Consider the following 229,518-nt stretch of genomic DNA (forward strand, 5'->3'; position numbering starts at 1 on the left):
AAGCATCCGCTTCTGTGATCTCCTTCGTACAAAACTCGCTTCGTAAGCATTAGCTTAAGTTTTGTAAGCATCCGCTTCTGTGATCTCCTTCGTACAAAACTCGCTTCGTAAGCATTAGCTTAAGTTTTGTAAGCATCCGCTTGCTCAATTACTTCACACTAGCTTCGGCTTTTTCAGCAAAATGGTTATTGACGATCTTGGTTACAGGAACACGCTCCTTCAATTCACCGGCATACTCCATAACATCCAGCAGATTATTCCATTCTTTATCATCGATGACCGGATTTACGGCATACGTATCCTGTTCCTTATAGCGCTTGACCGAAGAAATCACAATATCCCTGTCTGTTTTTTCAAAGTAAGGCATAATTGCATCAGCAATTTCCTCAGGGCTGTGCGCCTTCACCCAAAGCTGTGCCCGCTGGATGGCATTTGTATATTTTTGCACGGTATCGCCGTTTTTGCTGATATAGCTTTGTTTGGACATAAAAACCGTATAAGGCAGATAACCGCTCTCCAATCCAAAAGAAGCAACCACCTCTCCGCGCTTCTCACGCTCAAATATGGAAGCCGTTGGTTCAAAAAGCTGCACATAATCCCCCGTTCCTGAGGCAAAAGCACCCGCAATATTGGCAAAATCAATATTTTGAATCAGTGTGAGGTCCTTTCCCGAATCGATCCCCTTCTGCAGCAGGGTAAATGCACCTGCCATTTGCGGCATCCCGCCTTTTCTCTGGCCCAGAAATGTACTCCCCTTCAATTTGTCCCATTGGAAATCCGAATCCGCTTTACGTGCGAACAGGAATGTGCCGTCCCTCTGTGTAAGCTGTGCAAAATTGATGACAGGATCATCCGCTCCTTGCTGATAAACATAGATTGAGGTTTCAGATCCTACGAGCGCCACATCAATCGCCCCGGATAGCAAAGCTGTCATCGTTTTATCTCCGCCTGGAATCGTCTGCAGTTCAACCGCCAGTCCTTCGTCTTTAAAGAAATTCTGCGACAATGCCACATATTCAGGCGCATAAAAAACCGAACGGGTAACTTCACCGACTTTAACTTTCACCTCAGCCGAGTCTCCTTCACACCCGGCGAGCAGAGAAAAACATAGCGGGATGATCATGAGCGACAATGAAATTTTTTTCCTGATATTCATCCTTCATTCCCCTTTCTTTCAGGGTCTTCGCCCTTGATTAAGCATATGCATCTGCCTAAAGAATGGTTAACTGACATGAAGTATATCGTTTGCACTCTAATCAAGCGTTATTTGACTGTTCTTCATAGTGTTTTTTGATGTAGTCTTTTCATTTTCTCAGCAAAATCTGTTAATAAGCTCAGAAAAATGAAAGAATACCGAGATAACCGTAGATATTACGGCCTATAGCCTGATATTCCGTATTATTAGTGGTTATTTAATCGTTCACACATTGTGCAAACGTTTTACCAAAAACATTTTATCTACTATTATATTTGTAAAGCGCTTACCAAAATACATACTTGGATTTGTAATCCGTTTGGAAGGGGAATCATTAATGACTCATTTATTCAAAACAACCCATAGGAAGCATTTTCTGTCTGCAGTTGCCCTTGCCGGGCTCTCTGCTGTTCTGCTTGCAGGATGTTCAGGAGGCAACGCCTCTGAAGCCAACATCACCTCCCCCACGAGTACAGCTGTCACCGGACCGTCAGCTTCTATCGGCTCTGAATCTGCTGCATCGCATTCTCCATCCCATTCATCTATCTCCTCATCCGTAGCGGTTGATGAACAGCCGTCCACGGTTTTTTATGAAATTTTTGTCCGTTCGTTCTATGACTCGGATGGTGACGGGATTGGTGATCTGAAGGGTATTACGGAGAAGCTCGACTACCTCAATGATGGTGATCCTTCAACCAAGGACGATCTGGGAATAGGGGGCATCTGGCTGATGCCTGTAAACCCCTCACCCAGCTACCACGGCTATGATGTCACTGATTACCGCAGCATTAACCCTGATTATGGAACTATAGAAGATATGCAGACTCTAATCACTGAAGCGCATAAGCGTGGAATCAAGGTCATCATGGATCTGGTGGTCAATCATACTTCCAAAGAGCATCCATGGTTCGTAGACTCGGCCAAAAATCCGGATGGAAAATACCGGAACTGGTACATATGGGCAGAAGATCAACACCGGTCTATAAGCGGAACAAGTGCAGCGGGGAGCGGTAATCCGTGGCATGAACTTTTAGGCAGCCATTACATGGGCACATTCTGGGATGGGATGCCGGATCTGAATTTCGATAATCCGCAGGTTCGGACTGAGATGGAGAGTATCGGAAAGTATTGGCTAAAGCTTGGTCTCGACGGTTTCCGTCTGGATGCCGCGAAACACATCTACGAGGATCTGCTATCCGATAAAAGTGCAGCCACAACAGCAAAAAACGTAGCCTGGTGGCAAGAGTTCCGTCAGTCCATGAATGAGGTTAATCCTAAGGCTTATATCGTGGGTGAAGTTTGGGAGAATTCTGCTGTTTCCGTCGGAGCTTATCTGGATCATGCTTTCGATTCCGGGTTCAATTTCGGATTGGCCGAAGCCCTGGTGAACTCTGCCGCAACAGAGAAAGACAGCGGCATTGCTTTTACACTTGAACGGACCTACAAGCTGTATTCCCAACTTTCTGAAGGTGCTTTTACAGACGCTATCTTTCTGACCAACCATGATCAGAACAGAGTAATGAGTCAACTGCAGGACCAGCCCCAGCATGCCAAAATGGCCGCGTCCATGCTGTTGACCCTGCCCGGAAACCCTTTTATTTACTATGGTGAGGAAATTGGAATGCTTGGTGTCAAACCAGACGAGGGGATCCGCGAACCCATGCGCTGGACAGCAGGCCAACCATCCGGTGGACAGACTACATGGGAGCTTGATAGCAATAACGATGCCGGGTCAGATGTCAATGTTGAAAGTCAACTGAATAGCAGTGGTTCCCTGCTGGAACGATATCGTCAGCTTATTTCAGTTCGAGGTGAACTGCCAGCGCTGCGGGATGGGGACATTCGTGACTATCCTTCTGGTCAAGCGGGCGTAATGTCTTTCGAGCGGATCACTTCTGCACAGCAAGTCTTGGTTGCCCATAACCTGACTGGTGAAGCAGTATCTATTCCTATCCGTCCGGGAACCGGCGAACACACTTATAATAAAATTATACAAGTAATTCCTGGCACAGCCCGCTTGAATCAGGGTATCCTCACAGTTCCACCTTATACAACTGTCATTATGGAGTAGACAATGGAGATGGACAGACTAACCACTTATGTAATATAGAGCAAAGCTGTGGTCTTGTGAGCGGGGCAGCATTCATCCAGTCTTCCGAGCTTCTGGAACTGATCCGGATCAGCCAACCGCCGGCAGCATCCTCCAGATAGGAGGCCCGCTCAAAAGTCCATTTGCCTTTGGTACGATTACATAACCTCAGCTCAGCAGCAGCGTTAGAATGTTTCATTGCCTTAGCCAGCAAGGAGGCTTGTTCTACATCACCCGTTTCGGCAGCCAGTCGTTCAGATAAAAAGTATAATGTGAACGTATCCGCATTCTTTTGAAGCTTCTCATACTTGTGTTTTGATATCATCAGGGCAGGCATTTTCGTATCCAAATCCTCTGTCTGCTGAAAGCAATTCATCAGATAATAACAAGCGCGCCTAATCTCTTCCGGTGTTTTGAGTGCACAGCTGAAAGCATCGGGATCTTTTAGATAGAGTATCAGTGTTTCATCTTTGTTGGCCAGCAAGCATAAATCCTGTACATACTCCCCTTCACGAAACTCCAGACGGCATATACGGTCCGCTAAAGCCCCCTTTTGCAGCACCTCCCGTACTCTCGCATTACAAGATGTTTCAGGGAACAGAAAATGCGCTAAATATAACCTATCATGGATATTCACATCAATGTATCCTTCCCGGATAAGGCTTCAGCTATAAAACTTGTAATCTTTATGTTATCATAAGCTAATTTTAAGGTAAAATTAAGAAAGCAAGGGTATAGTCAATATCATGAAATACTTGTAGCGAGGTGATTTCAATGAGAATGCTCATCACATTTCAGAACAAGCTTGTACCTGTATACTTCACTACAGAAAACAAACAACCCACTCAAAAAGTACTTCGACTGCTTAACAGCACGCTTGAACTCAAAATTCAAAAGGGCAAAAGCGCCCTGCAGAAATGTTTGAATTCTCTGATTAGTATCGAAATTAAAGGTTCTGAAGCTATATTGCACAGTTACAGTGAAAATGATTCATTGGCCTTGTCCCTCTATTAATAGAGGGATTTTTTTTGTTTACGGAATACCCGCCTATACATAAGGACACTGGAAAAAAAGCATAGAAAAAGAGCGAATTCCTATCCAAGGAATTCGCTCTGCTATATATATATCGGGCACAATTTTTCATGGGAGACATGAAGCTAACTGATCCGGTGAATGGATGTCTTCTCTTGTTTTTCAGCTTTCTGAATCCGCAGCTTGAACAGCTTCACTAGGTTGCGCCGGGTATGCTCTTCGTGACAGCTGTCCAGTTTTTTTATAATAAAACGGTCAATGGACATGTCAATCGCTCCTTTGGTTTGGATTCCTTTACAGCTATAGCAGAGAGGAAATCATTTCCTGCACCCTGTAACACCTATATAACCGGGTCTCTGTTTCCTTAAACCTGTCCTCCAAAACGCAAAAAAACCAAGCGAATGACGCAATTACTATATATTGAGTCTAGATAGCCCAAACGATTCAAACGGCCTGGAGATATGGTAGCGATGCAAAGAATAGAGTCTTAATGTCGAACAAAAAAAATTTTAATCGACGGATATTTACAAACAAATAATTAAATGCTATATTAACGTTAGTTAATAAATAAACGATATTTAAGGAGAAATCATAATGTCAAATGTACTTTTTATCAAAGCAAACAACCGTCCTGCAGACCAAGCAGTAAGTGTTCAACTGTATAACGCGTTTCTGGCAAGCTACAAGGAAACTCATCCTAACGATTCAATTACCGAGCTGGATTTGTTCGCTGAACAACTTCCATACTATGATAATACCTTGATTACAGGGATGTACAAAGCTGCCCAGGGCTACGAAGCTACTCCCGAAGAAGCTGCAGGCGCTGCTGTAGTAAAAAAATATCTTGATCAATTCATGGCTGCAGATAAAGTAGTCTTTGCTTTCCCGCTGTGGAACTTGACCGTTCCTGCTGTACTGCATACTTACATTGATTACTTGAGCCAGGCTGGTACAACCTTTAAATACACTGCAGAAGGTCCAGTTGGACTTGTGACTGACAAAAAGGCAGTCATTCTGAATGCCAGAGGCGGTGTTTATTCTGAAGGTCCAGCTGCTACTGCTGAAATGGCTGTGAATTATGTAGCAGGTATGCTGAACTTCTGGGGCTTCAAGGAAACTACTCAGGTTATCATCGAAGGACACAACCAGAACCCGCAGCAATCTGCACAGATCATTGCAGACGGCCTGCAATTGGCTAAAACTGCAGCTGCATCATTCTAAGTTGAGAGACATCTCCCCTTTTACATCATCCGGACTTTTATTTATATATAGTTAGGCGGAGTATCATAAGCCATCTTCGCCGGACAGTAATCAAGGGACCCATACAGCCGTTCAACGGCTGCATGGGTCCCTTGTGTTCTAATCGGACATGCCAGATATTCCTCTCAATATTCGTCCAGCTCGCGGCGCCAGTCTGAACTCCGGGTACGGGAACCTCCAGCCTTCGTTGCAGCTGCAGCAGTTTTTCGCTTCTGCTTCACCTCTTTGCTGCTCTGATACTGCAGTTCACGCTGTGTTTTGCGGTAATTCATGAGCCGTTTCTCATTCAGCTCCCCGTTTGCCATAGCCTCAAGTACCGCGCAGCCTTCTTCATATTCATGCCTGCAATCACTGAAGCGGCATTCGGTAGCCAGTCTGCTGATATCACCGAAGGCGAGATCAAGACCACCTTCATCCTCCCATAGCTGCAGCTCACGCATCCCGGGAGTATCCACAATGATTCCGCCATCCGGCAGGACGAACATTTCCCGATGAGTAGTTGTATGCCGTCCCCTGCTGTCCCCTTCGCGCACGTCCTGAGTAAGCTGTAGGTTACGGCCGCTGAGCCAGTTTACCATCGTCGATTTGCCGCAGCCGGAGGAGCCGGTAAGAGCAACAGTCTTCCCGAAACTGATATAGGGCAGCAGCTCTTCTCGCCCGTCTCCAAGTAACGCACTAACCGCATGTATAGCTACACCGGGCGCCGCCTGTTCCATCTCGGCAATTTTACTCTCCGCATCCAGGCAGAGATCGGCTTTGGTCAACAAAATGACCGGATTAGCACCACTGTTCCAGGCCATGATCAGATACCTCTCCATACGCCGGACATTAAAATCATCATTTAGTGCGCTGACAAGGAACAGCGTGTCTACGTTGGATGCTACAATCTGTTCGTCCAAGGTATTCCCTGCCACTTTCCGGGAGATGACACTTTGACGCGGCAGAACCCCATGTAGCACGGCATGCTCTCCGCCATTCTGCATCGCCAGAACTACCCAGTCGCCGATCGCCGGATATTCCCCGGAGTCAGACAGCGAATGTCTGAGTTTCCCTGAAAGCTCGCTCCAGGTCTCTCCGGTTTCCGCCATTACTCTGTACTTGCTGCCGAAATCGCCGACAATTCTTCCCGGCACGTACTCTTTTCCTCCAAATTCTAATACCTTTTCATCCCACTTGCTTTGCCAGTTCTCGTTCCAGCCGTATTGTTCTATTATCATTATGGCCTCCTGAATTTTTTGTAATGGAATTCATTTATGCATCCTGTCTGACATTTTCTGCTCTGTTTACGTACTTCCCGGAACACAAAAAGCCGCCGGAATCCACATTCCGGCGGCTTCTTTTCACATGCGAAAAATAACGGTCTCTTCCCTATAACAGGACAGACCAGGAATTTCCGCACGCGGTAGTTGCAGTAATATCAATCCCTGCACATACACACGCAAAAAAGCCGCCGGAACCGATACGGTTCCCGGCGGCTCTATAAGGCATCATAGAGTTGGCCTGCGAAGCTGCAATCCTTACTCTGCAGCCTCTGTTCCCGGAAGACACGTATCCTGAGCAGTATTAACCGATAACGAAGTAACCGTATAAACTGTCATATAACATCGTCTCCTTCCGAACTAATATGGTGTAATGATATACGGCGCTGCATTATTTTGTCAACCCCGTAATCTTATGCGGCTATAAAATAGACTTCAGTTCATCCAGCTCATGAATGGTCTTCCAGGGATGGGCATCCAGTTGTTCATCCCACGGATGATTTCGCTTAAGCCATATAGTTTCCATACCTGCTTTGGCTGCTCCCCAAATATCATTCACCGGATGATCGCCGATAAACAAGGTTTCATCTGCGGTTGTGCCCAGCCGCTCAAGTGCGAGCCGGTAGATACCCGGATCAGGCTTGCTGATCCCAACCTCTCCGGAAATAACAATCTGCTCGAAGTAACCGCGTATCTGAAGCAAATCGATTTTGCCATACTGGATATCCTTTTTGCCGTTTGTAACCAGCCCCATAACATACCCTTGCTCCCGGCAATATTCCAGAATCTCTACAGCATGCTTCATAGGCGCTCCGTGAGTAATATAGGTCTCGTCATAATAGTCACGTATCTCCGCAGCCGTTACAACTTTCTCCCAAGGCAGAACACGGCTGAGCTCGGCGAAAAAACCATCTTTGTCCCGGTATCCGTCCGCATCTCTGACAATAATATCCTCCACGACCCGCCCCGCTTCTTCCGGCTCCAAATGACCCAGCAAATCCTGCACGAACTTGCGGCTGAAGCTGCGGAAAGTACGATCGCGATCCATTAGTGTATTGTCCAGATCAAACAGCAAAGCTTGTACTTCTCTCATTCCAAGTTCCCCTTATGTCTTGAATTTCATTCCGTGACCCTTCAGAAATCCATTGTACTATGGGGAAACTCGCCAAGAAAAGACCATTCCGGTAAAAGAGATCTTACACCCCTTCATCTGAACAGTCTAGGGACTACTATCCTGTTATTCAAAATGCTCCGGCCGATGGGTAAGCATCAATTCCTCTTCGGTAATATATAAAGGAAAAGGCGGAGTTTCTTTTAGATACCGTTCACTGGCAAGCAGCCGGTAATGCACCTCTGGCAGCCAGGCATCCTCAACCAGCGGGAGTTTTCCGGTATCGTTAATATAATTATCTACAGCCGCTTGGACCAGATCCAGATAGTAAGGCACAAGCTTGTCAGCTTCCTCAAAAATCTCAAAGGTCTCCCGGGACATATAGAACTTTTGCTCGGGTACACCGCCTAAATAACGTCTGAGCCGGCTTAGGTCAATGCTTTTATCCTTTAACAGCAAAGCCGTACGGTTAATAGGAGCGGGCATATCTTCTTCAAATTGCCTTACAGCCTGTTTGATCTGCGGCAAGGTAACAGTAATAGGGACAGTGGATGTATTCTTTTTGGCGCGCTTGAAAATCATACTGAAAGTCTCCTTTCGAAGTATATGTCAGATAACGCTTACAATTCCATTTTATTCGTTATTCAGACATTTAATCAGCTTGCCTGACTTTCGTCACAGAAATTCCCCAATCTTTAGATCATTATTTGACATTTTCCCAATGCGTCCATAACTCGGGCGGGTTTAGCTCATAGTGATCATTCTGCCGGTACATGAATTGATGCATAACGAACTCGCGTCGGATGGTTGCGTAATCTTCATGAAAGGGTTTAATGAACTCGTTGATCTCTTTCTCCGTATAGACAACACCAGGTTCCAATTTTTCGACGATATACTGCAAAGCGATCAGTTTCTTTTTGTACTGGGCTGGGATCTGCCGCAAACGTCCGTCTTTGGCGAAGAAATTCCGCAGCACCGAATCCTTCAGACTAGCATCAGGTGACTCTTTCTCCATATCTTCCACCCCTTTTGCAAAAATAAACTTCAACGATGCCTCCGAACCGGCCTGAATGAATTCAGGGTTCAGCATGAAATAAACGGTGTTCTTGTCTCTCCGCTCATTTATGAGCGCTGCTTCCCGTAGTTTGGCGGCATGATGTGTAACCGTAGGCTGTGACAGATTCAGCTTCTCTGCCAAGGCCTGCCCGTGAACCTCCCCCTTGGACAGCAGCAGAAGAATCCGTAAACGTGTAGGGTCTGATAAGGCTTTGTGGTAATTCACAATTTTATCAAGCTGCAATGGGGCCACTCTCCTGTGCATATGATCAGCAACTGCTGAATGCAATTAATTTAGATATATATCTAATTATATGCTTTTCTATGGAATGGAGCAAGAGCAATCAACTGATTTTGCGGGATGAATGGCGAAAATATATAATATAGGGTACGATTTATGGTATAAGCAAGTAATTCTCCGGGAGGTTTGAAGCTTAATGAAAGATGTCATCATTATCGGGGCAGGTCCTTGCGGTTTATCCGCGGCTATTGAATGCCAGCGCCATGGATTGTCCAGCCTGATCATCGAAAAGAATTTTATTGTCCACTCCATCTATCTCTATCCGACCAATATGCAATTTTTCAGCACAACCGCGCTGCTGGAAATCGGGAATGTACCTTTCACCTCACCCAATGACAAACCCTTCCGTCACGAAGCCTTGGTCTACTACCGCCGTGCCGCTGAACAACATGGACTGGATATAGCCGCTTACGAGGAAGCCTTGTCTGTTCAGCCTTTAGACGACGGGACCTTCGCAGTACATACCCGTAATAAGCGTGGAAAAACGCTAACCCGTAATGCTGCCAATGTCGTAATCTCAACAGGGTATTTCGATCAACCGAACCTGATTGGAATTCCTGGAGAGGAGCTTACCAAGGTCACCCATTATTTTGGCGAAGCCCATCCCTATACGGGGATGAAGGTAACTGTAATCGGAGGCAGCAATTCTGCTGTTGATGCTGCACTGGAGCTGGTCCGCGTTGGGGCCGAGGTGGATATGGTGTACCGGGGAGCCAGTATCTCTGAGAATATCAAGCCATGGGTTCGCCCTATTTTCGAAAGTATGGTTCTGAAAGAGAAGATTGTTGTCCATACCGAGTCACGGGTAACTGAAATTACACCGGGGTCCGTATTCATCACTAGCCACAGCGGTGAAGTGACCGAACTGGATAATGATTTTGTGCTCGCCTTAACCGGATTTAGACCCAGCAGAACGTTACTCTCATCCGCTGGAGTAAGAATGGATGACACCCAGGATAAACCGGCCTTTAATCCTTCTACCATGGAGAGTAATGTACCCGGACTCTATGTCGCAGGAGTCATAGCTTCCGGACGGAATGCCAATGAGGTATTTATCGAAACCGGGCGCGGGCACGGACAACTGATCGCGGATCATATCGTCGCCAAACGTTTGGCCGAATAAATTCTGACACATCCAATATGCATAATCCGATCCAAATGATTAATACATTGGGCATATTAGAAAAAAGGAGTGTGCCTGCTATGGATATTACCTCTTTACTATTGCTCGGTTTTGCTGCACTGGGCATTATCAGTAAAAATTCACCGATCACGATCGCCATGGTTGTTTTGTTGCTGCTGCGGGTGCTTGGACTGCAACAGACTTTTCCCTGGCTTGAAAAGTACGGTCTCACAGTCGGGATTATCATCCTGACGATCGGCGTAATGACTCCGCTGGCCAGCGGTAAAATCTCACTGGACACCATTTGGCACTCCTTTCTGCACTGGAAGTCGCTTGCAGCGATCGGTGTCGGTATGCTGGTAGCCTACCTTGGCGGCCGGGGCGCTCTGCTGATGGGCAGTCAGCCTACGATTGTTGCTGGCCTCTTAATCGGCACTGTACTTGGGGTAGCTTTATTCAAAGGCGTTCCCGTGGGGCCTCTGATCGCTGCCGGGATTTTGTCGCTGCTGATCGGAAGAGGTTAACGCGGCTACGGAAATAAAGAAAGACTGCAGGTTCGCTTAAAAGCGCCTGCAGTCTTTTTAGTTACTCGTTATCGCTAAACCCTGTTCCAGCTTGTCTAATTCCTCAAGCATCCAGCCGCTGCACATTGAACAGCCGGGCATAACTTCCATCGAGCGCCATAAGTCGCTCATGGGTCCCGCGTTCAGTAATTTCCCCATTCTCGAGTACGACAATCTGATCTGCATGGGTAATTGTAGACAGCCTGTGGGCCACAATTAATGTGGTACGCTCCGAAGCCAGTGATTGCAGCGCCTGCTGGATCAGATGCTCGGATTCCAAGTCGAGCGCCGAGGTGGCCTCGTCAAGAATCAGCACCTTGGGATCTTTTAGGAATACACGTGCGATGGCGACGCGCTGCTTCTGTCCACCGGACAGCTTCACTCCACGTTCTCCCACCTCCGTGTCATACCCTTCCGGCAGCTGCATAATGAAATCATGAGCATTGGCAGCCTGAGCAGCCGCGACAATCTCCTGCTCCCCTGCCAGCGGATTACCGAAGAGGATGTTATCCCGTACTGACCCGCTAAAGAGGAAGTTGTCCTGCAGCACCATACCGACAGTCCGCCGCAAGCTCTCCTGCGTCAGACCTCTGACATCCTGTCCGTCCATGCACAGGCTGCCTTCCGTTATATCATAGAAACGCGGGATGAGGCTGATTAATGAGGATTTCCCTCCCCCGCTCATGCCGACAAAAGCCACTGTCTGCCCCGGATCGATGCGAAGTTCGATATTTTTCAATACCCAGTCATGCTCATCGTTGTATTTGAACCATACCTTTCGGAACTCTATGGCTCCAGACGGCGCCACAAGCGGCTTGGCCCCTGGTTCGTCGACAATATCATACGGCTCATCCAGAAGTTCCATCACCCGCTCCAGCGATGCAGATGCTTGGGTAAGCACGGTTGAGGAGTTGATCAGACGCCGCAACGGGGCATACATCCGGTCCAGATAGCCGAAGAATGCCACGAAGGTCCCGAGTGACAAATTCCCGTGAATGACCTGGTAGCCACCGTACCCGATCACCAGTAGCGGTGCGATATCCGTCAGGGTATTGATAATAGCGAAGGTCACAGCATTCCAGCGCGTCTGGGCCATCGCTTTTTCCAAAAATTTGCCGTTGATATCTTCGAACTGCTTCTTGTCCACCCGCTCCATGGTGAAGCTGCGGATAATCGCAATCCCCTGAATCCGTTCATGCAAATATCCTTGTATCGCTGCAAGCGCCTGGGAACGGTCCTTGGTCAGGAGCTTAAGCCGCTTGTAAAGTGTATTCACCGCGATGCCATACAGTGGCAGTATAGCAATCGACACTAGTGCCAGCACCGGATTCAGATAAAACATAAAAGCAAGGGCGAACACCAGCGTGAACATATCCAGCCAGACATTCATCATACCCACTTCAACAAGGTTCTTACTCTGCTCGACGTCATTGATGAATCTAGAGATCGCTTCGCCGACCTTAGTATTCTGATAATAGCGAAGAGAGAGACGCTGCAGATGACCATAGAGTCTATTGCGCATATCAAATAACACTCTGCTGGTAATCAGTTGGGCAAAATACTGGCGGTAATACTCCACTGGCCCCCTTATAATAATGAATAGCACAAGTGAGCCTCCGAGCACTGTCATTAGCTTGGATACCCGCTCTGCGACAGAAAGTACAGGATTGTTCAGCAGGTCATCAACTACATATTTCAGGATGAGCGGCAAGGTAAGCGGAATACTGAACTTGATCATCCCGATGAACAGGGTAAGGACGATCCATTTCATGTAGGGCCGTACAAATGTATAATAAGATTTCCATTGCTTCACAGGAACTAACGTCCTTTCTCTTTACCGTGTTGATTGGGCACTGTTGACATTTGCGCTCCACAGTGTTTTTATAATTTTAAGTCCATAGGTACGCGTTCAACTCTATTTAGCAGTACCCGAACTTCAGGAGGATAACGATGTCCAGACAATTTGTGACCGAAGCCGTCATGATGGCGATTTACGGCCAGCTTCTCATTCCAAGGAGCCCCGTAGAATATATTGTGCCTTACACTACAGTGATGGAATTATACGAACTGCGGGACAGCGACGAACCTCTGATGAGTCATGCAGAAGATGACGAGCATGTGAAGCTCAAAATCCGCGAACTTATTGCTTATTTCGAGCAGCCGCTGAATTCCAAAAAAATCAACCGCTGCCTGAACATCCCCTGGGCTAAAAGCTCCGGCATCCTGATGGGCAACCACACACAGATCACTATTATCAACAGTGTCGATAACGCAACGTATGGAGAAACGTTCGACCCGATTGAAACGGAGCTGCTGCTGACCTCACAGCGGGAGAAAGTGCCGATTCTTACCGATCAATTCGAGCTGATTCAGCGCATCATTGAAAACGGTGTTCCTGTTCAGGTGTTTGATATTGATGATTTTGAATTTGCCATGGAGGAAGAAACCTACCACAGTTCACCTTAAACTCCATCAGTCCTGCAGCGGACCATCCCGCTATGGCTGCCATACAAAAAGCCCTGCCTTATGGCAAGGGCTTCTTGGCCATATTAATAACCGCAATGCTTCACCGCTCAAGAACTCCGGCTGCCGCCTCAGGCTCATACCTGTACTCAATGTCATCCTCGGCTTCAGAATAGACAATGGATAGGCCATACCCCTCCATATACCAAAGATCCTGCTCTTCCATATAAAAAACAATTCCCGACTGATCCGTCTCTATAGAAGGACGGCCCGGAGGCTCATTCGCAATCCCCAACGAAAAGCCCGGGTGCAATCCTCCTCCAGAGCTATAACGTGGAAATAAACGGATATAAGCCCCGTCTTGCAGGGAAAGTTCCCGCTTGAACCAGGCGGCGGCGTCTTTGCTGATTACCATCTTCATCTGTATAAGCACCTCCTGAATATTCTTATCATACTGAAATTATAGCTATATTCCAAATCATATACGAGGATATCATTCTACAGCTTATTCGAAATTTATTCAAAATTACATTTGACAATTCTTCCGGCCGGGTGATAAACTCGGAACATAACGAAGCGTCTTCAAGTTATTACCAAAATTAATGAAAGGGGTGAGCGCGGTGTTTAACCTTGTACCTGTATATTTCCTAACTATTGTCGGCACACATACACAACTGAATACCGAAGCAGCCCTAGCAGTGGAAACCTCCTGAGATTCATACGTGTTACGCGTACCGTATAAGATCAGGTTAGGCAAGTCTCTTCCATGTCTCCGTGCTGCAATACAGCACCGTGGACATGATAGCTGATGTAATTTTCAGGCATATCATCCGTTACCGGATGGTATGCCTTTTTGCATGTTGGTCAGAGTTGCCACTTTCATTAATCACAACTTTCTTGACGTTAACTAAAGCCGACAATCATTTCAACACGAAAGGAAGGGATTTCCCTTGTTCTCCGTTCTCCGCAATCTCGGCTGGTTTTTCCGCCGCGAAAAAAAGCGCTATGCTATTGGACTTATTTTTCTAATTGTCGCCGGTGTTCTGGAGCTTCTGCCTCCCCGTCTGCTAGGCAACGCCATCGATGACATTGTCAGCGGGTCGATCACCGCAAGTTCACTCATGAAGTACATTGGCATGATTATTCTCATGCTGCTGATTATCTATTGGATCACCTACATATGGATGCATAAGCTATTCGGAGGGTCCAACCTGGTAGAGCGGTTATTGCGCTCCCGCTTCATGAACCATCTGATGACTATGACCCCTTCGTTCTTTGAGCGTAACCGTACAGGTGACCTGATGGCCCGGGCTACCAACGATATCCGTGCCGTCTCGGCAACTGTTGGCTTCGGGATGCTTACACTCGTCGATTCAACCATCTTCCTCTCTGTCGTACTGCTCGCCATGGGTTTCCTGGTGAGTTGGAAGCTGACCCTTGCGGCCGTACTGCCGCTGCCGCTCATCGCGATCGCCATGATCTTCTATGGCAAAGCCATTCATGACCGCTATAGCCTGGCGCAGGACGCGTTCGGCGACATGAACGATCAGGTACTGGAATCGGTATCCGGTATTCGTGTCATCCGCGCTTATGTGCAGGAACGGCATGACGAGAAACGTTTTAGCGACATTACGGATGATGTCTACCGCAAGAATATGGCCGTAGCGCGAGTTGATTCCTTCTTCGAGCCAACCATCCGGCTGTGCGTCGGGCTCAGCTACATTATCGCTCTTACTTATGGGATTTATCTTGTTTTCCGCAATCAAATTACCTTGGGCGATCTGGTCTCCTTCAATATGTATCTCGGGATGATCGTCTGGCCGATGTTCGCTATCGGTGAGTTGATCAACATCATGCAGCGGGGCGGTGCATCACTGGAACGGATCGACGAGACATTGAATTCAAAACCTGATGTACAGGATATTGCCCATCCGGTTCCTGTCGCTGAGCCGTCCACTATTGAATTAAAGAACGTAACCTTCCGTTATCCAACCTCAACGGTCGATAATCTGAGCGGGGTTAGCTTCTCTCTCACCCAAGGCCAGACACTCGGCGTAGTCGGCCGTACCGGCAGTGGTAAATCAACCTTGCTCAAACAGCTGCTGCACGAATATCCGACGGGTCAAGGGGAGATTCTGATCTCGGATGTGCCTATTGGGAAGATCGCACTCGATCAGCTTCACAGCTGGATGGGATATGTACCTCAGGAGCAGATTTTATTCTCCAAATCCGTGCGCGAGAACATCCAGTTCGGTCACCACGGAGCCAGTGATGAGCGTATTATGGATGCGATCACAGCAGCAGCATTCCAGAACGATCTGGGTACTTTGTCCGACGGTCTTGATACCTTGGTAGGTGAACGCGGCGTCTCCCTCTCCGGAGGCCAGAAGCAGCGTGTATCAATCTCCAGAGCTTTTATAGCCAATCCTGATATCCTTATTCTAGATGATGCACTGTCCGCTGTTGACGCACGGACTGAGGCCAAGATTATTGAGAACATCCGTGAGGAACGGGCCGGCAAAACTACATTAATCTCTACCCACCGCCTGTCCGCTATTGAGCATGCCGACTTGATTGTCGTGCTGGACAATGGACAGATTACCGAGCGCGGGACCCATCAGGAGCTGCTGGAGTTGAACGGCTGGTACCGTGAGCAATTCGATCGTCAGCAGGTAGAGAACAACCTGACCAATGAATAATAACATTTAGGAGGTGTCACCGTTGACACAGAGTACAGGCAAACGCCTGCTGCAGTATGCTTTAACTGCCAAAAAGACGTTTATCGCAGCACTATTGCTGCTTACCATCGGAGTAGCGGCCGAGCTCGCAGGCCCTTTTATCGCCAAGAGCATGATCGATAATCACATGCTGGGCATCGAGAAGCCTTACTTCCAGACTACCTCGTCCGAGGAAGCAGCTGAATATAACAATACCTACTACAAACGCGGTGACCGTTTTGCGCCGGGTGAAGCCAAAGGCCAGGAGGTCCGCCTGCTTCAGGAAGGCAGATCCTTCTATTTCATCAATGAGCCGGTAGCGCAGCCTGAAGGTGAGCGAACCTACCGTGACGGTTCACTGCATATCAAGCATGGAGACTCTGAAGCAGTCTACCCGGCTGTGAAGCTGTCGGCTGACGAACTGTTTTCCTTTTACAAACCCGAACTTCCTGGGATCTATGAGCTTGTAGGCTTGTACGCCCTATTCCTGGTAATCTCTATCTTTGCCGAATTCGGTAAAACGTACTGGCTGCAATCCTCGGCCAACCAGGTCATCCGCAAGCTGCGGACCGATGTGTATGCGCATATCCAGCGTTTGCCGGTCTACTTTTTTGACAACCTGCCTGCGGGTAAAGTCGTATCCCGGGTGACGAATGATACAGAAGCGGTAAAAGATTTGTTCATAGCCGTATTATCTAACTTCAGTACTGGAATTATCAACATTCTGGGCGTGTACGTTGCCCTGTTCCTGCTGGATATCCGGCTTGGCCTGGTGAGCTTGTTCATCGTACCGATTGTGGTTCTCTGGATCATTCTGTACCGCAAGGTTGCTACCAAATACAATACCATTATCCGTTCCCGTCTTAGTGAAATTAATGCTATCATCAATGAATCGATTCAGGGGATGTCGATTATCCGTATTTTCCGCCGCCAGAAGCAGAGTACGCAAGAGTTCGAGAATCTCAACGACGATTACTTGAAATATCAGAACAAAATGCTGAATTTGAACGCCTTTACGTCTCACAATCTGGTGAATTCGCTGCGGAGCCTCTCCTTTGTACTCGTACTTTGGTACTTCGGATTTGGCAGTCTGGGCGGTTCCACCTTTGTGTCACTTGGTGTACTATATGCATTCGTTGACGTATTGGGACGGATGTTTCAGCCGATTACCGGGATGGTTAACCAGCTAGCCAACCTTGACAGCTCCATGGTATCTGCGGGACGGGTGTTTACGCTGATGGACGAAACGGGTGAACCGGTAACGGATGGAACCATGCCGCGTTACAAAGGAAATGTAGTATTTAAGGATGTCTCTTTTGCCTATAAAAAAGACTTCGTCCTTAAGAATATCTCCTTTGAGGCACGTCCTGGCGAAACCGTCGCCCTCGTAGGCCATACCGGTTCCGGCAAAAGCTCGATTATCAACTTACTGTTCCGCTTTTACGATCCGCAACGCGGCACTATCACGATTGATGGTGAAGAGGTTAAAGGCATACCGAAGCAGTGGCTGCGAAGCCACATGGGGATCGTGTTGCAGGATCCTTATCTCTTCACAGGCACCATCGCTTCAAATGTAAGTCTTGGTGATGAGCGGATCTCCCGCGAACGCGTGGAACGTGCATTGCGAGAAGTAGGTGCAGACAAATTGCTTGCCCATTTGCCGCAAGGTTTCGATGAGCCGGTAGTCGAGAAAGGCAGCACATTGTCAGCAGGACAGCGCCAGCTGATATCGTTCGCCAGAGCATTGTCTTTTGATCCGGCGATTCTGATTCTGGATGAGGCTACTTCCAATATCGATACGGAAACAGAGAGTCTGATCCAGCAAGCGCTTGAGGTTCTCAAAAAGGGACGCACCACCTTCATCATCGCGCATCGCCTCTCCACCATCCGCAGTGCCGATCAGATTCTGGTTCTTCACCGGGGAGAGATTGTAGAACGCGGCAGTCATGATGAATTAATGGCCCTCGGCGGAAGATACTTCCGCATGTATCAGCTGCAGCTGGGTGCAGGTGCAGGCGAAAGCTCGGAGCTATCAGCCCCTGCTTTGGATCAACAGTTCGGCGCTGTCTTGCAGCCATCCCTAAAACAAGTATAAAAGTACGGGTAATGCTCTCTCGGACGGGAGAACCGTAACAAATTAGCCCCTGATGCCTACGTAGGCATCAGGGGCTTTTGTAACCTTGTATTAGGAACATTCGTTCCGTATAATGGAAATAATATATAAGATTGGGGTGGAAACGTTGATCACTTATTCGCTCAGCAAACGGCAGGCAAGGCAGTTCCTGCTTCATCATCAACGGCTCGTCTCGGGCGGTTCGGCACGCGGTAAAGATGCTATTTACGACTTCATCCGCCATGTCGGCTGCATACAATATGATCCGCTGAGTATAGCTGGCCATAATCATGAGCTGGTGCTGCAGGCACGGATCCCCGGTTTCGTTCCGGAACTAGCCTCAGAGCTGTTATATAAGGACAGGCTGCTAATCGATGGCTGGGACAAGAATATGTCGATCTACTGCACAGAAGACTGGCCGTACTTTCAGCGCCGCAGAGATATGGCTGCGGAACGCTATCAGGGAAATGAGACATTGAAAACTATGGTGACGCATGTACGGGAAGAACTGGTACAGCGTGGTCCCCTCTCCTCACTGGATCTGGAGAGTAAGGACAAGATAGATTGGGCCTGGGCTCCGGCGCGGCTATCCCGTGCAGCTATGGAGAGTATGTATTTCTGGGGTGAAATATCCGTTCATCATCGCGTACACACACGCCGCTATTATGATTTCACGGCAAACTTGCTGCCCGAGCATCTGCTCGGCACCAGGGACCCCAACTTGACGGCTGAGCAGCATTTCGACTGGTATGTGCTTCGGAGAATAGGCAGCATCGGTCTGCAATGGAATAAATCCGGTGACGGTTGGCTGGGAATTGCAGGCTTGAAGAGCAAAGAACGGACTGCCGCGATAGAACGGCTGCTCCACAGGGATTACCTCCGTGAGGTCCGCGTCGATGGTCTCAAGCTTCCTTTATACATGCGAACTATTGATGCGTACGTATTAGAAGAGATATTAGCTAATGGCTATGATACCCCTATTAAGAACGAAACCAGCGTTGAATTTGCAGCTGCACTGGCTCCCCTAGACAATCTGCTCTGGGACAGAGAGCTGATCAGGCAATTATTCGGATTCACTTATCGGTGGGAAGTATACAAGCCTATTGCTGAACGGGAATACGGTTACTATGTACTGCCTCTGCTGTACGGAGACCGTTTCATTGCGCGGTTTGAACCGGTGATGGACAAGAAAAACGGTATACTGAACATTTTGCACTGGTGGTGGGAGCCGGATACGGCCTTAAGCCAAGAGATGATCCCCGCGATCACAGCCGCTTTAGGTGCACTAGCAGAGTGCACGCGCGCCTCGTCAATCCGGTTCAATCCCGGAGTGGCGGAGAGCAATGGGCTACAGGGTTTGACGTCCTACTTTCAATAGTACATAACATTTAGATCAGGTTTTCTTCTTCTTCAAGACCCAGTTTGCTATACATTTCAGAGCAATAGCCCTGCAATTTGATCTCAAGCCTGCGGGCTTTATTCTTGAAACGCTTCAGTTCACGGATCATACGTGCTCTGCCCGCAGGCGTGAAGGTCTCTTTAATCCGTTCTTTGAAGTAGTCGTGAACAATATGATTACGCTGCTTCCAGACTTCCTGAAGCTGGTTGGTTTCCTCTTCCGAAAAAGGGAAGTGATGCTGGATTTCTTTGATGAGCTGGCCGAGTGAATTGCTGAGCTTGCGCTGATACAGTTCCGCAAGATCTGCTTCTGTAGGCGTTTTTCCCTGAGACAGCTTCGTTAAAAGCAGCAGGTTGGTCAACTGCTGCTCCAGTGCCTGGCAGTAGTAGACAGCCAGTCCGAAATATGCAAATAGCTCTTTGGATTGTTCACTCTCCGGTATGTGTGTATCCTTCATCTTTCCTCCCGTTCCCCTTTCTGCTTTGGTATTATTCTATCATCACAAGCAGCCTTGTACTTCATACTCAATTCGCCGGGTCTGCTTCAATTTCCTTTTTAACCTGATAGAATGCTTCATCATTACAGCAAAAAAACCAGAACTCCACAGTATGGACTGCGGGAGCCTCTGGTCTTGGAATATCTAACTGGAACCTTGGATAATCTCAGCTAGAATAAAATATATAAATAGATTTGAAACCGATTTAAGCATATACCTCTACTGCGTCACTAATCAACCGGCAGGCTATCGCAGTGGCTCGGCAGGAATCAATACATGCCTGACAATGGGTATGTAGATGTTTGCTGCTCTCTGCTGCACATTTTTCACAGATTTCTGCGCACAGGCGGAGAATTTCTGCTGCGAACGGACTTTGACGGGTCATAGCCTGGACGGCAAAAGAACAAATATCAGCACACTCCCGGTCCAGAATCATACTTTCACGTAATGAGGCAAGATCGTATTCTTTTAGGCTTGAGACGTAGCTATAGTTACAGGCATTCATGGTTTGAATACAAGCATCGATGCACTCCTGATATTGAATTCGGGTCATAGCCTTTTACCTCCTGCAATTTTAATAGGGTATGCCTATGTATTAACCTGCAGGAACTCCAACGAACCATTCTTCTACCGGAAGAAGTCCTTTTAGAGACTTCTTTTAACAGCCGCAGGTCTAGCCATAATTCGCTTCTCCAGTTGGAGAAGACGGGTCCGTAGCTCACTGGAAGAAAAGTGCTCTCCGATGAATACCGCCACATCCGGCACTTCACCCTGAGGTGTGATTTTCATGAAATCCGCCTCTCTATAGGCATACTGGAAGAGAAAGCGGCTGGAAGTATCGCTGAATGTAACAATCCCTTTTGCACGGTAGACATCCCGCGGGAGCTCTTTGACAAACTGCTCGAATTCCTCGCTGTTCACAGGACGTTTGAAGTAATGTGTGTAAGCCATCACATGGTCATGAGACGAATGCGTTACACCCTCCAATTCCGGATTCCCCCCCGCAAGTTCAACTTGACTCTCCGACTCCTCCAGAAGCTCATCGTCAACTTCATAGCGAGCCTCGGTATGAACGCCTCCCATACCTTCCAGTAACGCTTCAGGCTCAAGCTCACAGCGTACAGCTGGCAGTATTTCTGCATAAGCGTTCCATTTGCGCAGAATTACAGTGATTTCTTCCGCTTCCTCCTTCGTCACCCGGTCAGTCTTGTTCAGTATCAGGACTGAAGCACAGCGGATTTGCTCCTGCATCAGCCGGTAGGTCGCACCCTGCTGGGAGCGGTACAGTTCAATCAGATGCGCTGCATCAACAACGGTAATCAGACCTTTCAGTTCCACCAATTGATACAACGAGGTTTCAGTAACTGCGTCTACGATCTCAAGCGGATTGGCTGCCCCAGTTGCTTCAATGACAACAACATCCGGTGATTCTTTTTTAATCAGTGTAGCAAGCTCTGTACTAAGGTCACCCCGGATGGAACAGCAGATACACCCGCCGAGCATTTCCGCCATAGGCACCGACTGCTCTACCAGCAGACCGTCCAGATTCACCTCGCCCAGCTCGTTCATGACTACGGCCGGTTTGAGGCCCTGGCTTTTCCAATGGTTGAGTAGGCGTTGCAGCAATGTTGTTTTGCCGCTCCCTAGAAATCCTGACAATATATAAACTGGCATAGCCTGTTCCATGTTTCATCTCTCCCTGACAAAATTCGGTTCTGGTAGCGAGTGTACTACAAGTACCTTTTCGGTGCAAGATAACAGCTGAAGTATAGGAATTACTTGTGGGCCTGCTCCGCTAGCTTGTCTTTGTCAAGGCAATCCCCTATCATGGGAATAAATCGATCAAATAGGAGTTGGTCTGCCTGTCATCCGTTGATGAACACCGGCGCGAAGCGCCCCAAAGTGTGTCCTGTTATGTTATTACGGTCTCTGACACCCGCACACCGGAAACCGATACCGGAGGCGCACTGATTAGAAGTATGCTCGAAGCATCAGGATATGTAGTTACCGGCAGTACGATCGTCAAGGACGATTATGAAGATATCCGTGAACTGGTCTATAAAAGCTCCGTTCACTCGGGCATCGAAGCCGTGCTCTTGACTGGGGGTACGGGAATCTCTCCGCGGGACACCACTTATGAAGCTGTGGCTTCATTATTGGACAAAACACTTCCGGGCTTCGGTGAGATCTTCAGGCTGCTTAGCTTCACCGAAGACATTGGCTCCGCAGCTATCCTCAGCCGGGCCATTGCCGGCACTATCGGTAACACGGCAGTCTTTTCCATGCCCGGTTCTACCGGTGCGATCAAGCTCGCTATGGAGCGGCTGATTGTCCCCGAGTTAAGACATGTCATGCGGGAGATTTATAAACGTTCGTAGGAGAGAAGTTCAACGGTGATTCCCATTCACTTTATAAGAAAAGGCCGGTATAGCTTCCGTTCCACGGATGCTCACACCGGCCTGCAGTTAAACGCTCGGCAAAACGAAATGATCCCAATTAGTCAGGTGATCCTTGACAGCTGTCGAATCTAAGGCGAACGGACCGAAGCAACTTCACTCCACAGGAGGATCTGCGTGTATATCCGTATCGGGTGCTGTATTCACCCAGCGCGAGAATGATACCTTGAGTCCGGAACGGGTAGGGGCGCAGATAAATGGACCTGCCTTTTTACCAGCTTCATAGGGAAAACGCGCCACCCGGATGGTACGCCAAGGGTGTTTCTCTGTTCTGGCCCTGATCACAACCGCATCATTCATCCGTGAAGCCCGCATCGTGATCACCTCACCGGTCCATTCCGGTACAGGCGACAACGACCAGTCGGAATATCCGTCAGTCACAACCGCACCAATATGCGGCACACCGTCATTCAGCTCAATACCTGCTTTGATCCATACCGTGGAGTTAAGCCACAGCATGATCCCCGCCTGGTCGTACAGCTCTGTAAACCCCTGCAGTGAAAAGCTGACCTCTACCGCATCACTATCCTCCCAAGGAGCCAGGAGTGCATGTCCGTTGTCATGCTGGAAGCCGTACATTGTTTTTTCCCAGTAATCACTGCCTTCTGCTGCTTCCACAACGAATGCTCCATCCTGAACCTTGGCGGTGACTGGTTGATTGCTCCACTCTCCACTCTGCCAATCCACTGCTCTCATCACATGGACACCTCATCTTTCCGCTTGTTCATTACAGCGTTGATCTTCTCTGAGCTAATAAGCATTATAACAATATATCCCACAAGCATAAACGGAAGAATCACAAACGAGCTGCGGGCGGCAATCCATCCTAATAAAGGCGGTAAAAATGCACCTCCCGTATACGCCATAGCCATTTGGTAACCCATAATTCTCTGGGACTGCTCCTTCCCGAAGCGGGCAGGCGTCTCATGTAGCATACATGGAAAGATCGGAGCTGAACCAAGACCCACAAGAATAAATCCAAACAGGGAATACACTGCCGGTAAAGGCAGTAACAGAAGCAGCGCACCAAGCAGCGAAATCAGAATACCCGTACGAATGAGCTGGCGGTTATTGAACCTGAAGGTGACAAATCCTGTGACAAGTCTCCCCACCGTAATTCCTCCGTAATAAAGAGACACCCAACCTGCAGCAGTTGCCGCCGACAATCCCTTCTCATTGACCAGAAAGCTGCTGCCCCAGAGCCCAAGCGTCGCTTCTACCCCACAGTAAAAAAGAAAGGTAATCAGCGCCAGCTTCACACCCTTGATGCGCAGCACACCTGCCACAGGAATCTGCGGTGAGATGATCTCCTGCTGAGATTCTATAGCCTGGGCCTGATCTGCAGGTTCGGCCCTTTTCCAGAGGGGAAGTGCAATGAACAGCAGAATCACCAGTACGAATTGAATCAGGCTGACCGTCAAAAAGCCATGCCGCCAAGAATCACCAGCAGCAATGTAACGCGACATAATAATTGGACCCAGCATAGCGCCTACACCCCAAAAGCAATGAAGCCAGCTCATGTGATGGGCCTTGTAGTGGGTAGCCACATAATTGTTCAGCCCGGTATCAATGGAGCCGGCACCGAGTCCTAGTGGAAAGCACAATACTGCCAGCCAAATGATCGAAGGGGAATAAGTAAAGCCGAGCAAAGCGAGTGCCGTCACAGCAACGCTGATAAAAGTCACCTTCCCCGTACCGAGCTTCTGCAGCACTACGCCACTAGCCAGGCTGGAGACGATTGTACCTGCGACAACGATCATGGATAGCAGTCCCGCAGCATCCACCGGTGCCCCAAAGTCGGGACGCATCATCGGCCAGGCTGCACCAATCATCGAATCCGGCAAGCCAAGACTAATAAAAGCCAAATAAATAATAATCAGAAAAATTGTAGCCATGGATGTCAACCGCCTATGCTTCAGATTTGGTCAATCGCAGCCCTGTCTCCAGAGTTGCAAGTGTTGAAACGATCATTCCTTCTAAATAATCCCCGGCAAAATCCGTACTGAGCACTACACAAGGAACCATCCCTGACGGCAGTAGTGCTGCACATTGTTCCGTTATGAGACTCAGATGTCCCTCCTTCAAAAAACTTCCATATAGTACGATTGTATCAGGATTTAGCACGCTGCTGACCGCAACAGCCAGCTTGGACACGGCATCCGTCAGCTTCGCCGGCGTAGACTGCCACTCACAGCTGTCCCATGAAATGCCCAGAGGAATATTGGCCACTTCCCCGGCAAATCCGCTTCTTCCTTTATATAGCCGGCCATTAATAATCATCCCAGCTCCTGGTGGAAATCGGTCAGGAAAGTACAAATAGACAGCTGAACCCTCCGATTTCATCTCAAACCTGCTGAAGTGACCGATAGCCGCAGCATTCACATCGTTTTCGATCATAACCCGCTTATGATAGTGCTGCCTGAAATACTCTGCAACAGCTATACCGCGCAGAGCTTCATAATCAGAGACCACCAGCCTGCCATCCGCTTCTGCACCGGGTAATCCAAAGCCTATGGCCTCTATAGCCGGATAGAGCACTAACAATTCATCTATAATAGCTTCAAAGCAGGCTAGATCTACTCTAGATACCTGCCTGTTCACCTGATACAGACAGCGCCCGATGAGTGTAACTACAGTACACCTGATACTGATGCCTCCAAGCTCTTCAAACGGGAACATGATAAGTGCCAGAACATGCTCATCATTGTATATGTACTGCTGGGCAGGCCTGCCTCCACTGGACGAAATTTGCCCTGCCGCCTTAACTTCCGAATGCCGGATCAGAAACTCCAGTACTGTACTGACTGTAACGATGCTTAGCCCAGTTTCCTCGGCAATCTGCCGTTTGGTAACCTGTTTATGTTCTTTCAGCACTCCCCGCACCAGGTTGATATTCACTTCTTTAATAACCAGAGCGTTGCCTCCGATATTCTTCATTTTTCTTCACCCCACTTATTATAATACTTTACAAAAGTGTTTTATTAAATAGTTATTCTGATGTATGCTACTTTTTTGATTAAACGAAATTCCGGCCATGTGACGTTCTACGTTCTCCACTTAATACACAACCATGATCCAAAAAAAAGCCCAGCAGATAAATTCTGCCAGGCTTGTGCATTTATTATGGGTATTATCGGCACAGATGTTATAAGTCCTACAAATCCGGGTGCTCGTGTTTGGCTTTGAGACGATTCCAGCGACGTTGTACTTCACCTTCGAAGCTCCGCAGAGCAGGCTCGTTCTCAGGCTTCAGCAAATGTCTGGTTTTGCCCATCGTCTTCAGCCAAGCAGCGACTTCCACACGTTTGTCCTTTTCCTCTGGATTATACGTTATTGTTGTTGTGCCCTGTTCTACTTCGTACAGCGGGAAGAAGCAGGATTCTACGGCCAGCGACACAATATTAGTTCCATCTTTATCTTCACTCATCCAGTTCAGCGGACATGCAATAAGAATCTTGCCGTAGACCAGGCCTTCGTTCTGTGCATACCACTGGGCTTTGGCTGCTTTTTTTAGCAGATCCTGCGGATATGCCTCACAACCAGTAAATACATAAGGGATGTTAGTGGCCGCCATGATTTGAGCGGTATCCTTATGCTGGGTAACTTTACCCTGCTGTGTTTTGCCGATGCTTGAAGTTGAAGTACGATGGCCGAGCGGTGTGGAATACGACTGCTGGGCACCGGTATTCATATATCCTTCGTTGTCATACTCTACAATAATCATCTTATGGCCGCGTAAGGCAGCACCAATAGCTGGACCCATGCCGATATCCATGCCCCCGTCACCAGTTACCATGACAAAGGTGAAGTCCTCCTGAAGTCCCAATCCATCCAGTTCTCCGCGGCGTTTGCGTTCCCAGAACATTTCCACGACACCGGACAACGTAGCTGCACCGTTCTGGAACAGGTTGTGGATGAAGGTCGACTTATGGGCGGAATATGGATAGCCGGTAGTTGTAACCATCGCACACCCTGTGTGATACAGGGCTACAATGTCTCCTTCAATTCCTTTGAAGAACAGCTCCAGACCGGAGAAAATCCCACAGCCCGGACAGGCGCCATGACCCGGTGACAAACGTCTTGGTTTCTTCATCAGGCTGCGGATTGGCGGTACCTTCACACTAAGCTTGCCAGTCTCTTCGTTCTGCTTCACAGTGATTAGACCTGTCTTGAGGGATTCAAAGTTCATCGGCTTCAGCAGGCGCTTCGGTGCTTGGTCCGGTGAACCTGGATTGTGGCCATAGTAGTCAAAAGGAATTTCCACACGATCGGCAGCTACAGCATCCATTGCCAGCTGGAAGAAATGATGCCCGTCTTCAGCGTAGAAATCCTTACCGCCTAATCCATAGATGCGGCTGATTACCTTAGTGGTAGTGTTGCCATATGTGAATAGGGCTGCCTTAATTTCATTGACCATGTTACCGCCGTGTCCACCTACAGAATCTGCACGGTCTCCAACCGTAATAGCCTTCACATTCTTCAATGCTTCAGCGATTTGCTTCTGCGGGAAGGGGCGGATCATGTTAGGGGAGATCGCTCCGGCTTTGATCCCTTGCAGACGAAGCTGGTCGACAACATCTTTGATAATCTCCGAAGCAGAGTTCATCAGGAACACGGCAACATCGGCATCCTCCATCCGGTACTGCTCGATCATCGGATAGTGGCGTCCAGTCAGTTCTGCGAATTCCTGGGCAATCTCTTCGAATACTTCACCAGCATTGTACATGGCAACAGATTGCTGGTAACGGTTATTGATATAATCCGGTTCGTTCATGTAAGGGCCTACCGTAACAGGATTGTTACGGTCTAAGGTGTCTGTAAAGCCAGTAGGCGGCTGTTCGCCTACAAACTTATGAACATCCTCCCGGTGGGCAAAAGCTTGTACACGCCGCTTCTGGTGAGAAGTGAAATAACCATCTGATGCAACCATTACCGGAAGACGGACCTTGGCGTGTTCAGCCAGCTTCAACGCCATCAGATTCATATCATAGACAGACTGAGGATCACGGCACATCAGAATCGGCCAACCGGTGTTCAGGGCAAAATATAAATCGGAGTGGTCCCCGTGAATATTAAGCGGACCGGAGATCGAGCGGCAGATAAGATTCATTACCATTGGCATACGGGTACCTGCTTGTACAGGCAATTGCTCCAGCATAAACATATATCCTTGGGCACTGGTGGCGTTGAATACTCGTCCGCCTGCAGTAGATGCGCCGTAACAGATCCCTGCGGAGCTATGTTCACCATCTGAAGGTACAAGCATGATGTCATGCTGACCGCTGGCTTTCATCGTGTCCAGGAACTGGGCTACTTCTGTTGAAGGTGAAATCGGGAAATAGCCCATCACATGATAATTGATCTGATGGGCGGCATATGCAGCCATTTCGTTACCGGATTCATATAGGAATTTCTGCTCCACTTTGGCGGAGCCTACTTCTTTTTCATAATCTATAGCCATTATTCATTCCACCTTTCTTCGAGAATTAAAGCTGTGTAATCAGATCAAATGTGTGGTGTACCGTGTGGCTGTCAGCATAGCCTTCCTTCTCACGCTGGCTTGATAACGCTGAGGTCGGGCAGGCGTCTATACATTTCAAGCAACCCTTGCAATATTGATAATCAATGCCCGTCAGGAACATTTGCGAACGGCCCTTGCGGTCGATCCGTTCTTCCCATACAAAACACTGGTCCGGACATACTGTATCGCACTGAGCGCAATGAATGCAGGATTCGTTCTCATACGCAGGGATCATGCCGGAGCGTGAGATGCTGAGGTTCTTCAGGAATGTGCTGCCTGGATTAATTATCGAGCCGCCGATCGGCTGCGTATCATATCCCAGAACGCCAATATCGGAACGGACATATTCAGGCATCGTATCCCCTGCTGCCAGCTCAAATCGCATAAACTTCACTTCATTATAGCCGCGGTCAAACGTTGTAATGGCAGACTCGACAGCCTGAGGGTATTTTTTGCCTAGAGACTTCTGAATCACGTCCTTCATCGTTGCGGTATCCAGAAATGGACACAGCCGGAATAACGCGCCTAACATCGCCATATTTACCCGATTCTTCTCTTTCAGTGCAATGCTTGTTGCATCGATTACGGCAATGGTTCCGGCTTTCATCTTCAGCAGCTCTTTCAGTTCCTCCGGCGTTTTGGCCGAATTCACCAGTACGGTGCTCTCTTCAAGAATCCCGCTAGTCACATTGACTGTCTTGGCCAGCGCTTCATGGAACACACCCACCACATGCGGACGTTCCACAGGTGAGGTATCGCGGATATGTGTGTTCAGATCACAGAAGCGGATATGCGCTTTAACTGCAGATCCCTTCTTCTCCGAGCCGTACGAAGAGAAACTGACGCCATTAAGGCCCGCCCCCACTACACCTGCTTCAGCGAGCATCTTACCCGCAAGGTTCGCACCTAAGCCTCCAATGGACTCCAGACGAATCTCGAAAAATCCGAGATCATTGACGATTGGTAATTGTACCACCGACATAACCCCTTTCTTTGTGTCAAGTAGAATAACATCCTTTTGACTTTTTCAACGATTGTAACTTGAAATTGTCAGTCGCGAAGTGACATATCTTGCATTTTCCACGCCTCAGGAATCACATTTATTTATGGATTTCAATCGATTTCTTTATACACGACAGTGCTGCGTTACTTTAATAGAAGGTAATCTGCCATAAAAATGTCTAAATGTGAATATTGTGTGTTAATCCGCACTTCCCAAGTCCAATGTGGAACCAATGTCACCCTTAATTTAGCAATAAAATTAAAAATTAAGATGTTAAATTTATCACATAAATCATGATATTTATCACAGGTCAGAAACCTGTCCGATGAATTTTGAGAGTATCCAAAAAAAGGCTGCTCCTGAGTAGAAGATCTACTCCAGGAACAGCCTCGCTGTCTTTTACTTACTACCAGTTGTCAGCTAAGTTCATCATTCGGATCCGGCATCATATGCTCCGCTATCAGTTGCTGCTTGCGTTTCCATACCTGCTCACTGAGATTCACGCGGTATACCTCGGGATTCAGCTTACGCAGATACTCCGGCCAGAACAAATCAATCTGTTCCTGATGATAGCGGCGGATTTCATCCAGATCCGGCAACGTATAGACCTGGAACCCGTTTACGAAGATCGGCTCCAGCATCGGCAAAGCTTTATATTTCTCCACATACTTCTGCAAATAAGGATGAAGCGGATTGAACAGCTTCAGACGGGCACCACTCTGCGGCTCTTTCTCCCCGGGGAAGCTGATATAGTCAGCCAGGGCTTTGCCTTTGGGGCCAATAATCCGGAAAACATCCTTTTTACCTGGCGTGGATACTTTCTCCGGGTTGGATGAAATCTTGATCGTCGGAACCATTTCGCCGGAAGGCGATTCAATCTCAACAAGCTTATATACACCGCCCAGGGAGGGCTGATCCGAAGCCGTGATGAGTTGTGTGCCGACACCCCACGTATCTATAGCCGCACCCTGGGATTTCAAGTTCATAATCGTATTTTCGTCCAGATCATTCGAGGCCACAATTTTCACATAATCCAGACCCGCATCATCCAGCATTTTGCGAGCTTGGATAGACAGATACGCCAAGTCACCGCTGTCCAGCCGGATACCGTTCATCCGTTTGCCTGCCGCCTCCAGCATCTTGGCTGTATTAATGGCATGCGGCACACCGCTGCGCAGCGTATCGAACGTGTCTACCAGCAGGGTAACACCATCCGGCATTACCTTGGCGTAGGCATCGAAGGCCTCCTGCTCACTGGCAAAGCTCTGTACCCAGGAGTGGGCATGGGTTCCCTTCGTAGGGATGCCGAACTTTTTGCCGGCCAGCATATTCGAGGTTGCGTGGAAGCCTCCCACATAAGCTGCACGTGCACCCCAGACAGCTGCATCCGCTTCCTGTGCCCGGCGTGTACCGAACTCCAGCAGTGTATCCTTTGGAGCCACCTGCTTAATCCGCGAGGCCTTAGTGGCAATCAGTGTCTGGTAGTTCATGAAGTTCAGGATCGCCGTTTCTACCAGCTGCGCCTCCATAATCGTACCCTCGACGCGAATAAGCGGCTCATCCGGGAAAACCAGGGCACCCTCTTTCATAGAATGGATGCTGCCTTGGAAATGGAACTGCAGCAGTTCTTCAAGAAAAGCAGGGGCATAATTCTCTTCCTGCTCCGACAGATAGCGGATATCATCCTCCGTAAAGCGCAACTCGGCAATATACTGGGTGATACGCTCCAGCCCGGCGAATACGGCATAACCATTGCCAAAGGGAAGCTTGCGGAAGTAGGCTTCAAACACCGCTCTGCGCTTATGACTTCCGTTCACCCAATGGGCGTACATCATATTGATTTGATATTTGTCTGTATGTAGAGCAAGTTCTCTCCTCAAAATCCTCATCTCCTAGCTTTTCACTGGTGCATACTGTAGGTGGTTGTTAATAGGTTATTCTGCTTCAACAACGGTAGCTCCGAGGCTTCCGCTGAAATGTCCAAGCGCCCAGTTATAGCCTTCCGGATTGAAGCTGGCCACCGCATCCTTGTGAACGACAATACTGAAACCCTTGTTATAGGCATCCACTGCCGTATGCAGGACACAGATATCTGTACATACTCCGATCAGGTGCAGCTCGGTAATCCCCCGTTCGCGCAGCTTCAGTTCCAGTTCTGTACCGCAAAAGGCGCTGTACCGCGTTTTGTCCATCCAATCAATTGAATCCTGATGCTGTTCGTACACATCTTTCAGACTGCCGTACAGCTCCCGTCCCTTAGTCCCCCGCAGATTATGTGGTGGAAACAGCCTGCTCTCCGGATGATAAGGATCATTCTCCTCATGCAGATCCACAGCCATCACCACATAATCCCCGTTGTCCACGAAAGCCTGAGTTAGCTCGCTGATCCGCGGTGCGATATCAATACCAGGCTGCCCCACGGGCAGACTGCCATCCACAAAATCATTCGTGAAGTCAATTACGATCAAAGCTCTCATTACTGCTATCCCTCCCTAGGTATAGATTGATAACAAAGGCTCATGATCCGTGAACATATAGAGCTGTGCCGGACGCTGCGAATACTGGTTGGAGCTTACCGGATTGCCGGCTTCATCCCGTACTTCCTTTAATATACCCTGACGGCTGCGGGTTGAAGTGATTTTGCGGATGAAATTGGGCTCCTTGAATTCAGGCACTACAGTCTGGATCACCTGATACAGCTCACTCAGGGTGAAATGATGGGGCAGAAACTGCCTGGCAATCGTCGTCTGCAGCATTTGCTGCTGAATCCGTAAATATGCATCTGTAATAATGTCATGGTGGTCAAAAGCAAGCTCAAGCTCCTCAAGCGCCTCCTGCAGTGTGAACAGCCCAACCTCTCCCGCATCATCGGAAGCTTGTCTATGTTCCAGCATCCATTCTTCCACTAATGCAAAGAAAGCATGGCTGATAATCCATCCGCGCGGATCGCGTCCAGGCTTGCTGTATACGCCCAGATATTCCAAATGCCCGCCGTCCACACCGGTTTCTTCCTTCAGTTCACGGGTCGCGGCATCGTAGATGGATTCATCTTCCTGGCAAAATCCGCCCGGCAATGCCCACATCCCTGCACATGGCCATTTTTTACGTTTCACGAGCATGACCTTCAGTTCACGCAGCGGAAGCGTCTTGGTGACGGTCTTCCGCTCGCGTTTGGTCAATGTAAACATGACAATATCGGCCGGGACCCCGTCCGGCGTGCGGTATTTTTTGACGTTATAGGTTTGTTCCCCGTTCTCGCTCACAATGAATCATCCTTTGCCCCAGCATATTTAATAAGTGGATCTTCTTGAAATTAATCACCACAGGTCGAAGGAGGCGCTTCGGTACCCGCTTCTACATTGATTTTCTCCGAAACGGTATCGCGGATCACCGATATTACAAGCTGCAGCAGATAGTTGATATCGCTCTGGCTTTGCTGGAATTCATTCACGACCGGAATCCCGTCGATCTCATCCTGCAGCACTTCAATTTCACGTTCGATTTTGGCGACCATTTCCTTATTCTTGAAGCTTTCGAACGCCACAATTTCTTTCTGCTTCTTCTTAATGGTAGCGATCAGACCTTGCACCCGTTCGTGATTCTGGATCTTCTGCTCTGCCTGCTGAAAATGCTTTACTTCTTCGCTCGTGGAGATGAGTGAGGCAAGCTCTTTGGCTTTTCCCATAATATCTTCACGTACAATCAGGTCACGGGTATTATAGGTCTGCATGCCGTATTCATTCAAACGCGGTTCTTCCTGGTTCACTGCTATCGCCCCATTTCTTTATAATTATAGAATTGCCGCAGCTTCAGCTACGCAATCCCCTTTGATGTACCATGTCTTCGTATCGGTAATTCTAACCTGAACAAAGGTTCCGATCAAATCCTTCGGCCCTTCAAAATGCACCAGCTTGTTGGCGCGGCTGCGGCCGGACAGCACATTGGAATTGTTCTTGCTCTCGCCTTCCACCAATACCTCGACGATCTCGCCAAGCATCCGGTCATTGCTGACCCTACTCTGCTCCTTAATCAGATCATTGAGCCGCTGCAGGCGTTCACTCTTCACCTCTTGCGGGACATTATCCTCCATGGAAGCTGCTGGCGTTCCTTCACGCGGAGAATAAATGAAAGTATATGCCATATCATAGCCCACTTCGCGCACCAGTGACAGGGTATCCTCGAACTGCTCCTCAGTTTCACCAGGGAAGCCAACAATGATATCCGTAGTCAGCACAGCATTAGGCACGCTGGCTTTGATCTTCCGTACAAGCTCAAGATACGTTTCTCGGCTGTATTTACGGCTCATTTTCTTCAGCACAGCTGTACTTCCCGATTGGACAGGCAGATGGATATGTTCCGTCAGATTGCCGCCTTTACCGAGCACTTCAATTAATCTATCGTCAAAATCGCGGGGATGCGATGTCATGAAGCGGATACGCGGGATGTCTATTTTTCGCATATCGTCCATCAGGTCCCCGAATGTATAGTCCATATCTATAAAATCCTTGCCGTAGGCATTCACATTCTGTCCCAGCAGCGTAACTTCCTTAAAGCCCTGACGTGCCAGTTCCCGCATCTCAGCGATTACATCTTCAGGACGGCGGCTGCGCTCCTTGCCCCGCGTGAATGGTACAATACAATAGGTACAGAACTTGTCGCAGCCATACATGATGTTCACCCAGGCGCGCATGCCCTCCCGCTTCTTCGGCAGGTTCTCAATGATGTCGCCTTCCTTGGACCAGACCTCTACGACGAGCTCTTTGCTAAAATATGCTTCCTTAACGAGATGTGGCAGGCGGTGGATGTTATGGGTGCCGAATATCATATCCACAAATCCATGCTTGGACATAATCCGGTTAACTACGCCTTCCTCCTGGGACATACACCCGCAGACCCCAAGCAACAGGCCGGGTTTCTCCAGCTTCAGATTCTTCAGGTGTCCAAGCTCGCCGAATACTTTATCTTCTGCATTCTCCCGGATGGCGCAGGTGTTCAGCAGAATGATATCTGCCATATTGCGGTCCTCGGTGCCAAGATACCCCATTTGCTCCAGGAGCCCCTTCATCGTCTCAGTGTCATGCTCATTCATTTGGCAGCCGTAAGTGGCTATGGAGTAATAATGCTGTTTGTGGCGGTTGATCTCTCTGAACTCTTCCATAATCCGGTTCGTGTCCGCATTCTCAAAGTCAATGACTTCAATATCCTGCTTACCCCGGCGTTTGCCTTCCTTGTAATCCGGGTTGGAATTGATCTGAACGGTACGGCCCTTGATCCGGTAGGTGGTTTTACCTTCTTCTTCACTGATGACTTTGGCATCAGAAAAATCAAAATATTTCGAGTAATCCTTCGAATCACCCTTGCCGGATTTTAAGTCCGGTGAGTTATTCTCCATTGTCATGGTTTCACGTCCTTTTTAAAGAAACTATTCAAATAAACAATTATTTTTATACTTATCTAATTAAAAATTATAACATAAATTACATTAAGCCCACCATATCCACGGCTCATCTCAATATTGACAACAAAAAAGCCCATCTGGTTTAAAAGGTAGACTTGTGCTATTAATTTTTTCAGTTAATTAAATTCAAACAATCGAGAGTGATTCATATTCAAATAATGTATTTTTAAAGTTACAATCATCAAGTAAAGCACCTACAAACAAGGCGTTTTTAATAGGTTCGGATTCAAAATTGCATCTTCTTAAGTTCGTACCTAAGAAATCAACACCATCAAACTCGAAGTCCTCTTGGTAGAACAGTCGGATAAGGGGGTGAACAGTTTAGCTCACGGGGTAAAGGCCGCACGGGCAGAGACGTTCTACCCTGGCTACCCATACTAAACCTCCTATGATCAAAAGAGGTCAACCAGTAAAAACTGGCTGACCTCATATTACGAAGGGCATTTAACAAGAAACCATCCTAGACAAGCCGTCTGGGATGATAGGTCTATTCTTAATCGCTTTTCTGAAGGATCAGTTGAAGCACTTGATGCAATATATTTGTTTTTCTCCGGCATGCCGATGGAAATCCCTACAAGCTACGGCAGCCCCTAAGCGGCTCCGTATCGAACAATAACTTTTATATGCATCAGATCGAAGTAACGCTTCTCTGCATTCTCGCCAAGTTTTATGCCGCCAAGTTCAATGAGAATAAAATCATTTATGCTTTTAGTATAAGACAAGTCGAGTTGCCCGAATCCTTGATATGAGGGAATCACCCTATAAAAATTTCAACTCTGACAAATTAACATAGTACAATTTTGGCACAAGTTCTTCTCCTGTGTCGGGGTTTTTATATCTCATTGTAATTAAGAGATGATCATTATATCTCGAAATGTTGATAATATAATACCTTTCGTCATCAACATTAAACGTTGTTTTTTTCAGTGTGCCGTCTGTGTAATTTAGTAGATATAAGTCATTATCTTTGCCAAATGATTGATAAAATAAACCCGAAAGTTTGCTTTTTACAGATTCTGAAGACATTTCAAATTCTGGATTAACATTCATAATAGAGCGTGGAGAGTCATTTTCAACTTTCCCTAAAAATCTCGTAATGCTAAAATTTGCATAGTAGATATAATCGTTTACAACGACAAAATCTGATACTCCTTGACGCAATTCGCTCTCGGACGAGTCGGTAGAATTAGATGGAATCGTTGACACATCAACACTATGCAGGAAACTCATATCATGGTCGTATACATCTAGGTACAACCATGATTTACCACCTGATTCTATTTTTAACCGTAATAATGAAATTGTATTTTCGTCAGATGTTATCTGTCGGATAGCTTCCCCTATATTGGCTTTGTCATCAAAATCAAATTTCTTTAGAATCTTTCTCTCGTTCGTTTCTGTATTATATTCTTCTAACTCAGAACCGCCGGTAGCGATTACTCTAACCATTAACAGTTTATTTCCCACAGCTGTCATGGTGTTGTACGGAAATCCACCTTTTTCAGAAAAAATAACTGACATAGTATTACTGATTAAGTCCACTTTATAAAGAAGAAGTTTTCTGTTTTCAATATCCGATATTTCACCAGTTGTGACAAACATGTATAAAGAGTTACCAATGACAGTTGTATCATACTTAGCTTCGTATGACCAATTTTTAACTGTACCCAATTTTATATTTTCTTTTGTTTTGAAAATGTAACGATAGTAATCCATTTCGGTTATCGAGTCAACAGACCCAGTCGGAATCTTATTGTATATAATGCTGTCATCGGTTAGCACTAAGACTCCATAACGTTCAATTCCCCCGATTTTTGCATTGTTAATGTCATAAATAGAAATTGTATCATTTGATATCGAAGTGCTTGCGTTGCTTGAGGTAATTGTTTGTTTAGAATCGCGTTTATTTTCGTTTTCGGAATTTCTTTCACAACTACATAAAATTACTATAAAAGCCAAGCCAAGCAACCCTATTATTTTTTTCAAAATAACCCTTCCTTTTCGAAACCATCTACTTGAAATCAAGAGGTGTTTGTTTAACAAACACCTCTTGATTAAAAAAATTTACCAAATTACCATATAAGAAACAGAACCAGCAACAGCTGCTGTTTTTTCATAATAACTTGGCCATCCAGATTGTGTTCCGCCAAGTGGATCGGCGAATTGGACTATAGACTTGTCGTCATATATTGCGTTAACCGCCAAATTGTGACCATTTGTCACATAATGCCAATTAGCTCCAGTAGAATTGGAAATCCCCACCGACGAAGGTGATTTCTTGATAACAATATCGTAATATAAATCACTGAGCAAAGCTGTTTGATTTGGATTTGCAGAATAAACATAATACATAGTACTTTGCTTGCTATTTAAGTATGGCGCAATAGTTGTAGGAACTGTGCCGATGATTGAGGTTCCCAATGCACTTGCTATCGTACCTTGGCTATCAGATGACCCAGTAAGATATTGCACTATACTCTTTGTGGTTGCTGGAGAGCAGTAATTACTCTGAGTTTGCTGATATATAGTGAACGTACCCGGTATTGAAATTTTGGTTGCTGTTACTGTCGCTGTTCGAGCTTGAGTCGCAAGTTCTTCTGCAACTTTCTCAGCACTCTGAATTTTCTCGTCTATTTTCGCCTGTTCGTTTTTGGATAGGCTACTAAAATATTCATCGTTTTCTGCAGGGGTTAAAACTTTCAAACCAGAGGGGGCAGATCCTTTTGTTTCAGCTTTATTTTCCTCTGCACTGGCAACAGTAACAAAAGAAGAAATCATACCCAAAGCCAAGAGAAAACTTAAAAACCTTTTTGTCTTTTTCATAATAAACATCCTTCCATATTATTTATATTGAAAGCTGGCCAGCTATACAATCATCATTAAACAAGTGAGTCTTTTAAGCATTTGATATACTAAACATATATATCATTACTTATCTTCTAATGAAGATGGCAAAGAAATACTATACCAAAACCGTTTATCACGCGCCCGCCAAAGCCTGTTGATAAACGTTTTTTTATTTATCGTACCAAAAAATTTTTGTCAAGAAGAATTCGAAACTTTGAAATCTTCTAGATTTTAACAATGTAAGCGCCAACAAAGGACACTATACTCTTTAATCCATATTTTAACAATACATATTTGTTATTTTTCTCATTTTAAGTATACAGATATTTAGAGTGTGATTAGTCTAAAAATTGATTTCAAAACCTGGCGAATTTCCAACTTTAGATCATACAAGGCCCAGTTATACTGCAATGCACGAACTCGGTCATATTGGTCAAGACCAGTAAAGAATGTTTGGCTTTCCCTCCAAATACCATCTTTAAAGTAGGACTTCCAAGAAGATAACGAATACCAGGATACATAAAGCTGCCTATAATCGGATAGAAGTTCAACATTTAGCCCTACCTAAACCTAAACCGCCGTAACGTCACTGGCTTTTTATTGGTTAAAGCATTCCATTGCTTGTCATTTAATTGGAATGGCTTATTATTAATAAACGGCTTCAACGTTAAATTCAAATCGTACTTGCTGGCGATCCAAACGCAAACGCGACAATTAGGGCACGGAGTCATGGACAATTCCGGGCGTAACCATACACATCGGTCATTTGTATTTTGCAAAACCATTTGTTTAGTGTACTGGTGCTTTTTCGCATTGACTTGGAGAACAATCTCATCGGAAATATCCTGGAATATATTCGTATCTTTAAATCGGGTCCGCCGGTTCCAGCTGCGCAGTACAGGGATCGTACTTTCTCATCGATAAATGAAAAATCAATATACTTAACTATTTTGCGGAGAAAGTGATCTCCGGGGACCAAATCTTCGATGGAAACAAACTCATAGGATTGTTGTTTTTCTCGGTTGGGACGTAACATTCAACACACCATCCGTTCTATAGATATTTACCTATATTAAACAAAATTAACGCGGTGTCGTCTTGAATTATTTACACATAAATAAGGCTGTCGAGACTTTCTCGACAGCCTGACCGCCCTGATCAGGGCGGCTATACTTTCAGAATATCCTATACATTTTAATACAGAGTCTTTGTCGATTCGGATGTAAAAGCAATAATCTCCTCTGTTCTGCCGCTCTTCACTTTAGCAGGCCAGGCCGGATCACTGATCAGCGCTCTGCCGACAGCGACCAGATCGAACTCAGCTTTATCCAGCTTCTCCAGCAACCGTTCGATATTGTCTTCTTCATTCTTCTCGGTAACGGCGGTTACGAACTCACTGTTCAAACCTACGGAACCTACGGTAATTGTGGGTTTGCCAGTGATTTTCTTGGTCCAGCCTGCCAAATTCAACTCGGAGCCTTCAAATTCAGGCAACCAAAAACGGCGTGTTGAGCAGTGGAAAATATCCACACCGGCATTACTGAGCGGAGTAAGGAAGCGGGCAAGTTCTTCCGGTGTCTGAGCCAGTTTGGCGGAATAGTCCCCGCTTTTCCACTGCGAGAAACGGAGAATGATTGGAAAGTCTGGGCCAACCGCACGGCGGCAGGCATCAATGATTTGAACCGCAAAGGTCGTCCGGGCTTCCAGGTCGCCGCCATACTCATCAGTCCGCTTGTTGGTTTTTTCCCAGAAAAACTGATCTATCAGATAGCCATGCGCACCATGAAGCTCGATTCCGTCAAAGCCTACTGCTTTGGCATCGGCAGCAGCCTGGGCGAAGGCAGCGACAATCCCGTCTATTTCCTGCTGGGTCATAGGCTCCGTAACCGGCTCACCTGCCAGATCCAGTCCGGAAGGTCCTATCGGCAGTGCATCTACATTCGGCTGCTGGCCTATAGTGCGGGCCATCCCGACATGCCAGAGCTGCGGTACGATCTTGCCGCCAGCGGCATGAACCTCTTTCACTACGTTTGCCCATCCCTTAAGGGAGGCTTCACCATGGATATTGGGAATATTCTGGTGGCTGACCGCTGAAGGATGATTAATCGCCGTTCCTTCGGTGATGATCAGACCTACTCCGCCTTCAGCACGCCGGCGGTAATATGCAGCAACATCTTCTCCCGGGACGCCATTTGGCGAATACACACGGGTCATAGGTGCCATTACGATACGATTGGCAAGAGACAAGCTTCCTGCCTGAAATGGGGCAAACAATTTATCGGTGTTCATATTCAGCCTCCGTTAATTAATATAATTACTCAAGCGGTAACCCACCGTCTTGTTAAGGACGATGAGTTACAGCGAGAAATAGAAGGATGATTATAGCGTGAAACATATAAATCCTTATATTTTAAGTAAGCATATTATGCCTGTTGTCACTCGTAAAAGCAAATGAAGGAGCTGCAGAACTCCTATTCTCCCTCCTTTGGTGCTGCATACCAAAAAACCGGACACAACAGTTCACTGCTGTGTCCGGCGATAAGATTCAGATAATGTCCCTGCTTCTGGATTCGTTGCAATACTATAATTCCAATATTCCTGCTTTTGGCGTTACGAGGAATGCTGCGGCCAAATCGGCCAATTGCCGGTCAGTAATCTTCTGCTTGATTTCTCTGCCGCCAATCAGATTATAGACAATTGCCGCTTTTTCTATCGTTTCCACGAGTCCGAAGGTAGCGTCCATGGTTGCGCCGGTGACAAAAATACCGTGCTGCGGCCAGATCACCACGCGGTACTCTTTCATTTTGTCAGCGGTAGCGCGACCAATTTCACTGCTGCCTGGTACGATCCAAGGAATGACACTGACACCATCCGGGAAGACAACCAGACATTCAGTGCACATTTCCCATAGGGTTTTGGTGAATTTCAGCTCATCCAGATCATGGGTAAACGTCATAGCGATGACATTCGTAGCATGAGTATGCAGCACAATGCGATGTGCAGGATCGACCTTTAAACGTTCAATATGGCTCATGAAATGCGAAGCAAGCTCACTTGTCGGTACTGCGCCGTTACGGAGACCCCACAGTACTTCAACACTCTCTCCATTATCATTGACACGAAGGACGCCCAGATTCGCTTCCGGATCCTTGATCACATTGCGGAAGTATTTGCCCGAACCAGTGACGATAAAATATTTTCCAGCCAGCTCCTGTACCGGAAAAGTCAGCTTAATCGTCCGTAAAGACACTCGGATGTTAATATATTTCGCTACCTCTTCCTCATCCAGCAGGTAACTCACGTTGCCGCCGTTCAGCTCATCCCAGCCTAGCGACCACATATGATGGGTAATTTCCGACATCTCCTGGATGAACGGGGCTTCTACAGAAGCAATATAACCTTTGGATTCAATTACGGATGTACTCATATGTTATCTCTCCTTTGTATGCGATGCTGACTGTTCCCCTTAAGGTTCCCCTTAGACATTATCTGGCGGACAGCACTTCCTGCTCGTAGCTCTTCACTTCAGCCAGCCACTGCTCCCGTACAGGTGTATTCTGCGAAGCGCAGTAATAATCCCAGACCGCACCGAACGGATAAGACTTAAATTCTTCAACCAAGGCTAGACGGGAAGTATAATCTCCGGCCAACTCCACAGCCTTCAGCTCTGCCACCGGCTCCAGCATGGCCCGCAGGAGTGCCTTGATGGTATTACGTGTGCCAATCACCCATGCGGCGATATGATTAATGCTGCCGTCAAAGAAGTCCAGCCCGATATTCGTGCGGCCCAGCAAATCTCCGCGAACGAGCTCGCGTGCGATTTCAAGCAGCTCATCATCCATAGTGACAACATGGTCGCTGTCCCAGCGGACAGGGCGGCTGACATGAAGCAGCAGTTGTTCGCTGAACATCAGAATAGAAGACAATTTATTGGATATCACTTCTGTCGGATGGAAATGTCCGGCGTCCAGGCAGATCGCCTTGCCCCGGGTTAATCCATAGCCCATATAGAATTCATGAGATCCAACCACATAGCTCTCCGAACCAATCCCAAACAGCTTGCTCTCTACCGCATCGATGTTGAACTTAGGATCAATCACTTCACTGAACACCTCATCGAGAGATTCCTTCAGCCGTACGCGCGGGGACAGGCGGTCTACGGGAGCATCCTTGTAACCGTCCGGTACCCAGAAGTTCGTCACACAGGTCTGTCCCAGCTCGCGGCCAAAATATTCAGAAATCTTGCGCGAAGCTTTACAGTGCCTGATCCAGAAGCTGCGGATTTCCTCGTCGGCATGACTTAAGGTGAAGCCGTCAGCCGCTTTGGGATGGGAGAAGCAGGTTGGATTGAAGTCCAGACCCAGCCCCTGTTCCTTTGCCCACTCAACCCAAGGTGCAAAATGGCGCGGTTCCAGCTCATCCAGATCCACCTGTTCATCCGTATCGGCATAAATGGCATGCAGATTCACCTTGTGTTTGCCCGGAATCAGCGACAAGGCCTTTTCCAAATCCTTACGCAGCTCATCCGGTGTTCCGGCACGGCCAGGGTAACTGCCGGTTACAGCAATCCCCCCGCTCAGTTCCTTGTCTTTAAAAAGAAATCCTTTGACATCATCCCCTTGCCAGCAGTGCAGTGAAACTTTGATCTGTGCCAGCTTTTCTAGAACTTCGTCCACATGGATTCCATGGGCTGCGTATAATTTTTTGGCTTCGTTATAACTGTTGATGATGCTCTGATCCATGATGCAACCTCCTAAAAATATTGTGGCATACACTGACTAATGGATAAACGGTGCGTGAAGGGCCTCCCAGCGCCTCAGCAGATCTTGCAGCTTAGGGACCGGTTGAGGAGTATACGATACAATAGGAAAAGACTTCTCGATGATTTCTCTGGCTTCGGCGATATTGGCCACGCTGCCCTCGTGAATCAGTTGAACTGCGAGATTCCCCAGTGCTGTTGACTCTATGGGCCCCGCCAGCACTTCCCTACCGGTAATATCGGCAGTCAGCTGGCACAACAGTCCGTTATTCGCACCGCCTCCGACAATTTGCAGCACCTCTACCTCCGTTCCCGTTAGGGCTTCAAGCTCCTGTAGGTAACTACGGTAAGACAAGGCCAGACTGTCGAATATACAGCGGGCAAGCTGTCCAGGCGTCTTCGGCTCAGGCTGGCCACTCTCCGCACATGCGGCACGAATCTCATCAATCATGTTATCCGGATTAAGGAACCGCGGATCGTTGCAAGGGATTAGGCTGCGGAAGCCCTCGGCTTCACCAGCTAGCTGGGCCAGTTCGGCGAAGCTGTAGCGTTCTCCATCCAGTCGCCGTACTTCCTGGATCAGCCAAAGCCCCATGATGTTCTTAAGGAACCGGTAGGTGCCGAAGGCCCCCCATTCGTTGGTGTAATTGGCGGACATCGCTCGCGGATTATTGATCGGATGGCTTAGCTCCACGCCAAGCAGGGACCAGGTGCCGCTGCTAATGTAAGCGGATGAGCGCCCCCTCTGCACAGGAACACCAAGCACTGCTGAAGCAGTGTCATGGGTAGCTGCACATATCAGTTCGCACCGGGGCAGATCATACCGGCTTACAAGCGGCTCCTGGATAAATCCGAGGCTCTCTCCTGGAGCTGTCAGTATGGCAAACTGCTCTCTTCTCAGGTGGAGAAGTGACAGGAGTTCAGAGTCGAAATCCCCAGTCTGCAAATTCAGCATCTGAGTTGTCGAGGCATTGGTAGCCTCATTGATCTTCTGCCCGCTTAATCTATAGTAGAGATAATCCGGCACCAGCAGAATTTGCTCTGCTTCGGCCAGTTCTTTCCGGTCATGAGCATACAACTGGTATAACGTATTAAAAGCTAACTGCTGTATCCCCGTCTTCGCATATACTGTCTCCGGTGGAATGAGCGAAGCCACCTCCCCCATAATACCTTCGGTACGGGAATCCCTGTAGGCATATACCTCCTGGATGCGGTTGCCTTCCGCATCCAGGAGCACATAATCCACCGCCCAGGTATCGATGCCTAGCGTGCACTCCGTGATGCCTTGTGCTTTGGCTTTTTGAAGACCGGTAATAATCTGGTCGAACAAATAATCAATATCCCAGAAGCAGGAGCCGTCACGCTCGGTGAATCCATTACTGAAGCGGTGAAGCTCTTCCAGGGCCAGCTTGCCGTCCCTGAGAGTCCCAAGCACAAGCCTGCCGCTGGAGGCGCCGATATCGACGGCGATATGTTTGTTCATAGAAGCTCTCCTAACTTAAAGGTTGTTCTAGAGGATTTTGCGGAACAAGGCAATTACTTCTTCTTTTGTAGGAATGAAAGGATTACCAGGGGCACAGGCGTCCTTCATTGAGTTCTCGGCGAGCAGGTCCAGATCGACTTCATCTACGCCAAGCTCTGACAATTTGGAAGGAATGCCCACTTCCTTGGACAGTTCCTTGATGGATTCAATAACGTATGCCGCACATTCCTGATCTGTTTTGCCTTCGATCTGCAGTCCAATAGCTTTGGCAATACTTCTGAATTTCTCAGGAACATGTTTGGCGTTTTCTTCTTCTACAAAAGGCAGCAGCATTGCATTGCAAACACCGTGAGGCAGATCATACACGCCGCCAAGCTGATGCGCCATCGCATGCACGTAGCCAAGCCCGGCATTATTAAAGGCCAGACCACCCAGGAAAATGGCGTATACCATTTGCTCCCTGGCTTCAATATCATGTCCGTTCTTCACGGTCCGGGCCAGATTGGCGAAGATCAGTTCAACCGCAGCCAGTGCGGTAGCATCAGTAACCGGATAAGCTCCAGGTGTAACCAGCGCTTCGATGGCATGCGTAAGCGCATCCATTCCGGTTGCGGCGGTAAGTGCGGCCGGTTTGTCGATCATCAGCTCAGGATCATTCACTGAAATGGTGGCGATGCTGTTTTTGTCGACCATTACCATCTTCACTTTTCGTTCTTCATCGGTAATCACGTAATTGATCGTAACCTCAGCAGAGGTGCCCGCAGTTGTATTGACGGCTACGATCGGCAGAGATTTATTCTTGGATTTGTGTACACCTTCATATTCCTTGATATGCCCGCCATTGGTGGCGATAATTCCAATCGCCTTGGCCGTATCCTGCGGCGAGCCGCCGCCGATGGAGATCAGATAATCGCAGCTATGCGAATGCAGGAAGTCTACTCCGTCATGAACATTTTTACATGTAGGATTAGGTTTGACTTCATCATATAGGGCATATTGAATTCCCGCTTCATCCAATACAGCCAGCAATTTGCCCGCGATACCGCTCTTGACCAGAAATTTGTCGGTGACGACTAGCGCCTTCTTCAAGTTCAATTCCTGAATGTACGGACCAATTTCCTTCAGACATCCTTTTCCCATAATGTTGGTGGACGGAACATAATAGACATGAGTACTCATTGATTGACCAGCCTCCCAGGCAATTTGTTACTGCTGTGTTACCAGGATTAATGTTCTTCTTAGCAAGCCTCAAGCTCTATGCCGCTTTGGCACCACAGGCTGGTCTCTGGGCACAATATCCGACCGGCTCTGGCACCTCTATAAAAGGTATCGCTTACAATGAGAGCATTAACATCCTCATCGTATCTCCATAAATCTTTGTTGTCAACAAATAATATATATATTGTGTTGTTTTTATTTGTTTGGTGTCTGTTTTACAAAGAATCATCTATAATACACCTGTGGGTTTCGTTTATTTCCTTGCAAAACACAGATATTCAGGTCTATAGTTAGATAATATAGTTCTGGAAAGGTGATATATATGCTGGCAGCCGAAAGACGCAAGAAAATCATAGATCTTGTACATCAGGATAAACGGGTTCTCGTCTCTGATCTCAGCCGGATGTTCGAGGTAACTGAGGAAACAATCCGGAGGGATCTTGAGAAGCTGGAGAAAGACGGTATTCTCAGCCGGACTTATGGCGGTGCAATGCTGAACAGGCACACGAATGAGGACCTGCCTTTTGTGACAAGAAATGCGCTCAATACGGATATCAAACGAAATATTGCGTTAAAAGCGCTGGATTTGATTAATGATGGAGATACTCTGATGGTAGACCCCAGCTCTACCTCTTTTGAATTCCTGAAGCTGCTGGGCAACAAAAACAATCTGACAGTCATTACGAATTCGATTAATATTCTGCATGAGTTCGCGAACTCCGGCCTGAATATTATTTCCTCCGGCGGTTCACTGCGACACCGTTCCCTGTCACTGGTCGGGCCTGTCGCCCATGATACCATTCAGCGCTATAATGTAGATACCGCGATTATTAGCTGCAAGGGCCTTGATATGGAGCGGGGAATTACCGATTCCAACGAACCGGAGTGCGAGTTGAAGAAATACATGCTACGTCAGGCGGAGAAGGTTGTGCTGCTTGCCGATCATACCAAGTTTGACAAAACCGCCTTTACACGTCTGGTTGCACTTGACAGCATTGATGTGCTGATTACTGACCGCAGACCTGCGGACCCCTGGCTTAAACGGCTTGCCGAAGAGAATATTGAAGTATTGTATTAAAATAAACCGCCCGGTCACCTGCGTTGTTAAAACAGGAACCGGGCGGTTTTGTATTAATCTATGAACATATTCGTTTCATTTATACGTTACAGGATTTCCAATAGGACGGCTACAGCATTCCGCCTTTGGAGAGCATGATGCTTAAAATGGTAGCATCGGTGTCGGCCAGCCCCTCCTGAACCAGCCGCTCCATATTGCGGATGGTGTCTTCCACCTCTTCAAAGATCACACCATCATTCGTAGAAGGCCCAATGTTATTCATAGCCAGCGTGGCTGCCTGAATGGCCGCATTGGTGGAGGTGGATATTTTGAGCGCACAGGTTGATTTGGCCCCGTCGCAGATCATTCCTGACAAGGAGGCGATGGTATTCTGTATGCCATATTTAATCTGGGCAAGGGTTCCGCCCATAAGATATAGAATCCCGCTGTTCGCCCCTACACCACCGGCAATCCCTGAACCGCATAGCGGTGAGAGCCGCCCGATGTAATGTTTAATGTGCACTGTAACCAGATTGCTCAGCGCAAGCGCCCGGGCCAGCATTTCCTCATCCTTGCCCAGCAGCTCCGCCAAGGCAATCACCGGAAGTGTACAGGCTATGCCCTGATTCCCGCTGCCAGCCGTTGTCATTACTGGCATAGCGCTGCCGTCCATTCTGGCATCAGAGGCTGCCGCCGTCGCAGCGATGATGGTGCTCGCCACATCGTTGCCGAATAAGTTCACAGCCGATTGCTGGCTCATTTTCTTGCCCACCTGTAAGCCGTAATTCCCGCGCAATCCTTCATCGGAGATAGCTTTGTTCATTGTTGCCCCTTCCAGAAGAAAACGGATATCCTGGAAAGGGACAGTGCAGATAAACTCAAAGATACCTTCAATTGAACCTGTATAAGCTTCGTGACCCGTTCTTCTAGGAATACCGCAATCCGCTTTAGATTTGGGGGGTGTCATTTTCTTCCCATCCAGTGCCAGGTAATCGATATGAGTGTGCTCCCCGGCAATAATGGCGGTAGACATATGGTTCTGCGAAAATACCTTTGCCTCAATATATAACTTCTCCGTTGTGTCCTTCAGCTCTACTTCAAGAAGCCCCCGTTCCAACAGTTCATTAGCAAGCTTCAATTCGGCCGGAGTTAGGCCGGACAGAATTTCCAGCTCTTTGTGGGAACGTCCCACCACCGCTCCGAGGGCTGCTGCGATCGGGAGTCCGGTCTGACCTGTACCGGGAATGCCCACGCCCATTGCGTTCTTAATAATATTTCCGCTAAGCTGCAGCCGGATGGCCGTGATGTCTTCCTCCAGAAGCTCTGCCGCCAATGAAACGGCATATGCTACTGCAATCGGCTCTGTACAGCCTTCAGCCGGGACAACTTCCTTGTGCAAAATCTCCAATAAGCTGGACATGTATGGATTCTCCTACTCTCTATTCTCTCTGTTCCAGAAGTTCATTTCTATATAGTATAACAGCAGGAAACTAAAGGGGAACCCTTTGTTTCGTATGATGTTCATGATCGGAGGGTTAACGGCTGCAGGGATCATTATTTTATCTGGGATCCTATTCCTATTATCTTTGAAGTACAATATTATTCGATTGAATTGATACTCCGCCGCTACATATAATTAGGTTTCATTGAAAAATATTTATTCAGCTCATAAAAGCTCCACGCTTTCTTATGAAATCCAGAAAACGGGAGCTTTCAGAGTACTCTTATTCAGCAGCTGAATTAGTTAGCCCTATACTCAAAATAATCAAAATAAGCTGCTTTCGCCTGCTGGTCCAGATCCTGGCAACAGATTGCAGCATAGGAGCCAGTGAAACCAAGCTTACCACCGTATTCATCGGACAATGTGCCAAAATCAAGTGGTGTGCACATCGCAATCCACGCTTCCCCGTCCGGTGAAGCGTAATAGACGGACCAATTCGACGAATGAATTGAAACCGCCTATTATGGAATGCATTCGCGAATCATGCCGAGTGGAACCAAGGCCGCTGGGCCTGCCTCCTGTGCTCATGGTACAATATATTCAGCAATTCTACATAACGAGGTGAATCCGTTGATCTATTTCATTAAATTCTTATACAGCTTCATTCTTCCGCCAGGTCTTTTCGTCCTGCTGCTTCTGGGTATGACAATCTGGCTGTGGCGGAGCAACCGGCGACCGGCTCTGGTCCTGCTCGGCATTACCTTCCTGCTCTACCTCACCATGACTCCACTAATCGGCGATCTGCTGATAGGTGGCCTGGAACGGCAGTATAATCAGCCAGAGAGGATCCAAGGTGATGTAATCGTCGTACTTGGCGGTGGAGCTACCTCCGGGACGCCTGACATTGACGGGGATGGGAATATGTTCGGTTCGGCGGCGAACCGGCTGCTGACCGCGGCGCGGCTGTACCGCAAGACCGGACTACCGGTCCTGTTCTCCGGCGGCCAGGTGTTTGCCGACAGCGGCAATGAAGCGGATATCGCCAAACGTCAGCTGATTGGCCTCGGTGTCCCGGAGGGTGATATTCTGACCGAGAACCAGTCTCTGAATACGGAGCAGAATGCCGCCAACACAGCGCTCCTTATGGAAAGCAAGGGGCTCAGCCACCCGATCCTGGTAACATCGGCTTTTCACATGCCCCGGGCTATGATTCACTTCAAGAATAGCGGACTTTTGCCACAGGCGTATCCATCAGATTATACCGTCAGCCAGGAAGAACGCCTTTATTTGGCCAAATTCTCACCATCCCCCGGAGCAATGAATAATACGGGAACGTCACTAAAAGAATATTTAGGCTACCTCGCCGCCCGTATCTGGTAGCAGGGAATGGAGCCTGAACAGCAAAAAGCAGTGGATCGGAGGAATGAATTCATCCGGCCCACTGCTTTTTCACATCATGCGGTCATGCTTGGATCACATCACAAAATCTGGCGTTGACAACCCCAGCCAGTTGCTCCGGTACCAATTCGATCTGCATGCCAATCTTGCCACCGCTGACGGCCATGGCTGCAAGTGTTGCGGCGCTGCCGTCAATAAAGGTAGGATAAAGCTTTTTCATGCCTACGGGAGAACAACCGCCGCGCACGTATCCGGTCCATTTCAGCAGATCTTTTACCGGGAGCATCTCCATCTTCTTCTCGCCCGCCGCCTTCGCTGCTTTTTTGAGATCGAGCTCTTCCGCTACCGGAATAACAAACACATAGAGGTTCACTCCGCTATGCGCGACAAGGGTCTTAAAGACAGTTTCCGGCGGCAGACCTATCTTCTCAGCCACAGCTGTTCCATGAATCTGGCCATCCTCATTGTCATACGCATGAATCCTGTAAGCGACTTTTCGGGTATCGAGAATCCGCATGGCGTTGGTTTTGGTGATTGACATCATACATCGACCTTTCGGCAGTTCTATCTGTTCGCTCTACTAATCTCTTGGATAATCTATGGCCATAATGTCCATAAAAGGAACCTTCATGAGCTCCTCTTTGAAGCTTACATGCACCTTGCCGGTACGTGAATCCATGCCAACGATCGTTCCCCGCACCTGCTCCTCTTTGCCCCAGACGGTCAACAGGATTTCAGAGGCCTCCTGCATAGCTTCCGTCAATTGATTGCCAATTTCCTCCAGCACAAATTCATCTCTTGTCGGCCGTTTGGCCACTTTCGCTTTTGCCACGCTATTCCTCCAATAAGTCATTACAGGGATAAACACAATTTTTGTATGAATGCTCTTAATTATTATATCATGGACACGCATTGGATTGAACCTTAACCACATCTGTCGAAGGAGAACACGCGCATGAAGGCGGATCATCTGCCTGCGGGTTCTTTAACAAAACATATTTAGCTGCCGCTAACGGTATAATGTTCCAATGTGATTGGGCTGCCATTCAGCAGAGCTTGAGTAAAGATTTGATCCCCTGCACTTAATTGCAGCCGGTCTCCATTACTATTGCCATATTGAACGGTCAAGGTGGCCCCAACCTCAAAAGCAGGTGCATGTGCTGCCCATTCAGCTTCAAACAACGCAAGGTCACTGATCCCCCGCTCCGCAGCCTCTTTGACACTCATAGCTTCGACAACCACGCCTCCAGGCATTCCCTGTGCAGACACTTCGAGATAGGTGTCCCTTTCAATCAACTGGTAACCATGGGACAGATATACGGCAAAATACACAGCGCCCGCCTGGCCGAACAACGCAGTATGCCGCTTCATCCACTGGCCCTTGGGCAGCACACCGACTACTGTATCCCCTTCCCCCTCTGGAACCGGGAACAACGATAGAATGGTGTTCCGGTGGTACAGCACCTCCATATACCTGCTCTGATGGCGCGGGTCTCCTGCGTGATAACCTTGACCGGGATGAAAGAAATACAGCCGGTTCGCTGCAGATTCAGCAGACACCGGAAGTGAAAAAGCCCAGCGTAGCTGTTCGTTATCGAACTCCTCAACCCGTTCCCATAAGCCTCCTGCGGCGAAGCTCTCGGTAATATACGCATAGGAGTGAATCAGCGGCTGCGGGTTAGGATCTTCGGGAATGACTTTTTGCGTCACTTTGGTAACTTCCACCGGAGTCTGGCGGTTCAGTACTGCTGCACGTACCTTAGCCGGAGCTTCAAAGAAGAGAAACCCAGCATACTCCGTGCGGGGCATACCCTGTGGCAGCTTGAAATCCCCAAACTGCACATAGTCATGAAGCACATTCCCGTCGGCCGGAATATCATGCGGCCAGCCCCTGGAATGCGCGCCAACCCAGGCACCCTGCAGATAGAATTGTCCCCGTTCATTCCACAGGTAATCCAGCATTTCTCCAAGCGTTCTCTTAGCTCTGCTGTCTTCCTCCAGCGCCCAGGCACAGGTAAACGCCTGCACCCAGTGCCAGAACCACGGCAGGCTGCCGTACTCTGGCATTCCCTTCTCTCTGATATACACCAGAGTATTCTCCAGGCTCTGTCGCCCGTCCGCCAGCAGCTCTTCATCATCGAACAGCTTGCCGAAGATCAGCTTCGCCGCTGTATATTTGGCCTCATGATGTCCAAAGTGAATCACTGGCTTACAGTAGAAGCCGCTGCGGTAGATATGCCCGATTGCTGTGTGAAAAGCAATCCGCAGTCCGGCATTCAGTCTGCTCCCGTATTGTTTGAAGAACCAGACCATCAGGCTGCCCATGATCTCCACAGGCAGCTCATGCGGTGCTGCCTCGCGCGGAAGCGGGTGCAGATTCAGCGGCCAATGCCCGTATAACGGCGTACCCGGTTGCCGGTTTTGCAGGAGCACGGTTTCGAGCATCACGGCCTCCGCTTTGTGTTTGGCCTCCTCCTGGTCAAAAGGCAGCTCAAAAGATGATTCCACAGCAGCAGCAAAAAGATAAGATGCATAATAAAAGTTGTTGCGGACATCATCATGGAACCATAGCCCGCTATCCAGTAAGGGACGCCGTTCAGCCTGGGTAGCGATAGTATAGATGATTTCATTTTGGCGAGCCTGATATGGACCCGGTGCAGATTTGTGTTCTCCCACTTCCGTTCACCCTCCACCATTTCTTATATACTACATACTTAAGATCCAACTTCATTTCAGTACTATTGTGCACGCTTTCAGTTCATATGGCAACGCTATAAACGCTATAAATGAACTAAAATAAACATACTAAAAAAGATTATCACTTGCCAAATGAACTTATATGGATTAAATTGTACCTATACGAACGAAAATATGTTTGCGAAGGAGATTGAATATTTCATGGAAAGACGTTTCGCATCCCATCCTAATGAAGTTAAGCAATTTGACACAGAGCGCTTGCGCAAGGAGTTCCACATTCCTGTCATTTTTGCTCCGGATGAACTGAAGCTTGTCCTGACCCACGAAGACCGCATGATCGTCGGCGGTGCTAATCCCGTTAAAGAAGATGTTGTGCTCACCACTGACCTGAAAGAGCTTGGAGTAACTTACTTCCTGGAACGCCGTGAACTGGGTGTTATCAATGTCGGAGGCAAGGGTTCAGTTGTTGTAGACGGAACAGAATATGAAATAGATTACAAAGAGTGCCTGTATGTAGGACAAGGCTCCAAAGATGTTATTTTCAAAAGCGCCGACAGCGCCAAACCTGCGAAGTTCTACCTGAACTCTGCACCTGCACATCAATCTTACCCTACTACCAAAACCACGCTGGCTGAATCCGAATCCGGTGCAATGGGGGGTCTCGAGAACTCTAACGAACGTACGATTCACCGCTTCATCCATACTAACGGCGTTCAAAGTGCTCAGCTGGTTATGGGGATGACTCAATTGAAACCGGGCAGCATGTGGAATACAATGCCTTCCCACACTCACCCGCGCCGGATGGAAGCTTACTTCTACTTCGATCTTCCGGATGATTCCATTGTGTTCCACCTCATGGGCGAGCCTACAGAGACCCGTCACATTGTAATGCACAATGAACAGGCAGTAATTTCTCCAAGTTGGTCCATTCACAGCGGTGTGGGTACGCACAACTACACCTTCATCTGGAGCATGGCCGGAGACAACAAACGTTATGATGATATGGACCCCGTAGGTATGAAAGAATTACAATAGAATAAAAACAACTACGGAAAGATGAGGCAGGCGGATGAACCCGATACGGCGACATGAGATGATTATGGAAGTTATGCTGAACCAGAAGGATGTAACGGTGAACGAGCTGAGCGACAAGCTTCAGGTCACGGGAAAAACAATCCGCGAGGACTTAAGCAAGCTGGAGGAGCAAGGACTGATTATGCGTGTCCACGGCGGAGCCGTTCTGGCACAGAGCGATCAGTTCGGCATTCTGCCCTTGAGGAACCCGCTAGATAAATATTCCGATGAAAAAACGGAGATTGCACAGCTCGCGCTGACCCATATCGCAGAGGATGATATTATTGCGCTGGATGGCGGCAGCACCACGCTCGAAATTGCCCGGAGGCTGGAGAACATTCCGCTGACGGTTATCACCAATGATGTGTACATCATCAGTGAGCTGGTTCAGAAAGACAACATCCGTCTCGTTGTTCCGGGAGGATACCGGGTCCGCAATATGCTGGCCGGTCCCGAAGCGGTCTCCTACGTCCAAAAGCTTAATATAGAAAAAGCCTTTCTGTCGGCTACAGCTGTTCATATTGAACACGGACTGTCCATTTACACCGGTGATTTCATCGATTTCAAACAAGCCTTAGTATCCACAGCCCGTACGGTATTTGCCGTCTGCGATCATCACAAGTTCGGGCATACCGCACTGCGAACGTTCGCATCCCTGCAGGAAGTTGATGTGCTGCTGACGGACAGCGGTCTTGCAGCAGAAACCGTAGGGCAATTCCGGAGTGCAGGCATTCATATCGAATGCGGGTAGTATAAATACAGCATTAAGCAATACCAAAATACTCATTAATGTTTATAAAAGGAGAGAATAATCATATGTCATCTTTATTCAGTTTGGCAGGTAAAACAGCAATCGTAACAGGTGCTGCCCAAGGTCTTGGACAAGGGATTGCCCTTGCCTTTGCAGAAGCAGGCGCAGACGTTATCTCCGCTTCCCTCAATGCAAGTGATGAAACAGTAGCTGCAGCTAAAGCCTTTGGCGTAAAAGCACTCAGCATCGCTTGCGACCTGAGCGACCACTCCAAGCTTCAAGGCATGTTCGATGAAGCTGTTGCCTTCACAGGCAAGGTTGATATTCTTGTGAACTGTGCAGGTATGATCCGCCGTACACCGGCCAAGGACCACAGCGAAAAGGACTGGTTCGATGTAATCAACCTCAACCAGAACACTGTCTTCTTGCTGTCGCAAATCGCCGGTCGTCACTTCCTGGAAAGAGGAAATGGTAAAATCATCAACATCTGCTCCATGCTCTCTTACCAGGGCGGCATCAATGTACCGGGCTACACTGCAAGCAAGCATGCCGTAGCTGGTCTGACCAAAGCTTTTGCCAATGAATGGGCTGGCTCCGGTCTGAACATCAACGCAATCGCTCCAGGATACATGGCTACTGAGAATACCGCTCCAATCCGTGCCGACCAGAACCGTTCCGATTCCATCCTTGACCGCATTCCTGCCGGACGCTGGGGAACTGCTGAAGATGTTAAAGGACCTGCTGTATTCCTGGCATCCGCTGCATCCGACTACCTGAACGGCCACATTCTGAATGTGGATGGCGGATGGTTGGCTAGATAATACCTGGCCATTCTCTTCCTGAATGTTATGGTTAGCAAGCTTATTATAAATAGACATACACATACAAATGGGCTGCGGGGAGTTAGATTTGACATCGGCTTACTCTGCCAGCAGCTGCTGCTAAACATATCACTTTCCAACAAGACTGAGGCGTCCTCACAAAAGGCGCTACAGTCTTGTTTTGCTATTTCCGGTGATTGGTCTCGATAACCCGTTTCCCGGTGCAAAGCTTTCCCTCCCGCGCTGCTCTCCATGCAGGAAAGGATCATAGCTTACCTTGTGGTACGCGGAGACGGTTAAGCTCTTCTGCCGGAGGGAGAGGAATGTCTATCCACATAGACGGCGTAATCTGCGGCATACTGCTCCAGCAGTTCGTCGCTTACTTCGCGAATTCCGCTCACCACAAATGGCCGCTGGTAGATCATTCCGGTCAAGTTGGTAGTCTGCTGAAACGGCCGCAGCAGCTCGCTATAGGAGTAATTATGAAAACCGCCGGCCTGGTACATGCTTTGAGCGCCTCCTGAAGAAATCGCAATCATAAGCTCCTTGCCCTTCAGCTTGTCTCCCCCTTTGCCATGAGCCCAGCCATGCTCTAATACTTCATCCATCCATTTTTTCAGCAAAGCAGGTGAGCTGTACCAATAAAAGGGGAATTGCAGTACGATTCGTTCATGAGCAAGTAACAGCGCCTGTTCGCGTGGGACATCGATTTTTTCGTCAGGATAACTCTCGTACAGCCGGTGAACAGTAACATTACCCATTCTTTCAATTTCGGCTGTCAATCGTTTGTTAATTCGAGACGTCTCCAAATGTGGATGAGCCACAATAACGAGGGTTGCGTTGCTGGCGGACGGGTTAGACATAAGAAACAGCTCCTTTTCATAATCCTAACATTCGTGATATGTCGATTTATTAAGTAAAAAAATACTTCATATACATATCCCGAATTGTCGATTTGTTATTTATATAAAGACTGAATTCATATGTTTGAATTCAGTCTTTATTCCCTAGAGATCCTTCTGAATGTAAGTGGCTATTTGGGTTAATGCTGCTTCATCTCTTTTGTAATATGTCCATTTTCCCAGCCGGGTCGCCTGTACAAGCCCTGCCCGCTGCAGAACAGACAAATATTGAGAGGTGGTGGATTGGGTCATATTCAGCTTAGCAGTAATCTGACTGACGCATACCCCAATTTCGATAAGATCAACCCCTCCCTGGGGTCCAAAATGAGCTGTCGGATCTTTTAGCCACTCTAGAATTTGAAGACGTGCTTCATTGGAAAGTGCCTTAAATATATCTATTGGGATAATTGGTTTCATGTCATCATTATATCGACATTTCTCGATATGTCAACCCACTTAACTATGCCTTTCATCTCAAAACTCCGCCAATTACTTGCTGAATTCCACGAACTCATCGGGGTGGGCACGGATATACTCAGCGATAACGTTATGGGTATTCGGTATTAGCCGCTTAAAGCGTTCATACAGGCCGTTGACTATCTTCAGCAGTTCCGGATCGGTTTCGATATCGTTCAGCCCAGCATCCCCCCATCCCAAACCCAAACTAAGGTTTCTGGCCTCCAGCTTTTCCCTCGTCTCTTCAAGAAGCTCAAACAGGGCATCATCTGCAAAAAAACGCACACCTTCCAGAACTCCGTTCCAAGTTCCCTGCTGATTCAGCAGGTAAGAGCTCCAAGCATAAAACTCTGCTGATGACTTGTGGCAGTGATCATACATGATACGGAACATGCAAAGTGCTGTCTGCGCCTTACCCAATTGCTTGATTGCGGCAACTTTCACTTCCGGTGATTTCCCTCGGATCAGCTTGAAGGTCGGCTCCATGCAAGCCCAGCCGAGCCTTTCATCAGTGAATGAATTGAATTCTTTCCTTTCTATCGCCACGCGCATGTTCTTCCCCTCCTAAGCCATATTATACCTTTCTGTACAATGACTTCCGAGCATTCTCCTATTATTTGTGATAGTGTTATTAGCAACTGGGCCAATAAGGAGAATACACATGTCAGACGAAATTCTTACTACATATGATGTACAGGGCCTGGTGACCGGCACCGCCACGCGCGATGATGTACACCGGCTAGGGCTCTGGCATGAGACTTTTCATTGCTGGTTCGTAGAGCAGCGTGCAGATTCATTCTATATCTATCTTCAGTTGCGCAGCAAGAACAAGCGGGACTATCCTGGCTTGCTTGATATTACCGCGGCTGGACATTTACTGGCTGGTGAGACGGCAATGAACGGCATCCGTGAGGTGGAAGAAGAGCTGGGACTGCAACTTACCTATGACGAGCTCATTCCACTCGGAATTATCCCCTATTCCATGATCAAGGAAGGGATGATCGATAATGAGAGGGCAAATGTATTCCTGTATGACAATCATTTCCCCTTGGAGCAATTCCAGCTTCAGCCTGAAGAGGTTGCCGGAATCGTCATCGCAGAGTTTGCCTCCTTCCGTAAGTTCTGGCAGGGTGAGCTGCAGCAACTCGATGTCTCGGGTTTTCGCGTAACGGAATGCGGTAAGCGTGAAGCCGTTCAGCAGAGCGTGGACATCAGCCATTTTGTGCCTCATGATACGGACTATTATCTGAAGATTATCTCAGGAATCGAAGCAGCTTTCCTCTAAGTGGCTGAAAGTCACGACTCGTGATTCCAGCAAAAAAAGGCAGGAGCCCAGGTCATACCGGGTCCTGCCTTTTTGATATCTATATGCCTGCTGAATTAATGCGCCCGCTTGAGAATAGCCAGGCCATGAACCGGAAGCGTAAGCACCGAAGGCGCAGGCTCGCCGGATTCAAGTACAGTGTATGTTCTGCTGTCCAGCTGAATGGATTGCTCCACGCCACTGAAATTCTGCACAAATACAAAATCAATGTCTCCATCGGTCCGCAGTTGAGCGGTGACACCTGCTGGCAGATCGGTATCCAAGGTGCGGATAATCCCTGCCTTTTTGGTAATTGCCGCATATAGCTCCACATAGAAACCGGCATCCTTTACGCGTGTAGCCAGATGGTAGGCCCGGCCTTTACCCAGGCGGTTCATCGTCAGCGCAGGCTGGCCCGCGTAGAAGTCCGTTCGGTACGTACCCAGCGCCTCAGCTCCTTCCAGGTGGATCAGCTCGGCAATTTCATGCGCATCATAGTCTCCTTCAAGACACAGCGCATTGCCGGAATTCATTACCAGCCCATTCAGGTCGCGGCTGTGCAGGCCTTCTGTCTCTTCCGCCCAGATACCGAGTGTCCGGCGGAGCGGACCCGGGAATCCGCCCAGGTGGCAAAGATCTGTCTCCCCAACGACACCTGACCAGTATGTCCCCAGAAAGTTCCCTCCCTGTTCGACATACTTCTCAATCCGCTTGCCATTCTCCTCACTGATCAGGTACAGCATAGGGGCGATCACCAGCTTGTATGCGGAAAGATCCTCCTCCGAACCGATAATATCCACCGGAATGCCCAGCTCCCATAATGCCTGGTAATGCTGAAGCACTGTTTCTTCATATTTCAGACCCGAGTTGCGGATACCCTGTGCATCCTTAATGGCCCAGCGATTGTCCCAATCATAGATAATAGCCGTCTGAACTGGTGTAGTCGTACCTACTACCGCTTGCAACTCTGAGAGTGTACGGCCCACTTCGGCAACATCGCGGAAAACACGTGTCTCGGCGTGGCCGCTATGATCGATTACGGCACCATGGAATTTTTCGCTCGATCCACGGCTTTTGCGCCACTGGAAGTATTGTACGGAATCAGAGCCATGGGCAATCGCCTGCAGGGAGGACAGCTTATGCATACCGGGACGCTTCAGCTTGCTGACACTCTGCCAGTTCAGCAGCGAAGGTGTGCTCTCCATCAGCAAGAACGGCTTATGCTTGAAGGTTCGGTACATATCATGGTGCATCGCTGCCCAAGCTGCCAGGCCAGCGTCGTCATCGTCATCCGAGTATCCCCAGGACGGGTAAGAATCCCAGGATACAACATCGAGTATCTTGGCGAGCTTACGGTAATCCACACCGTCGATATTGTGCATATTGGTCGTTACCGGCAACTCAGGGTTATACTCACGCACTGAATCTATCTCATGCTGACAGAAATCAATAGTAGATTCGCTGACAAAACGGCGCCAGTCCAGGTTAAGACCGTGAACCTGCGTCTCCCCGTGTGGTGCAGGGGACTCCACTTGATCCCAGGAAGTATAAGTATGGCTCCAGAAGGTAGTCCACCAGGCATGGTTCAATTCATCCAGGCTGTTATCGTATTTCACCTTCAGCCATTCCCGGAAGCTCGCCTGACACAGATCACAGTGGCATTCGCCGCCGTATTCGTTCGAGATATGCCAACCAATAACTGCCGGATGATTCGCATAACGCTCAGCCAGCTTGCCGTTCAGCAAAGCTGTTTTCTGACGATACACGGGTGAAGTGTAACAATGGTTATGTCTTACACCGTGCAAATTACGAACGCGGTTGCCTTCTACCCGCAGTACTTCAGGATATTTCTCCGACATCCATGCCGGACGCGCACCGCTTGGGGTTGCCAGGAAAGCATATATCCCGTTTTCGGTAAAGGTATTAAGGATGCTGTCCAGCCAATCAAAGGTGAATACACCTTCTTCCGGCTCCAGCGATACCCAGGAAAAGATCCCCACAGACATTACATTGCATTTGGCAAGCTTCATCAAGCGGATATCTTCTTGCAGCACCTCAGGGTATTTCAGCCATTGTTCGGGATTATAGTCGGCACCATGCAGCATCACTGGAATCTTGCTGCTGACAGGAGGTGATTTCATGTTCATTGATGGGTTCATCCTTTCGGTGTGATGTTCATGTCTGGATGGGATTATTCTCTGATAAATCCTGCGAGAAAGCCCTATCCATTTCACGAATCATTCTTTATACTGTATATAATAAAGGAAAATCCCATTCGGGTAGTAGGAATATACGCTCGCTTTACTAGTACAAAATGAACATGAGGTGACCATCATTCTTCCCTTCTCTCTAATTGAAATGCCTCGCGACCTGAATCGTTTCCCCTTGTACCCCTATTCGGTTGGCCGCCATATTCAGTATCATCATGTTCGCCCAAGCGGTTTTCCCGTATACCAAGTCTTTCTGATCCGCAGCGGGAGAGGACTGTTCCGGGATCTTGTGACCGGAGAAGAGACGATATTGGAACCCGGTATGGCTTTTGCCTATCCCCCTGACAGGGGTCATGAATATTATCCATTGTCTCTTACACCCTGGCATGTAGGCTTCATTGGCTTTCATGGAGAGTTAACGCAAAGCCTGCTCGCAGGAATCGGCATTCTGCCAGGCGCTCCGCCGCTACACCCCGAGCACTTTGAAGAATGCTGGGAACAGGTCGGCAGTATCTGGCATACGGTGAATGACCAAGCAAGCAGACAAGATGAACATGTGATGCAGGAGCTCTCTGTGGCGCTCTACCGGTTGCTTCTCCTGCTTCGCCGCACTGCTTCAGAGACAAGCCCCACAGGGCGGCTGGAGCTGGAGAATGTACGAAATGAGGCCTTACAGAAAGCCGTCAGCCTGATCAATGAGCATTTTACTGAACCGCTGCTGGTATCGAATCTCGCTGCTGCGGTAGGTTATTCTGTTCAGCATTTTCAGCGGCTTTTCTTGCAGGAGTATGGAATCACCCCGCACAAATACCTGCAGAACCTCCGTCTGGAACGTGCAGTTCAACTGATCCGGGAGAATGCCGATACACCGGTTCAGGATATCGCCTTGCAATTGGGCATGGAGACTAATTATTTCATCCGTGTCTTCCGGAATACGTACGGCTGTACGCCGGGGATGATGCGTAAGCGGCAGAATGAATCTTAATGATTTACACCCTGCTGGCGGCGGTGAACAAAGAAGTCATTTCTGGACAGACAAGTACAAAAACAGCTGTCAGCTCTGGACCTCTATCTCAAGTCCAGGCTGCAGCTGTTTTTATTGTCTATATCCGTTATCTCCCCTGCTAGACCTCTGCAAACTGGCTGTTGTACAACCGGGCGTAATGACCGCCCCGTTGAAGCAGTTCTTCATGCGTGCCACTCTCAACGATATCGCCGTCTTTCATGTAGAGAATGACATCCGCCTCACGGATCGTGGACAACCGGTGGGCAATCACGAAGCTGGTACGTCCGGAGATCATCGTGAGAAAAGCTTTCTGGATACGCGCCTCCGTCAGTGTGTCGATACTGCTGGTGGCTTCATCCAGTATCAGCATTGGCGGATCCGCTAGCATGACGCGGGCGATAGTGAGCAGTTGCTTCTGTCCCTGGGATAGATTATCCCCGGAACCGGAAATCTTCGTTGCATAACCTTCCGGAAGCCGCTTAATGAAGCTGTGTGCGTTCGCAGCCTTGGCGGCGGCAATCACTTCTTCCTCCGGCGCCTCCGGCTTGCCGTAAGCGATATTATCGCGGATGGATCCGCCGTACAGCCAGGTATCCTGCAGAACCATGCCGAAATTGCGGCGCAGGCTATCCCGGGTGATCGACCGGATATCCGTTCCATCGATCCGGATGCTGCCGCTATCCACGTCATAGAAGCGCATCAGTAAGTTGACCAGTGTTGTTTTCCCGGCTCCGGTCTGTCCGACGATAGCTACCCGGGTACCAGGTTTAACCTCCAGACTGAAGTTCCTGATCAGTGGACGCTCAGGGGTATAGGCAAAGCTTACCTTCTCAAAGGTTATCGTACTCTGGGTTGTCTTCATGATCTGGGCATCTGCGGTATCCTGCGTTTCCGGCGGCAGGTCAAGAATGGCAAAGATCCGCTGCGCCGAAGCCGTAGCCGACTGCAGCTGGGTGATCACACCGGTTATTTCGTTGAACGGCTTGGCGAACAGATTCGAATAGATCAGAAAGCTGGACAGGTCCCCAACTGAGAAATGGCCCCCGATTACCAGTGCGCTCCCGATCATCGCAATCACAGAAAACGTAATATTATTCACCAGACGGGTGCTTGGATTGGACAGCGATCCGTAGAACTGCGATTTGATGCCGGTATGGTACAGCTTATTATTCCGTTCTGAGAACCTGGCAAAGCTGCGGTCTTCGTAACGGAATGCCTGCACCACCTTTTGCCCACCCACAACTTCTTCTACATATCCATTCAGTCCGCCTAGAATTGCAGCCTGCTCCCGGAACAGCCTCTGGGAGCGTGTCGTAATGAAACGTGCAACAAAAAAAGTTGCTGGTGCCGAGACCAGTACCACAAGTGTCATCACCGGACTAATGTAGAGCATCAGTCCAATGGCTCCGGCAATCGTGACCACTCCGGTCAGCAGTGTAGAAAAGCCTTGCAGTAATCCATCCGAAACAGCATCCATGTCGTTAACGAACCGGCTGATGCTGTCCCCCTGTGGATGGTTATCGTGGAATTTCAGCGGTAACACGTTCAGCTTGTCGAATAGCTCGCGCCGCATATCATAGACTGTGCGGTAGGCAATCCGGTTAGTATAGTAAGTCAGCAGCCAGCCAAAAAAACTGCCGACCATATAGACCGCGGCCAACATCAGCAGAAGCCGCAGAATCTGGTCAAAGTCCACTTGTCCAGGTCCAACCATATAGTCTACAGTCCGTCCGATCAGCAGCGGACCGATCAGGCTGGCGAATACACTCAATAGGGCGCAGCATACTGCGGCCATGGCAATGCCCCTATGCTGTTTGGTGTAGTTAATCATTCTCTTCCAGGTTGCTGTGGAGCTCATTGCATGCCCGCCTCCTCGCTTGAAAGCTGGGATTGGCAGATTTCCTGATACACTCCACAGCTCTGTAATAATGCCTCATGTGTGCCGACTCCGGCGATTCGTCCTTCATCGAAGACAATAATCTGATCGGCCTGCCGGACAGTGCTTACCCGCTGGGAGACCAGCAGCACGGTTGTTTCTTCGCTGTTCTCCTTCAGTGCGCGGCGAAGCGCCGCATCCGTGGCAAAATCAAGCGCACTTGCCGAATCATCCAGAATCAGGATCTGCGGACGCATAACAACAGCACGGGCTATGGCCAACCGCTGTTTTTGCCCGCCGGACAGGTTTAATCCTCCTCGGGTGACAGGCGTAGCCAGTCCTTCAGGCAGCTTTTGGATGAACTCTTCGGCCTGGGCTATAGAAGCAGCGGTCCTCATTTCTTCGAGTGAGGCATTCGGCTTGCCCCAGCGGATATTCTCAGCAATGGTGCCGCTGAACAGCGTAGCCTTCTGAGGTACGATCCCAATCTTGCTACGCAGCTCTTCCAGTCTATACTTTCTGACACTGACCCCATTGACCTGGATATCTCCCTCTACCACATCATAGAAACGCGGGATCAGATTCACGAAGGTTGACTTGCCGGAGCCTGTACTGCCAATCAGTCCTACAGTTTCTCCACGGTTAATAGTTACCGAAATATCTTGCAGCGCGAGTTCACCTGTAGTGTTGTAACCAAATGACACATGATCGAAAATAATTGCCGGTGCCGGCCCCTCTGCAGGTAAAAGATTCTGACTCCCTACATCCGTAACGGAGGCTGTGGTAGCCAGTACTTCATTCACTCGGTTCGCCGAGGAGGAAGCTTTGGTGAAAATAATGACCAGATTCGAGACCACAATCAGCGCCAGCAGAATTTGGGTTACATAGTTGATAAAAGCGATAATCTCGCCCTGAGACAGCCGTCCGCTATCTATGTGAATACCACCTGCCCACAGGATAGCAATAATCGCCGCGTTCACGACCAGTGTAGTCATAGGCCCAAGCCACGCTGAAATGCGTGCGACACGGATTGCCGTCGATGTCAGATCCTCCGAGGCGGTATTGAAACGCTGTTTCTCACTACGACTCTTGGCAAATGCGCGGATGACCCGGATGCCGGAAAGATTCTCACTAAGCACCAGTGCCAGATGATCCAGCTTCTGCTGATATTGACGATAGAGCGGCGAGCTGCGTGTGATGATGAGATACAGAATCACGCCAATTACCGGAGTTGCCGCAAGCAGTATCAAGGAGAGCCGGAAGTCGAGAATCATGGACATGATGATGGCTCCAATACAGATGAACGGAGCGCGGATAACCAGACGGATCAGCATCGCCACAGCGAGCTGAAGCTGGTTCACGTCATTCGTAATCCGGTTGATCAGTGAAGGCGTGCCGAAGGTATCCAGCTCGGCATAGGAGAGCGCCGAAATATGCTTGAACATCTTGTTGCGCAGTGAAGTACCGAAGCCTTGGGAAGCCCGGGCGGCATAATATTGGCAGACCAACGAACAGCCGAAGCCGAGTAGTGACATAAGCACCATTAGACCACCCATCCGGTACACATAAGCGCTGTCGTGGCGGCCGATCCCATTGTTGACAATCAGAGCAACTATAGTAGGCAGCAAGAGCTCAAGAATGGCTTCCAGCAGCTTGAAAATTGGCCCTAGCGTCACTTCTTTCCTATAAGGTTTTAAGAATAAAGAAATTTTGTACACAGTAATCCTCACCTAACCTATGTGGTATGTAAAAGCTTTATAAAATAGATAAGACCCGTTATGATTATGTCACACCTGTTTACATATTAATAATATTGGTTTCGTATCTAATCGATATGATATAAATATACCAGAACAACCACATCGGAGGTTACCTTATGGATATCCGCCAGCTGAAATATTTTCTGGCTATCGCCCAAGAAGGACAAATCACATCAGCCGCCAAGAAGCTGCAAATGGCTCAGCCGCCACTCAGCCAACAGCTCAAGCTGCTGGAGGAGGAACTCGGAGTTAAGCTGGTGGAACGCGGGCCGCGCAGTATCCGGCTTACTGAAGCCGGGAGCATCCTGCGGGACCGGGCACAGCAAATTCTTGAATTGACCGATTCCACTACCCGGGAACTTAAGGATTTTGTCAAAGGCGTATCGGGTACCCTATCCATCGGGACCGTCTCTTCTTCTGCTGCGACTCTGCTCCAGGAGCGGCTGCTGGAGTTCCATCACGACTATTCCGGGGTCAAATTCGAGATCCACGAGGGCAATACCTATCGCATTCTCGATCTGCTGAACAAGGGCATTGTCGAAGTGGGAATTGTTCGTACTCCCTTCAGCAGCACAGGCCTCGAATGTGTCTATACCACGTCTGAACCTATGATTGCCGTGATGGCGCCTGAATATGACTGGAACCCCGCAGCATCCAGTATTGAGATCGGTGAGCTTAAACACCAGCCGCTCATTATTTACCGCCGGTTCGAGCAATTGATCCGTGAGACCTGTCTGGAGAACGGCTTCGATCCCCAGGTCTTCTGCATGAATGACGATGCCCGCACCACGCTGCTCTGGGCGAATGCCGGCCTTGGCGTCGGGATCATCCCGAGATCCGCCTACACTCTTGCCGACAACAGCAACCTTGTCCACAAGGAAATCCGCAGCGACTCACTGAACACAAGGGTAGCTGCGGTCTGGATGAAAGACAAATACTTGTCATCCCTGGCCGAGAAATTTATTGAGAACTTTCAGAAGTAACTCCCGCATACCAAAAACCCGCCCCGGACAGCGCCGGAGGCGGGTTATGCTTATGGGTCTATTGCAGAATAAATGCCGATGCTGCTTAGACCATGATTTTGCAAATATCGTTCGTGAACTGTACCGGATCATTCACCTGCAGACCTTCGATCAGCAGCGCCTGGTTGTAGAGTAGGTTCGTGTACAAGCCCAGCTTCTCCTTGTCCCCTTCGGAGGCAGCCTTCAAGGATTTGAATACATCATGATGGATGTTGATCTCCAGCACCTTGTCCGCCTGTACTTCCTGGCCGTTAGGCATGGCTTTGAGGATTTTCTCCATTTCGATCGTGAGCTCTCCTTCTGTGGAGAGACAGACCGGATGGGACTTCAGACGTTTGGAGGCTTTGACGTTCTTCACTTTACCGGAGAGAATGCCTTTCATCGCTTCGAACAATTCCTTGTTCTCATTCTCTTCCGCTTCCGATGGCTTGTCCTCTGCATTCTCTTCAATGCCCAGGTCGCCGCTGGATACGTTTTTGAATTCTTTTTCCTTATAGGACATGATCATTTTGATCGCAAATTCATCGATATCATCGGTGAAGTAGAGAATTTCATACCCCTTGTCCGATACCATTTCAGTCTGTGGCAGCTTCTCGATCCGTTCCACCGATTCCCCGGAAGCATAGTAGATGTACTTCTGGTCCTCAGGCATTCTTTCCACGTATTCGGCCAGCGTCACCTGTTTCTTCTCCTTGGAGGAGTAGAACATCAGCAGGTCCTGGAGGGTTTCTTTTTCCATGCCATAGTCATTGTAGACCCCGAACTTCAACTGTCTGCCAAAAGAAGTATAGAACTTCTCATATTGCTCTCTCTCATCCTTCAGCAGGCTCAGAAGCTGACTCTTGATCTTGCTCTTGATGTTCTTAGCAATCAGCGTCAGCTGGCGGTCATGCTGCAGCATTTCGCGGGAGATATTCAGCGACAGATCCTCGGAATCGACCATCCCTTTGACGAAGCTGAAATAATCCGGCAGCAAATCTGCACATTTGTTCATGATCAGCACGCCGTTAGAGTAGAGCTCCAGCCCTTTTTCATATTCCTTCGTGTAGTAGTCGAACGGTGTGTTCTCCGGAATGAACAGGATCGCATTATAGACCACCGCGCCGTCAGCACTGATGTGGATATGCTTCAGCGGCTTGTCGAAGCCGTAACGTTTCTCTGTATAAAAGTTATTGTAATCCTCGTCAGTCAGCTCATTTTTGTTCTTGCGCCAGATAGGCACCATGCTGTTGACGGTTTGCTCTTCCTTCGTTTCTTCGAACTCCCCTTCGCTGCCTTCCTTTGGCTTGCTGCCGGTGATGTCCATCTTGATCGGGAAGCGGATGAAGTCGGAATATTTCTTGATGATCGATTTCAGGCGGTATTCCTCCAGAAATTCATCGTAGTTGTCTTCTTCAGTGTTCGCTTTAATCTTAAGTGTAATTTCGGTACCCACGCTATCCTTCTCCGCAGGCTCAATCGTATATCCGTCAGCACCCTGGGATTCCCACTTGAAGGCCTGCTCGCTGCCCAGCGCCTTGCTGACTACAGTAACATCATCGGCCACCATAAAAGCGGAATAGAAACCAACCCCGAATTGCCCAATGATGTTGTGGCCGTCCTTCGCTTCATTATCCTTCTTAAAAGCAAACGATCCGCTGTTCGCGATAATCCCCAGATTGTTCTCCAGCTCTTCCTGGGTCATCCCGATACCTGTATCGGAGATCGTTAGTGTACGGTTCTCCTTATCGGCAGTCACTTTAATGTAATAATCTTCTTTATTGAACACCAGGCCTTCGTCGGCCAGTGCTTTGTAATAGATTTTATCAATGGCATCGCTTGCATTCGAAATCAGTTCCCGCAGAAAAATCTCGCGCTGCGTATAGATGGAGTTAATCATCATTTCCAGCAATCTTTTGGACTCGGCTTTAAACTCTTTTTTGGCCATGAATAAGTAAATCTCCTTTCAAAAATAACCTCATAATAGTCTCCGGATGATTAGCACTCCATTGCGAGGAGTGCTAATACTTCCTTTTATATACCATATACACGTTTTTATTGTCAATATATTGCGGGAAATCCTTAGCTAACGGACAGAGAATCCCTCCAATAAATGTTTCCACAGATCATCATTATCGTGAAACTCATCAGGAACTTTGGGGATTTGCAGAGCGCATACATTATGAAAAGGCCAGGGGGTTTCAACCACACGGTCTACCGGAGCATGATTAATCACGAGCAAGTTGAATTCGCCAGACACTAATGATTGTAGAACCTCCAGCAGCTCCGCAGTTTCATGTATCGTTCCTTCTGTACGAATAAATAGAATCCGGTTAGCATTCTTAAGTGACTCCAGAAAACGTGGCACACGACGGTTAACTTTCTCTCTTAGCTCCGGATAGCTCAACAGTTGACCGGGAGTATTCTGATCCAGCGGAAAGTCATGATGTGAGAAAATATAGTAAGCAGCGTCCCGTACAATATAGCATCCAGCCTTTTCATTAACCCCCGTAATCGCCAGATTAGGCAATTCCATATAATTCACGAACCGGTTCCGTAAAAGATGGCTTACCCCGGAAAGCGCAGGCGACTCCACCCAGTCCAGAACACCTCCGATTTTCCTCAGCATATGCCGCGATAATTGGTCTGCCGGTAAACAATTCGCCCCTAGACTGTAGATGACATCGTAAGTCCCTTTGATCTGATTCAAATCCATATCTAATCCCCTCCCGCAGCATTTACTATATTTAATTACAGTAAGAGAAAAGGGTTTGGACTGTCCTGCCTATATCCTGCAAATTGGACAGATATGCAGATCAAGCGGCAGGTATCTCACATAATATATTTTAGACCATGAGATTGGCGGTGTTGATATTGACCAAAATATCCGTTCTTATGCCAGTTTTTAATATGGCCCCCTATATTGAAGAATCGATTTGCAGTATTTTGACTCAGACGTATAGAGATTTCGAATTACTTCTTATGGATGACGGATCTACAGATGGAACATTAGATATTATTAGGAAATTTGATGACAGCAGAATTAGGCTGATCACACATTCAAGCAATCTCGGGTTAATTGAGACTTTAAACCAAGGCATAGAATTATGTACAGGTGAGTATATTGCCCGCATGGATGGTGATGATATCGCCCTGCCCCACCGCTTTGAACGCCAAGTGAATTTCATGGACGACCATCGGGATTGCGGCGTTTGCGGCTCCCAGGTTTATTTATTGGGGTTGGATTCTACTACCAACAAACCATTGAATCATGAGGAGATCAGATGCTGGCAGTTATTTCACTGTACGCTCGTGCATCCATCAGTAATGATCCGCAGATCCGTACTAGTAGACCATGGGATCAGGTATCTGAATTATTTTCATGCTGAAGATTATGAAATATGGAATCGGTTAGTTGCCGTAACGCAAGTGGTTAATCTTCCCGAGGTGCTGCTCATGTACAGACAACATCCCAATCAGATATCGAATATCCACAAACAGGTCCAAGAAGTACAATCAGAAGCCATTCGCAGAGTTCAATTACGCCAGCTCGACATTGAACCTACCGCTGAGGAGTACCAGACTCACTTGGATTTTTGCTACTTCAGAATACGGGTACATGAGCCTGCTCACTATAATAAGTCCTTGGCATGGGCTCACAAGATTCTGGAAGGCAATTTACGCAAGCAACAATATGACCAAGAAACCCTAAACTCGGTATTATCACAGTGTTTCAGTCTATCCCAATACTAGCATGCAGCGCACAATACAAAAAGGTTGGAAAGACCCGTGAGTCTTTACCAACCTTTTATCTGTTTACATGACCAATTTTACAGCGCAACAGCCTTGGATTCCGCATCAGCCAGCAGCATCTGAATCAGGGATTGCAGCGGCAGCGATTTCCACTTCTTCGGATGGATAAGCAGTTGCAGGTCGAAGTGAATCTCCGGGTGTATAAAAGGAAGCTCGGCAAGAGTGCCCCTTTCTATCTCTTCTTCAGCTACGATTCGCGGAAGCAGGGCGATACCCAGCCCATTACGGACGCAGCGCTTAATCGCCTCCAGATTAGACAGCTCAAAGCCGATCCGGAAAGTAATCCCATGCTCACGCAGCAGATTCTCGAACAGACTGCGGTAGATACAGCTCTCCTCTGAGACAATCAGCTCACATTTGTTCAAATCCTGCAGCGTCACATGATCAAGCCCTGACAGCGGGTGATCTTTTGGTGCCACCAGCACCAGCGGCTCATCCCTGATGATCATACGCTCCAGCTGCGTATCTGCAGTACTGCGGTCGAGCATTAGGCCAATATCCACCTCACCATCTCTTATTTTGGCTACCAGATTAGCCTCCTGCTCGGTTTGCAGATGAATGCTTAGCCCTGGAAACGTCGTCCGAAGCTGCTGCAAAAAGGGAGGCAGGTAAAAGGCAGCCAGAGAATCTATCGTCCCTATCGTCAAGGTTCCCCCAATCTGCTGGGCGATCGTTTCCTTTGAGCGGTCATATAAATCCAAAATCTCCACAAACAGCTTCAACAGCTCTTCTCCAGGAGGAGTCAGGCGCAGTACCCGCCCGTGGCGTTCCATCAGCGGAACCCCATATTCCTTCTCAATCTTCTGTATCTGCGTGGTCACACTGGACTGGGCATAACCCAGTTCTTCAGCCGCACGGGTAAAACTTTGCCGCTTTGCGACCTCACGGAAGGTCCGCATATATGTTAAATCCATTCAGTCACCTCAACATCAATATTATTGATAACCTACATCATTTATTATAGCTAACGCCGATAGAATATTCCATGCTACAGTAAGATAAAAGGATTTAAACATTTTGGAGGACGATATTCATGTTAACAGAAGAACAGATTTATGGAATCTATGTTCCCGTGGTAACCCCGTTCAATACGGCTGGAGAAATCGATCTGGAATCGTATCAGCGTTATGTGAACAACATCATCAAGAACAGTATTCATGGTCTGGTCGTCAATGGAACCACTGGAGAATCGCCGACAGTCAACATACAAGAGCTGCAGACCCTCGTGGACACTTCACGGGAACTATTAAAATCCACCTCAATCCCATTGGTTATTGGCACAGGCACCAACGATACGGCATCCACTGTTGCCCGGACCGAGATGGCAGCGAACGCTGGTGCTGACGCCGTGCTGGTAGTTGTACCCTATTACAGCCGCCCTTCCCAACAAGGCATTATTGAGCATTTCCGCAAAGCTGCGGAAGTAGGCATACCTGTCATGGCTTATGATATTCCAGGCCGCGCAGGAGTCGGCATGACCATCGATACCGCACGAACGATCCTGGAAATGAACAATGTTGTGGGTTTAAAAGACTGCTCCGGTTCACCACTGCTCGTCTCTGAGCTATCCCGACTAGGTTCGAAACCCGTGCTGTGCGGCGATGATCTTCATTTCTTCGAGATGCTGGGCTGCGGAGCCGCCGGTGGGATGCTGGCCTCGGCCAACGTCCATACCGCGAAGTACCTCGGAATCTACGAACAGTTCAGAAATGGCAAGCTTGAAGAAGCCCGAACAGAATTTAACCAACTTGTGCCGCTGATGAAGCTCCTCTTCAAGGAATCCAATCCGGCTCCGATTAAATGGCTGCTTAATGCCTATGGCGAAATCTCCTCAGACACACTCCGTCTGCCAATGACCCCCATCAGCTCCGAGCTGCGTGAGGAATTAGGTGCTTATCTGGCCGGGTAGCACCTGCTCTGTTCGTTAACGGATGAGTATACAACACCACAAGAACCGCCAAGGACAGTCTTTGACTGTACCCTGGCGGTTCTTGTTTGTCATCATGGAATCCCAGCACCACGCAAAAAAAAACAGCCTCCCGTATGGAGAGGCTGAAATGTATTTATATCAAGCGAGCCGCAATTTACTGTGATCTGCCTGCTTGGGAAGCAGGTCTGCTGCTCGGGCGGCTGTTGTAGTTGTTGCCTGACCGGCCAGCCTGGCTGGCAGCAGGTCTACTGCTCTGACCAGAGCGGTTCTGCTCGCCCGGTCTGCCGCTATAACCAGCTCCACCGGCTGCAGCACTCCCAGGTCTTGCTCCTGCTCCTGCCGCTTTGCGGCCCGGCTCACCATTTGGTCTGCTGCCCGTGCCGCTCTTGCTTCCGCCGTTAGCACTGCCCTGGCGGTTGCCTTGCGTGAACCACTCCGACTTCGGCTTGCGCGCAGGATTAGTCTTCGCCTTGGCAGCCGGCTTCGCCGGAGCTTTGGACGGACGTTCATTCAGCAGCGCCTGAGCACTTTTGGACATCGGATACGCATGGTCCTTCACTTCCGGAATCGTCTTGCCGATCAGCTTCTGGATATCCTTAAGGTACGGGATTTCTTCAGCCTCGCATAGGGAGATAGCGATTCCGCTCATACCTGCACGCCCGGTGCGGCCGATACGGTGAACATACGTTTCAGGAATGTTCGGCAGATTGAAGTTGATAACATGCGACAGCTCATCAATATCAATCCCGCGGGCGGCAATATCCGTAGCAACAAGCACACGTGTAGCTCCGCTCTTGAAATTGCGCAGCGCATTCTGGCGGTCATTCTGGGACTTGTTGCCGTGAATTGCCTGTGCGGTAATATTGATTCGGGTCAGATCACGGGTTACCCGGTCAGCTCCGCGTTTGGTGCGGGTGAAGACCAGTGCAGACACAATCGACTTGTCCTGCAGCAGACGGTTTAACTGATTCTGCTTATTGCCGTTCTCCAGGAGATAGATTGATTGCTCAATTCTGTCTACAGTGGAGGAAACCGGGGTAATTTCGATTTTCACCGGGTTCACGAGCAGCGTTTTGATCAAGTTGGATATTTCCGTCGGCATAGTAGCCGAGAAGAACAACGTTTGCTTTTTGGCAGGCATTTTGGCAATAATCCGCTTCACATCATGAATGAAGCCCATATCGAGCATCCGGTCCGCTTCGTCCAGTACAAGAATCTGTACATACTGCAGATCGACATGCTTCTGATTGATCAGATCGATCAGACGGCCTGGTGTTGCAATCAGGATATCTGCACCTTGGCTTAATGCACGCTCCTGGGCTTTCTGTGATACACCACCGACAATAGCCGTTGAACGGATACTGGTAAATTTACTGTAGGCCTGGATATTTTCTGAGATTTGCAAGGCAAGTTCTCTTGTAGGTGTGAGAATCAGCGAACGAATCCGGCGTTTGCCTCCGGTTACGGAAGGCTGCTGGCTCAGCAGTTGAATAATCGGCAACGAGAAAGCGGCTGTTTTGCCTGTTCCGGTCTGCGCACAGCCGAGGACGTCTCTGCCGGCTAGTGCCGCAGGAATGGACTCCTCCTGGATTGGAGTGGGGGATGTATAATTTTCCTGGCTCAAAGCCTTGAGGATCGCGGGAATCAAATTCAAATCATTAAAAGTCATTTTGTCTCCTTAATTATCAATACATATATTTTTAGATCATGAACGAACGGAATTTAGCTTATTCCTGCGTCTCCACATAGCGCAGTTGTAAGTCATAACACATAATGATACCACAGATCCGCATATAAAATAACCCCGCCCCCTCAGGTTATGGGATCGGAGCTGATTGAGTACTTAATATCTGGAATTTATATAATAATGTGATCACACTATTCATGAGAAAATGTATAATTACAGGTCCTGCAATATTATAGAATGTGCGTTCTTGTACATCAACTAACACACTCCCTTTTTACATAAATCCCCATTGAAAAAGGACCCCGCATCCTATCAATGCTGGAGGTCCTTAAATACAGATTGCGGCATATCCGCAATTTCTAAGACCCTTCTATTTGACCGTAACCTTCATCATTGCACTCACACTTGTCCCAGAGCTGTTCACCAGCTCCGCACGATAATCATAGACGCCTGCAGTGCGGCCCTCAATAGAGGTCACGGCCGACTGGGCATTTGGCGTATTAACGCTTAAGGACTGCGTATCAACCAGGACACCATTTTCATAGAGGCGGTAAGTTGTCGCGTTCATTCCCCACCACAGATTCATCGTTACCTTATAGTTCCCGTCACCATCCGAGTTATCGTTCGACAACACCGGAACGGCGGGAGCCGCGTCTTCCACAGTTACCACAAACGGACTGGAAACCGTTGTTCCCCAGGAGTTGGTAAGCTCCGCAGTGTAGGTGTATGTTCCGTTTGCTTTTCCAGTCAGTTGGGTCACTGCGGTCTGTGCCTCTGGAGTGTTATCGGCAAAAGCCTTGCTGTCAATCAGCTTACCGTTCTCATACAGCTTATAGCTGGTTCCGTTATTGCCCCACCACAGGTTCATTGTGACTTGGTAGTCGCCATCCTGAAGTCCGGTATCATAACCGTTGTTGCTGGAAAGTACGGGCTTCCCGGGTACATCCGTTGCCTTCTGCGGGCCCCCTACGATCTGAATAGCCGGTGCCGCAGGAGCCTCCATTCCTGTTCCCAGATAAAAGCTTGGATGCGGCGGCTGATTATAGCCTACGTTTTGCCAAGCCACGGCCAGACGGTACACCGGATCTTGCATGAGCGTACGAATACGGGTATCGGTAAGATCCGTAGTGGTGTATATCCGCAGCTCGGTACTGTCGGCGGAACGCCACATCACTTCCTCACGCCAGTCACCATACAAGTCTGCTTGCAGGCTGGGATTAGCTTTGGTTCCGTTGTTTGAGGCCGCCCCCTCTGCTGTCAGCAGATTAGCTGTCGCCTGCTTCACATAATCCCATTTATCCACCCGGTTGTCATCCATCAGCTCCCGCGAAAGGTCGCCATCCCACCATACCCCAAAGTTAGTTGAAGTAGGCAGAGTTGTGCTTATCAATTCCCCCTTAGCGCTGTATATTCCGGTAACCGGAATTTGCTGCCCATTGGTAATAGTTGCCGCCCAGACCTCTTCTCCCACGTAATTCGGATCAATGTCTGCTGACATCCCACGACCCGTATCAATACCTGTATAAATACCCCACAGCGCTTCGCCGGTTGCCGCATCACGCATTTCCATGCCGTACTTGGAATCTGTATGCTCATGTACATCAAAGACCTCCAGTCCCGGTCTTGCCGGGTCCAGATCCCCGAAGTGAATAGCATCCCCATGACCGAGCTTCGTATTATACAGCGGCAGCCCGTCATCATCAATTGCCATAGCACCGAACGTAATTTCATCCTTACCGTCCCGGTCCACATCCCCTACAGACAAGTTGTGGTTGCCCTGGCCTGTGTATTCACCATTTCCTTCGTCATTGGAATCAAACCGCCACACCTTGCTCAGCTTGCCATCCTTGTAATCATAGGCAGCCAGCACCGTCCGTGTATAATAACCTCGGCTGAAGATCACACTGGGGTGCTCACCGTCGAGATAAGCTACCGCCGCCAGAAAACGGTCCACCCGGTTGCCATAGGCATCCCCCCATGCACTCACATCACCGCGTGGAGGGTCATACTCGACCGTATCTACTGCCCTGCCTGTCATTCCATCGAATACGGTCAGATATTCATTGCCAAGCAGCACGTAACCGCTGCTGTTGCGGTAATCCGCCGTAGCATCGCCAATCACTGTACCTTGGCCATCGACCGTACCATCTGCGGTTTTGAGCATGACCTCTGCCCGGCCGTCGCTGTCCAGATCGTAGACTATAAACGGAGAATAATGGGCACCTGCGCGGATATTCTTTCCTAGGGTGATCCGCCAGAGACGGGTTCCGTCCATTTTGTAGGCATCCATATAGACAATGCCTGTGTATCCTGCCTGAGAGTTGTCTTTGCTGATCGAAGGAGACCATAGCATAACAATCTCATATTTCCCGTCACCATCCAGATCCCCTACACTTGCGTCTCCGGCATTGTAGGTATAAGGCTGGCCGTCCTTCGTATAATCATCTGCCGGCTTCTGAAGCGGCACTGACAGGTACTGCTGCTGCCATACCCCGAATGATTCCGTTGCGGATTGCTCTGCGCCATTCAATACGGCTTTTATTGTATATTTAGAGTCCGCCTTTCCCATAGCGTCCAGCAGATTCGTACTGCCAGTCAGCGGTTTTACATTTACTTTTTTTCCATCACGGTACACATTGAAAGCTATCGAATCGGGATCAAGCCCCAGCATCCGCCAGCTGAGATATATTCCTTCATTCGTCTTGACCGCAACCGGTGCCCGGTCCAGGTTTTCCATGCTGCGGAAAAGTGTAGTCACAACCGGTGTCTCCAGCATGGAAGACATCCCGGATATACCGCCTGCATTGACCGAGGCAACTTTATAGTAGTAAGGAATCGTACTTAGAATTGTACTATCCGTATAAGAAGCCACCTTGGTCTTGCCAATCAGGGCATACTCGCCGCCGGCTGACTTTGAGCGGTACACATTGAACATTTTAGAATCTGCATCTTCGTTCCAGCTGAAACTCACATCATTTTTGTGAATAGATTGCAGCTCCATTCCGCTCGGAATAGCAGCTTTGGCTACGGAAGGATCAATCATAGACACCAGCAGAAGGCTCGAAGCCACCGACTCCAGCCCTGTACTGTCGACCGCAGTCACTGAATACTCGTAATCCATACCAATGTCAGCCGTTAAGTCTGTATAGGTCAAACCGGTAGTTTCCCCCAGTACCTCTGCACTTTCTGCAACTGTAGCCTTCCGATACACCCGGTATTTAGAAGCACCGTCGATACCTGTCCAAGAGAGGTTTGCTCTTACAGGATCATTGAGAAGATCCAGCTGATCCAGCTTGAGATTCGCGGGTGCCAGCATCAGAGGCGTGATCTCCACCCCGTTGAGATGAGCCGTTGTACCGCTGAACACCAGATTCATCTGACCATCTTTGATGGATATCTGACTGTACTCCTTCTCAGCAATACTCCCTTTACCGGAAGAAATGGTTCCATAATCTTTACCTTCGATCGATACATTCGTTTTGGTAGATCCTATCCAGTCTCCCGTGTAAGTCTTGACAGAATAATAGCCATTCGGCATATCCACTTTGAATTCATAAGATCCGCCAAAATAAATGACGAAATCCCGGCGCAGTGCATCCGTGCCGTCTCCACGATCACGGTCACTCATCCCGGCGCTTGAAGTCAGTCCATAACCAAGCTCAGGAGTATAGAGCACGCTTCGGTTCACTTCAGTGTAACCTGCAGCGACCGGTGAACCCGCTGGCCCAAAATCAAAACGGTACTGGGACTGCTTCGTAGTTAGTGTCAGCGGATCGGAAGGTTCGGATTCCCCACGCCCGTTGACTGCTGTCACCCTCATCGTGTAGCTTTGGCCTTCAGCCATTCCTCCCACAGTAATAGATGGAACTGTGGCAGAGCCAATCATGGTATACGCAGATTCATCGGCTGAAACCAGCTTACGGTAGATTTTGTAGATATCTGCCCCCACTACTGGATTCCATTTTAGTACGGCACCTGCATTACTGACACTCCCTGCCGCCAGGCCAGTAGGCTTCTCTGGAACCGTAGCTGGGGGATCAATCTCCTGAACCTCACCAGACAATGGGATATCCAAAGAAGCGATCCCTCCGGCAATCAGACGTGCCATTTGAATAGCCCCATATTCCTGAAAATGGGTGTTATCGCTTGATCCCGCAGGAAAGGCTGAATATACGCCCGGGTCGGTATATAGAAATACTGCCCGCGTAGCTTCAAATCCAATGGAATTGTAATAAGCCACACTTAGCGAGCTGAGATCTACCAGTCCAACGTTAAGCTCAGCAGCGACTTCTTTCATCGCCTGCACATATTCAGAGAAACTCACATTGAATTGACTTGTCCCTGCGTTATAATCCCGGCGCCCCATTGGCGTAACCAGAATCGGCATCGCTCCGCGTTGTCTCGTGCCTTGGACGTAGGTTTTCAGATAATTTTTGTAATCTGCAGGTGAAGCATAACGTTCCGGAACGCTGATCGTGGCATCGTTATGTCCAAACTGTACAAGGAAATAGTCACCCGGTTTAATCTCCCTGAGGATCTCATCCAATCTGCCTTCCACAATGAAGGACTTCGAGCTGCGCCCCCCGATAGCATGATTATTGAACTCAACCGCTGTGGTAAAAAACTTGCCGATCATCTGACCCCAGCCCGCCTGTGGTTTCCAGTACGGATCATAGGTCTGTACAGTGGAATCTCCGGCAATGTATACGGTAGGTTTCATACCGGCTGTACGTTCAGGTTGTTTTTTGATCACAAGCGCATTGAGTACAGGTCTAGTTCCGCTAAACACGAAATTCATCTGTCCGTCGACCAGCGCAATATCGAAGCTCATTTCCAAATATTCTCCCGCACTTTTGCTGGTCAGCTGTACCTTCTGCATGCTTTCTACATTGATACCCACATTCGTATCCCCGCCGCTGTCACCGGCAATCAGCGATACAGTGTAGTCACCATTCGGCAAATCAATATTAAACCCTGCCCCATTAACAACTACAAAATCAGTTCTTAATGCATCAGCCTTACCTCTATCAGCACCGCTTACTTTGGACCTATCTGTGAATCCATATTTCGTGTCCCCGGTGTAGGCAGTCCCGGCCTCAACCTTCAAATATCCTTCCGCTGCAGCACCCGGCCCGAAATCAAGCGCATATTCATCTCCTTCCGGCAGCGGGGCTGGTGGTGTGTCATTCGTGCTCTCCACAATGACCGGACTGCTAAGATCCGACTCCACACCGTCATCATTGATAGCGGATACATAATAGGAGTAGTGACCTCCTTCAACAACTTGCTGGTCTGTATACTTCGTATCCGCCGCCGATCCCAAGTGCAAAACGTTACTGTCTGACCCACCGCTTCGATAGATCTGGTAATAGACCGCACCCGTTACGGTATCCCACTGAAGCGAAATACTGGATGCGTCCGCAGCAGTAACCGCAAGTCCAACCGGTGCCGAGAGGGGCTGAGCTATCGCTTTTTGAATGACAAGACCGTTTAAATATCCGCCAGCTCCCGATCCGGACACCCCTAAGGTCAGTTGACCGTCGAGCACTGTGGTATGATAGATTGCCTGATTAACCTGCTGTTTACTGGCGATCGTTCCTGCCACAGCCCCTTCCAGGGTAAACGTTGTTTTGGTGGTACTGGTACCTGCAAGCAAGTCCCCGGAATATACAGTGACATCATAATCTCCATTAGGAACATCCGCCTGAAAAGAGTAAGACGTACCCAGCACAAAATCATTCGTGAGCTCGTCTCCACCCGAACGGTTTCTGGAGGCTACGGCCTGGTCTAAGCCATATCCCAGTTCTCCGGTATACAGCTTAGTTTCATTGACAGCAGTGTACCCATCCATAACCGGACTCGATGCTGTGCCAAAATCATACCGCAGCTCCAGCTGTGAAGACTTCACCGTTACGTTATCCTCCTGCTCAGCTCCATACACAAGTGCCGGAAATAAAGAAGAACATATCATAATCCACGATAGAAGAAGCATTGCCATCTGTTTGCTTGTACGATTTCTCATCTTTCGTGATTCACCCGCTTTCAATTTTTTAAAAGCCTTTGGATCACTCCCCGAAATGTAACCGCTTTCCAAAACAAAACTGTTGCTGCCGCTTTTGACACTGATCCTATGGAATACTGAACACTTTATACACCCAGCTCCTGCTATATCAGCTCCCTTCGAAATCCATTTGATCTGAGCGCTGCATTTAATTACCATAAAGTTACAGCTTCAAATCGATACTATCATTTGCCAGCGTTACTGAACATTTAAAAATCCGATCTTTTCATACACGAAACCGATCTGTTTGCGGCTGCTCAGGACGTTTGACTGAGCTTTGAACACATACATAGGCCATTGGATTCATTCGATTTACGGCAGATTCTCTATAAGGACTGATACCCCAGAAATCCTGCAAACCCCTTGTGTCTTATTCTTAAGTCCACTTTCACCTACCTCCGTGCACGCAAAAAAAAGCGGAGGATTGCTCCCCCGCTTTCACTCTTATAAAAAGATTAAGACTATTCTACAATTTCAGCAGTATCGCCGTTGTTGGCACCTGCAGCGTTGGCTTCGTCGGTGTCGATATGCATATCAAGTTTGAAGTTGTCGGATACGCGTGCAAGCACGTTCTCCAGTACCAGACCACGTTCACCGCCAAGACGCACCTTCAGCATTTGCTTGTCGGCAATGCCCCAAGCTTCAGCTTCAGAAGTGTGGAAGTGGATGTGGCGTGCTGCCACGATTACACCTGTTTCCAGCTCAACTTCGCCGGCAGGTCCTTTGATCGTAATTCCTGGTGTTCCTTCAATATTGCCGGATTCGCGGACAGGGGCTTTCACGCCAAGGCTGAATGCGTCTGTACGGGAAACTTCCAACTGCGATGCTGGACGGACAGGGCCAAGAATTCTGACTTTGTCAAATTTTCCTTTGGTTCCGATCACGGCTACTTGTTCATTTGCTGCAAATTGTCCGGGTTGGGAAAGCGGTTTGAACTCAGTCAGTTGATATCCTGGGCCAAATAACGCTTCTACGTGCTCCTGCGTAAGGTGAATATGTCGGGCCGACACACCTACGGGTACAGTCTTGCTCATTGTAAAGTCACTCCTTGTATTTTCTCTAATATCTGTACAAGCCACTGAACATTATACATCTATTTCTTTGAAAATAAAAAGATCGAGTTCACAATGAGCGATTTTTTTTTCAACATTTTGCGATATTGGAACAGGATTGTCAAGAAATCGCCACTTCCCGGGCGTTAATGTTGCATCTCAAGTTTGGACGATTTTTGACGGCAAATGATTGGCAAGAAAAGTAAGGGCATTCCCGTACAACCACCCCCGAACTTCATCCTCGGGATAACGAGCCAGCAGCATATCAGCAAATTCGACATATTTCCCCGGGTGCTCAAGGCCCTCTACCCAGGCGTCAATCCCGTCAAAATCCGATCCGAACATTATCTTCGTGGAGCCTTCGAGAGAACAAACATGTTCAATATGACGCAGTACATCCTCAGCCTTCGCGCCCCCTCCATCCCGGACAAACCAGGGGACAAAGGTCAACCCGATTCGCCCATCCATAGCCACCAGAGCCCGAATCTGCTCGTCGCTCAAATTGCGCGGGTGTCCACATACGGCAGCAGCATTGGAATGCGACGCAATGAAGGGATGTATACTCCGCTCCGCAAGCTCCCAGAATCCGGCTGGCGCGAGATGCGACACATCCAGCAGCATGCCGCTCCGGTTGCACCATTCAATCAGCTTGCGTCCCTGTTCCGTAAAACCGCCATTCCGTAGCTCCAGTACACCGTCAGCCGCCCAGTTGGCATAATTCCAGGTTAGCCCCAGACAACGTACTCCGAGCTCAAAGCATAACTGGGCATAGAAGAGGTTCCCTTCCAGACCGTCTACACCTTCCAGAGAGAGCATCCCCCATCCATTGGGTGTATTGGTCTGGACTGCTACTTCCTCCTTCCAGCGAAGCCACTGAAGGCCCCCTGGGCCTGCCACTTGTAGGCGGAACGATTCAATCTGTCCCAGAATGCGTTCAAAGCTTGCTTTTTCCCGTTGAGTAGACAAATAAATAGCAAAAACCTGTAGACTAACCCCCCCCGCCAGCAAACGCTCCAGCGTTACATCCAGCCGGCTGTCCTTTGTGAAGTCGATATCCGGAGAAGCCTGAAGCTTACTTAGCACATCACAGTGAAAATCCGCTACTTTCATTCTCCTGTTCCCCATCCTGTATGAACCCCGCTTTCGCAATAGCTATAGATCTATTACAAAGCATATGCTGCCATCATCCATCCTTCGACTGGGTACCCATAAATTCATTCTATGCAGCAAAAAACCTGCTTACCGGGGTAAACAGGTTCATTCAAAAGTTAATTTATTATCTAGGCTCTACAATCAATTTAATCGCGGTCCGATCCTCTCCATCAATCACTATGTCCGTAAAGGCCGGGATACAGATTAGATCCACACCGCTTGGTGCAACAAATCCCCGGGCAATGGCAACTGCTTTGACGGCTTGGTTCAGTGCTCCGGCTCCAATCGCTTGCAGCTCGGCCGTTCCACGTTCACGAAGAACACCTGCTAACGCGCCGGCGACGGAATTAGGATTGGATTTAGCTGATACTTTTAATACATCCATAGTAAGTACCTCCCCTGGGAAAATGATGGTGTTCTTCCACTACTGTAGATGTTATTCGCGCTAGAAGAATTAATTCCTTCTTTTTGCGGACCATTCCGGAGAAATTAGGACAAAAGATACTGTTTTTCGATATAATAAAAATCACACTTTACCCAAAACCTACGATTTTTGCCGTAAACCCTATTTAATTGTAATTCAGTTTAATTCATGACCCATTCGCCTTCACGCAGCCTGATTTTCTCCACACGAGTGGCTTTACCAGTAGCTTCGTCAAGGTCGGCGAACAAACCATGCAACATCCATTTGCCTTCATCCACAACAAACCTTGCAGGAAGCTGAGTAGTAAATTTATACAGTACTGCATCCTTTTCCATACCCAATATCCCTTCTCTTGAACCAACCATACCTGCATCCGTTAAATATGCGGTTCCTCCTGGCAGGATGACTTCATCATTACTCTGTACATGGGTATGCGTACCAACCACAATAGAAGCCAGTCCATCCATGAAATAACCCATTGCGATTTTTTCGGATGTTGCTTCAGCATGAAAGTCGACAAGAATGCATTTATGCTTTTGCCGAAGCTCTTCAACAATCTCCTCACCTATACGAAACGGATCATCAATAGCCGGCAAAAACGTACGTCCCTGCAGATTGACAATCGCGAGCTGTTTACCATTCGCTTTAATCACCGTATACCCGCGGCCAGGTGTCCCCGGAGGAAAATTAGCCGGGCGGATAAGCCGGGGCTCGTCATCAATGAATTCAAAAATATCTTTGTTATCCCAAGTATGATTACCCATCGTAATCCCATGAACTCCCCAATTAAAGAATTCATTAGCAATGGCTGAGGTAATTCCCCGGCCGGCCGCGGCATTCTCACCGTTGACGATAATGATATGCGGCTGATATTTATCCTTCAGGGAAGGCAGCATTTCGCGAAGCGCTTTTCTGCCTGTATTCCCGCAAATGTCTCCAATAAATAAAACTTTAATGATATTCTCCTCCTGAAAGAAAAAAGGCCCCACAGAGGGGCCGATTTCCTTGGTTATTTGGCGTATTCTACTGCCCGTGTCTCGCGGATTACAGTAACCTTGATATGCCCCGGATAATCCAGTTCACTCTCGATCATCTTCGTAATGTCGCGTGCCAGACGGAAAGCTTCAGCATCGTCGATCTTCTCAGGCTGCACCATTACGCGTACCTCGCGGCCCGCTTGAATGGCGTAGGATTTCTCCACACCCTCGAAGGATTCGGAGATCTCCTCCAGTTTTTCCAGACGCTTGATATACGTTTCCAGGGTTTCGCGGCGTGCGCCAGGGCGTGCGGCTGACAAAGCATCAGCTGCTCCAACCAGCATAGCGATAACCGATGTAGCTTCGCAGTCACCATGGTGAGATGCGATACTGTTGATAACCACTGGATGTTCCTTGTATTTCTTCGCCAGTTCGACGCCGATTTCCACGTGCGAACCTTCCACTTCATGATCCAGCGCTTTGCCGATATCATGCAGAAGTCCGGCGCGTTTTGCAAGCACGATGTCTTCCCCAAGCTCACCGGCCATCAGTCCAGTCAAATAAGCAACCTCCATGGAGTGCTTGAGTACATTTTGACCATAACTCGTACGGAATTTCAGACGGCCCAGGATTTTGATCAGATCAGGATGCAATCCGTGAACACCAACCTCGAAGGTAGCTTGTTCACCATATTCGCGAATCCGTTCATCCACTTCCTTACGGGACTTCTCAACCATTTCCTCAATCCGAGCCGGATGGATACGTCCATCAGCCACAAGCTTCTCAAGTGCCGTACGGGCCACTTCGCGGCGAATCGGATCAAAGCCTGACAGAATAACCGCTTCAGGAGTATCATCAATGATGAGATCAATACCAGTGAGAGTTTCCAGTGCACGAATGTTACGGCCTTCGCGTCCGATAATCCGTCCCTTCATCTCTTCATTAGGCAATGTTACGACAGACACGGTAGTTTCCGCTACATGATCAGCTGCACAGCGTTGGATCGCCAAAGTAATGATCTCACGGGCTTTCTTATCCGCTTCTTCTTTGGCCTGCTGTTCAATTTCCTTGATCATCTGAGCGGTTTCGTGGCGAACTTCCTGCTCAACATTACTGAGAATGATACTTCTGGCATCATCGATGCTCAGATTGGAGATGCGTTCCAATTCAGTGACTTGATTCTTGTAAATAACGTCAATTTGCTGTTGTGTTTCGTCAATTCGTTTCTCTTTGTTAGCTACTTGTTCTTCTTTTCGTTCGAGCGATTCCATTTTTTTATCCAGCGATTCTTCCTTTTGCAGCAAACGTCTCTCTTGCCGTTGGATTTCATTCCGACGTTCACGAGTTTCTTTCTCAGCTTCGGTACGGATTCTGTGGACTTCGTCCTTAGCTTCAAGTACCGTTTCCTTCTTCAGCGCTTCTGCCTCTTTCTTCGCGTTCTCCACGATGACTACGGCTTCTTTCTCAGCACTGGAAATCTTAGCTTCTGCAAGGGATTTACGAATAAAATAACCGAATCCAAAGAATAATGCAGCTACAACGAGAACGATTATGACCCAGATCGCAGTTTGCATCTGTTCACCTCCTCGTTGGTTCCTCCAAGAACTAGGCTTGGGAATTTGTGCAGTTGTTAAACTAATCCGTTCATCACCATACAAAAAACCGGTAATACACCGATTGCCATACTGCACATGCTGCACATGCACACTGCCCGCCTTATCCGGCGATTACATTTCATATGAGTTGTACGCGAACCGCATTATAAGAGTCTGCTTTTTGGGAAGGAAAAAGGATATCTTATTTATGCCGATTCATGTTATATTTTATTATTTATAAAAAGACATTGTCAAGAGAGTCGATAACTGCATTAAAGTCAAGACAATCAGTCAGGGAAGTAAATATCCTCTTCTTCCCCCTCAAAATCCTCTTCCTCACGCAAAATATTCAGAACCTGGCGCACCATATCCCCGGAAAATCCTCTTCGCATGAGAAATGCCCCGGTCTTCCTCCGTTTGTCATTCCCATCTCCGCGAATTAAGTTCCATTTCTTACGCCCCGTCTGCAAAGCGCTTTCCAGTTCCTGTTCGGGAGTGATATTCTCCAATGCCTCGGAAATCAGCGACTTCTCTATGCCCTTCTCACGCAGTTCTTGGCGGATCCAGAGCTTGCCTTTACGCTGATTCGTTATACGCTGCTCTGCCCATTGCTTGGCATATAAAGGATCATCGAGCAGACGCTCCTGCTGCAGACGCAACAGAACTTCGGCAATAATAGTCTCCCCTATTTCCTTCTCCCGTAAACGGCGGGCCATTTCCTGAGACGTTCGAGGCTTGCGCTCCAAATAGCGCAGGCCCTCAACATAAGCCCGCTGCCGCTCATCGGCTACAACGATCTCTTCCAGATCAGTCTTCATGAAGGAGCTACCCGTAATCATCCGGTATTTAATCATGACATCTTCATGAACGGCCAGCTGATAGGCACCAAAATGTATGATATAACGGTGGTCTGACTTCTTCAGACGCTCTACACGCGTAATTTCTAGTAATTCATCCTCAGGGAAATCGGCTAAGATTTGCTCGTCCTGCTCTTCAGGTTCAGGATTTAATTGGATTACCATTGGCTTCCTATCACCTCATTGCTGATGTAAGTCTTATTCATTTGCGAAAAAGCGCCCTGCAATGGATCATTCACAGGGCGCCCGAACTCTTACCGGGTATTCAATTTCAAATGATTGAATATCAGGTTATTCAATTTCAAGCAGAAGTTTCTCTTCTTCTTCTTGCTCGGCAGCTACCTCAGATTCACTTGGCGCAGCCACAAGCGTTGATAAATTGCTCGCTTCACGAATCTTATTCTCAATCAGCAAGGCAATGTCCTGATGCTCCTTGAGGAATTGCTTGGAATTCTCACGGCCTTGTCCAAGACGTTCACCTTCATAGGAGTACCAAGCACCACTCTTGTTCACAATGTCCATTTCCGTTCCGATATCCACAAGGCTTCCTTCACGGGAGATGCCTTCACCGTACATAATATCCACATCTGCCTGCTTGAACGGAGGTGCAACCTTGTTCTTCACGACTTTGATCTTGGTGCGGTTACCCACAACATCATTACCCATCTTAATACTCTCTACGCGACGTACATCCAGGCGTACAGAAGAGTAGAATTTCAGTGCTCGTCCGCCAGGTGTCGTTTCCGGGTTACCAAACATTACACCGATCTTCTCACGAAGCTGGTTGATGAAGATAGCAATGGTATTCGATTTATTGATGGCTCCCGACAATTTCCGTAGAGCCTGGGACATCAGGCGGGCCTGCAAGCCTACATGGGAATCCCCCATGTCGCCTTCAATTTCTGCTTTTGGAACCAAGGCTGCCACAGAGTCAACTACAATGATATCTACCGCGCCACTGCGTACCAGTGCTTCAGCAATTTCCAACGCTTGCTCCCCGGTATCCGGCTGGGACAACAGAAGTTCATCGATATTTACACCAAGTGCATTGGCGTATTTAGGATCAAGCGCATGCTCGGCATCAATAAATGCAGCTTGTCCGCCTGCCTTCTGCACTTCCGCAATCGCATGCAGAGCAACAGTTGTCTTACCGGAAGACTCTGGTCCATATACTTCAATAATACGTCCCTTAGGAAGTCCGCCTATACCTAATGCAATATCAAGTGCCAAAGATCCGCTAGGTACGACTTCCACTTTCATATGAGTGGATTCTCCCAATTTCATGATCGAACCTTTACCGAATTGTTTTTCTATTTGACGAAGCGCCATATCAAGCGCTGCACGACGATCTGACAATCAGACCACTTCCTTCACTGTTTATAATAATATAATAACGTGTTTTGGAGGTCTTGCCAAGCTTTTTTTCGAACATACATTCGTTTTTTTTGTCCCGAGGGCTAATACTTCCTTTTAATGTAAGCCTCCTTCCGGATCTGGATCTGCGCCAGATTATGGATTCACCGGACATCGGACAGCACCTTCTCGCAAGGGTCATGCTGCGGGATCACTTCGTATGAATAAAACAAAAAACCGCAGCAGGGATCTCTCAGTGCCACGGTTCTTCCGTATACCCAATTATATACCAGACAGGAAGGCTATTGCAAGGCAGAGCCTTCAAGCGGTGTAGCTATCTTGCGTTCCTCCAGTCTGCGCCAGAGACGGTACAAGAGTGCCTTGACTGTCCGCAGACGGATATTCTCGCGAGTGCCTTTAAGATTAAGTTCATATACTTCCGTAGGACGGCCGCGTTCAGCGAGTCCGATAAATACTAGTCCTACCGGCTTGCGCTCTGAATACCCCGGACCCGCTACACCGGTAACCGACAATCCAAAGTCACTGTCAGCAGTCATTCTCACCTGATCCGCGAGCACCTCAGCCACTTCCCTGCTGACCGCACCTGGGGCATCCGGGCCCTCCAGCATCGCTGCAGGCACGTTCAGCAGCTTCTTCTTCATCTCATTGGAGTAGCATACGATTCCTCCGAGGAACATAGACGCGCTGCCTGGAATATTGGTGATACTCTCCATCAGAAGACCGCCAGTACAGCTCTCCGCCGCACTCAATGTCAGCCCGGCATCTGCCATCCAATCCACAATCAGCTGCTCCAGCGGTACATTGATATTGGCATACATATGCTCCGGCAGAATCTCCTGAATGGTCCTTTCAAGTACCTCCAGCTTCTTCATGGCTTCCCGCTCCGAAGGGGCTTTGGTGGAAATGCGAACCGTTACCTCGCCCTCCTTGGCATAAGGAGCAATGGTCGGATCGCTCTGGCCCCGGATGAGATCAATCAATTTATCTTCAAGGAGCGACTCTCCGATACCGGCAAACTTCAGCATTTTGGAATATATCGGCATTTCATCAGTCAGGACATGCTGCTGCAGCCAAGGTTTGGCCTGGTCTATGAACATAGGCTTCATCTCACGCGGAGGTCCGGGAAGCACGATATAGAACTTTCCTCCATCGGAAAAAGCAAGCCCCACCGCCAGCCCCGTTTCATTCGGGAGCGGTGTTGTCCCATCGATAATCAGCGCCTGTTTCCGGTTGTTTTCGGTCATAACAATTTTGCGTTCGTCAAAAAACCGTTGAACATGGTCCATAGCAAGCTGGTCAATATGCAGACTGCGTCCAACGGAGGCTGCCAGTGCGTCCTTAGTAAGATCATCTTCAGTCGGGCCAATCCCGCCGGTGAACAGAATAATATCCGCACGGTTGCGGGCAATTTCTATAGCTTGTTGCAGACGGCTGCTGTTGTCCCCAACTACCGTCTGAAAATAAACATCGATTCCGAGTGCGGCCAGCTCTACTGAAAGAAACTGTGCATTGCTGTTTACAATCTGTCCTAGCAAAAGTTCTGTGCCGACGGCAATAATTTCCGCTTTCATCGCTGGCTTCTCCTCCTGAATGTAAATAATGAATGACTCTGTTCAGTTCAATTAAGCGTTGTGTAGCTGTAGTAAATCTTTGTTTTTCACGAAGTAGTCAATACCGGAGTAGATGGTAACAAGTGCCGCAGCCCAGATCGCAATATCATCCACAGGAATGCTGACAAACTGAAACGGAAAATTGTTCAGCAACAGAAGTGAAATGGCAACAATCTGAATAACCGTTTTGATCTTGCCCCATTTGCTGGCAGCAACTACTTTACCTTCAAGCAGCGCTACCTGACGCAAGCCCGTTACAGCGAACTCGCGGCTGATAATGACGATAGCGATCCAAGAGTCACATCTGCCCAGTTCCACCAGGGAGATCAGTACAGCAGAGACCAGGAGCTTGTCCGCCAGGGGATCAAGCAGCTTGCCCAGATTGGTAACCATATTGTATTTCCGGGCAATGTAGCCGTCTATACCATCTGTACTGGCTGCAAGCAGAAAAATCACTGCTGCGATCAGATGATTAATGGAGAGCTGGAATGAGCCCCAATGAATCGGTTCCGGATAAAAGCTGAAATTCACCAGCAGGAAAAACATCATAATCGGGATGAGACAAATACGGGCAAGCGTAATTCGGTTAGGCAAATTCACTGAAGTTCCTCCCTTGATCCATACGAATCCTATAATCCACTATTTTCTTAAATTCGGCTTAGGCAAGTATATTATAGCCCTATGTAGGTGTCAAAAAAAACACAAAGCACCCCGCAGGCAAGAAAAATGCAAGCAGTGCGGGGTACGAAAATCTTACTTTAAGTTGTTGAACTGCAGATCCAGCGGTAAATCGGCTTTTCGCAGGAGCTGGATAATCTGCTGCAGATCATCCCGGCTTTTGCCGGTTACACGGATTTGGTCCCCTTGAATCTGGCTCTTCACCTTCAATTTGGAGTCACGGATCAGGATGTTAATTTTTTTGGCATTCTCCTGATCAATCCCCTGTTTGAGTCCCAGACGCTGCCGTACCGTTCCCAGTGAGGCGGGCTCAATTTTGCCGAAATCCAGATTCTTGAGTGTAATTCCGCGTTTGACCATCTTTGACTGTAAAATATCAATAACAGCATTCAGTTTGTATTCATCCTCTGAAGCGATGATAAGCGCATCCTTCTCCAGCTTCAGACTGCTTTTGCTGTTTTTGAAGTCAAAGCGGTTATCGATTTCCTTCTCCGTCTGATGAACGGCATTGGTTAACTCCTGCATATCCATCTTGGATACGATATCAAATGAACTTTCCGAACTCATAAATCCACTTCCTTTGTTTACAAATATTCTTTTCCTATTATATGAGAAAGGAACTCTTAAGTCTAATTATGGGAAACACGCATGACCTGACATACAAAACAGCCCCACATAGTGGAGCCATTCTTGTAAAAACAGATAACAATACGGGCTATTGTCTGCTGCGAGAGGGAGCCCGGAACATATCCAGAATCCCCAGCACAATATGTGCCAGCCCAAAGCCCAAAATTCCATAACCCCAAGCACTCGGTGTCAGATAGTATCCCAGGAGACTGACGATAATGCCCAGCCCTGTGACGATCCAGCTAACGGTCATGAGAGAATACACCTCACTTTGGCGTAAGAACTGTAAATCAGTCTTAGGATATCCCAAAAGCCAAAGTCTATACGCGGACAACTTATGGAGTAGTCGTACCCTCTTGTGTAGCAGTAGCGTCCGGACTACCTGTTGTACCAGTGTCCGTTGTGCCGGTATTCTGTGAATCCGTTGTCCCTGTAGCAGAACCATTATCCAACTCCAGAAGAAGCCGGGATGAAGTTTTGCCATCGGTAATGATCTGTCCGTTAACTGTGATTTGTGTTGCGGGAGAATACCCGGATTTAATATACATCCCTGCACTGTCAAGGGTGAAGCTCAAATTGTCGCCCGCAGCTGTATTGCCGAAGCTCATCTTCTCTCCCTTGGAATTCTCACCCTTGTAGACTTCAAGCCAGCTCACACCGGTCGCTGCAATCTGCACCTGAACCGCACTTCCGGCAGGAGCAGAAACCTTATACACCGTTGTTTTACCGGATTTTCTATCCTGTGTGACCGTTACCTCCTGAGAGGATGGCGATGGAAGCGGAGTTGCTGAAGGAGCTATTGTGACCTCCGGAGTAGCTGTGCCGGTCTCAGGTGCTGCTGTTGCAGATGGCATTACTGCCCCTCCCCCCACAGCTGTCGGCGAAGGCTCCACTTTTGAAGGATCCTGTGTTGCCGAGGTTATAGTCCCAGGGTCGACTTTATCGGGTTCTGACTTGCCATTCAAGTTAGAAGAGGCGTACAGATATATCACCACAATAATAATGACGGGAAAGGTCCACATCAATACCGTAGGCAGCCACTTTGCATTCCGTTCCGTTTCAGGTCTGCGGCTGCGTTTTTGTATGACCGTCTCCATCGTAGTATCTGCCGGAGCGGCAGGAACATTCCCATGTTCCTCCATTAGTTCGTCAGGATTCACACCCACTGCCTCCGCATAGGTTTTGATGAATGCCCGGACATAAAAGCTTCCTGGGAGCACCTTGTAATCCCCTGCTTCGATGGCTTCCAAATATTTTTTACGGATTTTCGTTACTTCCTGGACATCATCAAGGCTCATCCCTTTTTGCAGACGCGCCTCCTTCAAATGCCGGCCCAGTTCCGACATACCATCACCTCCTAAATTATATGTGTTTATAGATCATCACTGTAGCCCGTCGTGAACGAGTCGTACAATATCTCTTCATTAGGGTTACTACGCAGCTCGATAATAATATCAAAATCATCAAAGCTGTATTCAGATTCCCGCACAAAAATATCCGGGTGCTCGATCACCTTCGTACTGGGCATGTTCATTACATTCTGCAACAGATTATAGTGCTTCTCGTTCGAGCGGATTGTGCTGACAATACCGTCAATGATGAACACGTTATGGGGATTCAACTCATCCTCAGCAAGCTGGCTCCGCACCGTCTGTCGCAAAAGTGTAGAAGACACAAACGTCCAGCGCTTCATGGCGCAGACACTTCCGGCAATGATCGATTCTGTCTTACCGACCCGGGGCATGCCCCGAAGACCTATAACCTGATTTCCTTCCCTTTTAAACAGTTCCCCAAGAAAATCAACAAGCAGCCCGAGCTCGTCCCTTGTGAAACGAAAGGTCTTGCGGTCATCGGAATCGCGGTCTATATAGCGTCCGTGTCTCACCGCCAGCTTGTCTACAAGCCGCGGGGAACGAAGAGCCGTAACTGTTATATTATCAACTTTTTTGAGCATTTCGCCCATCAGCATAATTTTTTCATCATCACTTGTTTCCAGCAGCATACCACGCGTCTTGCCTTCGACCCCGTTGATGGTCAGGATGTTAACTTCCAGCATTCCGAGCATTGAAGCGATATCACCAAGCAGACCAGGTCTGTTCTTATGTATCTTATACTCCATATACCATTGTTTATATTCCACTTGTTACACCTCATAGATTCCTTTTCCCTTAACTTTGCGCCTTACGTCAAAAAAGCCGGCTTCGGCAAAGTGTTCTGAACACGGGTCATGTTAATGATATATAAAATAAAATTGAAAGGCAAGGTCACTTCCGTAATAATTACAGAAAAGCTCCCGCGAGGGGAGCTTGTTCCGCGGTGCTATGCGTTTTTCTTCGCCAGCTTGACCATGAGGGAAGCAATGGTATGCTTCTCATCATCAGTGCCGACATCCCACAGCTCCTTGATCGCCCGGTTGGAGTAGTTGCCGGGATCGACTTTCTTATCGAGGAATTCCCCAATTTCAAAAGCCAGCTTGGAAATGGTTTCCTCACTCATGCCCATTTTTTCAGCCTGAATGACCCGGTCTCCCAGAAAACTTTTCCAGGTATCAAAGTTCTTCACTACGGAGTCTGTTGACATCTTAAATCCTCCTCAAAATGTTGTGGGTTACGTGAGATTTAATAGCAACAGTTATAATATGTCTCCGCGTAGATGTTCTTATGCTGGAGCATTTCTCCAAGCGCCTTTTGAACAAACTTCAGGTAATCCAGCCACCATTCGGACTGATGATCTGCCCCGTGATGTATCCTGATTCAGGAAGTGCAAGAAAATAAACCAAAGAGGATATTTCCTCCGGCGAAGCAAGACGGCCTGCAGGAATTTCCTCTTTTAGCATCCGCACTTCATCTTCCTGCAGATTGGACAGCATTGCTGTATGAACGGCTCCAGGTGCTACTGCGTTGACCGTTACTCCAGAGGGGGCCAGCTCCTTCGCAAGCGCCTTGGTAAAGGCATTCACACCGCCTTTGCTGGCGGAGTAGGCTACTTCGCAGGAAGCCCCTGAAATCCCCCAGACAGAGGAGACATTAATAATCCGCCCATAGCGCTGCGACACCATATATGGCATGAAAATCTGGCTGCACAGAAAAGTGCCCTTCAGATTAACCGCCATGATGTCGTCCCACTCTTCCTCAGTTACATCAGCCAGCATCCCGTAATGCGCCTTACCGGCATTATTCACGAGGATGTCCGGCTTAAGCCCACTGTTCTCCAGCTTTTCTGCCATGCGTAACAACTGGTTGCGATCCTTCATATCAGCAGCCACGGTTAATACTTTGGCCCCATATGCCATACAGCGCCGGGCTACATCATTTGCTGCTTCGTGTGAATTCATGTAATGGATAACGATGTTCATCCCCACAGATGCAAAACGCTCGGCAATTGCACCACCGATCCCCCCGCTGCCTCCGGTAATGAGCACCGTCATTTCCCCAATTGGCTTGCTGTTCTCCCCCATAAGCGCCATTAAGGACTCACCACAAGCGATACGGCGAGCTGTTCCCAGTCCACATGTGAGCGCAGGCGGGCATTTACTTCTTCAAGGGAGATGGATTCATAAACCGGAAGCACTTCGAACAGATCTCCTCCGCGAAACTGATAACGTGTGAATTCATGAGCAATACTCTCCGGTGAATTCAACATACGGAGATAGCCTCCGATTTTCTTTTTGCGGGCACGTTCGAAATCTTTCTCAGCAAAGCCAGATTCCAGAACATGGTTGATTTCTTCCTTAATCCGTTCCAGCAGCAAATCGGGATCCTTGGTATCTCCGCCGATAGCCGAGAAAGCATATTGCGGAGAACTGTTGAATTCATGCCCAAAGCTGTCGGAGATCAGATCCTCGTCATACAGCTTCTGGTAGAGTGTTGTACTGCTGCCCAGCAACAGGTCCAGCATTAGCTTGGTCGTCAGATCACGGCGCACTGCCTCTTCCCCGGTCAAGCTCTCCACTTTCTCCTTGAAGCCAAACAGGATCTTAGGCATCGATACTGCAAGCTTACTTTCTTTCACTTTTTCAGCTACCTGAACCGGCTCTTCCTGGAAGATACGTTCGATCTCACCCTGTTTATCGTAGGATTTGCCGCGCTGGTTGCTGCGGATCAGTTCAAATACCTTCTCCGGATCAACTCCGCCAACTACGAACAATAGCATATTGCTGGGGTGGTAAAACGAATTGTAACAGGTGTACAGTGTTTCTTTGGTAATGGTGCCAATGGATTCTATAGTACCGGCGATATCGATATGGACCGGATGTGTGGCATACATAGCTTCAATCAGCCCAAAGTAAACACGCCAGTCCGGATTATCTGCATACATGTTAATTTCCTGGCTGATAATTCCCTTTTCCTTCTCCACGTTCTCATCTGTGAAATACGGATGCTGCACAAAGTCCACAAGTGTACTGAGATTGGTCTCGATATTTTCCGTTGCAGAAAACAGGTAGACTGTCTGGTCAAAGCTGGTAAACGCATTCGCCGAGGCTCCATTGGTGGCAAAGGTAGCAAAAATATCACCTTCTGGCTCCTCAAACATTTTGTGCTCCAGAAAGTGGGCTATGCCGTCAGGTACAGTAATTTCTTCTCCACCGGCCACTCTAAAGTGATTGTCCACAGAACCATATTTGGTTGCAAAGGTCGCATAGGTTTTCAGAAAAGCAGGCTTCGGCAGCACATACACCTGCAGTCCGTTATCCATAACCTCGTGATACAACGTTTCTTGAAGTTTCTCATAATGGATTTTTTCCACCGCTATTCCTCCTTCCCTGTCAGGAAATAAATGGTATCCAGTTCAAAGGTGCCTGCCGCAGCTTTAACATCTTCGGTTCCTGTATGGTCTACCTGGTCCATCAGTTCCTGGGCTGAGCGGTCTTTTCCAGACAATTGACGGTTGAAATCAAAGGAAATCATCTCAAATGCTGAATCTTGAATTTCAGAGAGCAGATTGCGGATCATGGCTTTGGTCTGGCTCAGCTCCAGATCACTGATATTCCCAGCTTTCAGTTCATCCAGCTGTTTTTGTATGATGTCCACGGCTTTGGCGTAATTTTGTGTCTCAATCCCCGACTGAATAGTACCAATGCCCTTATGCCCGTCATAGCGAGAGGATGCATAATAAGCCAGGCTCTCTTTCTCGCGCACATTCACAAACAGCTTCGAGTGAGGGTATCCGCCCAGAATACCGTTGTACATAAGGGCAGAAGCATAGCGGTCGTCCTTGTAGGTAATTGAGGTGCGAAGCCCCATGTTCAGCTTGCCCTGATTGACATCAAGCTTCTCTTCCACAGTTCGGACCTCTGTCACCGATACCGGCGCAAAATTGGAGGAATATGCTGCTGGTTCTTCATTCGTACGCCCAAAATGACGATTGACCAGCTTCTCCACTTCCTCAGGTGTAGTGTCACCTACCACATACAGATCAAGAATGGCAGCATCCAACCAGGATTTATAGGACTGATAAAGGGATTCAGGGGTAATGTCGTCTAAATCCGCTATTTGGCCAAGCGGGTGAAGACGATATGGTTCCTTGCGGCACATTTCTTCAATACAGCGCTCAGCCGCATAACGGATTTTATCGTTGACGATGGCTTCCAGCTTCTTGCGGACGGTTTCGCGTTCAGTAGCTACATAAGAAGCACGGAAGCTACTATCTCCCTCCAACAGCGGCTTCGTCAAGACGTCTCCCAAAAATGCGAACGATTCACCCAGTAAGCTTTCCTTGCTTTGCACAAAGGAATCATTGATCGTATCCATCCGGAACTGGACGATCTGATAATCGCCTCTTTTATAGATGTCAAAGCCAAATCCGGCGCCGTACAGCTCCTCCAGACGTTCACGGAACTGAGTGGTCTCAGGATAATTCGCAGTCCCTCTTCGGAGCACAAATGGTATTAGCGCCGACTTGGTAACTGTACTTTCGTCCAGTGGAACACCGGCATAGAGCGAAATAGCGAATGTCTTGAACGCTTTGGTCGGAAGCACGTGAATACGCATCCCTGCAGCACTGCCATGTTGAAATCCAGTATTTGTCAAGTCCAAAACTCCTTTGCGGCGTGGATAACTGCTATATAAGCTGAACTTATGAATCATGATAATCCGGATTCTTATAGTTCACTCTCTATACAACAAGTTTATGAAGTATTATCCATTCTAAACTATTCCAAAGTAAGGAAGCAACCGGAAGCAGGCTACCGGTTGCTCAGGGTCGGTTATATGGTATTCGGCACAATATTTGTACCGCCTTGAGGCTACATACAGAAAATATGCTGGCCGATCGTCTTCACCTGAGGACGGGACCAAATCCATTTGGAAGTCGCTGTTTTCGGATTAAAGTAATAAATACACCCACCCGAGGGGTCCCACCCGTTAAGGGCCTGCTGCACGGCCTTGCGCGCCTGTTCATTAGGCTCAAGATAAATCTGTCCGTCTGCAACCGCCGTGAAGGCTCCTGGCTGAAAAATCACTCCCGAAGGCGTCTTCGGAAAGTTTGGTGATTTCACACGGTTCAGAATGACTGCGGCTACAGCTACCTGACCTTCAAAGGGTTCGCCTCGCGATTCGCCATATACTGCGTTCGCCATAATTTTTAGATCATTTTCCGATAGGCCCATGGTATTGCCTGAAGTCAGCTCCGCTGTATTAACCTTTGCCGAATTTGATGTACCGGTATTATCACTGTTTCCGGTCTTTTGGGCAACACTGGTCGATGGTTCTGTCGGCTTCCAAGCTTTGGTGGCGTTATACAGCTTCAGCTTGGTTTTAGAACCGACAATGCCGTCTGCTTTAATCCCAAATTTCCATTGGAACCAGGTTACTGCGTTCTTGGTTTTTGTCCCGAAATGACTATCAATGGCACCTGCATAGTATCCAAGATGCTTAAGCCTCCCCTGCAGTTCGTAAACATCCTGACCTGATGAACCTACTTTAAGCGGAACAGTACCAAATGCAGGCAATGCCATTTCCTCTGTTAAAGTGTTCCCCGTCATAACAGATGCGTTATTATTCTGATTTGCGTAGACGGCTCCATTGGTCTCGAAAAGTAAACCGGTGAACGGAGCTGTTGCCAATGCAAGGGTTAGTGCGGCAAATATCCACTGCTTATGCTTTTTCATTGGGATCGCTCTACCTTTCTCTTGTAAGTTCTGCATGGATGGCTAAAGTTATTATGACGACAGACAGAGCATCCTATGCATTCACTAGATCTTCAATCCTGTAGTTGCTTTCCTTGGATTCTCACAGCACACAAAAAAAGCCCCTTCCGGTTAAGGAAAGAGGCTTATTCTTGGTAATCCATATGCAAGGTCTAAGAACTAATCCGGTTCTGCTGGTACTGTTCAAGCGACATCAACACCTCACGGGGCTTGCTGCCCTCGTAAGGCCCGATTACACTCCGGGCTTCCATGGCATCAATTAATCGTGCTGCCCGTGTATAACCGACACGCATGCGGCGCTGCAGCAGAGATACAGATGCTTGCTTCGCCTCCAGCACTATCTGGACAGCCTGCTCGTACAATTCATCCTGAGGATCTTCCTCTTCCATCACTGTATCATCAATTTCAGGGACAATCGACTCATCGTAATTGGCTTCTCCCTGACTGCTGACATACTGGACAATAGTCTCCACTTCCTGGTCACTCATAAAAGCACCCTGGACACGGATAGGTTTGGATGCCCCCATTGGCAGGAAGAGCATATCTCCCCGACCGAGCAGTTTCTCTGCTCCGGGCATGTCCAAAATGGTACGTGAATCCACGTTGGAGGAGACCCCGAACGCAATACGTGAAGGAATGTTTGCTTTGATAAGCCCAGTGATGACATCGACTGATGGGCGCTGGGTGGCAATGATCAAGTGAATACCCGCTGCACGTGCCATCTGCGCCAGCCGGCAAATCGCATCTTCTACATCATTCGCAGCTACCATCATAAGATCCGCAAGCTCGTCCACTATCACCACAATGTATGGCAAGACAGCCGCAGGATTATCCTTCATCAGATTATTATAGCCTTCCACATTTCGCGTGCCCGATTTGGAGAACAGCTCGTATCTCTTTTCCATTTCGACAACAATCTTCTTCAAGGCAAGACTTGCACGCTTGGGATCGGTGACCACAGGAGCCAGCAGATGAGGAATCCCGTTATACACATTTAGTTCAACCATTTTGGGGTCAACCATGAGAAATTTAACTTCATTTGGTTTCGCCTTATATAGAATACTGGTAATGATACCGTTAATACAGACCGATTTCCCTGAACCTGTTGCTCCCGCTACCAGCAGATGGGGCATCTTGGCCAAATTGCCTACGATCGTCTGTCCAGAAATATCACGTCCAAAAGCGATTGACAGTCTGGATTCAGCATCCTGGAATATCTGAGTTTCCATGACCTCACGCATCGTCACTATAGAAACTTCAGAATTCGGCACCTCGATTCCGATGGCTGACTTGCCGGGTATCGGTGCCTCCATGCGGATATCCTTGGCAGCCAGAGCAAGCGCAATATCATCAGTCAGATTCACAATCCGGCTAACCTTGACACCTATATCCGGTTGAATCTCGTATCGCGTAACTGCTGGTCCTCTTACAACCTCAAGTACCTTCGCCCTTACGCCAAAACTTTCCAGTGTAGCTTCCAGCTTACGGGCTGTCTGCATATAGTCGTTCTGGTCACCCGCCTTGGCTCCATTATTCGGCTTGGCCAAAAGCTTGAACGGGGGCAATTTGTAAGGCTTCGGCGGTGGTGGAAGCGGTACTGGAACTGGCTCAGCGCCCTCCGAAGAATCCAGCAGGCCATTCAATTCGAGCGGAATCAGTTCTTCTGCAGGCACATCCACCTCAGCAGACATACCGCTGCTATGGGGAGGGTTATTTAATTCTGTAGCAGTCTCTCTGATTGCTCCGCTGCGCGCTGCCGGGGAAAATTCACTCCACTCTTCACGATCTTCTGCATTCAAACCTTCAGCACGTATATGTTCAAAGAAATCACGAATGATTGGAGTTGCCGGCTCGATGTCATCACCAGGATAATCCTCATCATCGTCCAGATAGGATACATCTCCTGCAGGTAAACCTGACAGAATAGGATCCGCGTGTGCACCGTTCAGTACTGCACCTCTATTGGACTCCTCACCCTGGCCTTCGGCAGGTGTAGATTCATTTCTTGGCATACCGCTGAACCAGCCTCCGATTCTTCTCAGGAACTGGGGCTGGCTTCGGTTAGGAAGAGGGGATTCCTCTTCTTCCTCATCCTCGTCTTCATCTACGACGGGCTGAGTAACGGCGTTTCTCCTTGTTCTTTCCGGTCTGGCTGATACAGGAACCGCTGACGGCCGGTTAGCCGCTCTCTGGCGGATATCCTCCACTAGCTTCACTATCCGGACTCGCAAAAGTGTGAACAATTCAACATAGGAGAGATTCGTAATCAACATGAAGCTGATCGCCATCATGACAATCATCAGCAGTTTCGCTCCAAGGTTGCCGAAGAGCCAGAGCAATGTTGCGTATTCCAGCGCTCCGAGATATCCCCCGCTAATATCCTTACCCAGCATGTATACATCGTTGCCGCTTACGTCCGATGATAGCGCACCAGACAAATCATTGTGTATTTGTGCCAGCACATTTCCCGGGTGTAGCATCGATAAGGGTCCCAATTTCTGTTCCATTGCCGAGATCGTGCTCATCAGACACATGGACAGCACCAGCAGCAGCGCGCCGGAATGACGGCTATTCCAGGTAGAAGGCCACTTTCTGTGAATCATGACCATTAATCCATAAAAAATACCGACAAGCGGCAGCACAAAATAGAATCTACCGAATAAATAACCTGCCATATTGGAGAGGGAGCGTCCTACTGCTGCCTCACCAGATAATGCAATGACGGATAATGTAATCAGCATAATCCCGTAAATTTCATATTTTAAAACACTGCCGAGCAGTGCTTTTTTCTTTTTCTTTCTTCGTTTAGCCACACCAGCCACCCCCGGAACAATATTATACCATATAATGGCGTGGCGTACCTATGTTCTCTTTTGTCAGAAAATGCATCTTATAACACAGTGTTCGCATTCAACTCCAAACTGTCCGGGGGAAATTCTCATGGAATCCAGGAGATTATAGCTCCCGGCGAATACGCAGGGTCCAGATATTTTTCAAGCGGGCAATCAAGCAGCCTTACGATACGCGCCTGTCCGCGTTCCAAAGGCTCCACCTGCATCAGCATACCTTGAATACTGACTTCCTCCAATGGTTGAACAAAGCTGACTGCGCCTTCGTACACCTGCTCTATCGGAATAACGGTATATAGGGTCATTGCGTCAACCCTCCCTGCATAATTTGTTCTGGAGACTGCGCTATATCTCCGGCGATCATCCCATTTAAGCGGGACAAGGCCGCACCGATTCCGCCCACCTCATCCATTAGTCCGTATTTGACCGCATCATAGCCGCCGACTGCTGTACCGATATCCCGGTTCAATTCACCCGTTTTGAACATCAGATCCTTGAATTGCTGCTCGGAAATCCGCGAATGGGAGGTAACAAATCTCACCATTCTCTCCTGCATCCGTTCCATATACTCAAAGGTCTGCGGCACTCCGATCACCAGCCCGTTCATTCGGATAGGATGAATAGTCATCGTCGCGCTCTCGGCTATAATCGAATAGCTGGATGCGACTGCAATCGGTACCCCAATGCTGTGGCCCCCACCGATCACCACGGTTACTGTAGGTTTTGACAGTGAGGCTATCATCTCTGCAATCGCAAGTCCTGCCTCTACATCACCGCCTACCGTATTGAGGATGATCAGCAGACCCTTAACAGTTTTGCTCTGTTCGGCTGCCACCAGTTGGGGAATAATATGTTCATATTTAGTGGTCTTGTTGTGCGGAGGCAGAACAAAATGTCCTTCAATCTGTCCAATAATTGTCATGCAAAAGATATCGGGTTCTCCGGTTGGCACCACGGTCTGGCCCAGTTCCTTCACAACTCCTGCTGTCCCCGGAGGCACAAGCTCACTGGTCTGCGGTTTCACCACATCCGGGAGAATCTCCTCATTCGTGCTCACATTTGCACCTTCTGTTATGTCCATTGTTCGCAGCACTCCCTCTTTGCTTGCAGCACTTGTCTGCTGCAGCCATACTAGCTTTCATTAGTATGACGTTCCAGGGGACTTCGTTATGCACAAGAAAACAAGAACTTCACCAAATATGCCCGATCCGTCTCTACTCCCATTCAGAGTTAGCCAGAATCAGTAAAAGCCCCTCCTCCCGTGGAAACCGTCCAATATTTCCGGGGAGAAGGGGCTTTGGGGCCCAGCATATTTGTTTATTGGTTAAGAAGCAAGCCTCGTAATTACACTTCCATAATGATCGGCAGGATCATCGGTCTGCGGCGGGTTTGCTCATAAAGGAAACGGCCGAGTGAATCTTTTACACTAGTCTTAAGCGATGCCCATTCATTGACCTTCTCGCTCATCAGGCGCTGCAGTGTCCCGGATACAATCCGGTTCGCTTCGTCGAGGAGTCCTTCGGATTCCCGCACATAGACAAAACCGCGGGAAATGATATCAGGTCCAGATACGATGGCGCCGTTTTGTTTGCTAAGCGTTACCACCACTACAAGAATACCATCCTGAGACAGCAGCTTACGGTCACGGAGTACAATGTTACCTACATCACCTACGCCAAGTCCGTCAATCAGCACGTTGCCAGCTGTTACCTTGCCAGCTCTGCGTGCCGCACCTCCGGAAATCTCAATCACTTCACCGAGCTCGGTAATAAAGATGTTGCTCGGTTCTACACCTACTGATTCTGCCAGTAGGGCATGTCTGCGCTGCATCCGGAATTCACCGTGAATTGGAATGAAATACTTCGGCTTCATCAGGTTGAGCATAAGCTTCAGCTCTTCTTGGCTGCCGTGGCCGGATACGTGAACACCGGAATTGGAGCCACTGTAAATAACGTTGGCGCCTAGACGGAACAGTTCATCAATTGTACGACCTACATATTTCTCATTACCCGGTACAGGTGTTGCCGCAATAATTACGGTATCTCCAGGTAAGATGTCTACTTTGCGGTGACTGGAACGCGCCATGCGGGTAAGTGCCGACATCGGCTCGCCCTGGCTACCTGTGCATAGAACTACTACACGGTTGCCAGCCATTCTGTTCATTTCTTCAGGTTCGATCAGCATGCCATCCGGAACGTTCAGATATCCAAGCTCGGAAGCAATGGACACTACATTGACCATACTGCGGCCAATTACGGTAATCTTCCGTCCTGTTGATTCCGCTGCGTTGACCACTTGCTGAATACGGTGCACGTTGGAAGCGAAAGTTGCTACCACCACGCGTTGTTCAGCTTTGCGGAAAATATCTTCCAAAACGATTCCGACATTTTTCTCTGAAGGAGTGAAGCCTGGTTTCTCGGCATTCGTGCTGTCAGACATAAGGGCAAGTACACCCTTCTGTCCAATTTCGGCCATCCGGTGCAAGTTGGCAAATTGACCGTTCACTGGGGTATGGTCAAATTTGAAGTCACCTGTGTGAACTACATTGCCTTCCGGTGTTTCGATGCATACACCGACAGAGTCGGGAATACTGTGGTTAGTTCTGAAGAAAGTGGCTTTGAGCGAGGTACCCAGTTCGATTTCAGAATCCTCATTGATGAGGATCCGCTTAGTCTCGCCGAGCAGGTTCGCTTCCTTAAGCTTGTTTTCCACAAGACCCATAGTAAGTCTCGTTCCGTAGACCGGAACATTCAGGTTCTTAAGAACATAAGACAATCCGCCGATGTGATCTTCGTGTCCATGGGTAAGTACAATACCTCTTACTTTGTCACGGTTCTCTGTCAGGTACGAGATATCAGGAATAACAATGTCAATACCGAGCATATCTTCTTCTGGGAACTTAAGACCCGCATCCACGACCACAATGTCGTTTCCGTATTGAACCACATACATGTTTTTCCCGATCTCTCCGACTCCGCCCAAAGCGAAAATCGTCAATTTATCGTTGTTGTTTTTTTTGGACAAATGAATCTAACCCTCCTATGATGTTGGACGTCATACTTTTATTTGTAAATATTAAGCTTCATTATTTCAGCGGCGCTGAACACATCTTCAAATTGCTGATAGCTTCCACAATCAACAAGGAAATTCCATAAGTCTGTATAATTTCGCACTGCGAAAATACCTGAATCGCGCAGTGAAACGCTTTTTGAGCGGAAAAAAGCCGTCAAAATTCACTGTCGCGCCCCTCGCGCGAAAATCCGGCTCCATTAGCACAGACTTATTCAAGGACCTATCCTGTCTCACAATGTAAAATACATTGACGGAAGATTACCGCATATTTAATTTTTACCGCACCCAGTCACTTAAGAACATTATACATGATTTTTTTGGCAAAAGACAAGTCATCCACACCGTTACCCTATTCTTTCCTTATTTTCAGACGGTTATTTGATAAAAAAACTGAAGAAATCGTCTCACATTTGAAGGCTTACACGTTATGAAGGAAGTGAAAACTTAATAATGCGTTTATATTGTTAACACAAAACATAAAAAAACCGGCACTCCTTGTCAAGGAATACCGGCTACAGCTTCGAGCTATTATTAATCTTGTTACTTCTGCAGCAGCGCTGCAATAAATGCAGCCTCTTCTTCGGTGGGTGATACTAGCGGCAGCCGTACCGTACCTACATCTACGCCGCGAAGCCCGAGTGCATACTTTACTGCTGAAGGATTCGGCAGTGGCTGCGGACATTCGAACAGTCCTTTGAAGACAGGGAACAGCTTGCGGTGAAGCGCCCCTGCCCGCTGTACATCGCCCGACACGTATGCTCCAATCATCTCCGCCATCTGTTCACCAACGATATGGCTGGCTACACTGATAATACCATGCCCTCCTACAGAGAGTGCAGCAAGTCCTGCAGAATCATCACCAGTATATACACGAAAATCTGCAGGGCATGCGGAGACAATCTGTGTAATCTGATCCACCGATAGACATTCCTTGATCGCCACGATGTTCGGAATCGCTGCAAGCCTGAGTGTTGTTGCAGTACTCATGCTGACGCTGGTTCGACTGGGAACATTATAGAGAATTGCAGGAAGCGTCGTCGCTCCAGCAATGGCAGAAAAATGCTGATATAGTCCTTCCTGATTCGGTTTGTTGTAATACGGGACAACCAGCAGTACGCCGTCCACACCTATTTTTTCTGCTTCCATTGTCAGATGTATGGAATGCCTTGTGCTGTTGCTGCCTGTTCCGGCGATGATTTTACAACGTCCAGCAGCATGGTTCAATACATAAGCAAATAACTCCAATTTCTCTTCATCGCTAAGGGTTGGAGATTCTCCGGTTGTTCCGCAGACCACAAGCGCTTCGGATTTCTGTTCCTCAATAAGATAGTCGACCAGCCGTGAGGTGGCTTCCCAATTAATCTCTCCAGCCCCGTCAAAAGGGGTTACCATAGCGGTTATTAATCTTCCGAAGTCCACTTTGAATTCCTCCTTGTCAGCGGTGTAATTCAAACTTGGCATGCAAAGCGCGCAGCGACTGCACCATATCTTCCTTTTTGACCAGAACCCATATAGTTGTATTGGAATCTGCAGACTGCAGAATCTGGATATTCTGTGCGCTAAGTGCCTCAACGATGCGGGCCATAATACCTGGAACCCCGTTGATCCCGCCCCCGATGACTGAAACCTTGGCACAGCCGGATAAGCTCGAAGGACGCAGACCCAGCTCCTGAAGAGCAGCAATCGCTTGTTCAGATTTGTCATCATTCACTGTATATAGTGCTTCACTTGGAGTAACATTGATGAAATCCACACTGATGCCGTTATCGGCCATGCTCTTGAATATCTGCAGCTGTACGCCGGTTCCGTTGCCATTCGGGCATTCTACTGAAATCTGGGTGATATTGCTAACATATGCGATCCCTGTGACATAGCGGTCTACTACTCCGTGCGAAACATCGCTGAATCCTTCAGGATGCGTTACAAGTGTGCCTTCGGCCTCAGAGAAAGTAGACCGGACCCGGACTGGAATCTGAGCCTGCATAGCAATCTCCACAGCGCGGGGATGTATGACCTTCGCACCCTGATAGGCCATATTGCAGATTTCCGTATAGCTTACATAGGTCAGTTGCTTCGCATCTTCTACAATCCGCGGATCTGCCGTCAGAATACCATCCACATCTGTATAAATATCAACCATATCCGCACGAAGTGCAGCACCGAGAGCTGTAGCTGAAGTATCACTGCCTCCACGTCCAAGGGTTGTGAAATCACCGGCTTCAGTCTGACCCTGGAACCCGGTTACAATGACTACTTTATGTTCCCGTAATTCGCGCAGAATACGTTCAGTCCTCACATCCAGTATTCTGGCATTGCCATAGTTGTTGTCCGTCAGAAAACCGGCCTGTGCTCCTGTCAGCACGGTTGATGGGATACCTTCATGCTCCAGCAAGCCGCATAAAGTGGTGGCGGATATGATCTCCCCGCAACACATCAGCAGATCTTTCTCCCGGCTCGGCAAGGCATCCCCATTCTGCACGGCCCAGTCCAGCAATGTATCGGTAGCATACGGCTCACCCTTACGGCCCATTGCTGATACCACGACAACCAGGCTGAAGCCACTAGCCAGCTCTCTTTTGACATGACGGATCACATGCTCTCTGGCCGCTGGTGTGGAAAGTGAGGTTCCGCCGAATTTTTGCACCAAAATACCCATGAATAATTCCTCCATTACTTCTCTAAGCAAGCATACTAATGTGTATATACACCTTCCATTCCATCGATGGAAAGAATCCGCCTGCGCGGGGGCATTATTCAGTTAGCTGAATAAAGTGTTGAACCGCCCTCAAATTGAGGACGGCAGATGTATACCTTTTATATTCAGAATGCCTGCATGAAATGTTATCTATGCTGAATGAAACCGTTCGATAATCATCGGCTGTAGCTGGTTACCCTGCAGTGCCGCATAGCAGGCCTCTGGAATGAGATCCATCTTCGCTACAAGAGAATTCGGCTTGCCCTGCGGGTTATCCTGGCCGAACGGAACGAAATAAATATTCTTCGTCACCAAAAGCTTCGCGATATTCGACGCATTTAGTCCAAGTCCATCATTAGTGGAGATCGCCAGCACCAGAGGCCTTCCATTGCGCATTTGCGATTTGGCGGCCATAAGAACAGGACTGTCTGTCATGGCATTAGCCAGTTTACTCGTAGTATTCCCTGTGCAGGGCGCGATGGTCAATACATCCAGCAACTTGGAAGGACCCAGCGGTTCCGCTTCAACAATTGTAGAAATGATATCATTCCCTGTTATATCTTTCAACTGTTTTAACCAATTTTCCGATGTGCCAAAGCGTGTGTCTGTATTCATCACGGATGCCGAAACAATCGGCACCACTTTGGCGCCGTCATCGATAAAGCGTTGAATCTGCGGCATCACCTCGGCAAACGTACAATGTGAACCGGTAATAGCATAACCTACTGTTTTTCCATGCCAATCCATTTATTCGTCCCCCCTGTTAAAAGTCTCGTCCGATATCGACTGTACCAGCGCACCTGCCATAATAATTCCAGCGCTTTTGGGAGCAACGATTCCGGGCAATCCCGGTGCCAGCATGGCCTTGATCCCGCGTTTTTCCGCATAGCGGAAATCGCATCCGCCCGGGGCGGAAGCCAGATCGATAATTACACAGTGTTTGGGGAGACGCGACAGCACCTGCGCAGTAATAATCATACTTGGTATGGTATTGAAAATAAGATCAACTTCAGGTACATGTATCAGCAGTTCTCCAGTCATAAAGGGTTTCCAGCCCATCTCCTCGGCTCGTGCATAATGCTCTTGTTTCCTTACTCCAACCTTCACATTTGAACCGAGGCCCTGCAGTGCCCTGGCCATTGTGAACCCGGTTCTGCCCATTCCCAGTACCATCGATGTCGATCCATGGATTGTAAAATCCGTATTCTGAATAGCCATAACCAGTGCTCCTTCCGCCGTAGGGATGGAGTTGTAGATTGCCACATCATCCCGGTTCAGCAGTTCCACCAGCTTCAGTGAATGCTTGGCGCACAGGGTTCTCAAATAGCTTTTGGCCATACCGGTATATACCGTACAGCTGGCTGGCAACGCTGCAACATGCTCTTCCAGCAGTTGCAGGCGCTCCGAGGAAAAAAGGGCATTGATATTCCCCTCATCATCACAGCCTACAGTAGGCAGTACCAGCACATCCGAACGGCTCAGCAGCTCTACCGACATTTGTTCAATGCTCACCCCTGGGCTTGGGGTTTCCCACTTGTCGAATCCGGCAGCGCTTACCGTCGCATCCATTTCCACACATTTTCGAATCACTTCAATCTGTCTCGCGTCCCCGCCCAGGAACACGATCCTGATGCCAGTAAGCATAGGGATGACGCTCCTTTCCACATACACACTATCGAATATAGAGCATCTTATGCCAGGTTGGGCGGATGGGTGAATAACGAGAAGAATTGAATCACCTGCCTCATCAAAAAGACTGCACCAATCAAATTAGCCGCCTTAGGAGTTACCGGGCAGCTTTAACGATATCTGTTAGCACACAAAAAAAGCTAAACAACCAAAGCCGACCGGAACCCAGTCCGGTTAACCTTGGTAATGTTTAGCTTGAGCTTATAATTAGTGTAGATAACCTTATTTACCTGTATGCCCGAAGCCTCCTGCTCCGCGTTCCGTCTCGGACAGTTCTTCCACTTCAACCAGTGTTACAGAAGGGACAGCCTGAAAGACCATTTGGGCAATCCGTTCATTACGGGCAATGCCAAACGGCTCCTGTCCCAGATTGATGAGCAGTACTTTGATCTCGCCGCGGTAATCGGCATCAATGGTTCCCGGCGTATTCAGGCAAGTAATACCGTGTTTCAGCGCCAGCCCGCTGCGCGGCCGGATTTGCGCCTCCAGGCCGTCCGGCATGGCCAGCGATATACCTGTAGGGATTAGTGCCCGTCCGCCCGGAGCAAGCACAACGGCTTCTCCCACAGCGGCATACAGGTCATAACCCGAGGCCTGTTCGGACATTTTACGGGGAAGCTCTACATCTTCATTCCCGGGAAGCTTGTTAATTTGAACGTAATACGACAAGATCATCTCTCCTAACATTGGCTATAGCTTTGTCTGTTGAGCCCACCATCGCAAGAGCCAGCGGCTCAGCAAACATATGGTCCAGCAAATGATTCACATCATCCATAGTCACCTGCTGGATTTTGGCGATCATCTCATCCAGTGTATCATGTCTTCCAAGCATCAGCTCGTTTTTACCAATACGGTTCATCCGGCTGCTTGTGCTTTCCAGGCTTAGAATCAGGCTACCCTTAAGCTGTTCCTTGCCCTTTCGCAGTTCATCTTCGCTAATCCCATGGACGGCAAGTTCATACATCATTTCTTTGATCAGTTCTGTGACTTCTTTGGTCTGCTTCGGCGCAGTTCCTGCGTAGACGGTGAACATCCCGCTATCCGCCTGGGAGCTATGATAGGAGTATACCGAATAGGCCAGGCCGCGCTTTTCGCGGATCTCCTGAAACATACGTGAACTCATACCGCCGCCGAATGCATTATTCAGCAGCACCATCGGATATTGCAGAGGCCCTCCGCTTTGCACACCCGGTAAAGAGAGGCAAATATGGTTTTGCTCTGTTTTTTTGCGGTGGAACAACAGCTCACCCTGGAAATCGGGAACAGTCAGCGCAGCCGATTCACCATGATTCTGAAAAGATCCGAAGTGTTTCTCAAGCAGCTCAGCCAGTCCGTCATTAATGTTGCCTGCTACACTGATAACTGTATTCTCAATGGTATACTGCGTCTTCATATAAGCCCTGAGGTCGTCTGGAGTCATTTCCTGAAGCCGTTCTTTGAGTCCCAGAATCGAATAAGCCAGCGGGTGTTCACCATAGGCTGCAGCACACATCAGATCATGTACCAGATCATCCGGTGTGTCCTCGCACATGGCGATTTCCTCCAGAATGACGTTTTTTTCCTTGGCCAGCTCGTCGGCATCCATCCGTGAACGGAAGAACATATCGGCCAGCACATCCACAGCAATCGGCAGATGCTCATCCAAAACCTTGGCATAATAACATGTATACTCTTTAGAGGTAAACGCATTGACGTTACCGCCTATCGCGTCAAACTGTTCGGCAATATCCTTTGCACTATAGCGGTCGGTGCCTTTGAACAGCATATGCTCAATAAAATGAGAAATCCCGTTGTTCAGCGGCGTCTCATTGCGTGAGCCTGTTTTGACCCATATTCCAAAGGAAACGGATCGTCCGGTGGGGATTTTTTCAGTTACCACCCTTAGGCCGTTTGATAACACTATTTTTTCCACTTCAAAATCCTCCTGGCATAGCCCTGGTTCTATCTATATTTAGTATACGCGCCTTTTATCCTACCAGAATTATTCGACTCACTCAACATCAGCAGGCAGCACACGCTCCGCAGATAACGTCTGGCTAACCGTTCCCAATCGCAGACCTTTAGCCTTAATTCCCCGGATCATCCCTTTCAGCGCCTGCGACGAGGACGATGTAGGATGCATGAGAATCAAGGTTCCCGGCTCTGCCTTGCTGCTGATTTTGGATATGATCGATTCCGGGGAAGGATTGCGCCAATCTACCGTGTCGAGCGTCCAGAGTACAGTTTTGAGACCAAGCGAGGCGGCAATATCTACAGTTTCCTGGTCAAAATCACCGGATGGCGGTGCAAACCATATATTGGTCACACCGAGACTTTCCTTTAGCAGGTTCTGCGTTTTCTGGATTTCAGCGGTGGCCCGCGCCCTGCTTAAAGTGCTCATATTGGGATGGGTGTAAGCGTGATTTTCCATTTCATGGCCGCGCTTCTGCATTTCCATAGCCAATTCTTTATTATGGCTGAGCCAGCTGCCATCCAGAAAAAAGGTGACCTTCACCTGCTCCTGATCCAGAATATCCAGCATCGGGATGATATACTGGTTCCCCCATGCGACATTGATCATCAGTGAGACCATCGGTTTCGCCGGATTACCCCGGTAGATCGGCTGTGCTCCCAAGTCATTTAGTGAAATCTTAGGCGGAATCTGGCGGTAGAGAAGCTTCAAGCCGTCATTAGGGCCTTTAAGCATTGCATTCCTATAGGTTGCCTCTACATCTACTTCCAGACCATTATAGCCCGGTATAGCCTTCCATACGCGGTCTACGGTGGCATCTACAGGCGGGCTGTTCAGGGCGGATGCCTTGCTCTCTATCATTCTTCGCAAATCTTCCCCCGGTTGTTCTGCTAAAGCCTCGTTCCATACAGCCAGTCCTGTCTGCTGCTTAAGCTGGGACAGCATATCCTTCACGGGGCCTTGGGTACTGCCGATGCCGATTACGACAGCGATAAAGGCCAGCACAAGTGCCGCTTTTTCCGTCTTCATGACGACTTTCCTCCCTGGCAGAAACGGTTCATTGGTCGGTCCCGGCACAGGAAGGTGCAGAGACGCTTTGTCCCAGCCTATGAACCCAAGGAAGAAAATATGACTACAATTGAAAATAGCCCCACAGAGTGGAGCTTGCTTGCCCGGACTTATAGTCATTTATATTTTAAAAAAAGAGCCAGAACGAAATTGCTTCTGTCTCTTCGCATTCATACATATGATCTGCATTGAAGCTGCAGTGATATTACGCCTTGGCTGCACCTTCTGAAGTGAGTACAGCTTTACGCGATAGATTGACGCGGCCTTGTTGGTCGATTTCGGTTACTTTGACAGTAATCGTATCGCCGATGGCAACTACATCTTCTACTTTGGCTACACGGTCTGTGGACAATTGGGAAATATGCACCAATCCGTCTTTACCCGGAATCAGTTCGACGAATGCACCAAACTTCTCGATGCGTCTAACTGTACCTACATAGATTTCGCCAACCTGTACTTCACGTACAATGCCTTCGATAATGCCGCGGGCTTTCTGAATCATTGCTTCATCTGAAGATCCGATAAAGACACGACCATCCTGCTCGATGTCAATCTTCACGCCGGTTTCCTCAATGATTTTGTTGATGATCTTGCCACCAGCACCAATGACATCACGGATTTTGTCCGGATTAATGTTAATGATAATAATTTTTGGAGCATATTTAGACAGACTTGGTCTTGGTTCGGAGATGGCTTCCATCATTTTGCCTAAGATGAACATACGTCCTTCTTTGGCCTGTTGCAGCGCATCCTGAAGAATCTTCCGGTCGATGCCATCAATTTTGATATCCATCTGAATTGCCGTAACACCTTCAGCCGTACCAGCTACCTTGAAGTCCATGTCGCCCAAGTGATCTTCCATACCTTGGATATCGGTTAGAATCGAGACATGTTCCCCGTCTTTGATCAGACCCATGGCTACACCAGCTACCGGTGCTTTAATCGGCACACCTGCATCCATCATTGCCAGGATACTCGCACAGATACTCGCTTGGGAAGTAGATCCATTGGATTCAATGGCTTCTGATACCAGACGAATGGTGTACGGGAATTCTGTTTCACTAGGGATAACCTTAGACAACGCCCGTTCTCCCAGAGCTCCATGTCCAATCTCACGGCGGCCCGGCGCTCTAAGCGGACGAGCTTCCCCTACGCTGAATGGAGGAAAGTTGTAGTGATGCATAAACCGTTTGGTCTCAGCCGGATCAATCCCGTCAAGAATCTGAACATCACCAAGTGCGCCAAGGGTACATACGCTTAGGATCTGAGTCTGTCCCCGTGTAAAGAGACCGGAACCATGTGTGCGTGGAAGCAGAGCAGTATCGCATTCGATCGGACGAATTTCATCCAGCTTGCGTCCATCCGGACGGATCTTATCGTGGGTGATCAGGCGTCTAACTTCATCCTTTACGATATCATGGAGAACTTCCTTGACATCCTTCAGAAGCTCCGGTGTTTCTATGTATTTCTCTGCGAAATACTGCACCGTTTCATTGTTGATCAAATCGATGGCATCCTGTCGGGCATGCTTCTCGGCAATCTTCACAGCTTCCACCAGGCGGATCTGCGCATACGCGCGAACCTCAGCGTTTACTTCTGCATTTACAGCGTGCAGTTTCACTGCCATTTTCTCTTTACCCGCAACCGCAACCAGTTCTTCGATCACAGCCACGATCTTGCGGACTTCATCATGTCCGAACATGATAGCTTCAAGCATTACATCTTCCGGTACTTCATTGGCTTCTGCTTCTACCATCATAATGGCATCCTTAGTTCCGGCTACGACTACATAAATATCACTTACCGCTTGTTGTGCAACATCAGGGTTAATGATAAATTCACCGTTAATGCGGCCTACAGCCACACCGCCAATAGGACCGCTGAAAGGCACATCAGAAATACTGAGTGCAGCGGAAGTACCAATCATTGCAGCAATATCTGGCGCACAATCCTGATCCACACTCATTACGAGATTCAGTACCTGAACATCATTACGGAATCCTTCCGGAAACAATGGGCGGATCGGGCGGTCCGTCAGACGGCTAGATAGAATTGCTTTCTCGCTGGGTCTACCCTCGCGTTTGATAAATCCCCCGGGAATTTTACCAACTGCATATAGTCTTTCCTCATAGTTAACTGTAAGCGGGAAAAAATCCAGATCTTTAGGTTCACTGGATGCTGTAACCGTACACAATACTGAAGTGTCACCATAACGGACCATAACTGCTGCGTTTGCCTGTTTGGCCAAGCGGCCTGTTTCGAGCACAAGGCGTCTTCCGCCAAGTTGCATTTCTACACGTTTTTCCATAAAATCCCTCCTTGAATGGTAGTAGACCTGCCGTTCACGATCACAGGTTCAATGTTAATCATAATTATATAAGAAGAAACGGCTTCGCCGTATGTACATTAAACTCTCCCGTTTCCTCAAAAATATAAGGATCACCTATAGCACAAGAACTATAAATTCTTATATTTCAAGCAAAAACGGCTTGTCCTCATGATGAGGTTAAGTAGCCGTTTTGTGCACATCATATCTACTTGCTGCTAACCACAGTTTCCCCTAAATTTTCAAAAAGCAACCCGGCTGTCCCGCTGTCGCTCGTAAGAAGGACATACGGTATACAACCAGGCTGCTTTAGGGTAACGATTATGGAAAATTAGCGACGCAATCCCAGTTTTTCGATCAGGGCGCTGTAACGTCTGATGTCTTTGTTTTTCAAATACGCCAGCAGTTTACGACGTTGTCCAACCATCTTCAGCAATCCGCGACGGGAATGATGATCCTTCTTGTGCGTACGCAAGTGGTCAGTCAAATTAACGATGTTCTCCGTTAGGATAGCAACTTGCACCTCAGGGGATCCAGTGTCGGATTCATGAGTTTTGTGCTCGTCAATCAATTGGTGTTTACGTTCTTGAGTCAATGCCATCCTGTTCACCTCCTTCAATATAATCGCCAATAGCCTCGTCACCGTCGGTGAGAACATGCAACCAAGCTAAGGTTATGATGCTGTCATTCCAGCAACGTTAATCAGTATAGCACCTTCGCAGACAAATGTAAACGGCATGTCCATATGATTCAGGATTGATCTTCCAGCAGACTTTTTGCTGTCCCGGCATCTTCGCCAATTTGTGCGATCAAAGCACCAATAGATTCAAACTTGCGTTCAGGACGGATGAATGAGACCAGCTCCACCATAAGCTCTTGCCCGTAGATATCCCCCGCAAAATCAAACAGATGCACCTCAAAGCTGGGCGCTGTTACTCCTTCATGAAAGGTCGGCTTGACACCAACGTTCATTACACCGTGAAGAACTTCATCCTTGTAAAATACTCTGACAGCATAAACTCCCTTAGCGGGAATAACATAACGCTCATCAAGCTGTACATTTGCTGTAGGGAACCCTATCGTGCGTCCACGCTTCTCTCCATGTACCACTGTTCCCCGCAGATGATAACAACGTCCAAACCATGTATTCGCCAGAGTAAGCTCACCATTCTGGAGACTTTTACGAATACCGGAGCTGCTTACCTTCTGGCCCCCGATCAGGAAGGGAGGCGCAGTCACAACACCCATTGCCCCTTGCCCCAGCTCTCGAAGTCGTTCCGGGTCCCCCTCACCAAGGTAGCCAAAACGGAAATCAAAGCCAACCACGGCGGTTACAATCTTCAGAGGCAGCAGCATCACCGATACAAAATCCTCCGGACTTACTTTGGAAAGCTGCTCATTAAATTCGATGATATACAAAATATCGACCCCCATCCCGGCAAGAAGCTCCTGCTTATCCTTGGGTGGGGTCAAATATCCATCATAGTCACCTTTGCCCATTACATCCTTGGGATGAGGATGGAAAGTCATGACAGAGGCTGGAATGCCATCTTTGCGGGCCAGTGCAACAGCGGATGCAATGACGCTGGCATGTCCCAGATGCAATCCGTCAAATTGGCCCAAAGCTGTTACTTGTGGCTGTGCCCAATCTGCTGCAGTCTCCGGCGGTATCGGGTAGCTTAAGGTTACGGTTCTCACGCTGTCTCTCACCTACAATTCACTAATTAAAATTAAAGTTATGCTTGTGCAAATACCTTAACAGGCGCAATAGCCCCTGTCTCTTCCAATTCATAAATACCCAGGAACTCGCCTTGAACATCATAAAGACGAAAGTGTCCATTCTGCTTTACTTCAGGAGCCACATGCCGGATCGACAGACGCTGCCCTTGCAGAGCTGCTTTCTTCTTCTCATCCATCACTATATGTCTGGGTAAATGATTGATGGCTTCATCCGCTGCAATCAAATGCTCTTCCAGCGTACCAGCTTCCTTATGCGCAGCTATTTGCTCCAGAGTCAAGCAGTGGCTGGCCGATATTCCTGCTGACATGGTCCGTTCAAGCTTAACCATAACTCCAGGAAGTCCAAGTGCCCGTCCGATATCCACACATAATGTTCGGATGTAAGTACCTTTGGAGCACAAGGCACGAAACGTAATATCGGGATGTTTACCATTCCAGATCATGCCGAGCATCTCGATCTCATAGATCTCCACTTCACGGCTTTTACGCTCCACTGTTTTGCCTTCTCTGGCGAGCTCATATAGGCGTTTGCCGTCAACCTTGACAGCAGAATACATGGGTGGAACCTGAGAAATGACGCCTTTAAAAGAAGTAAGCACAGCAAGCACTTCAGCCTCCGTCACATTGACCTCTTCAACCGTTTCGGTAATCGTTCCGGTTAAATCCTCCGTATCACTGGATACTCCAAGTCTCAAGGTAGCCACATATTCTTTGGGCAGTTCCTGAATATATTCAACGACACGTGTTGCCCGTCCCAGACAGAGCGGCAGGACCCCGGTGACCTGGGGATCTAGTGTCCCAGTATGGCCGATCCGCTTCATTCCGAGAATGCGTCTCGCTTTGGCGACAACATCATGTGAAGTGAATCCGGCAGGCTTATAGACAGCCAAAACACCTGTAAGTTCACTCATAAATGACGTCTGACCTCCTGAAGTATCATCGGTATAGCCTCTTCGAGTGTAGCATCAATACGGGCACCGGCTGCACGCGTATGTCCACCGCCCCCGAATACTTGCGCCAAAGCGGCAACATCCACTTTGCCTGCCGAGCGTAGGCTTACTTTTACCGCATGTTCATGGATCACCTTGAACAGAATTCCCACCTCAACTCCGCGGATATTACGCGGATAGTTCACAATACCTTCAAGATCTTCATTGGCGGCATCACAATCCAGCATATCCTGTGGTGTCACATATACCCAGGCTATGTCTCCTTCCGGGGACAGTTGCAAGGTACTTAACGCCTTGTTAAGCACTTTAACCTGCGCCAATGTCATTTCTTCGAGCAGTGTTTCCGCCAGTTCAGGGCCATTGACACCAAGTGCCAGCAGTTCGGATACGGCTGCCATTACTTTAGGTGAGGTATTGCTGTAACGAAAGCCTCCGGTATCCGTTAACAGTCCGGTATAGAGAGCAGTCGCGATATCGATATCCCACTCCATCTCAAACGTCTTCAGCAGATCGAACAAAATTTCCGCTGTCGCAGCTGCATCCGGTTTAATCAGCGTAACATGGCCATAACCGTTGTTCGTAGGATGATGATCTATATTCAAGATGAGGGCATCGGTGGCAAAATGACGCTGGGTAAGCCCTACACGCTGAAAATCGGCACAATCGACGCAAATAACATTATGATATTGGCGGGATTGCCCGCCGTCAGCTAAATTAACAATCTCATTAGCATGCCATAAGTATTCCATTCGTTGCGGGATCGGTCCTTCATTCAGCATAGTATATTTTTTGCCCAGACATGAGAGAAGCCAGCCCACCGCGAGGGTGGAGCTGACTGCATCTCCGTCCGGCTGAACATGCGACACTACAAGATAATCGTCGTGTTCCAGCAGAAACTTACGGGTCTGCTGGAGACTTTGTTCATAGCTCTGCATTCGCCGTCTCCTTTATGTTACCTAGCTTTCTTCATTCTTGCCAATTTCACCAAGCAACTTCTCGATATGGCTTCCGTAAGCAACGGATTCGTCAATCTTGAAGATCAGTTCAGGAGTATGACGCAGGCGGATCGCCTTACCAAGCTCCGAGCGGAGAAAACCGTTCGCTTTCTCAATCGCTTTTAGTGAACCTGTAACCTGCTCTTCGTCCCCGAATACGCTCAGGTATACTTTAGCCTGCGACAGATCGTTAGTCACGTCTACACCGGTTACTGTAACAAACCCGATACGAGGGTCCTTTAGTCCGCTTTGGATGAGCTGGCTCAGTTCTTTTTTGATCTGTTCGCCAACCCGTCCGGCTCTGATTTTAGACATCTATATTCACCTCTTCGCTTAGCGCTCTACCGTTTCCATGATGAACGCTTCGATAATGTCGCCTTCAACGACATCATTATAGCGTTCCAAAGTTATGCCGCATTCATAACCTTGCGCCACTTCTTTTGCATCATCTTTGAAACGTTTCAAGGTGTCGATCTTGCCTTGGAAGACAACGATACCGCTACGGATCAGGCGCATTTCGGCATTACGGGCAATTTTGCCGGAAGTAACCATACATCCTGCAATAGTACCCACTTTGCTGATTTTGAAGACATTGCGCACTTCAGCATGGCCGATAACGTTCTCTTTGTAGATCGGATCAAGCATCCCTTTCATTGCACTTTCAATTTCTTCAATTACGTTGTAGATAATGTTGTGCAGACGTACATCCACTTTCTCCTGCTCAGCGGCTGCTTTGGTCTGAGCATCCGGACGAACATTGAAGCCGATAACGATCGCATTGGATGCTGCCGCTAAGGTGATGTCGGATTCTGTAATCGCACCCGCTCCACTGTGGATAATCTTCACCCGTACGCCTTCAACTTCGATTTTGGCCAAGGATCCTTTGAGTGCTTCTACTGAACCTTGTACGTCACCCTTGATGATAACGTTGAGATCTTTGATCTCGCCATCCTTGATATGCTTGAATAGATCATCCAGAGTTACCCGGGTATTCGTATTCAGCTCGGACTGGCGCTGCGAAGTGGAACGTCTATCCGCAATTGCACGGGCTTTGCGCTCATCTTCAAACGCCATGAATGGATCGCCGGCTTGCGGGACTTCAGTCAGACCAGTAATCTCGACCGGAGTGGAAGGACCCGCTTCCTTGATCTTGCGTCCTTTATCATTAACCATAGCGCGTACGCGTCCGAAGCAGTTACCCGCTACAAAAGCGTCTCCGACTTTCAGCGTACCGTTCTGTACGAGAATCCGGGCAACCGGTCCACGGTTCTTATCCAGCTCTGCTTCTATGACAGTACCGCGGGCCCGTTTGTCAGGGTTTGCTTTGTACTCATTCACTTCAGCAACAAGCAGAATCATTTCCAGCAGTTCTTCCAGGTTGATGCGCTGCTTGGCAGACAAGTTAACGAAGATGGTGTCTCCGCCCCACTCTTCTGGTACCAGCTCATAGCTCGTAAGCTCCTGCTTCACTTTATCCGGATCAGCACCCGGTTTATCAATCTTGTTAACTGCAACGATGATCGGCAGACCAGCAGCCTTGGCATGGTTGATTGCTTCTACCGTCTGCGGCATAACGCCGTCATCAGCAGCGACTACGATAATAGTCATATCCGTTACCTGTGCACCACGGGCACGCATTGCGGTAAACGCTTCGTGACCCGGTGTATCTAGGAACGTGATTTTTTTGTGGTTGATTTCAACTTGGTAAGCACCGATATGCTGGGTAATCCCGCCGGCTTCACCGCCGGTCACATTCGTCGAACGAATGGCATCCAGCAATGTCGTTTTACCATGGTCAACGTGGCCCATGATGGTTACTACTGGAGGACGAGCCTGCAGATCCTCTTCGGAATCGTTCTCTTCCACCGTTTCGAAGCTGTCTTCATCAACAGGAATCTTCACTTCTACTTCTACGCCGAATTCACCGGCAAGCAGCAGAATCGTGTCAATATCGAGCTCCTGGTTAATTGTAGCCATTACACCCATGGAGATCAGTTTCTTAATGACTTCTGAAGCATCCTTATGAAGCAGCTTTGCAGTTTCTCCGACAGTCATGCTGCCGCGGACAATGATCTTCTTCGGTGTGTTGTCGATCTTCTCGCGGTACACTGTCGGCTGGTTTCTGCCCCGGTTGTTCTTGCCGCCACGGCCGCGGAAGTTGCCGCCTTTACCGTCTTCAAAACGTTTCTGACCGCTGTTATTGTTGGGTCTACCGCCAGTTGTATTCTTCTTAGGTCCTCTATCACCGCCGCGGGAGAAATCTCCGCCGCCTTGACCTTGTGGCGCACCAGTGCGCGGTGCACCGCTGCCTTGGCCTTGTGGAGCCCCGGTACGTGGTGCATTACTGCCTTGGCCTTGCGGGCGGTTTCCGCCAGTAGAGCTACCTTGCGGACGGCTGCCGCCGGTGGAGCTGCCTTGCGGGCGATTTCCGCCAGTGGAGCTACCCTGCGGACGGTTGCCGCCGGTAGAGCTGCCTTGCGGACGGCTGCCGCTGGTGGAACTGCCTTGTGGACGGCTGCCGCCGGTGGAGCTGCCTTGCGGACGGCTTCCAGTGGAACCTTGTGGGCGATTGCCGCTAGTAGAACTCTGCGGACGGGAATTCTGGGTGGAACCTGATGTTGCTATGCGGGAATCTTGTCCGCTTTGGGGCCTTGGGGACGTCGTCGATTGGTTGTTGTTTTGGTTACTGTTCATACCTACCTGCTTTTCCGGTTGATTTTTGTTGGCATTCTGAGCGTTTTGGGGTTCGGCGGTTACCGTTCCGGCAGATGCCGGACGGCTGCTGGTTCCGCTATCCCGCTTGGCTGCAGCGTTTGACTTAATGTCCTTGAAGAACTGTTCTACTTTGTTCACGGAGCTATTCTCCATGACACTCATATGATTATTCACAGGAACATTCAAACGCTTCAGAATTGTAATGATTTCTTTACTGCTCATATTGAGCGATTTCGCGTATTCATACACGCGCAGTTTATCCTTATTGTCTTCTTTAGTCAATAACTCCACCTCCGACAGTATCTCCAAGCACTCTGGAGATCATTTCCGCGAATCCTTTATCCGTAACGGCCAGCACAACGCGCTGGTCCTTACCAATACTTGCACCGAGGTCATCCCGGTGAAATGCGATTACTAGTGGAATATCGTAGGTTCCGCACTTGTCGCGGAACTTTTTCTGAGTATTATCTGAAGCGTCACCAGCTAGGACGACCAGCTTCGCCTCCGAAGACCGTACTGCTTTGAGCACAGCTTCGTCGCCAGTGACAATCTTGCCTGCTCTCATGGCAAGCCCTAAATAAGAAAGTGCCTTACTCATTGTCCTCACTATCCTTTGCTGCCAGAAACTGCTCCTCGACGGATGCAAAATCCCGAGCAAGCTGGGCATAGATTTCAGGACTCACTTGACATTTCAGTGCACGGTCAAGTGCTTTATTCTTTTGTGCCAGCTTAAAACATTCCAGTTTGCCGCAAATATAAGCTCCCCGGCCCGACTTCTTACCCGTCAGGTCAATCAGTACTTCGCCCTCCGGCGTTCTCACCACACGAATCAGCTCTTTTTTGGGCATCATCTCTTGGCTTGCAACGCATTTGCGCAGCGGTACCTTACGCTGTTTCATGTCAATCGCCTCCCCTCTAAAATAGAGCAGGTTGATTAGTCAATGGAGACGGAATCCTGATGCATTTCATCATTAGAAGTTCTTGGTCTGCCGTATTCCTGCTCTGCCTGGCTTTCGCTCTTGATATCAATTTTCCAGCCGGTCAGCTTCGCGGCAAGACGGGCATTCTGTCCTTTGATGCCGATCGCGAGCGACAATTGATAATCAGGAACAATGACACGGGCCATCTTTTCCGCTTCAAAGACTTGAACCTCAAGCACCTTGGAAGGGCTAAGCGCGTTCGCTACGTACTCCTGAACCGCTTCGGAATAACGGACGATATCAATCTTCTCGCCGCGCAGCTCGGTGACGATCGTCTGAACACGTGTGCCTCTAGGACCTACGCAGGAACCGACCGGATCCACTTCAGCATTGCGCGAGAAAACGGCAATCTTGGAACGGAAGCCAGCTTCGCGGGCCACGGAGCGAATCTCGACAACACCGTCAAAAATCTCCGGGACCTCCAGCTCGAACAGGCGCTTCAAGAGGCCTGGATGGCTGCGGGACAGCATGATCTGAGGCCCTTTGGTGGTATTCTCAACCTTAGTGATATATGCCTTGATGCGCTCGCTTTGCTTGAACTTTTCTCCAGGCATCAGCTCGCTGAGCGGCAGAACCGCTTCGATTTTGCCAAGATCCACATAAATATTACGCATATCCTGACGCTGCACAAGGCCGGTAACAATATCATCTTCCTTGTCGATAAAAGCATTATAGATGAGTCCGCGCTCCGCTTCACGGATACGCTGAGTCACCACCTGCTTAGCAGTCTGGGCTGCAATACGGCCGAAATCACGCGGTGTTACTTCCAGCTCGGCGATATCCTCCAGCTGAAAATGAGGATTAATCTCCCGGGCAGACATCAGTGAAATTTCGGTCCGGGTATCCAGAACCTCTTCAACTATCAGTTTGCGTGCAAACACCTTGATTACACCTGTGTTGCGGTTCATATCCACACGCACATTCTGCGCTGCATTGAAGTTGCGTTTATAGCTGGAGATCAGCGCAGCTTCGATGGCTTCGAACAGCACATCCTTGCTGATGCCTTTCTCCCTTTCCAGTTCATTCATAGCTTCGATAAAATCCATACTCATGAAATTCCGGTCCCCCTTTCAAGACGTTAAAAAATAATGGCCAATCTCGCGCTGGCGACTTTGGCGTACGGTACTACATGTTCTTTTTTGCCCGCGGAGATGAGCAGTTCCTCGTTCTCGAACGAAAGCAAACGACCTTCGAATTCCTTAAGTCCTTGAATCGGCTCATACACCGTCACATAGACATCCTTGCCAACCGCTTTGGCAACGTCCGCAGCCTTTTTGAGCGGGCGCTCAGCACCCGGTGAGGATACCTCAAGAAAATAAGCCTCAGGTATAGGATCATTCTCATCCAGCTTCTGACTGAAATATTCGCTGATGGCACCACAGTCATCAATATCAATGCCGCCTTCTTTATCTACGAATATGCGCAAAAACCAGTTGGAGCCTTCCTTCACATATTCAACGTCCACCAGTTCGAAACCATTGTCCTCGAGATAGGGCCCGAGCATCTGCTCTACCGTTTGTTTAATTTGGGATTTAGGTGTGCTCAAAAGAAAATAACCTCCACGAACTTGTCTTTTGCTATATACCAAAGATAAAGAGTGGGTTTCCCCACTCTTTACACAACGGACTTATCTCATTATTACCAAAAAAATTATACCATAGTGCATCAGCACTGACAAGTGCCGGCCCTTGACTGCCTCGTGTAACAAGGTGCAAAAACCTACTTTCCATCCGTTCCGCAACGGAGTTTTTGTACAATTCTTCTACAGCACATTTCCAACTATACGAGGACGTTAGAAGAGTGAAAGCTGATTGCTCTCTGGTAATCCACGGAAGCAGCCCATGTTGCTCAGCAGTTCAACAACCGTCTTACTCGCCTTGGATTTCTGCTGGAAATCCTCGATGGACAGGAACTCTCCGGCATTCTTGGCTGCGGCAATATTAATTGCTGCATTATCTCCAATTCCTGCAAGTGAAGAGAACGGAGGAATCAGGCTTGTACCGTCCACAGTAAATTTGGTCGCATCCGAATGGTACAAATCGATATTTTTGAAGGTGAACCCGCGTGCGGTCATTTCCAGAGCCATTTCAAGTACAGGCAGCATCGCTTTTTCCTTCGGCAGTGCCTGAAAGCCCTTTTGCTCAATTTCAACAATTTGACGGGCAATGGCCTCATATCCCTTGCAACACAGCTCAATGTCAAAATCAGCCGCCCGCACCGTGAAATAAGTCGCATAATATTCGATAGGATAGTACAGCTTGAAATAGGCGGTCCGTACTGCAGAAATGACATAGGCGGCAGCATGGGCCTTCGGGAACATGTACTGGATCTTGAGGCAGGAATCGATATACCATTGTGGAACTTTGCATTTCTTCATTTCCTCAATCCATTCGGCCGACAACCCTTTGCCCTTACGAACACTCTCCGTAATTTTGAACGCCAGACCTGCATCCATTCCCGCCTTGTAAATCAGAAATAGCATGATGTCATCACGGCAACCAATAACCGTCTTGATGTTGCAGGTATTGTTCTTGATTAGCTCCTGGGCATTGCCAAGCCAAACTCCTGTACCGTGGGACAAACCCGAGATCTGCAGCAGGTCGGCAAAGCTTGACGGCTTCGACTCTACAAGCATCTGGCGCACAAATTTGGTCCCCATCTCCGGCACCCCATAGGTTGCAACAGGTGTCCGGATCTGATCCGGTCTGACTCCCAGCGCATCCGTTGAATTAAACATGCTCATAACCTTGGGATCGTTCATCGGTATGGTGGTAGGATCCACACCGGTCAAGTCCTGGAGCATACGCATCATGGTCGGATCATCGTGACCCAGGATATCGAGCTTCAGCAGATTGGCGTCAAACGCATGATAATCGAAATGGGTGGTCTTCCATTCTGCAGTGACATCATCTGCCGGATACTGAACCGGGGTGATATCCTCAATCTCCATATAATCCGGTAAAACAACGATACCGCCGGGATGCTGCCCCGTACTCCGTTTCACACCTGTACAACCTGCCGCCAGGCGTCCGACCTCGGCTCCGCGCCACCGCTTTTGATGATGCTCTTCATATTTCTTCGTGAAACCAAAAGCAGTCTTTTCTGCTACAGTACCGATAGTGCCTGCACGAAATACATTGTCCGGTCCAAACATGGTCTTGGTGAAATTATGGGCGTTTGGCTGATATTCACCTGAAAAGTTAAGATCGATATCGGGAACCTTATCTCCCTTAAAGCCGAGGAATGTCTCAAACGGAATATCCTGCCCTTCGCCTTTAAGCTTACCTCCACAATCCGGACATGCTTTATCTGGAAGGTCGAACCCACTTGGCACGCTGCCGTCTAGAAACCACTCATTGTGCTTGCACTCAGGATTTGTACAAATATAATGGGCAGGCAGCGGATTAACCTCGGAGATTCCGAGAAAGGTTGCCACCACTGATGAACCTACAGAACCACGCGAACCTACCAGGTAACCATCCTGATTGGATTTCTTAACAAGCCGTTCAGAGATGAGATAGTTGGCAGAGAAGCCGTACTTGATAATTGGCGCAAGTTCTTTTTCTAACCGGGCAACGACTACCTCAGGCAGTTCTTCGCCATAGATCGATTTTGCCGTATTATAGCAGGTTTCCCGTATTTCATCGTCTGCCCCTTCGATTATGGGTGTGAACAGATCACTAGGGAAAAGTGGATACTCCTCAAAACGCTCAGCTAATGCCACTGTATTAGTGACAACAACCTCCATCGCTTTTTCTGCGCCAAGGAATTCAAATTCAGCCAACATCTCATCCGTAGTGCGGAAATGAGCATCGGGCTTGCGCTGATCTTTCAGCGGGCTGAAGCCAGTAATTCCATGAATCGTAATATCACGGAACAGTTTATCCCTTGGTTCAAGGTAATGAACATTCCCCGTAGCAATAACAGGTTTGTTCAACTGCTCGCCAATCTCACAAATCTTGTGTACGACACCCCGTAAGTCCTCTGGACTGGCGACAAAACCCTTGTCTACCAGATGCATGTACATCGTCAGGGGTTGAATCTCCAAAACATCATAAAATTGTGCAACTTCCATTGCCTCTTCTGTAGTTTTGTTCAGGACTGCCTCGAAAAACTCACCCCGTTCACACCCGGAAATCACCAGCAGACCGTCTCTATGCTCTTCGAGCTTGGACTTGGGTATACATGGCACCCGCTTGTAATACTCTGTATGAGATAGGGAGATCAGCTTGTACAGATTCTTTTTGCCCACAGGATTCAGTGCATATATGCCGCAGTGAAACGGCCGGGTGTTCGAGAGGTCATTGCCTACATAATCATTCAACCGGTCCAATCGGGTCAGATTCTTGAGCTTCTCCGCATCGGCCAGCAGGCCGTTCAGGATGCCCCCCAGCGCAATAGTATCGTCTATCGCACGGTGATGACTCTCGAGCAGTACTTTATACTTATCTGCTAAGGTATTCAGTCTGTGATTCTTCATGCTCGGGAACAAAAGGCGCGCCAGCTCCAGTGTGTCCAGCGAAGGGTTTGGCAATATCGGCTTGCCCAGCTTCACTAGCGATGCCTGAATGAATCCCATATCGAACCTAGCATTGTGAGCTACTAGGATGCTGTCACCTACAAACTCCACAAACTTCTGAAGCACAGGCTCCAGATCCGGTGCATCCTTCACCATTTCATCCGTGATATTGGTCAGCTGCTGAATATGATAAGGAATTTTTTCATGCGGGTTCACAAAGGTTGAATAACGGTCCAGTTCCTTCCCTTCGCACATCTTGATGGCCGCAAGCTCCGTTATGTTATTGCGTGTAATCGACAAACCGGTGGTCTCGATATCGAATACAACATAGGTCGCTTTTTTCAGTTCCAAGGGCTGTGGGTTCTCCACAATATTAACCGAGTCATTAACAACATTGGCTTCTACGCCGTACAGCATCTTGATTTTGTGTTTATGGGCAGCATGATCCGCATCAGGAAAGCTTTGGACTACACCATGATCCGAGACGGCAATCGCCGGATGGCCCCACTTAGCGGCTGTTTTGACATAGGCATCAATAGGAGTAACTGCATCCATGGTGCTCATAGTCGTATGCAGATGGAATTCCACTCTCTTCACAGGAGCTGTATCTTTCCGGGCAGGCGGCGCCTGAACCTCGGACAAATCCGAAGGAATCATCACCAGCTCTGGAATTTGCATGAAACGGTCATATTCCACTTTGCCGCGTGCTCTAACCCATTTGCCGTTAGCTAATTGTCCCATGACCTTCAGATCTTCCTTGGTTTTGGCGAACATCTTAATTTGCAGAGAATCCGTAAAGTCGGTAATACAGAAAGTGAACAAGGTATTTCCGTTGCGAAGTTCCTTGCTCTCGAGACCGAAGATAGTCCCTTGGATCGTGATCTTCTTTTCCTCATCCTGAATCTCTAGGATAGGCACAGCCTGCTCCTTAATTTCATAACCAACCTGCAGCTTAATAATCTCATTTGGATCTCTATCGTCCTCTGGTTCATCAGGCTCACTGGCCATCATCATCATTTCCACCAGTTCACGTTGTTCTTGCTGCAGTTTCTGCTGGAATTCCTCATAGGCATCCGCTTTACTCTCATTCTCCGCAATCTGGAGCTTAACTTTCAGAGAGAGCCCGAAGAATTTATCGTAAAACTTTACTATCGCGCCTTCGATCCCTTTTTTGCGGGCCAATTCCAGTGACATCGAATCACTTAGACTCAGCAAAAGTGTATCGTCCTGCAGCTCTTGTGTTGAGCGGGTAAGCCAGCCATTGACAGAAGGGATTTCACGCTGAACCCACTCCAGAAAAAGGCCCCAATATTCCTGTACCAGCTCCGCTCTGCTGGTTTTGTTATCATATAGAAACAAGAAGCTGACTTTGGCTATATGCTGCAGCTTCTCTCGCATTCTGAGCACAAAGGTCCGGTACGTCTGGGCCGGAACCAAACTTTCTTTGACAATTACAATATGCCAGTCATGGTTGCCGCGGCTGATCTCCACACGTTCAATATATCCATCCAAGAAGTAAGGATCAATGATCGCGGGCGGGATTTCTCCTTGTTTCATCAAAAGCTCAAACCGCTTTCTTCTCTCCACGTTCTGTTCCATGCTTCCCCCACCTAACTTACGCAATGATATAAATGCCTGATTTCAGCAAATAGTAGTATAAGACAGATTTAAAAAGCTTCCGGGTCAAAAAGCTTTGGGTTCTTTCGGCCCGCCGACTCCTCTCACCAGAAGCTAGATTAACATCCTATATTCTTTATCATAAACAATGCTGAACCAAATTAATAGGCTTTGGCAAAAACAACCGTATGCGCTGCAGGTTTACCGCAGCAGATGCACACCTGCTTCGTCTCTGCGGGGTTGAATGGAATGTTCCGGCTGGTTGCACCAGTTTCTTCTTTCACCTTGGATTCGCACTCCTCAGTACCGCACCAGCCTGCCAGCGCAAAACCGCGTTTCTCATCCATAGAAGCCTTCATTTCATCAAGTGTATCCACCGAATAGAAGTGATCCTCACGGAATTTAAGTGCCCGCTCGAACATCTCATTATGAACCTGCTCCAGCATTGCTTGGACTTCTTCTACCAGATCCGCTTGCTGAATGACCTTCTTCTCACCGCTGATCCGTGAGACCAACACACAGACACCATTCTCCATATCACGCGGCCCCAGTTCGAGACGGACAGGCACTCCGCGCATTTCGTACTCATTGAACTTCCATCCTGGAGTCACATCCGCCCGGTCATCTACACGTACGCGGACCCCAGCTTTTTTGAGTTCCTGGAACAGCTCGTCCGTCCTGCCAATGACAGCGTCACGAGTCTTAGGCGGTCCGATCGGAATCATAATAACTTGGGTAGGCGCAACTTTTGGCGGTAACGCGAGTCCTCTGTCATCACCGTGAACCATAATCATGGAACCAATCAGACGTGTACTGGTTCCCCATGAAGTGGTATGCACGTGCTCAAGCGCATTTTCCCGGCTCAGGTACTGGATTTCAAAAGCAACTGCAAATTTGGTGCCCAGGTAGTGAGAAGTTCCCGCCTGTACAGCACGTCCATCCTTCATCATGGCTTCAATGGAATAGGTATCTACTGCACCGGCAAAACGTTCCGAAGGGGTCTTTTGACCGGTAATTACCGGAATTGCCAGATAGCCTTCTACAAAATCACGATAGATTTCAAGCATCTGCATCGTTTCTTCACGTGCTTCAGCTTCATTCTCATGAGCAGTATGTCCTTCCTGCCACAGGAATTCACTGGTGCGGATAAAAGGAAGTGTACGCTTCTCCCAACGGACCACGTTAGCCCATTGATTGATCAAAACAGGGAGATCACGGTATGACTGAATCCATTTGGAATACATATGCCCGATCATGGTCTCTGAAGTAGGCCGGATTGCCAGACGCTCTTCTAATTTATCGCCGCCCGCTTCCGTTACCCAAGGGAGTTCCGGATTGAATCCTTCAATATGATCCTTTTCCTTTTGGAAAAAGCTCTCCGGAATGAAAAGCGGAAAATAAGCATTACGATGTCCTGTTTCCTTGAACCGGCGGTTCATTTCTTCCTGAATATGTTCCCAGATTTCAAAACCATCCGGTTTGAATACAATGCAACCCCGGACTGGGGAATAGTCCATCAAATCTGCTTTTTTGATAACATCAATGTACCAGCGTGAGAAATCTTCACCTTGCGGTGTAATCTCAGTAACGAACTGCTTATCTTTGGCCATGTAGTGAAACTCCTCCTAAATTCGCCCCACAAAGTGTCGAATATTCCTCAACGCTGATTCAATTACTTTGCGGGGACTCCAAAAGATGTAAACCCAAGCAAAAATATAAGGATAAAGATTATATGGAACAAAAGGAATCAACCGCTTATGAGACGCAATATATCATTATACGTCACAGCTATCATCACCAGGAACAACATCGCGAAGCCGACAAAATGGACCATACCCTCATGACCAGGATCAACCGGCTTACCCCGCAAAGCTTCAACACCAAGGAAGACCAGGCGGCTTCCGTCAAGCGCAGGAATCGGCAGCAGATTAAATATTCCCAGGTACAGACTAAGAATAGCAGCCCAATAGGTTAAATACTGAATCCCTTGCTGTGCGATCTGGCCGGTTAATTTCGCCGTACCAACCGGTCCTGAAATATCATCCATGTTAAAATTATTGATTAATTGCTTAAAGCCCATGAAGATTGCCTTAGTGGTATCCACCATAGCTATACCCGATTTGGAGAATGTCTCTCCAATACCGGCATGGCGTGTGGGCAGCTCTGGAGTAATACCCACTTTCCCGCCTTCTTCTCCCTCCATACTACGGGGGATCATAGCCACGTTATAGGTTTCCTCACCTCGCTGTAATGTCCACTTCATCTCTTTGCCTTTGGAGGCCGAGGTTAGCGAGATCATCTTCTGATAATCCCCGCCGATTTTCTCACCGTTAACAGATACGACGATGTCGCCTTTCTGCAGTCCTGCTTCCTCTGCCGGCATGTTGGCACTTACATCACCAATTTTCACATACGTAGGATTCTCGATGGGGATTCCAGCCATTTGCAGATGCAGACCAAACAGCACAAAAGCGAGTATGAAATTCATCACTGGACCTGCAAAAATAGCAATGGCTCGCTGACCAACGGTTTTACTGCCGAATTGGCGGTCCTTAGGCGCAATTTGCGTCTGTTGGGTGCCATTAATCAGCATAGCTTGCGGATGAACGTCGTATACAGTGACTTCCCCATCCACGTCCAAACGGATCTTCAATTCTTGTTCCAAATCCGTGTACTGTGCTTCACCGCGGATCACATTTCTGCGTGTGTCGAGGGAATCCAGGTAAATATTCTTCACTTTGTTATCTTGCCCCAGCCTTACGGCAATGGTTTGTCCAGGACCAATCTCAATAATCTCCGGATCTTCTCCGGCCATCCTTGCATAACCCCCGAAGGGCAGCAGACGAAGCGTGAACTGGGTTTCATTTCGTTTATAAGAAAACAGTTTCGGGCCGAAACCGATGGCAAACTCCCGCACAAGAATACCGGCGCGTTTGGCAAAATAATAATGTCCCCATTCATGTACTGTCACCAGTACAAAGAACATGAGCACCGTTAAAAAGACGACTCTTACCATTTCCATGCGTAACTTTCCCCCTTTAGGTGTAAGACCGAAGTATGTCCTCTTAATTTATCATTATTCCAAGACCGTGCACAAGAGAATCAACAGCTTCAGCCTATTTTTCAGGGTAAAGCAAAAATTCACCGATAAAACTTGATAATAACAGATTATGAGTTACAACTTACTTGCTAATTCACGTGTTGTACGGTCGCAATACTCAATTTGTTCCAGATCCGGGTATGCAACCGTTACATGATGCTGAAGGACTTCATCAATAATCTCTTCAATCCTCAGGAAAGAAATCTCATGACGCAGAAAACGGGCGACTGCAATTTCGTTGGCAGCATTAAAGGCAGTAGTATTCGTGCCTCCAGCCTTCCCGCATTCTATCGCAAGCTTCAAAGTTGGAAAACGCTCATAGTCCATTTCCCGGAAGGTTAGCCGGCCGATCTCTGCCAAAGACAGTCGATTGGCGGGTGAAGACCATCGTTCAGGATAGGTGAGCGCATACTGGATGGGAACGCGCATATCCGGGGTACCCAACTGAGCGATTATGCTACTGTCCTTGAACTCTACATAAGAGTGAATAATGCTTTCCGGATGAAGCAGTACCTGAATTTGTTCATAAGGCAGACCAAACAGCCAATGCGCTTCAATTACCTCTAGCCCCTTGTTCACCATAGTTGCCGAGTCAATCGTGATTTTGGAACCCATGCTCCAGTTCGGATGTCGAAGGGCATCTTCAACCGTAACCTTCTTTAATTGTTCTCGAGTATAATCCCGAAAAGAACCGCCGGAGGCGGTAAGTGTAATACTGGCAACATCTTGACGGTTCTCACCATTAAGACACTGAAATATGGCAGAATGCTCGCTGTCGACTGGCAGTAATTGAACGCCTTTTCTCACCGCACGCTCTGTAACCAGATGCCCGGCTGTAACCAGTGTTTCCTTGTTGGCTAAACCAATATGTCTTCCAGCATCAATAGCTGCAAGTGTAGATTGCAGGCCGACACTGCCCATAACCGCTGTTACCAAAGTGTCTGCATCCCCGCCGGCAGCGATTTCAACCAGTCCTTCATTTCCGCTGAATAGCTCTACTCCCTCAGGAAGACTCGTCCTGATCTCCTCAGCCAGCTCTTTGGTGGACACAGAAACACGACGCGGTTTGAAACGTTGAACTTGCTCCAATAGTAAAGCTGTATTGCTGCCCGCAGCCAAACCCTCCACTGAAAAGGCATCGGGATGCATGGCGATTACATCCAGCGTCTGTGTCCCGATCGAACCCGTAGAGCCGAGAATACTTATTCTTTTCACAGTATAACCTTCTCCCTGGCATTAATAGTAAGGCATAAGCATTACGATATGTACGAAAGGAAATACGATAATCCAGCTGTCGCAGCGGTCAAGGATACCTCCATGACCAGGCAGCAGCGAGCCTGAATCCTTAATACCGTACACCCGTTTATAGGCAGACTGTACAAGATCTCCAAGCTGACCGAGAACCGCGCAGGAAATCCCGATAAGAAGCGCACGACCTATAGTCAGCAGATCAGGAATAAATAAGGCAAAACCAATTGCAATCAGAATGGAGATCAACACCCCTCCAAGGGCTCCCTCCACCGTTTTGTTGGGGCTTATAGCCGGCCACAGCTTATTCTTGCCAAAGCTTCTGCCTACAAAATAAGCACCAGCATCACTGCCCCATATACAGCACAACAGCAGGAAGGTCCAGATCAAACCATGCCCATCGCCTGCTCCGCGGGCAATAGCCATATAGGAAAAACCCATTCCTATGTATATTATTCCAGTAAACAATAGAGCTGTGATTTTTATATCCAATTTATTCTTGCTAATTACTGTCAGGAGCAGGAACACCAGCATTAATAGCCAAATTCCTTGTTCCCAAGAAAACCATTCGGAAATACCGATCATATCCCAAGGGATCATGAAACACATTACGGACAGATAACCCATCGTAGCGGTACCGCCGAAAGTCTGTATGCCAGTCATTTTCATAAATTCATAAAAGCCTATGAGCGCCATAGCTGTGAGCAGCAGCTGGTACGGCCAGCCCCCCAAAAAGCACAATCCTAAAAATACTGCTCCGGCTATCACCCCGGTTATTAATCGCTGCTTCAAAGGTTCCCATCTCCCATCAGGCTACTTCAGACCACCATATCGGCGTGTTCGGCGCTGATACTCCGCCACAGCCTGTAGTAAATGCGTCTTGTCAAATTCCGGCCAGTAAGCATCTGTAAACCAAAATTCACTGTAGGCCAGCTGCCAGAGCATAAAGTTGCTGAGACGCATTTCTCCGCTTGTGCGGATCAGAAGATCAGGGTCAGGCATTCCTGAAGTTAACAGTCTGCTGTCTATCAGGTCAGATGTAATATCTTCCGGTGATAATATTCCATCTTTTATATCCTGTCCCAATCCACGCATGCAATCCTCAATCTCTTTGCGCGAACCATAATTCAAGGCAAAATTCAATATAAGTCCCGTATTGTGCTTGGTACGGTCGACCGCTTCCTCCATAGCTTTTCGGGTATGAGAAGGCAGTGCATCTGTGTCGCCCATCACACGTACTTGCACATTTTTTTCGATAAGCTCATCAAGCTCCAGAGCCAGAAACTCGACTGGCAGACGCATTAAAAAGTCAACTTCTTCCTTCGGCCGTTTCCAGTTCTCGGTAGAGAAAGCGTACATGGTCAAGAACTCCACACCCAGATCGTTCGCGGCAATCGTGGTTCTTTTGACTGCCTTCATCCCGTTCTGGTGGCCAACAATCCGCGGCAATCCGCGGCGTTTAGCCCAGCGGCCATTTCCGTCCATAATGACAGCCACATGCCGTGGAATATTATCCGGTGAAATCTCGACTGGCTCCTGTTGCCTGTCTTTACGGCTCAGCCATGCTCGAATCCGTTTGATCATTTCCGTTTCCTCCAAGCTCTTATCAGAAAGAGACAAACCCCACCATGTGCGGAGGGGCTTGAAGTCTCTTGAATTTCATTATACTTCCATAATCTCTTTTTCTTTGGCCAAGAGCACTTTATCAACTTCAGCTATGAACTTATCCGTTGACTTCTGGATGTCTTCTTGGTGCCCGTGTGATTCATCTTCAGAAATACCGTTTTTCTCCATCTTTTTGATGTCATCATTAGCATCTCGACGGATATTACGGATAGCCACCTTGGCTTCTTCGCCAAATTTCTTGGTGAACTTTACAAGCTCACTGCGGCGTTCTTCCGTAAGCGGTGGAATGGAAAGACGGATGATTGTACCGTCATTGGCCGGAGTAATTCCAATATCCGATTTCATGATCGCCCGTTCGATGTCCGACATTGAGGTTTTATCCCAAGGCTGGATCAACAGCGTCCGTGAGTCCGGTGTACTGATGTTGGCCAACTGGTTGATCGGAGTAGGCGCACCGTAGTATTCAACTTGGATACGGTCCAGGAGTGACGTAGAAGCACGTCCTGCCCGTAATGTTGCCAAATCGCGTTTCAGGGATAAAATCGCTTTTTCCATACGCTCTTCGGCATTTTTCTTAACCGATTGTGGCATTAATCTACACTCCCTTTAACAATCGTCCCGATCTTCTCACCGAGAACGACACGTTTGATATTGCCTTGTTCTGTAATAGCAAACACAATGAGCGGTATATTATTATCCATGCACAGAGAGGAAGCGGTGGAATCCATGACGCCAAGATTTTTGTTGAGCACATCCATGTACGTAAGCTGCTCATATTTCTCGGCTGTACTGTCTTTGAATGGGTCAGCAGAATATACACCATCCACTTTATTCTTCGCCATCAGAATGACTTCTGCTTCAATTTCGGCTGCCCTTAGAGCTGCAGTTGTATCCGTGGAGAAGAACGGATTACCCGTACCCGCTGCAAAAATAACCACGCGGCCCTTCTCTAAATGCCGGATAGCACGGCGGCGAATATACGGTTCAGCAATCTGCTGCATGGAAATTGAAGTCTGCACCCGTGTAGGTACATCAATCTGTTCCAATGCATCCTGAAGAGCAAGCGAGTTCATGACTGTGGCAAGCATTCCCATATAATCAGCTGTAGCACGATCAATTCCACTTGCACTGCCCGCGATTCCACGCCAGATATTGCCTCCACCGCACACAATAGCAACCTGAACCCCTAGCTCAACGACTTCCTTGACTTGTTCCGCGATGGAAATAATCGTCTCGGCATCAATGCCATATCCGTTTTGACCCGCGAGTGATTCACCGCTAACCTTAAGGACTACTCTCTTAAATACCGGCTGTTCCAATTGTATACCCTCACTTTCTTACAAAAGGCGGAACACTACGTGTATGTGTTCCGCTCTTTTGATGCTTGCTTTATTCAATTCAGTATGCAGATTGCTATTATTGATTTACTTGCGCCATAACTTCTTCTACAAAGTTGTCGACTTTCTTTTCCAGGCCTTCGCCCAGCTCGAAACGGACAAAACGACGGATCGAAATGTTTTCGCCGATGGTGCTGATTTTTTCATTCAGCAGTTGAGAAATGGTCTTGTCTTGATCTTTAACGAAGGCTTGTTCAAGCAAACAGTATTCTTCATAGAACTTGCTGATACGTCCTTCAACCATTTTTTCAACAATTTTCTCAGGCTTGCCTTCGTTCAGGGCTTGAGCCTTCAGAATTTCTTTTTCTTTCTCTACAGCTTCAGCAGGCACTTCTTCACGACGAACATACAGCGGATTTGCTGCAGCGATCTGCATAGCGATATCGCGTGCGAATTCTCTGAAAGAATCCGTTTTACCTACGAAGTCAGTTTCGCAGTTAATTTCAACAAGTACACCGATACGTCCGCCAGCATGGATATAAGATTCAACAACACCTTCAGTGGCAATACGTCCAGCTTTGTTCGCAGCTGCGGAGAGGCCTTTTTCACGAAGCAATTCCGCTGCTTTTGTAATGTCGTTATTCGCTTCTTCGAGCGCTTTTTTGCAATCCAGCATTCCTGCGCCTGTTCTTTCGCGAAGTTCTTTTACTGCTTTTGCATCTACTGCCATTGTTAATTCCCTCCAGATAATTGTCGTTATGTTACATGTTTCATGTCTATTATCCTAAAAAAAGGGCAGTGAGAGGTTATCCACCTGCCAACCACCCTTTTCATTTAAGTTCTTGTTAAGTTCCAGACACTACTTAAGCTGTAGTTGTATCTTCGCCCTGGTGAGCTTCTACAACAGCATCAGCCATTTTACCAGTAAGCAATTTCACGGCGCGGATTGCGTCGTCATTACCCGGGATTACGTAGTCGATTTCATCCGGATCACAGTTAGTATCAACGATAGCTACGATAGGGATACCCAGTTTGCGAGCTTCCGCAACAGCGATACGCTCTTTACGCGGGTCAATGATGAACAGCGCGCTAGGAAGACCTTTCATGTTCTTGATACCGCCCAGGAATTTTTCAAGACGATCTTTCTCTTTGCGGAGAAGGATTACTTCTTTCTTAGGCAGAACTGCGAAGGTACCATCTTCTTCCCAAAGTTCCAATTTCTTCAGACGGTCAATCCGTTTCTGAATAGTCTGGAAGTTAGTCAGAGTACCACCGAGCCAACGTTGGTTAATGAAGAACATACCCGAACGTTCAGCTTCTTCTTTTACGGAATCTTGTGCTTGTTTCTTTGTTCCTACGAATAGGATTGTGCCGTTGTCGCCAGCGACGCTTTTTACAAAGTTGTAAGCTTCCTCTACCTTTTTAACCGTTTTTTGCAGGTCAATAATGTAAATTCCGTTTCTTTCAGTGAAGATATAACGATCCATCTTTGGATTCCAACGACGAGTCTGATGACCGAAGTGTACCCCAGCTTCGAGAAGCTGCTTCATGGAGATTACTGCCATCTTCACACACCTCCTAGTATTGGTTTTTTGTGTGTCTCCTCCGCCGCGTGTCATTTTCCTACAAGACTTTCTTCAGAAGAAAGCACCCCTTGTCGAAATCAACCGGCGTGTGTTTTAACACCGTTTATTACTATAACATAATAAAATAACGTATGCAACGCTTCATATGAATTTCTTCGGCGAATTTACTTTACGGTAATTAATTTGTCAATGATAGAATTAATACTCTCATCCTTTGTAAAGCTGTACCCGCCATATTGAATTCTGGTATTAGCTTTGCGGCTGTCCGCACTCTTCAAAAACTCTGCTTTGTCCTCAATGACTCCGGCTTCTTCCAAAAGATCCGCAGTCTCAGAGAGTGTTATTCCTGTAGGGATTTTAACGGAAATGGCGCCTGGAGGAGCAGGTGTAGTAGGCGGATTAACTGACGAAGATGTCACCTTTGGCTTAACAGTAGCCGATGTAGATGGATTAGCAGGCGTCGAAGGTTTCACAGGTTTATTAGCATCTGTGGGTTTAGTGGCAGCCTTTGGCGAAGCAGCAGGAGATGCTTGTGGTGAAGCAGATGGCTTGGGAGAGCCAGAGATTGCTGAAGTATCCTTTTCTTTTGCAGCGTCATCTGCATCCTTCCCTGCATTTTCCCCACCCTCAACTGGTGTTTCTGCTGCAGGATCATTAATAGTTAAGTTGAGTTTGGCCGCTTCCTTGACCAGCTCGTCTTTGGTCATAGGAGCAGCTCCTCCCGAGAGCATTACTTGCAGGAGCAACGCGCCGATAATCAACCCTGCACCAAGTCCAAACATGAATGAACGATTCTTGATCACACGGACTCCTCCTGTTTGGCCAGCTGCAAAATCAGCTGAACTTCACCACGCTGAAGTCCTGCCGTCTTAGCAATGGAGTCGATAGATTTCCCTTGTTCATGAAGTTCAAACAACCGGGGATAACGCTGTTTGATTGAACTTACCGGTTTCGGTTTGGGAACAGGTGCTTCAGTTACTGTCTCGGATTGCACATTCTGGTCAGGAACTTGAGGAACAGACACATTCCCCTTTCCAAAAGCCGCTGACAGCTGCAAGAGGCTTTTCTCCTCAGAGGTCAGTCTGGCATCAAGCAGCATTGAGTTTTTTTGCAACTCAGCCAACTGTTCCTTCAATCCGGAAATCTCCTCTTGAAGTGCTGTCCGGTTATTCTGCGACTGTTGCTTGATACTGCTGACCAGTTGTAGCATGTTGTCATGATCACGCTCTATGTCTGCCATATACAATTCAAGCGCGGCTTCCGTTTCTTTTAGGCTCTGTCTGTCTGCTGACTCTTCCTTAGCACGAGCTGGCAGTCTCAGGGCATAAACGATAACGACAGCGCCTACCAGCACGATGTATACCCATGGTTGCAAGTGCCATATCTCCTTTTGAAGTTCAATTCAAGAATATTATAGACTCAGGTCAATACGACGCCCCTTATAAGGATGCTCAGCGTCATGACTGGTCTCCGGCTTCTGATGTTTATGAGGGTTTGAATGGGAGCCGGATTGATGTTGTCCGCTTCCGTCATCACGCAAAGCAGATTCAGCAGACTCATCCACTTCACTGCTCCGATGGGCGAGCTGCTCCGTTCCTTTTACATTCTGATCGGCCAGCTGCTGCTGATCCAGCGCTGGCCGATGCTGCAGCCCATTTTGAATTTTACCCGCCTCGGTTGTCCGGGGTACAGCAATTTGGAGTTCCACCGGTTTCAGGCTCATACTACCCTCTCCTCACTGAAGTGGTTACAGAAGCGGTCTGCCAAAGTTATACATTCGGGATCATGGATATATCTCCATCGCTGTAAATGAAGGTAACCCGTTCTGTTGTGTCCTTAACGAAACGGGTATACCTGCCGATCACAATTTTAGAACCTCCATAGATGGTTTTAATAACTTCTACTTTAGCTCTGCCTGTGTCTTCAAGTATTTTCTCGATCTCAAGCACGCGCTCTTTGAGCTTTTTCTCTTCTCGCATATGGGAATTCTTAGTGGCGTTCAGTTTCACACGAAGTGCCACTTTATCTGGAGAGAGCTGACCATTGTTTGCAAGCTGATTCAGCAGATACAAAGCTTTGTTGGTCTTATCTTCATTGTCAAGCAGCTGGCGAAGTTCCTGGCGGAGATCATTGATCTCATTTCTCAGCTGGGGTACTACCCCTACTTCAATCGCCGTTGCTGTCGACATCGTGTTACCGATGGTTCGCGCCACAACACGCTCACCAGCCTGAACTACTCCGCCAACGATCAAGCCCTTCGTTCCACTGCACAAGACATCCCTGCCAGCCTTGATATTGGAATGCATCACGCTCTGTGACACAATAACATCCTCACCTGCTACTACATTACCATCCTGAATGAAGGAAACCTTCACATTTTTACCTGCGCTTACAAGTCCTTTATTATAACCTATAATTCCTCCGGTAATTTCGATTGAACCGCCTGAGATCAACTCTGCACCTTCAACCCCCCCAATTACACGGATATCGCCTGCAGATTTGACGGTAAACCCCGTCAGTACGTTACCGCGAATTACAACCGTCCCGACAAAATCAATATTGCCTGTGCTGTAATCCACATCCCCGTTCACTTCATATATAGGGAAAACATTGATCTTCCCTTTATCTGTTAAAGTGATTAGTCCATCTATGGCCGCATACATAGCCGTCTCTTCCTGATCGACAAGCACGTTCTTTCCCACTTTGAAATGAACTTCTTTGCCCGGTTTGAACGGCATCTCTTCACCAGTAACCATTGTACCGGTTTTGCCTGGACGAGGGGGAACGACTCTGGCGATAATCTGACCTTTCAAAACATTATGAAGGCGAACAAGGTCCTTGTAATCCACTTTCCCATCTGCCGTCTCCAGTGGTTTGCGGTCCTCTTCCAGATCGACAGAGAGTACTACGCGACCGTCTTCACCGTTCACAGCAGGTTGTCCTATCGCTATAGGCACCCTGCTAAAAAAGTATTCCTCCGGATTGCTGCTAATCCGTTGAACGATATCCTGCTGAATCCCGTAATGAATATTATGACTTTTCAGGAAGCTTTCCAGATCTTCTACCGTACAAGTGAAATTTTCATCCTTTTTCGAAAACTGAAGGTAAGCAATCCCCTTATCCTCCGAAAAGGTAATACTGATATACTGGCTCAAAACATAATGACCGATCAAATTTTGCTCCCCCTTGTCACCGTCGCCCGGTTAATCGTTTTGCATGAGAAGATCACGATTTTTTTCAAGTGTTCCTCTCAGCCGCAAAATGGCTTTCGAATGAAGCTGCGAAATCCGTGAAGGAGACAGGGACATCACCTCGGCGATCTCGCTCAAAGATAAATCTTCATAATATAAAAGGGACACGACTGTCCGTTCTTTCACTGTTAGCTTCTCGATGCCTTTGGTCAGGGTATCACGTAAATAGAATTCATTTACTTTTCGATCTGGATTCTTGGCTTTATCATCCACCAATATTGACAAGCGAGTCTCTGATTCTTCTTCACGGATAGGGTCTTCCAGTGAGCAAAGTGACATGACTGCCACATCTTGCAGCATATTCTGAAACTCCGGCTCCGATATATTCAGATATTGGCTCATTTCCTCGTCACTCACGGATCTCAAGTATTTCTGTTCGAGCTGTTGGTAGGCGTCCTCAATTTTCTTTGCTTTTTCCCTAACCGATCTGGGAACCCAATCACTTTGCCGCAAAGAATCCAGGATCGCTCCCCGCACTCGCCAGGAAGCATAGGTCTGAAACTGCAGACCACGCTTGTAATCAAACTTTTCTATTGCATCAATCAAACCCATCACACCATTACTGGCCAAATCATCTTTGGATACATTCTTGGGCAAACCAACTGCTAAACGGCTGGATACGTAATCAACAATATGGAGATAACTCTCAATCAGTTTCTTCTTGGCTTCAGGGTTCCCGTGTTCTTTCCACTGTTCCCAGAGACCATCCGTTTCCGATTGAGAAGTTTTATGCTCGTTCAATGGCTTTCACCCTTCCCAAAGTTTAGTCAGCAGGCATAGACAGAACCCGCTTATTCTTCTTTCAGGTGACGAACGGCCTTGGCCAATTCTTCAGGATCTTTCAAAGTGACTAATTTGGGAGGCTGAAGCGGTGTAAAGCCCTTCACATTCACACTCCCCTGTTCCGGTTTCTGTTGCAACATATTGATTAATTCCTCATCTTCACCCGGAGTGCTGATATCAAAATTGTTACCAAGGGTTTCATGCCCCTCATTGGAAGTTGTCTCGGCATTCTCCGGGGACCCGGATTGCTTAACAATAAAACCCAATACCCATCTTAAGAGGAAGGCAAGCAGAAACCAGACAATAAATCCAAAAAAACCTCGAATCAGACTGGTTCCTAGCAAGTTATGCCCATGGTTTATTAGAAAGGTAAAGCAAAAGCCCAACAATCCAAACAACAGACTTAATAGAATTTTACCATTCATCGCTATATTTCCTTAGTGCCTTTTTGAACACTGCGAATATACAATATTCCAGTGTTGCAGGCAATTTCTATCGTGCGTCCAAAATTCCCGCCTGTATCTTCTGCAATCAGCGGAATGTTCAAATCTTGTAGGGCAATCTTGCAGGATTCCACATTACGAGGCCCGATCCTCATGGTGTCACTCCCCCCGGCAAAGGCGAACATCTGAGAGCCACCAGCCATTTTGGCTACAAGACGGCTCCGGACGGCGCCAAGCGCAAGCAAGCGGGATAATAGCTCCGGCAAAGCGGTATCCGCAAATTTGGCGATATTCATCTGCCCGTCCCGAGCGATTTCGGATGAGGGCAGCATGACATGCGCCATCCCTGCAATCTTTTTCCCAGGATCGAACAATGTTACTCCAACGCAGGAGCCAAGTCCAGTTGTCCGGACAAGGCTTTCTTGACTGCCTACGTTAAGATCCGCCATGCCTACTTTGATGATGCTTTGTTCTTCAATCATTTTCAAACGGTACTCCTAATGATTTGAAAATTTTCGGGAAAGATTCCGGATCGGGAATAAGGAAAAATTGTCCCTCTATTTCATGTTGTCCTTCAAGAAAAGTCGTATCAATCAGCAATGCATCATCCCCCATTTGCCCGAACTGCAGCAGACCATAGCTCAATATCGCTCCAGCCATGTCCATTGCAAGTGCAGGTACTGTTGGGTACATAGACAATGAAGTGAAGTCGGCAAGAGAGGATAAATAGGAACCTGCAAGAATATTCCCGATTTCGTTAAGGGCGGAAAGTTCCATCTCTCCCAATTCTTCACCCTCGGAGAGCTCAATGCCGGCGATTCGGCTAAGCAGGTTTTTTGCAGCTTCTGGTGAAAGTATGAAGAACAAATTTCCCGGCGCTTCACCTTCTACTCTTAAGAATACAGCATATACCAGCTCTTCGGCACCACCGACTTTGTCGGTAATTTCATCAAAATTCAGAAGTTGCACTTTGGGGACAGCCATATCAATCGGTTTGCCCAGTAGCTGGGACAACGCGGTGGCTGCGTTGCCGGCTCCAATATTCCCGACTTCCTTGAGCACATCCATTTTAAAATCTTTAAAGTTTTTGAAGAGCTCCACAGGTTAGCCCTCTAGACTTTCCAATTGCACGATTTCGTTCTTGTTCAGCACTTCTGACAAGTTGAGCATGATCAGCAAACGATCTTCTCCAATCTTGGCCACCCCGTCAAGGTATTTAGCTTTGATGCCCCCAACAACATCCGGAGGTGTATCAATGGAATCCTTGTTCAGGTCAATAACATCATTAGCAGAATCAACAATAAAGCCAACTTCCATTTCATTAACATTCACAATGATTACACGGGTCTGATCCGTATGCTCCGCTTCCGCAATACCAAAACGGCCGCGCAGATCAATAACCGGAATAACCACACCGCGTAGGTTAATGACTCCTTTAATAAAGGAAAACGTCTTGGGGACGCGCGTAATCGGCATCATCCGCTCGATGGTTTGTACTTTATCCACTTCAATGCCATATTCTTCAGTTCCAAGTTTAAACACAATCACCTTAATATCTTCAGCCATGGAATGAACCTCCCTGTTCTATCCTAATTATTTAATAAAAGCGTTGGGATCAATAATGAGTGCGACTTGTCCATCACCGAGAATAGTAGCACCTGAAATGCCTTGAACCTCCGGCAAATATTTGCCCAGATTCTTGATCACTATTTCGTTCTGCCCAATAAAATCTTGAACTGCGAGGGCAACCAGACGCTCTCCCTTGCGTACCACCACGATTTCAATCTCTTCTTCCGTGCTTTCATCATAATCCGGAACGCAGAAGATCTTACTAAGAGAAACCAGTGGAATATGAGTGTTACGGAATTCCAGCATTTTGTTGCCGTGAATGGACCGGATCTGGGATTGCTTCACGATGCCAGTTTCTACAATGGATGAGAGCGGAATTGCATATTTCTCCGAGCCCAACCGCACAAGCATTGCTGCGATAATAGACAGGGTCAGTGGAAGCTGTACCGAGAAGTTGGTGCCTTTGCCTTGAGTGGAATAGACTACCACGTTCCCGCCCAGCGAAGTAATTTTTGATTTGACGACATCCAGTCCAACACCGCGGCCAGATACGTCGGAGATCACCTCAGCGGTACTGAATCCCGGAGCGAACAAGAGCTGTATCGCCTCATCATCAGAGTAATTCGATGCTTGCTCCTGGGTAAGTATCCCTTTTTTTATCGCAGACTGCAAAATCTTTTGTGGGTTGATTCCAGCCCCGTCATCTTCGATTTCGATAAAAACATGATTACCGCTATGAAATGCCCGCAAGTTCACTGTTCCTGTATCCGACTTGCCGGATGCTAAACGTTCCTGTATTCCTTCAACGCCATGGTCTACAGCATTTCGCAGCAAATGTACCAACGGATCACCAATCTCGTCAATAACCGTACGGTCCAATTCCGTCTCGGCACCAGTTACAACTAGATCGATCTTCTTATCTAATGATTTGGCCAAATCCCGAACCATACGCGGAAAACGATTAAATACAGTATCAACAGGAACCATGCGCAGCTTCATAACAATATTCTGAAGATCACCGCTGACCCTGCCCATGTGCTCGACTGTTTCTGTCAGGTCCCCATTCTGGACTTCTGAAGCAAGCTGTTCCAGGCGAACACGGTCAATCAAGAGTTCGCTGAACAAGTTCATCAGCACATCAAGGCGTTCAATGTCTACACGGATGGTCCGCGAAGGCGCCCCTCCGGTTCTGGCTGGTGATGCTTTGGATTCTTCTTTGGCATGTGCTTCAGCTGCAGGTGAAGCATTACTGTTGCCCGCAGCAGGAGCGGATGGTTTAACAGGTGCGGGTGCTTCTGAAGTAGCCGCCACCGTTTCCTGACCCATTTGACGCAGCGATTCCTGATCAAGCGCTACCGCAGTGACCTTGTCGATCTCCGACAGATTCAAGATCATCGCCTGAATTTCACTTGCTTCCTTCTGTGTTATGTAATAGAGCGAGAAGCCATAATCAAATTTCTCCTGCTCTATATCCTGAACCGAAGGGAAGGATTTAACAACCTCGCCCGAACGTTCGAGGAGATCAAAGACCATATATGCCCGTACTGCTTTGAGCTGGCAGTCCTTGCGGATTGCAACATCAACATAAAGCACTTTATGACCTTCCTGGAGTGACTGCTCCAGAACAGAGTATTGAAACTCATCAAGGTATACGGGAGCGTCTGCAGCCTTTGGAGCCGCTGCTGCAGCCTCAGGCACAGCACCGGCAGCAGTTGGGATCTCACCGCGGACAATCGCCTGCAATGAAGCAACAATAGCCGATACATCGGCCTTACCTTCTCCACCGCCCGTAATATCCTCAACCATGGATTCAAGGGCATCCAGACTTTTGAACAGTGTGTCAAAAATGAAATCCTGCATCCGCAACTTGTTATTTCGCACTAAATCCAGAACATTTTCCATTTGGTGAGTAAGTGAAGCCAAATCTTCAAAGCCCATTGTAGCTGCCATACCTTTTAAAGTATGTGCTGAGCGGAAAATGACTTGCACAATGCTCAGGTCTTCAGGATTTGCTTCAAGCCCCATCATACTTTCGTTCAATGACTGCAGATGATCATTTGACTCATCAATAAACATGGATAAATATTGGTTCATGTCCACTAACGAGCACCTCCCCTTCAAGTTCACTTGTCCGTTATTTAACGGCTTGTACCAGCCTTGGAGCAATTTCTTGCAACGGCAGGATATGTCTTACACAATGTAGTTCCACTGCAGATCGCGGCATCCCGTAGACTACGCAGGTTTCTTCGCTTTCAGCAAAAGTGGAAGTTACACCCGAATCATAAAGAGATTTCATCATTTTGGCGCCATCGCTTCCCATCCCGGTCATAATCACTGCGTGTCTCTCCAGTGATGTATAAGGGAGTATGGATTCGAAGAGGATATCCACGGAAGGACGATGTCCATTTCGGGCTTCTCCCAAAGTGAGATCAATTGCATACTGACCTCCTGCTGCCGGAACAACCCTCATATGATAACCCCCAGGAGCAATATATGCCGCCCCCTTACGCAGAATCATCCCTTGCTCTGCTTCTGCAACTTCGAGAGGGCTGAACGTATTGAGCCTCTGGGCCAGCGACTTGGTGAAATTGGGCGGCATATGCTGCACAATAACAATCGGTGCCGGAAAATCAGCAGGGATATTTTCGAGAAAAGCTTTGAGAGCCCTTGGTCCTCCTGTGGAACAACCAACAGCAACCAGCTTACTCAAACCTGTATACGAGGACTTATGTTCCCCTGTAACAGAAGGATGATCATTTTTGGGGCTAGATGAAGTTAGAGGTGCCTGCCTTGTATCCGGTAGTGCCGGTCTGGCTTGCTCCTTCGAAAGGTTTTTCAAAGTATCAGTTGCCGGTTTAGGAGGTGTAATCGACGGTTTGGCTCCCATCGGAGCTGAAGCGTTCTCCTTAGCTGTTCTACCCGGCGAACTTTTACCCTTATTCTGTTCTGTAGCAAGATTCGCTTCCTGTTTTCCCTTAGGCTTTTCTACTAATTTGCTTGCAGGATCCGGGAATTTCTTAATAGGCTCCAGTATCCTTTTGGTAGGATTGCGCATCGGCTCAGGTACAGTCGATACTTCCGCGGCCGGAAGCTCGGGCGTCTTATATGAAGTAGCTCTGGCTTCACGCTGCTTACGGGCAAGCATAGCCTCATTCATTTGCTCCCTCAGCGCTACACCCACAGATATAATGTCCTGCGAGTTTGAAATGGAAGGTTTGCGAATAAAATCAAACGCCCCCGATTCCAATGCCAGAATGGTCTCCTTCATTCCCTCTTCATTGATGCCAGAGAGCATAATTACCGGCAGCGGACGCTTTGCCATTATTATTTTAAGCGCCTCCAGGCCGTTCATCTCCGGCATTTCAACATCCATGGTTACTAGATCCGGAGATAATTCATTTACTTTTTCAATGGCTTCACGGCCGTTCGCCGCTGTTGCAGCTACCTGAAAGTTAGCGTCATTTTCTATTAAATCAGAGATGATTTTACGCATAAACGCAGAATCATCAACAACTAAAACTCGATATGGCTTCATACCATTTCCACCTCTGTTCCTCAAATTCAGAACAATTCATGTGTTCGCTTCAACCACCTGCTGATAAATCCCTTGATGCCTTGAACTTTAGTGGTGTCTGCCGAATCTGCGGCCAAATAGCTTAGCGCAAGCCGATGTACATCTTTGGCAGCCGCACTGTTCGGAAAAGCCACTGAGAATGGAATTTGCTTCTTCACTGCCTGAACCACATGAGTATCACTGCTGATAAATCCAAGAAAAGAAATCTCCAGCTGCAAAAAACGATTGGCCGCCATACGAATCTTGTCACTGGTTACAGCTGCTTCTTTCTCATCCCCCGCCTGATTGACGATCAGTTTGAATGAAATATCAGGATGGGAGTTGTTCACTACCTTTATCAGTGCATAAGCATCAGTTATTGCAGTAGGCTCTGGTGTAGTCACCACAAGGCAGTCATCTGCTGAGGTGATGAATTTCATCGTCTCTTTAGAGAGCCCGGCTCCTGTATCAAACAGAATATAATCCATGGAGTCCGCAATCCCGGCAATCTGGTCAGTAAAATAGCTCAAGTCCGCCTCTGAGAGTGAAAAAAGCTCATCCATTCCCGAACCCCCTGCGATAAACGGAAGCCCGGTAGGGCCTTTCTGGATGATCTTGCTGATGTCAGCCTCTCTTTTCAATAAATGATAGAGGTTGTATCTGGCTGACACCCCCATAAGCACATCTATATTGGCCATACCAATATCGGCATCGAACAAAAGCACTCTCTTACCCAACGCTTTAAGTGCGAGCGCAAAGTTCAAGGTGAAATTCGATTTACCGACTCCACCCTTCCCACTACAAACGGTGATAATCCGGGCTGATGTCCCTCCACCGGAGGATCGTTTGGGCTCCTGGCTGGACACAAGCTGTCTCAGGGATTGCGCCTGATCCATCATTCGCCTCCTGTTCCCAAAATCATCCCGCTGATCTGTTCTTTGGTAGCCAACAGCAGATCATCAGGGACATTCTGACCGTTGGTAATATATGAAAGCTTAAGCGGAAAATCATTCAACACATTGAAAAGCGGTCCAAAGCTTCCAGTCTCATCAAGCTTGGTAAAGATGACTTTATCCAGCTGGTAGCGACCAAAATGTTCGGCGATTTTCTTCATATCCCGGCTTTTTGATGTTAGGCTGAGCACCAGAAAGGTCTCACTCTTAAGCTCTTTGGCCAACAGACTCTGAAGTTCTGCAACCAGCATCTCGTTGCGGTAATTACGGCCAGCTGTATCCATTAATACCAGATCGCAGCCTTCCAATCGGAACAAAGCTCTCTGCAGATCACCAGGTGACTGAACTACCTCAAGCGGCATATTCAGTATAGCTGCATAAGTTCGAAGCTGCTCAACAGCCGAAATACGATACGTATCGGAGGTTATTAACCCTACCTTTCGTCCTTGCTTGAAAAGCTGTTCAGCAGCTAACTTGGCAATCGTAGTTGTCTTTCCCACACCCGTAGGGCCGGCAATATAGACAATCCGTGTATCTGGTGCAATACCGCTTGCAATACGTCCGGACAAAAAAGCTTCCATCTGGGTTTCAAGCATTTCACCGAACTGCTGTGGGAGCCATGTACGGCCTTCTTCACTCCATTGTTCAAAGATATTGCTGATCCACTCATCCACCAGGATGACATCTGTCTCCTGCTCAATCAGACGGTTTCTCAGCTCTTCTAATGGTTCTGGAAGCTCCACCGCGCCAGAAGAATACCGTGCGATCCGCTCCATCCATTGTTTCATATCCCGTATTTCCCTGAGAACTTCACCCTCCAAATCAGGCGGTGCAGCCGCAACAAAACTCTTTCCCCTTGCCTCATCTATTGATGACATATTGGGATAATGGCCAACTGCAGGAGAAGATTGCTGCAAATGTGTATCTGTCTCAAAGAATTCTTCATCCTTATCAAGATCCACTGCTGGCAACACTGCTACAGCTGCACTTTTCTCTGATGCATCAGACAAGGCAGCGGCGATCTCGGCAAAAGCCCGTTTCGCCGCTGCCTCGTTCGCCGAGGAAGATGCTACAGCCATAGTTTCACTAGCATCACCTGCTGCAGGCACCGAAGAAGCAGCCGCAGCTTTCTGATATGCTTGTGGAACTGCGTTCCGCGGAATGCTCGGAGGAGCTGCCGGTTTTTTTCCGGAAGCAGCCGGCTTTTGCGCATCCTCAACAGCCGCGACAACCTCGATCTTTTTCTTTTTGAACATTCCCATGAAACCGCCAACTTTGACCTCTTTGGTGCTTAAGATGACGGCATCACTTCCCAGCTCGGTGCGGATGGAATGCATGGCGTCAGGCATCGTATCGACCACATAACGCTTCACTCTCATAGATTCACCACCCCAACGCTTTGAATTTCAATATTTGGCTCCAGTTCACTGTAAGATAGTACTGGAATGTCCTGCATGGTCCGCTCAATCACTTGACGTAAATACATCCGTATCGTTGGTGAAGTTAACACGATAGGCTGCTGTCCGGATTGAAGAAGGCGGTTAATTTGCTCTGTAAGACGCTGGTACACTGTCTGTGTAGAGACTGGATCCAGTGCGAGATAGCTGCCTTGTTCCGTCTGCTGCACACTTTCGGAAATTTTCTTTTCCAAATTCGGACCGACAGTAATGACCCGCAGTGTCTCACCGGCTTGCGAGAATTGTTGAGTAATTTGTCTGGACAAGGATTGACGGACATATTCAGTTAGAATATCAGGATCTTTGGTATAGGTACCGTAATCAGCCAGGGTTTCAAAAATAGTCACCAAGTCACGGATAGATATTTTTTCACGCAGCAACTTGCCTAATACCTTCTGTACATCGCCAATTGCCAAAACAGAAGGGATCAGTTCATCCACAAGCACAGGATAATTCTCGCGAAGATTGTCAACCAGCTGTTTGGTCTCCTGTCGTCCAAGCAGTTCGTGCCCATAACGTTTGATAAGCTCAGTCAAATGAGTAGCCACTACGGATGGTGGATCAACTACTGTATATCCCGATAATTCTGCTCTTTCCTTGACGGACTCTTCAATCCACAATGCAGGTAGACCAAACGATGGTTCCACTGTCTCAATGCCATGAATCGACTCGTCATCATACCCAGGACTCATTGCCAAATAGTGATTAAGTAATAATTCACCACCGCCAACGTTATTTCCTTTAATTTTTATAACATATTCATTCGGTTTTAGTTGAATATTGTCGCGAATACGAATCACAGGAACTACCAGACCCATCTCCAGTGCGCATTGACGCCTGATCATAATAATCCGGTCAAGCAAGTCTCCACCCTGCCCCGTATCTGCCAGCGGAATAAGCCCGTATCCAAACTCAAATTCAATCGGATCTACAGTCAGTAAGTTGATTACACTTTCCGGACTTCGGACTTCTTCAATCTGTTTTTCTTCAACCAGCTGTTCATCTGCAATTTGCTTACGATTAGCCTTTTGGCTCATACTATAAGCTGCATATCCCATTAAGCCAGCTAAAGGCAGCGTTGACATGATAGTAATAGGTGTGAAGAATCCAAGAAAAGCGATGGTTATCGCTACAATGTACAGAAGTTTAGGATAAGACAAGAGCTGACCGGTCAAATCTTCAGCCAGATTGCCGTCCGATGCTGCGCGGGTAACAATCAGACCGGCTGCGGTAGAGATAAGCAGTGCAGGAATCTGGCTGACCAGACCATCCCCGATCGTTAATACAGAGTAGGTCGAGAGCGCATCCTGAAAACCCATACCATGAACTGACATACCAATAATAAAACCGCCTACAAGGTTGATGATTAGGATGATGATACTGGCAATTGCGTCACCTTTGACAAATTTGCTGGCACCATCCATAGACCCGAAAAAGTCTGCCTCGCGTTCGATCTTGCGTCGACGTTCTCCCGCCTGTTGTTCATTAATCATACCGGCATTCAAGTCGGCATCGATACTCATCTGTTTCCCTGGCATCGCATCCAGTGTAAACCGTGCGCCTACCTCAGCTACGCGTTCTGAACCCTTTGTAATAACAATAAATTGCACAACCACGAGGATCAGAAACACAACAAAACCGATGGCGATCTGGCCACGGGCAATCCAACTGCCGAATGTAGCCACAACCTCACCGGCATGACCTTCCGAAAGAATCAGTTTGGTAGTGGAAAGGTTCAATGCAAGGCGAAACAAAGTTGTAATCAACAGCAGTGAGGGGAAAATCGAGAACTGCAGCGGGTCCTTTGTATTCATTGCCACTAATATAATGGTTAAGGCTATCGAAATATTGATAATTAGCAGTACATCCAGAAGCCAAGCCGGGATGGGCAGAATCATCATAAGCACTATACCGATAATACCCAGTAAAACTGTTAGATCTCTTGCTTTCAATGTCCTCAACCTCCCCCGACTTATCTCCTCTTACCTTTAAGCTTATATACGTAGGCTAGTACTTCTGCAACTGCCTGGAACAGATCCGCAGGCACTACATCACCAATCTCCGCTCTTTGAAACAACGCCCTCGCGAGCGGTTTGTTCTCCATAGTCATAACCCCATGCTCCTTGGCCAACTCCCGGATGCGGAGCGCTACATGATCCTGGCCTTTTGCAATAATCTGTGGTGCTTCCATTTGAGAACCGTCGTATTTCAAAGCGACTGCAAAGTGTGTAGGATTGGTAATAATAACATCCGCCTTGGGTATCTCTTGCATCATACGCTGCATAGCCATTCTTCGCTGACGCTCCCTGATCTTACCTTTGATAATGGGGTCGCCTTCCATTTTTTTGTACTCATCCTTGATGTCCTGTTTGGACATTTTGAGGCTTTTTTCGTGCTCATATTTCTGATAGATGTAATCAAGAGCCGCCATGATTAACAAAGCCGCTCCAATTTTGATGCCGAGACTCATGGTGAGCTTAGCAGCAAACCGAAAAGCCCCTTCGGCATTCACATGAGACAATGCTGCAAAGCTTTCTTTCTGTCGCCAAAGCGTGCTATATACCAGATAGGCGATCAACACTAGTTTGAAAATCGATTTTAGAAACTCCACAAAAGAACGCATGGAGAAAATATTCTTGAATCCTTTGATCGGGTTAATTTTACTGAACTTTGGCGTGAGCCCTTCACTGGTTGCCATAAAACCCACCTGAGCCAAGTTAGCCACTAGGGCCAGCACAAAGGTAATTAAGAACAGCGGGGCCAGAAGAATAAGCATCTGCAAGCCATAGCTTTTAAACATCTCGGATACATTTTCCGGAGTCACTTGCATCAACATACGGTTCTGAAATACATCCGTATATAATGTAATTATCCGTTCTTTTATGAAGCTGCCAAACATCCTTAAGGTTAACAAAGCAGATAGCAATACCACAGCACCAGACAGTTCAGCACTTTTGGCTACCTGACCTTTTTTACGGGCGTCCTGCCGCTTCTTCGGGGTAGCCTTTTCTGTCTTGTCTCCCCCAAAATGCTGAAGATTAAGCCTATAACGTCTTGTCTTCGGCATCGCTCTCCCCCTTACAGCCACCTAAGGACTTTTCCCTATCAAGCCCAGCAAATTGTGCATAGACTCAAACATTATGTCAAATAAATTCTGGAACAATGCTGCCAGACTAGGCATCAATAGCAAAAGCAAAACAAGTCCAATAATGATCTTGAGCGGAACCCCGATGACAAATACGTTATACTGTGGAGCCGTTCTGGCCAAAAATGCTAGTCCAATATCCGTAAGAAAAAGTGCTGTAACCAGAGGAGCCGATATTTGAAAAGCCAGCATAAATGACTGTGAAAACGAACGGACCAGAAATTGTCCCAGGCTTCCGTCTATCATTTTAAACAGTAGACTATTATCTATTGGAACCCACTTATAACTGTATACAATCGCATCCAGCATATAATGGTGTCCGTTCATACTCAGAAACAGCAACAGGGCAATCATATACTTGAAGTTCCCGATGACAGGAGCTGAAGTCCCGGTCATTGGATCAATAACATTGGCAATACCAAATCCAATCTGGATATCGATGAATGAACCGGCCGTCTGTATGGCCATAAACATCAGATAAGCAATGAAACCGAGCAGCAAGCCAATTAAGGCTTCGCGGGCAATCAACAAAATATATGACAGATCCTGTGGAACAGTGATGTTCGTCCCTCCTGAGCTGAAAACAACCATCGCCACAAAAAAGGATAATCCAATTTTGAAGGTGGTTGGCACTCCCTGTGAAGAAAAAACCGGTACCACAACAAAAAAAGCGGAAATTCGACAAAAAATCAACAAAAAGACGGGGAAACTTTGCAACAAGTTATCCATATCCATCCTTTTAACCGATGTACATATGGAGATTGCCCAAAATTTGTGATGTAAAGTCTACCAGCTTCGTAATAATCCACGGTCCGAACAACAGCAACGCGAGCATTACAGCAACAATTTTCGGTATAAACGCCAATGTCTGCTCCTGAATCTGCGTCGTGGCCTGGAATATACTGACAATCAGTCCTACCACCAGACCAAGAATCAGCATGGGAGCGCTTGTTTCGAGCACTAAATATACGGCTTGGCCGGCTAGACCAATAATAAATTCCGTATTCATCCCTTATGCCTCCTCTTGCATCTCAGGTGTTAAAACTTAACAACAGTGATTTAATGACTAAGTACCACCCGTCTACCAGTACAAAGAGCATTATTTTGAATGGTAATGAAATCATTACCGGCGGCAGCATCATCATCCCCATCGCCATCAGGGTGCTGGCTACCACAATATCTATAATCAGAAAAGGTATAAAAATCATAAATCCCATCGTAAAGGCTTTTTTCATTTCTCCGATGGCAAAAGCAGGCACGATCACTGTCAAAGGAATATCGCTGTATGTTGCAGGCTTAACTGAAGCCTTGTTACCGGTATAATTCATAAACAGCAACAAATCCTTGGTATTAGTCTGCTTGAACATAAATTCCTTCATGGGATCTGCCGCTTTGTTAAGCGCCTCGGTCTGCGTAAGCGTCCCCTTCATGTACGGCTGTAGCGCTGTCTCGTTCACTGTCGCCAACGTCGGAGACATTATGAAGAGTGTCAAGAACAAAGCTAGTCCTACAAGCACCTGATTGGGTGGCATCTGCTGTGTTCCAAGTGAGGTTCTCACAAAGCCTAGAACGATGACAATCCGGGTGAAACTGGTCATTAGTACAAGAAATGCCGGTGCCACGCTCAGAATCGTTACAAGAAGCAGAATAGAAATGGAACTGGTACCACTACTCGAGCCATTACTGCCTCCAACCTTAATATCAATATTAGGGATTGGATCTGCATGAACGGGGTGAATCAGTAGTGCACTGAATACAACCAATAGTAGTAAGGAAAAAATCAGTTTATTTTTCATAATCCCTCGACTCATCCTTGAGTTCATCATCACGAAGCAGCTCTTCCATTTTCCCTTTACGCTCTGGTGCCAGCGCAAGCTTGGATTGAAGTGTCTCGTAAAAGGAGGATGTTTCATTAAGTTCAATTTCCTGTGATGGTACTTCTCCACGGAATTTGGCTTTTATCTTGGCAATGAGTGGCAGAAGAATGTTATTCTGCCCTGAAGTTTGATCCTCAAATGCCGAAATGATTATCGCTACCTCAGCCGGGTCGGTGATTTTATCCAATATGGATATATTCTCACCGACCCCGATCAGATAGAGGCTGTCTCCAAGCTCAATAATCTGTATGGACTTGTTAGGCCCAAGGCCTAAAGCGCCTAGCGTACGGATGGAACGCCCACTCATCAGAGTCTGATTGCGGCGTCCCAGAAAACGGATAAGCAATACTATAAGCACAACAATAACCGCAAGGACAAAAATAACATTTAACAAATTCAGCAGATTGTTACCTGTTCCCAGATGCGGTTCTACAGTGACTGGCATAACTACTTATTACACACCCAGTGTTTTGTTGATTGCTTCAATAACACGGTCTGCCTGGAAAGGCTTCACAATAAAGTCCTTAGCACCCGCTTGGATTGCGTCAATAACCATAGCCTGCTGACCCATGGCAGAACACATGATGACTTTGGCGCTGGCATCTACTTTTTTAATTTCTTTAAGAGCGGCAATGCCGTCCATTTCAGGCATTGTGATATCCATCGTAATCAAATCGGGACGAAGCTCTTTAAATTTCTCAATAGCCTGTGACCCGTCCTGGGCTTCACCCACAACCTCAAATCCGTTTTTCGACAAAATGTCACGGATCATCATTCTCATAAATGCTGCATCGTCCACGATTAGAATTCGGTTAGCCATTTTTACAAAATCCTCCCTAAGTACGCTTTATTGTAATTTTTGAATTCGGTCCCACTGGCTGACGATATCCGTTACGCGAACACCGAAGTTTTCGTCTATAACTACGACTTCCCCTTTGGCAATCAGCTTGTTGTTAACAAGGATGTCTACAGGTTCACCAGCTAGCTTGTCCAACTCGATGATTGAGCCTTGCGACATTTCCAGAATATCTTTGATCTGCTTCTGGGTCCTTCCTAATTCTACGGTTACTCTCAGTGGTATGTCCATCAATAAATTTAAATTATTTTCGTCAATATTCCCAAAAGCGCCTGAGCTTAAGTTAGCAAACTGCACCGGTTGAACATTTACATTACGGTTAGGTGCGGGCTGCTGAGGCGGAGCCTGCTGATAAGGCATTCCTTGAGGCGGCATTCCATAAGCTGGCATCCCATAACCTGGCATTCCTGCAGGAGGATAATAATATCCTCCCTCCGGCATTCCCGGGTAGGCCGGCATACCTTGTGGCGGATATGGCGGTGGAACCGCTCCAGGCTGTGCTGGAGGCGTTTGCTGCACTGGAGGTGCTGCATGAGGTTCTGGGGTTGCTGACGGCTTAGGTGGAGCCTCTACAGCCGCTGCTGTCTCCTCTTCAGCTTGCGAAACATCTCCCAGAAGCATAGTCACCATATCTTTAGAGAACTGTACCGGAAGCAACTGCATAATGGTTGAATCAATAAGATCTCCAATCTTGAGCCGGAAGGATATCTGAATGAGTGTCTCATCCCCCGGAAGACTGCCAACGCCTTCTCCGCTAGACATATTCAAAATGTCGATTCCCGGAGGGGAAATATTCACAAAACGGTTAAATATAGTCGACATGGATGTAGCAGAAGAACCCATCATTTGGTTCATCGCTTCCTGAACCGCGCTGATGTGAATTTCATTCAACTCTTCATCCTTAGGATCCCCTTCACCACCAAGCATTAGATCAGCAATGACCTGTGCATCTCTGATTTTAATGACCAAAGAATTGATGCCCTGAAACCCGTCTACATATTGTACATGTACTGCTACATGAGGTTTTGGGAAGGCTTCTTCAAATTCTCCACGGGTGATAATGGATACTTCAGGGGTAGTGATATCAACTTTCTTACCCAGCAGGGTTGACAGAGCAGTTGCTGCACTCCCGAATGTGATATTCCCTATCTCACCAAGTGCGTCCTGTTCAAAGGGGGTCAAGTAATCATCCACCGACTTTTTCGAAGGTGCTGACGATCCTTCCGCCGACTGTCTGAGCAGAGCATCTATTTCTTCTTGGGACAAATAATCTTTACTCGTCAAAATCTTCAACTCCTTCGCTGACTATCTCGTCTATTTGTACAGCTACACGCTCTTTAATCATCCCAGGACTTCCGATGAATTTCAGCTTGTCCCCCACCTTGATTGACAGTCCTGAATCCACATTCCTGTTGAGAGAAATGACGTCGCCGACGTTGAGCCCGAGAAATTCAGCAATGGATAAACTCGATTCACCCAACTCCGCCACAATCGGCAGCTGCGCTCTCTGAACTCTCGCCCGGATGGCCTCAAGCTCAACTTCATCCCGCGCTTTTTTTTCAGAAACAAACCATTGGTGTACGGACAGTCTGGACATGATAGGTTCAAGAACAACGTGCGGTATACACAGGTTGATCATCCCAGTCGTATCGCCAATTTTAGTACTTAAGGAAATAAGTGCTATGGTCTCATTGGGTGATACGATTTGCATAAATTGAGGATTTGTCTCCAAAGCCTCCATACGGGGATTGATATCAAGCACTGTCTTCCAGGCTTCCTGCAGGCTTTCAAAGCATCTGCTGAAAATCCTTTCCATAATAGTTGTTTCAATTTCAGTCAAAGCATTGATTTTGGAAGGTGCTGTTCCAAATCCCCCAAGCAGTCTATCCAGCATGGCAAAGGCTATATTCGGATGCACTTCCATCACCATTCGGCCTTCGAGCGGTTCAGCTTCAAAAATATTTAAGATCGTCATTTTCGGAATAGAGCGGATAAACTCATCATAAGGGAGCTGCTCGACTTGAACGACATTGATCTGTACGAAGGTGCGCAATTGGGCCGAAAAGTACGTCGTAAGATAGCGGGCAAAGTTATCGTGTATCCGGGTTAAGCTTCGGATATGATCCTTTGAGAAACGAACAGCCCGTTTGAAATCGTAAGAGCGGATTTTTTTCTGGGTTTCTTCTTTTTTCAGTTCGTCAGCATTCATTTCACCGGATGAAAGCGCGGCAAGCAGAGCATCAATTTCGTTTTGTGATAGTACATCAACCAATTCAATCACCCCCCTATCAAGAATAATCCTTCAGCAGCTACATGGAAGCCAAAATGAATTTAGTGAATTCGATCTGGGTTATAGTGCCTTCGGTCAAATTCTTATTAATTATATTCACCAGCTTGCTGCTGAATTGATCTTTGCCGCTAGCCCCATTGAGTTCTTCGGGCTTGGTATCGGCAATCGCCTTGATAATAAGCGGCGTGATTTTAATGGCCTTTATCTTTTCGAATTCTTCCTTGGACTTCGCAGAATCCAATTGGAACGCGATGTCTACTGAAAGGATGTAATCGGGATCGGCAAGATTAGTTTTGATATCAGTGATTTGTGCAGTCAGTTCGACAATCTCATCAGCGCTGAGTTTTTTGGTCTCTACTTTCTGGACTGCCGTATTCACGTCGTTCGAATCACTCGGAAAGATCTTATCCATTAGTAAAAATGCAGCTACTACAATAAGAGTTATTGCTAATAAAATTGTAACGAGCCACGGCAGCATCTTTTTCATGAAAGCTCCTCCATTGACTGGACTTTAATGGTGGCAGCGTATGTGCCAATGTCCCTGTTATATTCACGGATCTTACGGATGACTTCATCGGCCTTTTCCAGCACAATCAGTCTTTTTCCAGTTACGAGCGTAATGTACGTATCCGGACTTTCTTCTACCATTTCAACCAATAAAGCATTTAAAAACATAGATGTACCATTCAATCTGGTTACCGAAATCATAACAGGCCTCCTAACAAAAAATAGGGGGAGGAGTTCCTCCCCCACGACTTCGCAATAACCTTTACACCAGAAGGCGAAACGTTACCATTATACAGCTAGTTTCTGATTATGGCTCCTCAAATTACCGCTTGAGGTTAACGACTTCCTGAAGCACTTCATCGGAGGTCGTAATGATGCGGGAGTTGGCCTGGAACCCGCGCTGGGAAACAATCATTTCTGTAAACTCACTGGTCAGATCCACATTTGACATCTCCAGTTGACCAGCTACAATTGCTCCTGTCCCTTCTTCAGTATTGTTGGCTGTTACGGGAGTGAGGGCTCCATCAGCGTTGGCGTTCAGCGTCATCCGGTAAAGATTGCCCCCGATCTTTTCCAAACCCTGTGGATTGCTCACCTTGGCCACACCGATTTTCGTATCAGAATCAATGGTTCCGTCTGCTAACGTCTGAAGAATTGTTCCGTCAGTAGAGATGGAGAATCCAGTAGCTCCCTCATTCAATTGAATTGGATCACCATCTGAATTCAGCACATGAAGGCCATCCGAAGTTAGTAAATTCCGGCTGGAATCCACATGGAAATCACCAGCACGGGTCAGGAAAGGTGTCGCCTGATCTTCAGAGAGCTTCACCAGGAAGAAACCATCACCATCAATACGCAGGTCTGTCGGATTATTGGTTGTCATGGCACTACCAGCCAAATGCAAGGTATCGATCGAGCCAATACTAACCCCAAGCCCGATCTGCTTGGCATTCACCCCACCCTGACCTCCATCAACAGGTGCTGTTACTCCAGATACCGTCTGGCTCATGATGTCTTTGAACATTACACGGCCTGATTTGAACCCAATGGTGTTAACGTTAGCAATGTTATTCCCGATAACGTCAAGCTTAGCCTGGAAACCGCGCATTCCTGAAACCCCTGAGTACATAGATCTTAACATTAATAAATTCCTCCCGGATTATGGAGTTCTAGAACTCCGTATTTGTATTGAAATTGGTCATTGAGCTGTGGTCGCGTCAGTCGGTCGGCGGCCAATCCGGCTCTCCAGTAAGGACCAGCCGGTTCAAGAAATAATCACTGCACTATCAATTTGAGTGAATACATTGTCCTTCATGGAACTTCCATCCATAGCAGTTACTACTGTCCGGTTTGCTACACTTACAATTAAAGCCATATCGTTCATTAAAATAAGTGATTCTTTGCTGCCTTTGGCTGCGGCCTTATCCACTGCAGAAGAGATCTGATCCAATTGACTGCGACCTAGTTCTATTCCTCTTTGCTCCAAACGTTTGGCTGCATGATTGCTGAACTTCAGCATGTTCTTTTGCAGCACACTTTCAAATGAAACATCCGAATTCACAGTGTTCTTAGCGTTAGCTGACCTTTGAAGTGCCGATGGATGAACACTGGCAGGATACAACTGACCTATTGTAAGTCTGTCGCTCATGATACCGCCCCACCATCAGCAGCACCTGTAATATCAGCCGTATTTCCTGCTGTCGTTGCAGGGTTCTTAATTTGCAGAACCTCAGTCAATGCAACTCGATCTTTACCTACAACAGCGTACTGTACCCCACCGCTGACTACTATAGATTCTACGTTTCCTGATTTCGCCTGCTCAGTCGTTTTATCCGTCCAGGTTATTTCTTTGCCAATCAGACCCGATACCGCACCAAGCGACTGATTCATTGCAGTCATTTGTGTTGAAATATTCATTAGCTGTTCTACAGAGGAGAACTGGGCCATCTGGGCAATAAACTCCTTATCCTCCATTGGCTGCATTGGGTCCTGATTCTGAAGCTGGGTAATAAGTATCTTCAGAAATTGATCCTTGCCGAGTGTTGATTCACCTGTAGTTTTTTTGGAACTGTCAGGTACTGAATAATTCCATTGATCCTGTGTAGATATAGGATTAGTTGATGCCATTTTTTTCACCTCGCTTGTCCTATGTTATGCCTTGGCTGAGAAACCTCCGTCTTCAGAGCTGTTAACCTGTTGAGTGTTTGCAACCCATTCTTTCCATTCACCATTCAACTCAGCTGCGAGCACTGCATCACCAATCTCCTCAATGCGTTCTCGGGAACGTCTTTCTTGTTGCTGAGCGCCTGAACCTCCACGACCCTGTTGACTGCCACTGTATTGGGACTGCAACGGTGTGTTATTCTGAGTAACTTCCAGCTTCTCTACTTGAAGCCCTTGAGATTGCAATGCGGATCTTAACTGGCTCATCTGTTGTTCTAGAATATCTTTGGTTCCCGAATTCAGTGTAGAAAACTGGGCTACCAGATGGCCGTTTTGCATGGTAATCTTCACATCCACTTGTCCGAGATTCTCGGGGAACAAAGTTATCGAAGCCTCAGCTACGCCGCCCTTTTTGATAATCTCGAGTTTGCCAGTAATAAATGAAGACATTTCCTGAGCGAAACGATGAACTGGAACAGGCTGTAGTTCTGCCTTAAGCGGTGTGGTGATTCCGTTCTGCAAGGAAAGTTGACCGGCAGTTATGATTTCATTATTTGCTTCAGATGGCTTAGCACTAGAAATAGTCTCTGTAATCACTTCGCCTTTAGAGGCTTCCACCAACCCGGCTACTTTGGTCTGAGGCATGGCAATGACATCGGAAGCATCCTCCGATACCGTGACAGCAGGAACAGCAGCAGCGTTCTCAGCTTTGACTGTAGCCGTTTGAGTTGTACGCAGGTCTGTAAGAACAGGAGCTTTCACTTTTGCACCTGCTACGGAGTCCGTTTCAGACAATGCTGTCAAAACAACCGGTGAGGTCTCTGAGCTTACTCCTGTTTTAGCTTTAGCTTTATTATCAGAAACCTGAGTTTCTGCCAGGATTGCTGTGAAATTGTTCAACATCGCAATGCCATCGGAGGCTGATTTCTCATCTCCTGCTGCAGCAGATTGCTGAATCATACTAACCAGGGTATTAAGCTCATCTTGAACAGCAAACCGCAAAGTCTCCGGATTCTGTGCAAGTGGGGACAAAGCTGCTGCAGAACTGCTTCCAGTATCTGATTCGACGTCTCCTGCAGTACCTCCAGACAACAATGCCGATACCTGAATCAACCATCCTTGCAACGCTGCCATCAAGGCAGGATCGCTGCTGATACTGTCATCCAGCTTCTCCACGTCTTCCGCAAGTCCTTGCAGCTGTTCGGCACCTTTGACTGTACCTTCTGCGCCTGGTTCACCACCAGCTGCTTGTACGGCGTTCATAAGACCTTGCAGCAAGGAAGCTAAGTTGCCTAGAGCTGCAGGAACTGTTGTTTCTTGGGTCTGTGCCCCTCCCATGCTCTGAACAAGTGTTTGAGCAAAAGGTTGAACGGGCGTTGTACCACTAGCTGCCGTTGATTTTCCACTAGCCGCGGCAGTAGTACCGCCACTCATTGATTGAACGACCAAACTCATTCTTTTTCACCTCCTTTCAAGTGGATTATTTGCCGCCCATCAGCCGGTTTACAACTTTAGCTGTCTGATCGCTGTCTTTCTTGGTCATCTCCCCAAGAATGGATGAGCGTACACTATCGCTAACTGTATTAAGAATCGTGATCACTTTATCAGGACTGATCTTGTACATTGACACTAGCAGAGAAGCAGCATCTGCAGCAGGCATTGTAGTAAAGGTCTGGCTCAATTTCTCTTTATCCAGATTAGCTGTTGTTGTGGTTGTTGTTGTAGACGCCGCAGCCTGCTTCAGTCTGGATTGAAGGGCCGCAATAGCCATATCGGTTGAGTTCGTTGTTTCTTTTAGCTTAACCGATACATCTGCTGCTTTTTTGGGATCCATTTTTTCTAAAATTGCTGTTTTACTCGCATTATTCATCACACTGAAAATTTGCACCATTTCATCCGTGGTTAAGTTCTCCATAATCGGAGCTGCCTTGGATGCTTTCATTCCTGCATACAGCTTTGCCAGTTCAGTCACCTGCTTCACATAAGGATCTGCAGATTCTCCTGTACTAGCTGCAGCAGCCGCAGCTTCCTCTTTCATTCCGTCGATCTGTTTTTGCAACGCTTCTGTCTTGGCCATCTGATCTGTCTTGTCTTCATTAGCTTTCTTAACCTGTTCCGCCTGAGCCGCCAGCTGGCTTTTCAGTTCCTTAATTGTGGTTTCCGAGCTCGCAGCCTGTTCTTTAATTTGCTTCTGCGGATCCGTTTCTGCATTCTCACCAGTCGCTGGATCTGGATCTGGAACCCATTTCTCCACCACAGGGATTTTGTTTGCAATCGAAAACACATTTTGGCGGATATCCATATTAAACAGCGTCAACAATACACCAAGCAGTACTAGTGTAAAAATGATCGGTATCATTAAAAATAAAAACCGTTCAAATTTACTGGCAGACCCTTCATTATCAAATTCCATTTCGTTATTAGCCACTAGCGGAAACCTCCTGGGTTAGAGGGATTTCATCGCGAAGCGGACGGTAGCCATCTCATCCAGTTCGTTTTGTTCCCGTAAAATCATGTTATGCTGAAAAGCTGTCAGTGCTTTGTCCTTGGCCTTCAACCATACCTTTTCATCCAGAACCTTTGTACTCAGGTGGTCCTGTTTATGCCGAACTTCGACATGTGCACGACTGACATCCGAATGCTTCCGGGCAATGCATTGATCCAAGTAATCTACATAATCCTGCATTTCTCGGAGTTTAGACAACGGTGTTCTCTGTTCAGCCGCGTGCTGCAGTGACTGCATTAGCTCAAGCCGCTGCTGAATCAAGTCTTCAAGACTTTTCTCATGGGCCTGCAGTTCTCCGATTGCACTTGAGAGCAACCACTCTGCCTGTGTTTTTTCATTTCCTTTCAAGTCCACCACTTTTTGAAAAGTATAATGGAATCTCACGATCTATCAACTCCTTGAGAACTGAGAAATTAAAGACTCTTGGACCTCGGCTAGCGTAACCTTCTCATTCACCTTTTGCTTGGTGAAATCCCAAATGCTATCAATATAATGGATCGACTCGTCAATCTGCGCATTGGAGCCTCTTTGATAGGCACCAATATTAATCAAATCCTCAGAATCTTTATATACCGCCATAAGCCTTTTCACATTCTCGGCTGCAGCAATCTGTTCCTCTGGAGCAATATCATTCATCACACGACTGATGCTGGAAAGTACATCAATGGCCGGGAAATGTCCCTTATTGGCAATATTCCGGTTCAGCACAATGTGACCATCCAGAATCCCTCTAACAGCGTCGGCAATGGGCTCGTTCATATCATCACCGTCTACAAGAACAGTATAAAAAGCGGTGATTGATCCTGAAGGCCCCGTTCCGGCTCTTTCAAGCAGCTTCGGCAAGCTTGCGAATACTGAAGGTGTGTAGCCCCGCATCGCAGGAGGTTCACCTACTGCTAGTCCTACCTCACGCTGTGCCATAGCATATCTTGTGACTGAATCCATCATCAGCATGACATTCAAGCCGCGGTCACGAAAATATTCGGCAATCGTGGTAGCAATTAATGCTCCCTTGATGCGGATGAGTGCAGGTTGGTCAGATGTTGCTACAACAACGACTGAGCGTTGCAGACCTTCCGGACCGAGATCGCGTTCGATGAAATCAAGCACTTCTCTGCCCCGTTCTCCGATCAAGGCAATCACATTCACATCTGCTGATGTATTGCGTGCAATCATACCCATGAGCGTGCTCTTACCGACCCCTGACCCTGCAAAGATACCCACACGCTGGCCTTTTCCTATTGTAAGCAATCCGTCGATCGCCCTAACTCCAATACTGATTGGTTCTTGAACCCGTGGGCGGTTGAGCGGATTGGATGGAATATTGAATGTTGAGCTGTGCGGCATTCTTGCCGGAATAAGAGAGCCATCAAGCGGTTGTCCCAGACCGTCAAGCACCTTGCCAAGCAGTTCAGAACCCACTTGTACACTTAGCGGTTTGCCAGTACCCACCACATCACAGCCAGGTCCGATTGCTTGCAGCTCACCAAGCGGCATCAGCAGAACCTTATTGTCGCGAAAACCAACAACTTCAGCCTGCAGCGGCTTATTGCCTTTAGCAGGGTAGATGTAACATACATCCCCTATGCTGGCATCCGGCCCTTCCGACTCAACCATCAGACCTATCACCTGGGTGACTTTCCCGTTGATTCTGACAGGGTCAAAATTCCGCAATTGCTCCTTATACCGTCCACTGTCAAGCATCCTCTTCCCCATTTCTGTTCTCATCGGTGTCCAGTGCTATTCGAATCAGTTCTTTCTTAATTTCGGCAAGTTGTGTATCTATTCGAGCATCAATACTGCCAAATGATGAACGGATAACACATCCATGATCCCTAACCGTTGAATCAGGGAGGATCTGCAGTTCCGCTTGCGAATCAACCGCCATCGCCAGTTCTTCCCGAGCTGCATTGACAAAGGAAAACTGTGAAGGTGACACACATAATGAGATCAAGCCCTGCTCACGTTTGCGCGCAAGATTCTTACGGATCAGATCCATTGCGAACTGCGGCTCCACTGTCAATTGCTTGTCCACAATTTTCTCAGCAATATCACAACTGAGTTCTACAAGAAAGGGCTCAGCCTCTTGAATAATTACTTCTTTGGCCCGATAAGCATCCTGAAGGACCTGCCGTGCTTCCTCCATCATCTCGGACAGCTTCCGCGACATTTCTTCCTCAGCCTTTGCGAGCCCTTCCTGATAACCCTGCTCATAAGCCTCTGATTTGACTGCCTCTACAAGATGCTCATCTTGTTCCCTGCGCTGACGCCACCATTCTTCAGCTTCCGTCCTTGCCGACTCCACAATATTCTCCGCTTCCTGCGCTGCGTTCCTGACCTGTCCTTCGGCAAACTCCTGTGCATCCTTCAGCATTTGCTTACGGGCCTGTTCTGCTGTTTCCCTAGCGGAGTCCTGAGTATGCAACTCACCTGTCGCTTCATCAGAAACAGTAGGCACCCCATCCAGACCTGCATGCTGCCTGGCTTGTTCCAACCGCTTCAGTACATCAACCGGAACATATTGTGAATGCTTGATCAGCCTAGACAATGATGTCATCTCCTCCACCACGGGCGATGATTATTTCACCTGATTCTTCGAGCCTACGAATTGTTCCTACGATACGTGTCTGAGCTTCCTCGACATCACGCAGCCGCACTGGCCCCATATATTCCATTTCCTCTCGGAAGGTTTCGGCCATCCGCTTGGACATGTTCCGGAAAATAACATCCCGTACTTCCTCGCTGGCCACCTTGAGAGCCAATTGCAAATCGGCATTCTCGATATCGCGGATAATACGCTGAATCGAGCGATTGTCCACATTGACGATATCCTCGAATACGAACATCCGTTTTTTGATTTCTTCGGCAAGCTCCGGATCCTGAATTTCCAAGGAATCCAGAATCGTGCGTTCCGTCCCGCGGTCAACACCGTTGAGGATTTGCACAATCGATTCAATACCACCAGCATTGGTATAGTCCTGTGTTACTGTAGCGGACAGCTTTTGCTCCAGTACCCGCTCAATTTGTGTAACAACCTCCGGAGAGGTACTGTCCATAATCGCAATTCTTCTGGCCACTTCAGCTTGCTTCTCTTGTGGAAGCGAAGACAGAATGGATGCCGCTTGTTCAAATTGCAGATAGGACAATACAAGCGCTATGGTCTGTACATTTTCATTCTGAATAAAGTTCAGTATCTGGTTAGGATCAGCCTTACGGGCAAAATCGAACGGCCGTACCTGAAGAGTTGCCGTCAGACGGTTGATAACTTCCAACGCCTTAGTTGAACCCAGAGCTTTCTCCAAAATCTCTTTGGCGTAATTGATACCGCCTTGCGATATATATTCCTGCGCGAGACAAATCTGATGGAATTCTCCCATGATTGACTCTTTTTCTGAACTATCGACCTTACGGACATTGGCGATTTCCAGAGTCAGCTGTTCGATTTCTTCATCTCTCAAATGTTTGAATATTTGCGCCGATACCTCGGGGCCTAGTGTGATAAGCAGGATGGCCGCCTTCTGACGGCCGCTAAGCACCTGCTGAGCGGCTTTTGCCATTATTTCACCTCTGTTCGTCTGCTAGCCATGTGCGCAGCAGATTTACGAATTCATCCGGTTTCTTCTTCGCCAGACTTTCAAGCTGTTTACGAACCTGACTTTCGTTCGTCACACTCTCCATATTAATCGACGGGAATTCGGTCGGCATCTGGAGCGGAATATCTTCTTCCACTTCTTCTTCCGCCTTCTTCTTGCGGCTGCGGTAGATTAGGTAACCGCCTCCTGCACCCACCAGCAAAGCAGCGGCTGCAATAGCCCAAATCATCCAAGTTGCAAGCCCGCCCAAAGTTGTGCTAGTCTCCGTATTTCCGAATTGCTGGGAATATACCGAAACTTTTTTCGCTAAATCCGCGTCTGTATATGTGACACCCGAGTCAGCCAAGGATGCTCGTACGATATTCACCAAAATGTTCTGTATTGCCGATGATGTAGCGGAATCCAAAGTTTTTTCTCCGTTAGGTGGTTCAACCGCAACATTTATGGTTAAGTCTTTAACAGAATATGGACTCGCAATAATATCCTTAGTGATATGGTTCACTTCAAAGTTCCTTGTCTCCGAAGACTCCTCAGAAGAAGAAGTTCCTGAACCTGTATCCGCTGGATAACCTGCAACATCCTGCGAGCCCGTGCCCGCAACCCCTCCGGTAGTGTTTCCCTGGCCCGAATAGGAATTGCTGATAATCTGCGAGCTGATCTCAATCCCTTTCATATTCTCCGTATCTACCGGTGTAACGAGTTTCTCCTGTCTGTTCTCCTTATCAAAGTTCAACTGAGAGAACACCAGAACGTCAACTTTATCCGGTCCAGTGAGAGTACTAAGGAATTGCTTTACATTCTTTTTAACTTCCTCTTCAAATTTCTTTTTGAGAGTAAAATTTTCTTCCACCTGACTGGAAACTCCAGCTTGTCCGCCTCTGGCCGTTGGCATTAATTCGACTTCATTATTGGCAATCGTAATGTTGTCAACCGGCAGGTTAGGCACAGCAGTCTTCACAAGATTGAAGTAACCATCGATATTTTCCTGTGAAGGTCTAAATCCAGGGTCAAAGCTAAGCACTACTGAAGCCGAAGCCTGTTCTTGATCCTCCTGGGAGGCAAAAACAGTTTCCTTAGGCAGATTGATCAGGACTTTCGCATCCTTGATTCCCTGCATTCTTCTCATTAGCTGCTCTACTTCACCATTCAAAGCATTGTTGTACTTCACATTAAATTCGCTGTCCGTTGTACCAATCATCGATGAAGATTCATCAAAGACCTTATATCCGATGGAACCCCCCTGCACGATCCCCTGTGAACCAATGTCCACTTTGATCCGGGCGGCATCTGTACTTGGGACGGAGATGCTTTTACCATCAGGACTCAGGCGATAGGAAATTCCAGCTGTGTCCAGGTAATTCATTACTCCGGCTGAATCGGTACTATCCAAATCTTGAAACGCTACTTCGTATTCTGTTTTCGATAATTGCATCGATAAAACTACGATTATGATGATTATGATAAACAGAGTTGAGAAAAATAATATTTTCTGTTTACCGCTGAATCCATTCCAATACTGGGTAACTTTTTCCCGGTACTGGGCAAATCTTTCATTCACAGTGTCACCCCATCCGAAACTAAGCTAAGATTAATTAGATTTGAGTTCTCATAATTTCTTGATAGGCTTCGATCACTTTGTTCCGGACTTGTGTAGTCAACTGCAAACTCAGCAATGCCTGTTGGGAAGATATCATAGCTTCATCAATATTGACCTCACCCAGGACAAATTTATTACTCATATCTTTTGCCTGTTGTTCTTGATCCGCCACCTGATTCAGAGCATCCTGCAAGTAGGAACTAAAGCTTTGGCCTGAATCTGCAACGGGTGATGACTCAGCGGAAGGGGTTTTCATGGCTAATGGCTTAATCGCCTGCGCCCCTATACTCAAATTCTGTATCAACTGTTTACCTCCCGGTATGATTATATTTTACCGCCCGATTTCGAGCGCCTTGCTTACCATTGATTTGGATGCATTGAGCATCGTGACATTAGCTTCATAAGATCGAGATGCTGACAGCATATCCACCATTTCTTTGGTGATATCCACATTTGGCATGTATACATATCCATTAGAATCCGCATCCGGATGACTTGGGTTATAGACAGGCTTCAGCGGTGATGAATCTTCGATGATTGATTGTACTTTAACCCCTTGGCTCCCACCACTGCTCATCTTCGACTGCAGAATATTGGAGAAGCTGTCATTCTGAGCTGCTTCCAGTACAACCATCTTTCGCCGATATGGCACAGCTTTACCATCGACTACAGAGGCTCTCGTTGTCTCAGCATTGGCAATGTTAGAGGAAACCACATCCATTCTCAGCCGCTGGGCGGTTAACGCTGATGCACTGATTCCAAAGCTGCTACCAAAGTTCATTTCTCATTATCTCCCTTCAACCGCTGTGCGCATCATGGTTATTTGGCTGTTCAACTGCTCTACATATGCATTGTATCTGAGCTGGTTCTCAGCACTTAGTGCCTGCTCACGATCCATATCCACATTATTGTCGTTATTGTTCATTGAAGTTGTTTCATCCGTACTAACTACTGCTGTTGGTACTAAAGTACCTGTTCCGAATTGGAAGTGCCGGGAATCTGTCACCTTCGCATTTAGTGTTGACTTCAGTCCACTCTCCTGTTGCTGTAAAAAGCTCTCAAAGTTCACATCAGAGCGTTTGAAATTTGGAGTGTCAACGTTGGCTACATTATTAGCCAGAACACTTTGTCGTTTGGTGGCGGCATCTAGGCCTCCCTGCAATCTTTGAAAACTGACACTGTTCAATAAACCCAATGGAAATCCCCCTTCCAAAGCTTTGTAATGAATAGAATTCCACAAACCTCTTACGAATTCCTGCCTGATTCGACATAAAAACCTAATTTTCTTCCACTACTGCCGAATATAGGTCGAAAGTTGTCGATGGACAAAAATAATGTCAATTCCACATACATTGATTCTCTTAGAATTTGTATATTATTACAATAAGAAATAAGCCCTATCTTTTCTGAAAAGAGAGGGCTTAAAGCATATTTTTTCTATTATTTTACTTTTAAACACCAATATCTATCTCTATTTTACATATAATTACACTAAATTCGTCTTATAGACGACTTTTTTGCAAACATCTAATTCCAAATACCTAAATTTGAATCGTTCCGAATTAAAGGGTCCTAAAGGATATATTGACTCAAGTCCCGATCCTGTGCGATTCCTGACAATTTCTCGCGAACGTACTCCGGAGTAATGACCATGGTATCCAGAGTAAGCTCGGGAGCTTCAAAAGATAGGTCTTCCAGCAGTTTCTCTAAAATAGTATGCAATCTACGCGCACCTATGTTTTCCATATTTTGGTTAACCGATGCAGCAATCTTTGCAATTTCATAAATTGCTTCTTTTTGGAACTGAACTTCGATATTTTCCGTTTGCAGCAGATTGACATATTGCTTCGTGAGGGCGTTCTCCGGTTCAGTCAGAATAGAGACAAAATCCTCAAGAGTCAGGCTGCTCAGTTCTACCCGGATCGGAAACCGGCCTTGCAGTTCAGGAATAAGATCCGAAGGTTTGGCTACATGAAAAGCTCCAGCGGCCATAAAGAGGACATAGTCTGTTTTTACTGGACCATATTTGGTCATTACCGTAGATCCTTCAACGATTGGCAATATATCGCGCTGTACACCTTCCCTGGACACATCGGGGCCAGAGCCTTTGCCCTGACTGGCGACTTTGTCGATCTCGTCGATAAAAATAATTCCGGACTGCTCGGCACGAGCTACCGATTCCTGAATGACATCATCCATATCAATCAGCTTCGCAGCTTCATCCTGGATCAGAACTTTCCGGGCTTCGCGGATCGGCAGTTTGCGTTTCTTAGTCCGTTTAGGCAAAAGACTGCCGAACATTTCCTGCATATTCATCCCCATCTGGTCATTTCCCTGTCCAGCGAACATGTCGAGCATATTAGGAGTCGTATCCTCTACATCCACCTCAATGATGTCATCCTCCAGCTGCCCTGCCAGCAATTTGAACTTGATACCGCGGCGGCGTTCACTAAGACTTCCATCATCTGCTTCCTCTTTGGTATCCTCGCTCCCACCGCTATTCCCGCCAAAAATCATCTCAAACGGATTCCGTTGCGATTTGTTTTTTGATCCGCCTGGCACAAGAATGGACACAATCCGGTCATTGGCCATTTCTTCAGCACGATCCTTGACCTTTTCAGTCCGTTCCAGCTTTACCATACGAATTGAGGTCTCAACTAAATCACGGACCATTGACTCTACGTCACGTCCTACATAACCAACCTCTGTAAACTTGGTGGCCTCAACTTTGATAAATGGGGCATTAACCAGTTTGGCCAGACGCCGTGCAATCTCGGTCTTGCCGACACCTGTAGGTCCGATCATAAGAATATTCTTCGGGACAACCTCATCCCTCAGTTCTTCAGACAGCAGTGAACGGCGATACCGGTTACGGAGCGCAACTGCCACCGACTTCTTAGCTTGCTTCTGTCCAACAATATACTTATCAAGTTCTGCTACGATTTGCCGGGGTGTAAGCGATTGATTCACCATTGTGACTTCCTCCCTTTTCTGTGGCACCGTGCCTACAGTTCTTCGACAATAATATTAGAATTGGTATACACACATATCTCGGAAGCAATGGTCAGTGCTTCTTTGGCTATTTCCGAAGCGCTTAGCTGTGAAGCGTGCCGCTTCAAGGCACGTCCTGAAGCAAGCGCGAAATTACCACCTGAACCAATAGCAAGCACATCATCATCCGGTTCTATAATTTCACCATTACCGGATATCAGCAACATGCCCTCTTTATCCATCACAATCATGAGAGCTTCCAGTTTCCGCAATATGCGGTCCTGGCGCCAATCCTTGGCCAGTTCCACTGCCGCCCGCTGCAAGTTACCATGATGCTCTTCCAGCTTACCCTCAAACTTCTCGAATAATGTAATTGCGTCAGCCACCGATCCCGCAAAACCGGCGATTACCTGCCCTCTATATAAACGACGTACCTTTCTGGCCGTTGTCTTCATAATCACACTTTCGCCAAATGTAACCTGTCCATCTCCGGCAATTGCTGCATGGCCATTATGTCTCACTGCACAAATTGTAGTTGCATGAAAGCTAGGTAACATAATTTAAGCAACCTCCTAAAAAGTTTTGTAAGCGACACTGCCTAGAATCACCTACACACAAAACTTGCTTCGAAAGCACAATCTAAGTTTTGTGAGCGCTACTTTCATATCAATCTATTGCGAAGCCTGATCTGCAATCTCCGGCTTTTTATAAGGAAGACCCGTTTGATCAGCGTAAGCGGCAAGACTGTCCAAGGCGCGATGAGCGAGAAACTCATTTTTTTCCTTTTTGCTGCGGATTCTCTGCTCCAGCTTAGGTAATAGACCAAAGTTGGCATTCATCGGCTGGAAATGTTCCGGATCAGCAGACGTGATGTAAGCAGGCATACTGCCCAGTACCGTCTCCTGAGGGAAGATTAATCCTTCTTCACCTAGAGCAGCTCTAGCTGCATTCAGACCAGCTATTAAGCCCGATGCTGCGGACTCCACATAACCTTCTACCCCCGTCATTTGACCGGCAAAGAACAGTCTCTCTCTGCCTTTCATTTGATAGGTCGGATGCAAAAGCTTCGGTGAATTAATAAATGTATTGCGGTGCATTACACCATAGCGGACATACTCGGCATTCTCCAGGCCTGGAATCAGTGAGAATACCCGCTTCTGTTCGCCCCATTTCAAGTGTGTCTGGAAGCCAACCAGATTATAGAGCGTTCCGGCAGCGTTATCCTGTCGCAACTGTACAACCGCATAAGGCAGTTTACCAGTATGAGGATTCAAGAGTCCCACAGGCTTCATAGGTCCGAATAAGGCGGTCTGCTTGCCACGTTTCATCATGATCTCAATCGGCATGCAGCCTTCAAAATAAATCTCTTTCTCAAAATCTTTGATCGCTGCAGTCTCTGCTGAGATTAGCGCATCATAAAAACGGTCAAACTCCTCTTCTGTCATCGGACAGTTAAGGTAGGCTGCCTCACCTTTATCATATCTGGAGGCCAGGTATACCTTACTCATATCGATGGTGTCTTTCTCTACGATCGGAGCAGCGGCATCATAGAAGTAAAAATACTCTTCGCCAAGCAGGCCTTTGATCTCGGCTGATAATGCCGGGGAAGTTAGCGGGCCCGTCGCAATCACAACAATCCCTTCCTCCGGTATATGCGTAAGTTCTTCATTTATGACTTCTACAAGGGGATGATTGTGCAGCATGGCAGTAATCTCACCGGAGAATCCGTCACGGTCAACAGCAAGCGCACCGCCTGCAGGAACCGCATGACGGTCAGCCGCTCCCAGTACCAGTGAATCCAGACGCCGCATTTCTTCCTTAAGCACTCCCACCGCATTGCCAAGTCCATTGGCACGTAGTGAATTGCTGCATACCAGCTCCGCAAATTGATCGGTATGATGTGCAGGAGTCTTTACAACCGGTCTCATTTCATACAATCTGACAGGTACTCCCCGCGAAGCTATCTGCCAGGCAGCCTCACTTCCTGCAAGTCCTGCCCCTATAACTGTTACCTTAGCTATATCTGTCAATTCCCTTTCCTCCTGTAAAGACATTTATTCTGCCAGTTCTTCGCCCTCAAGTACAGCCTCGGTATGATCGCAAGAGGTGCACTGTAACTTCGTTCCCTGCTTGTTACGCTTCTCAATCATCCAGGAACCGCAGTCAGGACATGGCTTAGTGGATGGTCTATCCCACGATACAAAATCACAACCAGGGTAATGATCGCAGCCATAGAAGACACGGCCCTTTTTACTTCGGCGCTCAACAACCTTGCCTTCATGGCATTTTGGACAACTCACCCCAATATCCTTGACAATTGGTTTGGTATTCCGGCAATCCGGGAAACCGGAGCAAGCCAGGAATTTACCGAACCGTCCGAGCTTATACACCATCGCCTTACCGCACTTCTCACACAGCTCATCCGATACTTCATCTTCTATTTCTATTTCCTTCATTTCTTCTTCAGCAAATGTCAGTCGCTTCTCAAAGGACGTGTAGAATTCGGCTAATACTTTAACCCAATCCTCCGCGCCTTCTTCCACATGGTCAAGGTCACCTTCCATATGCGCCGTGAACTCTACATCCAGAATCTCCGGGAAAAACTGTTCCATCTGCTCGATGATTAATTCTCCAAGCTCTGTCGGCATGAATTTCTTCTCTTCAATCGCCACATAACCGCGTTTCTGGATAGTCTCCAATGTAGGAGCATAAGTACTTGGACGTCCTATACCTAGTTCTTCCAACGTTTTGACCAGACGGGCTTCAGTATAGCGAGGAGGCGGCTGAGTGAAATGCTGCTTCGGCTCAATCTCATGCTTAACCAGATCATCACCCGCTTTGAGCGGAGGTAAATACTTTTCCTCATCCGTGGTACCGTCATCATTACCTTCAACATATACCTTCATAAATCCCGCAAAAGACACTTTGGAACCGACGGCTCTGAACACAGCAGTGCCTGCAGTGATATCTACCGATAGCGTATCCAGTACTGCAGAAGACATCTGACTGGATACAAACCGCTCCCATATCAATTTATACAGCCGGAACTGGTCACGGCTCATGTATTCTTTTACCATATCAGGTTCACGAAGTGCGGAGGTAGGGCGGATCGCTTCATGTGCTTCCTGTGCCCCGGCGGCTTTCTTGGAATACTGACGAGGTGCTTCAGGGACAAATTTCTCACCATATTTGGAAAGGATTAATTCTTTGGCTTCGTCCTGTGCGGTAACTGATAGACGAGTGGAGTCAGTACGCATATATGTGATCAAACCGACTGTTCCTTCTTTGCCCAGCTCAACTCCTTCATAAAGCTGCTGTGCCACAGACATGGTTTTGGCTGCACGGAAGCCCAGCTTACGTGCAGCTTCCTGTTGCAAGGAGCTTGTTGTGAAGGGTGCGGAAGGATGACGCTGTCTTTCTTTCTCTTTTACCTCACTTACCTTGAAGGCAGCATTTTTTATTGCTTCCAGTACTTCCTGAACATCACTTTCCTGGCCAAGTTCTTTCTTTTCGCCGTTCAGTTTGTGGAACTTGGCTTCAAAGAGTGAATCCCGAATGCCCAGCTTCGCAGTAATACTCCAATATTCTGTCGGTACAAAAGCCGAAATTTCATTCTCGCGGTCCATAATGATTTTTACGGCAACTGATTGCACACGGCCTGCGGACAATCCCTTTTTGACTTTCTTCCATAATAGAGGGCTGATTTTGTAGCCGACCAGTCGATCCAGAATACGCCGTGCCTGCTGAGCATTGACCAGATCCATATTGATTTTCCGGGGTGTCTTGAAAGCATCTTTTACCGCTTGCTTCGTAATCTCATTAAAAACTACCCGGCATTCCTGTGTGTTGTCCAGGTCTAGTGCATGTGCCAGATGCCAGGCAATAGCTTCACCTTCGCGGTCCGGGTCAGCCGCCAGATAGACTTTTTTCACTTTTTTGCTGGCATCCTTGAGTTCTTTCAGGATCGAACCTTTACCGCGAATCGTAATATACTTGGGACTAAAATCATTTTCTACTTCTACACCGATCTGACTTTTCGGCAAATCCCGGATATGGCCCATTGAAGCCTTTACGATATATTTACTTCCTAAATATTTGCCAATGGTCTTCGCTTTTGCCGGCGACTCGACAATAACCAATGCTTCCGCCATAGGTTGTTCCCCCTAAAAGTATTGTAAGTATACGTTTCCTTGAATCTGTATGGAACAAAACTGGCTTCGGAAGCGCACACTTAGTATGGTAAGCATACGTTCCATGAATCTGTTTCGATCATCACTTGTATAGGAAACATAGCTTATCTCTGATCCTTCTATATTAAATCACCTTATAAATTGCCCCTGGTAATTGTGATACCGCTTTTTTTATGATTAAAGATAACAGAACTGAATGCAAATGTCCAAAATCCCATCCCGTTCTGTGCAGCAGCTCATCCAGTGTAAAAGGGCCCTGATGCAGTATATGGTATAGGTGAGACTCCTCACTTGTCAATTTCTTTTCCCCAAGTCTGTGTTCCCCCACCGGCAGCATAGAGTCATTTTCTGTACCTTCTAAAGTCTTTGAGGGCAAATAGGACAGGTATTCTTCAATAATATCAGAAGCACCTGTAACGAGTTTCGCTCCTTGTTTAATCAGGTCGAGTGCTCCCCGACTTTTGGGTGAAGTGACCGGTCCCGGTACGGCAAAGACATCTCTCCCTGCTTCAAGGGCAGCGTCGGCTGTGATCAGTGAACCACTTCGGATATCCGCTTCCACTACCAGCGTTCCCAGTGCTAGACCTGCAATAATCCGATTCCGCTGGGGGAAAAGCCCCGGATGGCTTGGGGTTCCTATCGGATACTCACTGAGTACAAGTCCTTCACGCGAAATCTGCCGTTCAAGTTCCCTATTCTCTGGAGGGTATATCCTGTCGAGTCCTGTAGCAACTACAGCAATGGTACTGCTTTTACTCCCCAGTGCAGCTTCATGACAGACACTGTCAATCCCTCTGGCAAGTCCGCTTACCACCGTTAAACCTGCAGCACTAAGCTCCTGAGCCAGCAGTTCACCCACCTTACGCCCATAGGCCGTAGGAACACGGGTTCCAACCATTGCAATTGAAGGACGGGAAGCCAGCTCCAGATTGCCTCTATAATACAATACCCAAGGAGGTTGCGGCGTTTCTTTTAGTCTTTCAGGATAATCTTCATCAAGCAAAGTAGCCACAGCTACTCCCTTTTCCTTCATTAAATTGCAACGCGTATAGATCCAGTCTTTATTAAAATCAGCAACGAGCTTCTGAGCGATTTTCACATGAATCCCTGCTCGTACCCATTCCTCAAAATTACATAAAAATGCATTTTCCGTCAAAAGTCCCGCCCGGTGAATCCTATCGATGGTTTTCCAGCCAATCCCCTCTACTTCATTTAATCCAATCAACAGCTCACGTGCTTCCATATGTAGTTCTCTCCTTTTTCCGGAAAGCGTAGCCTTCCTGTATTGGCAGCCATTCACCGGGAGAAATGGGGCCGATAGCCCCCGATTCCCTGGTATGCGACAGACCGAACGCAAAAAAAGCAACCTTTTATCCCCATCAAAGAGAACAAAAGGTTGCTTACCTTATAAACTGATTATACCTAATTTGGCCGCAAATGTATTGTGAAATATCAGTGAGTCGTAAAAGCGTTCAAAATGCCGCGTTCTTCCAGGACGCTCACAAGAGTAGAGCCCATTTCTGCTGGTGTTGGCGCAACTTTGATACCGCAGGACTCCAGCACAGCAATCTTCTCACTGGCTGTTCCTTTTCCGCCAGATATAATGGCTCCAGCGTGTCCCATCCGTTTACCCGGAGGCGCGGTTACTCCACCAATAAAGCCGACAACCGGCTTGGTCATATTCTCTTTGATCCATTCCGCTGCTTCTTCCTCCGCTGTACCACCGATCTCACCGATCATAATGACAGCCTTGGTTCCAGGATCCTCATTAAACAGCTTCAAAATATCGATGAACTCCGAGCCCTTTACAGGGTCCCCGCCAATACCTACTGCTGAGGACTGTCCGATTCCGCGCTCCGTCAACTGGTGCACCGCTTCATAGGTGAGAGTTCCGCTACGGGATACAACCCCCACATAACCAGGCATATGAATATATCCGGGCATAATGCCTATTTTACACTCGCCAGGAGTAATTACTCCTGGACAATTCGGCCCGATCAGCACGGTAGGGCGTCCTTCCATATAGCGTGATACTTTAACCATATCCAGCACCGGGATTCCTTCAGTGATACAAATGACCAGTTCAAGACCGGCATCCACGGCCTCCATGATCGAGTCTGCTGCAAAAGCCGGCGGCACATAAATCACACTAGCTGTCGCTCCCGTAGCTGCCTTGGCGGCAACCACAGTATCGAATACAGGCAGACTGACCTCACTGCCATTCTCTAACGTAATATTGACAGTGGTCCCGCCTTTGCCGGGAGTAACCCCTCCTACCATCTGAGTACCATAGTCCAGGGCTCCCTTGGTATGGAACAAGCCGGTCGAGCCTGTGATCCCTTGCGTGATGACTTTCGTATTTTTATCTACAAGAATGCTCATGCTATAGTCACATCCCTAATTAGAATTGTCTTTACACAAGAGCTACTATTTTACGGGCTCCATCCGCCATAGAATCCGCAGCTACTATGTTCAGGCCCGATCCGGCGAGGATCTCCTTACCCAGAGCTACATTAGTGCCTTCCAGACGGACAACAAGCGGCTTGGTCAATCCCAGCTGTCTGGCCGCTTCCACTACTCCGCTGGCAATGACATCACAACGCATGATCCCGCCGAAAATATTGACGAATATTCCACTGACTTTGTCGTCTGACAAAATGATTTTGAATGCTTCGGTAACCTTTTCAGTTGTGGCACCGCCCCCTACATCCAGGAAGTTGGCCGGTTCGCCGCCGTAGTATTTGATAATATCCATGGTAGCCATAGCCAGGCCGGCACCGTTCACCATACATCCGATGTTGCCATCCAGTGCAATGTAGCTCAAATCGAATTTGGACGCTTCAATCTCCTTTGAATCCTCTTCATCGAGATCGCGCAGCTCCAGAATATCCTTATGACGGAATAGGGCATTGGAATCGAAATTCAGCTTGGCATCAAGTGCCATAACGTTTCCATCCCCGGTAACCACGAGCGGATTAATCTCAGCAATGGAACAATCCTTATCCACAAAAGCCAAATATAGCGCTTGCATGAACTTGACCGCTTTATTAACCAGTTCTGTCGGAATCGCTATACTGTACGCTAATTTCCGGGCCTGGAAGGTCTGCAACCCTACAGCTGGGTCAATAATCTCTTTGAAAATCTTCTCAGGATGCGTAGCCGCAACCTCTTCAATCTCCGTTCCGCCTTCCTCCGAAGCCATCATCACCACACGGCCGGAGCCACGGTCCACTACTAGTCCAATATAGTACTCTTTTACTATCTGGCAGCCTTCCTCAATCAGCAGCCTTTTCACAACCTTGCCTTCCGGTCCAGTCTGATGGGTAATCAGTGTCTTCCCGAGAATCTCCTGGGCATAAGCGCGAACCTCTTCGCTAGTTTTCGCAACCTTCACACCGCCCGCTTTGCCGCGTCCGCCAGCATGAATCTGTGCTTTTACCACCACCACCGGGGTACCCAGTGATGCCGCGGCTTCCACCGCTTCCTCCACTGTATAAGCTACTTTTCCGTTCGGTACGGCGACGCCGTACTTCTTAAGTACTTCTTTTCCCTGATACTCGTGGATATTCATACCGGAAGCCTCCTAAAGTATTGCGGTGGCTTAGCAGGCAGCCTGCTGCCATTCCGCTTTCCGTTTTGATTGTCCAAAGCCGGGTCCAGACCGGTAGAAAGTAATTATCCCGGTACATACAGAATACCCGTGCCGGAATATTATGAATTCGGCACAGGTTTCTGTCTATGGCTGCCGGGGCGAATATTTAGAGGAACCATTTCCGCCCAGAGCCATAATATGAAACCCAGAATATTGTAACATGTTTTAAAAACGCTTTCCTTAAAAACTTTCATGATTTATACATACATTTTCGCTCAATTTCATGCCGGAATGCGAACGATCGCATTGACTTCGCTCAAAGAACTATTTTATTGCACTGGTATTGGCTTCGTGCACACGGGCGAGCAGGTCCTTGAACTGACCCAGCAGACCCACAAATTCATCTGCTGACAGCATCGTTCCTTCCGCCATTTTACCTGGGATGCACGATGCTTCACTGCGCAGAGCCTTACCCTGCTCAGTTAGTGAGATCAGCACCTTCCGTTCATCCTGAAGTGACCGTTCGCGAAGAATCAGGCCGGCCGCCTGCAGCCGCTTCAACAGCGGGGTTAATGTGCCCGAATCCAGAAAAAGCGCTTCGCCCAGCTCTTTAACTGTACATTGGTGCCGTTCCCACAGGACTAGCATTACAAGATACTGGGAATACGTTAATCCAATCTTATCAAGATGAGGCTGGTACAGCTTCGTGAATTCACGGGAACAGGCATAAATGGTAAAACATAATTGATTCTCAAGCAGCAGCTCGGGGGTTGTGGTTGTCTCATGCATATCTTCTTCACCTGCCTTTATGGCAATAGTTTATCACAATTTCGTGTAAATATCATGTTAATAGCAAAAAATATATTGACTATTATTTTAATTGTGTTAAATTATGTTGTGTACAATACATTAAAGAATGAACGGGAGAGATTAATAATGATGACTATCCAACAGAAAATGTACGAAACTACAGTAAAAGCAGTAGGTGGAAGAAACGGTTATATTGAGTCTGAGAGTCCAAAACTGAATCTTACCATTAGCACTCCACGGGAAATGGGCGGCGCCGGAGGCGAAGGTACCAATCCAGAGCAGTTGTTTGCAGCAGGTTATTCCGCTTGTTTCGACAGCGCACTGAACATGGTCGCCCGTATGGGAAAAGTGAAAATTGAAGGCAGCGAAGTTACAGCGACCGTAAGCTTCGGTAAAGTTGAGGATGGCGGATTCGGCATCGCCGTTAAGCTCGACGTCCTGGTCAAGGGTGTTGACAAAGAAACCGCAGCACAGCTGGTAGAAGCGGCTCATGGTGCTTGCCCTTACTCCCGTGCAACCCGCGGTAATATTGTAGTCGAGATGAATGTGCTCTAAGAACTTACTGCACATCTCGTTAACATAACACAAGCTGCCTGGGAGACCAGGCGGCTTGTTTGATTTAATAATCTAACAATGAAACACTTTATTCTTCGGAGAATCACTCATCCACTACAACTTGCCTATCCAAATTACGGTACTGAACAGCTTCAGCAAGATGGGCAGTGCTGATATCTGCTGACCCCTCAAGGTCAGCAATGGTACGGGCCAGCTTAATAATCCGGTCATGCGCCCGCATGCTTAAGCCGAGACTTTCCAGAATATCATTCAATAATTGCCTGCCGTCCTTATGAAGCCTTGCATAACGGCGCAGAGCAGCCCCCGACAGCTCGCTGTTCCAGGAGATCGGCAGATTTCTATAGCGTTCTGCCTGAATAGCTTGTACCTTAAGAACTTCGGAACGCATCTCCGCCGAAGATATCGAGGACCCCTCCCCATTCCAGTCACTCTGACGCGGGACATCCACCTGCATGTCAATTCGGTCCAGCAGCGGACCGGAAATTTTGCCGCGGTATTGGGCAATCTTAGCCGGGCTGCAGGTACAACGCTGATGTATCCCACCGTTCCCCAAATATCCACAGCTGCACGGATTCATTGAACACGCAAGTAAAAATTGTGCCGGAAATGTAAACGCCGCCCGTGCGCGGCTGATCGTCACCACTCCATCCTCAAGCGGCTGGCGAAGTACCTCAAGCACATTGCGTGAGAACTCCGGCAGCTCGTCCAAAAAAAGCACCCCCCGATGAGCAAGGCTCACCTCTCCCGGCTTGGGTATTCCTCCTCCGCCGATTAATCCTGCCGCTGATATCGTATGATGCGGTGAGCGAAACGGACGGCAACGCAGCAAACCACTGCCGGTATCCTTCAACTTGCCAGCAGAACTGAAGATCTTGGTCACCTCCAGCGATTCATTGTCGTCCAATTCCGGAAGTATGCCTGGCAGCCGTTTAATCAGCATGGTTTTGCCTGTACCCGGCGGTCCCATCAGTATAATGTTATGCATTCCGGCAGCTGCTATCACCAATGCACGCTTTACATGGTTCTGCCCCAGTACATCACTATAGTCCTCCAGCATTACGTTCACTTCAGAGTTTACAGAATTAATATGAGTATTTACAGGAATGTATCTCAGGTGATCCAGAGAATAAACTTTAACGGGTGGCCGGTCTCTTTCAAGAGTGCCTGTACTGACCGTTACAGGAAAAGGCAGTTCCGGAACAGGTGAAGACAAGGATGAAAGCTCCCAAGCTGTTTTTATGGGAATAGCAGTTGTGTAGCCCTTAGCAGGTGTAACCAGCTCCGAATTAGCCTTCATTGGTTTCCCATTCGGGATGACAGCTAAGCGCTCCCCCTCTGTATTTGGCAGTGGCAGCTGCCGTAAATGCTCCGCTGCATATACAGTCATCCCGCTGATTAATGCCGCTTCAGCAGCATTGCCTGCCGGGACAAGTACAGCCTTCATACCGTTACGGCGGGCCGCCTCGACCATAGACAGTACCCCGGTAACCGGCCGTAAACTTCCATCCAGCGCCAGTTCACCAATTAATAATAGTTGTGCCGCTTCAGGCATATCCAATTGGCCACTTGTGATGAGAATACCAAGAGCAATCGCCAAATCAAATGCGGAGCCTTCCTTGCGGAGATCAGCAGGCGCCAAATTTATGGTCACCCGCTGTTGCGGATAACGGTAACCACAATTTTTGACGGCGGCACGCACTCTCTCCACAGCTTCCCGGATTGCTGAATCAGGTAACCCAATGATGCTTGTCTGCGGCAAACCGTTAGCCAGATCAATTTCCACCCCTATCATGACACCTTCTATGCCATACAGGCATGCGCTGTGCATCTTTCCATACATAAAAAAAACACCTCGTCTCTTGAAATACGCCCCTAAGGACGGATAGTATTCAAGAAAAGGGTGCTTCCTCATTTTCCAGTTATTCAATTATCCTTAGTATACTCAGGATCTATTGGCATAATCAACTGTTAACCAGTATTCAACGGTATATTTTCCTATAGTACATAAATATGCATACATCTATATAAGAAAAAAATCGTTATCCTTCCTCATTCACTACAACATGATCTCTGATTTGAGCAAAAGACAGAGGTGTATAGTCCCAGTGTTCTACACAAATATTAAAATAATTCTTCCCCTCATACTTCTGGCCATGAATATGACCGTGCACATTTACATAAGGCATATGCTTGTTCATGTACATAGGTTCATGGGAAAGAAAAAAGAAATCTTTATATACCAAAGGATACTCACTGACCTCATTAAACCCGGCCTCAAGCCACCAGTTCCTTCCCCTACTCCGGTCGTGATTGCCTAGGATCAGGATTTTATAGCCATTCAGGGCCGATACAATATCCCGTGTTTTGTCCAAATTTAAGAACGAAAAATCCCCCAAGTGAAAGACTGTATCTTCTGTCCCGATTACAGAATTCCACTTCGCAATCATAACCTGGTCCATTTCTTCCACACTGCTGAAGGGACGGGTCTCAAAATCAATAATCAGCTTATGACCAAAATGCTGATCTGAGGTGAAAAATGTATTCGACATTCCTTTTCCCCCTACTGTAATCAGACACGGCCGCTTCATTTTAGCGGTGATGCACTCGTCACTCGTTCCAGCTCCGTTTGGCAGAACGCTGACTATTCGTATCCAGCTTTATTAACTCTGCTAAAGGGGGCACTTCCTCGTGCTCTATAAGCCAGTGCCGCATCTCTTTGATGGCTTCCACCTGTCCATTTCCTTTGTCACGCCAGGTCAGCAGCTCTATTACACGAATTACGAGCGATAAAAGACTACTGTTGCTGCTCTGGGTTTTTTCAGCCCGGATTTTTTGGAATAACGCTTCATTCTCCCAATCAATCAATATCTCTTCCGCTATGGCTGGCCGCATAACGGTAAAGGTCTTGTTACACTCGCTGCAGCAAATAACGGAAACAGGCTCTCCGCCCAGCTCTACTACGATTTTGGTTTTACAGTATTGGCAAGTAAAAGTCACCTGTATATCCAACGGTTGATCGCTCACTCGGACAGCCCTCCTCATGGTTGCATTAAAAAGTTACAATAATGTTTACCCATTTCTTCGGAGAAATGACCCATATTACAGAGGGTATGTCAAGACTGTATGTTTGAAAAGTCAACAAAATGTATAAAAATTTTCAAAAAGCATCCCGTATATGATGAAGGGATGCAATACTCCGGTCTTCATTCAGCATTACCGTGACGACATCAAATGAAACCCGGCGCTCATACTCGCTTTTCATATGTATGTATACCTGGGCGGTGGCACGCACCTGACGAATCTTCCGTTCATCCACAGATTCTTCAGGGGTACCCTGAAGCGGGCTTCCACTGCGGCTTCGCACTTCAATAAAAACAAGTACTTCACCGTGTTCAGCAATGATATCCAGCTCCCCGCTGCGGCAGCGCCAATTACGTTCTATAATCCGGTAGCCTTGGGAGGATAAATATTGGAGAGCGGCTTTCTCGCCATCAGCACCTTTTTGCTTGCGGGTATAAGGATTTCCAGGCGAAACCCCACTCACTTCTGCCTCCGTGTAACAGCTGAGCGGTCACTCTGATAGACAAAGCTCAAAATTTCCGCAACCAGCTGGTAAAGCTGTGGAGGAATCTGCTGGTCCAGGTCAAGCTTCGAGAGCACTTCCACCAGGGCAGCATCCTCTTGAACAGCCACCCCGCTGTCCTTGGCCAACTGCAGAATCTTATCCGCTACCGCACCTTGTCCCTTAGCTACAACAACAGGCGCTTCACTCTGTCCGGGCGAATATTTGAGGGCAACGGCTTTTTTCCGGTTTTTCGAAATTTCATTGGAGGGCTCACTCATATACGGTAATCCACTCCCTTGTAGGAATCCGGCACATAATCTGCCAGCTTGCCTGAGCCACCCGCAATAGCCACTGACCCCGCACTTGGCTCTGGAAGAGGTTCTGTTCTTAGACTGGACAGCTGATAGCCTATCGATTCCACTGCCGCTCCAATCTCATCCTTGCGTTCTTCCAGAAGTTCTAACACCCAGGGTGTATCGTTATGCAGCTTCAGACTTACGATTCTGTCCACAACCTGCACATCTACCAAAGTCTGTCCCAACTGCTTCATATCCAGATCAAACCACAGACGGCAGTTGGATGCATCCAGTTCGCCTTTGCGGCCCCGTCTGGACTGAATATGAACGGAAGCCGTTTCCTGCCCATCCGGACCATGCAGCGGCAGGAACATCGTAACTTGCGCAAAGGGGGCCGTCCGGTCTGTATTCAAAAGCAGTTGCTGACCCGTCAACTGCTGCACCAGCTGGCCTGCGGCGTCCTTTACCGCGGCCGGCACTTCACTGCTGCCCAGCACCTGCAGCAGCACGCCCTTCAGCGTAGCGGCGGCTGTATCCTCGCCGCCAGCTGCACTTGCCAGCGCCGCCTGCGGCAGCGCTGCTGTGCGCCCTGCTGCGGCCGCAGGCACCGCCGCAGCCCGCACCTCAGCGGCGGCCAGCCCGCCGCCGCGAACGGCCTGCTGCTCGTGCTCTGCACCGAGCAGCTTCAGCACCCGCCCCACCCACGACTCCGCGTCGTGGGTGGCTGCGGGGGCCGTCTGCTGCTGCGCCGCAGCAGACGGGTTCTCCCCGCGCTGCCCAGCAGGCGCGGGGGCTTGCTCTTGCCCCGCCGCTACTGGCGGGGCTATAGTGCCCTGCGGCGGCTGTGCGGCCGCAGGGGCAGGGGCAGCGAGCTGCGGCAGCGTGCCGCGCAGCTCGGTCAGTACGCCCTGCAGCTTCGCGAGAAGGGCGACACCCGTGCTTGCAGCAGAACCTGCTGCTGCAGGTACTGCTATCCGTTCCGGCTGTGCCACGGAACGGATTTCCGCCCCTTCTGCCTGTTCCGCAGAAGGAAGAATGCCTGCAGCGGCAACAGTTCCCGCAGCTAAAGATTGGGCTTTACTCGCCTTCGGAGCATTGCCCGCCATTTGAGCGGCGCCTGCCTCATCAGCAACAACTTCACCACCCTGCACAGCAATCCGTGCTGTTTGGCCTGTCGAGACCTCAGCCGGCTGTTCTGCCTCAGCAGCTATATTGGCTGCCACCGCTGCAACTGCGTTTTCGGGAGTCTGCCCAGCTCTTGCAACGCCAACAGAAGTCGTTCCAGGTTGATCAGCGACTTCAACAGCTGTTGCTGTTTCAGCTGAAGCTGCTGATCCCGTAGCCGTGGCCGCTCCATCTGCACTAACAACAACTATTTGGCTTGCTGCAGGAATAACAGGAGCGGTAGCACTTCCGTTTACAGGCATTCCTGCAGAAGGTGGAGTTGCCGTTCCTGGAACAACACCTGATGTTGGCTGGCTGGAAACTTTCGGTCCAGCAGTATTGCCACCAGCCGCTTCGAACTCCTGCTGCGCCCATTGGGCGATCGCCGTTTCAAGCTGAGCCACCAGCTCATGAAGCTTAGGCCCAAACACGGCTTGCTGAAGTCCTTTCACACTTTCTGCCGTAACAGGGAGTCCACGTTTTACCGAGATGACGGCCGCCTCCAGCCACTCCGATGCTGGAACATTAGGTGGTTTGGCGCTCATAACAGCGTCCAGCTTCACTGCCGTTTCTTTGGTCAGAGGGATGCCTCCAGATACCATTGCCTGAATAATTTCCTTTCCTGCCTTGGAATCTGTAAGTCCAAGCGATTCCATTGCTTCCCCCATACTTTGAGGTGAAGCCAGAGCGGCCTCACTGGAGGAGACGGGTTTTAATACTGGCAAACCGCCTTCTCCCGGAGGAGCAACCTGCAAATTCAGTGTTTGCCCGGGTTGCAGCGGCGTCTCCAGTTCCGCACGGACTGGAGTGCCTTGAATCTGCACCACCGCCTCTTTACCAGAATCAGATACACTAAGTACCACACCGCGGACAACCTGGCCTTCCTTTAGCTCTACCGCCTTGGGTTCACCTGGTTTTTGGTCTCCAAGCAATCCACGAATCAGAGATCCGATGTTCATGCCGTGCTCCCCTCCTTTCGTCTATTTCTTTCTATATATATCGGTATTTCAAGACGTTTTATAAGAAACGCATCTCACCCAAGTTTCGCTTAAGATAAGCACATGATCGCAATTCCAATTATATATAAATACACATTAATTCATTCAATAGGATAGCCTGTAGATTTGCATCTCCCTATTCTTAAAAAAGCGTCAGTTCGTCTGAAAGAATTCTCCCCAGAAAGCTGCGGCGGTGCATAGGCGTCGGTCCCAGCGCCAGGATCTGTTCTCTATGCAGTTTTGTCGCATAACCTTTATGTATTTTAATACCATAGTCCGGGTATAATTCATCCCAGAGACCTTCGCAGAGCCGGTCACGTGTAACTTTGGCCACTATAGATGCGGCGGCAATGGACTGACTGTTAGCATCCCCTTTAATAATCGCACGCTGAGGCAAGGGAAGATCCACCTTTTCCGCATCTATCAGCATATAATCAGGCCGATGCACCAGACCTTCTACCGCTTTTTTCATCGCCAGCCTGGAAGCCTGCTTGATATTGATCTCGTCAATCATCATAGAGTCCACATGCCCTACACTTACCGCCAGCGCATGCTCCATGATCTGCTCGAACAAGATCTCCCGCTTTTTCGCTGACAGCTTCTTGGAATCATCCACGCCCTCTATAATAAGACCTTCCGGTAAGATCACTGCAGCCGCTACAACATCCCCAAACAGACAGCCTCTACCCACCTCGTCAACCCCTGCTATATTCCGGTAATCCTGCTCCCAGCATTCCTTTTCGTAGCTTAACATATCTATCGAACTCACCGTTTATCCACCACCAATTCTTATTTCCCTATTCTCTGTACAAGCCAGCTTATCATAAGAATACACCGCGGTCATCCCACTTTTTGCTCAAAATACCCCTTCCAAATTCAGGATCATTCATGTATACATAACAAAAAACCATCCCAATTGCTCGGATGGCTCTTCCATTCCACATGATTTTGTATTTAAGGCGTTTCCAATGTGAAACGTCCCAACTTGCCAGCCCGCAGATCATGCAGCAGTAAGCGCGAAGCCTTTTCCAGGTCCACCCGGCCACCGCTGATCAGACAGCCCCGCTTACGCCCGACAGCTTCCATAACTGCAACAATTTCATCTGGATTCTCCAAGTCTTGCGGGAGCTTCTCGATCCCAAAACGCTCCTTGAAGCTTTCCCCATAATCCCCCACCAGATATTTCACCGCATAAAAAGCAATATCCTCAATATTCAGGATTTCCTCTTTAATTGCACCGGTTATTGCCAGTCGGTAGCCTACATCCTGATCCTCGAATTTAGGCCAAAGGATCCCGGGCGTGTCCAGCAATTCTAGATTGCCGCCCGTCTTAATCCATTGCTGTCCTTTGGTAACGCCCGGGCGGTCACCCGTTGCCGCGATATTTTTGCCAGCCATCCGGTTGATCAGTGTAGATTTACCCACATTGGGAATCCCGACGATCAGTGCCCGGCTCGGACGCGGATTCATACCTTTAGCAATCTGCCGGTCGATCTTCTCTTTCAGCAGCAGCTTGACCTGTTCTGGAATCTCTTTGATACCAGTGCCGGTAGCTGCATCCACCGGGTGCGCGACATGGCCTTCTGCCCTAAAATAAGCCAGCCATTTCCGTGTAGCCTCTGGGTCAGCCAAATCCGCCTTATTCAGAATAATCAATCTTGGCTTATCCCGCAAAATATCGTCAATCATCGGATTGCGGCTGGAAAGCGGCAGACGGGAATCGAGCAATTCTATACACACATCAATCAGCTTCAGCTTATCCTCGATTTGCCGCCTAGCCTTCGTCATATGACCAGGAAACCATTGAATGGCCATTGCCGTCACCTCCTTTGACTTCCGTCAACTTAATGGTTAATTACTGTAACATCTTTAATCGGCCAAAAAATGAGGTCTGCGCGGCCGACAATATCACTCAGCGGTACATAACCGATCATCCGGCTATCCGTACTGTCCGAACGGTTGTCTCCCATTACAAAGACATGCCCTTCCGGTACTTTTCCATCTGTAAAATCTTCATTCGGGAAATTCTTGTTATTGTACAACGCGTTGTTATCATGCGCCTGGTTAATCGCATCCTGAATATAGGTTTCATTCACCGGTTCACCATTTACAGTGACCACATCGCCTTCAACCTTCACTGTATCTCCGGCTACGCCAATTACACGTTTGATGAAATCCCTGCCTTCAGATGGCACATGGAACACAATAACCTCACCCCGCTGCGGTGAGCGGATGTCGTATAAGATTTCATTGACAATCACACGTTCCCCGGTATGGAAATTCGGCTTCATGGAAGGCCCATCCACAATAAACGGTTTGAACAAAAGCCATCGTATCAAAATCACCAGAATCAAAGCAATTGCAATTGCTTTGATCCATTCTAAAACCTCATTTTTGGGCTTGCGGGGATTCTTGCCGTCAGGCTCAACAACCTCACCTTGTCCCTGCTGAAAATCCTGCTGCATAGTTCACCGTCCTCTCTATATGCTACCCTCACTATACAACAAAAAAACTCCTACCAAAAACTCCTCCACGAATACTCCGTCAGGAGGCCTTTTCGGAGAAGCTGATCCAAAGGCAAATATAATCAAGATTTATATTAACAATTTCTTATATGTGAATAAAACGAAAGGGGCTTGATATCAAGCCCCTTTCCTTTGCCGCAATTTTAGCGACGGATTTCTTTAATTCTTGCAGCTTTACCGCGCAGGTCACGAAGGTAATACAGCTTCGCACGACGCACTTTACCACGGCGAGCCACTTCGATTTTCTCGATCTTAGGCGAGTTGATTGGGAAAGTTCTTTCCACACCAACACCGTAAGAGATTTTACGAACCGTAAAAGTCTCACCAATTCCACCGCCGCGACGTTTGATTACAACGCCTTCGAACAACTGGATCCGTTCACGAGTTCCTTCGATAACTTTTACGTGCACTTTCAAAGTGTCACCCGGGCGAAAACTCGGGATATCTTTGCGAAGTTGCTCTTGCGTAATTGCTTGTAGGATATTCATTTAGGACTTCCTCCTTCCGTACAGGTGTTCTTGCCTCTTCCGGAGAGACCATCGCTCTCCCTCATTATCCGCAGAGGACCACCGTATTCCACACAACAGAAATAATATTATCACAATTCCTCACGAAAGACAACTTTTTTTTCGAGATTCAGAGAGGCATCATATCACGTTTCTTTGCCTTTACTTTACAGTCCTTGCACAAGCCGACGACTGTCCCGTTATCCTGGGCATAGAAGATCAGTTTGCCGTTTTTCTTCTTACAAGAAGAGCAAGGCTGTTCATCAGTACTCTGCTTGGCTTTGCGGTGTCGGTCCATAGAAATCACATTACTGGTAGCGCCTTTTTTGGAACTTGAAGATGGTTTTCTCGGGTTGAGGTAACCAAAATACACAACCACACCAACTAATAACACAACTATAACTGCCGCATATTGCATTTGCATCATCCGCTCCCTTGACTGGTGTCAGTCTAATAGTAAACAGATCATCCCGGGCCTCGCATGGCTACGATAATACATTTATTCTAGCATACCTCTTCATCGAAATGTAGCAGACCAGATAACCTCGACTTTAGTCCAGCACATCAACCCGTCCCCGGCCCGTTTTCCAATATTTTTCCATAAGATAAAATGTGTATATACATAAGTAACAAGCAAATTACGGGGGGGCCTGAAATTGAAAAGAAATCGTAATCCAGCAATTCTCGCGGCAGTTGCCGTTTTCTCTATTGCATTGTTGTCCGGATGCCGGGAGCTTCCAGGCAAAGAAGCTGCAGACAAACAGCTGGAGCAGCGTCTGAATGGAAATTTCCAGAAGGAAACTTCTGAAGAAGTGAAACAAGGGTTGGACGAGGTTACTTCAGGTATTAAGCAAACAGTACAGAATACTTCCGTGAAGATGACAGAGGATATGAACGGGAGCAGTTTGAATAAAGTACTCGAGATTTCGGAAAAAACCAATTTTGCAACTGAACTGGTTCTTAAGAATAATGTGGGAGAAGTGAAGGTCACTTCCGGCAACAACGACTTCATCACCGTGAAGGCAACAGTCGTCCCACATTCTGGACTCAATCTGCTGACAAAACAAAATATTATAGATCACGCAAAAGTTACAGTTGAAGCTGACGGAAATAAGCTTAAGGTTTTCACCCATTCGAAGAATGCACCCGCAGAAGATCTATGGACCTGGGCACAAAAAGAATATGGCTCCTCCGATTTCAGTATTAGTTATAATATTCAAGTACCTTCTGATATAGATGAATACCAAATTAGTAATAATGTAGGTTCGATTCAGCTGCAAAACTTGAAAGGAACTTTCCATATCTCCAGCAATGTAGGGTCAATCGTTCTGGATAATGCTCAGTTAAGCGGAAGCTCGACCGTGGTATCGAATACAGGTAGTATCGATATGCACATCAACACCTTGAATTCCAGTAGCACTCTAAAAGCCAGCAGTGAAATTGGAACAATCACAGCCAATCTTAACAGCCGCCTAAAGTGCACTGTATCCACTAAAAGTGAGCTTGGCCAAATTACCGGGAATGAATCTGGAAAAACGGATTTCAACGGCGGCGGTCCACTAATCTCTCTGTACACACAGATCGGTTCAATTACAGTTCAATAGTCAACGAAATAATACAGGTGAACCAGCTTCACTATAGATATAACAAAAGCAGCCAATCTCAAGGGAGACCTGGCTGCTTTTGTTATGTCTTAACCCTAGATCAGCGCTATGGCCAGCAAGGTGAACAAGCTTAATGTCAAGATCTCGCTGCCGTATCCGTAGAACCCGCCATAATAATTTCCATAAGGATTAAATGCCGAAGTCTTCATTTTGCCATTGCCCTTTGTCTTCAAATATACATTGTTTCTGTCTACATTCACGATGATCCCTTCATGCCGTTTGCCGTCTGTAGTCATGATGCGAACTCTTTTATTCATACAATGTAAACAATTATAATAGGCTTCCACCTGAGAACCCCTCCCCATTCGTGATGCTGTATGTTATGCCCGGGGGGATAAGCCGGGAACGGCAATTGCCTCGTGGTAGACAGCAATAAAAAAAATAGCTGTGAAACAAAGAACTTGTGAACATTGTGTATCATTTTCGAGAAAAAGAGGTTATTATTAATGTAATATTCACAATTAGAGCGTTTACGAAGGATGGACAAATTTCATTTAACAGAGGAGGCAAATCTCATGAGTGCAGCTGGCAAAAGATTTATCAATGAAGGGGTGCTCCGTATCGCCTGGTTCATTATCTTTGCATCGCTTACCTATACTGTACGGAATTACACATGGGTGGTTGTATTATTTTCGGTAGTAGCTATCTATGCTCTCGGTTCAGGTATTGTGATGCTTGCGAAAGACCGTCAGGATCATCGCGATCATCATTCCAGGGTTTAGCAACGCTTAACCCCTACCGTGCTTATCCGCAGCACTTTCTCTGGACCTTTGGTTCAGCAGAAAGTGTTTTTTTAATGCATGCACCCACAGAGGGATATTTACAGCAAAAAGAACCACTTCGCGCCTGTTACTTACCCGGCTGATAGTGATTCCCTCTGTCTGAGATGCCACTTTGGTTAATCGGAGTAACAGGATTTGAACCTGCGACCTCACCCACCCCAAGGGTGCGCGCTACCAGGCTGCGCTATACCCCGACATTTATGTATTGCTGCGCTTTGTTCAATATACGCTTTAATCCTAATCGTAGAACTGAAGTGCCTTTCATTTACCTTCATTTTATATATACCGCAGACTAATAAAAGATTCAAGCATAAATTCCCTACTCTAAAAAACTATTTTTTTCTTAAAATTTATAGTTTTTTCGCAAAAGCTGTGCTATACTCTTGTCACAAGGAAAGGAGGTGCGTTCACATCAAGCATGACATGCTGAACGTATCCCTTACCCGGACCAACGGCTGAAGTTCTGGCACTGGTGGCGCGGGATACGGATCAAAGTTTTAACTAGCGCCTCGGGTAGAGAGACCGTCTTCGGACGGTCTTTTTCATTGCCTGCCCCCCATCCCAGAACGGGCTGCAAAACGCTGTATCGTTGTTATCAAAAAAACCACTACACCAGCCCCGAGTTCAGTCCCGGCTGAGGTAGTGGTTTTTATTCATGCTATATTGGTCTTATGATTTACGATTGGTATAGAAATCGATAATATCATTTACTGTGCGGAGCGGCTCCGCTTCCTTGTGGACAGTGTCCACGTCTGGCTTGAATTCTTCACGCGTATTCGTAGTCACTTATGTTCATTCCTTTCGATGGTTAAAATAGTTAGTTACATCTGAGATGTAATTTCCGGCGCCTCTCATAATTACCCCAAAAACAGGGTAGTAACGCACATCTGCTCGTATTTTTCAAATAATCTCTTAAGCTCATTCTCCTTTCAGCATGTACAAAGATTTGTATGACAGAAAAAAGCACAACAAAAAACGCCTCATCAACATAGTATACGTTAATAAGACGCTAAATATTCCATTTTATAGTAAATTTTACGTTAAAATATTTTTTTCAGCTTATCCAGGGCCGCCTTGTCCTTTATCGTCAGCTCAGCTGTCTCCAACAGATCCGGCCGGCGTTCTAAAGTGCGCTGCAATGCCTGCTCACGCCGCCACACTTCGATATTCGCATGATGTCCGCTTAGTAGGATATCAGGCACCTTCCACCCTCTGAATTCAGCAGGACGGGTATAATGAGGATATTCCAGAAGACCAGTACTAAACGAATCTGTCACCGCCGACGTCTCATTGCCGAGCGCTCCAGGCTGCAGCCGGACCACTGAATCAATCACTGTCAATGCAGGCAACTCTCCCCCGGTAAGTACATAGTCCCCGATTGACAACTCATCCGTTACCAGATGTTCTCTAATCCGTTCATCATAACCCTCATAATGACCACAGATAAAAATAAGATGCTCTTCCTGCGCCAATTCCTCAGCGATCTGCTGATTATAGGTCTGACCCTGAGGGCACATCAAAATGATGCGTGGTTTCGCCTGAGAGACAACAGCACTCCCGCTCTCCTCTGCAGCTTCTCCAGTGCTGTTCACTCGAAGCGATTCGTCCGTTTCAGCACTCTGCCCACCTTCTGAAGCTATACCCCTTGAATTCCCTGAAATTGCAAGCACATGTTCCACAGCGGCAAAGATAGGATCCGGCTTCAACACCATCCCGCCCCCGCCGCCATAGGGTGTATCATCCACACTATTATGCTTGTTTCCGGAGAAATCACGAAAGTTGACCGCGTTCAATGAAACAATCCCTTTTTCACGTGCTTTGCCTAGAATGCTAGTGCCGAATACACCTTCACACATTTCAGGAAAAAGCGTCAGCACATCAATCCGCATCATGGCAGCAGCCCTTCCATCAGGTGCACCTTAATCTTTTTGGCCTGGATATCTACATCTAGCACGACATCGTTGATTACCGGAATCAGGATGTCCTGACCCTTGGCCGGCTTTACCACCCATACGTCGTTAGCTCCAGGTTGAAGGATTTCCGTAATCTTGCCTAGGGGCTGACTGTCGTCTTCATCGGTATACACTTCGCAGCCAACAATCTGGTGAAAGTAGTATTCATTCTCCGGCAGCTCCACTAAGTCATCACTCGGAACCGTCAGCATGCTCCCTTTGTATTTCTCGATCTGATTGATGTTGGTATATCCTTTCAACTTAGCGATATACGTTCCTTTATGCTCTCTTGCCGCTTCCACCGTAACCTCGAATTTCGGGCTACCGTCCGCAGGAACCACGAACATTTTTTTACCCGGGGCAAATCGGACTTCCGGAAAATCGGTAGAAGATAATATTTTGATCTCCCCGCGAATTCCGTGTGTATTGACTAGCTTGCCTACGTTCAGCTCTTCCGTCATCTGACCCTCTCCTTTACCTATAGTTGTTGTGCAGCAGATTCCTTCTTATATATTTCAACAAAAAGGAGCCGGGATATACTATCCCTAGCCCCTCATTGAACGCATTCTTTAAGATAAAATATCCACGGTAACGCGTTTATCGCTCTTGACTGCTGCAGATGTGACCACGGTACGGAACGCTTTGGCGATCCTGCCCTGCTTGCCGATAACCTTGCCGACATCATCTGGATGCACAGAAAGCTCATACACAATCAGGTGTTCTTTCTCCACGGTCCGTACAGCCACATCCTCTGGATGATCCACTAAAGCCTTAGCAATAACTCCAACTAATTCTTCCATAGAGGACCCTCGCAATCAGTCATTATTTCTGTAACTTCAGCTCATGGAACTTCTTCATCACGCCTGCTTTGGAAAGCAGATTGCGGACGGTATCAGATGCCTGCGCACCTGTTTGAAGCCATTTAAGAGCCTTTTCCTCATCGATCTTAACTACTGCCGGTACTTCAATCGGATTATAATAACCGATTTCCTCGATAAAACGACCGTCACGAGGGGACCGGGAATCGGAAACCACTACACGATAGAAAGGCGCTTTATGTGCACCCATTCTTTTCAGACGAATACGTACTGCCACGAAATTCACCTCCTTATAAGAATATCGAAAATTATACAATAGTTAGACTAAGTCTGATCTATGGAACCCTTATATGATCAACGGAAAGGGAACTTCATTCCTTTACCGCCAAGACCCTTGAGCTGCTTCATCGCATTTTTCTTGCCGCCCTTGCCTCCGCCGCCCATCATGCCGGAGAACTGCTTCATCATCTTGCGCATTTCATCGAACTGCTTGATGAGACGGTTGACCTCAGCCACGTTGGTGCCACTGCCGGCAGCAATGCGCTTACGGCGGTTGTGGTTGATAATCTCGGGCTGGGCCTTCTCTTCCTTGGTCATGGAATGAACAATGGCTTCGACGCGGCCCATCTGCTTATCGTCGACTTTGAGGTCCTTCATGCCCTTGGCTTTGTTCATACCAGGCAGCATGTCGAGAATCTGGTCGATCGGTCCAAGCTTCTTGACTTGATCCATTTGTTCCAGGAAATCATCGAACGTAAATTCCGCGTTGCGCATCTTACGTTCCATTTCTTTGGCCTTTTCGGTATCGATATTGGCCTGGGCCTTCTCGATCAGGGACAGCATATCGCCCATTCCGAGAATACGGGATGCCATCCGTTCAGGATGGAAAGGCTCCAGCGCATCAATCTTCTCGCCTAGTGCAGCGAATTTGATTGGGCAGCCAGTGACCGCTTTGACGGACAACGCGGCACCGCCGCGGCTGTCGCCGTCGAGCTTAGTCAATACAACACCGGTGAGCTCTAGCTGCTTATTGAAGCTATCGGCAACGTTCACGGCATCCTGACCGGTCATCGCATCAACTACGAGCAGTACTTCGTCAGGACTTACAACGTTATGAATCTGCTTCAATTCTTCCATAAGCTCTTCATCAATATGCAGGCGACCTGCAGTATCGATAATCACATAATCCAGGTTGTTATCCTTCGCATGCTGTACAGCTTGTCTGGCGATTTCTACCGGACTGGTCTGATCACCCAGCGAAAATACAGGAACCTTGATCTGTTCACCCAGCACTTGTAATTGCTTGATCGCAGCCGGACGGTAAATATCGGCAGCTACCAGCAACGGGCGGTGATTGCCCTTCTGCAGCAGCTTAGCCAGCTTGCCAGAAGTGGTCGTCTTCCCTGCCCCTTGCAGACCCGCCATCATGATCACGGTCGGCGGCTTGTTCGACTTGGCCAGCTTTGCCTGGCTTCCACCCATCAGCTCGGTCAGTTCCTTGTTAACGATGTCGATGATTACCATGCCGGGAGTAAAGCTGTCCATTACTTCCTTGCCAATGGACTTTTCTTTTACCTTGGAGACAAAGTCCTTAACGACCTTGAAGTTAACATCGGCTTCCAGAAGGGCCAGCCGTACTTCACGCATAGCTTCATTTACATCATCTTCGGAGACTTTACCTTTGCCACGCAGCTTGCTGAACACATTCTGCAATCTTCCGGTTAAACCTTCAAACGCCATATGCAGCTTTCTCCCTTCATGCTACTCTAACCTCTGCAAACGATCCACGAGCTCCGTGAACCGCAGTGTATATTGCTCAGGCAGCATCCCATTCTCCGGCAGTCTGCGCAGTTCTTCTAAGTATTTGTTGCGGCTCTCATGCTTGCTAAGCAATCCCAGCTTTGCTTCGTAATTCTCCAGAACCTGCTCCGCACGTTTGATGTGCTCATACACGGCTTGGCGGCTGATTTCAAACTCAGCGGCGATTTCTCCCAGGGAGAAGTCATCGTGAAAATAATATTTAAGAAACGTTTGCTGCTTATCGGTAAGCAGGCGTTCATAAAAAGCAAAAAGCAAGTTAATCCGGTTAGTCTTCTCGAGCCTATTCTCCTGACTCATTAAGGGCACTCCCTTCGTCAAGGAAAAACACTTTACAGCTTCACAACGTCCCTTATGATACCTAAAACAAAGAAAGATGTCAAGCCTTTTTGCTTGTCATCTTGTTCTTTGTTCCAAAAGTGGATTATCTCCTTGCGGAGAGCTTAACTCAGTGGATCGGCAATACGTAAACCAATACGACAAAAAAGTGTACGATGGTACCCCCGAGCACAAACAAATGCCAAATTGCATGATGGTACGGGAATCCCCGCCACACATAAAAAACCGTTCCTAGTGTATACAGCAGCCCGCCAAACAACAGCCAGGTCATGCCCCCATCTGCCATCACCGCAGAGAGCGGGTTCCAGGCAATCACAATCATCCAGCCCATCGCGATGTAGAAGACGGTGGACATGAATAGGAATCTTTTCACGAAAAAGGCTTTGAAGAAAACACCGAATACTGCGACACCCCAGGCAATTCCGAACAAAGTCCAGCCCAGCGTGCCCCGGATGGCAACCAGCATAAAAGGTGTGTAAGTTCCGGCAATAAACAAGTAGATCGAGGAATGGTCCATAAATTCAAAAAAATCTTTAGCTTTCCCATCCCTAAGACTATGCACCAGCGTTGAATTAGTATACAGCAGCAGCATCGTAGCACCATAGATGGAGAAGCTGACCACATGCCAGGCTGTTCCATTCTGTACAGCGAAGACGACCAACAGCACCAGTGCTGCTATGCTTAATACAGCTCCAATCCCGTGCGTTACCGCATTTGCAACCTCTTCCTTACGACTGTATGTGTGTGTATTTGCCATTCCACGGTTCCTTCCATTCTGCGCTTTCCTTCTATTATATTCCTTTGCGCGAAGTCCTTCCACCTTGCTGCAGACGCCAGGGTCTTTGTGAGATTATAGACTATACAGCTCCGTATATTTAGCTTCTAGATAGTCGGCCAGATAATCAGGATTCAGAGGCTCACCAGTTACCTGTTCGATGATTTGTGATGGAGTCAGACTCTGGCCATAACGGTAGATTTTGTCCGTAAGCCATTCCTTGATCGGCAGCAGGTTACCCGCTGCTATCAGATTTTCGAGCTCAGGCAGTTCCTTCCGCATGGTGTTCAAAATTTGCGCGGCATACATATTTCCCAGGGAGTATGAGGCAAAATAACCAAAGTCCCCGCCGGACCAGTGAACATCCTGCAGCACTCCCAGGTCGTTGCTTGGAGGGGTAATCCCGAGATATTCCTGATACTTGGCATTCCATACCCCAGGCAGATCCTTAACTTCAAGTCCTTCATTGTAGATAAGCTTCTCAATCTCATAACGGACAATGATGTGCAGATTGTACGTCAATTCATCGGCTTCAATCCGGATAAAGGAATTCGATACACTGTTAATCGCACGGTAAAAGTCTTCAACTTCCACAGCGGCAAGCTGCTCAGGGAAATGCTGCTGAAGATCTCCATAGTAACGCTGCCAGAACGGACGGCTGCGGCCAATCATATTTTCCCATAGTCTGGACTGGGATTCATGGATACCCATGGAAGCACCTTGAGCCAATGGTGTACCCACCAGATCCCTGCTAATGTTCTGCTCATACAAAGCATGTCCGCCTTCATGAAGCGAGCTGAATACAGCGCTTAAGACATTGTCAAGCAAGTAGTTCGTCGTAATACGGACATCTCCCGGGTTCAGGCCGGTAGCGAACGGATGCACACTTTCATCCAGTCTTCCGGCTTCAAAGTCAAAGCCCATTTGCTCTAAAATGAATAATCCGAACTTCTCTTGCTGCTCCTTAGGGAAAATCTGGGCCAGGAACTTTGTATCAGGCTTGTTCTCGGATGCGGCTATGGCTTCGACAAGCGGAACAAGCCGGCTGCGCAGACGTCCGAAGATATCATCCAGCTTCTCCACCGTCAGATCGGGCTCATACATATCAAGCAGCGTATCATACCGGGAGTCTTTCACACCCCAATGGTCGATAAACTCCTGCGTGAAGGCAACGATTTTGCTAAGATACGGTTCGAAGGAATTAAAATCATCATTTTCCTTGGCCTCCTCCCAAATCGTCTGTGCATGGGCGGTGAGCATGGAGTACTCCCCATAGCTTTTGGAAGGTATGCTCTTGCTGCGCTCGTACTCTTTGCGGCAATCTTTAACGATCTTGTTCTGAATGTCGCTTAATTGGCTCGTGACTTCCGGGCGGCTGAAATATTTTGTGAACTCGCCCATCTCCGGTGATGTCTGCAGTCTAAAAATCTCTCCACTGATCAGTCCGATTGTATTCGAACGAATCTCCACCCCCTTACGTGGGGCTCCTGTACGCAAATCCCAGTGCAGCAAGCCAATCGCTTCCGTGTATCCGCTAATTTTGGATAATAGCTCGCTGAATTTCTCCCACTCTTCCTGGACCAATTGCTCCATCATTGAACACCCGCTTTCTCTGTTTTAACCAGCTCCCCTTGATGATACTTTTTTAAATACGTATAATCAAATCCAGAGGTATTATATCTTTAATTTGAAATTAGTGATCGAAGGAACTATGGCAAGAATATTCTTATGCGGGATGTATAGGGCACCAGTCTGCCTCTGGAGTTCACCCGAATCAAGGAGTATATTAGGAATTAACAATCACGGAGCAGGATGCTAACCAAGCATAAAGCGTATGCTCACATAACTTTTAGGAGGTAGCAGGTCATGAGTCAAATTACTGATATTTTGGAGTTTAATAAGAATTTCGTCGAGGAAAAAGAATACGAAGCCTATCTGACCAGCCGCTTTCCTGACAAAAAGATGCTGATCATCACCTGTATGGACACTCGGCTTGTTGAGCTTTTGCCTAAGGCTATGAATTTCAAGAACGGGGACGTCAAAATCATCAAAAACGCCGGTGCCATCATATCCCAGCCCTTTGGAAGCGTAATGCGCAGCGTGATGGTAGCCCTGTATGAGCTCGACGCCGATGAAGTGATTGTAGTGGGACACTATGAATGCGGGATGGCTTCGCTCAACGCGGACAAAATGATCAATTCAATTAAAGAACGCGGAGTTTCTGAAGAGGTGCTGTCCACTCTGGAGAACTCAGGAATTAAGCTCACCAAATGGCTGCGCGGGTTTGACAACGTGGAAGAAGGGGTAATTCAGACTGTGGAGCTGATTAAGCGCCATCCTTTACTCCCCCCAAACGTACCTGTTCACGGCATGATCATCGATCCGGCCACCGGAGCGCTTGAGCTTGTGTCTGACGGTTACGTGGAGAACAAGGCAACTCTCTGAAAATCTGCTGTTTGCGTGGATCTTATGATCCGCGCATTTTTTTTGCCCTGTGATCCTCCTCTCCCTTGCGTTGATTAAAATTATGATATTTTAAAATGGAACCACCCTTCCTTTCGTGCGTATTACTGAACAGATACACAAATACATGGGAGCTGAGGCTTCCAACACCTATAGGAGGGTGCTTGTACTCAATGAAACCAATGAAACGCGTAATGATGATCCTGATGACCTTTACCCTGTTTTTTGCAGTTACTGCTCCCGACTTTGCGGATGCCAGACGCGGTGGCGGCTTCAAATCCGGAACCCGCGGATACACCACGACTCCGAAGAAATCAACAACAAATAATGTGAAACAAAACGATAGCATGACAGGAACCAAAACCGGAACAGCCGCCAGGGCAAACAGAGGGTTTTTCAGCGGTGGAAGCTTAATGAAAGGCCTGATGATCGGCGGAATCGCCGGATTCCTCTTTGGCGGCATATTCGCCGGAATGGGCGCGTTCGGGAACCTGATCGGATTCGCCGTCAATATGCTGGCTATTTACCTGGTAGTAATAATGGTTATGTCCTTCTTCCGCCGCAGAAAGGAACGGCGCAGATTAGAGGAACGGGGTGGACGTTACTAATATGGGGACAACTGTTCTGAGCATGGACGAGATTATTAACGCCATCTGTATGCATATGGCGGAACGTAAGGGCGTTCCGGTGCAAAAGGTTCAGGTGGAGCTAAGCTGGGAAGAAGACACAGGATATACTGCAGAGGTGTGGGTCGAAGGCCGGAGCCAGTACTTGGTAGAGTCCAATATGATCGAGGCCATCCTGCGCTATATGCACAGTGAATATGGCATAAGGGCCTACCGTGAAGAGGTTCATCTAGAGCTGGATGACGAGATCACGGCAGTTGTAAATACGTAAATAATTGTGCACAAGGAACCGTCCGGCTATCACAGTGACCGTTTCAACCCTATCGGTTCAAAAAAATCAGGTGTGTCCCAATCAGCCTTTTCATGGCTTTTGAGACACACCTTTTTTACTAAAGGACACTATTGGTTATACCTATAGCGAAAGCGGGGCCCTCTATCGACCCAAGTTACTCATAAAAATATTGCGTTATTGTACCCGCCCCTCCGGCTACTACAACCTCCGCGTAGGCTCCATTAATCAGTGTCATTTGCGGAGGAACATGTCCGAAGTCCAAATCATAAATCACAGGTATCCGCAATTCTTCAAAGAGTTCCCTGTATACATCCTCAGCGGTATAATTCTCCATTGGTGCATTGGTGCCACTTCTGCCGAACATGACACCGGAGCAATGGTCGAACCAGCCGGCCAGCTTCATCTGTACCAAGGATCGGCGCAGATCGGCCGCATTCAGTTCGCAATTTTCCAGATACCACAGGATGGGTTCTTGGTGAAGGAAATGCTCCTGGAAATGTCGCACATCGCCGTAAGGTGTACCGATAATATGACGGATGATATCTACGCAGCCGCCAAGCAGCCGTCCCTTTAATGTGACAGTATCTCCGGATACCAACTTCCACACTGTTGGAATATGTAAATGAAACAGTGAAGGCGATGGTACGGCTTGCTCTAGCTCCTGATGATAGTTCACTGAGGAATGCTGGACGACCGGTTCCCTACTGTTGGTGGATAAAACCGTCTGCCACATCGCCGTCGTCTTATCCGAAACCTCAGCGCGCAAATCCCAAAAGCTTGGTCCATGTGCTGTCGCTATACCCGTTCGTAAGGTTAGGACGAGCAACAGCAGACTAATATCGGAGAAACCCATCACCCACTTAGCCTTCACCTGCCCATAATCAATATGCTCCAGCATCTCAATCAGCAGCTCCCCGCCCCAAGGCGGGATAATCAGGTCGATCCGGTCGTCACTCATCATCTGATTGAACTCTTTGCCGCGCTCAGCACCAGAAGCAGATTTTGCCTTGTCATGTTTAAAGACCGTATCTCCGCAAATGACGTGATAACCTCTTTCTTCCATACGGGTAACCGCTTTGCCGAACAGCTCCGCAGTTTGGGGGCCAACACCCGAAGAGGCTGCAGTCACACCTATCGTTGCCCCTTTTTCAAGTACAGGGTATGTAATCATTTTTGAACCTCCTGAAATTACGTGTATCTTAGTCTACCATAATTACTTATCTCCACAAATACAAGTTAAGCACATCCTCCCATTTACAAAAAAAAGACATGAGCCGAGGATTCGGCGTACTGCCGTTGATCCGGTTCATGTCTTGTGGGGCTGCGTAGAATCAAATTAATGAAATGGCCAGCAGTTCGAACAATACCAGCGGAAGGATGACATTGTTATTCACCACTCCCGGGTAAGGATAACCTGGCCCTGGATAGGGCTTGAAATAAGGATTGTAGTAACCCCGCACCATATCTGCAGTTTCGGGAATCTTAAGATACAGGTGTTTGTTGTCCATTCCGGCAATGGTTCCTTCATGCATCTGACCGTCAATCGTCTGAACATTGACATAGTGGTTTAAGTACGGCTTGCAGGAATGGTGCAGCGATTCGCGGACTGTGTGCAGATGATTCACCACAGCCGGATCAGCCTGATAGATCACCGTCGAGGGTTGACCGGATGGATAATATGACATTATTGCATAACCTCCGTAAATAGATTTGCTCCATTCTATGCGGATGCCCAGACCAGGGTGTCTATATCCGGAATTATAGCTGCGGAATAGCCAGCTTGTCGACCCGGACATTCACAACAGCGAGGGTGAGACCCAGCATGTTCTCAACGGCACTGCGGACATTGTGCTGCAGATTCACGCACACCTCATGAATACGGCATCCATAATCCACAATGACTTGAAGATGGACGGCTACCTCCTCCTCCGAGACTTCCACAGACATTCCTTTTGTGCTGAGTTTACCGCCCAGCCACTTGCTCAGATTTCCCGTAACTGAGCTTCCCGACATCCCAGCAATTCCCGGTGTATCCATAACGACATAACTCACAATAGCCGATATCACACGATCGGAAATATGAACAAGCCCCTTTTGACAACCTTGATCCATATCCATTCCTCCTCAAAATCTGCAGATCCAGTTCGGTACTATTTCGGAATCCGGATGGTGAATACCGTTGGTTCTCCCTCTCTGCCCTCTAGCGTAAGCGAACCGCCCATCTTCTCCACATTATTCTTGGCGATGGATAATCCCAGCCCTGTTCCGCCGCTTGCCGTCCGGGCTTCATCTCCACGTACAAACGGATCGAAGATCGTTGACCACAGCTCTTTGGGGATACCTATTCCATTGTCGGCGATTTCAATACAGACCTCTATATCCTCAGGGATAACGGTTACCCGAAGGCGAGTGCCTTGGGGATTGTAAGCCAGCGCATTGGAGATCAGATTATTGATAATACTTGAGAATAGCTCCGGATCATACCTTGCATAGACTTCCTCTTCGGGAACCTGGAGCTGAAGCTGGAAGTCTTTTTGTTCAATTTCGCCGTACGTGTCCGCAACAATCTCCCGCAGATGATCTCCAAGCTCCAGCCGTTCCGTATGAAGAATGAAATCCGGGGAATCCAGCTTCAGCAGCTCCAGCATATGCTGGATCAGCTTCGTCACCTGCACCGATTTGGTGTAGATATAATTCAAATACTTCGTCTGGCGTTCCGGGTCGGCTCCCCGGCCTTCCATCAATGCCTGCGCGTAGCCCTGGATACTCGTAATCGGCGTCTTTAGATCATGGGACAAATCCACCATTAATCGCTGCTTGCTCATTTCGGCCTTCCGCTTCTCTTCCGTCGTCTTCTCAATCACATCCGCCATGTAATTGAAGCTTTCGCCAATCCGCAGGAATTCTGTCTCTGCATAGAGGGCGATCCGGGTGCTGTAATGCCCTTCCATCATCTGCTTCAGTCCGAGATTCAGCACGCGAAGCGGCTTCTTGATGCGTCTCGTGACCCAATAACTATATACAAAGATCAGCATAAGAATAAGCGCGCTAACCATAAAAACATAAAAAAACACAGAATGGTTCAAATAGGATACCAGCAGTTCATTGTTAATGGATACTTTGATGACATGGCGGGGGATTTTGAGCAGAAGCCAGGCTGCCTGACCTTCTCCCTTCAACGGAGTAATCGAATAGTAATAAGGCTGATCCGTGCGGTTCTCCAGCCCCAGATACAGACTATTCTCATCATAGGCTCGTATCTGATCCTGCTTCTCTCCAATGACGCGGATTACCTGTTTGTCGGAATCAAGGAGCTCCAGCCATCCCCCGCTTTGCAGCAGCTGCCTGCTCTGAGCGCCGTCACCCAGATCTTCCCGGTAATTACCTGCTTCGACGGAAAGATTAGGATCTGTGAGCTGTTTATTTAGAATCAAGTGGGTGATATCCTTCTGGATAAATAGATAGACAATCAGTATAATCATCAGCAGCATACAGTTGAACAGCAGGAAATCCAGAGTGAGTGATGTCTGCAGCGGACGGTTATCCCTACTTTTCCACGGGTGCTTCAATTTTGTACCCCAATCCCCTGATCGTCTTCAGGTATTCCGGTTTCTTGGAATCACGTTCAATCTTGTCGCGGATATTGCTGATATGCACCATAATACTATTATCTTCATAGACGTAAAAGTCTTCCCATACGGCTTCGTATATCTTCTTACGGGTAAAGACCCGGCCCGGCTGCTCCATCAGCAGCTCCAGAATTTTGTACTCCGTTGATGTCAAGCTAACCGGCTCTCCAGATACCTGTACCTGACAGCTGCTCCGGTCAAGCAGCAGGCGTCCGAGCACGATTTGCTCCTTCTGCTTTTCTTGTACCGCCGGAGCGTCGAACTGGTGAACCCTCCGGAGCATTGACCCTACACGGGCAACAATTTCCAGCGGATTGAACGGTTTGGAAATGTAGTCGTCCGCCCCCAGCTCCAGCCCGAGGATTTTATCATGATGCTGGCTTTTGGCTGACAGAAACAGTACTGGAAAATGGTTGTTTTCACGGATGCGCTTCAGCAGCTGTAGTCCGTCCATGCCCGGCATCATAATATCGAGAATCGCCAGATCCACGGTATGGCTCTGCATCAGCTTGAGCGCCTCGTTCCCGTTCTGTGCTTGCAGGATGTTATATTCCTTCTCCAAATAGAGCTGCAGCAGCTCTACAATCTCCAATTCATCATCGGCAATCAGAATGGTGTACATCGTGAATCCCCCTCTATCTTATCCTGCATGGTGCGTTCATTGTAACTATAGCCCGGCATTCTTTATCTAGTCTAAACCAAATCTAAAGAATAGATAAAGTTTATGGTAGAAAAAAAGCCGCACACCGGGATAATTCCGGGTACGGCCTGACTGGTGTGGTACGGAGCGGTGGTTAAAAGGCCACACCGATCCCGCCTTCTCCGGCATAAGTACCCATCACAGGACCCATACTGGAGAATAAAATCTCTTTAAAAGGATGCTTCTCAAGAATACGCTCCTTGATCTCCAGCGCAAGTTTTTCGCAATTGCTGTGTACAATGGCAATCACGGCTTTTTCGTAATCATGCTGTTTGTCTTCGAGCTTCGCCAGCAGATGGGTTAATGCCTTCGGAAGACCCCGCGTCTTCTCGATCACCTCGACAGTCCCTTCATCGCTGATCTTCAGCAGCAGCTTGATGTTCAGCACAGAAGCTACAGCACCGGATAAACGGTTCAGACGCCCGCCTTTGATTACATTCTCCAGGGTGTCCAAGGTAAAGTACGCAGTCACTTCTTCGGCTTTGTTCAGTACCATTACCTTAAGCTCTTCCAGACTCGAGCAGGTAAGCGACCATTTAGCCGTTAAAGCAACAAGAAGGGATAAACCCCCGGAAAAGGTCTTGGAATCTATAATTTCAATCGCATTGGGATGGCCTTCTTCTTCATACATTTCTTTGGCAATCAATGCGGTCTGATAAGTGCTGCTTATATTAGATGACATACAGACAACCATAATGTCGGTGCCTGCTTCCACTTCTCTGAACTTGTTCAGGAAGACCTGCGGACTGGGACTGGCCGTCTTCGGCAGCTCTTTGGAGTCCCGCATTTTGGCATAAAAAGCCTTAGTATCCGTATCTTCCGGCATGAGCTCATGCTCAAAGTGAACTGGTAGATGAACGATGTCAACATTATATTTCTCTACATATTCAAGGGGTAAATCCGAACCGCTGTCGGTTATGATCTTGATGGGCATCAGGGTACTCTCCTTTCAATTCTATACTATTATAGCCAGTCTGATGGGCAATCAATAGTACATTTTATAACTTGTCAAAAAGCTTGTTTTATGCTAACCGATCTTTCTTAACGGTTCGTGATGTGATATGGTGAAAGTATGAGCTTACAGAAATGGAGTGTAATCATGAGCAAGGGAAGAGTATGGAATAAAGGTAAGCATAACGGACGCGGTCTTTCAAAGAAAACTATAGCGGTTGAGGAAACTGAGGGACAGCAGACTGTAGAGACATCTGAGGAGAGCTTCATTCCGCGTATTGATACGGTCAAGCCGATGAACCGCAGCAACTGGGTAACCCGGCCGTCCCGGATAACTCCCAAGGAGCCGGAGAAGCAGCAATAATCCAATAAGGGACATTACATTTCCAATAGGACAAAACAGGCAGCAGCGTATTACTTACGCTACTGCCTGTTTTGTCTATCTGTATGGGCTTGAATGACTGAACGCTGAACCTGCTGTCAGATTATCCATCACAAGTCTTCTATGCTAGAGATTCACACTCTTCATGTTCTGTTCGGGATAGCGGGTACCGGCTGCTACCCCTAGCGGCGCAGCATCATTAATACTCTTCAGATCGTCGCCACTCAGAGTGACTTCCAGTGAGCCGATGTTCTCTTCCAGATATTTAATCCGTTTGGTACCAGGGATGGGAACGATGTCGTCCCCCTGGGCCAGCAGCCAGGCCAACGCAAGCTGGGAAGGCTCACAATCCTTCTCTGCAGCAATCTCCCGGATGCGCTTCACCAGATCCAGATTCTTGGCGAAGTTCTCCCCTTGAAAACGCGGAGAAAAGCGGCGGTAATCGTCTTCCGCCAAATCCTCGAAGGTCTGAATTTGACCGGTAAGGAATCCCCGGCCCAGCGGGCTGTAAGGAACAAAACCGATGCCAAGCTCGCGGCAGACAGGCAGGATCTCATCCTCTACGTCACGGCTCCAGAGCGAGTATTCTGTCTGCAGCGCCGTTATTGGATGAACCGCATGAGCGCGGCGGATGGTTCCGGGTGCAGCTTCTGACAGACCGAGGAAGCGGACCTTTCCCGCCGTTACAAGATCCGCCATTGCGCCAACGGTCTCCTCAATCGGAGTGTTTGGATCCACCCTGTGCTGATAGTACAAATCGATGTGATCCACTCCCAGACGCCGAAGGCTGGCATCACAGGCAGACTTCACATATTCCGGGCGGCCGTTCACTCCGAGCATTTTCCCTTCTGCGCTCCGCACATTGCCGAATTTGGTAGCGAGCACCACGTTATTCCGGTGACCTTTGATCGCATGTCCCACTAGTTCTTCGTTCTTCCCTACGCCGTACATATCCGCTGTATCCAGGAAATTCACTCCCAGATCAAGCGCCCGGTGGATGGTACGGATGGATTCCGCTTCATCCCGTCCACTGTAAAAGTCGGACATTCCCATACAGCCCAGTCCAAGAGCTGAAACTTGCAGCTGACCACTTCCAAGAATTCTGGTCTTCATTTTCAAACCGCCTCCTTTATTCTCATTGATCATACCATTGAGGCTTCCAATTCTTCAAAATTTGCGCTTCCAGCTGGTGCGAATTGTTTCTATCCGATCCTCTGCCCTTTTACAGCTCCAGTGTCTCCCCGTAAGCAAGTGGTGTACCCTTGATTCCAGCCTCACTAAGCGCCTGAACAAAAGCACCCGCATCCTGCACGATCGGCGGGAAGGTATTGTAGTGAATCGGAAGCACTTGCTTGGCTCCCAGCCATTTGGCGGCGATTAACGCATGCTCCGGTCCCATGGTGAAATGCCCCCCAATCGGCAGAATCGCCAGATCGATGTCATAGAGTTCACCGAACATTTTTAAATCGCCGAATAGTCCAGTGTCTCCTGCATGCAGAACCGTGCGTCCTTCCGCTTGGATAATGAAACCTGCAGGCATGCCGCCGTAGATCACTTTCTGGTCCTCATCCAGTGTAATACCCGAGCTGTGAAAAGCATGAATCATTGTCGCAGTAGCAAAACCAAAATCAACCGTCCCCCCGATATTCATCCCAATGGTCTGGACACCTTTCCCTTGCATATAGCCAGCTAGCTCTACATTAGCCACAACTGGTATATTATTCTGTAGCGCAATCGGTGCCGCATCCAGAATATGATCCATATGAGCATGTGTCAGCAGCACCATGTCGGTCTTAATCTCCTCAGGTTTGGTGACTGCCGCAGGATTGCCTCTAAGAAACGGGTCGATAATCAGCGACTTGCCGTTCACCTCAATCTGTACACAGGAATGACCATGGTAAATGATTCTCATAGCTATCTCTCCTCTTCTCTAGTAGAAATTCAATAGGTAAAATGGACTCATCCGTGCAAAAACTCAAAGTTTACGATACAATGACACCAAATACTCAGAAGTTTGGAACGAAACTGGAACCTCGATATAACATATTTTATAACGTTCGTATGTATTTATGATATATTCATTGGTGCCTAATGTCAAGAGAGGTGTGAAGCACGTTGCTGTCTGTTGAAAAAACCATGCTGTTTCTGTTATCCAAGGTGGAGCAGATGGGCGCCCAGCAGTTTGTGGAGATCTACGAACAAAGGGGGTATACCTCCACCTATATCCGTAATGCCTTGTCCCGTCTGAAAAAAGAGGGTTATGTTGCATCCCCTTCGCGCTCCTGGTATCAAGTTACCGCCGCCGGCCTCGCCTACATCAATGCGATCAACAGCAAGCCTGCCCGTTATCAGGAGCAGTGGGATCAGACCTGGGATGTAGTCATGCTCGAAGTCCCTGAATCCGAACGCAAAAAACGCGATCAGTTTCGTTCGGCGCTTTTACAGCTGGGTTATGGGCTTTTGTATAACAGTGTGTACATTTCTCCATGGAATTACCGCAAGGAAGTCACCGCACAGATCGGGAAGCTTGAGCTTGAAGGCAAGGTATCGATCCTGCAGGGCCAATTCCTGGAAGGTTCGATTACGCCGCTCCAGGCACAGTCCATCTGGCAGCTCGATAAGGTCGAAGCGTTATACCAGGAGAAATCAGGCTGGCTGCAGCAGGAGTTCGCCCCGTTAATGAAAGATGCGCTTCATAAAGGGCAGGCGCTCGAGCTTTTCTTACTGTATCTGCAGATTGGCGAGGAGTTAAGCGGGATGTTCATGACCGACCCGTATCTCCCGGATGAACTGCTGCCGGACCATTGGTCAGGCAAACGTATACTCAGAGAAATGACTGAATATGGGAGCAGACTCGCAGCAGCGATTCCCCAGGATTCCTTTTATGCACAATTTGTCAGATGAGCCGTATGAGCTCCGGAAGAAGAAGCTGACCCAAGGTTAGCTTCTTTTTGTGGCTTCAAAAGGGCATTCATACCAAAAAGCAGCCCAAACCGCAGGCTGCCCTCTGTAATACTACACTTCCCGGTTCCCTGAAGCCAAAAGCTCCCTGACCGCTTCCATATTCGTAACCGGGGCAAGGCAGGCAAAATTCCGGCAGACATAAGCCGTGGCTTCCCCGTTAATAGCTGGTTTGTCTGCGAGGTGTGGCAACAGACGGAGAATCCCCTCAGTATCTCCTTCCCAGTTGACGATAAGCGCAGCGTCCGGCAGATATGCCTGCTGAACCTGTGCCAGCATACTGTGGAGGCCAGCGTCATCCCGCTTCCCGGAGAGTACCCATTCCCTTCCCCCGGAAGTCATGGCCAGATGGGCCTGCAAATACATGGCGTAACCCGTTGGATAATCCGTTGCAGCCGTTGCTACTAGTGCCGCTGTCTGTTCAGCAACCTTCTTCAGCTCCGCATCCTGATTCATCACTGACAGCTTCCATAGCAGCTTCGCTGCTACCGAGTTACCCGAAGGAAGAGCTCCGTCATATAATTCCTTGGAACGAATCGGCAGCTCCTCCCCATCATGCCCCGTGAAAAAGAATCCCCTGTTCTCTTGGTCGATGAACAGCTCCAGCAGTCCATTCTTCAAGATCAGCGTCCGCTCCAAATAGACGGCTTGACCCGTAGCTTCGTACAGTTCAGTCAGACCCCAGATCAAAAAGGTATAATCATCCAAATAAGCGGGAATCGCGGATTCGCCGTCACGGTAGCGGGCCAGGAGCCTGCCATCCTCTCGCCGGCGCAGCTTGTCCCAGATGAAATCCGCAGCTGCTATTGCGGCTTTGGCGTACTTAGGTTTTTGCAGCGCCTTCGCTCCCTTGGCCAGCGCCGCAATCATCAGCCCGTTCCAGGAAGTAAGCACCTTGTCATCTTTTGACGGATGGATACGCTGCTCCCGATAGGCGAACAATTTCTCACGCCATTCCTCCATCCGTGTCCGCAGACCCAGCGGATTCATCCCGAGCCGCTCTGCCATCTCATCTGGCAAACCCTGCAGCAGATTCGGAATATTCTCGCCTTCGAAGTTACCCTCAGGGGTAATCCCGTACACATGGCAGTAGGAATGCATATCCTCCAGGCCGAGCGCCTCTTCAATCTCCTCGCGGGTGAAAACGTAGAACTTGCCCTCCACCCCTTCGGAATCGGCATCCTCCGCTGAGTAAAAAGCACCCTCCGGTGAAGTCATATCACGCTCAACATACGCAAAGATCTGCTCAGCAATCTCCGCATACAGTGGTTTCTCCGTAATCTGGTACGCCTCCAAATATGCAATGGCAAGCAGTGCATTATCGTAGAGCATTTTCTCAAAATGCGGCACCAGCCACTCCCGGTCCGTAGAATAACGAGCGAACCCGTAACCCACGTGATCATACATGCCGCCCCTGTACATCGATTCCAGCGTTTTCTCTACCATACGCAGCGCTTCCGGCTGGTTGTATATCTGGCTGTATGCCAGCAAAAAAGACAAATTATGCGGCGAAGGAAACTTCGGCGCATTGCCGAATCCGCCGTATTCCTCATCGAACTGACGCCGGTATAGCTCATAGGCTTCGTGCAGCAGCTCTTCCCCGGGAATCCCCCGGCTGCTTACGCCAGCACTTTGAGAGGTCTTGCGATTCAGGGACTGAAGATCCGCGAGCAGATCATCCCCAAGCTTGTCCAGCGCTTCACCATCCTGCTCCCATTTACGGTGAATCTGCTCCAGCACATCCATCAGCCCAATCCGCCCGAACATCTGACGCTTCGGAAAATACGTCCCGGCATAAAATGGCTTCTTCTCCGGTGTGAGCAGCACGGTCAACGGCCACCCTCCGCTCCCCGTCAGCGCCTGACACACCGACATATACAGCGCATCAATATCCGGCCGCTCCTCGCGGTCTACCTTGATGGCGACATAGTTATCATTCAGCAACTGCGCGACTTCTGAGTCTTCGAAACTTTCGCGTTCCATTACGTGACACCAGTGACAGGTTGAATAGCCGACTGACAGGAAGATCGGCTTGTTCTCGGTTTGCGCTTTGGCAAAAGCCTCCTCTCCCCATGGATACCAGTGCACGGGGTTGTGTGCATGTTGCAACAAATACGGGGACTTTTCATTTATAAGTCGATTAGGCTGCTGGCCTTCTTTGATCTCCATTTATGTAGCCTCCTTATACGGAATGTGCCTTTGTTAGTATTACCCATTGAATGGCAAAAAGACACCAAGGGTTAGTGCCTCGGTTCGCTTATGTTCGAGTCAAATAACGGTGAATACTAACCTCTAAGCCTTATTACCACAACTAACAGTACAATAATTCCGAGCAAAATCAGCCAGCTTACTGGGTGACCGAAATTTAATCCCCAGCCGACTCCGAACCTTTTCTCGACGATTAGCTTTGAATCCTTACGATTGAAATAAATCATTCCTAACAGCCATTTATCATCATTATGGACAGGTCTGACATTGGAGTAACCAGCAGATCGCTCCAAGCTGCTTCCTCCCTGACCAGCCCAGAACGATAAGGCGAAGTAGTATAGCATGATAAAGGCTATTATGATTAGGATAATGGGGATAGCGAAATTGATGTTTAGCAGAGATATCATGCTTAGTTGCACGACGGAAAACGGAATAACTAATAAGAAGCTTGCTGTAATCATAAAACATGACCAAGTACGGCGGAAAGTTACGTCTTGCCTAATGGAACGGTTCGGATCAGTGGGTTGAGCCTGCTGTTTTATTCTGCGAATACTCCAATTCTCAAATGTGAACAAAAGTGTTATGAACACTTGTATTATCGTAGTCATAAACACAGAACTATAAGATTTATCTGCATAGCGGTCAACGTTCCAACTGCTGTTGTAATGAATCGGAATCTGATCAGGAATCTGATCGTAGTTGAGTAGCACAGTTACAATACTAACAACAATAATACAAACATGAATGAGGAACAAATTATTAGACAAGCCAATGTTTCTTTTCCGAAAACCAGTGTCCACTACCATGATTGATGGTTCCTGAGCAATCGGCAGCATAGGTAGTAAACTTTTCATTTTGAAATGATAGCTAATGTTTATGACTAGGGAGATTACGACCATGGCGAGAGAATAAGTGACAATGATCCAACTTTGTTGCTTGGCATGTTCATCACCGTATATTAGGCAGATGATACAAACAATGAATAAAATGGTATGCAAGGTGGCACTAATCTTAGCATATGACGCCCGCATCTGGCGCAGAGGCTCACTGTGGAATTGTACAGCGCTGACGGTGACCCCAAAACTAATCGTCTCTTTTGTTAAATAAGGCATGCTTACCATGAGTACAATGGTAGGTACAAATACAAAGATCATTATGATAACAGGCATTATCGTCATATCATTCACCTCCTCTTATACATAAGTGTGTATTCGAAAAATCTATAACCCTTATATCATCAGCGATTCATCACTATGCCTTTCGATTTAACATAAATTTTATTATAATCGATTTCAGTGACTATAAGGGTAAAATTAATAATTGATCCATTTTTTGTGTGTGGAGTTACTCATCTGACAACTGAATTATGGCAAGTACTTTAAGCAATAGAAAAAGGAGCCCTTTTACAGGCTCCCCTTCGACGGTGTTTGATCGTTCGAGTATCTTTAAAAGTCACACTTCACATCATTAGAAATACTTGGGCACCGCTAGTTCACTTTCCGTTTTAAAGGAATGCTACTAGGCGTGTGTGTTCAGAGATGCTCTGCGACACAACCCCTCGCTTTCATTTGACTTAGTGATTAGTTAAATTCCTCTTGTAGCCCTAGCACCGAATGGTCCAACGGAACCACACCTCTCTTCACACCGTCAAAAATATCTTGCACAGATTTCAAGCTTCTTATACATCGTATACTCAAACAATTTTAAATCGAGATCGTTAAATATTACCATATTATTCTAAATAAATGAATGTCTATAACCACACTTTGTTGTCCGTTAATAAGGAAAGTAATTTAGTATGGGCTGAAAAACTAAAATTAACAGGAGTGGAATTCACCGACATGCCACCAAAGACAGGTGGAACAGCCGATGGATAGGAAGATAGGCTTGAAGTCGCGCTTGGTGATTTCAAAGCTTCTTCGCACCAAGGAAACCAGTTCACAGGGTTATGCACGTGTTGCAACAAATACGGCGACTTTTCCTTGACTTATCTATTGGGTATTTTTTGAGTTGTCATGGGGCATCACCTCTTTTCGTGTTGGATATGGGTAAAGTATTGCTTAGGGTTAGTTTACCCAAAAAGGTGGGGAAGGCACATAAATAGAGATCTTGAAAACAATTTGAAATTGAGAAGAAGGAATCTTAAACCACCGTCACTGGTGCTAGAACAAATTGATTGTAAAATAACAGTTTAGTTACAGATATATGTGTAAATACCTATTTCATTTCACAAGAAATCATCAATGCTACTAAACGGTTTTTAATTTCAATAGATACAACCAAATTCATTCGGATGCAATCTTCCATAATAAAAATCCTCCAAAATGATTACCCTCAGCCTCCCTTCGCAGACTAATAATCCTATATTGTATAAATTTAATGCGTTTTTCGCATAAAGTAAACTTGGCTTGGGTGATGAGCAATGTACACAAGAATCCGTGACTTACGCGAAGAAAAGATCTGACGCAGCAACATATGGCTGAGCTTTTACAAATCACACAAGCCACTTACTCTCGATACGAGAATGGAAATCTGGATGTTTCGAGCGCCGTTTTAATTACGCTGGCTAAGTTCCATAAAGTAAGTATCGACTATATACTCGGTCAGACGGATAATCCTAAGCGCTACCCCGGCAGATAGAATAATAAGCAGCACAAACAAGCCCTTGTGATAATCACAGGAGCTTGTTTTGTACACATAAATCAGCTGATCGGCACCCTATTTCTCCTCCACTACAATATCCTTACACCAGATAATAAGTTCAGGCATTCCTTCTCCTGAAAAGAGCACATGGAGCTCAAAACCGTCATCCATGCGGTAGAGCTCATTATATAACCAACTGCTCCCTATAATCTGTTCATCCTGCTTCACAATTTCGGGTGCCACGAATGTAATATGATTCAGACTGGTGAATCCACCTTGTGTGTCTAAGCGGATGACTATATCTTGGACAGACTCGATTTCTGTCACTCTGCAATCGTGGAATTGAAATTTGTCGCGGATGTAATCCGGAATCTGTTCTGCCTGCATTGCTTCCTTGTACTCATTCAGAACAGAGTGCATCTGACTTTCATTAGCCAAGCTCTGATGCTTCAACTGGTGCAGGATTTCCTTGGTGCAGTACCCCAGTGTGAACACCCGTATATCGGCAATCTGCTCATACAGCTCTCCCGGCAACCGCTTAGCTAGCTCACTGCAGTTCCATCCGTGAATGTCTTTGAATTGTTGTCTGCAGCTTGATCTGTCAAAAGGAGGCCGGGCATCATAATCCGCGATCAGTTTCTTTATCCGCATCTGTTCTTCATGCGGCATGTGGTACAACAGTCTATCCTCTTCTCCGATCTCATCGTTACCGAAGAGTTTTCCCGCAGGTACGAGCTGAGCTCCATTCAGTTCCAGCATAAAACGGGGATCAACATTATAGAGATCACACTGCTGCTTTACAAATTCTTTTTCTTTTCTCGCATAGAGCCGTAAATATAGGGCTTCGTCCTGTGTATACGCTCCGTTATGTACTCTTTTGCCGAAATGAAGTCCTGTCTGCTGGCATAGCCCGTACCATTCTTTTGTAAGATATCTAATGGCCTCTCACTCCTAATCTGAAACCCATACTTTAGCAAAAGGGCAACTGTCTGCTCTCTTTCCTAACTATCATATAGCTCTTTCATAGTAAACATAGCATGCATTCCATATTATTGGAAACTATCTGTAGTGAACAGTTTTACGTACAAACCAACTAAAGCTAAACTTGTCAAGGATTTTGTATTGGTGATTCACGTTCTTCTTGGCATACTATTTTTAAGCACGACAATGAACCCTCATTGGCGTGAAGGGCTTCCGTTTACGGAGGATGGCGTACACGTGATGGAGTAGCTTGTTGGCGCAGGCGATCATGAATACCTTGTACAGCTTGCCCTCTTTTCTTTTATTCTCATAGTACTCCTGAATCCTAGGGTTGATTCTCCCTCGAATCCCACACTGTACTGCCAAATATGATGCTCGGCGTAGCCTCTTGGAGCCTTCTTTGGTGATCCGTGAGCGGGTTCCTGTGAACTTACCCGAGATAAATATGCCAGGGTCTAATCCTGCAAAAGCCACCAATTGTTTAGCTTCTTTAAAATTTCAGGGGGAGTAGGAGAACAGTTTGTGTGGCGGGGTAACCCCCCCAAAAATCCCCTCATTCCCTCTGCTACTGCCATCTCATAGCACCTACAAAAATAGGCCAACCAGTAGTTTCTGGCTGACCTATTAATACGAAAAAACCTCCGCCAATTCCTTCAGCATAAGCTTCTAAAAATTGATTCACGCGAACATCTCATCAATGGCAAGTAGAATAGCCGACGGATAGGAATATAGGCTTGTTCTCGCGCCTCGCGACTTCAAGAGCCTCTTCCGACCAGGGGAACCAATTCACCGGGTTATGTGCATGTTGCAGAAGATATGGCGACTTTTCCTTTGCTAATCTATTGGGTACATTTTGAGTTGTCATGGGGCATCACCTCGTTTCGTGTTGAATTTGGGTAAAGTAATGCTTAGGGTTAGTTTACCCAAAAAGGTGGGAGGATGCGCTAAAATTGAAATAAGGCACCGCCAATGCGATAACAAATCACATCCTTAAATACTAATTACAGAACAAAAAAGAGGGGTTCCCCACTCAAGAATAAAAATCAATTGTAAAATAACTATATATTTCTTAACAAAACATGCATTTCCCATAATGCCTTGATAACTAGACAACCTAATGCAATGAGAAGCACCCACATAACTGTAGTAATCAACCACCCTGGCTACTGCTAGACCAACCTTCTTTAACCGTTGAAGAAATAATCTGATTTAACTCTTTTCTCCTTTTCATGTCATAATCAGACTCAATAAACTTTAGGCATTTCGGTCTGTTATATTCATTTCCTAATATGTATATCACTTTCTTATACTCTAGTTCTTTGCCTATGAAGTTATATAATTGCCACATTTGTTTCCGTCAATACTTATCGCCTCTCAAAAAGTTACTACAGGTGGCATATAATTAAGACCTTCAATTTATCATGTTTTTATTGTATTTTATATATCTTTACTTTTATAATAAAATGAATGAAGAGACTTTCTAACTAAGTCTCTTCATTCATTTTTTATTTCTTTGTTAAACTACTTACCATATAACTAGTTAGAATTATAGCTATTAATACGGCTATGAACATGTATATGATTTCTATTAAACTTTGATACATACTTGATGATAGTGTAATTAGATCGAAAATAAAGTATCTTCCAACCAAGTAAAAGATAAATGTAAGGGCTAAAAAAAGTAATATACTTATTATGCTTTTGATAGTTTGTCACCACACTTCGTATCATTGGATTATATAGTCAAATAGATTAGGTGCTACATCATTCGCTCTAGCTTCTTGAAGGTAGTCTAATGTTTCAAATTCCCCAGCCTTATTAACTACTTTGAATTTGAATTTCAACACATCTCCAATTGAATAATTCCCTGTAAGATCACCTGAAAATGCCCATTCCAATATCTCTTCATCTTTCGCATTAAACCCAAACACAGTTCTATCATTTTCTTTATCATAGACTAAAGTTTGAATTGTATCGGCTACGACAAGATTGCTGCCACTATCATAATTTTTGAATTGTTGGACTTCTCTATTTAATTTATTATCATACAATTGATCTTGTAGCTCTATAATGCTTAAAGCCGTTCCTTCGTCTAATTTAACACTTTTTTTATGATCATCAGAAGGTATAAAATAGTAATTCCCTTCTATTCTTTTTGCTTGATTTTCTATTCCATCAGAGTTTTTAAGCGTATATATTTTATTGGGATCTTCTGCTATAGATTTTGAACCTATTCCGCCATACTCAGCATCCCATACGCTCAACCATAAGTCCCAATTCATTTTGGCATCGTCTATCCATCTTATCATGTAGTTCCCATGATGTTTTGCAGTATAGTAGGTATGTTGTTCGTGTGTAGCTGTTTTACTAACCACATCTGTGTTAGTACTTTCATCTGTAATTAATACAGAGATCTTGTCGAGCCAATTTAAAACGCTTGTTTCAGGCCAAGTGTCAATAAGTTGATTTATAGCATTAATATACACTTGATGTCGCGCAGATGAACCATAACCAGAGTTGTCTTTATTATTAAAACCTACTGTACCAGAACTGATAGTAATAATATAGTCATAAACTGTCTCGGTGGCCTCTCTATGAAATAACCAAGTATTTGTAGCATATTTAAGTACACCAAATCCTGCTTTAATCCAAGTACCTGGTTGAATAGCCATTGTATCAACTAATTGACTCTCTTTAGGGACTGTTTGATTTGTTAAACCATTATCTTCTTGAGCTTGTCCTGTACTTGCAAAGCTACCAATTACCACAACTGATGCCATAAATGAAGCTAATATTTTCCTTTATTTCATAAATACCTCCCTTAAATAGTTTTTATTTACAATTACTTATTAACCAAAATAAGGTATTTAAACCATATAGGGAGTATTACTGTACCTCCTCGCATTTATTCTTTTCTGCTAAATGCACAACGACTACAGAAAATAATAGCAATCTTAAAAAAATGAAACAGTAACAATTTTTATTCCGTCAACAAAGCGGCTGAGCCCCCTTATGTTGGACACTGCACCTCTTAACCAGAAATTGCTCGAATTTACTGATTTATAACAAACACACCCACTTGCTCTCCAAACTGCCCAATCCACATTTGTCCGTTGCCAATCATAACACCTTCAGAATTAATAAATACTTTATCGAGTTTTTGTGCTAGTAACGCCTTCTTTACTTTAACAGTCATGATTTTGTCGTATTTCAATATAAAATCTTTCTTATTTTGGATTTCTATAGTTTTCCCCTTATTAGTCACTTTCAATGGGTACACCATCAAATTGGCTACCTCGGATTTGTTTCCTTCTTTGGTGTATTTCTGAAGCAAACTGAAGTTATGCTCAAATACGACTGGATTCTTGATGCCTGCGATTTCATAGGGATTGTTACTAATATTAACCGCAATCACCCCTAGCTTATTTTTTCGTTTACCCATCCACAAATCCCCATCCCCAACCATAACTCCCTGATAGTTCACAAATAGCGTATCCACTTTTTGAGTTAGTAGTTGGTCACGTACAACAGAAGTGAAGATGCGATCGTATTTTTTAATAAATTCATCCCTGTTATAAATAATATATTTTTTGTTGTCTTTGTTAACATTCATTGGATAGGAGATCAGCTCTGCCACTTCTTTTGGTTTATTATCTTTGACCGCTTTTTGTAACTTGGCAAAATAAGTCGTGAATTCTGCGGGGTCGTCGATGCCAGCAACTGCATAAGGATTATCGCTATCTACACTCGCTATGTAAGCAGGTGCTGAAGAATTGGTACCTTGCTCAGCCCAAGCCTGACCTGAAAATACAGTTATACCCATTGAAAAGCTCAAAATCATTGCGGCTTTTTTCATGCTAATGTTTATCATCTTTGTTTCCTCCATATTCCTTTCAATTTCCTGAAGCCACCGCTTCATATAGCCTATAGGTCCGGTTCCGACGTCCGAAAGCATGTTAAATCGGGCTTACTTCCGTCATATCTTTTGTCCAAAAAAGTTGTTTTCCTAAAATGTCCTGTTATATACTGGATATGATTCTGTGTGAGGTTTGTCACAACAATTAATCATTACAGAAACGGAGTGAACACATGATTCATAATCCATGGAAAATTGGTAAGCTGATTCTAATGACGACTGCTTTGACCTGGGTCCTGGGGGCGTGTTCTGCCAAGGATTCCAACGCAACTGAAGAAGCTGAGAATGCCACAGCTGCCGTTCAAGTTGAAGGAACAGAGAGACCTGAATATTTGCCAAAGGACTTTCCAATTCCGGATGATGCTGAAATAACCACTTCCCACTCAGAGCAAAATGACGGCAAGAAATCGGTTCTCTTCATCTTTAAATCCCAAGAAAAGCTCGACAAGCTGGCAAAAACGTATAAACAGTATTTCCAGGATCAAGGGATCAAAGATGCATCGGAGACCATTGATGAGAAAAACCTCATCATTCAAGGAGATACTGATGCTGAAAGCTGGTCGCTGATCGGTGGTCCGTTATCCACGCAGAAAGAGACTGTAGAACTGACCTTAACCTGGTCAGAGTTGTAATTTATAGAAAGTTCCAACAAGCGATCTTATCAAAGAGCCCGGTAAACGGCTGTGGTAAGATCGTTTTTTTTAGTTTAGTATTTTCGTAAGCTGTTTAATAGCTCTATTAATTTAGTCCTCCTATATACTACGAATTTATATTCTTCTTCATTATTAGTAGTTACTTTGATTCCATTTGGATGCACCTCTGGTTTATTGTATTTATTAATCCTATGCTCTTATCATACTATGAGTTGGAAGAAAATGACGAATATAGTTGTTATACTTCCCACGAGGAGAAAGCTCAGTGCAAATAAAAAAGGTGGCTCCAACCAGTGGAGTCACCTTTTCTTGATGATATTCAAAAAATAATTATTGCATGCCTTGCATGATCGCATTAATAATGTCCTGCTGGGTTATGGTGTTGTTCGTACGGTTAAACAGAGCAAATCCATGCTGGCCATTATAGCCATTGTCCCAATAAATCGGCACTGCTTTGTATTTTTTGGCTGTTGCTGTTACCGCTTTGGCAAAGGCTGCACGATAAATGTTATTGCTGGAATCGTAGGCATTTTTGTCAATGGAACCGAACTCACCAATCACGACAGGGTAACCTTGGGTAACAAACTTATTATACATCGATTGAAACTGCGAATTCAGGTAGTCCTCTTGTCCCCAGGTTGATTTTTTAGAGGGGTTCGTGGCTGATGCCCCCCATTGTGTAATCGTCCCTGATTCCTCGCCCGCAAAATCCCACGGGGAATAGTAATGCGCGGAGATCATGATTCTTTTTTCCGAACTAGGTATCGTAGAGGATCTATAAGTATCGGTTGGCAGAACAAAGCCGTAGTTGCCAGCGGTATAGTCAATATTCGTATTCCAACCCGGAATCAGCAGCCATCTTGCACTATTGTTACCGCTGGTTTGTCTGACCGTATCCACGAAGATTTGATTATAAGCATTAAGGTTGGTGTAGTAAGCAGAATTCGGATTACCATAAGTTCCATCAAAAACCTCGTTCATTGACTCAAAGATAAGCCGCTCGTCATAATTGACAAACTTATTGGCAATCTGCTGCCAAACACGCTTGTACTTGTCTTTAATGGCAGCCTGGTTGCCACTATTCACGAGAAGCCACCCGCCTTGAACAGAATTGTATCCGTCCCCGTGAACATTAATAACCACATACAGGCCTTCATTGTAGGCATAGTCTACAACCGCTTTCACCCGATCCAGCCATGCAGAATTTATCGTATAGGATGGAGCGCTTCCAATATAATTTAAGTAAGAAACGGGAATACGAATCGTTTTAAAACCTGCTGCTTTCACTTTCTTGATCAGTTCCGGAGTAATCACAGGATTCCCCCAAGCGGTCTCACTTGGCGTACCATTCGAAGATGCTTCCAGTTGATTGCCCAAATTCCATCCGGTGCCCATTTCGCTGACAATCTGCGAAGCTTGCAATGATCTGAAATCTGATGTAATGGGGGTGGCTGCAGATACTCGGGCACTCCATCCGGTCAACGCAACTGAAGCTAGCAACATAAGAGCTACACTGTAAATCCCGTATTTTTTTAGTTTGGACAGCATTTTAAAACCTCCGTTTATATTGTGATTATTCAACGTGCAAACGGTTACAAGAATCCGAGCTATAGTTTCTATATAATTACCGAATTCCCTCCTTTCCGAATAATGCAACCTAAATAAAGGAAATAACTTAGTGTTGCTATCAGAATAACATATTTATGGTAAATTAAGTACAGTATTTTCCAAGAATTTCATACAGAAGTAAAAGCCAAGCGAGCTCTAGCGTCGCTTATTCTATGCCGTGAAGCAGAAAGCGCTGGAAGCCCCGGTTGTTATGAAGTTGACGATAATTTCAACAATCGAATCCTTCTTACATATCATAAAAATAAAACCTGCGATGAAAGGACATTAAATACATGGAATATCTCGATATGCTGGCTAAATTAGGTATTGGTAATGCTCACCCTGGAGGATTCTCGGCAACCTTAGATCAGTTTGAACATCATCCCCTGCCCCCTGCTTCGCAAATTCTCGAAGTAGGCTGCGGCACAGGCAGAACATCTTGTTATTTAGCTGCTCAGGGTCATGAAGTAACAGGTATAGATATTCGTCCTGATATGATTGCAAAAGCAAATAAGCGGGCTGAAAAAGAAAATGTAACATTGAATTTCCTGGAAGGGGATGCCACTTCGCTGCCTTTTCCTAACGAATCATTTGATGTGATTCTTGTCGAGTCTGTCTCCATATTCACGGATACAAGGAAGGCTTTCTCGGAATACTTCAGGGTTTTGCGGCCTGGAGGCCAACTTTTTGACAGAGAAATGATCCAGCGTAAACCCATGCCGGTAGATATCAACCAAGAAATCAACAAATTTTATCACATTGATGGTTTATGGGATATCAATCAATGGTCAGCCCTGGTACAAACCATCGGATTTATTCACTCTCAGATCGAGGGACCCTTCAAATTTCCTAACTCAAGTCCAGAACTGTATGAGCAGCCTGATGCTCATCAACAAATTGATGCAGGTTCTTTTCTTGACCGATCCATTTGGGAAGTAAGCAATATGTACAACCGGATAATGGACAGCTATACAGAATATATCGGATATATTCTTGTGATTGGAACTAAATAAACAGGCTGTTCAACATGCAACAAAAAAAGAACAAAAGCCTACTAAATAGGCTCTTGTTCTTGCTTAATACACTTTCCAGGCCTTGTTACTAAACAAAGAAACCAGCAGATAAAATGATGACCAACAGAATATAGAGAACTAAAATTGCAGCTGTAGAAGTATATCCATGACCAACTTCAGCGCATCCCATTGATTTCCCCTCCTCTTCGCTTTCTAACACATGATATGCGCCGTCCGTTCTGAATGTATAGACTATAACCTATTTTACATGGAGGAATATATGTAAGACTTTAGCCGGCATAACTTTATCATTGACTATGGGGCTTCACGCACGTTCTTAGCAAACACAAGCGGACGTTGAATGGCCTCCCAATAGATATACCAGATATTTGGGTTTGTGAATAACCAGTGATTATGAAGAGCCGTTACCTTAATGTTTGTACGCAACTTAGTGGCTGCACACACTCCATTTACGACTTGGGCTTCCCCGCCAAAAATCTCGGCAAATCTTTTACACTGTGGACCTACACTCATATCCTATCACCCCTCACCGGTTGATAAGATATCGTATTTTGAAGCGATAACTTTGGTAACGGTGCATATCATTTAGTAGAAAAAGATGAGTAGATTAACCAGTTGATAAAGTATAGAGCCATTCACTGCCCATATATTTACAAATATTGATGTATATGCTATCTTTACTTTGAAAGCGCCATCATGAATCGGTAGATTGATAAGTTATTCATCATATTCCACATGGAAGGGAAGATGCACAATGAAGACTTGGTTCAAAAAGGCAAACGTAATGATGCTGGCAATCACTCTGATGCTTGGATGGATGACAGTGCCTGCTCATGCAGACACAGGCAGCGCACTTACCACGTTGGAATGCGAGTACGCCCAGCTTACCTCCGATCTACAAGTCGTGACACAGATTTACGGACAACCCAAACCCGGATTCACGGGGAGCGGATTTGTCTGGATGCAGAATGGCGGTACACTAACCTTCAAGGTAACTGTCCCGGAAACCGGTATGTATTCGATCTCCACCCGGTATATGCAGGAGCTCAGTCCAGACGGCAGACAGCAATCCTTATCCGTTAATGGTATTTCTAAAGGTTCATATATGTTACCCTACACCACAATGTGGTCGAAGTTCGATTTCGGCTATCACAAGCTGAACCAAGGTAGTAATACCATCCAAATAAAGGCTGGTTGGGGATTTGCTTATTTTGATTCCCTCACTGTGGATGTTGCCGCTCTTGATCCTTTGAATGTACAGCCTGTCCTCACTGATTCTCAGGCCACACCGGAAACACAGGCTTTGATGAATTATTTAACGGGTGTTTACGGCAAACATATTATCTCCGGCCAGCAGGAAATATACGGAGGTGGAAATGACGGCAATTCCGAGCTGGAATTCGATTGGATTCATAATCTTACCGGTAAGTATCCTGCTATCCGCGGCTTCGATCTTATGAACTATAATCCGCTGTACGGGTGGGAGGACGGCACAACCGCCCGGATGATCGACTGGGTGAATAACCGGGGTGGGATCGCGACAAACAGCTGGCATATCACTGTGCCGCGTAAGTTCACCACTTATCAGCTCGGACAGGCAGTGGATTGGAAGGAAGCCACCTATAAGCCTACGGAAACCGATTTTAAGACAGCCAATGCCGTAGTTCCCGGTACCAAAGAAAATCAATATGTGATGATGGCCATCAAAGATTTGGCGGAACAATTGCAGATTCTGCAGAACAACAAGGTGCCGGTTATCTTCCGTCCCTTTCATGAGGCTGAAGGCAACGGCGGGTTGAATGGCGAAGGCGCCTGGTTCTGGTGGGCATCGGCTGGCGCGGATGTGTACAAGCAGCTGTGGGATTTGCTCTACACTGAACTTACGGAGACGTACGGCTTGCACAACTTGATCTGGACCTACAACAGCTACGTGTACAGTACTTCTCCAGCCTGGTATCCTGGGGACGATAAGGTGGATATTATCGGTTATGATAAATACAATACGATCTACAATCGTTATGACGGATTGTCCGGGGTACCGAATGAGGATGCCATTACTTCGACATTCTATCAGCTCGTTGACTTAAGCGGCGGTAAGAAAATGGTGGCCATGACGGAGAATGACACCGTTCCAAGCGTACAGAATCTGACAGAGGAAAAATCGGGCTGGCTCTATTTCTTACCTTGGTACGGTGAACATCTCATGAGTTCTGCCTTTAATTATCCGGCCACCCTGACCACGCTTTATCAAAGTAATTATGTAATCACACTGGATGAGCTACCCGATCTGAAAGTGGACGATCCCACCCCAAGTGCGTCCATTACACCGGTAAATATTGAATTTGACAAATATGCGCTGACTCAGAGTGACAAAGCTATAACCGTGAATTCAAACGGCAATACATTAACTGCACTTCGGGCTGGCGCGAATGTATTGACCGTGAATCAGGATTATACCTTGAGCGGAAGTACACTACTTCTGAAAAGAGCTTTCCTGGCGGGTCTGCCGGTTGGCGAGCATTCGATTGTCTTTGATTTTAATCAGGGGCAAGATCCCGTATTAAAAGTCAAAATAGTCGATTCCACTCCGAGCGCCGCGGTATCTCCTGTGAATGCGACTTTTGATAAAGCGTCGAATCAAGCGCAAGATATTTCCGTATCTCTTACGCTAAACGGGCACCAGCTTGTAAATATCACGAATGGAAATTACACACTTCAATCCGGTCAGGATTATACAGCATCAAGCGCTGCTGTCATTCTTCGCAAATCCTATCTTTCTACGCTGCCGCTGGGCCAGAATACGATAACCTTTCATTTTAGCGGGGGGAATAACGCTGTAATTACAGTAAATGTATTGGACAGCGGTGTTCCTGTACCGGCGGGAGACCTGACGATCCAGTCCTTTAACGGTAACACTAGTACCTCCACTAACGGAATTTCACCCAAATTCAAAGTAGTCAACACCGGGGATTCAGCGATTCGGCTCAGTGATGTCAAGCTCCGGTATTACTACACGATTGACGGGGATAATGAACAGAACTTCTGGTGCGACTGGGCTAGTATCGGGAGTGCAAATGTAACCAGCAAATTCATTAAGCTGGCAACTCCGGTTGCCGGAGCCGATTATGTTCTGGAAGTTGGTTTTACAGGCACAGCAGGAACGCTTAATCCCGGCCAAAGCGCAGAGATTCAAGCACGGTTCTCCAAAACCAACTGGTCCAATTATAATCAGTCTAATGACTACTCCTTCAAGGCATCTAGCACTCAGTTCGCTAACAACGAACAGGTTACCGGATATTTGAGCGGTCAGCTTGTATGGGGGATTGAGCCGTAAGGACGTTTAAAAAAAGGGTTGGAGCAGGATACACCTGCTCCAACCCTTTTTGTCCACAAGACAGCTTCCCTGCCATCTGCACCCACACTCTCAAAAATAATGTTTGAAACCTTTAAGCCCCAAAGCCTGCGCTTTTAATGAAACTTAACCTATCGCTATTCCACATTTCTGCGAGATCTCTGGAGTACCCATAGATGGCACTTGGATGTTTTTGCTCTAATTCATCCAGAATGTTCAGAACATATTCTCTTTTTTGCATAGCTTCCTGTATATTTCCTTCCATCTCATCCGCCAAACCCGTCTGAAGGGTTGTGCTTATTCGGACCTCAGGAAACATCGAATTTCTAGTATGAATGACAGCGCTATACGTTTTACCTACTTCTGTAGCGGCAACAGCCAGTCCAGGCCCGACTAAACCTTGCTTATGACTGGTTACAGCCTGGTACGCCCATACAATATCCTCTATTTTGAGAACAACCAACTTAAAGGCAGTAATCTGCAGAATCCATTGGTCTGTAATATACACATTCTTGTATTTTTTCGTTCCATGCTTTCTAAGGTCATCATTTATGTACTGTGTAACTTCATCAAAAGATCCGTACAAGGAGACAGCTTGGTATATAGGATGTCGTTCTACGTTAACTATACGCAAAGCCAATTCGACAGCATTCATCACAGCGTAACGCAGAATAATCAATCCGATAATAAATAGAATTACTGGCACGAAATTCTCTAAAAAACTAGTTATAATACCTTTTACTGAAGCATCCTCTCTAATCTCTCCAACCATTTGCCCGAGTGCTTGCAACCCTCCGGATCCTATCAGGTAGACAGATATCCCCAGCACTAAAACTGTTACTATACCCAAATTGCGATTCGATCTAGTCATCTGTGAAGCCATAAAATCCAATTTCATCATCCCCTCCTAATTCTCACAAGAAATTACTTATCACCAAAATTTATATGCCTCCCAATAAATGACGTTAGTTATCATGATGAAGCTAACAATCCACGTCATCATAAGCTTTATCTTCTCTTTTCTTGTACAGTCCAGTTTGGTCCATTGTGCAGCCAGCATGACGGTGTAGATCACTGGTATAAGGACAAGTACCGCAATAAGTATGACACTCCATCGAACATCTTGAATCAGTGGTGCATCCGAGAATAACTTTAATGATATGTATACAAACAACATTGCTGTAGTGATGATAGAGACATTTACAATGGCACGGTATTTCTCAAATGTTCCAAGAAACCTTTTGTGTTTCAGGCAGTGAATCATACTGATCATCAGTGAAATTAAACTATATAACACGGACCCTATGAATAACAGCAGCAGTACTAATTTGGCGATTACTCCATAACCGTTCACTTCCAGATAGTCCTTGCCGGGGAATTGCAGAACTGTATCCTCACCTTCCGCAGCTGACGCATAAATTACATCCTGCTTCAGTCCACCCATATCTAACAGATACGAGTCTGTACCCACACTTGTAACGGTAAATTCAGGGCCAGGAACAGAGTATCCGCCTTCACCATTTGATATGAATTGCATGAGGCAAGCCAAACTGTAGAGCTTGGTGTAGCCTTTGAAGCTGGTTCTAGCCGATAAGTACATGCCCGATATATCTTTTCCCGTTACTGTACTCTTACTGAGCTTATATTTCCCAAAAACCAGCGGCAGAATGCCGCAGTTGAATACCGACTCGTGTTGCTGATTGGTCAGAATGATCGTACCTATACCCGATACAGGATCAAATGCAAGCCAGGAGGAACTTCCAATGGTACCCCCGTTGTGCCAGATGACAGGGACTCCAAACTGATCTGTCCAAAATCCGTGATAGTTCCTGACCGAAGTCCCGTCGGCATAGAAAAGAGAGGGTGACAGCATTTTAGCTAAAGTATCTGCATGTTCAAACAATGGCGATTGTTTCCCTTTGGCTGTAAGGAAGGCTTGCGCGAATCTGATAAAATCACCGGATGTCCCCATTGCCATTCCCGCAGGATATAATGATATATAATAAAGACTGGTTCCAAGCGATTTATTCTCTGTGGTATAGTTCTTCTCTTCCTTCCGCTTGTTGGCAACCCATTCATTATCCGAGATTGTAGCACCTAATGCCGTATGTTCCATGCCCAGTGGCTCAAAGATATGTTCATGTACATAATTATCAAAAGATTGCCCGCTGACATTTTCGACGATATATGCTGCCAGTGCAGCCCCCCAGTTGGAGTACGCAACGACCGTCCCCGGCTTATGTATCTGTTCTGGTTCTATCAGCTGTAAGGCCGCTCCGAGCTCCTTAACATCGGCCTTGTCCTTAATATACAGATCGGTAAACGTTTCCTGCCAGCCGGCGTTGTGGTTCATAAGATTCAGCATCGTTACCGGGGTATCATACTTAAGTTTCGTGAGAAATCCTTCGGGCAGATAGGTGCGGATATCTTCATTGAGATCCAGCTCACCTTTCTCGACAAGCTGCATGACACTTGCCCACACCAGCAATTTAGTACAGGAGCCCCACTCGAAGACCGTATCCTTATCATTCGCAATTGCATTCTCGATGTCTGAATAACCATAGGCCTTCTCCATTACTACATCACTATCTGTAAATACTGCTACTGATACCGCAGCGGTAGTACTCTCATGCTCCTCCACGTAGGCATCAATGACTGCTTCGATATTCGAATACGTGACGCCTGACGGCAGTACATCTTCACCTTCTGACGCAAACGCGGTTAATGGTGCTGACATGCACACGACAAGTGCAAGAACTATACCCAGAAATCTAATCATATAAAAACCCTTTCTTCTCGTTGCTGAAATCATACGTTCATCCGGTATATTTCTTTAATTTACTTGTTCCGCGCTTGTATTCATATGATCTACTTCCCTATCAGTTCTGCTATTCGAAAGGTTCTTCAGATTTTAACGGATAGAGCTGCCCTGGACTTGCCCATATCAGATGAACCATATTAAGCCAGTAGGATTCCGACTTATTGATTGCAAGACCTGACTCCCGCATCATCTCTGGAATGTTCCTTGTATGATGACATCCATAAATGCGGTATAACAGTGGATTCAATGCTTTTTGGGCAACTGAGACGGTAAGCTTCGAACTAATTCCATGCTCCAGCAAAAGGATCTGCCCGTCCGGTTTGCACCAGCGTTTGATTTTATTCAACACCATTAAGGGATTATCGTAGCTGCAAAAGGATAACGTAGAAATAATAGTATCAAATGAGTGATCCGGAAAATCCATTTCTTCAATATCTGAACAAATAAAATGTACATCCACCCGATGTTGGTTCGCTGCACGTTCTGCTTTCCCAATCATAGCCTCACTAAAGTCCGTTGCAGTAACCTTTACCCCGGGAGGATAATAAGGGAAATTCGCCCCCGCCCCAACCGCAAGTTCGAGCACCTCACCTTTTGCATGACTTAACAGATGTTCACGCCAGCGTTGTTGGCTGGGGTCCCCTGTCTTTTTCTCATATTGGGTTGCTTGCTTATCGAAGATACGTATTAATTTCTGCTTCTTCACCGACCGAATCCCTCCCTACCCATATGTGTATGCTCCCACGCTTGAGTTATCCAACTAATTCGCTAAATGTGCTGGCTAATCCTGCTAGATTTTACCATGCTGAATCAACAAGTCCACTCACACAGCTATGCGGAAAAGCTCTCTGCCAACCTGCAGTTGTCATATCTGTTAACTATAATTGGTAGTAAGATGGAGACGAATTCGATAACCTGTTATCAAGAGGTGAAGATAATGAAATTTCAGGATAAACTGCAGATTCTGCGGAAAGAAAAGGTACTGTCTCAAGAAAAACTGGCGGAACTCATCGGGGTTTCGAGACAAGCCGTTGCTAAATGGGAAATCGGTCAATCTTACCCGGATATGGTCAACCTCATCAGCTTAAGTGATGTATTCCGGGTTAGTATTGATCATCTGGTCAAAGACCATCATGACGAAAATTGCCTGTTTACCAGCGGTCAAGTGCATTTGCAACCGGATCATTCCGTCATTGATTTTCTATGCCGTGCCAAAAAAGCCACTTATGCTGCCAATGGAGCGGAGGCCGCTTCTTCGAGACCCGGGTCTCATGACTTGCATTATTCTGAGGGACTGCTTAGCTATATGGATACCTATCTGGGTGGGGAGAAATTTGCCGGAGAAGAAGCCATATGGTTGGAGGATCAGCCTATCTGGTCCATGAATTATGCCGGACGCATCCTTGCAGAAAGCTTCAGTGGAGATTTCCTGAAAGAAGCCTTGAGCCTGGTCTCTCAAGAATATCCGTACCGCGGCCCCCTGCTGCACCACAATGGTGATTATACTTACCATAGTGTGATAACCGGAGGGTTTGAATGGTTCCACGGTTATGAAGATAGTTTCTGCAATGGCATTAAGGTATATGAATGCATGTTCCATGGCGGGAGTATCCAATCCTAAAGGTAATTATTTCCGGCTACATATGAAACATAACGTAAAAAAGAAAGAGGAGATGTCCCTACAGCCATGGCTGCTGGAGCATCTCCTCAATTCTCATTATCTTCCTGAAATTTCGTTAACACCTATTCAGGGCCCAGTGGCTTCATCATATATATTTAATTCATGGATGGACCACCAGTTTGCAATACTTGAAGTTAGCACTATCTTGATGAACTGTGCTGTATGCTGATTAAAATCTACAATTGTCGTCATTTTGCCTGTCCCGGTTGCTATCGCAGTTCCCCAGTTCATACCATCATCCGAGATATAAACTTCGAAGTTTCTCGCGAAGTCTCCGCTGCTGCCTATGTTCACTTCCATCATGATCCGGCTAAAGCTTCTTATGGACTTCATATCTACAATAAGATATTGGCCGGTAGCCTGAGCGGCTCCTGAACTCCATCGAGTTGAAATTTCACCGTCAATCATATTAGCAGGCAATTCGCCGGTAAGAGGAGTGGACGGTGTCAGAGTCCATCCGGTCCGCACTAAAGCCTGTTTGGGATGAACAAGATTATCATATACTTTAAACTCATCAATGGACCACCAGTTCGCTGAACTGGACATAAGGACTATTTTGATATATCTAGCATTCTGTGCAGCAATATCCACAACGTTGTTCCCACTGACTCCTGATCCGCTTGCCACTGGGCTTCCCCAATTGATATTGTCATTGGATACGTAAATCTCATAGCTACGGGCATAATCGTTGGGATCATTCGTTGAATCCATCACAATGCGGTTGAAGCTCTGAACCGTCCCCATATCCACAACTAAATATTGTCCTGCCGCTTGAGTCTTCCCGGTGCTCCAGCGAGTGCCCAAATTCCAGTCAAATAAGGCAGCCGGGTCTGTTCCACTGGTGGAATTCGTGCTTGCAATCCATCCAGCTGAATTCAATACGGTATATGTTCCACTTCCAGCAAAGGTCAGCGCGCTCGCGGTGTTGCTCACTGTAGAGGTATTTCCTGCGGCATCCCTTGCCTTCACAGTATAACTGTATAATGACGAAGGACTCAGTCCTGTCTCAATGTAAGTGGTCTGAGTAGAGGTATTTAATAATGAGCCATTACGATAAATGTCGTACCCAACTACGCCTGTGTTGTCCGTTGAAGCGGTCCAACTTAGATTGATTTGGCTGGTAGAAACGGTAGTGGCCGTCAATCCTGCTGGTGCAGTCGGCGCTTGTGTGTCTATCAAAGTCAACGTTGTTGCACTTGCCGAATTACTTACTGCCGATGTATTCCCTGCTCCATCCTTGGCTTTTACCGTGTAGCTGTATAAAGTCGATGGAGTCAGACCCGTATCGCTGTACGAAGTTGACGCTGTTGTGCCGATCAAAGTGCCATCACGGTAAACATCATACCCAGCCACACCAACGTTGTCCGTAGATGCACTCCAGCTGAGGTTCACCTCGCTGATGGAGGAAGCCGTAGCGCTCAAGCCTGACGGTGCAGTCGGGGCTTGTGTGTCTGGAGGAGTCAACGTTGTCGCACTAGCTGCATTACTTGCTGCCGATGTATTCCCTGCTCCATCCTTAGCTTTTACCGTGTAGCTGTATGAAGTGGATGGAGTCAGGCCCATATCGCTGTACGAAGTTGATGCTGTTGTGCCGATCAAAGTGCCGTCACGATAAACATCATATTCCGCCACACCAACGTTGTCCGTTGAAGCCGACCAGCTGAGGTTCACCTCGCTGATGGAGGAAGCCGTAGCGCTTAAGCCTGACGGTACTGTTGGTGCTTGGGTGTCGGCTGGAGTTAACGTTGTCGCACTAACCGCGTTACTTACCGCCGATACATTTCCTGCTCCATCCTTGGCTTTCACCGTGTAGCTGTATGAAGTCGATGGATTTAGTCCCATATCGTTGTACGAAGTTGACGCTGTTGTGCCGATCATTGTCCCGTTACGGTAAACATCATATCCCGCCACACCCACGTTGTCCGTTGAAGCCGTCCAGCTGAGATTTACCTCGCTGATGGAGGAAGCCGTAGCGCTCAAGCCTGACGGTGCAGTCGGGGCTTGTGTGTCTGGAGGAGTCAACGTTGTTGCATTGGACGCATTACTTGCTGCTGATGTATTCCCTGCTCCATCCTTGGCTTTCACCGTGTAGCTGTATGAAGTAGATGGAGTCAGGCCCATATCGCTGTACGTCGTATTTGCGGTTGTACCAATCAAAGTGCCGTCACGGTAAATATCATATCCCGCCACACCAATGTTGTCCGTTGAAGCCGTCCAGCTGAGATTTACCTCGCTGATGGAAGAAGCCGTAGCGCTTAAGCCTGACGGTGCAGTCGGGGCTTGAGTGTCCAGCGGAGTCAACGTTGTTGCACTGGACGCATTACTTGCTGCTGATGCATTCCCTGCTCCATCTTTGGCTTTTACCGTGTAGCTGTATGAAGTGGATGGAGTCAGGCCCATATCGCTGTACGTAGTTGATGCTGTTGTGCCAATCAAAGTGCCGTCACGATAAACATCATATCCCGTCACACCAACGTTGTCCGTTGAAGCCGACCAGCTGAGGTTCACCTCGCTGATGGAGGAAGCCGTAGCGCTCAAGCCTGACGGTGTAGTCGGTGCTTGTGTATCTGGCGAAGTCAACGTTGTTGCACTTGCCGAATTACTTACTGCCGATGTATTCCCCGCTCCATCCTTGGCTTTTACCGTGTAGCTGTATGAAGTGGATGGAGTCAGGCCCATATCGCTGTACGAAGTTGATGCTGTCGTGCCGATCAAAGTGCCGTCACGATAAACATCATATCCCGCCACACCAATGTTGTCCGTTGAAGCCGACCAGTTAAGATTCACCTCGCTGATGGAGGAAGCCGTGGCGCTTAAGCCTGACGGTGCAGTCGGGGCTTGTGTGTCTGCCGAAGTCAACGTCGTTGCAGTGACCGCATTGCTAGCTGCCGATGTATTTCCTGCTCCATCCTTTGCTTTCACCGTGTAGCTGTATGAAGTGGATGGAGCCAGGCCCATATCGCTGTACGTTGTATTTGCTGTTGTGCCGAT

212 protein-coding genes, 1 tRNA gene and 5 pseudogenes are annotated in these 229,518 nt (G+C 47.5%); 33 read left to right on the forward strand and 185 right to left on the reverse strand.

What is annotated here, in order from left to right; all coding sequences use genetic code 11:
* Positions 1-148 precede the first annotated feature (148 nt).
* Complete coding sequence (locus tag AC0MA3_RS13595) at positions 149-1,156, reverse strand: ABC transporter substrate-binding protein (protein ID WP_474656601.1); 1,008 nt, start codon at positions 1,154-1,156, stop codon at positions 149-151.
* A 376-nt stretch (positions 1,157-1,532) separates the two neighbouring features.
* Between AC0MA3_RS13595 and AC0MA3_RS13600 the strand changes: the two genes are divergently transcribed.
* On the forward strand, positions 1,533-3,266 hold the full coding sequence (locus AC0MA3_RS13600; protein ID WP_474656602.1) for an alpha-amylase family glycosyl hydrolase: 1,734 nt from the start codon (positions 1,533-1,535) through the stop codon (positions 3,264-3,266).
* On the opposite strand, the gene AC0MA3_RS13605 is transcribed toward AC0MA3_RS13600, so the two are convergent.
* The gene (locus tag AC0MA3_RS13605; RefSeq protein ID WP_474656603.1) at positions 3,256-3,846 is read right to left on the reverse strand and encodes a hypothetical protein; all 591 of its coding nucleotides are present in this window, start codon (positions 3,844-3,846) and stop codon (positions 3,256-3,258) included. The genes AC0MA3_RS13600 and AC0MA3_RS13605 overlap by 11 nt on opposite strands.
* Before the next feature lie 212 nt (positions 3,847-4,058).
* Here AC0MA3_RS13605 and AC0MA3_RS13610 point away from each other — a divergent pair, with 212 nt between their 5' ends.
* Positions 4,059-4,298: a hypothetical protein gene (locus AC0MA3_RS13610; RefSeq protein ID WP_036687997.1), complete on the forward strand. Its 240-nt coding sequence runs from the start codon at positions 4,059-4,061 to the stop codon at positions 4,296-4,298.
* A gap of 143 nt (positions 4,299-4,441) precedes the next feature.
* On the opposite strand, the gene AC0MA3_RS13615 is transcribed toward AC0MA3_RS13610, so the two are convergent.
* Entirely contained in the window at positions 4,442-4,582 is a 141-nt protein-coding gene (locus tag AC0MA3_RS13615) for a hypothetical protein (protein WP_379151741.1), read from the reverse strand.
* 328 nt (positions 4,583-4,910) lie between these two features.
* On the opposite strand from AC0MA3_RS13615, the gene AC0MA3_RS13620 reads away from it, so the two are divergent.
* On the forward strand, positions 4,911-5,537 hold the full coding sequence (locus AC0MA3_RS13620) for an FMN-dependent NADH-azoreductase (protein WP_379151738.1): 627 nt from the start codon (positions 4,911-4,913) through the stop codon (positions 5,535-5,537).
* 164 nt (positions 5,538-5,701) lie between these two features.
* Here the strand turns inward: AC0MA3_RS13620 and rsgA are convergent, their stop codons facing one another.
* From rsgA to AC0MA3_RS13640, 4 genes are all read right to left on the reverse strand, one after another.
* Positions 5,702-6,793 carry a ribosome small subunit-dependent GTPase A gene (rsgA, locus tag AC0MA3_RS13625; protein WP_474656604.1) on the reverse strand — a complete coding sequence of 364 codons (1,092 nt, stop codon included), beginning with the start codon at positions 6,791-6,793 and terminating at the stop codon, positions 5,702-5,704.
* A 463-nt stretch (positions 6,794-7,256) separates the two neighbouring features.
* Complete coding sequence (locus AC0MA3_RS13630; protein ID WP_474656605.1) at positions 7,257-7,928, reverse strand: HAD family hydrolase; 672 nt, start codon at positions 7,926-7,928, stop codon at positions 7,257-7,259.
* Positions 7,929-8,072: 144 nt separating this feature from the next.
* Complete coding sequence (locus AC0MA3_RS13635; RefSeq protein WP_379151729.1) at positions 8,073-8,528, reverse strand: DUF3939 domain-containing protein; 456 nt, start codon at positions 8,526-8,528, stop codon at positions 8,073-8,075.
* A gap of 121 nt (positions 8,529-8,649) precedes the next feature.
* Entirely contained in the window at positions 8,650-9,246 is a 597-nt protein-coding gene (locus tag AC0MA3_RS13640) for a DUF2087 domain-containing protein (protein WP_474656606.1), read from the reverse strand.
* 193 nt (positions 9,247-9,439) lie between these two features.
* Here AC0MA3_RS13640 and AC0MA3_RS13645 point away from each other — a divergent pair, with 193 nt between their 5' ends.
* A complete protein-coding gene (locus tag AC0MA3_RS13645; RefSeq protein ID WP_474656607.1) occupies positions 9,440-10,426 on the forward strand; it encodes a YpdA family putative bacillithiol disulfide reductase in 987 nt (328 codons plus the stop codon).
* Positions 10,427-10,506: 80 nt separating this feature from the next.
* Complete coding sequence (locus AC0MA3_RS13650) at positions 10,507-10,950, forward strand: DUF441 domain-containing protein (protein WP_474656608.1); 444 nt, start codon at positions 10,507-10,509, stop codon at positions 10,948-10,950.
* A gap of 103 nt (positions 10,951-11,053) precedes the next feature.
* Here the strand turns inward: AC0MA3_RS13650 and AC0MA3_RS13655 are convergent, their stop codons facing one another.
* Positions 11,054-12,802: an ABC transporter ATP-binding protein gene (locus AC0MA3_RS13655; RefSeq protein WP_379151715.1), complete on the reverse strand. Its 1,749-nt coding sequence runs from the start codon at positions 12,800-12,802 to the stop codon at positions 11,054-11,056.
* A gap of 137 nt (positions 12,803-12,939) precedes the next feature.
* Between AC0MA3_RS13655 and AC0MA3_RS13660 the strand changes: the two genes are divergently transcribed.
* The gene (locus AC0MA3_RS13660; RefSeq protein WP_379151712.1) at positions 12,940-13,455 is read left to right on the forward strand and encodes an ADP-heptose synthase; all 516 of its coding nucleotides are present in this window, start codon (positions 12,940-12,942) and stop codon (positions 13,453-13,455) included.
* Between the two features lie 100 nt (positions 13,456-13,555).
* Here AC0MA3_RS13660 and AC0MA3_RS13665 read toward each other — a convergent pair whose 3' ends face one another.
* Positions 13,556-13,873 (reverse strand): HesB/YadR/YfhF family protein, encoded by a 318-nt coding sequence (locus tag AC0MA3_RS13665; RefSeq protein ID WP_379151709.1) that lies wholly within the window; start codon positions 13,871-13,873, stop codon positions 13,556-13,558.
* Between the two features lie 529 nt (positions 13,874-14,402).
* Between AC0MA3_RS13665 and AC0MA3_RS13670 the strand changes: the two genes are divergently transcribed.
* From AC0MA3_RS13670 to AC0MA3_RS13680, 3 genes are all read left to right on the forward strand, one after another.
* On the forward strand, positions 14,403-16,151 hold the full coding sequence (locus AC0MA3_RS13670; RefSeq protein ID WP_474656609.1) for an ABC transporter ATP-binding protein: 1,749 nt from the start codon (positions 14,403-14,405) through the stop codon (positions 16,149-16,151).
* 22 nt (positions 16,152-16,173) lie between these two features.
* The gene (locus AC0MA3_RS13675; protein ID WP_474656610.1) at positions 16,174-18,264 is read left to right on the forward strand and encodes an ABC transporter ATP-binding protein; all 2,091 of its coding nucleotides are present in this window, start codon (positions 16,174-16,176) and stop codon (positions 18,262-18,264) included.
* A gap of 145 nt (positions 18,265-18,409) precedes the next feature.
* Entirely contained in the window at positions 18,410-19,660 is a 1,251-nt protein-coding gene (locus tag AC0MA3_RS13680; protein WP_474656611.1) for a winged helix-turn-helix domain-containing protein, read from the forward strand.
* Positions 19,661-19,670: 10 nt separating this feature from the next.
* Here AC0MA3_RS13680 and AC0MA3_RS13685 read toward each other — a convergent pair whose 3' ends face one another.
* From AC0MA3_RS13685 to AC0MA3_RS13695, 3 genes are all read right to left on the reverse strand, one after another.
* Positions 19,671-20,138 (reverse strand): hypothetical protein, encoded by a 468-nt coding sequence (locus tag AC0MA3_RS13685; RefSeq protein WP_474656612.1) that lies wholly within the window; start codon positions 20,136-20,138, stop codon positions 19,671-19,673.
* A gap of 244 nt (positions 20,139-20,382) precedes the next feature.
* Entirely contained in the window at positions 20,383-20,730 is a 348-nt protein-coding gene (locus AC0MA3_RS13690; RefSeq protein WP_379151695.1) for a four-helix bundle copper-binding protein, read from the reverse strand.
* 92 nt (positions 20,731-20,822) lie between these two features.
* Positions 20,823-21,863, reverse strand: coding sequence for a CobW family GTP-binding protein (locus AC0MA3_RS13695; protein WP_474656613.1), 1,041 nt, complete (start codon positions 21,861-21,863; stop codon positions 20,823-20,825).
* A gap of 176 nt (positions 21,864-22,039) precedes the next feature.
* Here AC0MA3_RS13695 and AC0MA3_RS13700 point away from each other — a divergent pair, with 176 nt between their 5' ends.
* Complete coding sequence (locus AC0MA3_RS13700; RefSeq protein ID WP_379154096.1) at positions 22,040-22,555, forward strand: MogA/MoaB family molybdenum cofactor biosynthesis protein; 516 nt, start codon at positions 22,040-22,042, stop codon at positions 22,553-22,555.
* 174 nt (positions 22,556-22,729) lie between these two features.
* On the opposite strand, the gene AC0MA3_RS13705 is transcribed toward AC0MA3_RS13700, so the two are convergent.
* From AC0MA3_RS13705 to AC0MA3_RS13790, 18 genes and pseudogenes are all read right to left on the reverse strand, one after another.
* Complete coding sequence (locus tag AC0MA3_RS13705; RefSeq protein WP_379151688.1) at positions 22,730-23,329, reverse strand: DUF1349 domain-containing protein; 600 nt, start codon at positions 23,327-23,329, stop codon at positions 22,730-22,732.
* A complete protein-coding gene (locus tag AC0MA3_RS13710) occupies positions 23,329-24,528 on the reverse strand; it encodes an MFS transporter (RefSeq protein WP_379151686.1) in 1,200 nt (399 codons plus the stop codon). The genes AC0MA3_RS13705 and AC0MA3_RS13710 overlap by 1 nt, the downstream gene beginning before the upstream one ends.
* 13 nt (positions 24,529-24,541) lie before the next feature.
* The gene (locus tag AC0MA3_RS13715) at positions 24,542-25,570 is read right to left on the reverse strand and encodes an ROK family transcriptional regulator (protein ID WP_379151683.1); all 1,029 of its coding nucleotides are present in this window, start codon (positions 25,568-25,570) and stop codon (positions 24,542-24,544) included.
* Positions 25,571-25,787: 217 nt separating this feature from the next.
* A complete protein-coding gene (locus tag AC0MA3_RS13720; protein WP_379151681.1) occupies positions 25,788-28,094 on the reverse strand; it encodes a thiamine pyrophosphate-dependent enzyme in 2,307 nt (768 codons plus the stop codon).
* Between the two features lie 25 nt (positions 28,095-28,119).
* The gene (locus AC0MA3_RS13725) at positions 28,120-29,130 is read right to left on the reverse strand and encodes a 2-oxoacid:acceptor oxidoreductase family protein (RefSeq protein ID WP_474656614.1); all 1,011 of its coding nucleotides are present in this window, start codon (positions 29,128-29,130) and stop codon (positions 28,120-28,122) included.
* 443 nt (positions 29,131-29,573) lie between these two features.
* Positions 29,574-31,046 carry a nicotinate phosphoribosyltransferase gene (locus tag AC0MA3_RS13730; protein ID WP_474656615.1) on the reverse strand — a complete coding sequence of 491 codons (1,473 nt, stop codon included), beginning with the start codon at positions 31,044-31,046 and terminating at the stop codon, positions 29,574-29,576.
* 45 nt (positions 31,047-31,091) lie between these two features.
* Positions 31,092-31,634, reverse strand: coding sequence for a cysteine hydrolase family protein (locus AC0MA3_RS13735; RefSeq protein WP_474656616.1), 543 nt, complete (start codon positions 31,632-31,634; stop codon positions 31,092-31,094).
* A gap of 15 nt (positions 31,635-31,649) precedes the next feature.
* Complete coding sequence (locus tag AC0MA3_RS13740; RefSeq protein ID WP_474656617.1) at positions 31,650-32,420, reverse strand: NUDIX domain-containing protein; 771 nt, start codon at positions 32,418-32,420, stop codon at positions 31,650-31,652.
* Between the two features lie 50 nt (positions 32,421-32,470).
* Complete coding sequence (locus tag AC0MA3_RS13745) at positions 32,471-32,887, reverse strand: YlbF/YmcA family competence regulator (protein ID WP_379154094.1); 417 nt, start codon at positions 32,885-32,887, stop codon at positions 32,471-32,473.
* A gap of 60 nt (positions 32,888-32,947) precedes the next feature.
* Positions 32,948-34,555: a tRNA (N6-isopentenyl adenosine(37)-C2)-methylthiotransferase MiaB gene (gene miaB / locus AC0MA3_RS13750; protein WP_379154092.1), complete on the reverse strand. Its 1,608-nt coding sequence runs from the start codon at positions 34,553-34,555 to the stop codon at positions 32,948-32,950.
* An 819-nt stretch (positions 34,556-35,374) separates the two neighbouring features.
* Entirely contained in the window at positions 35,375-36,601 is a 1,227-nt protein-coding gene (locus AC0MA3_RS13755; RefSeq protein WP_474656618.1) for a hypothetical protein, read from the reverse strand.
* 78 nt (positions 36,602-36,679) lie between these two features.
* On the reverse strand, positions 36,680-37,438 hold the full coding sequence (locus AC0MA3_RS13760; RefSeq protein WP_474656619.1) for a cysteine peptidase family C39 domain-containing protein: 759 nt from the start codon (positions 37,436-37,438) through the stop codon (positions 36,680-36,682).
* Positions 37,439-38,223: 785 nt separating this feature from the next.
* Positions 38,224-38,498 (reverse strand): annotated as a pseudogene (locus tag AC0MA3_RS13765) (transposase); the annotation flags it as partial.
* A gap of 158 nt (positions 38,499-38,656) precedes the next feature.
* Positions 38,657-39,751, reverse strand: a complete 1,095-nt coding sequence (locus AC0MA3_RS13770) for an NADH:flavin oxidoreductase (protein WP_474656620.1) — start codon at positions 39,749-39,751, stop codon at positions 38,657-38,659.
* A gap of 292 nt (positions 39,752-40,043) precedes the next feature.
* Positions 40,044-40,889 carry a rhamnulose-1-phosphate aldolase gene (gene rhaD, locus AC0MA3_RS13775; protein ID WP_474656621.1) on the reverse strand — a complete coding sequence of 282 codons (846 nt, stop codon included), beginning with the start codon at positions 40,887-40,889 and terminating at the stop codon, positions 40,044-40,046.
* Between the two features lie 58 nt (positions 40,890-40,947).
* Positions 40,948-42,204: an L-rhamnose isomerase gene (gene rhaA / locus AC0MA3_RS13780; protein WP_474656622.1), complete on the reverse strand. Its 1,257-nt coding sequence runs from the start codon at positions 42,202-42,204 to the stop codon at positions 40,948-40,950.
* A 36-nt stretch (positions 42,205-42,240) separates the two neighbouring features.
* The gene (gene rhaB, locus AC0MA3_RS13785) at positions 42,241-43,704 is read right to left on the reverse strand and encodes a rhamnulokinase (protein WP_474656623.1); all 1,464 of its coding nucleotides are present in this window, start codon (positions 43,702-43,704) and stop codon (positions 42,241-42,243) included.
* 27 nt (positions 43,705-43,731) lie between these two features.
* Positions 43,732-44,883, reverse strand: a complete 1,152-nt coding sequence (locus AC0MA3_RS13790) for an iron-containing alcohol dehydrogenase (RefSeq protein WP_474656624.1) — start codon at positions 44,881-44,883, stop codon at positions 43,732-43,734.
* Positions 44,884-45,244: 361 nt separating this feature from the next.
* On the opposite strand from AC0MA3_RS13790, the gene AC0MA3_RS13795 reads away from it, so the two are divergent.
* The gene (locus tag AC0MA3_RS13795) at positions 45,245-46,000 is read left to right on the forward strand and encodes a DeoR/GlpR family DNA-binding transcription regulator (protein WP_474656625.1); all 756 of its coding nucleotides are present in this window, start codon (positions 45,245-45,247) and stop codon (positions 45,998-46,000) included.
* A 109-nt stretch (positions 46,001-46,109) separates the two neighbouring features.
* Here AC0MA3_RS13795 and AC0MA3_RS13800 read toward each other — a convergent pair whose 3' ends face one another.
* Together AC0MA3_RS13800 and AC0MA3_RS13805 are read right to left on the reverse strand one after the other, a co-directional pair.
* Positions 46,110-47,399, reverse strand: a complete 1,290-nt coding sequence (locus AC0MA3_RS13800) for an L-cysteine desulfidase family protein (protein ID WP_474656626.1) — start codon at positions 47,397-47,399, stop codon at positions 46,110-46,112.
* Positions 47,400-47,719: 320 nt separating this feature from the next.
* The gene (locus AC0MA3_RS13805; protein ID WP_474656708.1) at positions 47,720-47,929 is read right to left on the reverse strand and encodes a beta-xylosidase family glycoside hydrolase; all 210 of its coding nucleotides are present in this window, start codon (positions 47,927-47,929) and stop codon (positions 47,720-47,722) included.
* A gap of 121 nt (positions 47,930-48,050) precedes the next feature.
* Between AC0MA3_RS13805 and AC0MA3_RS13810 the strand changes: the two genes are divergently transcribed.
* Complete coding sequence (locus AC0MA3_RS13810) at positions 48,051-48,800, forward strand: YdcF family protein (RefSeq protein WP_474656627.1); 750 nt, start codon at positions 48,051-48,053, stop codon at positions 48,798-48,800.
* 82 nt (positions 48,801-48,882) lie between these two features.
* On the opposite strand, the gene ybaK is transcribed toward AC0MA3_RS13810, so the two are convergent.
* The 3 genes from ybaK to AC0MA3_RS13825 all read right to left on the reverse strand — a co-directional run bounded on the left by ybaK (position 48,883) and on the right by AC0MA3_RS13825 (position 51,494).
* Complete coding sequence (gene ybaK / locus AC0MA3_RS13815; protein WP_379151610.1) at positions 48,883-49,359, reverse strand: Cys-tRNA(Pro) deacylase; 477 nt, start codon at positions 49,357-49,359, stop codon at positions 48,883-48,885.
* 39 nt (positions 49,360-49,398) lie between these two features.
* Positions 49,399-49,650, reverse strand: a complete 252-nt coding sequence (locus AC0MA3_RS13820) for a YolD-like family protein (RefSeq protein ID WP_379151607.1) — start codon at positions 49,648-49,650, stop codon at positions 49,399-49,401.
* Positions 49,651-49,817: 167 nt separating this feature from the next.
* Positions 49,818-51,494, reverse strand: coding sequence for a hypothetical protein (locus AC0MA3_RS13825; protein WP_474656628.1), 1,677 nt, complete (start codon positions 51,492-51,494; stop codon positions 49,818-49,820).
* Between the two features lie 222 nt (positions 51,495-51,716).
* Here AC0MA3_RS13825 and kduI point away from each other — a divergent pair, with 222 nt between their 5' ends.
* The 3 genes from kduI (at position 51,717) to kduD (ending at position 54,161) form a co-directional block, all read left to right on the forward strand.
* On the forward strand, positions 51,717-52,550 hold the full coding sequence (kduI, locus tag AC0MA3_RS13830; RefSeq protein WP_379151601.1) for a 5-dehydro-4-deoxy-D-glucuronate isomerase: 834 nt from the start codon (positions 51,717-51,719) through the stop codon (positions 52,548-52,550).
* 34 nt (positions 52,551-52,584) lie between these two features.
* Positions 52,585-53,340: a DeoR/GlpR family DNA-binding transcription regulator gene (locus AC0MA3_RS13835; RefSeq protein ID WP_379151598.1), complete on the forward strand. Its 756-nt coding sequence runs from the start codon at positions 52,585-52,587 to the stop codon at positions 53,338-53,340.
* 65 nt (positions 53,341-53,405) lie between these two features.
* Positions 53,406-54,161 (forward strand): 2-dehydro-3-deoxy-D-gluconate 5-dehydrogenase KduD, encoded by a 756-nt coding sequence (kduD, locus tag AC0MA3_RS13840; RefSeq protein ID WP_379151595.1) that lies wholly within the window; start codon positions 53,406-53,408, stop codon positions 54,159-54,161.
* A 296-nt stretch (positions 54,162-54,457) separates the two neighbouring features.
* On the opposite strand, the gene AC0MA3_RS13845 is transcribed toward kduD, so the two are convergent.
* From AC0MA3_RS13845 to AC0MA3_RS13855, 3 genes are all read right to left on the reverse strand, one after another.
* Positions 54,458-55,024, reverse strand: a complete 567-nt coding sequence (locus AC0MA3_RS13845) for an NAD(P)H-dependent oxidoreductase (protein WP_474656629.1) — start codon at positions 55,022-55,024, stop codon at positions 54,458-54,460.
* Positions 55,025-55,168: 144 nt separating this feature from the next.
* A complete protein-coding gene (locus AC0MA3_RS13850) occupies positions 55,169-55,471 on the reverse strand; it encodes an ArsR/SmtB family transcription factor (RefSeq protein WP_474656709.1) in 303 nt (100 codons plus the stop codon).
* Positions 55,472-55,552: 81 nt separating this feature from the next.
* Complete coding sequence (locus AC0MA3_RS13855) at positions 55,553-56,071, reverse strand: hypothetical protein (RefSeq protein ID WP_474656630.1); 519 nt, start codon at positions 56,069-56,071, stop codon at positions 55,553-55,555.
* A 109-nt stretch (positions 56,072-56,180) separates the two neighbouring features.
* On the opposite strand from AC0MA3_RS13855, the gene AC0MA3_RS13860 reads away from it, so the two are divergent.
* Positions 56,181-56,804, forward strand: a complete 624-nt coding sequence (locus AC0MA3_RS13860) for an NUDIX hydrolase (protein ID WP_474656631.1) — start codon at positions 56,181-56,183, stop codon at positions 56,802-56,804.
* A 95-nt stretch (positions 56,805-56,899) separates the two neighbouring features.
* Here the strand turns inward: AC0MA3_RS13860 and AC0MA3_RS13865 are convergent, their stop codons facing one another.
* Positions 56,900-58,969: a beta-galactosidase gene (locus AC0MA3_RS13865; protein ID WP_474656632.1), complete on the reverse strand. Its 2,070-nt coding sequence runs from the start codon at positions 58,967-58,969 to the stop codon at positions 56,900-56,902.
* 178 nt (positions 58,970-59,147) lie between these two features.
* Between AC0MA3_RS13865 and AC0MA3_RS13870 the strand changes: the two genes are divergently transcribed.
* On the forward strand, positions 59,148-60,017 hold the full coding sequence (locus tag AC0MA3_RS13870) for an AraC family transcriptional regulator (protein ID WP_379151580.1): 870 nt from the start codon (positions 59,148-59,150) through the stop codon (positions 60,015-60,017).
* Between the two features lie 139 nt (positions 60,018-60,156).
* Here the strand turns inward: AC0MA3_RS13870 and AC0MA3_RS13875 are convergent, their stop codons facing one another.
* Together AC0MA3_RS13875 and AC0MA3_RS13880 are read right to left on the reverse strand one after the other, a co-directional pair.
* Complete coding sequence (locus AC0MA3_RS13875) at positions 60,157-61,896, reverse strand: ABC transporter ATP-binding protein (RefSeq protein WP_474656633.1); 1,740 nt, start codon at positions 61,894-61,896, stop codon at positions 60,157-60,159.
* The gene (locus tag AC0MA3_RS13880; protein ID WP_474656634.1) at positions 61,893-63,632 is read right to left on the reverse strand and encodes an ABC transporter ATP-binding protein; all 1,740 of its coding nucleotides are present in this window, start codon (positions 63,630-63,632) and stop codon (positions 61,893-61,895) included. The genes AC0MA3_RS13875 and AC0MA3_RS13880 overlap by 4 nt, the downstream gene beginning before the upstream one ends.
* Before the next feature lie 158 nt (positions 63,633-63,790).
* Between AC0MA3_RS13880 and AC0MA3_RS13885 the strand changes: the two genes are divergently transcribed.
* Positions 63,791-64,657: a LysR family transcriptional regulator gene (locus AC0MA3_RS13885; RefSeq protein WP_474656635.1), complete on the forward strand. Its 867-nt coding sequence runs from the start codon at positions 63,791-63,793 to the stop codon at positions 64,655-64,657.
* Positions 64,658-64,742: 85 nt separating this feature from the next.
* Here AC0MA3_RS13885 and htpG read toward each other — a convergent pair whose 3' ends face one another.
* Positions 64,743-66,623, reverse strand: coding sequence for a molecular chaperone HtpG (htpG, locus tag AC0MA3_RS13890; protein WP_474656636.1), 1,881 nt, complete (start codon positions 66,621-66,623; stop codon positions 64,743-64,745).
* Positions 66,624-66,761: 138 nt separating this feature from the next.
* The gene (locus AC0MA3_RS13895) at positions 66,762-67,391 is read right to left on the reverse strand and encodes a DUF1796 family putative cysteine peptidase (RefSeq protein WP_474656637.1); all 630 of its coding nucleotides are present in this window, start codon (positions 67,389-67,391) and stop codon (positions 66,762-66,764) included.
* 158 nt (positions 67,392-67,549) lie between these two features.
* Between AC0MA3_RS13895 and AC0MA3_RS13900 the strand changes: the two genes are divergently transcribed.
* Positions 67,550-68,428: a glycosyltransferase family 2 protein gene (locus AC0MA3_RS13900; protein WP_474656638.1), complete on the forward strand. Its 879-nt coding sequence runs from the start codon at positions 67,550-67,552 to the stop codon at positions 68,426-68,428.
* Positions 68,429-68,505: 77 nt separating this feature from the next.
* On the opposite strand, the gene AC0MA3_RS13905 is transcribed toward AC0MA3_RS13900, so the two are convergent.
* On the reverse strand, positions 68,506-69,402 hold the full coding sequence (locus tag AC0MA3_RS13905) for a LysR family transcriptional regulator (protein WP_474656639.1): 897 nt from the start codon (positions 69,400-69,402) through the stop codon (positions 68,506-68,508).
* Between the two features lie 119 nt (positions 69,403-69,521).
* Between AC0MA3_RS13905 and dapA (AC0MA3_RS13910) the strand changes: the two genes are divergently transcribed.
* Entirely contained in the window at positions 69,522-70,397 is an 876-nt protein-coding gene (dapA, locus tag AC0MA3_RS13910; protein ID WP_474656640.1) for a 4-hydroxy-tetrahydrodipicolinate synthase, read from the forward strand.
* A gap of 175 nt (positions 70,398-70,572) precedes the next feature.
* Here the strand turns inward: dapA (AC0MA3_RS13910) and AC0MA3_RS13915 are convergent, their stop codons facing one another.
* The 97 genes from AC0MA3_RS13915 to AC0MA3_RS14395 all read right to left on the reverse strand — a co-directional run bounded on the left by AC0MA3_RS13915 (position 70,573) and on the right by AC0MA3_RS14395 (position 175,827).
* Entirely contained in the window at positions 70,573-72,087 is a 1,515-nt protein-coding gene (locus AC0MA3_RS13915; protein ID WP_474656641.1) for a DEAD/DEAH box helicase, read from the reverse strand.
* Between the two features lie 388 nt (positions 72,088-72,475).
* Positions 72,476-78,127, reverse strand: a complete 5,652-nt coding sequence (locus AC0MA3_RS13920) for a rhamnogalacturonan lyase family protein (RefSeq protein ID WP_474656642.1) — start codon at positions 78,125-78,127, stop codon at positions 72,476-72,478.
* Positions 78,128-78,627: 500 nt separating this feature from the next.
* Positions 78,628-79,200 carry a phosphate propanoyltransferase gene (gene pduL, locus AC0MA3_RS13925; protein ID WP_379151546.1) on the reverse strand — a complete coding sequence of 191 codons (573 nt, stop codon included), beginning with the start codon at positions 79,198-79,200 and terminating at the stop codon, positions 78,628-78,630.
* 177 nt (positions 79,201-79,377) lie between these two features.
* Positions 79,378-80,328, reverse strand: a complete 951-nt coding sequence (locus tag AC0MA3_RS13930) for a dipeptidase (protein ID WP_474656643.1) — start codon at positions 80,326-80,328, stop codon at positions 79,378-79,380.
* Positions 80,329-80,494: 166 nt separating this feature from the next.
* Positions 80,495-80,755, reverse strand: coding sequence for a stage V sporulation protein S (locus tag AC0MA3_RS13935; RefSeq protein WP_036656334.1), 261 nt, complete (start codon positions 80,753-80,755; stop codon positions 80,495-80,497).
* A 200-nt stretch (positions 80,756-80,955) separates the two neighbouring features.
* Positions 80,956-81,750, reverse strand: coding sequence for a TIGR00282 family metallophosphoesterase (locus AC0MA3_RS13940; protein ID WP_474656710.1), 795 nt, complete (start codon positions 81,748-81,750; stop codon positions 80,956-80,958).
* Positions 81,751-81,803: 53 nt separating this feature from the next.
* Positions 81,804-83,345, reverse strand: coding sequence for a ribonuclease Y (rny, locus tag AC0MA3_RS13945; RefSeq protein ID WP_074088215.1), 1,542 nt, complete (start codon positions 83,343-83,345; stop codon positions 81,804-81,806).
* 308 nt (positions 83,346-83,653) lie between these two features.
* The gene (locus AC0MA3_RS13950) at positions 83,654-84,388 is read right to left on the reverse strand and encodes a regulatory protein RecX (RefSeq protein ID WP_379151537.1); all 735 of its coding nucleotides are present in this window, start codon (positions 84,386-84,388) and stop codon (positions 83,654-83,656) included.
* Between the two features lie 126 nt (positions 84,389-84,514).
* On the reverse strand, positions 84,515-85,579 hold the full coding sequence (recA, locus tag AC0MA3_RS13955; protein ID WP_379151534.1) for a recombinase RecA: 1,065 nt from the start codon (positions 85,577-85,579) through the stop codon (positions 84,515-84,517).
* Between the two features lie 299 nt (positions 85,580-85,878).
* Entirely contained in the window at positions 85,879-87,168 is a 1,290-nt protein-coding gene (locus tag AC0MA3_RS13960) for a competence/damage-inducible protein A (RefSeq protein ID WP_474656644.1), read from the reverse strand.
* 51 nt (positions 87,169-87,219) lie between these two features.
* Positions 87,220-87,807 (reverse strand): CDP-diacylglycerol--glycerol-3-phosphate 3-phosphatidyltransferase, encoded by a 588-nt coding sequence (pgsA, locus tag AC0MA3_RS13965; RefSeq protein WP_379151528.1) that lies wholly within the window; start codon positions 87,805-87,807, stop codon positions 87,220-87,222.
* 153 nt (positions 87,808-87,960) lie between these two features.
* Positions 87,961-88,452 carry a YajQ family cyclic di-GMP-binding protein gene (locus AC0MA3_RS13970; protein ID WP_379151524.1) on the reverse strand — a complete coding sequence of 164 codons (492 nt, stop codon included), beginning with the start codon at positions 88,450-88,452 and terminating at the stop codon, positions 87,961-87,963.
* Between the two features lie 148 nt (positions 88,453-88,600).
* Positions 88,601-88,765, reverse strand: a complete 165-nt coding sequence (locus AC0MA3_RS13975; protein WP_379151521.1) for a hypothetical protein — start codon at positions 88,763-88,765, stop codon at positions 88,601-88,603.
* 82 nt (positions 88,766-88,847) lie between these two features.
* Positions 88,848-89,858, reverse strand: coding sequence for a RodZ domain-containing protein (locus AC0MA3_RS13980; protein ID WP_474656645.1), 1,011 nt, complete (start codon positions 89,856-89,858; stop codon positions 88,848-88,850).
* 26 nt (positions 89,859-89,884) lie between these two features.
* On the reverse strand, positions 89,885-90,652 hold the full coding sequence (locus AC0MA3_RS13985) for a DUF3388 domain-containing protein (RefSeq protein WP_474656646.1): 768 nt from the start codon (positions 90,650-90,652) through the stop codon (positions 89,885-89,887).
* Positions 90,653-90,831: 179 nt separating this feature from the next.
* On the reverse strand, positions 90,832-91,092 hold the full coding sequence (locus AC0MA3_RS13990) for a DUF3243 domain-containing protein (RefSeq protein ID WP_025704680.1): 261 nt from the start codon (positions 91,090-91,092) through the stop codon (positions 90,832-90,834).
* Between the two features lie 118 nt (positions 91,093-91,210).
* The gene (gene ymfI / locus AC0MA3_RS13995; RefSeq protein ID WP_379151511.1) at positions 91,211-91,978 is read right to left on the reverse strand and encodes an elongation factor P 5-aminopentanone reductase; all 768 of its coding nucleotides are present in this window, start codon (positions 91,976-91,978) and stop codon (positions 91,211-91,213) included.
* On the reverse strand, positions 91,978-93,258 hold the full coding sequence (gene yfmH / locus AC0MA3_RS14000; RefSeq protein ID WP_474656647.1) for an EF-P 5-aminopentanol modification-associated protein YfmH: 1,281 nt from the start codon (positions 93,256-93,258) through the stop codon (positions 91,978-91,980). Before yfmH ends, ymfI begins: the two co-directional genes overlap by 1 nt.
* A 2-nt stretch (positions 93,259-93,260) precedes the next feature.
* On the reverse strand, positions 93,261-94,541 hold the full coding sequence (gene yfmF / locus AC0MA3_RS14005) for an EF-P 5-aminopentanol modification-associated protein YfmF (RefSeq protein WP_474656648.1): 1,281 nt from the start codon (positions 94,539-94,541) through the stop codon (positions 93,261-93,263).
* 215 nt (positions 94,542-94,756) lie between these two features.
* Complete coding sequence (sleB, locus tag AC0MA3_RS14010) at positions 94,757-95,620, reverse strand: spore cortex-lytic enzyme (RefSeq protein ID WP_474656649.1); 864 nt, start codon at positions 95,618-95,620, stop codon at positions 94,757-94,759.
* 191 nt (positions 95,621-95,811) lie between these two features.
* Positions 95,812-98,472 carry an FtsK/SpoIIIE family DNA translocase gene (locus AC0MA3_RS14015; RefSeq protein ID WP_474656650.1) on the reverse strand — a complete coding sequence of 887 codons (2,661 nt, stop codon included), beginning with the start codon at positions 98,470-98,472 and terminating at the stop codon, positions 95,812-95,814.
* 125 nt (positions 98,473-98,597) lie between these two features.
* Positions 98,598-98,813, reverse strand: coding sequence for a YlzJ-like family protein (locus AC0MA3_RS14020; protein WP_474656651.1), 216 nt, complete (start codon positions 98,811-98,813; stop codon positions 98,598-98,600).
* On the reverse strand, positions 98,810-99,589 hold the full coding sequence (locus tag AC0MA3_RS14025; protein ID WP_474656652.1) for a ClpP family protease: 780 nt from the start codon (positions 99,587-99,589) through the stop codon (positions 98,810-98,812). The genes AC0MA3_RS14020 and AC0MA3_RS14025 overlap by 4 nt, the downstream gene beginning before the upstream one ends.
* Before the next feature lie 263 nt (positions 99,590-99,852).
* Positions 99,853-101,532, reverse strand: coding sequence for a ribonuclease J (locus AC0MA3_RS14030; RefSeq protein WP_379151488.1), 1,680 nt, complete (start codon positions 101,530-101,532; stop codon positions 99,853-99,855).
* Between the two features lie 588 nt (positions 101,533-102,120).
* Positions 102,121-102,999 (reverse strand): 4-hydroxy-tetrahydrodipicolinate synthase, encoded by an 879-nt coding sequence (gene dapA / locus AC0MA3_RS14035; protein WP_379151483.1) that lies wholly within the window; start codon positions 102,997-102,999, stop codon positions 102,121-102,123.
* A 16-nt stretch (positions 103,000-103,015) separates the two neighbouring features.
* On the reverse strand, positions 103,016-104,236 hold the full coding sequence (gene dapG / locus AC0MA3_RS14040; RefSeq protein ID WP_379151480.1) for an aspartate kinase: 1,221 nt from the start codon (positions 104,234-104,236) through the stop codon (positions 103,016-103,018).
* 189 nt (positions 104,237-104,425) lie between these two features.
* Complete coding sequence (locus AC0MA3_RS14045) at positions 104,426-105,022, reverse strand: dipicolinate synthase subunit B (protein ID WP_379151476.1); 597 nt, start codon at positions 105,020-105,022, stop codon at positions 104,426-104,428.
* Positions 105,023-105,919 carry a dipicolinate synthase subunit DpsA gene (dpsA, locus tag AC0MA3_RS14050; RefSeq protein WP_379151472.1) on the reverse strand — a complete coding sequence of 299 codons (897 nt, stop codon included), beginning with the start codon at positions 105,917-105,919 and terminating at the stop codon, positions 105,023-105,025.
* A 267-nt stretch (positions 105,920-106,186) separates the two neighbouring features.
* Positions 106,187-106,633 carry a dUTP diphosphatase gene (gene dut / locus AC0MA3_RS14055; RefSeq protein ID WP_474656653.1) on the reverse strand — a complete coding sequence of 149 codons (447 nt, stop codon included), beginning with the start codon at positions 106,631-106,633 and terminating at the stop codon, positions 106,187-106,189.
* Positions 106,611-107,876, reverse strand: coding sequence for a M16 family metallopeptidase (locus tag AC0MA3_RS14060; RefSeq protein ID WP_474656654.1), 1,266 nt, complete (start codon positions 107,874-107,876; stop codon positions 106,611-106,613). Before AC0MA3_RS14060 ends, dut begins: the two co-directional genes overlap by 23 nt.
* A gap of 78 nt (positions 107,877-107,954) precedes the next feature.
* A complete protein-coding gene (locus tag AC0MA3_RS14065; protein ID WP_474656655.1) occupies positions 107,955-108,944 on the reverse strand; it encodes a polysaccharide deacetylase family protein in 990 nt (329 codons plus the stop codon).
* 244 nt (positions 108,945-109,188) lie between these two features.
* Positions 109,189-111,291: a polyribonucleotide nucleotidyltransferase gene (gene pnp, locus AC0MA3_RS14070; protein WP_379151459.1), complete on the reverse strand. Its 2,103-nt coding sequence runs from the start codon at positions 111,289-111,291 to the stop codon at positions 109,189-109,191.
* A 349-nt stretch (positions 111,292-111,640) separates the two neighbouring features.
* Positions 111,641-111,910 (reverse strand): 30S ribosomal protein S15, encoded by a 270-nt coding sequence (rpsO, locus tag AC0MA3_RS14075; protein WP_019910460.1) that lies wholly within the window; start codon positions 111,908-111,910, stop codon positions 111,641-111,643.
* A gap of 149 nt (positions 111,911-112,059) precedes the next feature.
* The gene (locus AC0MA3_RS14080) at positions 112,060-113,007 is read right to left on the reverse strand and encodes a bifunctional riboflavin kinase/FAD synthetase (RefSeq protein ID WP_379151454.1); all 948 of its coding nucleotides are present in this window, start codon (positions 113,005-113,007) and stop codon (positions 112,060-112,062) included.
* 38 nt (positions 113,008-113,045) lie between these two features.
* The gene (gene truB, locus AC0MA3_RS14085) at positions 113,046-113,960 is read right to left on the reverse strand and encodes a tRNA pseudouridine(55) synthase TruB (protein WP_379151451.1); all 915 of its coding nucleotides are present in this window, start codon (positions 113,958-113,960) and stop codon (positions 113,046-113,048) included.
* Positions 113,957-114,934 (reverse strand): DHH family phosphoesterase, encoded by a 978-nt coding sequence (locus tag AC0MA3_RS14090; RefSeq protein ID WP_474656656.1) that lies wholly within the window; start codon positions 114,932-114,934, stop codon positions 113,957-113,959. Before AC0MA3_RS14090 ends, truB begins: the two co-directional genes overlap by 4 nt.
* A gap of 21 nt (positions 114,935-114,955) precedes the next feature.
* On the reverse strand, positions 114,956-115,309 hold the full coding sequence (rbfA, locus tag AC0MA3_RS14095; protein WP_020434078.1) for a 30S ribosome-binding factor RbfA: 354 nt from the start codon (positions 115,307-115,309) through the stop codon (positions 114,956-114,958).
* 18 nt (positions 115,310-115,327) lie between these two features.
* Positions 115,328-117,991: a translation initiation factor IF-2 gene (gene infB, locus AC0MA3_RS14100; RefSeq protein ID WP_474656657.1), complete on the reverse strand. Its 2,664-nt coding sequence runs from the start codon at positions 117,989-117,991 to the stop codon at positions 115,328-115,330.
* The gene (locus tag AC0MA3_RS14105; protein WP_379151441.1) at positions 117,984-118,307 is read right to left on the reverse strand and encodes a YlxQ family RNA-binding protein; all 324 of its coding nucleotides are present in this window, start codon (positions 118,305-118,307) and stop codon (positions 117,984-117,986) included. Before AC0MA3_RS14105 ends, infB begins: the two co-directional genes overlap by 8 nt.
* Positions 118,300-118,608 carry an RNase P modulator RnpM gene (gene rnpM, locus AC0MA3_RS14110; RefSeq protein ID WP_019910454.1) on the reverse strand — a complete coding sequence of 103 codons (309 nt, stop codon included), beginning with the start codon at positions 118,606-118,608 and terminating at the stop codon, positions 118,300-118,302. The genes AC0MA3_RS14105 and rnpM overlap by 8 nt, the downstream gene beginning before the upstream one ends.
* Positions 118,609-118,643: 35 nt before the next feature.
* The gene (gene nusA / locus AC0MA3_RS14115) at positions 118,644-119,741 is read right to left on the reverse strand and encodes a transcription termination factor NusA (RefSeq protein ID WP_379151436.1); all 1,098 of its coding nucleotides are present in this window, start codon (positions 119,739-119,741) and stop codon (positions 118,644-118,646) included.
* 26 nt (positions 119,742-119,767) lie between these two features.
* Positions 119,768-120,235 (reverse strand): ribosome maturation factor RimP, encoded by a 468-nt coding sequence (gene rimP, locus AC0MA3_RS14120; RefSeq protein WP_074088160.1) that lies wholly within the window; start codon positions 120,233-120,235, stop codon positions 119,768-119,770.
* A gap of 246 nt (positions 120,236-120,481) precedes the next feature.
* Positions 120,482-124,807: a PolC-type DNA polymerase III gene (locus AC0MA3_RS14125; RefSeq protein WP_474656658.1), complete on the reverse strand. Its 4,326-nt coding sequence runs from the start codon at positions 124,805-124,807 to the stop codon at positions 120,482-120,484.
* A 179-nt stretch (positions 124,808-124,986) separates the two neighbouring features.
* Entirely contained in the window at positions 124,987-126,435 is a 1,449-nt protein-coding gene (proS, locus tag AC0MA3_RS14130) for a proline--tRNA ligase (RefSeq protein WP_474656659.1), read from the reverse strand.
* A gap of 137 nt (positions 126,436-126,572) precedes the next feature.
* Complete coding sequence (gene rseP / locus AC0MA3_RS14135) at positions 126,573-127,847, reverse strand: RIP metalloprotease RseP (RefSeq protein WP_474656660.1); 1,275 nt, start codon at positions 127,845-127,847, stop codon at positions 126,573-126,575.
* A 153-nt stretch (positions 127,848-128,000) separates the two neighbouring features.
* Positions 128,001-129,140 carry a 1-deoxy-D-xylulose-5-phosphate reductoisomerase gene (locus AC0MA3_RS14140; protein WP_474656661.1) on the reverse strand — a complete coding sequence of 380 codons (1,140 nt, stop codon included), beginning with the start codon at positions 129,138-129,140 and terminating at the stop codon, positions 128,001-128,003.
* 21 nt (positions 129,141-129,161) lie between these two features.
* Entirely contained in the window at positions 129,162-129,965 is an 804-nt protein-coding gene (locus AC0MA3_RS14145; RefSeq protein ID WP_474656662.1) for a phosphatidate cytidylyltransferase, read from the reverse strand.
* Positions 129,966-129,986: 21 nt separating this feature from the next.
* Entirely contained in the window at positions 129,987-130,757 is a 771-nt protein-coding gene (locus tag AC0MA3_RS14150; protein ID WP_474656663.1) for an isoprenyl transferase, read from the reverse strand.
* A 78-nt stretch (positions 130,758-130,835) separates the two neighbouring features.
* On the reverse strand, positions 130,836-131,390 hold the full coding sequence (frr, locus tag AC0MA3_RS14155) for a ribosome recycling factor (protein ID WP_074088147.1): 555 nt from the start codon (positions 131,388-131,390) through the stop codon (positions 130,836-130,838).
* Positions 131,390-132,118: a UMP kinase gene (pyrH, locus tag AC0MA3_RS14160; RefSeq protein ID WP_074088146.1), complete on the reverse strand. Its 729-nt coding sequence runs from the start codon at positions 132,116-132,118 to the stop codon at positions 131,390-131,392. The genes frr and pyrH overlap by 1 nt, the downstream gene beginning before the upstream one ends.
* 97 nt (positions 132,119-132,215) lie before the next feature.
* Positions 132,216-132,866: a translation elongation factor Ts gene (tsf, locus tag AC0MA3_RS14165; protein ID WP_379151414.1), complete on the reverse strand. Its 651-nt coding sequence runs from the start codon at positions 132,864-132,866 to the stop codon at positions 132,216-132,218.
* 133 nt (positions 132,867-132,999) lie between these two features.
* Positions 133,000-133,701, reverse strand: a complete 702-nt coding sequence (gene rpsB, locus AC0MA3_RS14170) for a 30S ribosomal protein S2 (RefSeq protein WP_020434093.1) — start codon at positions 133,699-133,701, stop codon at positions 133,000-133,002.
* Between the two features lie 185 nt (positions 133,702-133,886).
* A complete protein-coding gene (locus AC0MA3_RS14175; protein ID WP_474656664.1) occupies positions 133,887-134,525 on the reverse strand; it encodes a hypothetical protein in 639 nt (212 codons plus the stop codon).
* The gene (locus AC0MA3_RS14180; RefSeq protein WP_474656665.1) at positions 134,522-135,097 is read right to left on the reverse strand and encodes a hypothetical protein; all 576 of its coding nucleotides are present in this window, start codon (positions 135,095-135,097) and stop codon (positions 134,522-134,524) included. The genes AC0MA3_RS14175 and AC0MA3_RS14180 overlap by 4 nt, the downstream gene beginning before the upstream one ends.
* Before the next feature lie 36 nt (positions 135,098-135,133).
* Positions 135,134-135,445 (reverse strand): hypothetical protein, encoded by a 312-nt coding sequence (locus tag AC0MA3_RS14185; protein WP_379151404.1) that lies wholly within the window; start codon positions 135,443-135,445, stop codon positions 135,134-135,136.
* Between the two features lie 46 nt (positions 135,446-135,491).
* Positions 135,492-136,895 (reverse strand): FapA family protein, encoded by a 1,404-nt coding sequence (locus AC0MA3_RS14190; protein WP_379151402.1) that lies wholly within the window; start codon positions 136,893-136,895, stop codon positions 135,492-135,494.
* A gap of 30 nt (positions 136,896-136,925) precedes the next feature.
* A complete protein-coding gene (locus AC0MA3_RS14195) occupies positions 136,926-137,714 on the reverse strand; it encodes a FliA/WhiG family RNA polymerase sigma factor (protein ID WP_379151399.1) in 789 nt (262 codons plus the stop codon).
* 50 nt (positions 137,715-137,764) lie between these two features.
* Positions 137,765-138,181, reverse strand: coding sequence for a hypothetical protein (locus AC0MA3_RS14200; protein ID WP_379151396.1), 417 nt, complete (start codon positions 138,179-138,181; stop codon positions 137,765-137,767).
* Between the two features lie 2 nt (positions 138,182-138,183).
* The gene (locus AC0MA3_RS14205) at positions 138,184-138,681 is read right to left on the reverse strand and encodes a chemotaxis protein CheD (protein WP_379151393.1); all 498 of its coding nucleotides are present in this window, start codon (positions 138,679-138,681) and stop codon (positions 138,184-138,186) included.
* Positions 138,674-139,267: a chemotaxis protein CheC gene (locus AC0MA3_RS14210; RefSeq protein WP_379154087.1), complete on the reverse strand. Its 594-nt coding sequence runs from the start codon at positions 139,265-139,267 to the stop codon at positions 138,674-138,676. Before AC0MA3_RS14210 ends, AC0MA3_RS14205 begins: the two co-directional genes overlap by 8 nt.
* 36 nt (positions 139,268-139,303) lie before the next feature.
* Positions 139,304-139,765: a chemotaxis protein CheW gene (locus AC0MA3_RS14215; protein ID WP_474656666.1), complete on the reverse strand. Its 462-nt coding sequence runs from the start codon at positions 139,763-139,765 to the stop codon at positions 139,304-139,306.
* 27 nt (positions 139,766-139,792) lie between these two features.
* Entirely contained in the window at positions 139,793-141,868 is a 2,076-nt protein-coding gene (locus AC0MA3_RS14220; protein WP_474656667.1) for a chemotaxis protein CheW, read from the reverse strand.
* A 34-nt stretch (positions 141,869-141,902) separates the two neighbouring features.
* Complete coding sequence (locus AC0MA3_RS14225; protein WP_474656668.1) at positions 141,903-143,303, reverse strand: protein-glutamate methylesterase/protein-glutamine glutaminase; 1,401 nt, start codon at positions 143,301-143,303, stop codon at positions 141,903-141,905.
* Between the two features lie 26 nt (positions 143,304-143,329).
* Positions 143,330-144,220 carry a MinD/ParA family protein gene (locus AC0MA3_RS14230; protein WP_379151383.1) on the reverse strand — a complete coding sequence of 297 codons (891 nt, stop codon included), beginning with the start codon at positions 144,218-144,220 and terminating at the stop codon, positions 143,330-143,332.
* Entirely contained in the window at positions 144,217-145,653 is a 1,437-nt protein-coding gene (gene flhF, locus AC0MA3_RS14235; protein WP_474656669.1) for a flagellar biosynthesis protein FlhF, read from the reverse strand. The genes AC0MA3_RS14230 and flhF overlap by 4 nt, the downstream gene beginning before the upstream one ends.
* Positions 145,650-147,683, reverse strand: coding sequence for a flagellar biosynthesis protein FlhA (gene flhA / locus AC0MA3_RS14240; RefSeq protein WP_379151377.1), 2,034 nt, complete (start codon positions 147,681-147,683; stop codon positions 145,650-145,652). Before flhA ends, flhF begins: the two co-directional genes overlap by 4 nt.
* A 20-nt stretch (positions 147,684-147,703) precedes the next feature.
* A complete protein-coding gene (gene flhB / locus AC0MA3_RS14245) occupies positions 147,704-148,798 on the reverse strand; it encodes a flagellar biosynthesis protein FlhB (protein WP_474656670.1) in 1,095 nt (364 codons plus the stop codon).
* A gap of 21 nt (positions 148,799-148,819) precedes the next feature.
* Positions 148,820-149,605: a flagellar biosynthetic protein FliR gene (gene fliR / locus AC0MA3_RS14250; RefSeq protein ID WP_474656671.1), complete on the reverse strand. Its 786-nt coding sequence runs from the start codon at positions 149,603-149,605 to the stop codon at positions 148,820-148,822.
* Between the two features lie 10 nt (positions 149,606-149,615).
* Complete coding sequence (gene fliQ / locus AC0MA3_RS14255) at positions 149,616-149,885, reverse strand: flagellar biosynthesis protein FliQ (RefSeq protein WP_379151368.1); 270 nt, start codon at positions 149,883-149,885, stop codon at positions 149,616-149,618.
* Between the two features lie 22 nt (positions 149,886-149,907).
* A complete protein-coding gene (gene fliP, locus AC0MA3_RS14260; protein ID WP_379151365.1) occupies positions 149,908-150,672 on the reverse strand; it encodes a flagellar type III secretion system pore protein FliP in 765 nt (254 codons plus the stop codon).
* The gene (locus AC0MA3_RS14265) at positions 150,662-151,198 is read right to left on the reverse strand and encodes a flagellar biosynthetic protein FliO (RefSeq protein WP_379151362.1); all 537 of its coding nucleotides are present in this window, start codon (positions 151,196-151,198) and stop codon (positions 150,662-150,664) included. Before AC0MA3_RS14265 ends, fliP begins: the two co-directional genes overlap by 11 nt.
* 9 nt (positions 151,199-151,207) lie before the next feature.
* Positions 151,208-151,573 carry a response regulator gene (locus AC0MA3_RS14270; protein ID WP_379151359.1) on the reverse strand — a complete coding sequence of 122 codons (366 nt, stop codon included), beginning with the start codon at positions 151,571-151,573 and terminating at the stop codon, positions 151,208-151,210.
* A gap of 27 nt (positions 151,574-151,600) precedes the next feature.
* Positions 151,601-152,893: a flagellar motor switch phosphatase FliY gene (gene fliY, locus AC0MA3_RS14275; RefSeq protein ID WP_379151355.1), complete on the reverse strand. Its 1,293-nt coding sequence runs from the start codon at positions 152,891-152,893 to the stop codon at positions 151,601-151,603.
* Positions 152,883-153,881, reverse strand: a complete 999-nt coding sequence (gene fliM / locus AC0MA3_RS14280) for a flagellar motor switch protein FliM (protein WP_379151351.1) — start codon at positions 153,879-153,881, stop codon at positions 152,883-152,885. The genes fliY and fliM overlap by 11 nt, the downstream gene beginning before the upstream one ends.
* A 37-nt stretch (positions 153,882-153,918) precedes the next feature.
* Positions 153,919-154,386: a flagellar basal body-associated FliL family protein gene (locus tag AC0MA3_RS14285; RefSeq protein ID WP_379151348.1), complete on the reverse strand. Its 468-nt coding sequence runs from the start codon at positions 154,384-154,386 to the stop codon at positions 153,919-153,921.
* Positions 154,383-154,607 (reverse strand): flagellar FlbD family protein, encoded by a 225-nt coding sequence (locus AC0MA3_RS14290; protein WP_379151345.1) that lies wholly within the window; start codon positions 154,605-154,607, stop codon positions 154,383-154,385. Before AC0MA3_RS14290 ends, AC0MA3_RS14285 begins: the two co-directional genes overlap by 4 nt.
* 121 nt (positions 154,608-154,728) lie before the next feature.
* A complete protein-coding gene (gene flgG / locus AC0MA3_RS14295) occupies positions 154,729-155,547 on the reverse strand; it encodes a flagellar basal body rod protein FlgG (protein WP_379151342.1) in 819 nt (272 codons plus the stop codon).
* 123 nt (positions 155,548-155,670) lie between these two features.
* A complete protein-coding gene (locus AC0MA3_RS14300; protein ID WP_379151339.1) occupies positions 155,671-156,054 on the reverse strand; it encodes a TIGR02530 family flagellar biosynthesis protein in 384 nt (127 codons plus the stop codon).
* A complete protein-coding gene (gene flgD, locus AC0MA3_RS14305; protein WP_379151336.1) occupies positions 156,051-156,533 on the reverse strand; it encodes a flagellar hook assembly protein FlgD in 483 nt (160 codons plus the stop codon). Before flgD ends, AC0MA3_RS14300 begins: the two co-directional genes overlap by 4 nt.
* A gap of 24 nt (positions 156,534-156,557) precedes the next feature.
* A complete protein-coding gene (locus AC0MA3_RS14310; RefSeq protein WP_474656672.1) occupies positions 156,558-158,024 on the reverse strand; it encodes a flagellar hook-length control protein FliK in 1,467 nt (488 codons plus the stop codon).
* Positions 158,025-158,049: 25 nt separating this feature from the next.
* Positions 158,050-158,997, reverse strand: coding sequence for a MotE family protein (locus tag AC0MA3_RS14315; RefSeq protein ID WP_474656673.1), 948 nt, complete (start codon positions 158,995-158,997; stop codon positions 158,050-158,052).
* 18 nt (positions 158,998-159,015) lie between these two features.
* Entirely contained in the window at positions 159,016-159,459 is a 444-nt protein-coding gene (gene fliJ / locus AC0MA3_RS14320) for a flagellar export protein FliJ (protein WP_379151327.1), read from the reverse strand.
* A gap of 6 nt (positions 159,460-159,465) precedes the next feature.
* Complete coding sequence (fliI, locus tag AC0MA3_RS14325) at positions 159,466-160,791, reverse strand: flagellar protein export ATPase FliI (protein ID WP_379151324.1); 1,326 nt, start codon at positions 160,789-160,791, stop codon at positions 159,466-159,468.
* Entirely contained in the window at positions 160,772-161,623 is an 852-nt protein-coding gene (locus AC0MA3_RS14330; RefSeq protein ID WP_474656674.1) for a FliH/SctL family protein, read from the reverse strand. The genes fliI and AC0MA3_RS14330 overlap by 20 nt, the downstream gene beginning before the upstream one ends.
* Positions 161,616-162,632 (reverse strand): flagellar motor switch protein FliG, encoded by a 1,017-nt coding sequence (fliG, locus tag AC0MA3_RS14335; RefSeq protein ID WP_379151321.1) that lies wholly within the window; start codon positions 162,630-162,632, stop codon positions 161,616-161,618. Before fliG ends, AC0MA3_RS14330 begins: the two co-directional genes overlap by 8 nt.
* A gap of 4 nt (positions 162,633-162,636) precedes the next feature.
* A complete protein-coding gene (gene fliF, locus AC0MA3_RS14340; protein ID WP_379151318.1) occupies positions 162,637-164,226 on the reverse strand; it encodes a flagellar basal-body MS-ring/collar protein FliF in 1,590 nt (529 codons plus the stop codon).
* Between the two features lie 34 nt (positions 164,227-164,260).
* Positions 164,261-164,569, reverse strand: coding sequence for a flagellar hook-basal body complex protein FliE (gene fliE, locus AC0MA3_RS14345; RefSeq protein ID WP_379151315.1), 309 nt, complete (start codon positions 164,567-164,569; stop codon positions 164,261-164,263).
* Between the two features lie 27 nt (positions 164,570-164,596).
* Complete coding sequence (flgC, locus tag AC0MA3_RS14350; protein ID WP_474656675.1) at positions 164,597-165,046, reverse strand: flagellar basal body rod protein FlgC; 450 nt, start codon at positions 165,044-165,046, stop codon at positions 164,597-164,599.
* A 6-nt stretch (positions 165,047-165,052) separates the two neighbouring features.
* The gene (gene flgB, locus AC0MA3_RS14355; protein ID WP_379151309.1) at positions 165,053-165,460 is read right to left on the reverse strand and encodes a flagellar basal body rod protein FlgB; all 408 of its coding nucleotides are present in this window, start codon (positions 165,458-165,460) and stop codon (positions 165,053-165,055) included.
* A 377-nt stretch (positions 165,461-165,837) separates the two neighbouring features.
* Entirely contained in the window at positions 165,838-167,238 is a 1,401-nt protein-coding gene (gene hslU / locus AC0MA3_RS14360) for an ATP-dependent protease ATPase subunit HslU (RefSeq protein WP_474656676.1), read from the reverse strand.
* Between the two features lie 32 nt (positions 167,239-167,270).
* A complete protein-coding gene (gene hslV, locus AC0MA3_RS14365) occupies positions 167,271-167,813 on the reverse strand; it encodes an ATP-dependent protease subunit HslV (RefSeq protein ID WP_379151304.1) in 543 nt (180 codons plus the stop codon).
* A gap of 114 nt (positions 167,814-167,927) precedes the next feature.
* On the reverse strand, positions 167,928-169,286 hold the full coding sequence (trmFO, locus tag AC0MA3_RS14370; protein WP_379151301.1) for an FADH(2)-oxidizing methylenetetrahydrofolate--tRNA-(uracil(54)-C(5))-methyltransferase TrmFO: 1,359 nt from the start codon (positions 169,284-169,286) through the stop codon (positions 167,928-167,930).
* 24 nt (positions 169,287-169,310) lie between these two features.
* A complete protein-coding gene (gene topA, locus AC0MA3_RS14375) occupies positions 169,311-171,407 on the reverse strand; it encodes a type I DNA topoisomerase (RefSeq protein ID WP_379151298.1) in 2,097 nt (698 codons plus the stop codon).
* 163 nt (positions 171,408-171,570) lie between these two features.
* Positions 171,571-172,689, reverse strand: a complete 1,119-nt coding sequence (gene dprA, locus AC0MA3_RS14380; RefSeq protein WP_474656677.1) for a DNA-processing protein DprA — start codon at positions 172,687-172,689, stop codon at positions 171,571-171,573.
* A 209-nt stretch (positions 172,690-172,898) separates the two neighbouring features.
* Positions 172,899-173,828, reverse strand: coding sequence for a succinate--CoA ligase subunit alpha (sucD, locus tag AC0MA3_RS14385; protein ID WP_379151290.1), 930 nt, complete (start codon positions 173,826-173,828; stop codon positions 172,899-172,901).
* Between the two features lie 31 nt (positions 173,829-173,859).
* Entirely contained in the window at positions 173,860-175,017 is a 1,158-nt protein-coding gene (gene sucC, locus AC0MA3_RS14390) for an ADP-forming succinate--CoA ligase subunit beta (RefSeq protein WP_379151287.1), read from the reverse strand.
* Positions 175,018-175,362: 345 nt separating this feature from the next.
* A complete protein-coding gene (locus AC0MA3_RS14395; protein WP_474656678.1) occupies positions 175,363-175,827 on the reverse strand; it encodes a MarR family winged helix-turn-helix transcriptional regulator in 465 nt (154 codons plus the stop codon).
* Between the two features lie 147 nt (positions 175,828-175,974).
* Between AC0MA3_RS14395 and AC0MA3_RS14400 the strand changes: the two genes are divergently transcribed.
* Complete coding sequence (locus AC0MA3_RS14400; RefSeq protein ID WP_379151280.1) at positions 175,975-176,403, forward strand: organic hydroperoxide resistance protein; 429 nt, start codon at positions 175,975-175,977, stop codon at positions 176,401-176,403.
* A 103-nt stretch (positions 176,404-176,506) separates the two neighbouring features.
* Here AC0MA3_RS14400 and AC0MA3_RS14405 read toward each other — a convergent pair whose 3' ends face one another.
* From AC0MA3_RS14405 to AC0MA3_RS14455, 11 genes are all read right to left on the reverse strand, one after another.
* The gene (locus tag AC0MA3_RS14405) at positions 176,507-178,264 is read right to left on the reverse strand and encodes a YifB family Mg chelatase-like AAA ATPase (protein WP_474656679.1); all 1,758 of its coding nucleotides are present in this window, start codon (positions 178,262-178,264) and stop codon (positions 176,507-176,509) included.
* A gap of 199 nt (positions 178,265-178,463) precedes the next feature.
* On the reverse strand, positions 178,464-178,973 hold the full coding sequence (locus AC0MA3_RS14410; protein WP_379151274.1) for a phosphoesterase: 510 nt from the start codon (positions 178,971-178,973) through the stop codon (positions 178,464-178,466).
* A gap of 58 nt (positions 178,974-179,031) precedes the next feature.
* Entirely contained in the window at positions 179,032-179,448 is a 417-nt protein-coding gene (locus AC0MA3_RS14415; RefSeq protein WP_379151271.1) for a hypothetical protein, read from the reverse strand.
* A 133-nt stretch (positions 179,449-179,581) separates the two neighbouring features.
* Positions 179,582-179,968: a YraN family protein gene (locus AC0MA3_RS14420; RefSeq protein WP_474656680.1), complete on the reverse strand. Its 387-nt coding sequence runs from the start codon at positions 179,966-179,968 to the stop codon at positions 179,582-179,584.
* Positions 179,965-180,267: an EscU/YscU/HrcU family type III secretion system export apparatus switch protein gene (locus AC0MA3_RS14425; RefSeq protein WP_379151265.1), complete on the reverse strand. Its 303-nt coding sequence runs from the start codon at positions 180,265-180,267 to the stop codon at positions 179,965-179,967. The genes AC0MA3_RS14420 and AC0MA3_RS14425 overlap by 4 nt, the downstream gene beginning before the upstream one ends.
* Positions 180,264-182,408, reverse strand: coding sequence for a DNA ligase (locus AC0MA3_RS14430; RefSeq protein ID WP_474656681.1), 2,145 nt, complete (start codon positions 182,406-182,408; stop codon positions 180,264-180,266). The genes AC0MA3_RS14425 and AC0MA3_RS14430 overlap by 4 nt, the downstream gene beginning before the upstream one ends.
* A 181-nt stretch (positions 182,409-182,589) precedes the next feature.
* The gene (locus AC0MA3_RS14435; protein WP_379154083.1) at positions 182,590-183,201 is read right to left on the reverse strand and encodes a ribonuclease HII; all 612 of its coding nucleotides are present in this window, start codon (positions 183,199-183,201) and stop codon (positions 182,590-182,592) included.
* Between the two features lie 200 nt (positions 183,202-183,401).
* Positions 183,402-184,262 carry a ribosome biogenesis GTPase YlqF gene (ylqF, locus tag AC0MA3_RS14440; RefSeq protein WP_474656682.1) on the reverse strand — a complete coding sequence of 287 codons (861 nt, stop codon included), beginning with the start codon at positions 184,260-184,262 and terminating at the stop codon, positions 183,402-183,404.
* Between the two features lie 29 nt (positions 184,263-184,291).
* On the reverse strand, positions 184,292-184,912 hold the full coding sequence (gene lepB / locus AC0MA3_RS14445) for a signal peptidase I (protein ID WP_474656683.1): 621 nt from the start codon (positions 184,910-184,912) through the stop codon (positions 184,292-184,294).
* A 203-nt stretch (positions 184,913-185,115) separates the two neighbouring features.
* Positions 185,116-185,460 carry a 50S ribosomal protein L19 gene (rplS, locus tag AC0MA3_RS14450; protein ID WP_074088051.1) on the reverse strand — a complete coding sequence of 115 codons (345 nt, stop codon included), beginning with the start codon at positions 185,458-185,460 and terminating at the stop codon, positions 185,116-185,118.
* A gap of 148 nt (positions 185,461-185,608) precedes the next feature.
* Positions 185,609-185,896: a hypothetical protein gene (locus tag AC0MA3_RS14455; protein ID WP_379151252.1), complete on the reverse strand. Its 288-nt coding sequence runs from the start codon at positions 185,894-185,896 to the stop codon at positions 185,609-185,611.
* A 238-nt stretch (positions 185,897-186,134) separates the two neighbouring features.
* On the opposite strand from AC0MA3_RS14455, the gene AC0MA3_RS14460 reads away from it, so the two are divergent.
* Positions 186,135-187,082, forward strand: a complete 948-nt coding sequence (locus tag AC0MA3_RS14460) for a hypothetical protein (protein WP_474656684.1) — start codon at positions 186,135-186,137, stop codon at positions 187,080-187,082.
* Positions 187,083-187,177: 95 nt separating this feature from the next.
* On the opposite strand, the gene AC0MA3_RS14465 is transcribed toward AC0MA3_RS14460, so the two are convergent.
* Positions 187,178-187,429, reverse strand: coding sequence for a hypothetical protein (locus AC0MA3_RS14465; RefSeq protein ID WP_074088046.1), 252 nt, complete (start codon positions 187,427-187,429; stop codon positions 187,178-187,180).
* Between the two features lie 228 nt (positions 187,430-187,657).
* On the opposite strand from AC0MA3_RS14465, the gene AC0MA3_RS14470 reads away from it, so the two are divergent.
* Positions 187,658-187,864: a hypothetical protein gene (locus AC0MA3_RS14470; protein ID WP_379151246.1), complete on the forward strand. Its 207-nt coding sequence runs from the start codon at positions 187,658-187,660 to the stop codon at positions 187,862-187,864.
* A gap of 180 nt (positions 187,865-188,044) precedes the next feature.
* Here the strand turns inward: AC0MA3_RS14470 and AC0MA3_RS14475 are convergent.
* From AC0MA3_RS14475 to AC0MA3_RS14515, 9 genes are all read right to left on the reverse strand, one after another.
* A tRNA-Pro gene (locus tag AC0MA3_RS14475) sits at positions 188,045-188,118 on the reverse strand.
* Positions 188,119-188,964: 846 nt separating this feature from the next.
* Entirely contained in the window at positions 188,965-189,813 is an 849-nt protein-coding gene (gene trmD / locus AC0MA3_RS14480) for a tRNA (guanosine(37)-N1)-methyltransferase TrmD (protein WP_474656711.1), read from the reverse strand.
* Positions 189,813-190,337 carry a ribosome maturation factor RimM gene (gene rimM, locus AC0MA3_RS14485; protein WP_474656685.1) on the reverse strand — a complete coding sequence of 175 codons (525 nt, stop codon included), beginning with the start codon at positions 190,335-190,337 and terminating at the stop codon, positions 189,813-189,815. Before rimM ends, trmD begins: the two co-directional genes overlap by 1 nt.
* A 108-nt stretch (positions 190,338-190,445) precedes the next feature.
* Positions 190,446-190,676 carry a KH domain-containing protein gene (locus AC0MA3_RS14490; protein WP_074088041.1) on the reverse strand — a complete coding sequence of 77 codons (231 nt, stop codon included), beginning with the start codon at positions 190,674-190,676 and terminating at the stop codon, positions 190,446-190,448.
* Positions 190,677-190,698: 22 nt separating this feature from the next.
* Positions 190,699-190,971, reverse strand: a complete 273-nt coding sequence (gene rpsP, locus AC0MA3_RS14495; protein ID WP_379151236.1) for a 30S ribosomal protein S16 — start codon at positions 190,969-190,971, stop codon at positions 190,699-190,701.
* Between the two features lie 77 nt (positions 190,972-191,048).
* Positions 191,049-192,434 carry a signal recognition particle protein gene (gene ffh / locus AC0MA3_RS14500; RefSeq protein ID WP_379151233.1) on the reverse strand — a complete coding sequence of 462 codons (1,386 nt, stop codon included), beginning with the start codon at positions 192,432-192,434 and terminating at the stop codon, positions 191,049-191,051.
* 21 nt (positions 192,435-192,455) lie between these two features.
* Positions 192,456-192,812, reverse strand: coding sequence for a YlxM family DNA-binding protein (ylxM, locus tag AC0MA3_RS14505; protein WP_379151230.1), 357 nt, complete (start codon positions 192,810-192,812; stop codon positions 192,456-192,458).
* A 148-nt stretch (positions 192,813-192,960) separates the two neighbouring features.
* The gene (gene trhA, locus AC0MA3_RS14510) at positions 192,961-193,608 is read right to left on the reverse strand and encodes a PAQR family membrane homeostasis protein TrhA (protein ID WP_379151227.1); all 648 of its coding nucleotides are present in this window, start codon (positions 193,606-193,608) and stop codon (positions 192,961-192,963) included.
* A 93-nt stretch (positions 193,609-193,701) separates the two neighbouring features.
* Positions 193,702-195,219, reverse strand: a complete 1,518-nt coding sequence (locus tag AC0MA3_RS14515) for a carboxypeptidase M32 (RefSeq protein WP_474656712.1) — start codon at positions 195,217-195,219, stop codon at positions 193,702-193,704.
* Positions 195,220-195,492: 273 nt separating this feature from the next.
* Between AC0MA3_RS14515 and AC0MA3_RS14520 the strand changes: the two genes are divergently transcribed.
* From AC0MA3_RS14520 to AC0MA3_RS14530, 3 genes are all read left to right on the forward strand, one after another.
* A complete protein-coding gene (locus tag AC0MA3_RS14520) occupies positions 195,493-196,071 on the forward strand; it encodes a beta-class carbonic anhydrase (RefSeq protein WP_379151224.1) in 579 nt (192 codons plus the stop codon).
* A gap of 191 nt (positions 196,072-196,262) precedes the next feature.
* Positions 196,263-196,697: a hypothetical protein gene (locus AC0MA3_RS14525; protein WP_474656686.1), complete on the forward strand. Its 435-nt coding sequence runs from the start codon at positions 196,263-196,265 to the stop codon at positions 196,695-196,697.
* Between the two features lies 1 nt (position 196,698).
* Positions 196,699-196,986 carry a YxcD family protein gene (locus tag AC0MA3_RS14530; protein WP_379151219.1) on the forward strand — a complete coding sequence of 96 codons (288 nt, stop codon included), beginning with the start codon at positions 196,699-196,701 and terminating at the stop codon, positions 196,984-196,986.
* A gap of 175 nt (positions 196,987-197,161) precedes the next feature.
* Here the strand turns inward: AC0MA3_RS14530 and AC0MA3_RS14535 are convergent, their stop codons facing one another.
* The 6 genes from AC0MA3_RS14535 to AC0MA3_RS14560 form a co-directional block, all read right to left on the reverse strand.
* Entirely contained in the window at positions 197,162-198,178 is a 1,017-nt protein-coding gene (locus tag AC0MA3_RS14535; protein ID WP_474656687.1) for a S66 family peptidase, read from the reverse strand.
* A gap of 160 nt (positions 198,179-198,338) precedes the next feature.
* A complete protein-coding gene (locus tag AC0MA3_RS14540) occupies positions 198,339-198,692 on the reverse strand; it encodes a hypothetical protein (protein WP_474656688.1) in 354 nt (117 codons plus the stop codon).
* 73 nt (positions 198,693-198,765) lie between these two features.
* Positions 198,766-199,119 (reverse strand): Asp23/Gls24 family envelope stress response protein, encoded by a 354-nt coding sequence (locus AC0MA3_RS14545; protein ID WP_474656689.1) that lies wholly within the window; start codon positions 199,117-199,119, stop codon positions 198,766-198,768.
* Positions 199,120-199,157: 38 nt separating this feature from the next.
* The gene (locus tag AC0MA3_RS14550) at positions 199,158-200,576 is read right to left on the reverse strand and encodes a sensor histidine kinase (protein WP_474656690.1); all 1,419 of its coding nucleotides are present in this window, start codon (positions 200,574-200,576) and stop codon (positions 199,158-199,160) included.
* Positions 200,554-201,258 carry a response regulator transcription factor gene (locus tag AC0MA3_RS14555; RefSeq protein WP_379151204.1) on the reverse strand — a complete coding sequence of 235 codons (705 nt, stop codon included), beginning with the start codon at positions 201,256-201,258 and terminating at the stop codon, positions 200,554-200,556. Before AC0MA3_RS14555 ends, AC0MA3_RS14550 begins: the two co-directional genes overlap by 23 nt.
* Positions 201,259-201,430: 172 nt before the next feature.
* Positions 201,431-202,270 (reverse strand): DegV family protein, encoded by an 840-nt coding sequence (locus tag AC0MA3_RS14560; protein WP_379151201.1) that lies wholly within the window; start codon positions 202,268-202,270, stop codon positions 201,431-201,433.
* 165 nt (positions 202,271-202,435) lie between these two features.
* Here AC0MA3_RS14560 and AC0MA3_RS14565 point away from each other — a divergent pair, with 165 nt between their 5' ends.
* Positions 202,436-202,651 carry a hypothetical protein gene (locus AC0MA3_RS14565; protein WP_474656691.1) on the forward strand — a complete coding sequence of 72 codons (216 nt, stop codon included), beginning with the start codon at positions 202,436-202,438 and terminating at the stop codon, positions 202,649-202,651.
* A gap of 144 nt (positions 202,652-202,795) precedes the next feature.
* Here AC0MA3_RS14565 and AC0MA3_RS14570 read toward each other — a convergent pair whose 3' ends face one another.
* On the reverse strand, positions 202,796-203,782 hold the full coding sequence (locus AC0MA3_RS14570; RefSeq protein ID WP_379151195.1) for an aldo/keto reductase: 987 nt from the start codon (positions 203,780-203,782) through the stop codon (positions 202,796-202,798).
* Positions 203,783-203,891: 109 nt separating this feature from the next.
* Complete coding sequence (locus AC0MA3_RS14575; RefSeq protein ID WP_379151192.1) at positions 203,892-204,581, reverse strand: metal-dependent hydrolase; 690 nt, start codon at positions 204,579-204,581, stop codon at positions 203,892-203,894.
* A 203-nt stretch (positions 204,582-204,784) separates the two neighbouring features.
* Between AC0MA3_RS14575 and AC0MA3_RS14580 the strand changes: the two genes are divergently transcribed.
* A complete protein-coding gene (locus tag AC0MA3_RS14580) occupies positions 204,785-205,573 on the forward strand; it encodes a PaaX family transcriptional regulator C-terminal domain-containing protein (protein WP_474656692.1) in 789 nt (262 codons plus the stop codon).
* Positions 205,574-205,684: 111 nt separating this feature from the next.
* On the opposite strand, the gene AC0MA3_RS14585 is transcribed toward AC0MA3_RS14580, so the two are convergent.
* The 3 genes and pseudogenes from AC0MA3_RS14585 to AC0MA3_RS14595 all read right to left on the reverse strand — a co-directional run.
* Positions 205,685-207,793 (reverse strand): thioredoxin domain-containing protein, encoded by a 2,109-nt coding sequence (locus AC0MA3_RS14585; RefSeq protein WP_474656713.1) that lies wholly within the window; start codon positions 207,791-207,793, stop codon positions 205,685-205,687.
* Between the two features lie 122 nt (positions 207,794-207,915).
* A complete protein-coding gene (locus AC0MA3_RS14590; protein ID WP_474656693.1) occupies positions 207,916-209,016 on the reverse strand; it encodes a DUF1648 domain-containing protein in 1,101 nt (366 codons plus the stop codon).
* 660 nt (positions 209,017-209,676) lie between these two features.
* A pseudogene (locus AC0MA3_RS14595) lies at positions 209,677-209,804 on the reverse strand (DUF255 domain-containing protein); the annotation flags it as partial.
* Positions 209,805-210,260: 456 nt separating this feature from the next.
* Here AC0MA3_RS14595 and AC0MA3_RS14600 point away from each other — a divergent pair.
* Positions 210,261-210,478, forward strand: a pseudogene (locus tag AC0MA3_RS14600) (helix-turn-helix domain-containing protein).
* Positions 210,479-210,556: 78 nt separating this feature from the next.
* Here the strand turns inward: AC0MA3_RS14600 and AC0MA3_RS14605 are convergent.
* The 5 genes and pseudogenes from AC0MA3_RS14605 to AC0MA3_RS14625 all read right to left on the reverse strand — a co-directional run bounded on the left by AC0MA3_RS14605 (position 210,557) and on the right by AC0MA3_RS14625 (position 215,333).
* Positions 210,557-211,240 (reverse strand): DUF4085 family protein, encoded by a 684-nt coding sequence (locus tag AC0MA3_RS14605; protein WP_474656694.1) that lies wholly within the window; start codon positions 211,238-211,240, stop codon positions 210,557-210,559.
* A gap of 396 nt (positions 211,241-211,636) precedes the next feature.
* Positions 211,637-211,957 (reverse strand): annotated as a pseudogene (locus AC0MA3_RS14610) (transposase); the annotation flags it as partial.
* A 202-nt stretch (positions 211,958-212,159) separates the two neighbouring features.
* A pseudogene (locus tag AC0MA3_RS14615) lies at positions 212,160-212,327 on the reverse strand (DUF255 domain-containing protein); the annotation flags it as partial.
* Between the two features lie 862 nt (positions 212,328-213,189).
* A complete protein-coding gene (locus AC0MA3_RS14620) occupies positions 213,190-214,242 on the reverse strand; it encodes a hypothetical protein (RefSeq protein ID WP_474656695.1) in 1,053 nt (350 codons plus the stop codon).
* A gap of 272 nt (positions 214,243-214,514) precedes the next feature.
* Entirely contained in the window at positions 214,515-215,333 is an 819-nt protein-coding gene (locus AC0MA3_RS14625; RefSeq protein WP_474656696.1) for a hypothetical protein, read from the reverse strand.
* Positions 215,334-215,551: 218 nt separating this feature from the next.
* Here AC0MA3_RS14625 and AC0MA3_RS14630 point away from each other — a divergent pair, with 218 nt between their 5' ends.
* Entirely contained in the window at positions 215,552-216,010 is a 459-nt protein-coding gene (locus tag AC0MA3_RS14630; RefSeq protein WP_474656697.1) for a hypothetical protein, read from the forward strand.
* A gap of 351 nt (positions 216,011-216,361) precedes the next feature.
* Here the strand turns inward: AC0MA3_RS14630 and AC0MA3_RS14635 are convergent, their stop codons facing one another.
* Entirely contained in the window at positions 216,362-217,579 is a 1,218-nt protein-coding gene (locus AC0MA3_RS14635; RefSeq protein ID WP_474656698.1) for a glycoside hydrolase family 5 protein, read from the reverse strand.
* Between the two features lie 353 nt (positions 217,580-217,932).
* Here AC0MA3_RS14635 and AC0MA3_RS14640 point away from each other — a divergent pair, with 353 nt between their 5' ends.
* A complete protein-coding gene (locus tag AC0MA3_RS14640) occupies positions 217,933-218,652 on the forward strand; it encodes a class I SAM-dependent methyltransferase (protein ID WP_474656699.1) in 720 nt (239 codons plus the stop codon).
* Positions 218,653-218,740: 88 nt separating this feature from the next.
* Here AC0MA3_RS14640 and AC0MA3_RS14645 read toward each other — a convergent pair whose 3' ends face one another.
* Both AC0MA3_RS14645 and AC0MA3_RS14650 read right to left on the reverse strand, forming a co-directional pair.
* Positions 218,741-218,842 (reverse strand): YjcZ family sporulation protein, encoded by a 102-nt coding sequence (locus AC0MA3_RS14645; protein ID WP_474656700.1) that lies wholly within the window; start codon positions 218,840-218,842, stop codon positions 218,741-218,743.
* Positions 218,843-218,967: 125 nt separating this feature from the next.
* The gene (locus AC0MA3_RS14650) at positions 218,968-219,186 is read right to left on the reverse strand and encodes a DUF1259 domain-containing protein (RefSeq protein WP_474656701.1); all 219 of its coding nucleotides are present in this window, start codon (positions 219,184-219,186) and stop codon (positions 218,968-218,970) included.
* A gap of 241 nt (positions 219,187-219,427) precedes the next feature.
* Between AC0MA3_RS14650 and AC0MA3_RS14655 the strand changes: the two genes are divergently transcribed.
* Complete coding sequence (locus AC0MA3_RS14655) at positions 219,428-222,007, forward strand: glycosyl hydrolase (protein ID WP_474656702.1); 2,580 nt, start codon at positions 219,428-219,430, stop codon at positions 222,005-222,007.
* Positions 222,008-222,119: 112 nt separating this feature from the next.
* On the opposite strand, the gene AC0MA3_RS14660 is transcribed toward AC0MA3_RS14655, so the two are convergent.
* The 3 genes from AC0MA3_RS14660 to AC0MA3_RS14670 all read right to left on the reverse strand — a co-directional run bounded on the left by AC0MA3_RS14660 (position 222,120) and on the right by AC0MA3_RS14670 (position 225,552).
* Positions 222,120-222,926 (reverse strand): DUF6709 family protein, encoded by an 807-nt coding sequence (locus tag AC0MA3_RS14660; RefSeq protein ID WP_474656703.1) that lies wholly within the window; start codon positions 222,924-222,926, stop codon positions 222,120-222,122.
* A gap of 30 nt (positions 222,927-222,956) precedes the next feature.
* Positions 222,957-224,804: a serine hydrolase domain-containing protein gene (locus AC0MA3_RS14665; RefSeq protein WP_474656704.1), complete on the reverse strand. Its 1,848-nt coding sequence runs from the start codon at positions 224,802-224,804 to the stop codon at positions 222,957-222,959.
* Between the two features lie 109 nt (positions 224,805-224,913).
* The gene (locus tag AC0MA3_RS14670) at positions 224,914-225,552 is read right to left on the reverse strand and encodes a class I SAM-dependent methyltransferase (RefSeq protein ID WP_474656705.1); all 639 of its coding nucleotides are present in this window, start codon (positions 225,550-225,552) and stop codon (positions 224,914-224,916) included.
* A 231-nt stretch (positions 225,553-225,783) separates the two neighbouring features.
* On the opposite strand from AC0MA3_RS14670, the gene AC0MA3_RS14675 reads away from it, so the two are divergent.
* Positions 225,784-226,467, forward strand: a complete 684-nt coding sequence (locus AC0MA3_RS14675) for a DUF5680 domain-containing protein (RefSeq protein WP_474656706.1) — start codon at positions 225,784-225,786, stop codon at positions 226,465-226,467.
* Positions 226,468-226,593: 126 nt separating this feature from the next.
* Here AC0MA3_RS14675 and AC0MA3_RS14680 read toward each other — a convergent pair.
* Positions 226,594-229,518, reverse strand: a 2,925-nt coding sequence (locus AC0MA3_RS14680; RefSeq protein ID WP_474656707.1) for a fibronectin type III domain-containing protein, incomplete at its 5' end; no start/stop codon positions are given.

The organism is Paenibacillus sp. LS-5 (genome assembly GCF_056121505.1).

Bases quoted from the DNA above. Each gene is read 5' to 3' on its own strand.
- AC0MA3_RS13595 (WP_474656601.1), bottom strand. From the start codon at position 1,156: ATGAATATCAGGAAAAAAATTTCATTGTCGCTCATGATCATCCCGCTA.
- AC0MA3_RS13600 (WP_474656602.1), top strand. From the start codon at position 1,533: ATGACTCATTTATTCAAAACAACCCATAGGAAGCATTTTCTGTCTGCA.
- AC0MA3_RS13610 (WP_036687997.1), top strand. From the start codon at position 4,059: ATGAGAATGCTCATCACATTTCAGAACAAGCTTGTACCTGTATACTTC.
- AC0MA3_RS13615 (WP_379151741.1), bottom strand. From the start codon at position 4,582: ATGTCCATTGACCGTTTTATTATAAAAAAACTGGACAGCTGTCACGAA.
- AC0MA3_RS13620 (WP_379151738.1), top strand. From the start codon at position 4,911: ATGTCAAATGTACTTTTTATCAAAGCAAACAACCGTCCTGCAGACCAA.
- rsgA (WP_474656604.1), bottom strand. From the start codon at position 6,793: ATGATAATAGAACAATACGGCTGGAACGAGAACTGGCAAAGCAAGTGG.
- AC0MA3_RS13630 (WP_474656605.1), bottom strand. From the start codon at position 7,928: ATGAGAGAAGTACAAGCTTTGCTGTTTGATCTGGACAATACACTAATG.
- AC0MA3_RS13635 (WP_379151729.1), bottom strand. From the start codon at position 8,528: ATGATTTTCAAGCGCGCCAAAAAGAATACATCCACTGTCCCTATTACT.
- AC0MA3_RS13645 (WP_474656607.1), top strand. From the start codon at position 9,440: ATGAAAGATGTCATCATTATCGGGGCAGGTCCTTGCGGTTTATCCGCG.
- AC0MA3_RS13650 (WP_474656608.1), top strand. From the start codon at position 10,507: ATGGATATTACCTCTTTACTATTGCTCGGTTTTGCTGCACTGGGCATT.
- AC0MA3_RS13660 (WP_379151712.1), top strand. From the start codon at position 12,940: ATGTCCAGACAATTTGTGACCGAAGCCGTCATGATGGCGATTTACGGC.
- AC0MA3_RS13665 (WP_379151709.1), bottom strand. From the start codon at position 13,873: ATGAAGATGGTAATCAGCAAAGACGCCGCCGCCTGGTTCAAGCGGGAA.
- AC0MA3_RS13685 (WP_474656612.1), bottom strand. From the start codon at position 20,138: ATGAAGGATACACACATACCGGAGAGTGAACAATCCAAAGAGCTATTT.
- AC0MA3_RS13690 (WP_379151695.1), bottom strand. From the start codon at position 20,730: ATGACCCGAATTCAATATCAGGAGTGCATCGATGCTTGTATTCAAACC.
- AC0MA3_RS13695 (WP_474656613.1), bottom strand. From the start codon at position 21,863: ATGGAACAGGCTATGCCAGTTTATATATTGTCAGGATTTCTAGGGAGC.
- AC0MA3_RS13705 (WP_379151688.1), bottom strand. From the start codon at position 23,329: ATGAGAGCAGTGGATTGGCAGAGTGGAGAGTGGAGCAATCAACCAGTC.
- AC0MA3_RS13710 (WP_379151686.1), bottom strand. From the start codon at position 24,528: ATGGCTACAATTTTTCTGATTATTATTTATTTGGCTTTTATTAGTCTT.
- AC0MA3_RS13715 (WP_379151683.1), bottom strand. From the start codon at position 25,570: ATGAAGAATATCGGAGGCAACGCTCTGGTTATTAAAGAAGTGAATATC.
- AC0MA3_RS13720 (WP_379151681.1), bottom strand. From the start codon at position 28,094: ATGGCTATAGATTATGAAAAAGAAGTAGGCTCCGCCAAAGTGGAGCAG.
- AC0MA3_RS13730 (WP_474656615.1), bottom strand. From the start codon at position 31,046: ATGAGGATTTTGAGGAGAGAACTTGCTCTACATACAGACAAATATCAA.
- AC0MA3_RS13735 (WP_474656616.1), bottom strand. From the start codon at position 31,634: ATGAGAGCTTTGATCGTAATTGACTTCACGAATGATTTTGTGGATGGC.
- AC0MA3_RS13745 (WP_379154094.1), bottom strand. From the start codon at position 32,887: ATGCAGACCTATAATACCCGTGACCTGATTGTACGTGAAGATATTATG.
- miaB (WP_379154092.1), bottom strand. From the start codon at position 34,555: ATGACAATGGAGAATAACTCACCGGACTTAAAATCCGGCAAGGGTGAT.
- AC0MA3_RS13760 (WP_474656619.1), bottom strand. From the start codon at position 37,438: ATGAAAAAGACAAAAAGGTTTTTAAGTTTTCTCTTGGCTTTGGGTATG.
- AC0MA3_RS13770 (WP_474656620.1), bottom strand. From the start codon at position 39,751: ATGAACACCGATAAATTGTTTGCCCCATTTCAGGCAGGAAGCTTGTCT.
- rhaD (WP_474656621.1), bottom strand. From the start codon at position 40,889: ATGAGTACATCCGTAATTGAATCCAAAGGTTATATTGCTTCTGTAGAA.
- rhaA (WP_474656622.1), bottom strand. From the start codon at position 42,204: ATGGATCAGAGCATCATCAACAGTTATAACGAAGCCAAAAAATTATAC.
- rhaB (WP_474656623.1), bottom strand. From the start codon at position 43,704: ATGAACAAACATATCGCCGTCGATATCGGCGCCTCCAGCGGCAGGCTT.
- AC0MA3_RS13790 (WP_474656624.1), bottom strand. From the start codon at position 44,883: ATGAGTACTCATGTCTATTATGTTCCGTCCACCAACATTATGGGAAAA.
- AC0MA3_RS13795 (WP_474656625.1), top strand. From the start codon at position 45,245: ATGCTGGCAGCCGAAAGACGCAAGAAAATCATAGATCTTGTACATCAG.
- AC0MA3_RS13800 (WP_474656626.1), bottom strand. From the start codon at position 47,399: ATGTCCAGCTTATTGGAGATTTTGCACAAGGAAGTTGTCCCGGCTGAA.
- ybaK (WP_379151610.1), bottom strand. From the start codon at position 49,359: ATGTCAATCACCAAAACCAACGCCATGCGGATTCTCGATACCCGAAAA.
- kduI (WP_379151601.1), top strand. From the start codon at position 51,717: ATGGAAAGACGTTTCGCATCCCATCCTAATGAAGTTAAGCAATTTGAC.
- AC0MA3_RS13835 (WP_379151598.1), top strand. From the start codon at position 52,585: ATGAACCCGATACGGCGACATGAGATGATTATGGAAGTTATGCTGAAC.
- kduD (WP_379151595.1), top strand. From the start codon at position 53,406: ATGTCATCTTTATTCAGTTTGGCAGGTAAAACAGCAATCGTAACAGGT.
- AC0MA3_RS13845 (WP_474656629.1), bottom strand. From the start codon at position 55,024: ATGTCTAACCCGTCCGCCAGCAACGCAACCCTCGTTATTGTGGCTCAT.
- AC0MA3_RS13855 (WP_474656630.1), bottom strand. From the start codon at position 56,071: ATGCGCGTGGCGATAGAAAGGAAAGAATTCAATTCATTCACTGATGAA.
- AC0MA3_RS13860 (WP_474656631.1), top strand. From the start codon at position 56,181: ATGTCAGACGAAATTCTTACTACATATGATGTACAGGGCCTGGTGACC.
- AC0MA3_RS13865 (WP_474656632.1), bottom strand. From the start codon at position 58,969: ATGAACATGAAATCACCTCCTGTCAGCAGCAAGATTCCAGTGATGCTG.
- AC0MA3_RS13875 (WP_474656633.1), bottom strand. From the start codon at position 61,896: ATGAGCTCCACAGCAACCTGGAAGAGAATGATTAACTACACCAAACAG.
- AC0MA3_RS13885 (WP_474656635.1), top strand. From the start codon at position 63,791: ATGGATATCCGCCAGCTGAAATATTTTCTGGCTATCGCCCAAGAAGGA.
- htpG (WP_474656636.1), bottom strand. From the start codon at position 66,623: ATGGCCAAAAAAGAGTTTAAAGCCGAGTCCAAAAGATTGCTGGAAATG.
- AC0MA3_RS13895 (WP_474656637.1), bottom strand. From the start codon at position 67,391: ATGGATTTGAATCAGATCAAAGGGACTTACGATGTCATCTACAGTCTA.
- AC0MA3_RS13905 (WP_474656639.1), bottom strand. From the start codon at position 69,402: ATGGATTTAACATATATGCGGACCTTCCGTGAGGTCGCAAAGCGGCAA.
- dapA (WP_474656640.1), top strand. From the start codon at position 69,522: ATGTTAACAGAAGAACAGATTTATGGAATCTATGTTCCCGTGGTAACC.
- AC0MA3_RS13915 (WP_474656641.1), bottom strand. From the start codon at position 72,087: ATGACTTTTAATGATTTGAATTTGATTCCCGCGATCCTCAAGGCTTTG.
- AC0MA3_RS13920 (WP_474656642.1), bottom strand. From the start codon at position 78,127: ATGAGAAATCGTACAAGCAAACAGATGGCAATGCTTCTTCTATCGTGG.
- pduL (WP_379151546.1), bottom strand. From the start codon at position 79,200: ATGAGCAAGACTGTACCCGTAGGTGTGTCGGCCCGACATATTCACCTT.
- AC0MA3_RS13930 (WP_474656643.1), bottom strand. From the start codon at position 80,328: ATGAAAGTAGCGGATTTTCACTGTGATGTGCTAAGTAAGCTTCAGGCT.
- AC0MA3_RS13935 (WP_036656334.1), bottom strand. From the start codon at position 80,755: ATGGATGTATTAAAAGTATCAGCTAAATCCAATCCTAATTCCGTCGCC.
- rny (WP_074088215.1), bottom strand. From the start codon at position 83,345: ATGCAAACTGCGATCTGGGTCATAATCGTTCTCGTTGTAGCTGCATTA.
- AC0MA3_RS13950 (WP_379151537.1), bottom strand. From the start codon at position 84,388: ATGGTAATCCAATTAAATCCTGAACCTGAAGAGCAGGACGAGCAAATC.
- AC0MA3_RS13960 (WP_474656644.1), bottom strand. From the start codon at position 87,168: ATGAAAGCGGAAATTATTGCCGTCGGCACAGAACTTTTGCTAGGACAG.
- AC0MA3_RS13970 (WP_379151524.1), bottom strand. From the start codon at position 88,452: ATGAGTTCGGAAAGTTCATTTGATATCGTATCCAAGATGGATATGCAG.
- AC0MA3_RS13975 (WP_379151521.1), bottom strand. From the start codon at position 88,765: ATGACCGTTAGCTGGATCGTCACAGGGCTGGGCATTATCGTCAGTCTC.
- AC0MA3_RS13980 (WP_474656645.1), bottom strand. From the start codon at position 89,858: ATGTCGGAACTGGGCCGGCATTTGAAGGAGGCGCGTCTGCAAAAAGGG.
- AC0MA3_RS13990 (WP_025704680.1), bottom strand. From the start codon at position 91,092: ATGTCAACAGACTCCGTAGTGAAGAACTTTGATACCTGGAAAAGTTTT.
- ymfI (WP_379151511.1), bottom strand. From the start codon at position 91,978: ATGGCGCTTATGGGGGAGAACAGCAAGCCAATTGGGGAAATGACGGTG.
- sleB (WP_474656649.1), bottom strand. From the start codon at position 95,620: ATGAAAAAGCATAAGCAGTGGATATTTGCCGCACTAACCCTTGCATTG.
- AC0MA3_RS14020 (WP_474656651.1), bottom strand. From the start codon at position 98,813: ATGACCCTATATACCGTTATTCCGATAGAGCAGGTGTACGAAGGCGCA.
- AC0MA3_RS14025 (WP_474656652.1), bottom strand. From the start codon at position 99,589: ATGGACATAACAGAAGGTGCAAATGTGAGCACGAATGAGGAGATTCTC.
- dapG (WP_379151480.1), bottom strand. From the start codon at position 104,236: ATGGGTATTTTGGTGCAAAAATTCGGCGGAACCTCACTTTCCACACCA.
- AC0MA3_RS14045 (WP_379151476.1), bottom strand. From the start codon at position 105,022: ATGGATTGGCATGGAAAAACAGTAGGTTATGCTATTACCGGTTCACAT.
- dpsA (WP_379151472.1), bottom strand. From the start codon at position 105,919: ATGCTTACTGGCATCAGGATCGTGTTCCTGGGCGGGGACGCGAGACAG.
- AC0MA3_RS14065 (WP_474656655.1), bottom strand. From the start codon at position 108,944: ATGAAGACGGAAAAAGCGGCACTTGTGCTGGCCTTTATCGCTGTCGTA.
- pnp (WP_379151459.1), bottom strand. From the start codon at position 111,291: ATGGAAAAACGTGTAGAAATGCAACTTGGCGGAAGACGCCTTGTGCTC.
- rpsO (WP_019910460.1), bottom strand. From the start codon at position 111,910: ATGGCATTGACTCAAGAACGTAAACACCAATTGATTGACGAGCACAAA.
- truB (WP_379151451.1), bottom strand. From the start codon at position 113,960: ATGAGTGAACTTACAGGTGTTTTGGCTGTCTATAAGCCTGCCGGATTC.
- AC0MA3_RS14090 (WP_474656656.1), bottom strand. From the start codon at position 114,934: ATGCAGAGCTATGAACAAAGTCTCCAGCAGACCCGTAAGTTTCTGCTG.
- rbfA (WP_020434078.1), bottom strand. From the start codon at position 115,309: ATGTCTAAAATCAGAGCCGGACGGGTTGGCGAACAGATCAAAAAAGAA.
- AC0MA3_RS14105 (WP_379151441.1), bottom strand. From the start codon at position 118,307: ATGAGTAAGGCACTTTCTTATTTAGGGCTTGCCATGAGAGCAGGCAAG.
- rnpM (WP_019910454.1), bottom strand. From the start codon at position 118,608: ATGAAACAGCGTAAGGTACCGCTGCGCAAATGCGTTGCAAGCCAAGAG.
- nusA (WP_379151436.1), bottom strand. From the start codon at position 119,741: ATGAGTATGGATTTTATCGAAGCTATGAATGAACTGGAAAGGGAGAAA.
- AC0MA3_RS14125 (WP_474656658.1), bottom strand. From the start codon at position 124,807: ATGGAACAGAACGTGGAGAGAAGAAAGCGGTTTGAGCTTTTGATGAAA.
- proS (WP_474656659.1), bottom strand. From the start codon at position 126,435: ATGGCCAAAGATAAGCAGTTCGTTACTGAGATTACACCGCAAGGTGAA.
- rseP (WP_474656660.1), bottom strand. From the start codon at position 127,847: ATGGAAATGGTAAGAGTCGTCTTTTTAACGGTGCTCATGTTCTTTGTA.
- AC0MA3_RS14150 (WP_474656663.1), bottom strand. From the start codon at position 130,757: ATGATCAAACGGATTCGAGCATGGCTGAGCCGTAAAGACAGGCAACAG.
- frr (WP_074088147.1), bottom strand. From the start codon at position 131,390: ATGCCACAATCGGTTAAGAAAAATGCCGAAGAGCGTATGGAAAAAGCG.
- tsf (WP_379151414.1), bottom strand. From the start codon at position 132,866: ATGGCAGTAGATGCAAAAGCAGTAAAAGAACTTCGCGAAAGAACAGGC.
- rpsB (WP_020434093.1), bottom strand. From the start codon at position 133,701: ATGGCAGTAATCTCCATGAAGCAGCTTCTCGAAGCTGGGGTACACTTC.
- AC0MA3_RS14185 (WP_379151404.1), bottom strand. From the start codon at position 135,445: ATGAGCCTGAAACCGGTGGAACTCCAAATTGCTGTACCCCGGACAACC.
- AC0MA3_RS14200 (WP_379151396.1), bottom strand. From the start codon at position 138,181: ATGAATGGTAAAATTCTATTAAGTCTGTTGTTTGGATTGTTGGGCTTT.
- AC0MA3_RS14205 (WP_379151393.1), bottom strand. From the start codon at position 138,681: ATGATTGAAGAACAAAGCATCATCAAAGTAGGCATGGCGGATCTTAAC.
- AC0MA3_RS14210 (WP_379154087.1), bottom strand. From the start codon at position 139,267: ATGGATGTGCTCAAGGAAGTCGGGAATATTGGAGCCGGCAACGCAGCC.
- AC0MA3_RS14215 (WP_474656666.1), bottom strand. From the start codon at position 139,765: ATGGCTGAAGATATTAAGGTGATTGTGTTTAAACTTGGAACTGAAGAA.
- AC0MA3_RS14225 (WP_474656668.1), bottom strand. From the start codon at position 143,303: ATGAAGCCATATCGAGTTTTAGTTGTTGATGATTCTGCGTTTATGCGT.
- AC0MA3_RS14230 (WP_379151383.1), bottom strand. From the start codon at position 144,220: ATGATGGATCAGGCGCAATCCCTGAGACAGCTTGTGTCCAGCCAGGAG.
- flhF (WP_474656669.1), bottom strand. From the start codon at position 145,653: ATGAGAGTGAAGCGTTATGTGGTCGATACGATGCCTGACGCCATGCAT.
- flhB (WP_474656670.1), bottom strand. From the start codon at position 148,798: ATGCCGAAGACAAGACGTTATAGGCTTAATCTTCAGCATTTTGGGGGA.
- fliR (WP_474656671.1), bottom strand. From the start codon at position 149,605: ATGGATAACTTGTTGCAAAGTTTCCCCGTCTTTTTGTTGATTTTTTGT.
- fliQ (WP_379151368.1), bottom strand. From the start codon at position 149,885: ATGAATACGGAATTTATTATTGGTCTAGCCGGCCAAGCCGTATATTTA.
- fliP (WP_379151365.1), bottom strand. From the start codon at position 150,672: ATGAAAAATAAACTGATTTTTTCCTTACTACTATTGGTTGTATTCAGT.
- AC0MA3_RS14265 (WP_379151362.1), bottom strand. From the start codon at position 151,198: ATGCCAGTCACTGTAGAACCGCATCTGGGAACAGGTAACAATCTGCTG.
- AC0MA3_RS14270 (WP_379151359.1), bottom strand. From the start codon at position 151,573: ATGGCTAACCGAATTCTAATCGTGGACGATGCAGCATTTATGAGAATG.
- AC0MA3_RS14285 (WP_379151348.1), bottom strand. From the start codon at position 154,386: ATGAAAAAGATGCTGCCGTGGCTCGTTACAATTTTATTAGCAATAACT.
- AC0MA3_RS14290 (WP_379151345.1), bottom strand. From the start codon at position 154,607: ATGATTTCGGTAACCAGATTGAATGGTACATCTATGTTTTTAAATGCT.
- flgG (WP_379151342.1), bottom strand. From the start codon at position 155,547: ATGTTAAGATCTATGTACTCAGGGGTTTCAGGAATGCGCGGTTTCCAG.
- AC0MA3_RS14300 (WP_379151339.1), bottom strand. From the start codon at position 156,054: ATGAGCGACAGACTTACAATAGGTCAGTTGTATCCTGCCAGTGTTCAT.
- flgD (WP_379151336.1), bottom strand. From the start codon at position 156,533: ATGGCATCAACTAATCCTATATCTACACAGGATCAATGGAATTATTCA.
- AC0MA3_RS14310 (WP_474656672.1), bottom strand. From the start codon at position 158,024: ATGAGTTTGGTCGTTCAATCAATGAGTGGCGGTACTACTGCCGCGGCT.
- fliI (WP_379151324.1), bottom strand. From the start codon at position 160,791: ATGGGGAAGAGGATGCTTGACAGTGGACGGTATAAGGAGCAATTGCGG.
- fliG (WP_379151321.1), bottom strand. From the start codon at position 162,632: ATGGCAAAAGCCGCTCAGCAGGTGCTTAGCGGCCGTCAGAAGGCGGCC.
- flgC (WP_474656675.1), bottom strand. From the start codon at position 165,046: ATGAACTTTGGTAGCAGCTTTGGAATCAGTGCATCAGCGTTAACCGCC.
- hslU (WP_474656676.1), bottom strand. From the start codon at position 167,238: ATGGTGAATCAATCGCTTACACCCCGGCAAATCGTAGCAGAACTTGAT.
- hslV (WP_379151304.1), bottom strand. From the start codon at position 167,813: ATGTTACCTAGCTTTCATGCAACTACAATTTGTGCAGTGAGACATAAT.
- topA (WP_379151298.1), bottom strand. From the start codon at position 171,407: ATGGCGGAAGCATTGGTTATTGTCGAGTCGCCGGCAAAAGCGAAGACC.
- dprA (WP_474656677.1), bottom strand. From the start codon at position 172,689: ATGGAAGCACGTGAGCTGTTGATTGGATTAAATGAAGTAGAGGGGATT.
- sucD (WP_379151290.1), bottom strand. From the start codon at position 173,828: ATGAGCATTCTTGTAGATAAAAATACGAAAGTCATCACGCAAGGGATC.
- sucC (WP_379151287.1), bottom strand. From the start codon at position 175,017: ATGAATATCCACGAGTATCAGGGAAAAGAAGTACTTAAGAAGTACGGC.
- AC0MA3_RS14395 (WP_474656678.1), bottom strand. From the start codon at position 175,827: ATGCATGAGACAACCACAACCCCCGAGCTGCTGCTTGAGAATCAATTA.
- AC0MA3_RS14400 (WP_379151280.1), top strand. From the start codon at position 175,975: ATGATGACTATCCAACAGAAAATGTACGAAACTACAGTAAAAGCAGTA.
- AC0MA3_RS14405 (WP_474656679.1), bottom strand. From the start codon at position 178,264: ATGTATGGAAAGATGCACAGCGCATGCCTGTATGGCATAGAAGGTGTC.
- AC0MA3_RS14410 (WP_379151274.1), bottom strand. From the start codon at position 178,973: ATGTCGAATACATTTTTCACCTCAGATCAGCATTTTGGTCATAAGCTG.
- AC0MA3_RS14425 (WP_379151265.1), bottom strand. From the start codon at position 180,267: ATGAGTGAGCCCTCCAATGAAATTTCGAAAAACCGGAAAAAAGCCGTT.
- AC0MA3_RS14430 (WP_474656681.1), bottom strand. From the start codon at position 182,408: ATGAACATCGGATCTCTGATTCGTGGATTGCTTGGAGACCAAAAACCA.
- AC0MA3_RS14435 (WP_379154083.1), bottom strand. From the start codon at position 183,201: ATGTTAAGCTACGAAAAGGAATGCTGGGAGCAGGATTACCGGAATATA.
- ylqF (WP_474656682.1), bottom strand. From the start codon at position 184,262: ATGGCCATTCAATGGTTTCCTGGTCATATGACGAAGGCTAGGCGGCAA.
- lepB (WP_474656683.1), bottom strand. From the start codon at position 184,912: ATGCAGCAGGATTTTCAGCAGGGACAAGGTGAGGTTGTTGAGCCTGAC.
- rplS (WP_074088051.1), bottom strand. From the start codon at position 185,460: ATGAATATCCTACAAGCAATTACGCAAGAGCAACTTCGCAAAGATATC.
- AC0MA3_RS14455 (WP_379151252.1), bottom strand. From the start codon at position 185,896: ATGCAATATGCGGCAGTTATAGTTGTGTTATTAGTTGGTGTGGTTGTG.
- AC0MA3_RS14470 (WP_379151246.1), top strand. From the start codon at position 187,658: ATGAGTGCAGCTGGCAAAAGATTTATCAATGAAGGGGTGCTCCGTATC.
- trmD (WP_474656711.1), bottom strand. From the start codon at position 189,813: ATGCGGATTGATGTGCTGACGCTTTTTCCTGAAATGTGTGAAGGTGTA.
- rimM (WP_474656685.1), bottom strand. From the start codon at position 190,337: ATGACGGAAGAGCTGAACGTAGGCAAGCTAGTCAATACACACGGAATT.
- AC0MA3_RS14490 (WP_074088041.1), bottom strand. From the start codon at position 190,676: ATGGAAGAATTAGTTGGAGTTATTGCTAAGGCTTTAGTGGATCATCCA.
- ffh (WP_379151233.1), bottom strand. From the start codon at position 192,434: ATGGCGTTTGAAGGTTTAACCGGAAGATTGCAGAATGTGTTCAGCAAG.
- ylxM (WP_379151230.1), bottom strand. From the start codon at position 192,812: ATGAGTCAGGAGAATAGGCTCGAGAAGACTAACCGGATTAACTTGCTT.
- trhA (WP_379151227.1), bottom strand. From the start codon at position 193,608: ATGGCAAATACACACACATACAGTCGTAAGGAAGAGGTTGCAAATGCG.
- AC0MA3_RS14515 (WP_474656712.1), bottom strand. From the start codon at position 195,219: ATGGAGCAATTGGTCCAGGAAGAGTGGGAGAAATTCAGCGAGCTATTA.
- AC0MA3_RS14520 (WP_379151224.1), top strand. From the start codon at position 195,493: ATGAGTCAAATTACTGATATTTTGGAGTTTAATAAGAATTTCGTCGAG.
- AC0MA3_RS14525 (WP_474656686.1), top strand. From the start codon at position 196,263: ATGAAACCAATGAAACGCGTAATGATGATCCTGATGACCTTTACCCTG.
- AC0MA3_RS14530 (WP_379151219.1), top strand. From the start codon at position 196,699: ATGGGGACAACTGTTCTGAGCATGGACGAGATTATTAACGCCATCTGT.
- AC0MA3_RS14535 (WP_474656687.1), bottom strand. From the start codon at position 198,178: ATGATTACATACCCTGTACTTGAAAAAGGGGCAACGATAGGTGTGACT.
- AC0MA3_RS14540 (WP_474656688.1), bottom strand. From the start codon at position 198,692: ATGTCATATTATCCATCCGGTCAACCCTCGACGGTGATCTATCAGGCT.
- AC0MA3_RS14545 (WP_474656689.1), bottom strand. From the start codon at position 199,119: ATGGATCAAGGTTGTCAAAAGGGGCTTGTTCATATTTCCGATCGTGTG.
- AC0MA3_RS14555 (WP_379151204.1), bottom strand. From the start codon at position 201,258: ATGTACACCATTCTGATTGCCGATGATGAATTGGAGATTGTAGAGCTG.
- AC0MA3_RS14560 (WP_379151201.1), bottom strand. From the start codon at position 202,270: ATGCCCATCAAGATCATAACCGACAGCGGTTCGGATTTACCCCTTGAA.
- AC0MA3_RS14565 (WP_474656691.1), top strand. From the start codon at position 202,436: ATGAGCAAGGGAAGAGTATGGAATAAAGGTAAGCATAACGGACGCGGT.
- AC0MA3_RS14570 (WP_379151195.1), bottom strand. From the start codon at position 203,782: ATGAAGACCAGAATTCTTGGAAGTGGTCAGCTGCAAGTTTCAGCTCTT.
- AC0MA3_RS14575 (WP_379151192.1), bottom strand. From the start codon at position 204,581: ATGAGAATCATTTACCATGGTCATTCCTGTGTACAGATTGAGGTGAAC.
- AC0MA3_RS14590 (WP_474656693.1), bottom strand. From the start codon at position 209,016: ATGACGATAATGCCTGTTATCATAATGATCTTTGTATTTGTACCTACC.
- AC0MA3_RS14605 (WP_474656694.1), bottom strand. From the start codon at position 211,240: ATGCTGGAACTGAATGGAGCTCAGCTCGTACCTGCGGGAAAACTCTTC.
- AC0MA3_RS14620 (WP_474656695.1), bottom strand. From the start codon at position 214,242: ATGGCATCAGTTGTGGTAATTGGTAGCTTTGCAAGTACAGGACAAGCT.
- AC0MA3_RS14625 (WP_474656696.1), bottom strand. From the start codon at position 215,333: ATGATAAACATTAGCATGAAAAAAGCCGCAATGATTTTGAGCTTTTCA.
- AC0MA3_RS14630 (WP_474656697.1), top strand. From the start codon at position 215,552: ATGATTCATAATCCATGGAAAATTGGTAAGCTGATTCTAATGACGACT.
- AC0MA3_RS14635 (WP_474656698.1), bottom strand. From the start codon at position 217,579: ATGCTGTCCAAACTAAAAAAATACGGGATTTACAGTGTAGCTCTTATG.
- AC0MA3_RS14640 (WP_474656699.1), top strand. From the start codon at position 217,933: ATGGAATATCTCGATATGCTGGCTAAATTAGGTATTGGTAATGCTCAC.
- AC0MA3_RS14645 (WP_474656700.1), bottom strand. From the start codon at position 218,842: ATGGGATGCGCTGAAGTTGGTCATGGATATACTTCTACAGCTGCAATT.
- AC0MA3_RS14650 (WP_474656701.1), bottom strand. From the start codon at position 219,186: ATGAGTGTAGGTCCACAGTGTAAAAGATTTGCCGAGATTTTTGGCGGG.
- AC0MA3_RS14655 (WP_474656702.1), top strand. From the start codon at position 219,428: ATGAAGACTTGGTTCAAAAAGGCAAACGTAATGATGCTGGCAATCACT.
- AC0MA3_RS14660 (WP_474656703.1), bottom strand. From the start codon at position 222,926: ATGATGAAATTGGATTTTATGGCTTCACAGATGACTAGATCGAATCGC.
- AC0MA3_RS14665 (WP_474656704.1), bottom strand. From the start codon at position 224,804: ATGATTAGATTTCTGGGTATAGTTCTTGCACTTGTCGTGTGCATGTCA.
- AC0MA3_RS14675 (WP_474656706.1), top strand. From the start codon at position 225,784: ATGAAATTTCAGGATAAACTGCAGATTCTGCGGAAAGAAAAGGTACTG.